This is a genomic window from Anabaena sp. PCC 7938, assembly GCF_049315035.1.
GTDB lineage: Bacteria > Cyanobacteriota > Cyanobacteriia > Cyanobacteriales > Nostocaceae > Anabaena > Anabaena cylindrica.
This window is the reverse complement of the sequence record NZ_CP186034.1, coordinates 2,195,661-2,426,346: the sequence shown is the minus strand read 5'-3', so window position 1 is coordinate 2,426,346 and position 230,686 is coordinate 2,195,661. Positions and strand designations below refer to the sequence as shown.

General features: G+C 39.0%; 206 protein-coding genes, 1 tRNA gene and 9 pseudogenes (1 of these 216 running past the window's edge). 112 read left to right on the top strand and 104 right to left on the bottom strand.

Annotated elements, in window-relative coordinates; all coding sequences use genetic code 11:
• Window positions 1–1,138 carry the 3' portion of an ABC1 kinase family protein gene (locus ACOWPH_RS11170; protein ID WP_015215459.1) on the top strand. 539 nt of this gene lie to the left of the window's left edge, so 1,138 of the gene's 1,677 nt are visible here — the last part of the coding sequence; the start codon falls outside the window, past its left edge; its stop codon occupies window positions 1,136–1,138.
• A gap of 46 nt (window positions 1,139–1,184) precedes the next feature.
• On the top strand, window positions 1,185–1,577 hold the full coding sequence (locus ACOWPH_RS11165; protein WP_015215458.1) for a hypothetical protein: 393 nt from the start codon (window positions 1,185–1,187) through the stop codon (window positions 1,575–1,577).
• A gap of 97 nt (window positions 1,578–1,674) precedes the next feature.
• Here ACOWPH_RS11165 and ACOWPH_RS11160 read toward each other — a convergent pair whose 3' ends face one another.
• The 8 genes from ACOWPH_RS11160 to ACOWPH_RS11125 all read right to left on the bottom strand — a co-directional run bounded on the left by ACOWPH_RS11160 (window position 1,675) and on the right by ACOWPH_RS11125 (window position 10,801).
• Complete coding sequence (locus ACOWPH_RS11160) at window positions 1,675–2,604, bottom strand: Npun_R2821/Npun_R2822 family protein (RefSeq protein WP_015215457.1); 930 nt, start codon at window positions 2,602–2,604, stop codon at window positions 1,675–1,677.
• Between the two features lie 11 nt (window positions 2,605–2,615).
• Window positions 2,616–3,614 carry an Npun_R2821/Npun_R2822 family protein gene (locus ACOWPH_RS11155; protein ID WP_015215456.1) on the bottom strand — a complete coding sequence of 333 codons (999 nt, stop codon included), beginning with the start codon at window positions 3,612–3,614 and terminating at the stop codon, window positions 2,616–2,618.
• 36 nt (window positions 3,615–3,650) lie between these two features.
• Window positions 3,651–4,604, bottom strand: coding sequence for a glycosyltransferase family 10 domain-containing protein (locus tag ACOWPH_RS11150; RefSeq protein ID WP_015215455.1), 954 nt, complete (start codon window positions 4,602–4,604; stop codon window positions 3,651–3,653).
• Window positions 4,605–4,628: 24 nt separating this feature from the next.
• On the bottom strand, window positions 4,629–5,840 hold the full coding sequence (locus tag ACOWPH_RS11145) for a glycosyltransferase family 4 protein (protein WP_015215454.1): 1,212 nt from the start codon (window positions 5,838–5,840) through the stop codon (window positions 4,629–4,631).
• Window positions 5,841–5,844: 4 nt separating this feature from the next.
• Window positions 5,845–8,094, bottom strand: coding sequence for an ABC transporter ATP-binding protein (locus tag ACOWPH_RS11140; RefSeq protein WP_015215453.1), 2,250 nt, complete (start codon window positions 8,092–8,094; stop codon window positions 5,845–5,847).
• An 89-nt stretch (window positions 8,095–8,183) separates the two neighbouring features.
• Entirely contained in the window at window positions 8,184–9,356 is a 1,173-nt protein-coding gene (locus ACOWPH_RS11135) for a glycosyltransferase family 4 protein (RefSeq protein WP_015215452.1), read from the bottom strand.
• Window positions 9,357–9,473: 117 nt separating this feature from the next.
• On the bottom strand, window positions 9,474–10,316 hold the full coding sequence (locus ACOWPH_RS11130) for a hypothetical protein (RefSeq protein ID WP_015215451.1): 843 nt from the start codon (window positions 10,314–10,316) through the stop codon (window positions 9,474–9,476).
• 26 nt (window positions 10,317–10,342) lie between these two features.
• Complete coding sequence (locus ACOWPH_RS11125; protein WP_242043046.1) at window positions 10,343–10,801, bottom strand: alpha-1,2-fucosyltransferase; 459 nt, start codon at window positions 10,799–10,801, stop codon at window positions 10,343–10,345.
• Between the two features lie 351 nt (window positions 10,802–11,152).
• Between ACOWPH_RS11125 and gloB the strand changes: the two genes are divergently transcribed.
• From gloB to dnaB, 3 genes are all read left to right on the top strand, one after another.
• Window positions 11,153–11,926, top strand: coding sequence for a hydroxyacylglutathione hydrolase (gloB, locus tag ACOWPH_RS11120; protein WP_015215450.1), 774 nt, complete (start codon window positions 11,153–11,155; stop codon window positions 11,924–11,926).
• A 205-nt stretch (window positions 11,927–12,131) separates the two neighbouring features.
• Window positions 12,132–12,590, top strand: a complete 459-nt coding sequence (gene rplI, locus ACOWPH_RS11115; RefSeq protein WP_015215449.1) for a 50S ribosomal protein L9 — start codon at window positions 12,132–12,134, stop codon at window positions 12,588–12,590.
• Between the two features lie 306 nt (window positions 12,591–12,896).
• On the top strand, window positions 12,897–15,737 hold the full coding sequence (gene dnaB, locus ACOWPH_RS11110; protein ID WP_015215448.1) for a replicative DNA helicase: 2,841 nt from the start codon (window positions 12,897–12,899) through the stop codon (window positions 15,735–15,737).
• A 138-nt stretch (window positions 15,738–15,875) separates the two neighbouring features.
• Here the strand turns inward: dnaB and ACOWPH_RS11105 are convergent, their stop codons facing one another.
• Both ACOWPH_RS11105 and ACOWPH_RS11100 read right to left on the bottom strand, forming a co-directional pair.
• Window positions 15,876–16,400, bottom strand: a complete 525-nt coding sequence (locus ACOWPH_RS11105) for an FKBP-type peptidyl-prolyl cis-trans isomerase (RefSeq protein ID WP_042466049.1) — start codon at window positions 16,398–16,400, stop codon at window positions 15,876–15,878.
• Between the two features lie 82 nt (window positions 16,401–16,482).
• Window positions 16,483–16,806: a phasin family protein gene (locus ACOWPH_RS11100; protein WP_015215446.1), complete on the bottom strand. Its 324-nt coding sequence runs from the start codon at window positions 16,804–16,806 to the stop codon at window positions 16,483–16,485.
• A gap of 580 nt (window positions 16,807–17,386) precedes the next feature.
• On the opposite strand from ACOWPH_RS11100, the gene ACOWPH_RS11095 reads away from it, so the two are divergent.
• Complete coding sequence (locus ACOWPH_RS11095) at window positions 17,387–19,264, top strand: Calx-beta domain-containing protein (RefSeq protein WP_422665723.1); 1,878 nt, start codon at window positions 17,387–17,389, stop codon at window positions 19,262–19,264.
• On the top strand, window positions 19,215–20,837 hold the full coding sequence (locus ACOWPH_RS11090) for a Calx-beta domain-containing protein (RefSeq protein WP_422665722.1): 1,623 nt from the start codon (window positions 19,215–19,217) through the stop codon (window positions 20,835–20,837). Before ACOWPH_RS11095 ends, ACOWPH_RS11090 begins: the two co-directional genes overlap by 50 nt.
• Window positions 20,838–21,068: 231 nt before the next feature.
• Here the strand turns inward: ACOWPH_RS11090 and ACOWPH_RS11085 are convergent, their stop codons facing one another.
• The 9 genes and pseudogenes from ACOWPH_RS11085 to ACOWPH_RS11045 all read right to left on the bottom strand — a co-directional run bounded on the left by ACOWPH_RS11085 (window position 21,069) and on the right by ACOWPH_RS11045 (window position 31,651).
• The gene (locus ACOWPH_RS11085) at window positions 21,069–21,761 is read right to left on the bottom strand and encodes a CPBP family intramembrane glutamic endopeptidase (RefSeq protein WP_015215444.1); all 693 of its coding nucleotides are present in this window, start codon (window positions 21,759–21,761) and stop codon (window positions 21,069–21,071) included.
• 168 nt (window positions 21,762–21,929) lie between these two features.
• Entirely contained in the window at window positions 21,930–22,883 is a 954-nt protein-coding gene (locus ACOWPH_RS11080) for a hypothetical protein (protein WP_015215443.1), read from the bottom strand.
• Between the two features lie 17 nt (window positions 22,884–22,900).
• Window positions 22,901–24,073: an AAA family ATPase gene (locus tag ACOWPH_RS11075; protein ID WP_015215442.1), complete on the bottom strand. Its 1,173-nt coding sequence runs from the start codon at window positions 24,071–24,073 to the stop codon at window positions 22,901–22,903.
• A 72-nt stretch (window positions 24,074–24,145) separates the two neighbouring features.
• Complete coding sequence (locus ACOWPH_RS11070; protein ID WP_015215441.1) at window positions 24,146–24,547, bottom strand: HNH endonuclease; 402 nt, start codon at window positions 24,545–24,547, stop codon at window positions 24,146–24,148.
• The gene (locus ACOWPH_RS11065; protein WP_015215440.1) at window positions 24,544–24,906 is read right to left on the bottom strand and encodes a hypothetical protein; all 363 of its coding nucleotides are present in this window, start codon (window positions 24,904–24,906) and stop codon (window positions 24,544–24,546) included. The genes ACOWPH_RS11070 and ACOWPH_RS11065 overlap by 4 nt, the downstream gene beginning before the upstream one ends.
• 146 nt (window positions 24,907–25,052) lie before the next feature.
• Window positions 25,053–27,632, bottom strand: a complete 2,580-nt coding sequence (gene leuS, locus ACOWPH_RS11060) for a leucine--tRNA ligase (protein ID WP_015215439.1) — start codon at window positions 27,630–27,632, stop codon at window positions 25,053–25,055.
• A 143-nt stretch (window positions 27,633–27,775) separates the two neighbouring features.
• Window positions 27,776–28,488, bottom strand: a pseudogene (locus tag ACOWPH_RS11055) (DUF4351 domain-containing protein).
• A gap of 454 nt (window positions 28,489–28,942) precedes the next feature.
• Complete coding sequence (locus ACOWPH_RS11050) at window positions 28,943–30,211, bottom strand: formylglycine-generating enzyme family protein (protein WP_015215438.1); 1,269 nt, start codon at window positions 30,209–30,211, stop codon at window positions 28,943–28,945.
• A 303-nt stretch (window positions 30,212–30,514) separates the two neighbouring features.
• Window positions 30,515–31,651, bottom strand: coding sequence for a TRAP transporter substrate-binding protein (locus tag ACOWPH_RS11045; RefSeq protein ID WP_015215437.1), 1,137 nt, complete (start codon window positions 31,649–31,651; stop codon window positions 30,515–30,517).
• 236 nt (window positions 31,652–31,887) lie between these two features.
• Here ACOWPH_RS11045 and ACOWPH_RS11040 point away from each other — a divergent pair, with 236 nt between their 5' ends.
• Both ACOWPH_RS11040 and ACOWPH_RS11035 read left to right on the top strand, forming a co-directional pair.
• The gene (locus tag ACOWPH_RS11040; RefSeq protein ID WP_015215436.1) at window positions 31,888–32,511 is read left to right on the top strand and encodes a TRAP transporter small permease subunit; all 624 of its coding nucleotides are present in this window, start codon (window positions 31,888–31,890) and stop codon (window positions 32,509–32,511) included.
• An 8-nt stretch (window positions 32,512–32,519) separates the two neighbouring features.
• The gene (locus ACOWPH_RS11035; protein WP_015215435.1) at window positions 32,520–33,863 is read left to right on the top strand and encodes a TRAP transporter large permease; all 1,344 of its coding nucleotides are present in this window, start codon (window positions 32,520–32,522) and stop codon (window positions 33,861–33,863) included.
• A gap of 89 nt (window positions 33,864–33,952) precedes the next feature.
• Here ACOWPH_RS11035 and ACOWPH_RS11030 read toward each other — a convergent pair whose 3' ends face one another.
• Both ACOWPH_RS11030 and ACOWPH_RS11025 read right to left on the bottom strand, forming a co-directional pair.
• Window positions 33,953–34,588 (bottom strand): anti-sigma factor family protein, encoded by a 636-nt coding sequence (locus tag ACOWPH_RS11030; RefSeq protein WP_015215434.1) that lies wholly within the window; start codon window positions 34,586–34,588, stop codon window positions 33,953–33,955.
• A 157-nt stretch (window positions 34,589–34,745) separates the two neighbouring features.
• Entirely contained in the window at window positions 34,746–35,402 is a 657-nt protein-coding gene (locus ACOWPH_RS11025) for a sigma-70 family RNA polymerase sigma factor (RefSeq protein WP_015215433.1), read from the bottom strand.
• A gap of 497 nt (window positions 35,403–35,899) precedes the next feature.
• Here ACOWPH_RS11025 and ACOWPH_RS11020 point away from each other — a divergent pair, with 497 nt between their 5' ends.
• Entirely contained in the window at window positions 35,900–36,700 is an 801-nt protein-coding gene (locus ACOWPH_RS11020; protein WP_042465118.1) for a L,D-transpeptidase, read from the top strand.
• A 63-nt stretch (window positions 36,701–36,763) separates the two neighbouring features.
• Here the strand turns inward: ACOWPH_RS11020 and ACOWPH_RS11015 are convergent, their stop codons facing one another.
• The 3 genes from ACOWPH_RS11015 to ACOWPH_RS11005 all read right to left on the bottom strand — a co-directional run bounded on the left by ACOWPH_RS11015 (window position 36,764) and on the right by ACOWPH_RS11005 (window position 38,541).
• The gene (locus ACOWPH_RS11015) at window positions 36,764–37,300 is read right to left on the bottom strand and encodes a late competence development ComFB family protein (protein WP_015215431.1); all 537 of its coding nucleotides are present in this window, start codon (window positions 37,298–37,300) and stop codon (window positions 36,764–36,766) included.
• 85 nt (window positions 37,301–37,385) lie between these two features.
• Window positions 37,386–38,309 carry a M23 family metallopeptidase gene (locus ACOWPH_RS11010; RefSeq protein ID WP_015215430.1) on the bottom strand — a complete coding sequence of 308 codons (924 nt, stop codon included), beginning with the start codon at window positions 38,307–38,309 and terminating at the stop codon, window positions 37,386–37,388.
• A gap of 40 nt (window positions 38,310–38,349) precedes the next feature.
• Window positions 38,350–38,541, bottom strand: a complete 192-nt coding sequence (locus ACOWPH_RS11005) for a hypothetical protein (RefSeq protein ID WP_015215429.1) — start codon at window positions 38,539–38,541, stop codon at window positions 38,350–38,352.
• 283 nt (window positions 38,542–38,824) lie between these two features.
• Here ACOWPH_RS11005 and ACOWPH_RS11000 point away from each other — a divergent pair, with 283 nt between their 5' ends.
• Window positions 38,825–40,024, top strand: a complete 1,200-nt coding sequence (locus tag ACOWPH_RS11000; RefSeq protein ID WP_015215428.1) for a caspase family protein — start codon at window positions 38,825–38,827, stop codon at window positions 40,022–40,024.
• Here the strand turns inward: ACOWPH_RS11000 and ACOWPH_RS10995 are convergent.
• On the bottom strand, window positions 40,009–41,241 hold the full coding sequence (locus ACOWPH_RS10995) for a site-2 protease family protein (RefSeq protein ID WP_015215427.1): 1,233 nt from the start codon (window positions 41,239–41,241) through the stop codon (window positions 40,009–40,011). The two genes, ACOWPH_RS11000 and ACOWPH_RS10995, sit on opposite strands and share 16 nt — an antisense overlap.
• Before the next feature lie 349 nt (window positions 41,242–41,590).
• Entirely contained in the window at window positions 41,591–41,845 is a 255-nt protein-coding gene (psaK, locus tag ACOWPH_RS10990) for a photosystem I reaction center subunit PsaK (RefSeq protein ID WP_015215426.1), read from the bottom strand.
• Window positions 41,846–41,974: 129 nt separating this feature from the next.
• Between psaK and ACOWPH_RS10985 the strand changes: the two genes are divergently transcribed.
• Window positions 41,975–42,604: a phosphoribosylanthranilate isomerase gene (locus tag ACOWPH_RS10985; RefSeq protein ID WP_015215425.1), complete on the top strand. Its 630-nt coding sequence runs from the start codon at window positions 41,975–41,977 to the stop codon at window positions 42,602–42,604.
• A gap of 193 nt (window positions 42,605–42,797) precedes the next feature.
• The gene (locus ACOWPH_RS10980) at window positions 42,798–43,520 is read left to right on the top strand and encodes a Uma2 family endonuclease (RefSeq protein WP_015215424.1); all 723 of its coding nucleotides are present in this window, start codon (window positions 42,798–42,800) and stop codon (window positions 43,518–43,520) included.
• A 143-nt stretch (window positions 43,521–43,663) separates the two neighbouring features.
• Here ACOWPH_RS10980 and ACOWPH_RS10975 read toward each other — a convergent pair.
• The 6 genes and pseudogenes from ACOWPH_RS10975 to ACOWPH_RS10950 all read right to left on the bottom strand — a co-directional run bounded on the left by ACOWPH_RS10975 (window position 43,664) and on the right by ACOWPH_RS10950 (window position 50,538).
• A pseudogene (locus tag ACOWPH_RS10975) lies at window positions 43,664–44,904 on the bottom strand (ISL3 family transposase).
• A gap of 530 nt (window positions 44,905–45,434) precedes the next feature.
• Window positions 45,435–46,142, bottom strand: a complete 708-nt coding sequence (gene folE / locus ACOWPH_RS10970; protein ID WP_015215422.1) for a GTP cyclohydrolase I FolE — start codon at window positions 46,140–46,142, stop codon at window positions 45,435–45,437.
• Window positions 46,143–46,358: 216 nt separating this feature from the next.
• Complete coding sequence (locus ACOWPH_RS10965) at window positions 46,359–47,084, bottom strand: SDR family oxidoreductase (RefSeq protein WP_015215421.1); 726 nt, start codon at window positions 47,082–47,084, stop codon at window positions 46,359–46,361.
• A gap of 348 nt (window positions 47,085–47,432) precedes the next feature.
• Complete coding sequence (locus ACOWPH_RS10960; RefSeq protein WP_015215420.1) at window positions 47,433–48,413, bottom strand: acetyl-CoA carboxylase carboxyltransferase subunit alpha; 981 nt, start codon at window positions 48,411–48,413, stop codon at window positions 47,433–47,435.
• A gap of 99 nt (window positions 48,414–48,512) precedes the next feature.
• Window positions 48,513–49,532, bottom strand: a complete 1,020-nt coding sequence (locus ACOWPH_RS10955) for a long-chain acyl-[acyl-carrier-protein] reductase (RefSeq protein WP_015215419.1) — start codon at window positions 49,530–49,532, stop codon at window positions 48,513–48,515.
• A gap of 307 nt (window positions 49,533–49,839) precedes the next feature.
• On the bottom strand, window positions 49,840–50,538 hold the full coding sequence (locus tag ACOWPH_RS10950; protein WP_015215418.1) for an aldehyde oxygenase (deformylating): 699 nt from the start codon (window positions 50,536–50,538) through the stop codon (window positions 49,840–49,842).
• 178 nt (window positions 50,539–50,716) lie between these two features.
• Between ACOWPH_RS10950 and ACOWPH_RS10945 the strand changes: the two genes are divergently transcribed.
• Together ACOWPH_RS10945 and ACOWPH_RS10940 are read left to right on the top strand one after the other, a co-directional pair.
• Window positions 50,717–51,544, top strand: coding sequence for a carbohydrate ABC transporter permease (locus ACOWPH_RS10945; protein ID WP_015215417.1), 828 nt, complete (start codon window positions 50,717–50,719; stop codon window positions 51,542–51,544).
• Window positions 51,545–52,016: 472 nt separating this feature from the next.
• Complete coding sequence (locus ACOWPH_RS10940) at window positions 52,017–52,214, top strand: DUF2811 domain-containing protein (protein WP_015215416.1); 198 nt, start codon at window positions 52,017–52,019, stop codon at window positions 52,212–52,214.
• 301 nt (window positions 52,215–52,515) lie between these two features.
• Here the strand turns inward: ACOWPH_RS10940 and ACOWPH_RS10935 are convergent, their stop codons facing one another.
• Complete coding sequence (locus ACOWPH_RS10935; protein ID WP_015215415.1) at window positions 52,516–52,971, bottom strand: cupin domain-containing protein; 456 nt, start codon at window positions 52,969–52,971, stop codon at window positions 52,516–52,518.
• 36 nt (window positions 52,972–53,007) lie between these two features.
• Here ACOWPH_RS10935 and ACOWPH_RS10930 point away from each other — a divergent pair, with 36 nt between their 5' ends.
• Window positions 53,008–53,160, top strand: a complete 153-nt coding sequence (locus ACOWPH_RS10930) for an alpha/beta hydrolase (protein ID WP_171815797.1) — start codon at window positions 53,008–53,010, stop codon at window positions 53,158–53,160.
• Here the strand turns inward: ACOWPH_RS10930 and ACOWPH_RS10925 are convergent.
• Window positions 53,128–53,901: a cysteine hydrolase family protein gene (locus ACOWPH_RS10925; protein ID WP_015215414.1), complete on the bottom strand. Its 774-nt coding sequence runs from the start codon at window positions 53,899–53,901 to the stop codon at window positions 53,128–53,130. The two genes, ACOWPH_RS10930 and ACOWPH_RS10925, sit on opposite strands and share 33 nt — an antisense overlap.
• A gap of 84 nt (window positions 53,902–53,985) precedes the next feature.
• On the opposite strand from ACOWPH_RS10925, the gene ACOWPH_RS10920 reads away from it, so the two are divergent.
• The 3 genes from ACOWPH_RS10920 (at window position 53,986) to ACOWPH_RS10910 (ending at window position 57,753) form a co-directional block, all read left to right on the top strand.
• On the top strand, window positions 53,986–55,383 hold the full coding sequence (locus ACOWPH_RS10920) for an amidohydrolase (RefSeq protein ID WP_015215413.1): 1,398 nt from the start codon (window positions 53,986–53,988) through the stop codon (window positions 55,381–55,383).
• A 139-nt stretch (window positions 55,384–55,522) separates the two neighbouring features.
• Window positions 55,523–57,541 (top strand): glycoside hydrolase family 10 protein, encoded by a 2,019-nt coding sequence (locus tag ACOWPH_RS10915; protein ID WP_015215412.1) that lies wholly within the window; start codon window positions 55,523–55,525, stop codon window positions 57,539–57,541.
• Between the two features lie 138 nt (window positions 57,542–57,679).
• Window positions 57,680–57,753 (top strand) — tRNA-Val (locus ACOWPH_RS10910).
• A 234-nt stretch (window positions 57,754–57,987) separates the two neighbouring features.
• Here the strand turns inward: ACOWPH_RS10910 and ACOWPH_RS10905 are convergent.
• The gene (locus ACOWPH_RS10905) at window positions 57,988–58,494 is read right to left on the bottom strand and encodes a MarR family winged helix-turn-helix transcriptional regulator (protein WP_015215411.1); all 507 of its coding nucleotides are present in this window, start codon (window positions 58,492–58,494) and stop codon (window positions 57,988–57,990) included.
• A gap of 120 nt (window positions 58,495–58,614) precedes the next feature.
• Between ACOWPH_RS10905 and ACOWPH_RS10900 the strand changes: the two genes are divergently transcribed.
• The 4 genes from ACOWPH_RS10900 to ACOWPH_RS10885 all read left to right on the top strand — a co-directional run bounded on the left by ACOWPH_RS10900 (window position 58,615) and on the right by ACOWPH_RS10885 (window position 60,881).
• On the top strand, window positions 58,615–59,106 hold the full coding sequence (locus ACOWPH_RS10900) for a DMT family transporter (RefSeq protein ID WP_042466044.1): 492 nt from the start codon (window positions 58,615–58,617) through the stop codon (window positions 59,104–59,106).
• 21 nt (window positions 59,107–59,127) lie between these two features.
• Window positions 59,128–59,601, top strand: a complete 474-nt coding sequence (locus ACOWPH_RS10895; protein WP_015215409.1) for a DMT family transporter — start codon at window positions 59,128–59,130, stop codon at window positions 59,599–59,601.
• A 99-nt stretch (window positions 59,602–59,700) separates the two neighbouring features.
• Window positions 59,701–60,252: a DUF1349 domain-containing protein gene (locus ACOWPH_RS10890; RefSeq protein ID WP_015215408.1), complete on the top strand. Its 552-nt coding sequence runs from the start codon at window positions 59,701–59,703 to the stop codon at window positions 60,250–60,252.
• On the top strand, window positions 60,249–60,881 hold the full coding sequence (locus tag ACOWPH_RS10885) for a uridine kinase family protein (protein ID WP_015215407.1): 633 nt from the start codon (window positions 60,249–60,251) through the stop codon (window positions 60,879–60,881). Before ACOWPH_RS10890 ends, ACOWPH_RS10885 begins: the two co-directional genes overlap by 4 nt.
• 137 nt (window positions 60,882–61,018) lie before the next feature.
• Here the strand turns inward: ACOWPH_RS10885 and ACOWPH_RS10880 are convergent, their stop codons facing one another.
• From ACOWPH_RS10880 to ACOWPH_RS10865, 4 genes are all read right to left on the bottom strand, one after another.
• Window positions 61,019–62,530 carry a serine/threonine protein kinase gene (locus tag ACOWPH_RS10880; protein ID WP_015215406.1) on the bottom strand — a complete coding sequence of 504 codons (1,512 nt, stop codon included), beginning with the start codon at window positions 62,528–62,530 and terminating at the stop codon, window positions 61,019–61,021.
• Window positions 62,531–62,600: 70 nt separating this feature from the next.
• Complete coding sequence (locus ACOWPH_RS10875) at window positions 62,601–64,160, bottom strand: serine/threonine-protein kinase (protein ID WP_015215405.1); 1,560 nt, start codon at window positions 64,158–64,160, stop codon at window positions 62,601–62,603.
• A 389-nt stretch (window positions 64,161–64,549) separates the two neighbouring features.
• Window positions 64,550–65,734: an esterase-like activity of phytase family protein gene (locus ACOWPH_RS10870; RefSeq protein WP_015215404.1), complete on the bottom strand. Its 1,185-nt coding sequence runs from the start codon at window positions 65,732–65,734 to the stop codon at window positions 64,550–64,552.
• Between the two features lie 72 nt (window positions 65,735–65,806).
• Window positions 65,807–67,288 carry a TM0106 family RecB-like putative nuclease gene (locus ACOWPH_RS10865; RefSeq protein WP_015215403.1) on the bottom strand — a complete coding sequence of 494 codons (1,482 nt, stop codon included), beginning with the start codon at window positions 67,286–67,288 and terminating at the stop codon, window positions 65,807–65,809.
• A 238-nt stretch (window positions 67,289–67,526) separates the two neighbouring features.
• On the opposite strand from ACOWPH_RS10865, the gene ACOWPH_RS10860 reads away from it, so the two are divergent.
• The 8 genes from ACOWPH_RS10860 to ACOWPH_RS10825 all read left to right on the top strand — a co-directional run bounded on the left by ACOWPH_RS10860 (window position 67,527) and on the right by ACOWPH_RS10825 (window position 74,819).
• Window positions 67,527–68,684 (top strand): aminotransferase class V-fold PLP-dependent enzyme, encoded by a 1,158-nt coding sequence (locus ACOWPH_RS10860; RefSeq protein ID WP_015215402.1) that lies wholly within the window; start codon window positions 67,527–67,529, stop codon window positions 68,682–68,684.
• 205 nt (window positions 68,685–68,889) lie between these two features.
• Window positions 68,890–69,972, top strand: a complete 1,083-nt coding sequence (locus ACOWPH_RS10855; protein WP_015215401.1) for a hypothetical protein — start codon at window positions 68,890–68,892, stop codon at window positions 69,970–69,972.
• A gap of 171 nt (window positions 69,973–70,143) precedes the next feature.
• Window positions 70,144–70,557, top strand: coding sequence for a secondary thiamine-phosphate synthase enzyme YjbQ (locus ACOWPH_RS10850; RefSeq protein WP_042466043.1), 414 nt, complete (start codon window positions 70,144–70,146; stop codon window positions 70,555–70,557).
• A gap of 193 nt (window positions 70,558–70,750) precedes the next feature.
• Window positions 70,751–72,094, top strand: coding sequence for a protein kinase domain-containing protein (locus tag ACOWPH_RS10845; RefSeq protein WP_015215399.1), 1,344 nt, complete (start codon window positions 70,751–70,753; stop codon window positions 72,092–72,094).
• Window positions 72,095–72,249: 155 nt separating this feature from the next.
• Window positions 72,250–73,038 (top strand): Nif3-like dinuclear metal center hexameric protein, encoded by a 789-nt coding sequence (locus ACOWPH_RS10840; RefSeq protein ID WP_015215398.1) that lies wholly within the window; start codon window positions 72,250–72,252, stop codon window positions 73,036–73,038.
• Between the two features lie 305 nt (window positions 73,039–73,343).
• Window positions 73,344–73,559, top strand: coding sequence for a hypothetical protein (locus ACOWPH_RS10835; protein WP_042466042.1), 216 nt, complete (start codon window positions 73,344–73,346; stop codon window positions 73,557–73,559).
• Window positions 73,560–74,117: 558 nt separating this feature from the next.
• Window positions 74,118–74,270: a hypothetical protein gene (locus ACOWPH_RS10830; protein ID WP_171815768.1), complete on the top strand. Its 153-nt coding sequence runs from the start codon at window positions 74,118–74,120 to the stop codon at window positions 74,268–74,270.
• 222 nt (window positions 74,271–74,492) lie between these two features.
• Complete coding sequence (locus tag ACOWPH_RS10825; RefSeq protein ID WP_015215395.1) at window positions 74,493–74,819, top strand: DUF6679 family protein; 327 nt, start codon at window positions 74,493–74,495, stop codon at window positions 74,817–74,819.
• An 18-nt stretch (window positions 74,820–74,837) separates the two neighbouring features.
• Here ACOWPH_RS10825 and ACOWPH_RS10820 read toward each other — a convergent pair whose 3' ends face one another.
• Complete coding sequence (locus tag ACOWPH_RS10820) at window positions 74,838–76,523, bottom strand: MBL fold metallo-hydrolase (protein WP_015215394.1); 1,686 nt, start codon at window positions 76,521–76,523, stop codon at window positions 74,838–74,840.
• Between the two features lie 869 nt (window positions 76,524–77,392).
• Here ACOWPH_RS10820 and ACOWPH_RS10815 point away from each other — a divergent pair.
• Genes ACOWPH_RS10815 through ychF form a run of 3 tightly spaced genes read left to right on the top strand, consistent with a single transcriptional unit; the run spans window position 77,393 to window position 84,061 of the window.
• A complete protein-coding gene (locus ACOWPH_RS10815) occupies window positions 77,393–82,807 on the top strand; it encodes a trifunctional serine/threonine-protein kinase/ATP-binding protein/sensor histidine kinase (protein ID WP_015215392.1) in 5,415 nt (1,804 codons plus the stop codon).
• Window positions 82,788–82,931 carry a hypothetical protein gene (locus tag ACOWPH_RS10810; RefSeq protein WP_171815796.1) on the top strand — a complete coding sequence of 48 codons (144 nt, stop codon included), beginning with the start codon at window positions 82,788–82,790 and terminating at the stop codon, window positions 82,929–82,931. Before ACOWPH_RS10815 ends, ACOWPH_RS10810 begins: the two co-directional genes overlap by 20 nt.
• 38 nt (window positions 82,932–82,969) lie before the next feature.
• Window positions 82,970–84,061 carry a redox-regulated ATPase YchF gene (gene ychF / locus ACOWPH_RS10805; protein ID WP_015215391.1) on the top strand — a complete coding sequence of 364 codons (1,092 nt, stop codon included), beginning with the start codon at window positions 82,970–82,972 and terminating at the stop codon, window positions 84,059–84,061.
• A gap of 288 nt (window positions 84,062–84,349) precedes the next feature.
• On the opposite strand, the gene ACOWPH_RS10800 is transcribed toward ychF, so the two are convergent.
• From ACOWPH_RS10800 to ACOWPH_RS10790, 3 genes are all read right to left on the bottom strand, one after another.
• Complete coding sequence (locus tag ACOWPH_RS10800) at window positions 84,350–85,258, bottom strand: hypothetical protein (RefSeq protein WP_015215390.1); 909 nt, start codon at window positions 85,256–85,258, stop codon at window positions 84,350–84,352.
• A gap of 30 nt (window positions 85,259–85,288) precedes the next feature.
• Window positions 85,289–86,464, bottom strand: a complete 1,176-nt coding sequence (locus tag ACOWPH_RS10795) for a DNA double-strand break repair nuclease NurA (protein WP_015215389.1) — start codon at window positions 86,462–86,464, stop codon at window positions 85,289–85,291.
• A gap of 155 nt (window positions 86,465–86,619) precedes the next feature.
• Entirely contained in the window at window positions 86,620–87,405 is a 786-nt protein-coding gene (locus tag ACOWPH_RS10790) for an HAD family hydrolase (protein ID WP_015215388.1), read from the bottom strand.
• Window positions 87,406–87,621: 216 nt separating this feature from the next.
• Between ACOWPH_RS10790 and ACOWPH_RS10785 the strand changes: the two genes are divergently transcribed.
• The 3 genes from ACOWPH_RS10785 to ACOWPH_RS10775 all read left to right on the top strand — a co-directional run bounded on the left by ACOWPH_RS10785 (window position 87,622) and on the right by ACOWPH_RS10775 (window position 92,240).
• Window positions 87,622–89,844 (top strand): ATP-binding protein, encoded by a 2,223-nt coding sequence (locus tag ACOWPH_RS10785; protein WP_042465114.1) that lies wholly within the window; start codon window positions 87,622–87,624, stop codon window positions 89,842–89,844.
• A gap of 402 nt (window positions 89,845–90,246) precedes the next feature.
• The gene (locus ACOWPH_RS10780; protein ID WP_015215386.1) at window positions 90,247–90,930 is read left to right on the top strand and encodes a hypothetical protein; all 684 of its coding nucleotides are present in this window, start codon (window positions 90,247–90,249) and stop codon (window positions 90,928–90,930) included.
• Window positions 90,931–90,962: 32 nt separating this feature from the next.
• On the top strand, window positions 90,963–92,240 hold the full coding sequence (locus ACOWPH_RS10775; protein WP_422665721.1) for a cytochrome P450: 1,278 nt from the start codon (window positions 90,963–90,965) through the stop codon (window positions 92,238–92,240).
• A gap of 262 nt (window positions 92,241–92,502) precedes the next feature.
• Here ACOWPH_RS10775 and aroB read toward each other — a convergent pair whose 3' ends face one another.
• Window positions 92,503–93,600 (bottom strand): 3-dehydroquinate synthase, encoded by a 1,098-nt coding sequence (gene aroB, locus ACOWPH_RS10770; RefSeq protein ID WP_015215384.1) that lies wholly within the window; start codon window positions 93,598–93,600, stop codon window positions 92,503–92,505.
• 195 nt (window positions 93,601–93,795) lie between these two features.
• Between aroB and petL the strand changes: the two genes are divergently transcribed.
• Window positions 93,796–93,888, top strand: coding sequence for a cytochrome b6-f complex subunit PetL (gene petL, locus ACOWPH_RS10765; RefSeq protein WP_015215383.1), 93 nt, complete (start codon window positions 93,796–93,798; stop codon window positions 93,886–93,888).
• 72 nt (window positions 93,889–93,960) lie between these two features.
• Here petL and bioB read toward each other — a convergent pair whose 3' ends face one another.
• Complete coding sequence (gene bioB / locus ACOWPH_RS10760; protein ID WP_015215382.1) at window positions 93,961–94,965, bottom strand: biotin synthase BioB; 1,005 nt, start codon at window positions 94,963–94,965, stop codon at window positions 93,961–93,963.
• Window positions 94,966–95,113: 148 nt separating this feature from the next.
• On the opposite strand from bioB, the gene ACOWPH_RS10755 reads away from it, so the two are divergent.
• Both ACOWPH_RS10755 and ACOWPH_RS10750 read left to right on the top strand, forming a co-directional pair.
• Window positions 95,114–95,680: a GNAT family N-acetyltransferase gene (locus ACOWPH_RS10755; protein ID WP_015215381.1), complete on the top strand. Its 567-nt coding sequence runs from the start codon at window positions 95,114–95,116 to the stop codon at window positions 95,678–95,680.
• Between the two features lie 112 nt (window positions 95,681–95,792).
• On the top strand, window positions 95,793–97,244 hold the full coding sequence (locus ACOWPH_RS10750; protein ID WP_015215380.1) for a protein adenylyltransferase SelO: 1,452 nt from the start codon (window positions 95,793–95,795) through the stop codon (window positions 97,242–97,244).
• Between the two features lie 167 nt (window positions 97,245–97,411).
• Here ACOWPH_RS10750 and ACOWPH_RS10745 read toward each other — a convergent pair whose 3' ends face one another.
• From ACOWPH_RS10745 to ACOWPH_RS10725, 5 genes are all read right to left on the bottom strand, one after another.
• Window positions 97,412–98,404 carry a diguanylate cyclase domain-containing protein gene (locus ACOWPH_RS10745; RefSeq protein ID WP_015215379.1) on the bottom strand — a complete coding sequence of 331 codons (993 nt, stop codon included), beginning with the start codon at window positions 98,402–98,404 and terminating at the stop codon, window positions 97,412–97,414.
• 713 nt (window positions 98,405–99,117) lie between these two features.
• The gene (locus ACOWPH_RS10740; protein ID WP_015215378.1) at window positions 99,118–100,131 is read right to left on the bottom strand and encodes a diguanylate cyclase domain-containing protein; all 1,014 of its coding nucleotides are present in this window, start codon (window positions 100,129–100,131) and stop codon (window positions 99,118–99,120) included.
• Window positions 100,132–100,140: 9 nt separating this feature from the next.
• Window positions 100,141–103,131, bottom strand: a complete 2,991-nt coding sequence (locus tag ACOWPH_RS10735; protein ID WP_015215377.1) for a response regulator — start codon at window positions 103,129–103,131, stop codon at window positions 100,141–100,143.
• A 176-nt stretch (window positions 103,132–103,307) separates the two neighbouring features.
• Entirely contained in the window at window positions 103,308–104,351 is a 1,044-nt protein-coding gene (locus ACOWPH_RS10730; protein ID WP_015215376.1) for a glycerate kinase, read from the bottom strand.
• Window positions 104,352–104,372: 21 nt separating this feature from the next.
• Entirely contained in the window at window positions 104,373–104,705 is a 333-nt protein-coding gene (locus ACOWPH_RS10725; protein ID WP_015215375.1) for a DUF565 domain-containing protein, read from the bottom strand.
• A 230-nt stretch (window positions 104,706–104,935) separates the two neighbouring features.
• Between ACOWPH_RS10725 and ACOWPH_RS10720 the strand changes: the two genes are divergently transcribed.
• On the top strand, window positions 104,936–105,559 hold the full coding sequence (locus ACOWPH_RS10720; protein ID WP_042465112.1) for a hypothetical protein: 624 nt from the start codon (window positions 104,936–104,938) through the stop codon (window positions 105,557–105,559).
• Between the two features lie 295 nt (window positions 105,560–105,854).
• Window positions 105,855–107,672 carry an ArnT family glycosyltransferase gene (locus tag ACOWPH_RS10715; protein WP_042465110.1) on the top strand — a complete coding sequence of 606 codons (1,818 nt, stop codon included), beginning with the start codon at window positions 105,855–105,857 and terminating at the stop codon, window positions 107,670–107,672.
• A 179-nt stretch (window positions 107,673–107,851) separates the two neighbouring features.
• Here the strand turns inward: ACOWPH_RS10715 and ACOWPH_RS10710 are convergent, their stop codons facing one another.
• Window positions 107,852–111,205, bottom strand: a complete 3,354-nt coding sequence (locus tag ACOWPH_RS10710; RefSeq protein WP_042466041.1) for an ATP-binding protein — start codon at window positions 111,203–111,205, stop codon at window positions 107,852–107,854.
• A 654-nt stretch (window positions 111,206–111,859) separates the two neighbouring features.
• Between ACOWPH_RS10710 and ACOWPH_RS10705 the strand changes: the two genes are divergently transcribed.
• The 7 genes from ACOWPH_RS10705 to ACOWPH_RS10675 all read left to right on the top strand — a co-directional run bounded on the left by ACOWPH_RS10705 (window position 111,860) and on the right by ACOWPH_RS10675 (window position 118,585).
• On the top strand, window positions 111,860–112,444 hold the full coding sequence (locus tag ACOWPH_RS10705; RefSeq protein WP_015215371.1) for a KaiA family protein: 585 nt from the start codon (window positions 111,860–111,862) through the stop codon (window positions 112,442–112,444).
• A gap of 92 nt (window positions 112,445–112,536) precedes the next feature.
• The gene (gene kaiB, locus ACOWPH_RS10700) at window positions 112,537–112,851 is read left to right on the top strand and encodes a circadian clock protein KaiB (RefSeq protein ID WP_015215370.1); all 315 of its coding nucleotides are present in this window, start codon (window positions 112,537–112,539) and stop codon (window positions 112,849–112,851) included.
• A 70-nt stretch (window positions 112,852–112,921) separates the two neighbouring features.
• Window positions 112,922–114,466, top strand: a complete 1,545-nt coding sequence (gene kaiC / locus ACOWPH_RS10695; RefSeq protein ID WP_015215369.1) for a circadian clock protein KaiC — start codon at window positions 112,922–112,924, stop codon at window positions 114,464–114,466.
• 118 nt (window positions 114,467–114,584) lie between these two features.
• A complete protein-coding gene (locus ACOWPH_RS10690; protein WP_015215368.1) occupies window positions 114,585–116,492 on the top strand; it encodes a TolC family protein in 1,908 nt (635 codons plus the stop codon).
• Between the two features lie 309 nt (window positions 116,493–116,801).
• On the top strand, window positions 116,802–117,179 hold the full coding sequence (locus tag ACOWPH_RS10685) for a hypothetical protein (RefSeq protein WP_015215367.1): 378 nt from the start codon (window positions 116,802–116,804) through the stop codon (window positions 117,177–117,179).
• A gap of 61 nt (window positions 117,180–117,240) precedes the next feature.
• Entirely contained in the window at window positions 117,241–117,741 is a 501-nt protein-coding gene (locus ACOWPH_RS10680) for a hypothetical protein (protein ID WP_015215366.1), read from the top strand.
• A 64-nt stretch (window positions 117,742–117,805) separates the two neighbouring features.
• Window positions 117,806–118,585: a photosystem II S4 domain protein gene (locus ACOWPH_RS10675; protein WP_015215365.1), complete on the top strand. Its 780-nt coding sequence runs from the start codon at window positions 117,806–117,808 to the stop codon at window positions 118,583–118,585.
• A gap of 75 nt (window positions 118,586–118,660) precedes the next feature.
• On the opposite strand, the gene ACOWPH_RS10670 is transcribed toward ACOWPH_RS10675, so the two are convergent.
• On the bottom strand, window positions 118,661–119,443 hold the full coding sequence (locus ACOWPH_RS10670) for an SDR family NAD(P)-dependent oxidoreductase (protein WP_015215364.1): 783 nt from the start codon (window positions 119,441–119,443) through the stop codon (window positions 118,661–118,663).
• 283 nt (window positions 119,444–119,726) lie between these two features.
• Here ACOWPH_RS10670 and ACOWPH_RS10665 point away from each other — a divergent pair, with 283 nt between their 5' ends.
• From ACOWPH_RS10665 to ACOWPH_RS10655, 3 genes are all read left to right on the top strand, one after another.
• The gene (locus tag ACOWPH_RS10665) at window positions 119,727–120,989 is read left to right on the top strand and encodes a hypothetical protein (RefSeq protein ID WP_015215363.1); all 1,263 of its coding nucleotides are present in this window, start codon (window positions 119,727–119,729) and stop codon (window positions 120,987–120,989) included.
• 148 nt (window positions 120,990–121,137) lie between these two features.
• Complete coding sequence (locus ACOWPH_RS10660) at window positions 121,138–121,818, top strand: hypothetical protein (protein ID WP_015215362.1); 681 nt, start codon at window positions 121,138–121,140, stop codon at window positions 121,816–121,818.
• A gap of 133 nt (window positions 121,819–121,951) precedes the next feature.
• Window positions 121,952–122,764 carry a Uma2 family endonuclease gene (locus tag ACOWPH_RS10655; RefSeq protein WP_015215361.1) on the top strand — a complete coding sequence of 271 codons (813 nt, stop codon included), beginning with the start codon at window positions 121,952–121,954 and terminating at the stop codon, window positions 122,762–122,764.
• Between the two features lie 24 nt (window positions 122,765–122,788).
• On the opposite strand, the gene ACOWPH_RS10650 is transcribed toward ACOWPH_RS10655, so the two are convergent.
• The 3 genes from ACOWPH_RS10650 to ACOWPH_RS10640 all read right to left on the bottom strand — a co-directional run bounded on the left by ACOWPH_RS10650 (window position 122,789) and on the right by ACOWPH_RS10640 (window position 123,709).
• Entirely contained in the window at window positions 122,789–122,995 is a 207-nt protein-coding gene (locus tag ACOWPH_RS10650; protein WP_015215360.1) for a hypothetical protein, read from the bottom strand.
• Window positions 122,996–122,999: 4 nt separating this feature from the next.
• Window positions 123,000–123,377: a GIY-YIG nuclease family protein gene (locus tag ACOWPH_RS10645; RefSeq protein ID WP_015215359.1), complete on the bottom strand. Its 378-nt coding sequence runs from the start codon at window positions 123,375–123,377 to the stop codon at window positions 123,000–123,002.
• Window positions 123,378–123,490: 113 nt separating this feature from the next.
• Window positions 123,491–123,709 (bottom strand): heavy-metal-associated domain-containing protein, encoded by a 219-nt coding sequence (locus tag ACOWPH_RS10640; protein WP_015215358.1) that lies wholly within the window; start codon window positions 123,707–123,709, stop codon window positions 123,491–123,493.
• 380 nt (window positions 123,710–124,089) lie between these two features.
• On the opposite strand from ACOWPH_RS10640, the gene alaS reads away from it, so the two are divergent.
• From alaS to ACOWPH_RS10620, 4 genes are all read left to right on the top strand, one after another.
• Entirely contained in the window at window positions 124,090–126,732 is a 2,643-nt protein-coding gene (gene alaS / locus ACOWPH_RS10635) for an alanine--tRNA ligase (RefSeq protein WP_015215357.1), read from the top strand.
• 99 nt (window positions 126,733–126,831) lie between these two features.
• Complete coding sequence (locus ACOWPH_RS10630; RefSeq protein WP_015215356.1) at window positions 126,832–127,953, top strand: hypothetical protein; 1,122 nt, start codon at window positions 126,832–126,834, stop codon at window positions 127,951–127,953.
• Window positions 127,954–127,957: 4 nt separating this feature from the next.
• Window positions 127,958–128,326 carry a hypothetical protein gene (locus ACOWPH_RS10625; RefSeq protein WP_015215355.1) on the top strand — a complete coding sequence of 123 codons (369 nt, stop codon included), beginning with the start codon at window positions 127,958–127,960 and terminating at the stop codon, window positions 128,324–128,326.
• Window positions 128,327–128,333: 7 nt separating this feature from the next.
• A complete protein-coding gene (locus ACOWPH_RS10620) occupies window positions 128,334–129,095 on the top strand; it encodes a hypothetical protein (RefSeq protein WP_015215354.1) in 762 nt (253 codons plus the stop codon).
• 34 nt (window positions 129,096–129,129) lie between these two features.
• On the opposite strand, the gene ACOWPH_RS10615 is transcribed toward ACOWPH_RS10620, so the two are convergent.
• Both ACOWPH_RS10615 and ACOWPH_RS10610 read right to left on the bottom strand, forming a co-directional pair.
• A complete protein-coding gene (locus ACOWPH_RS10615) occupies window positions 129,130–129,315 on the bottom strand; it encodes a DUF2281 domain-containing protein (RefSeq protein ID WP_015215353.1) in 186 nt (61 codons plus the stop codon).
• A gap of 61 nt (window positions 129,316–129,376) precedes the next feature.
• Window positions 129,377–129,667 carry a type II toxin-antitoxin system HicB family antitoxin gene (locus ACOWPH_RS10610; RefSeq protein WP_311381471.1) on the bottom strand — a complete coding sequence of 97 codons (291 nt, stop codon included), beginning with the start codon at window positions 129,665–129,667 and terminating at the stop codon, window positions 129,377–129,379.
• A gap of 32 nt (window positions 129,668–129,699) precedes the next feature.
• On the opposite strand from ACOWPH_RS10610, the gene ACOWPH_RS10605 reads away from it, so the two are divergent.
• The 7 genes from ACOWPH_RS10605 (at window position 129,700) to ACOWPH_RS10575 (ending at window position 135,046) form a co-directional block, all read left to right on the top strand.
• Complete coding sequence (locus tag ACOWPH_RS10605) at window positions 129,700–130,284, top strand: Uma2 family endonuclease (protein WP_015215351.1); 585 nt, start codon at window positions 129,700–129,702, stop codon at window positions 130,282–130,284.
• 87 nt (window positions 130,285–130,371) lie between these two features.
• Window positions 130,372–130,632 carry a hypothetical protein gene (locus ACOWPH_RS10600; RefSeq protein ID WP_015215350.1) on the top strand — a complete coding sequence of 87 codons (261 nt, stop codon included), beginning with the start codon at window positions 130,372–130,374 and terminating at the stop codon, window positions 130,630–130,632.
• 99 nt (window positions 130,633–130,731) lie between these two features.
• Window positions 130,732–131,109, top strand: coding sequence for a VanZ family protein (locus ACOWPH_RS10595; RefSeq protein ID WP_015215349.1), 378 nt, complete (start codon window positions 130,732–130,734; stop codon window positions 131,107–131,109).
• Window positions 131,106–131,816, top strand: a complete 711-nt coding sequence (locus ACOWPH_RS10590) for a class I SAM-dependent methyltransferase (RefSeq protein ID WP_015215348.1) — start codon at window positions 131,106–131,108, stop codon at window positions 131,814–131,816. The genes ACOWPH_RS10595 and ACOWPH_RS10590 overlap by 4 nt, the downstream gene beginning before the upstream one ends.
• Window positions 131,817–132,056: 240 nt before the next feature.
• Window positions 132,057–133,346, top strand: a complete 1,290-nt coding sequence (locus ACOWPH_RS10585; RefSeq protein WP_015215347.1) for a glucose-1-phosphate adenylyltransferase — start codon at window positions 132,057–132,059, stop codon at window positions 133,344–133,346.
• Window positions 133,347–133,433: 87 nt separating this feature from the next.
• Entirely contained in the window at window positions 133,434–133,898 is a 465-nt protein-coding gene (locus ACOWPH_RS10580; protein ID WP_015215346.1) for an AAA family ATPase, read from the top strand.
• A gap of 161 nt (window positions 133,899–134,059) precedes the next feature.
• Complete coding sequence (locus ACOWPH_RS10575) at window positions 134,060–135,046, top strand: DnaJ C-terminal domain-containing protein (RefSeq protein ID WP_015215345.1); 987 nt, start codon at window positions 134,060–134,062, stop codon at window positions 135,044–135,046.
• A gap of 147 nt (window positions 135,047–135,193) precedes the next feature.
• Here ACOWPH_RS10575 and ACOWPH_RS10570 read toward each other — a convergent pair whose 3' ends face one another.
• The 3 genes from ACOWPH_RS10570 to ACOWPH_RS10560 all read right to left on the bottom strand — a co-directional run bounded on the left by ACOWPH_RS10570 (window position 135,194) and on the right by ACOWPH_RS10560 (window position 137,619).
• Window positions 135,194–135,880, bottom strand: a complete 687-nt coding sequence (locus ACOWPH_RS10570; RefSeq protein ID WP_015215344.1) for a hypothetical protein — start codon at window positions 135,878–135,880, stop codon at window positions 135,194–135,196.
• A 477-nt stretch (window positions 135,881–136,357) separates the two neighbouring features.
• On the bottom strand, window positions 136,358–136,894 hold the full coding sequence (locus ACOWPH_RS10565) for a peroxiredoxin family protein (protein ID WP_015215343.1): 537 nt from the start codon (window positions 136,892–136,894) through the stop codon (window positions 136,358–136,360).
• Window positions 136,895–137,007: 113 nt separating this feature from the next.
• Window positions 137,008–137,619 carry a peroxiredoxin gene (locus ACOWPH_RS10560; RefSeq protein WP_015215342.1) on the bottom strand — a complete coding sequence of 204 codons (612 nt, stop codon included), beginning with the start codon at window positions 137,617–137,619 and terminating at the stop codon, window positions 137,008–137,010.
• A gap of 139 nt (window positions 137,620–137,758) precedes the next feature.
• On the opposite strand from ACOWPH_RS10560, the gene ACOWPH_RS10555 reads away from it, so the two are divergent.
• Complete coding sequence (locus ACOWPH_RS10555; RefSeq protein WP_015215341.1) at window positions 137,759–139,876, top strand: amylo-alpha-1,6-glucosidase; 2,118 nt, start codon at window positions 137,759–137,761, stop codon at window positions 139,874–139,876.
• Here ACOWPH_RS10555 and ACOWPH_RS10550 read toward each other — a convergent pair.
• The 3 genes from ACOWPH_RS10550 to ACOWPH_RS10540 form a co-directional block, all read right to left on the bottom strand.
• Window positions 139,835–140,896, bottom strand: a complete 1,062-nt coding sequence (locus ACOWPH_RS10550; protein ID WP_015215340.1) for a YwqG family protein — start codon at window positions 140,894–140,896, stop codon at window positions 139,835–139,837. The genes ACOWPH_RS10555 and ACOWPH_RS10550 overlap by 42 nt on opposite strands.
• Window positions 140,897–141,089: 193 nt before the next feature.
• Window positions 141,090–141,308 carry a hypothetical protein gene (locus tag ACOWPH_RS10545; RefSeq protein WP_015215339.1) on the bottom strand — a complete coding sequence of 73 codons (219 nt, stop codon included), beginning with the start codon at window positions 141,306–141,308 and terminating at the stop codon, window positions 141,090–141,092.
• Between the two features lie 97 nt (window positions 141,309–141,405).
• Entirely contained in the window at window positions 141,406–142,689 is a 1,284-nt protein-coding gene (locus ACOWPH_RS10540; RefSeq protein WP_015215338.1) for an aspartate aminotransferase family protein, read from the bottom strand.
• Between the two features lie 204 nt (window positions 142,690–142,893).
• On the opposite strand from ACOWPH_RS10540, the pseudogene ACOWPH_RS10535 reads away from it, so the two are divergent.
• Window positions 142,894–143,911: pseudogene (locus ACOWPH_RS10535) on the top strand (potassium channel family protein).
• Window positions 143,912–144,021: 110 nt separating this feature from the next.
• Here the strand turns inward: ACOWPH_RS10535 and ACOWPH_RS10530 are convergent.
• Together ACOWPH_RS10530 and ACOWPH_RS10525 are read right to left on the bottom strand one after the other, a co-directional pair.
• A complete protein-coding gene (locus tag ACOWPH_RS10530; RefSeq protein WP_015215336.1) occupies window positions 144,022–144,693 on the bottom strand; it encodes a response regulator transcription factor in 672 nt (223 codons plus the stop codon).
• Between the two features lie 9 nt (window positions 144,694–144,702).
• A complete protein-coding gene (locus tag ACOWPH_RS10525; RefSeq protein ID WP_015215335.1) occupies window positions 144,703–145,797 on the bottom strand; it encodes a sensor histidine kinase in 1,095 nt (364 codons plus the stop codon).
• A gap of 594 nt (window positions 145,798–146,391) precedes the next feature.
• Between ACOWPH_RS10525 and kdpA the strand changes: the two genes are divergently transcribed.
• The 4 genes from kdpA (at window position 146,392) to kdpC (ending at window position 151,256) form a co-directional block, all read left to right on the top strand.
• Window positions 146,392–148,077 carry a potassium-transporting ATPase subunit KdpA gene (kdpA, locus tag ACOWPH_RS10520; RefSeq protein WP_015215334.1) on the top strand — a complete coding sequence of 562 codons (1,686 nt, stop codon included), beginning with the start codon at window positions 146,392–146,394 and terminating at the stop codon, window positions 148,075–148,077.
• 68 nt (window positions 148,078–148,145) lie between these two features.
• Window positions 148,146–150,212: a potassium-transporting ATPase subunit KdpB gene (gene kdpB / locus ACOWPH_RS10515; protein WP_015215333.1), complete on the top strand. Its 2,067-nt coding sequence runs from the start codon at window positions 148,146–148,148 to the stop codon at window positions 150,210–150,212.
• Window positions 150,213–150,349: 137 nt separating this feature from the next.
• Window positions 150,350–150,574 carry a K(+)-transporting ATPase subunit F gene (gene kdpF, locus ACOWPH_RS10510; protein ID WP_015215332.1) on the top strand — a complete coding sequence of 75 codons (225 nt, stop codon included), beginning with the start codon at window positions 150,350–150,352 and terminating at the stop codon, window positions 150,572–150,574.
• Between the two features lie 73 nt (window positions 150,575–150,647).
• Window positions 150,648–151,256, top strand: a complete 609-nt coding sequence (kdpC, locus tag ACOWPH_RS10505) for a K(+)-transporting ATPase subunit C (RefSeq protein ID WP_015215331.1) — start codon at window positions 150,648–150,650, stop codon at window positions 151,254–151,256.
• On the opposite strand, the gene ACOWPH_RS10500 is transcribed toward kdpC, so the two are convergent.
• From ACOWPH_RS10500 to ACOWPH_RS10485, 4 genes and pseudogenes are all read right to left on the bottom strand, one after another.
• Window positions 151,253–151,816 carry a methylmalonic aciduria and homocystinuria type D protein gene (locus tag ACOWPH_RS10500; protein WP_015215330.1) on the bottom strand — a complete coding sequence of 188 codons (564 nt, stop codon included), beginning with the start codon at window positions 151,814–151,816 and terminating at the stop codon, window positions 151,253–151,255. The two genes, kdpC and ACOWPH_RS10500, sit on opposite strands and share 4 nt — an antisense overlap.
• Window positions 151,817–151,971: 155 nt before the next feature.
• Window positions 151,972–152,178 carry a hypothetical protein gene (locus ACOWPH_RS10495; protein ID WP_015215329.1) on the bottom strand — a complete coding sequence of 69 codons (207 nt, stop codon included), beginning with the start codon at window positions 152,176–152,178 and terminating at the stop codon, window positions 151,972–151,974.
• A gap of 158 nt (window positions 152,179–152,336) precedes the next feature.
• Window positions 152,337–152,744 carry an ExbD/TolR family protein gene (locus ACOWPH_RS10490; protein ID WP_015215328.1) on the bottom strand — a complete coding sequence of 136 codons (408 nt, stop codon included), beginning with the start codon at window positions 152,742–152,744 and terminating at the stop codon, window positions 152,337–152,339.
• Window positions 152,745–152,990: 246 nt separating this feature from the next.
• A pseudogene (locus ACOWPH_RS10485) lies at window positions 152,991–153,098 on the bottom strand (transposase); the annotation flags it as partial.
• 339 nt (window positions 153,099–153,437) lie between these two features.
• On the opposite strand from ACOWPH_RS10485, the gene miaB reads away from it, so the two are divergent.
• From miaB to ACOWPH_RS10465, 4 genes are all read left to right on the top strand, one after another.
• Window positions 153,438–154,802, top strand: coding sequence for a tRNA (N6-isopentenyl adenosine(37)-C2)-methylthiotransferase MiaB (gene miaB, locus ACOWPH_RS10480; RefSeq protein ID WP_015215327.1), 1,365 nt, complete (start codon window positions 153,438–153,440; stop codon window positions 154,800–154,802).
• A gap of 216 nt (window positions 154,803–155,018) precedes the next feature.
• Complete coding sequence (aspS, locus tag ACOWPH_RS10475) at window positions 155,019–156,806, top strand: aspartate--tRNA ligase (RefSeq protein ID WP_015215326.1); 1,788 nt, start codon at window positions 155,019–155,021, stop codon at window positions 156,804–156,806.
• A gap of 160 nt (window positions 156,807–156,966) precedes the next feature.
• The gene (locus tag ACOWPH_RS10470; RefSeq protein WP_015215325.1) at window positions 156,967–158,139 is read left to right on the top strand and encodes a DNA cytosine methyltransferase; all 1,173 of its coding nucleotides are present in this window, start codon (window positions 156,967–156,969) and stop codon (window positions 158,137–158,139) included.
• Window positions 158,140–158,146: 7 nt separating this feature from the next.
• Window positions 158,147–159,394 (top strand): restriction endonuclease, encoded by a 1,248-nt coding sequence (locus ACOWPH_RS10465; protein WP_015215324.1) that lies wholly within the window; start codon window positions 158,147–158,149, stop codon window positions 159,392–159,394.
• A gap of 334 nt (window positions 159,395–159,728) precedes the next feature.
• Here ACOWPH_RS10465 and ACOWPH_RS10460 read toward each other — a convergent pair whose 3' ends face one another.
• A complete protein-coding gene (locus tag ACOWPH_RS10460; RefSeq protein ID WP_042465107.1) occupies window positions 159,729–160,772 on the bottom strand; it encodes a cyanophycinase in 1,044 nt (347 codons plus the stop codon).
• A 174-nt stretch (window positions 160,773–160,946) separates the two neighbouring features.
• Window positions 160,947–162,134, bottom strand: a complete 1,188-nt coding sequence (locus ACOWPH_RS10455) for a glycosyltransferase family 4 protein (protein WP_015215322.1) — start codon at window positions 162,132–162,134, stop codon at window positions 160,947–160,949.
• A 308-nt stretch (window positions 162,135–162,442) separates the two neighbouring features.
• Here ACOWPH_RS10455 and ACOWPH_RS10450 point away from each other — a divergent pair, with 308 nt between their 5' ends.
• On the top strand, window positions 162,443–163,183 hold the full coding sequence (locus ACOWPH_RS10450; protein WP_015215321.1) for a Uma2 family endonuclease: 741 nt from the start codon (window positions 162,443–162,445) through the stop codon (window positions 163,181–163,183).
• 87 nt (window positions 163,184–163,270) lie between these two features.
• Here ACOWPH_RS10450 and lepA read toward each other — a convergent pair whose 3' ends face one another.
• Window positions 163,271–165,082 carry a translation elongation factor 4 gene (gene lepA, locus ACOWPH_RS10445; RefSeq protein ID WP_015215320.1) on the bottom strand — a complete coding sequence of 604 codons (1,812 nt, stop codon included), beginning with the start codon at window positions 165,080–165,082 and terminating at the stop codon, window positions 163,271–163,273.
• A 508-nt stretch (window positions 165,083–165,590) separates the two neighbouring features.
• Between lepA and ACOWPH_RS10440 the strand changes: the two genes are divergently transcribed.
• From ACOWPH_RS10440 to ACOWPH_RS10410, 7 genes are all read left to right on the top strand, one after another.
• Window positions 165,591–165,827, top strand: coding sequence for a hypothetical protein (locus ACOWPH_RS10440; protein ID WP_015215319.1), 237 nt, complete (start codon window positions 165,591–165,593; stop codon window positions 165,825–165,827).
• Window positions 165,828–166,022: 195 nt separating this feature from the next.
• Window positions 166,023–167,804 carry an ATP-binding protein gene (locus ACOWPH_RS10435; protein WP_015215318.1) on the top strand — a complete coding sequence of 594 codons (1,782 nt, stop codon included), beginning with the start codon at window positions 166,023–166,025 and terminating at the stop codon, window positions 167,802–167,804.
• A 118-nt stretch (window positions 167,805–167,922) separates the two neighbouring features.
• A complete protein-coding gene (locus ACOWPH_RS10430; RefSeq protein ID WP_015215317.1) occupies window positions 167,923–170,436 on the top strand; it encodes a tetratricopeptide repeat protein in 2,514 nt (837 codons plus the stop codon).
• A 128-nt stretch (window positions 170,437–170,564) separates the two neighbouring features.
• Entirely contained in the window at window positions 170,565–170,861 is a 297-nt protein-coding gene (locus tag ACOWPH_RS10425) for a J domain-containing protein (protein WP_015215316.1), read from the top strand.
• Window positions 170,862–170,957: 96 nt separating this feature from the next.
• Window positions 170,958–171,716, top strand: coding sequence for a nucleotide exchange factor GrpE (gene grpE, locus ACOWPH_RS10420; RefSeq protein WP_015215315.1), 759 nt, complete (start codon window positions 170,958–170,960; stop codon window positions 171,714–171,716).
• 100 nt (window positions 171,717–171,816) lie between these two features.
• The gene (locus ACOWPH_RS10415) at window positions 171,817–172,047 is read left to right on the top strand and encodes a DUF433 domain-containing protein (RefSeq protein ID WP_015215314.1); all 231 of its coding nucleotides are present in this window, start codon (window positions 171,817–171,819) and stop codon (window positions 172,045–172,047) included.
• Window positions 172,044–172,376 (top strand): DUF5615 family PIN-like protein, encoded by a 333-nt coding sequence (locus ACOWPH_RS10410; protein WP_015215313.1) that lies wholly within the window; start codon window positions 172,044–172,046, stop codon window positions 172,374–172,376. The genes ACOWPH_RS10415 and ACOWPH_RS10410 overlap by 4 nt, the downstream gene beginning before the upstream one ends.
• A 48-nt stretch (window positions 172,377–172,424) precedes the next feature.
• On the opposite strand, the gene ACOWPH_RS10405 is transcribed toward ACOWPH_RS10410, so the two are convergent.
• Window positions 172,425–173,096 (bottom strand): type I restriction endonuclease subunit R, encoded by a 672-nt coding sequence (locus ACOWPH_RS10405; protein ID WP_015215312.1) that lies wholly within the window; start codon window positions 173,094–173,096, stop codon window positions 172,425–172,427.
• A gap of 228 nt (window positions 173,097–173,324) precedes the next feature.
• Here ACOWPH_RS10405 and ACOWPH_RS10400 point away from each other — a divergent pair, with 228 nt between their 5' ends.
• A complete protein-coding gene (locus ACOWPH_RS10400; protein ID WP_015215311.1) occupies window positions 173,325–173,603 on the top strand; it encodes a ribbon-helix-helix protein, CopG family in 279 nt (92 codons plus the stop codon).
• Window positions 173,590–174,009, top strand: coding sequence for a type II toxin-antitoxin system VapC family toxin (locus ACOWPH_RS10395; RefSeq protein ID WP_015215310.1), 420 nt, complete (start codon window positions 173,590–173,592; stop codon window positions 174,007–174,009). The genes ACOWPH_RS10400 and ACOWPH_RS10395 overlap by 14 nt, the downstream gene beginning before the upstream one ends.
• A gap of 96 nt (window positions 174,010–174,105) precedes the next feature.
• Here ACOWPH_RS10395 and ACOWPH_RS10390 read toward each other — a convergent pair whose 3' ends face one another.
• Window positions 174,106–174,681 carry a Uma2 family endonuclease gene (locus ACOWPH_RS10390; protein ID WP_015215309.1) on the bottom strand — a complete coding sequence of 192 codons (576 nt, stop codon included), beginning with the start codon at window positions 174,679–174,681 and terminating at the stop codon, window positions 174,106–174,108.
• Between the two features lie 473 nt (window positions 174,682–175,154).
• Here ACOWPH_RS10390 and ACOWPH_RS10385 point away from each other — a divergent pair, with 473 nt between their 5' ends.
• The 9 genes from ACOWPH_RS10385 (at window position 175,155) to ACOWPH_RS10345 (ending at window position 183,313) form a co-directional block, all read left to right on the top strand.
• Window positions 175,155–175,655, top strand: a complete 501-nt coding sequence (locus tag ACOWPH_RS10385) for a chlorite dismutase family protein (protein WP_244887706.1) — start codon at window positions 175,155–175,157, stop codon at window positions 175,653–175,655.
• 412 nt (window positions 175,656–176,067) lie between these two features.
• A complete protein-coding gene (locus ACOWPH_RS10380) occupies window positions 176,068–176,718 on the top strand; it encodes a glutathione S-transferase family protein (protein ID WP_042465100.1) in 651 nt (216 codons plus the stop codon).
• 227 nt (window positions 176,719–176,945) lie between these two features.
• Window positions 176,946–177,572, top strand: a complete 627-nt coding sequence (locus tag ACOWPH_RS10375) for a Uma2 family endonuclease (protein ID WP_015215306.1) — start codon at window positions 176,946–176,948, stop codon at window positions 177,570–177,572.
• A gap of 350 nt (window positions 177,573–177,922) precedes the next feature.
• The gene (locus ACOWPH_RS10370; protein ID WP_015215304.1) at window positions 177,923–179,665 is read left to right on the top strand and encodes an Hsp70 family protein; all 1,743 of its coding nucleotides are present in this window, start codon (window positions 177,923–177,925) and stop codon (window positions 179,663–179,665) included.
• A gap of 6 nt (window positions 179,666–179,671) precedes the next feature.
• Window positions 179,672–180,109 carry a tetratricopeptide repeat protein gene (locus ACOWPH_RS10365; protein WP_015215303.1) on the top strand — a complete coding sequence of 146 codons (438 nt, stop codon included), beginning with the start codon at window positions 179,672–179,674 and terminating at the stop codon, window positions 180,107–180,109.
• Window positions 180,110–180,156: 47 nt separating this feature from the next.
• Window positions 180,157–180,342, top strand: coding sequence for a DUF3386 family protein (locus tag ACOWPH_RS10360; protein WP_052334531.1), 186 nt, complete (start codon window positions 180,157–180,159; stop codon window positions 180,340–180,342).
• 10 nt (window positions 180,343–180,352) lie between these two features.
• Entirely contained in the window at window positions 180,353–180,508 is a 156-nt protein-coding gene (locus ACOWPH_RS10355; RefSeq protein WP_171815795.1) for a DUF3386 family protein, read from the top strand.
• Window positions 180,509–180,669: 161 nt separating this feature from the next.
• Window positions 180,670–180,900, top strand: coding sequence for a NifU family protein (locus tag ACOWPH_RS10350; RefSeq protein WP_042466033.1), 231 nt, complete (start codon window positions 180,670–180,672; stop codon window positions 180,898–180,900).
• Window positions 180,901–181,078: 178 nt separating this feature from the next.
• Window positions 181,079–183,313, top strand: a complete 2,235-nt coding sequence (locus ACOWPH_RS10345; protein WP_015215300.1) for a glycoside hydrolase family 57 — start codon at window positions 181,079–181,081, stop codon at window positions 183,311–183,313.
• 406 nt (window positions 183,314–183,719) lie between these two features.
• Here ACOWPH_RS10345 and ACOWPH_RS10340 read toward each other — a convergent pair whose 3' ends face one another.
• The gene (locus ACOWPH_RS10340) at window positions 183,720–183,956 is read right to left on the bottom strand and encodes a CDGSH iron-sulfur domain-containing protein (RefSeq protein WP_015215299.1); all 237 of its coding nucleotides are present in this window, start codon (window positions 183,954–183,956) and stop codon (window positions 183,720–183,722) included.
• A gap of 101 nt (window positions 183,957–184,057) precedes the next feature.
• Between ACOWPH_RS10340 and ACOWPH_RS10335 the strand changes: the two genes are divergently transcribed.
• A complete protein-coding gene (locus ACOWPH_RS10335) occupies window positions 184,058–184,420 on the top strand; it encodes a winged helix-turn-helix transcriptional regulator (RefSeq protein ID WP_015215298.1) in 363 nt (120 codons plus the stop codon).
• 56 nt (window positions 184,421–184,476) lie between these two features.
• On the opposite strand, the gene ACOWPH_RS10330 is transcribed toward ACOWPH_RS10335, so the two are convergent.
• The 4 genes from ACOWPH_RS10330 to ACOWPH_RS10315 form a co-directional block, all read right to left on the bottom strand.
• Complete coding sequence (locus tag ACOWPH_RS10330) at window positions 184,477–184,869, bottom strand: salt stress protein, Slr1339 family (RefSeq protein WP_015215297.1); 393 nt, start codon at window positions 184,867–184,869, stop codon at window positions 184,477–184,479.
• Between the two features lie 27 nt (window positions 184,870–184,896).
• Complete coding sequence (locus ACOWPH_RS10325; protein ID WP_015215296.1) at window positions 184,897–185,502, bottom strand: vWA domain-containing protein; 606 nt, start codon at window positions 185,500–185,502, stop codon at window positions 184,897–184,899.
• Between the two features lie 42 nt (window positions 185,503–185,544).
• Window positions 185,545–186,150, bottom strand: coding sequence for a vWA domain-containing protein (locus ACOWPH_RS10320; RefSeq protein ID WP_015215295.1), 606 nt, complete (start codon window positions 186,148–186,150; stop codon window positions 185,545–185,547).
• A 98-nt stretch (window positions 186,151–186,248) separates the two neighbouring features.
• Window positions 186,249–186,854, bottom strand: a complete 606-nt coding sequence (locus ACOWPH_RS10315; RefSeq protein WP_015215294.1) for a vWA domain-containing protein — start codon at window positions 186,852–186,854, stop codon at window positions 186,249–186,251.
• Between the two features lie 289 nt (window positions 186,855–187,143).
• Between ACOWPH_RS10315 and trxA the strand changes: the two genes are divergently transcribed.
• The gene (gene trxA / locus ACOWPH_RS10310) at window positions 187,144–187,470 is read left to right on the top strand and encodes a thioredoxin (protein ID WP_015215293.1); all 327 of its coding nucleotides are present in this window, start codon (window positions 187,144–187,146) and stop codon (window positions 187,468–187,470) included.
• An 88-nt stretch (window positions 187,471–187,558) separates the two neighbouring features.
• On the opposite strand, the pseudogene ACOWPH_RS10305 reads toward trxA, so the two are convergent.
• Window positions 187,559–188,320, bottom strand: a pseudogene (locus ACOWPH_RS10305) (ABC transporter permease); the annotation flags it as partial.
• A gap of 179 nt (window positions 188,321–188,499) precedes the next feature.
• Here ACOWPH_RS10305 and ACOWPH_RS10300 point away from each other — a divergent pair.
• Complete coding sequence (locus ACOWPH_RS10300) at window positions 188,500–189,447, top strand: diguanylate cyclase (protein ID WP_015215292.1); 948 nt, start codon at window positions 188,500–188,502, stop codon at window positions 189,445–189,447.
• Window positions 189,448–189,571: 124 nt separating this feature from the next.
• Window positions 189,572–189,724, top strand: coding sequence for a serine dehydratase (locus ACOWPH_RS10295; protein WP_150111020.1), 153 nt, complete (start codon window positions 189,572–189,574; stop codon window positions 189,722–189,724).
• A 24-nt stretch (window positions 189,725–189,748) separates the two neighbouring features.
• Here ACOWPH_RS10295 and ACOWPH_RS10290 read toward each other — a convergent pair whose 3' ends face one another.
• From ACOWPH_RS10290 to ACOWPH_RS10280, 3 genes and pseudogenes are all read right to left on the bottom strand, one after another.
• Window positions 189,749–191,473 (bottom strand): ABC transporter ATP-binding protein, encoded by a 1,725-nt coding sequence (locus ACOWPH_RS10290; RefSeq protein ID WP_015215290.1) that lies wholly within the window; start codon window positions 191,471–191,473, stop codon window positions 189,749–189,751.
• 141 nt (window positions 191,474–191,614) lie between these two features.
• Window positions 191,615–192,163, bottom strand: coding sequence for a hypothetical protein (locus tag ACOWPH_RS10285; protein WP_015215289.1), 549 nt, complete (start codon window positions 192,161–192,163; stop codon window positions 191,615–191,617).
• A 53-nt stretch (window positions 192,164–192,216) separates the two neighbouring features.
• Window positions 192,217–192,851, bottom strand: a pseudogene (locus ACOWPH_RS10280) (exopolysaccharide biosynthesis protein).
• Window positions 192,852–193,296: 445 nt separating this feature from the next.
• Between ACOWPH_RS10280 and ACOWPH_RS10275 the strand changes: the two are divergent.
• Window positions 193,297–194,079 (top strand): ABC transporter permease, encoded by a 783-nt coding sequence (locus tag ACOWPH_RS10275; RefSeq protein ID WP_015215288.1) that lies wholly within the window; start codon window positions 193,297–193,299, stop codon window positions 194,077–194,079.
• Window positions 194,080–194,138: 59 nt separating this feature from the next.
• Here the strand turns inward: ACOWPH_RS10275 and ACOWPH_RS10270 are convergent, their stop codons facing one another.
• On the bottom strand, window positions 194,139–194,837 hold the full coding sequence (locus tag ACOWPH_RS10270) for a Uma2 family endonuclease (protein ID WP_015215287.1): 699 nt from the start codon (window positions 194,835–194,837) through the stop codon (window positions 194,139–194,141).
• A gap of 39 nt (window positions 194,838–194,876) precedes the next feature.
• Window positions 194,877–195,515 carry a Uma2 family endonuclease gene (locus ACOWPH_RS10265; protein WP_015215286.1) on the bottom strand — a complete coding sequence of 213 codons (639 nt, stop codon included), beginning with the start codon at window positions 195,513–195,515 and terminating at the stop codon, window positions 194,877–194,879.
• 180 nt (window positions 195,516–195,695) lie between these two features.
• On the opposite strand from ACOWPH_RS10265, the gene ACOWPH_RS10260 reads away from it, so the two are divergent.
• The 4 genes from ACOWPH_RS10260 (at window position 195,696) to ACOWPH_RS10245 (ending at window position 198,617) form a co-directional block, all read left to right on the top strand.
• Window positions 195,696–196,418, top strand: coding sequence for a pyridoxine 5'-phosphate synthase (locus tag ACOWPH_RS10260; RefSeq protein WP_015215285.1), 723 nt, complete (start codon window positions 195,696–195,698; stop codon window positions 196,416–196,418).
• Window positions 196,419–196,507: 89 nt separating this feature from the next.
• A complete protein-coding gene (locus ACOWPH_RS10255) occupies window positions 196,508–197,227 on the top strand; it encodes a hypothetical protein (protein WP_015215284.1) in 720 nt (239 codons plus the stop codon).
• A gap of 64 nt (window positions 197,228–197,291) precedes the next feature.
• Complete coding sequence (locus ACOWPH_RS10250; protein ID WP_015215283.1) at window positions 197,292–197,621, top strand: MgPME-cyclase complex family protein; 330 nt, start codon at window positions 197,292–197,294, stop codon at window positions 197,619–197,621.
• A 312-nt stretch (window positions 197,622–197,933) separates the two neighbouring features.
• Complete coding sequence (locus tag ACOWPH_RS10245) at window positions 197,934–198,617, top strand: hypothetical protein (protein ID WP_015215282.1); 684 nt, start codon at window positions 197,934–197,936, stop codon at window positions 198,615–198,617.
• A 32-nt stretch (window positions 198,618–198,649) separates the two neighbouring features.
• Here the strand turns inward: ACOWPH_RS10245 and ACOWPH_RS10240 are convergent, their stop codons facing one another.
• From ACOWPH_RS10240 to ACOWPH_RS10225, 4 genes are all read right to left on the bottom strand, one after another.
• Window positions 198,650–199,105, bottom strand: coding sequence for a divergent PAP2 family protein (locus ACOWPH_RS10240; RefSeq protein ID WP_015215281.1), 456 nt, complete (start codon window positions 199,103–199,105; stop codon window positions 198,650–198,652).
• Between the two features lie 154 nt (window positions 199,106–199,259).
• On the bottom strand, window positions 199,260–200,189 hold the full coding sequence (crtE, locus tag ACOWPH_RS10235) for a geranylgeranyl diphosphate synthase CrtE (RefSeq protein WP_015215280.1): 930 nt from the start codon (window positions 200,187–200,189) through the stop codon (window positions 199,260–199,262).
• Between the two features lie 270 nt (window positions 200,190–200,459).
• On the bottom strand, window positions 200,460–201,338 hold the full coding sequence (gene folD / locus ACOWPH_RS10230) for a bifunctional methylenetetrahydrofolate dehydrogenase/methenyltetrahydrofolate cyclohydrolase FolD (protein ID WP_015215279.1): 879 nt from the start codon (window positions 201,336–201,338) through the stop codon (window positions 200,460–200,462).
• An 85-nt stretch (window positions 201,339–201,423) separates the two neighbouring features.
• Window positions 201,424–201,567 (bottom strand): hypothetical protein, encoded by a 144-nt coding sequence (locus ACOWPH_RS10225; RefSeq protein ID WP_250855137.1) that lies wholly within the window; start codon window positions 201,565–201,567, stop codon window positions 201,424–201,426.
• On the opposite strand from ACOWPH_RS10225, the gene ACOWPH_RS10220 reads away from it, so the two are divergent.
• The 4 genes and pseudogenes from ACOWPH_RS10220 to ACOWPH_RS10205 form a co-directional block, all read left to right on the top strand.
• Window positions 201,566–201,991, top strand: a complete 426-nt coding sequence (locus ACOWPH_RS10220) for a hypothetical protein (protein ID WP_015215278.1) — start codon at window positions 201,566–201,568, stop codon at window positions 201,989–201,991. The genes ACOWPH_RS10225 and ACOWPH_RS10220 overlap by 2 nt on opposite strands.
• Window positions 201,992–202,194: 203 nt before the next feature.
• A complete protein-coding gene (locus ACOWPH_RS10215) occupies window positions 202,195–202,623 on the top strand; it encodes an NUDIX hydrolase (protein WP_015215277.1) in 429 nt (142 codons plus the stop codon).
• 81 nt (window positions 202,624–202,704) lie between these two features.
• Window positions 202,705–203,787: an AI-2E family transporter gene (locus tag ACOWPH_RS10210; RefSeq protein WP_015215276.1), complete on the top strand. Its 1,083-nt coding sequence runs from the start codon at window positions 202,705–202,707 to the stop codon at window positions 203,785–203,787.
• A gap of 72 nt (window positions 203,788–203,859) precedes the next feature.
• A pseudogene (locus ACOWPH_RS10205) lies at window positions 203,860–203,961 on the top strand (AAA family ATPase); the annotation flags it as partial.
• On the opposite strand, the pseudogene ACOWPH_RS10200 reads toward ACOWPH_RS10205, so the two are convergent.
• A pseudogene (locus ACOWPH_RS10200) lies at window positions 203,962–204,204 on the bottom strand (transposase); the annotation flags it as partial.
• A 381-nt stretch (window positions 204,205–204,585) separates the two neighbouring features.
• Here ACOWPH_RS10200 and ACOWPH_RS10195 point away from each other — a divergent pair.
• From ACOWPH_RS10195 to ACOWPH_RS10185, 3 genes are all read left to right on the top strand, one after another.
• Window positions 204,586–205,146, top strand: a complete 561-nt coding sequence (locus tag ACOWPH_RS10195; protein ID WP_015215274.1) for a heme NO-binding domain-containing protein — start codon at window positions 204,586–204,588, stop codon at window positions 205,144–205,146.
• A 733-nt stretch (window positions 205,147–205,879) separates the two neighbouring features.
• Window positions 205,880–209,746 (top strand): response regulator, encoded by a 3,867-nt coding sequence (locus ACOWPH_RS10190; RefSeq protein ID WP_015215273.1) that lies wholly within the window; start codon window positions 205,880–205,882, stop codon window positions 209,744–209,746.
• A 217-nt stretch (window positions 209,747–209,963) separates the two neighbouring features.
• Window positions 209,964–211,154, top strand: coding sequence for a PP2C family protein-serine/threonine phosphatase (locus ACOWPH_RS10185; protein ID WP_015215272.1), 1,191 nt, complete (start codon window positions 209,964–209,966; stop codon window positions 211,152–211,154).
• A gap of 286 nt (window positions 211,155–211,440) precedes the next feature.
• Here the strand turns inward: ACOWPH_RS10185 and ACOWPH_RS10180 are convergent, their stop codons facing one another.
• From ACOWPH_RS10180 to ACOWPH_RS10130, 11 genes and pseudogenes are all read right to left on the bottom strand, one after another.
• Window positions 211,441–211,764 (bottom strand): STAS domain-containing protein, encoded by a 324-nt coding sequence (locus ACOWPH_RS10180; protein ID WP_052334530.1) that lies wholly within the window; start codon window positions 211,762–211,764, stop codon window positions 211,441–211,443.
• 216 nt (window positions 211,765–211,980) lie between these two features.
• Window positions 211,981–212,448, bottom strand: a complete 468-nt coding sequence (locus tag ACOWPH_RS10175; RefSeq protein WP_015215270.1) for an ATP-binding protein — start codon at window positions 212,446–212,448, stop codon at window positions 211,981–211,983.
• Window positions 212,449–212,497: 49 nt separating this feature from the next.
• Window positions 212,498–213,496: a sugar transferase gene (locus ACOWPH_RS10170; protein ID WP_015215269.1), complete on the bottom strand. Its 999-nt coding sequence runs from the start codon at window positions 213,494–213,496 to the stop codon at window positions 212,498–212,500.
• A gap of 51 nt (window positions 213,497–213,547) precedes the next feature.
• A complete protein-coding gene (locus ACOWPH_RS10165; protein ID WP_015215268.1) occupies window positions 213,548–214,075 on the bottom strand; it encodes a glycosyltransferase in 528 nt (175 codons plus the stop codon).
• An 80-nt stretch (window positions 214,076–214,155) separates the two neighbouring features.
• On the bottom strand, window positions 214,156–214,584 hold the full coding sequence (locus tag ACOWPH_RS10160; RefSeq protein WP_422665720.1) for a UDP-N-acetylglucosamine--LPS N-acetylglucosamine transferase: 429 nt from the start codon (window positions 214,582–214,584) through the stop codon (window positions 214,156–214,158).
• Window positions 214,585–214,638: 54 nt separating this feature from the next.
• Window positions 214,639–215,661 carry a glycosyltransferase family 2 protein gene (locus ACOWPH_RS10155; protein WP_015215266.1) on the bottom strand — a complete coding sequence of 341 codons (1,023 nt, stop codon included), beginning with the start codon at window positions 215,659–215,661 and terminating at the stop codon, window positions 214,639–214,641.
• A 27-nt stretch (window positions 215,662–215,688) separates the two neighbouring features.
• Window positions 215,689–216,654, bottom strand: coding sequence for a glycosyltransferase family 2 protein (locus ACOWPH_RS10150; RefSeq protein WP_015215265.1), 966 nt, complete (start codon window positions 216,652–216,654; stop codon window positions 215,689–215,691).
• A pseudogene (locus ACOWPH_RS10145) lies at window positions 216,651–217,929 on the bottom strand (lipopolysaccharide biosynthesis protein). Before ACOWPH_RS10145 ends, ACOWPH_RS10150 begins: the two are co-directional and overlap by 4 nt.
• Complete coding sequence (locus ACOWPH_RS10140) at window positions 217,926–218,924, bottom strand: glycosyltransferase family 4 protein (protein ID WP_015215263.1); 999 nt, start codon at window positions 218,922–218,924, stop codon at window positions 217,926–217,928. Before ACOWPH_RS10140 ends, ACOWPH_RS10145 begins: the two are co-directional and overlap by 4 nt.
• Window positions 218,921–219,982: a polysaccharide pyruvyl transferase family protein gene (locus ACOWPH_RS10135; RefSeq protein ID WP_015215262.1), complete on the bottom strand. Its 1,062-nt coding sequence runs from the start codon at window positions 219,980–219,982 to the stop codon at window positions 218,921–218,923. The genes ACOWPH_RS10140 and ACOWPH_RS10135 overlap by 4 nt, the downstream gene beginning before the upstream one ends.
• Window positions 219,983–220,773: 791 nt before the next feature.
• A complete protein-coding gene (locus ACOWPH_RS10130) occupies window positions 220,774–222,609 on the bottom strand; it encodes a sensor histidine kinase (protein WP_015215261.1) in 1,836 nt (611 codons plus the stop codon).
• Window positions 222,610–222,848: 239 nt separating this feature from the next.
• On the opposite strand from ACOWPH_RS10130, the gene ACOWPH_RS10125 reads away from it, so the two are divergent.
• From ACOWPH_RS10125 to ACOWPH_RS10110, 4 genes are all read left to right on the top strand, one after another.
• Complete coding sequence (locus tag ACOWPH_RS10125) at window positions 222,849–223,877, top strand: polysaccharide biosynthesis/export family protein (RefSeq protein WP_015215260.1); 1,029 nt, start codon at window positions 222,849–222,851, stop codon at window positions 223,875–223,877.
• Complete coding sequence (locus ACOWPH_RS10120; protein ID WP_015215259.1) at window positions 223,874–225,271, top strand: GumC family protein; 1,398 nt, start codon at window positions 223,874–223,876, stop codon at window positions 225,269–225,271. The genes ACOWPH_RS10125 and ACOWPH_RS10120 overlap by 4 nt, the downstream gene beginning before the upstream one ends.
• An 87-nt stretch (window positions 225,272–225,358) precedes the next feature.
• The gene (locus tag ACOWPH_RS10115) at window positions 225,359–226,684 is read left to right on the top strand and encodes a hypothetical protein (protein WP_015215258.1); all 1,326 of its coding nucleotides are present in this window, start codon (window positions 225,359–225,361) and stop codon (window positions 226,682–226,684) included.
• A gap of 86 nt (window positions 226,685–226,770) precedes the next feature.
• Window positions 226,771–226,992 carry a hypothetical protein gene (locus ACOWPH_RS10110; protein ID WP_096713136.1) on the top strand — a complete coding sequence of 74 codons (222 nt, stop codon included), beginning with the start codon at window positions 226,771–226,773 and terminating at the stop codon, window positions 226,990–226,992.
• On the opposite strand, the gene ACOWPH_RS10105 is transcribed toward ACOWPH_RS10110, so the two are convergent.
• From ACOWPH_RS10105 to ACOWPH_RS10095, 3 genes are all read right to left on the bottom strand, one after another.
• The gene (locus tag ACOWPH_RS10105; RefSeq protein WP_015215257.1) at window positions 226,979–228,319 is read right to left on the bottom strand and encodes a TldD/PmbA family protein; all 1,341 of its coding nucleotides are present in this window, start codon (window positions 228,317–228,319) and stop codon (window positions 226,979–226,981) included. The genes ACOWPH_RS10110 and ACOWPH_RS10105 overlap by 14 nt on opposite strands.
• A 126-nt stretch (window positions 228,320–228,445) precedes the next feature.
• Window positions 228,446–229,918: a TldD/PmbA family protein gene (locus ACOWPH_RS10100; protein ID WP_015215256.1), complete on the bottom strand. Its 1,473-nt coding sequence runs from the start codon at window positions 229,916–229,918 to the stop codon at window positions 228,446–228,448.
• Between the two features lie 248 nt (window positions 229,919–230,166).
• Entirely contained in the window at window positions 230,167–230,586 is a 420-nt protein-coding gene (locus ACOWPH_RS10095; protein WP_015215255.1) for a hypothetical protein, read from the bottom strand.
• Window positions 230,587–230,686 lie beyond the last annotated feature (100 nt).

Genomic DNA, 230,686 nt, shown 5'->3' with positions numbered 1-230,686 from the left:
AGCAGGTTGGCTAACACCTTGGTTGCCTCTTAATCTTGGTCACGACCTCACATTAATTGTTGATGAATTTGGCACAAAACTATTTGAAGAAATAGATTACATCAACGAAGGTCGCAACGCGGAAAAATTTGCGAATAACTTCCATGATGATCCTCACGTCAAAGTTCCGTCTATTTATTGGCGTTATACCAGTAATCATGTCTTAACTCTGGAATGGATTAACGGATTTAAACTCACTGATACACAAAGCATCCGCCAAGCAGGTTTAGATCCAGAAACAATAATCCAAATAGGTGTTACGACTGGATTACAACAGCTGTTAGAACATGGCTTTTTCCATGCCGATCCCCATCCAGGTAATTTGTTTGCTGTCCCCGATGGTCGGATGGCTTACATTGACTTTGGCATGATGGATCAATTAGAAGAAACTACCAAAGAATCACTCGTAGATGCCTTAGTACATCTGGTCAATAAGGATTACACAGACTTAGCCGAAGACTTTGTAAAACTGGGCTTTTTAGCTCCAGATACAAATATTTGCCCAATCGTACCAGCATTAGAAGCCGTGTTGGGAAATGCTATTGGCAAAAATGTCAAGGACTTTAACTTCAAAACCATTACCGATGAATTTTCGGAATTGATGTATGAATATCCTTTCCGAGTACCAGCCAAATTTGCTTTAATTATTCGTTCCCTGGTGACACAAGAAGGCATTGCTCTCAGCCTTAACCCCAATTTTAAAATCGTTGAAATAGGCTATCCCTACATAGCAAGACGGTTGCTCACCGGAGAATCTCCCGCATTGAGACGGCGGTTACTGAATGTATTATTTAAAGATGGTAAATTCCAGTGGCAGAGGTTAGAAAACTTAATTGCCATTGCTCGTACTGATGAGGAATTTGATGTTTTACCTACAGCAAAAATGGGCTTACAATTTCTACTATCTGAAGAAGGTAAATTTCTCCGTCGTCAGTTAGTTCTTGCCATTACCGAAGATGACCGCTTACATACTGAAGAAGTACAACGGCTCTGGAATTTAGTCAAGGATGACTTACCACCAAATCGGTTATTAAATGTAGCAGTTGGCTTGTTAACAGAGTTCTCTAGAGAAAGTGTAGCTGCTATTCTGCCCAAATAATCCCTCAGTAAATAAAAACGAATTTTAATAACAATCAGGAGTTTTAATGTACTATTACCCCCTACAACCGCCTTACATTTTACTATTAATTGGTTTTCTTACTGCTTTAACTTCTGGTTTAGCACTCTCTGGCACATTAAAAGTCATTATTCAACAATGGCCAAAGGATAAGTCTAAAGATAAGTCTTCTGAACAAAATACTAATGCCCGTTTCTTTTATAAACAATTGTTAGTGCCATTTATTGGTATTACAGGTGGTATTTGTTTATTTCTTTCTTCCGGTTTAGAAATATTTGGTTTTCCCTTTGGACTAGCTTTAGGTGTGGGTTTACCAATGAGTTTGCTAACTTGTTTATTTGTTTGGTGGCAGTTGGGAGGTTTGCTAGATTACGTTAAAAGTCAAGGGATGCAATCTTTAGATTTAGATTCTTGGTCTTAAAAATAAAAGTTTATCCCCCTAAATGCCTATGATGAAGGGGGACTTTGACACCGATTTCCACCTTTTTAAGGGAGCTAGAGGGTATCTAAGGATAGAGTTACTTACTTCTCAGTTGTTTGACTTGGTTTTTAATATTGTCAACAGTCTGCTGCCACTGACTTTTTTTCACAGGTGCGGGAATAGCAGCGGCAGGTATACTAGAGTTCAAATTACGATAATATTCCCAAGTTTCCCAGTAGGGACAACCAGGTTGAATTTTAATTCCTGCCCAATGGAGATATTGCAGAGGTTGATTAACTGTTGGATCAAATAAAATATTACCTTGGGTCTGAAAATGTGGTGTTCCCCCCCAATTTCCTGGTGCTTTGCCTTCCCTACGGACGATGTTAAAACGACGGGGAATACGCTTAAGTAGCATATAATTGATAATTGGTTGGTCAGAAGTCTTTTCAGAAAAATCAAAATATTCTGGATGAGATGCACATTCAGCAAATGTTTCGTACAAATCATTTTCGGAAATTAAGTTTTTCTTAGAACCCCAAAAACCGCCGTTGAAAATTTCTTTAACTTCATCCTTTGAAAATACTTTATCTTCTAATACTTGGGAATTAAAAACATTTTTAATCCCTCCTAAATGTTGATAATCACAACAGATAAAGTCAGTATTTTGCAAATAGTTGAGATTATCAATTATTTTTTCAAAAACAACAATGTCAGTATCAATATACAAAAATTCATCAAATTCTCCAAACCAGCAAGCTTGTTTACGAAATTGATTAGGACGAGCAAAAAACTGACCCCCAAAGGTTTCATATAATCTTTGGGAAAGACGAGCAATAAAATCTAGGTCTTCATAGATTTTTACGCCATAATTTTTACCTAAAATATCAGCAATGGCATGATAATTATCATCATAAGGAATCATGACTACTGGTGTATCAGCATCATGTAACCGAATACTATTCAAAAGTGCGATCGCTTGGTCTGTCACTTTATCATTAGCAATGATATAAATTCCCCTATTCATTCAATTAACCTCTACTTTTTAGCTAATTTCAACTTGTTTAAAATTCTTGTGCCTAAACTGGGAACAGCATTATAAGCCTTAGCTTTAGTTGTGAACTTTGGCCGCTGTTCCGGTTCATGCAAATAGCGATAGTACAGAAAAATATCTCGATAAGGAAAATCAATATTTTCTCCAGTACAAACTCGATGGAATAATTTAGAAGATAACCCAATATAATGCAAATAAGTCAATCTGTTACCCTTGTCATAGAGAATTTGATCTCGGTTTTCAAAATGTAAAGAGGTTACAGAGCAACCAGTAGTTTGATCAGCAGGTAACTCCAGGGCAAAATTATAGTTAGATAACCCTAATCGCATGACCATATAGTTGAGAATTGTTTGGTCAGGAGCCATATCATAGAGAACTTCTGCTTCTCCTTGACGCAAAAAATCTAGGATCATTTCTCTATTTGGCTCAGGAAATATATCTTTTTTAGAACCATAAAATCCAGAACAAAATATTTCAGTTTGCAAACGTTCTGGGGTGAATAATTCTTTTAATTTGGTTGATGATAAACTGTAAACATGAGATAAATCTTTGAATTGAAAATCGTATACTACCCAATCATGATGACTTAATTGAGTAAAAATATGATCTAATGAACTCATTAATATAGTATCAGCATCCATGTAAACAAAGCGGTCAAAAGGGGCATCAAAAGCACAATAACGCCGATGAGTTCCGAGTCGATGATATTGATAGCTTCCTAGTTTTTGCCAATGTGTTTGGGCTGTAGGATGGGTATCCCAAATATCTTTGACAAATTTATCCCATTTTTGAATTGAATCTTGGTGATCATAAAGTGTCACATGAGGGCGGTGGACAAGTTCAGCAGCAATTTTTTCTGTATTGTGATCATAAGGATAGATACATACAGGCATTGTCTGACCATAAATTGCTTCTATACTGTTAATTAAGGCAATGAGTTGGTCATAAACTCGGTCATTAGCAAGTGTACAAATACCATCCATATATAAATCCTAAAAATGTACATTTATCAATTTGAATTAAGAAAATTTAGTGGCGAATTCTGATAACCAATTGAGTAAGTTTAGTTTGTGTAAAATAATTTGTCTGGCTTCAGCAATCGCATCTTTTGCAGCATACCAAGCATCAGGAGTAGCTGTTATTTCTTGAATGTAGGCAATTCCTTTTTCATCTAAACTTGGTAATCTTAAAAAGCTACCTGGTGGTAATAATTTATCTGCTGCTTGTCCACCATAGTAAATTGGTAAACACCAAGCTAATAAACTATCCCAAAGTTTCTCACTTACATACCAACTATTATCAGCATAGTTTTCAATTGCTAAATTATAATAATATGGTGCCATGCCGTACCACTTGTTACCAAGTTCTCCCGACGTTTTTACCCATTTTTCTAAACCACGTCCATAGAAATCAATTTGCATACCGCTAGATTTTAAAGATTGCAAAAAATCGAGACGTTGCCGATGATTAGCTGTGCGATTAATACCGGAAGTAATCCAACTACAGTTAGATACTTTTTGCGGACATGGCATTTCATTTAAATCCTTAAAGGAATTAGAGTGATACCAAATAGCAGGCATATAGTTGGGAATGGGGGCAAAATCATCAGGGCCGGAAATATAACCACAATAATTTTCAGCTTGTTGATAATTACGTTTATTAATTTCTAAAATTTCATCTAAAGGTGGTTCTCTCAATAAATAAATAATCTGCTCTTTACTGACATTCCGTAAGAGATTATGAATATTTAACTCTGGTTTTGGTTGCTTTTTCCGTAAACGGTCTAATAATGACGGAGGAGGTGATGGTCGAGGAAAATCAAACTGATACATGAGCAGGAAATCTGGTTTTTCTGCCAGTGCTTGCATTTTTATATTTTCCCAAACACCAAAGGGATGGGGTGTTTGTTGCCACAGCCAGTCTGCTCTTGATTCTAGAGCGCGATAGCTGCTAATCATACCTACAGTTTTCATATTTAGTCGCTAATCAAAATTAGTTTAGGGGATGAGTTGAGGTAGAAAGGATTGATCTATGTGGCTGAGGATTTTGGCGGCACGATTTTCCCAAGAGAACTGCTTAACAAAGTCAATAATTTCTGGATAACCAGCTATTTTTTTGGGATGTGTTGCTAATACTTGTTGCAGAGCAGCGGCAAATTTAGTTGGGTTATCTGGTTCACACCAAGCGGCAATAGCCGGAGTATTTTTAAACTCAGTTAAGGAGGGAATTTCAGTAGCAACAACGGGATTGCCAGAGGCTAGATAGTCAAATAACTTTAAGGGGGACGTAAAAGTTGCGGCTTTTCCTAAGCAATGAGGATGAGCCAAGATATCTGCTGCTTGTAGCAAAGATGATAACTCATTATGCAAGATATAACCTAAAAAAGTAATATTTTCTACTTGCTTGTCTTTTGCTAATTGTTGATAGTGTTCAACTTCTGCTGGTTTACCACCTGCACAGGCGAACTGCACATTTGGCATTTCTCTAGCTACTTCAATGAGTATATCAATACCTTTAAATTGCTTTAATGCTCCTGCATAGACAACCAATTTTGTTCGTTCGTCTTGCAATAATTTTTCACGCCATAATCTAGATTTTTCAGGTTGTCTTTCCATGAATAGGCGATTAAAACCATTGTGTAGAGTGATCACTTTTTCTGGTGGCATACCATTTTCAATCATGGTTTCACGGATGGTGTCTACTACTGTGATGGCAATTTGAAATAGGGGATTTTTGACGATTTCCGGCTCAAATTTCTTGTGATCGTGATGGTGATGTTCGTAGATTGCCGGAATGTCATTTTTGATAGCGGCTTTAATAAAATTCCAGTTACGACTATGAACAAGTTGGGTTGTTGGTTTTATATGAAGAGGTAAATAATACTTGGTGGCAATAGTATTGGAATTAGTAATTTTATTTTGCCAATTGTCAATTGGCCAAGGCATGGGTAAAGGAGCAACTTTTAATTTATCTTGTAAATTGTAGTAATTCACAAGTTTGGCTGGTATTTTTTGAGGTTGAAAAGGACGAGCTAGATACCAGGGATTTATAGCTGATAATCCTTTTTGAGGATAAACTAGTACGGTTGCATAATCTAAGTTAGCTGCCCCATTCGCAGCGTTAGTGGACTGAACTAGGTGCGCTTCTGGCTTTGGTAATTCTTCGTTAATAAAAAATATATAGTTTTTAGCTAAAATATTGTTTTTCATTGTTTTATATTTTAATGTTATCCTCAAATTTTTCTAGGTTGCCCAGAAGATAAATAGCAGATTCATATGCTTCGTTCAGTAGTTGATTTTGAAATTCTATTGGCTCTTCTACGTGATCAGCTAGTGTGCGGAGGCAAGCAAATATGGGATTCAAAGAGGAGCGAAATTCATCAAATAGATAAGTAAAGTTTTGATAATATGTGGTAATTCCACTGCGGTTCTGCTCGGCGATAGAGACTAACTGTCCTTTGATTTGTTTGTTAATTACATCATCGAAAACATCAACGGTGTTGATGATTCTCCATGCTGATTTGTAAGATTCTTCTAGTAATTCTTGACGCTCTTGGGAATCATCTACTAGATCATCAATTAATAAACGCATTAACCCAATCATGGAATTAAGTTGTGTGCGAATTTCATAAGATATCCGGAGTAAGCTTTGATTGCGTTTACCGGAAGTGTCAGAATTATTGGCAAATTGCATGGAACATAGCTGTGAATAGTATCCATCCTTTTTGAGCAGTTCTTCATGGGTTCCAACTTCGACAACACGACCTTGATCTAGGACGGCTATTTGATCGGCTTTACGGACTGTGGAAAGACGGTGAGCAATGACTAGGGTGGTGCGATTCTGACTGAGTTCATCGAGTGCAGATTGTACCAAGCGTTCGGAAACAGTATCTAAGGCGCTCGTAGCTTCGTCTAGGATGAGGATTTCTGGATTTTGAACTAGTGCGCGTGCGATCGCTAGTCTTTGTCTTTGACCACCGGATAACATCACACCGCGATCGCCTATCAGGGTATCAAATTGCTGTGGTAATTTGTTAATAAATTCATAAGCATTAGCTCGCTGTGCTGCTGTGATGATTTCTTCTTCTGTTGCTTCTGGTCTAGCATAGGCGATGTTATTCCGTACTGAATCATTAAACAAAAAAGTATCTTGACTAACAATTCCCATGTGTTTTCGCACAGAAGCTAAATCAAATTCCCGTAAATCTACATCATCAAAAGTAATACAGCCACTGGTTGGATCATAAAATCTTGGTAGAAGGTCTGCCAATGTCGATTTACCAGCACCAGAACCACCTACCAACGCTAAAGTTGTGCCACAAGGTAAATATAAGTTTATATCTTTCAATACCTGTTGTTTATTTCCAGTATATGCAAAAGAAATAGATTTAAAATGTACTCCCTTTTCTAAGCTTTTATAAGGGAGTTTACCATTACCCATAAATGGCTTATCTTCTAGCCTCAAAAATTCACTTACCATCTCTACGCTAGTAGCAGTACTGGCAAAATTGCTCCGCAGACCATTTAATTGAGAAATTAATGGTAGTAATCGCAATAGCACTAGTAAGTATGTCAGCAGTACGGTAGAAACGGCAGTAATTTGGTTTGCAAATAAAGTTTTACTCAGAAAAACAATTATCAATAAACAAGTGATGCCCATAAATTCGCTCAAGGGACCGATCGCTTGTGAATTAGCCTGAGAATCAAAATCTGCTTTTTCACGATCTTTAATCAGTTTTTGAATACGTTGATATTCTCTGGTTTCATTGCCTGTTGACTTGACTAACCTGATTCCATTCAAAATTTCTAGTACAGCAATTGAATATGCTTTAGATAGCTCACTGAGTTGTTTTCCAAATTTTTTGGAACGGCTAATAAAGTACTGATTCAGCAATGTCACTACCAACATTAAAGCTGTGGCAGCAATTGTTAATTGCCACGAGATGGACAATAATAAACCAATAAAAACTAAAATTGTAATTGACAGAGTAGTTAATTTGACTACATTACTTATAGCACTAGAGGCGCGACTCATTTCTCCGCCCAGACGGTTCATTAAATCGCCGACCTTCATCTTGGTGTAATAATCTATATCAACTTTTAATAAAATACTGAGTCCAGCTTCTCGCATATCTGATGTTAGCATCCGGGTGAGAGAACTAGATGTTAATGAACTAATGTATGCAAATAAATTCTTTAAAGCAATTGTGCCAATAACTGCTACTGCCATAACTGCAATTCGGTAATTTTCTGGCACACCATCAAATGGATTTAAGAGAATTTTGAGAATACCAGGAGCGCCTTTAAAGTCTATATTTTGTCCTACTATTTTTAAAATAACTGGCACAATTAGAGCCGTGCTAATGCCATTAAATAAAGCTCCAGAAAATCCTAATAATATTGTTGATACAATCAAAACTGGATAAGGTTTAGCAAATCTTAGTAGTAATTTTCTGGTAGACATAAGGTTTAATTAACATGAGAATTAAGTTATTTCTTACACCAACAATATATATGATCATTCTTTGAAAATTAATTATTTCTCAGAACTATCTATAAGTTGGTGATCACTGACTCAAGAACAGAGGACATTGAATTGATACTATATTTTTCTACACATCTTTCTCTTGCTTTAACCGCACGCTGATTGGCTGTATCTAAATCCTCAAATATCAATTTGATTTTTTCGGCAAGTTGTGCAGGCGCTTCAGAATCAACTAAGTAACCTGTTTCGCCTAGAATTTCAGGAATGTCTCCCACACGAGTTGCTAATATAGGTTTAGCCATTGCCATACCATCTGTTAACTTGAGAGGAAATTGAGCTAAAGCTGCGGGAGTATCCCTTTGTGGTACAACAATGATGTGTGCCGCTGCTACAATTTTAGGCATTTCTGTAGATGGATATTTTGGGAGTTTGATAATCCAACGTCCCCATTTTTCTGAGAGTTGAACATCATAATCATCATAAGGACTACCACCCACAATTACTAGTTTTAAATCTGGTTCATTGAGAATTTCAAGTGCCATTAATACATCTTCAACACCTTTATAAGGTCTAGGTGCGCCAGGAAACATTAAAATTTTATAACCTGACAGTCCATAATAGCTCCTACTTGCTTCAGGATCATAATAATTGGGATTAAACAGTTCTGTGTCTTTGCCATTGGGAATATATGTGCCGCCAAACTTATCTTGTAAAAATTTAGTATGGATTGTAATGGCATCAGCTTTGTGTGTCATCCTTTCAACTTTTTGCAAATAAAGCGGATGATCTGGATTTTTCAATGCTCCATCTGGTTTAAAAATATCCCGATAAATTTGCTTCCATGAGAAATTATATTGCCATTTTTCACCACCATACCAACTAAGTTCCCAGTCATCTATATCTAAAATTATTGGTTGCTTGGTTGTTAATTTTTGCAGTAATGCTAAACCAAAAGTTGTAGGTTTTGGTCTCATAGCATAAATGATATCGCCATCAAGTCTTTTCAGAAGCTGAGAAGCTGAGATCAGAAATTTTGGATAGTTATAGCCAGTAAAGTGATTAATCATAATTTCTGATTTCGGAATCACTGCGGTCTCTTGTCCAAAGACAAATCCTAAAATTTCTACTTGATGATTAAGTTTTTGTAGTGCTTGAGCTAACAGAAAGGAGCGGACAGATCCACCACCCCATCTTCCTGCTCCAGCACTCGATAAATCACTCACTAATATAGAAATTTTCAATTTTGGTATTTTCTCCTTTGACTGCAAGATTTTCAGATGTTTTTATTGTGCTACGATCTAAATCGCAAATGTTTCGTTACATACAGTAGTTATTATCTATCATAATTAATTAATAGTTTATTTTTTACGCCAGGGATTAGTTACTTGGTTGGGTAAAAATACTTGAGCTAATTTGTCAAATACTCTAGTATAAAGACTTCGAGTAATATTTTTAGCGTATTGAGGACGGTAAGGATAGGTACAATGTAGAACTTTGATTGGTGTATCAATCTGGTAGGCATCTTGCCATTTACTCATATAATTATAGGTGGGGGGTAATATTTTTATTTTTGGCTTGGTTGCGGCTATGGCTGAGGCAAAAGCACCTTGATCTTTGAGTAGTAATTGATCTTGGTTGTTTTTGACTATTTCAAAATAATGTTTAAATTCCTTAAAAAAGATGTGATTTTTTTCTGTTTTTGTAAAAGCGATTAAACCGCTATTGTACTGGATACTATCATTCTGTAGTGGTAAGTCTAAAGATTGCAAAATTGTGAGGACATGAGGTAAAAGTTCTTTTTGATTTCCTCGTAATAAATTCGTTGCTTTGGAAATAGCAGGTTGTACATCTTCTGTTAATAACAAATCATATTCATCTAAATGATTAAACACATCATTTAAGTCAGATAATAGACAAGTATCTGAATCTAAGTAAATGGTTTTATCAAATTCTGAGGCATCATACAAGGCTAGTTTAGCTTCTCGTGATGCTAAAACAGGATTTTCATTGGCTGGGGCTGGCTTCAAAATTATATTTTTAAATCTTGTTAGTAAGGGATACAAAGTTTTAGGAACTTGATCAATTAAAATAATTATTGGCTCCTGATGAAACTTTCTTACCGATGCTAAAAAATGAACACAATCTTGAAAAGGGTAAAGTCCTGTGAGAATTGTAATAAATCCTTTAGTTGCTGATCTCATAAAACCTTATTTTGTTTAAAACTAATTTAGTGTGTCCATTCCCAGAAACTTTTACTCCAGTCTTCGTCGTAAGAAAAAACTCCTTTCCATTGGTAAAAGTGGACAAAATCTTTTATTTTTGGTGATTTAGTGGTATTCCTAATCATATAAAGTGGTTTTTCTCCGTAGAATGAAGCCCACATAGTATATGAACTAGGAGGAGTAATAATATAATCACATTTAGCCAAAGAATACATATCTTCAATTATATGATTATTTCCATATACATAAGATAAATGTTGGAAATATTTTGGGTCTTGTTGATTATTTGAGCAAATCAAGAAAGTTACCTTTTGATTAGGAAAAAGCTCTATAACATCTTCCATGACTTTTAAATATTGTTCGACCGTATAAAAATATCTACCACCTTGATGCTTCTGATAATCTCCTTGACGAATATGTACCCCAATCACGATATCAGTTTGCTTACGAATACTAGAAATCAACGATGCTACATTTTCTTGATATTTTGCTAATGGTTGAAAATTGTCCAGATTTTGCAGATATTACTAACATAATGTATGTAGTTGCAATCTAGGTTAACATTGATTAATATTTAAACTTAATGTAAGTAAGTAAAGCTATAAGGCTCTACCGTACTTGTTATGCTAAATTACCAATCTATTAAGAGGGAACTCTTAGCAAAGTATAATTTTATATTATCATACCAGGTATAGTTTTATTTTTATTTAAATTATAAGTAATTATTTGCAGTTTTTTATGAAGTTCTGTAGATTACTTAGGCGAGTACTCAAAATATTTATACTCAATATTTACTTGGAATAGAGGCAAATGTCGTGCAGATCATAAGTTTGGCAGCACTTTCGGACAATTATGTATTTTTGCTACATGATAGCAAAAAAAACATTGCCGCAGTAGTCGATCCGGCAGATTCTCAATTGGTTTTGCAGCAATTAGCGCAACTTAAAGCGGAGTTAGTAGCAATTTTTAACACTCATCACCATCACGATCACGTAGGTGGTAATCAGCAGTTAATACAACAATTTCCTCAGGTAGTTGTTTATGGTGGTGTGGAAGATCGGGGGAGGATTCCTGGACAGCAGGTATTTTTACAAGATGGCGATCGCATCCAGTTTAGCGATCGCACCGCAGAAGTTTTCTTTGTCCCTGGACATACCCGCGCTCACATCGCTTATTACTTCCCCCCGACCACAGCAGATGAGACAGGGGAATTATTCTGCGGTGATACCATATTCAGCGGTGGTTGTGGTCGCTTATTTGAAGGTACACCAACACAAATGGTAGATTCTCTTACTAAACTCCGTAATTTACCAGATAATACTCGTGTTTGGTGCGCCCATGAATACACATTGGGGAATTTACGATTTGCTCTCACCGTTGATGGTGAAAATCCAGATTTACAAAGGCGTTTTGCCGAAGTAACAGCTATGCGTCAACACCAAAAACCGACTGTACCTTCAGTACTAGGAATAGAAAAGCTGACCAATCCCTTCTTGCGATGGGATCAACCATCATTACAATTAGCTGCAAAAAGTAGTGATCCAGTGCAAACCTTTGCCAGACTTAGAGCTATGAAAGACCAATTTTAAAGATTTTAGTAACTGCTGAAACTCTATAGTAGGAACAGATATTGTAGATTTTGGCAAATTAGAGTTGCGATCGCCCCCTATTTTCCGCTACGATCTGTAGGCTTTGGGGTAACTATGTAAAGTCGCTGGGAATCAAGCTACCATTTTGTAAGCTCTCCTGCTGATACCCAAGTCAATAAAAATTTTACAGGAAAAACGAAAGACAATGGCCAAACGTGTGCAGTTAATTTTGAATCAGGATATTTATAAGCTCGGCAAATCCGGCGACTTAGTGGATGTAGCTCCTGGTTATGCTCGTAACTACCTCATTCCTCAGAAAAAGGCAAATCATGCCACTCCCGGTCTTCTCAAGCAAGTAGAACGTCGTCGTGAGCAAGAACGTCTACGGCAATTAGAACTCAAACAACAAGCTTTAGAACAAAAAGCAACTTTAGAAAAAGTTGGTAGCTTGAAAATTGCCAAACCAGTTGGTGAAAATGAAGCTATTTTCGGTACTGTCACCACCCAAGATGTAGCAGAAGCAATTCTCGCCGCTACTAGTCAAGAAATTGATCGTCGTGGCATTACCATCCCCGATATTAACCACCTCGGTACTTATAAAGCTGAGATTAAGCTGCATTCTGAAGTAACAGCGCAAATTAATATCGAAGTTATTGCCAGCTAACGAGTACTGAGTACCGAGTACAAAGTATTAAGTACAGAGTATTGAGTGTCGAGTGGTTGACCGTGCCAATTTTGGATTTTGGATTTTGGATTATTTGTTTGGTACAAGCCCCGATCCTTGTTGGGTGGAACAAATCTAAAATAGCTTTCTCTAAAATCCCCAAGCTGTAACCCAAGAGTGAGTACAGTCAATCTAAAATCGCTTTCTCTAAAATCCAAAATTGATTGACTCTTCTACTCATTACTCGCTACTCGTTACTCATCGCTCTGTATTGACTTGCCCCTGCTCACAAATCCAGAATCGCTTATGGCTGAAGAACTGAGTTTTCAAGGTGATGGTAGCAATCGTTTACCACCCCAAAACATCGAAGCAGAAGAAGCGATTTTGGGGGGTATCTTACTAGATCCAGAAGCAATAGGTCGAATTCGCGATCGCTTGGCTCCCGAAGCATTTTATATTAGCGCCCACAGAGACATCTATCAAGCTGCGATCGCTCTCCATGCCCAAAATAAGCCCACAGATCTCCTTTCCCTCACCAGTTGGCTGACTGATAACGATAAACTGACCCGCATTGGTGGCAGAAACAAATTAGCCACTTTAGTAGACCGCACTGTCTCAGCAGTCAACATTGATGCCTTAGCAGGATTAGTCACAGAAAAATACCTGCGACGACAATTAATCAAAGCTGGTAATGAAGTTGTCCATCTTGGTTACGAAACCGAAACCGAATTACCAATTGTCCTCGACCAAGCCGAACAGAAAGTTTTTGGTGTTACTCAAGAACGTCCTCAATCAGGTTTAGTTCACATTTCCGATACCCTGATTAATGCCTTCCAGGAAATTGAAACTCGTCATCAAGGCATTGCATTACCCGGTATTCCCTGCGGTTTTTATGATTTAGATGCCATGACCAGTGGTTTTCAGCGTTCTGATTTAATTATCATCGCTGGCAGGCCATCAATGGGAAAATGCCTCAGTTACGACTCAGAAATCGTCCTAGCTGATGGGCAAATTACCACAATTGAAGAATTGTACAACCAACGTCAAGGTTCTTTATTGACGTTAAACAACGATTGGAAATTCACCTTTACCCAACCATCTGCCTTTGTAGATGACGGCATCAAACCTGTTTTTCGGGTAACAACTCGCTTGGGTAGGTCGATTGAAACTACCATTACCCACCCATATTTAACTATTAACGGCTGGCAAAGGCTAGAAAATCTGAAAATTGGTGATAAAATTGCCGTCCCTCGTAAAATTGATGTTTTTGGTAAAGAAACCCTCCGGGAATGCGAAGTCAAGTTATTAGGTTACTTGATTGGTGATGGTGGTTTAACTAACAGCACTCCAAGATTTACAAATAGCAACCCGTTACTACAAGCAGATTTTTCTCAAGCCATTACTGACTTTGGTGGTTTATCAGTAAGATGTGAAGATTCCCAAGGTCAAAGGACACCATCATTGTGTGTTCGAGGAAATTTAGAATTTATTGCTACTCAAAGAGAGTTGTTTGCCGAAAGCCTCAAAACCGCCATTAGTTCTCGTTCATTATCAGCTAAACAATTAAGCCATGAACTAGGCGTAAGTCCATCTTTACTTTGTATGTGGCAAAAAGGAGAATGTGTACCGAATTTAAACACTTTTCAGCTATTATGTAAAACTCTAAACATGGAGTTAGAGGAATTTGCACCTCATGGATTTACTAGTATCAGCCAGTCTAGTAAAAATGTTTTAACAATTTGGTTGGAAAAATTAGGTTTGTGGGGGAAAGATGCTCATGCTAAAACTATCCCCAAAATTATATTTAAATTAGAAAAATCACAAATCTCCTTATTCCTTAACCGTCTATTTGCTACAGATGGTTGGGCTACATTACTCGCTAGTGGACAATCACAGTTAGGCTATGCAACAGTCAGCGAGAAACTAGCAAGACAGATTCAACATCTGTTATTAAGATTTGGCATTATTGCCACCTTGAAAAAGCGCTCTGTAAAATATAATAATACTCGTAGACCTGCTTGGCAATTAGATATTACTGATGCCTTATCTATCAAGACTTTTATTTCAGAAATTGGTATTTTCGGTAAAGAAGAGGCATTAGCAAAGGTTACAGCAGCAATATCTACAAAAAGATATCAAACTAATCGTGACCTTATTCCTGTAGACATTTGGGAACAAATAGCAGTAGCCAAAGGTAGTGAAACTTGGAATAGTTTAGCTTACCGTGTGGGCATTAAAGGCTATAGCAATATGCACGTTGGTAAACGATCTTTAAGGAGAGAAAGATTGTGGATTTTAGCTACTGCCTTAGATAATTTATCACTTCAACAATTAGCAAGTAGTGATATTTATTGGGATGAAATCGTTGCTATTGATGCCGTAGGTAACAAGCAAGTTTATGATTTAACTATTCCAGAAACACACAATTTTGTTGCTAATGATGTTTGTGTACACAATACTGCCTTCTGTCTTAACCTAGCTCATAATATTGCGGCTGGTTATAAATTACCTGTTGCTGTTTTCAGTTTAGAAATGTCCAAAGAACAGCTAGTACAGCGATTATTAGCTAGTGAAGCGGGAATTGAAAGTGGTTATTTACGGAGTGGACGCATTAGCCAAACCCAGTGGGAACCTTTAAGCCGTGCCATTGGGATGCTTTCGGAAATGCCTATTTTTATTGACGATACCGCAAATATTACAGTTACACAAATGCGGAGTCAAGCGCGACGACTCCAAGCCGAACAGAATACAGAACTGGGCTTAATAGTTATAGATTACTTGCAATTGATGGAAGGTGGCGGGGATAATCGGGTACAGGAATTATCAAGAATCACGCGATCGCTCAAAGGTTTAGCTCGTGAGTTATCTGTCCCAGTTATCGCCCTATCTCAGTTAAGTCGAGGTGTAGAAGCCCGTACCAATAAACGCCCGATGTTATCTGATTTACGTGAATCGGGATCGATCGAACAAGATGCGGATTTAGTGATCATGCTTTATCGTGATGAATATTACTCACCGGATACCCCAGATCGCGGAATTACAGAAGTTATAGTAGCTAAACACCGCAATGGACCAACTGGGACTATTAAACTTTTATTTGATCCACAATTTACAAAATTCAAAAACTTAGCTAGACCAAATTATTAAAATAATTCGTAATTCGTAATTCGTAATTCGTAATTCGTAATTCGTAATTAAAATAATAATGGGCAATTGGTTATTGGTGATTGGAAAAAACTCTTACCCATTACCCATTACCCATTACCCATTACCCATTACCAAATTTTACTTAATCTCCAACAATTCCACATCAAAAATTAGAGTAGAGTAGGGTGGAATTACATTACCAGCACCACTAGCACCGTAACCTAACTCTGAGGGGATAATTAACTTCCGACGATCACCTACTTTCATAGTGCTGAGTCCTTCATCCCAACCTTTAATTACCTGTCCGATCCCAATTTTGAAACTGAAGGGTTGGCCGCGATCGCGTGAACTATCAAATTTAGTCCCATCTTCCAAAGTACCAGTATAGTGAACTACAACCGTTTTTCCCTTCTCAGGAGTTGCGCCACTTCCCTGTGCTAATTCAACGTACTTCAGTCCAGAGGGAGTAGTCACGACTTTCTCATCAGACATAATCTTGCTCGCTATCAGAGTATTATTTTCTGCAATTACAACAGTGGCTGCTGAAGGTGTTTGGGTTAATTTAGCAGCAATATCAGTCTCTTGTTTACCACCGACTTGCGCCAAAACTAAAGCCACAACACACACGAGCATGAACACCACGCTCAATAAAATTCCTTTCAAAATCATCCCTCCCTATATAGGTAATTAGGTAATTTGATTATTACCAACAGGACATCACTTAGTTTAAATCACAATAGACATCTTAACGCCAAAGCTTATTTTCTAAATCACGTACCTGACGCTCTAAACGATCAATTCTTCCTCGCAGTTCATCTACTTCTGACTGACGTGCAACTCCCAAATCTTGCATCATATTTCGCATTTGTCTTTGCATTTGCACTTCCCAGTTACCTTGATCTGACTTTAACTGCTGTACAATGTCGTCCATGACTGCTTTAGCTTGCTCAGGATTGAGCTTACCATCCTTCACGAGTTCGTCACTGACTTGCCGTAGTTTATCTGCTACCAAAGAGGTTGTACCAATACCCAGCATCATCAGCTGTTCTAACCAGTTGTTGCTATCCATAGTCTTTTCCTAATCATTTTATTTTTAACCAGCGAACCTTTTGCCCTCGAACGGACAAGTATTAACATTAGACTATGCGGGAAGCTTAGTGATTTGAGCTTACAGATATATTTTTTCAAACCCTCTTCCCTTATGCCTCTTGCCTTATCTTAAGGATAAATATTCACACTCACCTACTTATCTTAAGCTGATTATTTATCGCTTTTGGTGTCAGTCTCCCCAACTCCAAACCCTTAAACTCATTCTAAAACAGGGTTTTAGGTAACTGCCGGCTGCTGAGTGCTAATTAAGTTAATTCTTAATTGATTGATAAACTTTTAATAATTATTAATTAATTAATTTATGAGATTTATATTATCAACGTTCTGGACAGACTGAGAATGTGTTGATTTAGTCAGTCCTCGGATACTAATCTCTTAACAGTATTTTTCTGGGTTTGGTGAGGGCTGAGTTTAAAACAAATATATATAATATTGTGTTTGCGTATGTTATTTAGTACATACCAACCCACATAACGTCCTGTCCAGAGTATTGTATTAACTGTACTTATTGAAATACCTACGTAGGTAAAGATGTAATCATGATCATTAACGGTACTGCCAATAACGATGAATTATATGCTCAACAGGGTGATGAAGTCTTTGGCTTTGAAGGTGAAGACACCCTATATGCTGAAGGTATTTTGGGCAATAATACGCTTAATGGAGGAGAAGGTAATGATTTTCTGAGTGTGGTAGAGGGTGAAAATAATACGCTTAATGGTGGTAATGGCAACGATCGCTTATTTGTAGTAGAAGGAAACAATAACACACTTAATGGTGATGCTGGAGATGATGAGCTTTATGTCATAGAAGGCAGCTTTAATACCCTCAAAGGTGGGATTGGAAATGATTTTCTGAAGACATCTAGCCTAACCGGCAACAATACTCTAGAAGGTGGTGAAGGTCATGATACTCTGATTGGGTATTTATCGAGCGATCGCTTATTTGGCGATGCTGGAGATGATTCCCTATACGCTGGTAAACAAGGAAGTCAAATGACTGGCGGTGCTGGATTAGACCGCTTTTATTTTGGTAATGGTTCAGTTCCTGATGTCCCAGCAGAAGTATTAGATTTTACAACAAGTGTAGATAAAGTTGTCATTGCTGGCATCCCTCAAGTCCAGAATTTTGAAGATATCATCCTAGTGCAGGATGGGAATGACACAATTGTCAAAGCTTTGATCGATGGTTCTGAAAGAAGTTTTGGTATTTTAAAGAACGTCAATAAAGATACTCTTACAGCAGAAGACTTCGACTTTATCGTTCCTGTTTTCTCGATTACTGGCGCTTCCGCAGTTGAAGGTAACGCTATAACTTTCACCATTACCCGTACTGGTGATATTTTAATTGACCAAACAGTAACTGTATCCACATCTATAGGTACAGCTAGTTCCAGTGACTTCATTTCTAAAACCCAGGAGTTTACCTTTACTCAAGGAGAAACCCACAAAACCTTTACTGTTGACACAATTCAAGATGCCCTATTCGAGGGTAATGAAACTTTCACTGTCACCTTGAGTAATTCTACTAATGGTTCAGTGATTAGTTCTACCAATGGTACAGCCCAGGGAACTATTACCAATGATGATGCAGCGCCTGTATTTGCGATCGCATCAGCTTCAGCATTAGAAGGAAATGCGATCGCTTTCACCATCACTCGCACAGGAGATGCCCAAGCTTCCCAAAGCGTGACTGTATCCACATCTATAGCCACAGGAGATACAGCCAGCACTTCTGACTTCACCACTAATACTCAAACTCTAACTTTTGCTCAGGGTGAGACTCAGAAAACTTTTACCGTTCAAACCAATGAGGATCAATTGTTTGAGGGTAATGAAACCTTTACTGTCACCTTGAGTAATTCTACTAACGGTGCGGTTATTAGTTCTACCAATGGTACAGCCCAGGGAACTATTACCAATGATGATGCAGTAGCCGTATTTGCGATCGCATCAGCTTCAGCATTAGAAGGAAATGCGATCGCTTTCACCATCACTCGTACAGGAGATGCCCAAGCTTCCCAAAGCGTGACTGTATCCACATCTATAGCCACAGGAGATACAGCCAGCACTTCTGACTTCACCACTAATACTCAAACTCTAACTTTCGCTCAGGGTGAGACTCAGAAAACTTTTACCGTTCAAACTAATGAGGATCAATTGTTTGAGGGTAATGAAACCTTTACTGTCACCTTGAGTAATTCTACTAACGGTGCGGTTATTAGTTCTACCAATGGTACAGCCCAGGGAACTATTACCAATGATGATGCAGTAGCCGTATTTGCGATCGCATCAGCTTCAGCATTAGAAGGAAATGCGATCTCTTTCACCATCACTCGTACAGGAGATGCCCAGGCTTCCCAAACGCGTGACTGTATCCACATCTATAGCCACAGGAGATACAGCCAGCACTTCTGACTTCACCACTAATACTCAAACTCTAACTTTCGCTCAGGGTGAGACTCAGAAAACTTTTACCGTTCAAACTAATGAGGATCAATTGTTTGAGGGTAATGAAACCTTTACTGTCACCTTGAGTAATTCTACTAACGGTGCGGTTATTAGTTCTACCAATGGTACAGCCCAGGGAACTATTACCAATGATGATGCAGTAGCCGTATTTGCGATCGCATCAGCTTCAGCATTAGAAGGAAATGCGATCTCTTTCACCATCACTCGTACAGGAGATGCCCAAGCTTCCCAAAACATAACTGTATCGACATCTGTAGCTACAGGAGATACAGCCAGTACTTCTGACTTCACGGCTAAAACCGAAACTCTCACCTTTGCTGTTGGTGAAACTCAGAAAACCTTCACAGTAGCAACCACTGAAGATTTCCGAGTGGAAGAAAATGAAACTTTCACCGTGAACTTAAGTAATGCTACAAACAGTGCAACTATTAGTTCTACAAATGGTACAGCCAAAGGAACTATAAACGACGACGATATTTCCCTAGCCGTTATCACTAACAACAGCATCTTTAACATCAAAGGAACTGGTAATACAGTCAGACTCAAAGCCACTCTCATAGAACGCAATTCTAGTTTTGTTAATGAACTAGGTGTATTTATTGTTGACGATGCAGATGGTAGAATTAACGGTCTTGCACCAGGACAACAAGGTTACAACGAAGCAGCTTTAGAAAGAGCTAAAAGCCAAGGTAAAAGCATTTTTTCTGCTATTACCAATATTCCCAATGGGTTTAATACCGTTGATTTAATACGCCTACTAGAATTTGACTCTGGTAATTACTTGAAATTCTTTTTAGTAAAAGACGGTACAATCGACTCCTTCAGAGCTGGACTCACTCAAACCACCAACATTTTATTTGCTGATTCTTCAACCCAAATCATCACACAAGAAGAAGACAGTTTCACTATTTCCTGGAAAGAAAGCACCACTATTACAGAATTCAATTCTCTAAAAGTTAAGATTGAATCCACTGATGAATCCTTAACTCTAGGTACAGCACTACAAGGGGAAAACCAAGCAGAACTAATTGATTTAACAGATATAACAGGTCTGGTAAAAGCAGATTTTTCTGTCTTTCGGGAAGCCGCATACAATAACGAAGTTTACTTTTATGAAATAGATAATGCTCAGGGACAAATTAGCGGATTACAAGCAACTTCAGCTAATAGAGCAAATTACCTACAAGCAGCAATCAATAATCTGATTAAAGATGCAGAGACTGGTGAAACAATCAAATTCGCTGTTTCTAACCAAGGTCAATTCACAGACAGCGCCATGATTGCAGGTGGTTCAATATTAGCTCCCATGATCATTATCAATGGCACCCTATCTCAGCTAACTGATAACAACACCAGTAATGATCCTCAAGTTTACTTCCCCTATTTGGGAGTAAATTCCGATGGAATAGACCACATTCGCTTGTTAGCAGATAACACCTTTGGTTTTGAAGATCTACCAAATGGAGGCGATTTTGATTACAATGATCTGATTATCAAGTTTGATTTCAACATCGTTTAGTAAGAATTTAATGAAGCAGCACTAATTTATCATTACTCATAAATTAGGGAACACCAAAAAATAAATTACCCAAACAAAAACCGTAGGGTGGGTTAGCGACAGCGGAACCCACCATTATCCTTGAATTTATGGAGTGTTACAGACTAGCATCCTAATACACCCTACAAATTTGGGATTTTTTTATTTGGAAGTCCCTAAGTGCTACTAAACTAATATGCCATTGCCATATAACTACCCAAAAAAAATCTGCCAAGCCACGATATGAAGAGCTAAATCGGCTATTAAATGGCTAAAGTAGTTACTCCAAATTGAGCGATATCTCCGATAGCATTCTGACCACACAACACCAGCCACAAAAACGAATAAACTTCCTAATAAAACCATGCGCCAGTCAGTAAACACTGCCAAACCAATAGTATGGTGAATTGTGAAAAACAAAGCAGCCAAAAAAACAGCAGTTCTCCCAGAAACTAATTCCTCACATCGACTATAAACAAACCAACGCCAAAAATATTCTTCTATTAGAGCATTAATTAATATGAAATAAGCACCACCAAGTTTAAAAAATAGTTGATTAATATTGCCAACTTTTTGCAATTTGTTTCGCACATCATTTACATTGATCCAATCTCTCAAAAAGAACCAATAAGTTGCAAGAATAATCCCAAACATGAGTAACCCAAGGGCTAATCCAATTAGCCAATCATATCGCGTGGGTTTAGAGATTTTCAAAGGCTTGCGCTCAACCCATAATAACCAAGCAACAGGCAAAAAAAGCAACCAAAGCTGACACATGACTAGTATAGTCTGCCCAATTATTCCAGGAGCAATCAGCAGTGACATGACTGCACCAATACTAGTAAATGGCACACTAATCAATAAAGCAAACAAAGAACGACGACGCTGAGTTAACTGCATCAGCATACAAGTACCTAATATGTATTCATGAGTTGAACTCAGCTTAATTTAGAAATCCATCAAGTAGAAAGTGATACAGACAGTTTTTTGCCTGTCTAACTATTTATTATACGGAAACTTTCCGTGTATCACACTAAGCAACTCAGGAAGAGAAAGGATTACAAGCATTATTCATTATTCTATTAATTCGTATAAACTCTTAAAGAAAAAAGGAATATGATTTTCAACAATACAATCTTGTTTTGAATAAAATGTACCAATTTTTAAAGATAACTGTTCTCTAAATTTATAGGGTGAATGATTCCAATTATCATCAGGTGAAATTTGTCGCCAATATTCTTTAGATTTAACAAGCATTAATACAGCATTTATTAACTTATTTTTATAATCCAAATCTTGATTATTTTCATACTCTTCTTGCCAAGAATATTGAAATTTATCTATTTCCATATCATCAAAATTAGAAAGATGACTAATTCTCTTAATTACTCTTGACCAATGATTGTGTAAATCGGCATCATTATTCATATCATTAACCATATCTAAATAAATTTTTTCTAAATTAACAGGAGTTTGTTTATATAAAGGATAAATAGTATATTGATTATCAAAAACTTCTTGAATATCGGGTTTTAAAAAATAAGCTTCTTTATGAATTAAGCCAGTAATCCATATTCGATGATGATTGATATTAGAATCATTTATATTTCCTTGATGATAAAGATTATAAAAAATATCTTCTGTATTCTCAAAAATATAATCTTCTTTAATATTTGCTAATTGAACATCTAAATCTACAACAGCAAAAAGTTCATCAGGACTTAAAAATGATTTACTATTATCAGCATTATGTAAATCTAAAATTCCAAAAAATGTATTTAAAACATCATTTCTATCTCCACAATTAAAAAAAATTGGTCTATATTGCTTCCACCATGTTGGTACACAAGCATGATAAAAATTAGCATCTGGCATTTGTTCCATTTGCTTATATAATTGCGGTGAACGTCTACCTTCTACTTTTGGTGGAATAAGACCTTCGCAGAGAATGACAATTTTATTTCTAATTCTGCTATCTTGAATAATTTTTAAACAATGTTCTTTTAGTTCCTGCTTATTAAAACTCATATTCTTGATTCGGTCTATTATTGAATTGTTCTTGCTTGTAATTTTGGGTCTAATTCCTTAACATGAGCAGGTGTAACTGCATTACACAATTCATAAGAGTGAGTTGCAAGAATATATTGATTAGTCGCACCCCATTCTTCTAAATCTCTAACTATTTGATATTGCCAATCAGGATGAAATGATATTTCAAGTTCATCCATTAATACAATAGCATCTTCTATTTTATTATGTTTTAGCCACATATATATACATAATCTTTTTAATTCTCCATGACTTAAATCTTCTGGATAAAGTTCTGTATCATCACCATCAATTTTAAAATTAATTCCAGATAAATCAGGTTGTACATTAATTTTCTTGTTACTTAAAAGATTGTTGAGTTCGTCTAATAGTTTTACATAATTATTACCATAATTTCCCCTTTGTTCTACAGCTTGTTTAAAATCTTCATCCCGTGCTTTTTTGAATGCTTCAAGCAGAATATCTATTGATAGAAAGTCATAAGTAAAAAATCCGGGTAATTTAGAATTAGCTGCTTTAATTTGTTGATAATAGTTAGTTTGATTGTTAGCTTGAGTTTTAAATAGTGACTTTCTGTTATCTGGTTGTAGCAATAGAAATATTTGTGAAATATGAGCAGTTAGAAATATTTTATTTGATAATTCAATTACAAACTTATTCACTTCATCTATATCTATTCCATCAAATTGAAAAAATAATGCCTCATTTTGAGCAGATTGGAAATTACAAATAAAGGATAAAGTAATATGTTTGTCTGATTTTTCTTCATAAAAACTCATTAATTTAATTTCATTATCTTGATTGAATAAATTAACAATAGAAGATTCTATATACTCACCATTTAACAAATTTAAAATATAAGATTGACTACAAATAAAAAAATCAAGTGTTACAGTCTTATTGCCATCCCAAATATTAATAATAGCTAATGTCCTTTGTCCAGATTCATGATTAACCTGAAAACCATCAAGTAAATTTTGTATAAACTCCACTCTATCAGGATTACCTGAACAGTGTAACAGCACAAAAATCAATTGTAACAATGTACTTTTACCACCACCATTTTGACTCCCAAGAGGAAAAATACGAGGAGTAAATTCTTTCTCAAAAGTAATATCTACATTTTTTAAAGCTCGAAAATCAGGTACTTGGATTCTTTGTATGTGCATAAATATATTTATTGTTGTAACTTGATAAATTATACATACTATACTGCAAATTAGTTTATATAGTTGCGAATTTTACGGAAATAATCCCAAACGAATCCATAATTGCCTTGCTATCACTTGTGATTGACTATTTAAATCTAAACTGTTTACAGTTACTCTTCCAATAGGTGTTATACCTATAATCAAACCCGTTTCAGAATTAACTTGAAAATGATCTTCCCATCTATCTTCTCTAGGATTAAAAAGACGAACTTCTGTATTAGATTCAGGATCTATTTCACTAAGACGAGATCCTTTTCGCAGATTACAAGAACGACAAGCAAGAGCTAAATTACTTTCAACATTAGCACCTCCACGAGAAGTAGGAACTATATGTTCAAGTTCAAAGGGAAAATTAAATACTAATTCCGGTGCATGACAATATTCACAGCGATGAAAAGCCCGATCTGCTACCAGATGATAAAATGGATTCATTGACTCAACTGTTGTGCTAAGGATGCAGTTCTGGCTGTAGCAGCATTGAGTTCAGCATTAACAAGATTATCTAATTCAATTTGTATTTCTGGAGGAAGTGTCTGTCCTTGATCTCGTGCTGTTCTCCACATACTCATAAGTTCGGATAAACGTTGTTTTTGCTCGTTAGTGAAAAATTGATCAGGACGAAAGTTATCAATAATTAATAATGCTCGAAATTCAACTTCACCTAACTGTATAGTCAAAGCATCTAAAGCTTGACCGGCAGTTTTGCCAATAGACTGTTTATCTCCAGAAATGGCACAATAAGATTTTTCTCCACTGGCATTTGATGTAGGTACAATAGCAACTGTAGTCATAATGCTGAACAAGGATATCTGTTATTTTATCTATTATAGTCTGTAGGTTGGGTTGACGTAAGGAAACCCAACATCAACCAACAATAATAAATGTGTTGAGTTGCATTTCATTTAACCCAACCTACAAACTTTGTGTGAGAAAAAAACTAACCCAAAACGAAATTCACCAACTTACCAGGAACAACAATTACCTTCTTGATTTCCTTCCCTTCAATATAACGTTGTGCAACCTCAGACTCACGAGCATATTTTTCCAACTCCGCTTTATCAGCTTGCGAAGGAACTTGAATAGAACCGCGAGTTTTACCCATAATTTGAATTACCAAAGTAATTTCATCAGCTATCAAAGCCGCAGGATCAAAACTTGGCCAAGTTTGGGTATGCACAGAATTTTTGTTCCCCAACAACTGCCACAATTCATCACCAATATGTGGTGCAAAAGGCGCTAACAAAATCACCAAAGTTTGAATCCCTTCCGCATAAATTGGTGAATTATTACATTTAGCATCAGTCAACGCATTACTTAACTTCATCAATTCCGAAATTGCGGTATTGAATTGATATTCATCTTCCACATCTTCCGTAATTGCTTGAATTGCAATATGAATTGCCCGACGCAAATCTTTTTCAACTTTACTTAATTTATCAAGTTCAGCTTTTTGCTTACAAACTCCCGCAGCAGCATAATCTGTAACTAAGCGCCAAACCCGATTTAAAAAGCGGAATTGCCCCTCAACATCAGCCTCATCCCATTCCAAATCTTTTTCAGGAGGTGCTTTAAATAAAATGAACATTCGCGCTGTATCAATGCCATATTTATTAATCACATCTTCCGGTGCAACACCATTTCCTTTTGATTTGGACATGGTAGCATAGAGACGTTGTAAAGGTTCTCCAGTTTGCGGATCTACAGGATTATTAGCATCAACTAAATGAGAAGGAATCCATTTATCCTTACCACCTTTATTCGGGTTCATATAAGTTAAACCCTGTACCATTCCCTGAGTTAATAGACGTTGAAATGGTTCATCAAAGTTAAATAAACCTCTATCTCTCAATACTTTGGTGAAGAACCGGGAATACAATAAATGTAAAATTGCGTGTTCAATTCCCCCCACATATTGATCTACAGGCATCCAATCATTAACTTTACTGGAATCAAATATCTTTTCTTCATTCTTCGCGTCAGCATAACGCAAGTAATACCAAGAAGAATCAATAAAAGTATCCATTGTGTCAGTTTCCCGTTTTGCAGGAGTACCGCAAGTTGGACAAGGCACATTTACCCAACTTTCTAATTGTGCTAAAGGTGAACCACCACGGCCACTTAATTCAATATCTTCTGGTAATTGTACAGGTAAATCTGCATCAGGTACAGGCACAATCCCACAATTAGGACAGTGAATAACAGGGATAGGTGCGCCCCAATAACGTTGACGAGAAATTAACCAATCTCTGAGGCGATATTGTATTCTTAATTTACCGAAATTTTGTTTTTCTGCAAATTCGATAATTGCTTTTTTAGCCTCTAGAGAATTCATCCCGTTGAAGTCACCGGAATTAACTAAAATTCCCGCTTCTGTATAAGCTGATTTTAAAGTTTCCTCTGCACCAACTTCTGGGACAATTACAACTTTGATAGCTAAATTCTGTTCTTTGGCAAATTTGAAATCTCGCACGTCATGGGCTGGTACACCCATGACCGCACCTGTACCATATTCATAGAGAACATAATCTGCAATCCATACGGGTACTTCTTCGCCGGTGAAAGGATTCACGACTTTTCCACCTGTAGGAATACCGCGTTTTGGTTTATCTTCCGCAGTTCGTTCTAACTCGCTTTGGTTGCTGACTTCTTTAATAAAGGCTTCTACTGCTGCTTTTTGTTCTGAAGTGGTGACAATTTGAGTTAAAGGGTGTTCTGGGGCTAATACGACGTAGCTAACACCATAAACGGTGTCGGGACGGGTGGTGTAAACGCCGATTTTCTCCTCTGAACCAACAATAGGAAATTCTAAATATGCACCGGTGGATTTTCCTATCCAGTTGGCTTGCATTAATTTGACTCGTTCTGGCCAACCGGTGAGTTTATCTAAGTCATTTAATAATTCTTCGGCGTAATCAGTAATTTTGAAAAACCATTGACGCAATAATTTACGTTCAACTATCGCACCACTGCGCCAAGAACGTCCTTCGTTATCAACTTGTTCATTGGCTAATACGGTTTGGTCAATGGGGTCCCAGTTAACTGCGGCTTCTCTTTGGTAAGCTAAACCAGCTTGTAAAAATTGTAGAAAAATCCATTGCGTCCATTTGTAATAATCTGGAGAACAGGTAGCAACTTCACATTCCCAATCTAAGGATAAACCCAGACGCTGTAATTGTTGCCGCATTTGGGCAATATTTTGATATGTCCATTTAGCAGGGGGTACACCTCTATCAATGGCGGCGTTTTCTGCGGGTAATCCAAAAGCATCCCAACCCATTGGATGTAATACCCGATACCCTTGCATCCGTTTGAGGCGGGCAATTACATCTGTAATTGTATAGTTACGGACGTGTCCCATGTGTAAGCTACCGGATGGGTAAGGGAACATGGAAAGCGCGTAAAATTTTGGCTTGTTTTGATCTTGAGGTGTTTTATCTAAGCCAAGTTCTAACCATGTTTTTTGCCATTTTTCCTCAATTGCGGCTGGGTGGTATAACGTTTTCTGGGGGGACTCCACAACTAAAACTCCTAATGCTGTTACCTAATTTTGCTATTGTGGCATAATTGTAGATATCGAACATGAATTAGCCTCACGCAAAGGCGCAAAGACGCAAAGGTAAGAGTTTTTAAGGTTAATTTCAGCGAAGTTAGTCTCTTGATTTAGCAATGTTCCAGCCAAGTTTCTAAGTCTGTAACTGAAGTAAAATCTAATAAGGCTTCTCCTAATTCTTCAAGTTTCTCAAGAGGTAATTCTTGGACTTTTTGAATTAATGAAGAATCAATTTCGCCAATTCGGCGATTTAATTGACGGATAATTAGACGCTGTTCTCCTTCTTGTTTAGCTAGTTCTCGGTCTTGTTGGTAAAGTGGTGCTAAACGCATAATCAACTCCTGATCTTCTGTTTGTGAACTTTGATTGATTTTTAAATTTTTCTGGAGGTTGTAGAGTAGTTCTAAGGTGTTTTTGACGTAAGGTTTATTTAATGGTAACGCAGCTAATTCGTCAATTGCTCGTTTTTGGACTGCGCCTCTACCTAAAAGTCTTAACCACAGTGTTTCTTGAGTTTGTGGTAATTGATGAATGACAACAATTGCAGTGTGTAATGATTTTGTTGGGTAAATTGTCAGAATCAGGATATCCAGGATTAAAGGATGAACAGGATGAAAACCAGAACTTTTATCACCAATCGCCCGCTTCAACTAGATAACTAGCAACTTGAGTTAATGGTTGTTTGATTGGGAAATGGTGTATATAATACATCTATTTCTCGGATTTCTCCAGCTACTTGACTGGCTGCTTGCACTTCTCTGAATGGTTTGAGTAATTCTTCTAAATAATCTTTTGCGAATTTGTCATGTATAAAGCGAGTCATGTTTGGAGTTGGGCGGAGTTAATTATGTAATTTTATAGATGCCGATTATACTACAGGCTACAGATACCCAACTGCTTAAAGAAGTCGGGTATCCACTAAGTTTATCTATTTGACTAAATCCTAAGTTTTTTGTATTATAAATATGGGTTCTTTGGTACTTACTATGCTAAATTAACCCATAAAATTTAAAAATCCTTGCCATATAAGGATTATAGGTTAATCCATCGGTTGATTCAACATAAATTGCCATCAAAAATAGTAAAGCCCTTTATTTATAAGGGTTTTGGGGAAAATAAACTCATATTTGGCATAACAAGTAATGAAGAGCCTAAATATATAAGGTCATAAACCACGACCAAACCAGAAAAAAATATTTTTGCTCGTCCCACTTTGTTACACTGGAGAAGGTAAAATAAAAAGAAGGGCAGAGGGCAAAAAACAAGAGTATAAAGCGCTACAAAGATTTAGATAATACGACTACACGCAACCCTACAAATATAGCCCAATCTTCAGCCGAAGCCCTGTTACGATACGCGGAACGACAAGTGCAGGCGAGGTCAAACCAAGAGCCACCACGCAAAATAGTCATATCGTGACAGTTACTAGCACGCCACGAACTTCCATCATTAGGAGCATTTATATAATCTCTGTGCCACTTATCTTCGCACCACTCCCATACATTACCACACATATCATATAAACCACAGGGGTTAGCAGGAAGTTTTCCTACATCTGTGGTTTTTTCTCGAAACTCTCCTTTTTGTCCCTGTCCATAATTAGCAGGATAAACTGTATCCCATATTTTCCAGTCAGTTCCTCGGTAATTTGCTAAATCGGTGGAAATCGTTTCCCCAAAATAAAAGGGTGTAGTTGTTCCCCCACGACAAGCATATTCCCATTCAGATTCGCTGGGTAAGCGATAGACTTTATTTGTCTTTTTGGAAAGTCTAGCACAAAATTCTTGAGCATCATCGCATGATACACACTCAATTGGTAAGTTATCACTTTTAAAGGATGATGGATCAGGTTCTAAATCAATATTAACTTTGGGTAAAGTAGCTACAAGTCGCCATTGTTTTTGAGTGACTGGATATTTACCCATAAAAAATGGGGGAACAGTAACTTGATGCTGTGGACTTTCGGAAGAACTTCGGCCTTCCTCACTTTCTGGAGAACCCATAATAAAAGTCCCTCCAGGAATATATACCATTTCTAAAAATACGTCATTTCCTAAGTCCTCGGCAAAATACTTGGCACTTTGGGTAACGCTTTTAATTTCTGTCCCATTTGGATTGATCTGAACAGTTTCAAACTGGAAAGTTTTTAACTGATAACCAGATTTATTTTTTTCTGCTTCTAATAGGTCTTTTGCTATTTTTTCGCTTTCTAGCAGTTCCTGGCGGCTTTTGGCTTTTATACTGACTTCTTTATCGCCGACTTTGACACTAATTTCTATGGGTTTGTCTCCCAGGCGATCGCTCAAAAAGCTTAAAAACCCTTTAATATTTTTTATACTGACTTCCGCTGTCAGCACTCCGACTAAAGTGGCGAACCCCTTGCTTCCTGCTTCTGGGTTAAAATTTTCAGTGCGGTCTGCTTTGACTACTTCATCCAAATTACGCAATTCTGGCAGTAATTGACGTGCTATTTTTTCCCGCCTGTCATCATCCAATTCTGGGTCATCAAGAGCAAAAGTAAATTGAATTGTGCGGTTATCCGTCATATTCACACCCAGAGTCTCATTATATCCTTATCAATAAAATATACAGTAAAATTCTCCACTTTCGTGTAAAAAAAAGGTGGAAATTTTTGGATTGGAAAGTAGCGCGTTTTCCAGAACCCTTGTAGAGAAGTTCCATGAAACATCTCTACATTATTTTTTGGAAGTCCATTGAAAAAATGGCATTGCTAAACTGAAGTATGAAATTGAAAAATCAATCATTTCAAACTCTTACTCTCTGTGACTCTGCGCCTCTGCGAGAAACAAAATCATACTCTTAATCAGCAACGCCCATAAAACTCTCAATTACTCTGCTTTCAGCTTCCCGTAAGCATAACGGCTAAAACTCCCCTCATTCAGATTATTCCACGTATACATCCGATCTCTAAAGGGTTTCCACTGTTCATAAACAGCTTTAAAATCAGCATCTTTAGCAGCAAATTCATCATATAAAGCAAAAGATGCTTTTTCCGCTGCTTCCAAAATTTCTTGACTATAAGGACGAACTTGAGTTCCAGTTTTTAATAGTCTTTCTAATGCCTCATTATTGCGGGCATCATAACGAGCTAACATTGTTGTATTCGACTGATGTGCAGCTGTTTCTAAAGCTGCTTGGTATTGAGATGGTAGCTTTTTCCATTCATCTAAATTAATTTGTACTTCCAGAGTTGGGCCTGGTTCCCACCAACCTGGGTAATAGTAAAATTTAGCAACTTTATTTAAACCTAATTTTTCATCATCATAAGGTCCTACCCATTCAGCGGCATCTATTGCACCTGTTTGTAAGGCTTGAAAAATTTCTCCTCCTGGAAGATTCTGCACTGTTACGCCTAATTTAGCCATAACTTGACCCCCTAAGCCGGGAATCCGCATTTTTAAGCCTTTGAGGTCATTAAGTGTTTTGACTTCTTTGCGAAACCATCCACCCATTTGTGTGCCAGTATTTCCCGCAGGAAACTGAATCACATTAAATTTACGTGCGTAAATTTCCTGTAGTTTGGCTAAACCTCCCCCTTCATATAACCAAGCGTTTTGTTGTTGGCCATTGAGTCCAAAAGGTACTGATGTACCAAAAGCTAAGGTAGGACTTTTACCAATATAGTAATAAGCGGCAGTATGACCCGCTTGCACTGCACCTTGAGAAACAACATTGAGAACTTCTAATCCAGGGGCTATTTCACCGGCTGCACGAGGTTCGATAATAAATTTACCGTTGGTAAGAACTTTGACACGTTCTGCTAAGACCTGCGCTCCGCCAAAAATGGTTTCTAAGGATAATGGCCAACTTGTAGCCATTTGCCATTTAATGGTGGGCAGGTTATTGGTATCAGTTTGACCATTTGCGGCTGTATTTTGGGCTTTTTGACAGCCAGCGACTATTGCCACACCTGTAGCTGCGATCGCACTTTGAGATAATCTGTTAACAATAGCTCGACGTTTCATAAAAATTAATACTATTTACTAACCATAATATTTTCTCACAATACCATTATTAGGCAACAATTCAGGTAAAATAAGGTGCTTTAATGGTGAAAATTCAGGAGTCAGAATATTTGCTTATCTCAAGAATATCAAGGAGCAAGTATTTTAAAAGTTGATTCATCTCGACTTGATAAGTATTATTTATACTGAATTTTCGGTGTTATTTTCTCAATTCTTACCTTGAATTTATATGTTATATGCGTAACTCAAAAAGATTAACTATCATCAGCAAGCTGTTAAAATTTTCGCAGTTTATTGATAGTTGTGCTGATAAATTTGGATGGTTATCTAATTGGCTAGTATTACTCACAATTGGAATCGGTTTTTTTAATGTTGTAGTCCGTTATCTCGGCCGTTTTATAGGAGTACAATTATCTTCTAATGCCTTATTAGAATTGCAATGGTATCTATTTTCGCTAACTTTCTTATTCGGCTTTGTTTATATTTTACGGCATGGAGAAAATGTGCGGGTTGATTTTCTCTATACTAATATGAATGAGAAAAAACGCGCATTAGTTGATTTTCTGGGAACAATTTTATTTTTAATCCCCTTTTGTCTAATTGGTATTTGGGTGACATTCAATCCTGTTTTACAATCTTGGGGAAGGTCAAGTGATGGCAGTTGGGGAACATGGGAAGTATCTTCTGACGCTAATGGCTTACCCCGCGCACCGATAAAAACTATGGTTCCCATAGCGTTATTATTTCTACTTTTACAGAGTATTTCTCAAGCAATTAAATATCTAGCCGTATTATTAGGCTATCAACAAGTAGCGGAACAAATTAGATTAGAAACTTCAGAAAATATCAATATTGAATAGGAGAAATTATGGGTTTTGAATGGTTAGCCATTTTAATGTTTATCGGCTTTTTCTTTATTCTCATGAGTGGCTTTCCTGTCGCTTTTTCCTTTGCAGGTACAGCCATAATTTTTGGACTAATTGGTACAGCAGTAGGGGCTTTTAATCCCAGTCGGCTGCTACTATTACCTAATAGTTGGTTTGGTACAATGTCGAATTTTACTCTATTAGCTATTCCCTTTTTTGTTTTTCTAGGTGCAGTTTTAGAAAAGTCAGGATTAGCTGAGGAGTTATTAGAAACTATTGGCATTATTTTAAGTCGTGTTCGGGGAGGGTTAGCTTTAGCAGTTGTCTTAGTGGGAACTGTTTTAGCTGCTACAACCGGAGTCGTCGCCGCCACAGTAATTGTCATGGGGATGTTATCATTACCTGTAATGTTACGCTATGGCTATGATAAACAATTAGCTGCGGGGGTAATAGTTGCTTCCGGTACTTTAGCCCAGTTAATTCCTCCTAGTTTAGTATTAGTAATTCTTAGCGATCAAATTGGTGTTTCTGTAGGGGATTTATTTTTAGGGGCATTAATTCCCGGATTAATGTTATCTGGTTCTTATATTCTCTATATCTTAGGACTAGCCTTTTTTCAACCAGAGAAAGTTCCACCTATTCCTGCTGATGTGGTAATTCCCAAAGGTAGTCAATTAATTAAACAAGTTTTTAAAGCCGTTGTTCCCCCGATTATTTTAATTTTTGCAGTATTAGGCAGTATTTTCTTTGGTGTTGCCACTCCCACAGAAGCAGGGGCTGTCGGTGCGGTTGGGGCTTCTGTTCTTGCAGCTTTTAATAAACGTCTCACACCACAATTAATTCGTGATGCTGCTCATTCTACCGCAGTGATTACATCTTTAGTGGTGATGATTTTGTTTTGTTCTTCTATGTTTAGTTTGGTGTTTGATGCTTTAGGTGGCAAAACTCTTATTACTAATTTATTAACGGGTTTGCCAGGAGGATATTGGGCATTTTTAATTGTTAGCAATTTAGCAATTTTTGCTCTTGGAGTTTTCCTTGAATTTATTGAAATTTGCTTTATTGCTATGCCTTTATTTGTGCCAGCAGCCCAGGCTTTAAATATTGATATGGTTTGGTTTGGGGTGGTAATGGCGATTAATTTACAAACGGCGTTTATTTCTCCACCTGTGGGCTTTTCTTTGTTTTATTTACAAAGTGTTGCCCCTAAAGAAGTGAGTACCTTTGATATTCATAAAAGTGCTATTCCTTTTATGATTTTACAGTTTATTGTGTTATTAATTGTGATTATTTTCCCGCAAACAGTGCGCTGGTTAATTGATATTTCGGCAACTACGGGAACTTGAAAAATAATTGGGCTTGGGTATACTTGATGAATAAAAAAATTTCTCCAACTAGATGGCTGTTGGAGTAGTTAACGCTCAGGGTAAATTGATTAGTTGATGTCTAACTCTGTGTCTTTTACCGGAGTCTCGGACTGATTACTTGGCTTTTTTGGGGAAGCTATTGCTGTTTTGGGAATTTCAATGACTGGGTTGTTTAAGGCTACCATCAGCGGTGAAGTAGAAACTGCTGGCTGTGTGGTTGCAGCTATTGGTTGTATTTGCTGTTGTGCTAATTGCATTTTTGAGCCACTACCTGGAATTAATCCAGATATTGTCCCCACAACACAAGCAGCTGCGGCTGCACTACCTACCATCCAAATTAACTGAGAACGGCAACGTAAGCGTTTCCAGACTTGCTTGAATGTTTCCTCTGCTGAATTTTGCTCTTCTGGCAGTGGTATGGTTTTTAGACCTTGCCTCAGTTTTAATAGTCTCTGATACAAGCATTTGACTGAGTTATCATTTGCCAGCCATTCTTCTACTTGCCTACGTTCAACTGCTGTGACTTCGCCATCAAGGTAAGCACTCAATAACTCGAAGCGGTCAGCTTCGCTGTGTCGTAGGCTATCTCGCTTCTGTATATCCATAGCACCCGTTGATTCATTGGTATGATTAGCCATTCCATCTGAGACATCCGAAGGAAGTTGTGAGTGGGAACGGTCGTAAAATTGAGAATCAGTATTCATCTTAACGTTTTTACCAATTCATACACGGGAAAACACAGCGAATAAATTTGGGAATTTAAGCAATTTTGCTCCTAAATGGCAGAAAAAATGTGTATTTTTCCGATATTCTTAATATTTCTTAAATTCTGCCTTGGAATTGAGGAAAGATATTGCAATTTTAGTTATCTAGATAAATTTGCAACTGGGTTTGCAATCTGGATCTAGCTCTAGCTATTCTCGACTTGACAGTTCCTAAGGAAACCCCGGTGATTTCGGCAATTTCTTCATATGCCATCCCTTCAATTTCTCTTAAGACAATAGTAGTACGGAACACCTCTGGTAAATCAGCGATCGCTTCTCGCAGTTGTTCGTAAAATTCTCTAGTTGTCAGTTCTTCCTCAGGGCCGGGTGTATCGCCAGCAATTTCCCAGTCCATCTCACCATCTTCTACCGAGCGGGGAGCATCTAGTGATAGGGGACTAACAAATCGCTTACGTTTACGCAACTCGTCATAAAACAAGTTGGTAGCAATCCGGCTTAACCAGCCTCGAAATTTAGCAGGTTCTTGTAATCGGTTGATATTCCGATACACACGAATCCAAACTTCTTGGGCTAAATCGGCTCTGTCAGACCAATCAGGAGCTAGATGGTATAACACCCTATCGACCTGAGTCTGATAGCGTCGTAACAGTTCTGCAAAGGCAGCGCGCTCTGGACGCAATCCTGCTTGACAGCGCAAAATGAGATCGTGATTTGAGAGTTTGTCAACTTGCACCGATGCTTCCGAATAAGTTGCATCAACAGCTGACCAGGATACAGTAATCGATTGACTCATAGATCGTACTGGCGTTAATTCATCCCCTTCTATTAGACTTGATCATTTGTCAGAAGTTCCTGCGGTAGGTGACGGATTTATGACCGGAACACGGAAATATAAGAAAAGATACCCTTTCTTGTAGAAGCCAACCTTATTATTTATGGAGGCAAACGGTCTTGCAGGAGGCAAAGAGGCAGATTTCTTGTTTCATCAGCTTTTGAGGCTTTTAAAACTGAGTAGTTATTTCTGTCATTTTCCATTAGGGAGAGTCCCTAGAAGAAAAAAAAGGCTGGTTTCAAATTCTTTTGAGAATTAGCCATAATAGGGAAAATTGTGTTCAGATTTACAAATGACCACTAGGGCTTGACAAAAGTCAGTATTTACAAATCATGGAAGTATTGGCAAATGCATGAGAAAAATGAAAATTTTTGATAAGTTTTTTGCTAGTTGGCTGTTCACAACAGGCAATTAGTCATTCACGGTCAGCCAGGTATGTCAGGGATAAACAATAAGCGATGGCAATGGCAAGAAATGAATCTGTAGCGCGGATGGTAATGTTCCTGTGTTTTGGTACAGCAATTTTATCTTTGGCTGTCCATTGGCACATTATGAAAACGACAGGACAGTTAAATCAGTCTGCATCCACTACATTAAGGCAAAATTCTACCCCCCGCACCGACTCTAATAAAAATCGTTCTGAAGGCATTGGCATTGGGGAACCTGCTTTAGCTGAATCTGTAGCCCCTGCAAAGCCAAAGGCTAAATTGGGACAAGGAAACAAAGATGTAGCTAATACTGCGGTTACACCAAAACAGACAAAGTTGGTAGTTCCCAGAAAAGAAGAAAATCAGAAGACAAATAATAGTCCCAAAGGTTTTTTCTTTCCGGGTGTGGCTCAAGCCAAATCTGTCCAAGGACTAGGATCTAGTCAGACACAAGTGGTAGTTAATTTAAGCGATCGCCGTGTCTATGTTTATCGCTATGATCAAGTAATAGCTAGTTACCCTATTGCTGTAGGTAAAAAAGGCTGGGAAACGCCCACGGGTGATTTTCAAGTCATGCACATGGAACACCATCCAATTTGGCGGCATCCCATTACTGGCAAAGTATTTGAACCAGGTACTGATAGTCCTTTGGGAGACAGATGGATTGGTTTTTGGTCAGATGGACGCAACGAAATTGGCTTTCATGGCACACCTAACACCGATTTAGTGGGAGCAGCTGTGTCTCATGGTTGCTTAAGAATGCGTAATTCTGATGTCAAAATGTTATATAGCCAGGTAGATATAGGCACGCCAGTATTGGTGCGTAACTGAAACGGCAACTGAGCAAAGTCATTAGTTTTTTCTTCAAGAACTAATGACCAATGCCCAATAATGTTATTTTTGTTCAAAATTAGGCGCGTAAACTTGGAGTAAGGTACTGACTTGATGTAAAACTTCGTTTCCGGTGCTTTTGCTCAGGGCTTGACGTTCTGGGAAGAAATTCGGTTGGTCTAAGTAACGATCTATTGCTTCCCCTACTTGCTGAGAAATAAATTCATAAAGTTCTGTCTTGGCACGTTTACGTTGGTACTTTGCACCTTCCTCTGTCGTCGCATATAAGGGTGGCAGACGGTTGAGGGCATAAGCTGTGATATCCCCCACATCCAGAGAACTTTCACAACTGGCTTCAATTTCTGCTACTTTAGCGATCACCTCAGTCAGTACCAATTCTTCCATGACGTTAATAAATTGTTTGCGCGGTACTGCTACTACTTCACCAGTCAACAATGACCCCATAAGTCGATCAAGCGCCATGTACTCTTCAATTGAAAGATCCGAGGCGTTGTCACAAATTCGTCCGACTTCGGCTTCCATTGCTGGTGTTAGATAACCATCCAGGAGAGCTTGTTCTACAATTTTTTCAATACTCATAATTATCAATTATCACGATTAAATTTAAGCGATCTTCATAATTCATAATTATGATTTTAATTACGAATTATGAATTATGAATTATCTAGTCAACCACCTTGTTTTTCCAGGATTGTGGGTCAATGGATTGCCCATTAACGTATAAACCCCAGTGTAAGTGAGGCCCTGTGGAAGCACCCGTTGAACCTACACCACCAATAAGTTGTCCAGCTTTTACTAAATCACCTTCTTTGACATTAATGCGACTTAGGTGCATAAAAACGCTGGTTACTCCTTGACCGTGGTCAATGCCAACTATGTTACCATGAACTCGGAAACCTGCGGATACTGTACCTACTAAAGCAACCCGTCCAGCAGCTGGGGCAATTACAGCGGAACCAGATGCACCAGCATAGTCTAAGCCACGATGGTAGTAATCATTTGCAAATTTACCATTATAGTAGCGACGTACACCATAAGTTGTGGTCATCCTGCCTTTATTTGGTGTCAGGAAAACACCATTCCAGTATTTTTGAGGTGTTTGCAGGGCTTTGAAAGCGGCAACACGGTTAAGTTCAAGTTCTGTGGCTTGGACTCCAGCTTTTCCAGGGGGTAAGGTAATGCGTTGGATGGGGAATTTGCGATCGCCTACGTACACGGCTAAGTTCCTTTGTCGCTGACCTTCTCCGGCTATTGTCACTTTTCTAACTCCAGGTTTTTCCAGTGGAGTGGTAGGAATGAAAGAACGGTATTTATTTGGAGAAATTTCAAAGGCTGGATATGTTTTCTCTCCCACTGTTACCATAGGAATACCAGGCTTATCTTGACTCTCTAAGTCAATTACTACCGATAAAGTATCTCCTAATCGTGGTTTGTTAGGGATGATCTGTACTTCTAAAGCCTGTACTGGTAAGGCTAAAGCCATAGGGACAGCCGCAATTATTCCCATTAAAATTTTATTGGCACGGTTGATGATGCTAACACTCTGCAACCAATTCTGCGGATTGATAGGGTGAGTTTTGGTAGTCATAGAGTTATAAAAAAATCTGTTGCTGCTGTTTTTCAACAGACTAACGTATTACCGCTAGTATTTCCGCAGCTTGATCAAAAAAAACTGCAAATTGACAGAAAGGGAAACATTTGCGAACTGTTTCGTCTCTAAGGAAGGTGCTATTCTTACTTTCTACTATGATGCTACTTAGGGTTTGCTGTAAAGCCCTGCGGGCATAGCTTCGCTTACCGCGTAGCGTGCCGTTAGGCATAAAAGTCTTTCCGTCAGGGCTAGGAGTCAGGAGGAAGAATTAGAAGAAGAGAAGAATCGTCTTGAATCAGATCCAGTGATAGGTTTTTGGTAGTTTCAATGCTTATTCCTTGCACCTGATTTACCTTTTTAACCTTCCGACTCTTGATATATCTATGTTTTAGCTTTATTAAGCAAGCCCTACTTACTGTAAGACTCGTCGAAACTCACGGTGGAAACCTGCTAAAAAGCTCTCTTTCTTGTTCCCATCTTTCCAGTTGCCAGAAAACCCATCTTAGCTACTTATGTCTTCTATTTCTCGTCGCCATTTCTTATATTTCGCTGGTTCAGCCTTAGCTACTTTAGGATTAAACCAGCTATCATTTCTAGAAGAGGCGCAAAACTACGGCAAAGTCCTTGCTCAAAGTACTCCGCGCAAACTTGCTTTACTTGTTGGTATCAACCAATATTCATCCCAACCTTTAGAAGGGTGTCTTAACGATCTGGAGTTACAAAGCCATCTCCTCACCCATCGCTTTGGTTTTAATCCTCAAGACATTTATATTTTGCCGGACGAAAAAGCGAATCGCCAAGGTATTTTAGAAGCGTTTGAAGAACATTTAATTAAGCAAGCCAAGCCTGGAGATGTGGTTGTTTATCACTATTCGGGACATGGTTCACGCGTTTTTGACCCTAAACCCATTGCGGTAGATACAAAAAATCAAGAGGGTCTTAATGGTACTTTTGTCCCTGTGGATAGTTCTCTACCGGCTGGATATCCTCATACTGGGGGGACAGTCAAAGATATTATGGGACATACTCTATATTTATTGATGTCTGCATTGTCTACAGAAAACGTGACTGCGGTGTTAGATAGTTGTTTTTCTGGAGGTGCAACACGGGACGGACGAGTGAGATCCCGTGCTGGTGGCAAGAATGTGCTAGTTTCTGCTGAGGAAAAAACTTATCAGGAACAGTGGTTATCACGGTTGAAAATGTCGCCAGAGGCATTTGTTAAGGGTTATCGTGCAGGGGTTGCTAAAGGTATGGTTTTAGCCGCTACCAATCCTCAACAATTGGCGCGAGAAGTGAATATTAATGGTTTTCGTGCTGGTATTTTTACTTATTTATTAACCCAATACCTTTGGCAGCAAGATAGTACTGTTGATAGTGCGATCGCTTCTATCTTGCCCCAAATTCCTCAGAAATTCAATCAAACTCCTGGTTATGAAATCAAACCCGGTAGTAATTACAAATCTCAACCGCTGTTTTTTGTCAATAATCCTGCCCCAACTGGTAATGCTGTCGTCACAGCAGTTGCCGATAATCGGGTTAGTCTGTGGTTGGGTGGTGCAAATTTAGCTGTACTTGATCAAGGAACGGAGTTTAAGGTGGTGAATGGCACAGGAAAGGTAACGCTACTCAATCGGAAGGGTTTAGTCGGAGAAGCAACTGGTGTGGGAGTTGTGAAAACAGGAATGGTTTTGCGTCAGGTAACAGATTGAATCTGACGATCTTCATCCTTAATAGTTTCTAATGACTTAGCTATTCCCCCTAACTGTAAACCTGGTGGAAAGCTACTTTCTTCTTTAATACGCTTGATTTCAGCGTCGGTGATTCGCAAATTTAACTTTTGTGCTAAACAGTTGACCGTATCTCCTCGGTCGATGATACCGGCTACAGCACCAGCAGGAGAGAGTACGGTAATTCGAGTTAACTGTTCATTTTCTAGCTTGTTAATTACTGCGGCTAAGGAAGTGGACTCGGTAACGGTGGGTATGGTGGTGAGGGGATGAACTATGCTTTGCAGAGTTTGGGTTTCCCATTGACTTCTTTCTGTTGTCCGCAAATCTTCAACTGTCACCATACCCCGGTAACGTCCATCAGCAGCAGCAAAGTAAACTTGGGAGGAAGATGTTTCTAAAAGATATAAATCAGCAAACTCTCGGATTGTTTGGTTGGCATCAACTACCCGAAAATCACGGGTCATAGCATCAGATGCTACTAGTTTGAGTAGGGTTTCTTGTAATGTAGTTATACGGTCGTAGTTGTTAGCGTTGCGAATCGCAAACCAACCCAATAGCACAATCCACAAACCTGTTAATAATTCCTTGGTCAGGAAATCGATTACAAATCCTAGTGCGATCGCACTATAACCTAAAATCTGCCCAGCTTTTGCTGCCCAATGTACCGCTTGAAAGCGATCGCCTGTTATTTTCCATAGTGCTGCTTTTAACACCTGTCCCCCATCTAGAGGTAAACCGGGAATCAAGTTAAATAAAGCGACAACTAAGTTAATTCTCGCTAAATCTCCCACCATTACATTCAACACTGTGGTATCAGGAATGAAATTAGAACCTAGACGCAGTAATAAAAATAGAACTATACTAACCGCAGGCCCAGCGATCGCTACTTGAAACGCTTTACCAGGCGTTTTCGATTCCTCTTCTATCGCTGCAATCCCACCAAAGAAAAACAAAGTAATTGAATTAACTTTAATCCCTTGCGACTGTGCTACCAAACTATGACCCAACTCATGTAATAGCACGGAAGTAAATAACAACAGTGCCATAACTAATCCAGCACTCCAACCTGTGATAGTCCCCCATTCTTGGTAAGCTACTCCAAAATTCAGGGTTGCTAAACCCAAAATCACAAACCAAAACGGATCTAAAAATAGAGGAATACCAAATAAAGAGCCAATTTTCCAATTTGTTTGCATTATCTTTTTCCTAAAATTAATTATGGACAAAATTTCTGTATATTAGGGGTGTATTGCAATACACTCCTACAGCTTTCTATCCCAGGTGCGAGCTGCTCTAATTTCTAGAATAGACAATTTAATTGGAAATATTGAATTATTCAAAATACAGCAGAATTCAGGAGTCAGAAGTCAAACTGGCTTTGTGTATAAGCTTCAATTTAGATTTTGTACCTCCTAACTACGCAAACTGCTGTAATAGGGGCTTGTTGTAATACGCCCCTGTTTAGTATAAAAAAGCGGTAGGGAATTTGATTTTTACCTACCGCGCAATTTTTACCCTTGATAACAAGAGAATCTCAACCAGAATTTATAAACGACCAATGTTAGTCAGTCCTAAAACAATGCCAACACCAATCACATGACCAAAAGCCATTGCGGCAATAAAAGCTGGAACAGTGATGGGCAGTAAAGGCATTTGTGGCCCAATTTTAGGCGCTTTACTTGCCAAACTGAGTAAAAGTACTACTAGACTGCTGGCACTGATAATGATACCCACTGTAGGACTCCACACAGGTGTGGCGGGAACTGATGCAGCTGCTGCTAGTAAGATAGATGATATCAAGTTGTATTCTCCTACAATGAAAAAAGGAATGTAAACCTACAAGATTATAAAATTCCGTAGGACAAAGCAAAACTTTTTTGCCTAATTTAGGTTACTTTTGTGATTATTTTTAATTTCTCTTGTCTTTGAATGCGGGTTAAAATTTGCGGCATCACTCAACCAGAGCAGTCTATAGCGATCGCTTCTCTGGGTGCAACAGCACTAGGCTTTATTTGCGTACCGACTTCACCGCGCTACGTTACCATAGAACAAATTCAGGCAGCGATCGCCCAACTGCCTAGAAATATTGACATAATTGGTGTTTTTGCCAACACCAGCATTACCAACATCAGCCAAACAGTTTTGGCATCAGGTTTGACTGGTGTCCAGTTACACGGTGATGAATCTCCAGCATTTTGCCATCAATTACGTCAATCTCTACCCCAGGTAGAAATAATTAAAGCCATGAGAGTTCGCAGTCTAGAGCATCTCCAAACAGCAGCTAACTACACCAAAAATGTAGATACCTTACTACTTGATGCCTATCATCCTCAACAATTAGGAGGTACAGGTAAAACCTTAGATTGGCAAATGCTAGAGGACTTTAGCCCCACTTGCCCTTGGTTTTTAGCCGGAGGACTGACACCAGATAATATCATAGATGCACTAAATCAACTGCATCCTAATGGTATTGATTTATCTAGTGGTGTGGAACTCTCGCCAGGTAATAAGAATTTGGATAAAGTAGCATTGTTGTTTGCAAGGTTAAAATCTGTGTGAGTATTCAGCTATCATTTATCAGCTTACTATATTACTATAGCGGTTTGAATGAAATACATCATAGCCCTCTCATCGCTTGCGATGAGGGGGTTGGGGGTGGGGTTCTTGTATCTCACTTAACCAAAAACCGCTATAAAAGCTGATCAATGAATGATATAATCAAAAAATTATAACTTGATGCTATATCAAATTTATGATCATTGCACAAGGACTAGAAACTCAAGAAAACATCTCCCCAGATATAATTTTTCCCCCAGGTGATTTATATAGTGATGAACCTCCTGTGGAAACAGAACTGCATCTCAGACAAATAATTCTATTATTCAAATGTTTAGAATGGTTATGGAAAGATAAAAATGATTTCTATGCTACTGGAAACATGAGCATTTACTATAGTCCTAACCAGAAAAAATCAGAAGATTCTCGTGGTCCAGATTTCTTTGTAGTTTTAGAAACTGAACGCAAAACCCGGAAAAGTTGGGTAGTGTGGAATGAGGATGGTAAATATCCCAATATGATTGTAGAAATTCTCTCACCAAGTACAGCTAAGACAGATAGAGAATTTAAAAAACAACTTTATCAAAATACATTCCGAACACCAGATTATTTTTGGTTTGATCCTTATACTTTAGAATTTGCAGGTTTTCATTTATTAGATGGAAAATATCAGCCACTTGAATTAAATAAAAAAGGACATCTTTGGAGTCAACAGCTAGGTTTATATTTGGGTGTTTATAATGGTTTATTGCGGTATTTTACACGGGAAGGAATTTTAGTTCCCACACCGGAAGAAAGCGCAGAACAGGAAGCTAAAAGAGCAGAACACGAAGCAGAAGCAAGAAAAGCAGCAGATCAAAAAGCAGCACGTTTAGCAGCAAAATTGAGAGAATTAAATATTGACCCAGAGACAATTTAAACTGCGATTGATAGCAATTTGTTGATAATAGTATTGTTGACGGACTTGGGAATCAAAAAAGTAATCAAAACTAGCTATTGCTTCCGCTTCTGGGGTTTCTATTCCTTTATATTTGGCTCTTCGGTACTTTTTATGCTAAACTATTAAACATAATGCCAACTTAATAAGCATCTAATTCGGAAATTTTCAAAGTTTTTAAATCCATATCCCGAACGTTTTATTAGTTTAAGCTTGTTATTAATTCCTTCCACAGTACCACTGGTTGTCCTATTATCAAAGTAGGCTATAATTTCCTGATACCAACGAATAATAGTATTGTTGCTATTTGGGAAGTATTTTTTAGCTCTCGATAACCACATACCTAATTTGAAAACTCCCGTATACCAATCTTGTGTAGTATTAAAATTTGCCTAATCTTTTCTTTAAATTCGTGCATTTCCTTCAAAATAGGCGAGACATTTTTAACTTGAATCAGTTTCTCTAATTGCTCTTGGGTTAACTTATCTTCATTTTTAAGTAAGGGATATTTACTATTCTTCAATCCAGCTAATATTTCTTCATATTTAGATTTTTCTGTTGTATTTGCTTTCTTGATTAAATCTTCAACTTTCCGTTTTTCCCTTTTTCTTTGTGTATCTAATTCTTTGTTAATCTGTGTCATTACATGAAATCTATCAGCTACTACTTGAGCATTTGGCATTAATTCTGTTACTAAAGTTTTATAGCCACTCCACAAATCTATACTGACTTCTTCTATATTTTCTAGAATCTCTGTCCCCCATCCCATAAGGGTTTTCCTGATTATTTCTTGTGTTCGTCCGCTTAAAATCGCAATTAGTTTGCTCTGATCTAAATCTACTAATACTGCACAGTAATTCCCATGTCCTTTCTTCAAAGCTATTTCATCAATTCCCAGTCTTTTTAGATTTATAGGTTTTAAATCTGGTAATTCTGATGATGCGTCTTTTAACATTCTTTCTATTTCGTCTTTTGTTACTATACCTTTTGCTGCTACACTATGAATGTCGTTTTCTAAAACTTCTTGTATTGTCTTATTTGCAAGGCGATTTGTAAAAGTTCTTTTCTTTTTAACAAAATCTAAATCTTCACTAAATGGTTTTTTACATTGTTCACATTTAAACTGTCGGCGATTAATTTCTAAAAATATTTCTTTTTCTCCAAAAGGGAGGTCTTTAATAATATGTCTATGATTTTGATGTAATTTATGGCTGGTTGTGCCACAATATGGGCAGGTAGCAAATGAATTTTCTTGTTCAATTTGTAAAATCATTCCAATTCCGGTATGAAGGCGATGTGATACAACTTTTACACCGCTTAAATCCAGAATTTCTGTTAGAATTTTAATACCTTTTTTGCCAGTCATAACTTTAAGTTTATCTAAAAATAATTTGGATTGCATTTATAGTTAATAATAAATGCTCTTTGTATGTCAACCCCTACAATACCTTTAGTCATTTATTGATACATTTTTTAATATTATTTAGTGAGTGTAGCTAATAGTTTGGCATAACAACTACCGAAGAACCTTATATTTTGGTTCTTCAGTACCTAATATGCAAAATCTAGACTAAAAGCCAGAAACCTTAATCTGTATAAGAAATGATGCAGAATTTTTAACATTATTGCAAAATATTATCTCTTTCCCCTGTTCCCTGACCACACAAGTAAATATGCCTACGGCACGCTACCGCGAACAAGAATCAAACCAGATTCCTATATATTACCAAAGCAGCAAAGTCACTCACCCCCTAATGTATTTTCAGGATGAGCGATAGTCCTAGCAATACCTAATTCCTTAGGACTTATGCACGAAATAATCAAAAACCTGATTTTTTCGTAGGGGTAATTCATGAATTACCCCTAATTTCGTGATGTTTTGCGTAAGTTCTGCCCCTAAAAGAATGATGCTTGGTGACGAATTAAGTTAAAGAATTCTTCGCGGGTTTTTTGCTCTTCTTGGAATATACCCACCATAGAACTGGTGACTGTCCAAGCACCAGGTTTTTGTACACCCCTCATAACCATGCACATATGAGAGGCTTCCATGACAACAGCAACACCTTTAGGTTCGAGAATAGTCTGAATTGCTTCAGCGATTTGTCTGGTTAGTCTTTCCTGTACTTGCAAGCGACGTGAATACATCTCTACAATCCTAGCTAGTTTACTCAAACCCACAACTTTTTGATTGGGGATATAAGCAACGTGAGCTCTACCCATAAAGGGCAGCATATGATGTTCACACAGGCTAAAGAAATTAATATCTCTAACTAGCACCATCTCGTCATGACCTTCGTCAAAGATGGCATCATTTACGAGCTTTTCTAAAGATTGATTGTAGCCACTAGTGAGAAACTGCATCGCCTCAGCTACGCGCTTGGGTGTTTTTAGGAGTCCTTCCCGTTCTGGATCTTCGCCAACGCCTACCAGTATTGCTCGCACCGCATCCATCATTTGATCCATATGTTCCTCTGTAGGCGGATGCAAATCCGGTTGCCGCCCATCATGAGTATTACGGTCAGGTCTGGGATTAATGGCTTCTTCTAAGTCAGGAATCAAAGGAGATGTCGAGCTATTGGAACCGTTGGAACTAACGATAGTCATGATTGAATTATGGTAATTGGTAATTGGTAATTGGTGAGTCCAGTCCTGAAGGCAGGTTTCCCGCTGTAGGGAACTGGCAAACCCGTAAGGGTCTTGGGGAGCCACTGCGGTCTTGGGGTCTCCTCAAATGGAGCAAGTGGCGCGGTTTCTCCCGTTAGTGACTGACGAACCCGAAGGGTAATTGGGCATGAAAAAATAAATGACTCAATTACCGATTTAGAGAACACCCGCATTCGACATCAAAGTTAATTCTTCAATAACTGCTTGCTGCGGAAGTAAGACAGTGTGGAGAATTGTCTGAGCTACTATTTCTGGGGTTAACATTTTTGTACGATCAAAGTCAGCATTAACTGTTGCTGTGTCCCAAATTTCGGTATTGACCGAACCTGGACAAATAGCAGTTACACGAATGCCGTGGACTCGTTCTTCTTGAGCCAGAGTTTGAGAAAGGGCTAGTAAGCCAGCTTTGCTAACACAGTAGGCTCCCCAGCCAGCAAAGGCTTGTTTGGCAGCAATGGAAGCGACATTAATAATTGTGCCTGTACCCCGTTGCCGCATTTCTGGCAAAATGCCCATCATGCACTGAAAAGCGCTGGTGAGATTTAAGTTAATCACCTGTTGCCAGTCTTCTAAGGGGGTTTCGCTCAAATTGGCGGTGTATCCCATGCCAGCATTGTTGACGAGAATATCTATGTCACCGAACTCGTGAGCGATCGCTTGGATCTTGGCTTTTACTTGGGAAACACTAGCTAAATCCACAGTGAAGGCTTTTGCTTCCACCCCAATTTCTATAGCTGTTTGTGCCACCGCTGCCAATTTGTCCTCAGAACGGCTGACTAAGGCGACATCTATTCCCGCCTTTGCAAAGGCTAAAGCTGTTGCTTTTCCGATTCCGCTGCTGGCTCCGGTAATCAGAGCGCGTCGTTTCTGCTCAAAACTCATGGTATCTCCCCATTTTCTGGCAGTGCTGTGAGACACCAGCCTCTCATAAATTAAATAAATCTAAAAATCCGATTGTTTTTTATGACAGGTGCTATAATGCCTTGCCATTATGAGTATATCGCCTACAGCTAGTTTTCCCAGTTAGAACAACAAATATCTTTCTGGGAAATCACGTTGTAAACTCAACGCCGATTTATTGAATACTAGGCAAACTCACCCATCAAATGGGGTTCATTTGCTGGACACACAAACACAAATGCCTATAGCTGATAAGATTGTTAAAAATCTTTAAGCAGCCCTAGGCAATTATAACACTGCTGTAGTGCTGTGGGATTATAGCTATTATTTTTAGTGAGCGAGTTCGGTAAAGACACCAATTTTGCGGAATTTCTCATAGCGGAGTTGGCGACGTTCGCTCGCAGTTAGGCGATTGAGTTCATCTAAGTTATCCAACAAGGCTTGCTTGAGAGTTGTAGCTGCACTCAAGGGATCAGAATGAGCGCCCCCGATGGGTTCAGATAATATTTGGTCGATAATTCCCAGGTTTTTCAGGTCATGGGAGATAATTTTTAAGGCGACAGCTGCTTGAGGGGCTTTGCTGGCATCTTTCCACAAAATAGCGGCACAGGCTTCTGGGGTAGCAACGGTGTAAACTGAGTGTTCAAACATCAATAAGCGATCGCCTACGCCAATACCCAAAGCACCACCGGAACCGCCTTCACCAATGACTGTACAAAGAATTGGCACATCAAAGCAAAACATTTGCCGGAGGTTGTAAGCGATCGCTTCTCCTTGTCCTTGATGTTCGGCTTCTATTCCGGCCCAAGCTCCTGGGGTGTCGATAAATGTCACAATGGGCATACCAAACTTGTTGGCGTGTTCCATTAACCGCAAGGCTTTACGATAGCCACCAGGTGCAGCCATGCCAAAATTCCGGGCGACGTTATCTTTGGTATCCCGGCCTTTTTGATGTCCTAACATCACCACTGGTTGTCCACCCAGACGACCAACACCACCAACTAAAGCTGGATCATCACCTCCACAGCGATCGCCATGTAACTCCATCCATTCATCACTGATTGCCTGAATGTAATCTAGGGTACTAGGACGGCGAGGATGTCTAGCCACTTGCAGTCTTTGAGATGGGGTGAGACTGCTAAAAATTTCCTCACGCAATTGCATAGCCCTGGTTTCTAGTTGGCGAATTTGACCAGAAACATCAACGCCATTTTCTTCTGCAAGTTGCCGAATTTGGTTAATCCGGGTAGCCAGTTCTGCTAACGGCTTTTCAAAATCCAACAGTAGCGGTTTGCGCTCAGTAATTGCCATAGTTAGGAAATAGGGAATAGGGAATAGGGAATAGGGATTGGAGATTGGGGATTATGCTTGGGGAGAATTTCCCAGTCCCTAGTCCCCAGTCCCCAGTCCCTAAACTAATAATGGTCTAAAACCGTGTTTAATTGACACCCGACCAATTTGCTCCATTTTATCTACGGTAATCTGATTACGACCCCAAGAAAAGTTTGTGTATAACTTCTCAAATTCCAGCAGCATTGATTCCGCAAAACAAGCAAACAACTGGCGTGCTGGGACATCCATATTGACAATTTTCATAATTTTCCAGTCAATATCTAGGGAATGCTCGACAATTCCACCATTTAATACATACACGCCAGGATGCTGAATTTTTGTCCCTAAGTTTTTAGGATAGCCACCATCAATCAGCAAACAAGGTTGTTTCAGTACGGTGGGGTCAATTTCTACACCTTTAGGCATACTAGCAACCCAAACTACAATATCGGCTTGGGGTAATGCTTCCTGTAAACCCATGATTTTACCCCGTCCCAATTCTGCTTGTAGTTCTTGAAGACGTTCTTGGTTACGGGCTATGAGGAGTAATTCTTGGACATCTGTTTTTTTATCTAACCAGCGGGTAACTGCACTGCCAATATCCCCTGTAGCGCCACACACAGCCACAGTTGCTTTTGACAATTCTATTCCTAATTGCTTAGATGCTTCCTCTACCTGCCGACAGATGATGTAGGCTGTATGGGTATTTCCTGTTGTGAAGCGTTCAAATTCTAATTTAACGTTTCGGACTTGGCTAAACTGCTCTAAATTGAAGTTCTCAAAAATAATTGAAGAAAACCCACCTAAAGCCGTGATATCAATGCCATGCTTTTGAGCATGAGCCATGGCGTTGAGAATTTTGCGAGTTGCAGCTTTAATGCGGCGATTTGCCAGCATTTCCGGCAAAAAGCAAGATTCTACATACCGACCTTCAATTTTTTGTCCGGTGATGCTGGTAACGGTAATGTGATCGACAATTTGCGGCGGGGCGCTACACCAAAAGTCTAGCCCTTGATCGGCATATTCTGGGTATCCCAATTCTTGAGCTACGGATTGAGCGTGTTCTAAGCTAGTCAGATGTCCAATTAGACCAAACATGTAGTGATATATTAGGCGAGTGCTGTTAAAAGCGTGGAATTTGTAGGCGATACCAATTTTGGATTTTGGATTCACAGTTTTGACTAAAAGACTGTTCCAAAAATCGCAAACAATACTAACTATGCCAAGTTGGGATAGGATTATGGTGTCTAATCCTTAAAAATACTACATAAAGCGTGCAAATAATTTGTAATTTGTAATTCGTAATTACACTCCCCATTTAAGGTGTAGGTTGGGTCGGAAAAATAGATGCTACCTTAGTTGTTTTTCATCAGGGGTGACAAAGTAGTCACCCCTATGGGGATATTTAGACAGGTATGAGTCCGTAAGCGGAGAGACGCATAATATCACGAGTTGTGAAGCCAATATTACTTAGTGCCTCACCGTATTGAATCATGAAATCTTCTACTAAGGCTTCTTTTTCCATTGCCAAGACGTGGGCATCATCTGCTACTTGGTTGAGCATCTTCCAGACTAGGGGAAGATTTTGGCGGTTAGCTGTTTCTAATTCAGCTTTGGATTCTGCAAAGTTTTCTTGAAGCCAAACTTCGCCAAAATTGAGATGACTGTATTCTTCTTTGACCACACCTTCTGTAATTTTGCGGGCGAAATCATCAGCGACGGGAATGTAGATGTTGTATGCTGCGATCGCAAAACATTCGATAATTAAAGCTTGAATCAGCAAGCAAGTAACAACTTTACCTTCTGCGGCCGCAGTTTGAAAATTTTTGTGCAGTCCTGAGAAAAACTCTTTTGCAAACTTCATGTCTGGTGTGACCTGCAAATTGCGTCCACAAGCTTCAAATCCTTTCTTGTGACGGCTTTCCATCTTCGATAAGCGAATCAGGTTGTCTTTACTTTCTGGCAGCAGTTCCGCCAGTTGAATGTAATTATCATGGGCTTCTTGTTCCCCTTCAATCACAATTGCATTAATACGGCTATATGCGTCTTTGTATTCTTCACTTTGGAAATCAATTTTTTCAATTTGCTCAACAAGCTGCTGCATGGTATGTTTACTCCGTAACCCTGAATTATTTGATACTAAAATCTAACTTACCCCAGGAATTAAGGATGATAATCACTGTGGTTTAATTTAACTTAACAAGAAATTATGGTAATTAGATGAGTTTTTACCAGAGGTGATGCTCTAATACTAAAAAATGACTGTTTTAGAAGCATAACCGATGTTCAAGCGAACCTGGAATCTGAAAAATACGAATTTATGGGGTCTGGTGGTGTTGGTGCTAGGAGCATTTATCATTCTACTGCCTTTGATTGTGGTCTTTCTCACTTCCTTTTCACCTGCGGGTACAACTCCAAGAGTTTTGGGAAAAAATAACTGGACTTTAGCTAATTACCGGGAGGCTTGGGAACGAGGGAAGTTTTTACTAGCATTTGCTAATTCTACCTTGGTAGCGATCGCAGTTACGGCTTTTCAAATTATCACATCTGCTTTGGCAGGTTACGCCCTCGCAAGGCTGAAATTTAGGGGCAGACAAGCACTATTGTTGGTGGTACTAGCAACTTTGGTAATTCCCTTTCAGTTATTGGTAATTCCCATCTTTTTGGTGTTGAAGTGGGGACACATGATCAATACATACTGGGCTTTGATTTTACCCAGTGCGGTAAACGGCTTTGGAATTTTTCTGTTACGTCAATATTTTCAGACAATTCCCGTGGAATTGGAAGAAGCAGCAGCCATTGATGGCGCGAACCGACTACAAATTCTGTGGCGCATCATGTTACCTTTAGCACGCCCAGCTTTAGTAACGCTGTTTTTATTCACCTTTATTGGAGAATGGAACGATTTATTTAAGCCCTTGGTCTTTACAACAAGACCAGAATTAAGAACGGTGCAACTGGCACTGGCAGAATTTCAAGAGCAGTTTACCAATAATTGGCCGTTGATGATGGCAGCAGTAACAATTTCTACCGTACCAGTCATGGTGTTGTTTCTGTTCGGACAAAGGCAGTTTATTCGTGGTATCGCTGCGACGGGAATTAAAAATTAGTTACTCTTGTTCAAGAATAATATTTTTAATCTTTTTGTAATTCTTATCATTATCTGCTGTTATCCTCCTTCATTCCACAGCTTTTCCACAAGGTCTTGATCACTTTTCCACAGATGTTTGACGAAATGATGGACTCTTGCTAACTTACTGGGGATTTTGTCCTGTCAACACAAAAAAAATCAGTAACTGAGATTTTATTAAGTTGTGTAACAAAAACTAGGCTTAAAACCTTATTATTTCGTCAATAGTAATTTTTCCCCTGCTACTTTTTAACATTTCGCAGCATTGACAAACCTACCCCCTCTTAGCGCACAATGATTCGGCTTGCATTTTTAGTCTGTTCCACTGTTCGTATCAACTTTGTAAATTTACTATAAATAATTAGTACAGATGATCGATACGATGAAAATTTGGATACAAGTTTAACTGTAAGCAAAATCTCTTAATAGACTTTATACAAGGAAAATATTTAATGAACGCAACAGTAGGTCTCTTTACAGAAATTCCTGAAACACTCCATGACTCTCTAAAAAATTACATAGAAACTCATCCTGATTGGGATCAAAACCGAGTATTGACAGCAGCATTATCATTATTTTTACTTCAAAATGGAGATACTGATCGCAGCGCTGCACGTATCTACTTAGAAACTTTGTTTCACCAGTGCTAAACAGAAATACTAAGTTGAAGAAGAATTTAGATAAGACTTTTGCTCATTCAAAATAACCTGTAAAAAATCAAATTTAAGCTAGTTTTCGTATTGATTCAGTTTGATCTTAAATATAGGGCATTTTGTTGATCATCCCCTGAACGGTCACGTTCCATGGAACGTCCCTATGTTATTTATTTGGCGCAACTTTACACAGAATTGGTATTACGCAAGATTGAATTCAAAAGCTGATTCTTGCATAGGGGTAACTCATGAATTACCCCTACTTCGATTCTGTTTGGCGTAAATGTCTGACTAAACTTTAGACCAATTTAAAAGGATCTAATCTTCCTAAAACAGCCATATCTTCTGCATCTAATTCTACAGGTATACCACTGCGAATTAGCTCAGAAAAGTCTTCATTTGGAACCATGATTGTCAGCGTATAAAGACGAGTTTCACCTGTATTTTTAATTAAATGAGTACCTGTAGGCGGTACTAATAAACTATCTCCGGTTTTGATAGGTACACTTTTGCCATCACAAATGGCGATTCCTTCTCCTTTGAGGATGAAAAACATTTCCAATGCCCATTGATGACGATTTGGTGGTGTTTGTCCACCCACATCAAAAATTTCTACACAACAAGTTAAGGAAGTATTAGCAATTGCGGAATCAAAAATAATTGCTAACCGATTAGATTCATTGGGACTGATGCGGTATGTTTGATAATCTTTGGGAGATTTGATAACTGGAATGACACAGCTAGTAGTATACATATATTTAAATGGGTTATGGGTGATGGGTAATGGGTGATGGGTAATTACGAATTACGAATTACGAATTACGAATTACGAATTACGAATTACGAATTACGAATTACGAATTACGAATTACGAATTACGAATTACGAATTACGAATTACGAATTACGAATTACAAATGATCTATCGCTGTGGCAATTGCTGAGGAATCTGTGACAAAACCAAAGCATTGTTTAATGTTGTATAACGTAGCCAGCCAGCAATATTCAGGTGAGGTGGTAGCAGTGCAATCTTGAACTAAAATGCAGTCATATCCTAAAAAGTTGGCATCACATAGAGTTGTGAATACACATTGGTCAGCGTTGATACCAGTAAAAAATATTGTCGTTATTCCTAAGTTCCGCAGAATACTATCTAAGGGTGTATCCCAAAAACCACTCATTCGATATTTATCAACGCAAATATCATCTGGTTGCTGTTCGAGTTCGTCTACTACTGCTGCTGCCCAACTACCTTTTACAAGTACCTTAGCACCGTTTTTGGGAAGAGGATCACCCAATCCTACTCCGTCACCGGTGGGATTATAGACGTGTAGTAAAGCAGGACTTATATTGAGTAAATCAGGGCGATTTCCCCAATTTAGCCAAATTATAGGCACGTTAGCAGTCCGTAGTGCTGGTAATAATTTTTGTAATGGTTCAATGGGTTGACGTGCTGGGGTGATATCTACACCAATATGAGCTAACCAACCATCAGAATGACAGAAGTCATTTTGCATATCAACGACAATTATGGCAGCTTTTGCCAAGTCAAGACGCAGAGTTTTGGTTTCTGTTGATAAAATAACTGGTTGTGGGGTCTTTTGAGGATGGGTAATGTCTGCAAAAGTCTGATTTACTCCCCAAGCATTTGGTGCAATGCCTAATGTCCGAATTGGTAGATTCATAAATGTCAACACCCAAGATAATTTTTTTTCTTTGTGACTTGAAATTCAGTTGAGAGTTAAATTACTTTATCAAGGTTAAAATCCATGAACTTTACTATTAAAAATGCTGTAATTGCAGTTACCGATGGTTACAGAACTATAGATGTGCAAGTTGTCAATGGTATTATCACCGCTATTGACTCCAATTTAGATTTAATTGGTACAAGAATTAACGGTGAAAATAAACTGTTACTGTCTGGTTTTTTTAATGCCCATACCCATTCTTCGGAAAAGTGGCAACGGGGAGTAATTCCACCTTTACCGTTAGAGTTATGGTTAGCACATTTATATGAGTTTGCCCCTTTGGATACGGAACAGGTTTATATCAGCGCTTTGGGAACGGCTGTAGAAACTTTACTTTCTGGGGGAACGAGTGTTGTAGATCATTTGGTGTTAATTCCCGGTAAAGAGTTAGAAACTATTGCTACAGCCGTTCGTGCTTATCGAGAAATCGGAATTCGGGCTTTTGTTGCCCCTTTGATTCAAGATGAATCTCTCAGTGCAGGGATACCTTCAGGGGAATCAAGCCAAATTCATGAACCTTATTTTCGTTCTACTGCGGAAACTTTGGTAATTATTGAAGAAGCGGTGAGGCTGTTTCATCGTCCAGATGAGGGGATCAATATTTTAGTTGCACCAACAGGGATACAGTTATGTAGTGATGCTTTATTTACGGGATGTGTTGAGTTAAGTAATCGTTATAATCTTTGTCGTCACTCGCATTTACTGGAAACTAAAGCCCAGGAAAAACTAGCCCAGGAAAAATATGGTTGTACTGCGGTTGAACATTTGCAGCGTATTGGTTATTTGAGCGATCGCACATCTCTAGCTCATTGCGTTTGGTTAACCGACTCTGATATTAACATTCTGGCCGAAACTCAAGCTACAGTTGTTCACAATCCTTTAAGTAATCTGCGTTTAGGTAGTGGTATCGCCCCTATTCTCAAATATCGCCAAGCGGGGGTAAATGTAACTTTTGGTTGTGATGGTGCTTCTAGTAATGATTCTCAGGATTTGTTAGAAGCGATTAAAATTGGTTCTATTTTGCACAATGTGACTGAATTAGATTATCAATATTGGATTACTCCCCGTGAAGCTGTAGAAATGGCTTCTTTAGGTGGTGCGAAAGGATTAAATATGGATGATCAACTGGGTTCTCTGACGGTCGGCAAACAAGCCGATTTGGTTCTTTATGATTTAACTAATTTATCATTGCTTCCTCGTACTGATCCCATTGGTTTATTAGTTCTAGGTCGTCCTACTAATGCTGTTGATAGTGCTTGGGTGCGTGGTAAACAAATTATTGCTGATGGGAAAGTTACGACTATTAATGTTGATGAGTTGCGGCAAGAATTATTTAACCGCAGTGAATGGGGAAAAACACATCGGTCGAAGAGTGTAGGGGAAATGGAGGTTCATTATCGTCAGGTGATGGGTTTGTAAAACGCAGAGTTACGCAGAGGTTAGCGCGGAGGTACGCAGAGAGATTTTTATGAGTTTCTTTGTTGGAGTCAGCATTAGTGCATGATTCGCTTTGATGTTGCTAAATTAACAATGGATGTTAATCTAGCTGTAGGGAAAAATGGTATCTACTAAAACAACATTTCCAGATATCCAAAATCATTGGGCGCGTCCGTTTATTGAGGCTTTGGCGCAACGTCGGATTTTAAATGGTTATCCTGACGGGACTTTTCGCCCTGATAATTCTGTGACTCGTGCTGAGTTTGCTGCAATTATTGGCGCGGTTTTTACTCAATCGGTTAAACGCGATTATGTGCCTTTTGTGGATGTTCCCAATAACCACTGGGCTATTAATGCTATTAAAAAGGTCTACGAAACAGGTTTTTTGGTGGGTTATCCTGATCAGCGTTTTGGTATCAGTGAAAGGATTTCTAGGGGTGATGTCTTAGTGGCGATGGTTAATGGTTTGGAAATTGCTGCTAAGGTAGAAGCTGATCTGGTAAATGCGTTACCACAAATTTATCAAGATGCGATCGCTATTCCTAACTATGCTATAAATCAGATTGCGATCGCTACTCGTGTCGGTTGGGTGGCTAGTTATCCAAATATCAAATTACTTAATCCCAAAATAGCTGCTACTCGTGCAGATGTGGCTGTGATGGTCTATCAAGCTTTGGTAGATCAGGGAAAAGCAGAAAAAATTGCCTCTGACTACATTGTAGTTCCACCAAATATTGTCTCTACACCCACTAATACAGTTAAGGTAAGTCATAGCCGCGAGTTTCGGGGGGCTTGGGTAACAACTGTATGGAATAGTGATTGGCCTTCCAAAGCGGGACTTTCTGTAGACCAGCAGAAAGCCGAACTTTCGGCAATTATCCAACAATTACAATCTCTGAATTTTAATGCATTAGTTTTGCAGGTGCGACCAGAGGGAGATGCTTTATATGCTTCTGCGTTAGAACCTTGGAGTGCATGGATTACAGGAACTCAGGGAAAAGCACCAGAACCATTTTATGATCCTTTAGAATATGCGATCGCAGAATGTCATAAACGCAATATCGAACTTCATGCTTGGTTCAACCCCTACCGCGCCAAAACTACCACCAAAAGCGGGTCTAATGTCCGTCCCCACATAGCCATCACTAATCCCGAAGTTGTTTATCAATGGGGAAATCAATTATGGATGGACCCAGGCGCGAAAATCGTTCAAGATAGAGCCTACAATGTCATTATTGATGTTGTCAGCCGCTACGATTTAGATGGCATTCATCTAGATGACTATTTTTACCCCTATCCCATATCCGGTCAAACTTTCCCCGATAACAAAACCTACGCAGCCTATAAATCAAGCGGTGGGACACTTAACCTAGAAGACTGGCGGCGGGAAAACGTCAATCAAATGGTATTACGTCTATCCCAGGGAATTAAAAAAACCAAATCTCACGTTAAATTTGGGATTAGTCCCTTTGGTATTTATCGCCCTGGACAGCCAGCAGGTATTGTGGGCTTAGATGCCTATAATGTCCTGTATGCCGATTCTAAAAAATGGTTACAGCAAGGTTGGATAGATTATTTAGCCCCTCAACTTTATTGGCGCACCGACCAAACACAACAGAGTTATGAAGTCTTACTCAAATGGTGGACAGAAGCCAATACCAAACAGCGACACATTTACGCAGGTAACAATATTGGACAATTGGACGGTAAAGCCTGGAAAAATGAAGAGATAGGAAAGCAGATTATCATTACTCGCAACTTAGCAGGTAAACTTTCCTTAGGCAATATCTTCTTCAGTATGAGTTCCATAAAGGAAAATCGCCAAGGCATTGCTGACCAGTTTAAAAATGCCTATTATCCCAGACCTGCAATAGTTCCTACTATGTCATGGCAAAGCACAATAGCGCCATCTCCTCCCAAAGAGCTAAAATTCCAAAACGGTAGACTTAATTGGGACGCAGGTGATAATCAACCTGTACGTTCTTGGACGCTGTACCGTCAAAGTGGCGATAGTTGGATAATTCAAAGAATTTTATCTACTGGTACTAATTTTGCGACTGTGCAACCTGGAACCTATGCAGTGTGTGCAGTAGATAGGTTGGGAAATGAGAGTGCAGGTGTGACTATTGCAGTGAGTTGATGTCCATTCACAAATTTAATTTTGTTTAATTTTTGGCAACTTCGTGGAATCGGTCTGAGGATACGGAGTTTTTGTTTATTTAGGGTTTGCTCTTGTATTTTAGAAAAAAGTATGCTACCTTTGATAAGGCTTAGTTAAGGACGGTTAGCTCAGTTGGTTAGAGTACATCGTTGACATCGATGGGGTCGTTGGTTCGAATCCAATACCGTCCATACCTTGTGTACAGTGACTAATTATTTGTCATCAGAGTGTTTGGTATACTCCTGCATGATTATCCACTTAATCAGGATAGATAGCCACAACAACCCCTTAAACTGCGGAGTTTGACAAGCAAGCGTCACTAGAGGCACTTTGTCAGGGTATGCTATTTTTCTCTGGTGCGATGATCGCCTAGATAACTAATGCTCACACTGGTGTAATGCTTCTGCACTTAGCGAGAGAGGATGTCAAACTGATTTCGCATCCTGTTCGAGTAACAAAAGTAGCTTACGCAGCATGGGGATGAATAGTTGTAATTCATCAGCCGTGAATTGAGATAACAGTTGTTTTTCTTTCTCAAACAGAATAGGCATTACAGTATCTGCAAGCTGTATTCCTTTAGGAGTCAGTTGCACCATTACACTGCGCCGATCCTCTGCATCACGCACACGCGTTACTATGCCATCTTGTTCTAGGCGGTCAATCCGGTTTGTCATTGCGCCTGAAGACAGCATGAGCAAATTATAAAGTTCAGTCGGTTTCAAGCAAAAAGGTTGTCCCTGTCGTCTTAGTGTGGCTAACACATCAAATGACCAAACGTTCAAGCCATACTCAACCAGTATACTTTCTCGGTGCTTTTCCAGAAGACGGGCAATTCGTAGTATCCGCCCAGATATCCCTAGTGCGGAGGTATCCAACTGTGGCACTTCCTGTTGCCATTCCTCAAGAATGATGTCAATTCGATCTTTGTTCATATTGCCATTTTATCTTGACATCGAGACTCTTGACATTTATCTTTATCTTAAGTATCTTGATATCAAGATAGATGTTCAAGAACTCTCTATCCTCCTCACAAAACAACAGCTATGACACCCATGACACCCATACGTTTAAGCTTCCAGGGAACTGTCCCTCATGGTCAAAGCTATTTATATGTGCTGCTGGCATTGGTTAATGGTGCTGTATTGCCGATTCAAAGCAATCTCAATGCTCAATTAGCGCGATCGCTCAATTCTGTACCCCTAGCCGCAGATATTTCTTACTTTATCGGCTCAATTGCGTTGATTAGTTTGTTATGCACGGGTTGGTTTGGTCATCCAGATTGGTCTGCTTTAGCCAAAGCTCCCCGATGGAGTCTGATGGGTGGTTTATTCGGAGTTTGGTATATTACCGCCAGTGCTTACTTCACCTCTATTTTGGGGACTACCTTGACTCAGGGGCTAATTATTTGTGGACAAGCAATTACTGGTTTGGTGACTGACCATTTTGGCTGGTTAGGAGTTAATCGCCGTCGCCTCACAGCTAATCGTCGCCTTGTTATGGGACTGTTAATTGTGGCAATTTTTTTGCTTTCTCTACCAACTTAATACTTTTTTAGTATCATCATTATGGATATTTTATTAGCATTGCTTAGTGCTGGTTCGGCTGGTGGTTTTTCAACAATTGGTACAGCTGTCAATGCTCGATTAAAGACAATACTCCACTCCCCAATAGCCGCAGCAACAATTAATTTCGTAGTTGGGTTTAGTATCCTCACATTGCTGCTAGGACTTGGTATTTTCAAACCTTACAAGCTTGAGTTAATTTATATTACTCCTTGGTGGGCATTTTTAGGCGGTTTGCTAGGTGCAATCTTCGTCACCTTAAGTACCTTAATAGTTCCTAAATTGGGTTTAACCACCACTACTTTAGTTGTAGTATTTAGCCAAATGCTTATGTCAATAGTAATTGACCAGTTGGGATGGTTCGGTGCTATGAAATATCCGATTACCACACCTAAAATATTCGGAATTACCACATTAATAGTAGCGATTGTAATTAATCAATTGGATACAAACTATTCTCATAAAAATGTCAATTAGTGCCTTGGATAAGTTTGAAAAATTGTTATAGTTTAAAACTCATCTACTCACGGTAAAATTACACAACTTATTCCCTTACATTTAACAATAGCAAAAACTATGGAATGGCTTAATGAACCTCCTACCTGGTCGCATTCTGAGCAGCAAATCATCATTACAACTGCACCAAAAACTGATTTTTGGCGTATAACTCACTATGGTTTTATTCGTGATAGTGGACATTTCTACTTTGACAGAGTGAGTACAGATTTTGTTGTTGATATCAAGATAAAAGGCAAATATAAGGACTTATATGATCAGGCAGGAATTATGATTCGTGCTGACGAAAAACATTGGATTAAAACTGGAATTGAGTATGTAGATGGAGTACAAAACCTGAGTGCTGTGGTCACTCATAACTATTCAGATTGGTCATTCACACCTTTGTTAAATCCTCCTGATACTTTTCAGCTACGGGTTGAGCGATGTCAAGAGGCTATTCATATCGCTTATTTAGATGAAGATAACCGCTATGTTCCCTTGAGAATGGCTTATTTTCCAGTCGAGCAAGATATTCAAGTGGGAATAATGTGTGCATCACCACAAGGAAATGGATATGAGGTAATTTTTGAGGATTATCAATTAACAAAAAAAGGTGGAAAATCATCATGAATATTCAAGATTTAGCTGATTCTATCCTCCAAAAGCAATCAAAATTGTCAATAGATAGAGGTTTTTTAGTTGCTGTCAGTGGTATTGATGGTTCTGGCAAAGGTTATATTACTGAAAAATTAATAACTGCTCTCAATTATCAAAATATTCATGCTATCTCCATTAATTTAGATGCTTGGCATAAGCTCCCGACTGAGCGATTTAATTCTGAAAATCCAGCCCAGCATTTTTACGATAATGCTTTTCACTTTGATGATCTATTTCAAAAATTGATACTGCCGTTAAAAAATCAGCGGATGATTAATTTAACAACTGTTTTAACAGGAATTGCTGGTATACCGCAAACCTATAATTATCAATTTGAAAATGTGGATGTAATTGTGCTTGAAGGAATATTTTTGCTGAAGCGATCGCTGCAATATTTCTATGATTTTAAGATTTGGATTGATTGTTCATTTGAAACTGCTTTGGAAAGAGCCATCCAGCGAAACCAAGAAGATATTTCACCAGAACAGATAATTGAAGATTACCAAAAAATTTATTTTCCTGCCCAAAAAACTCATTTGGCAATTGACAATCCCAAATCAAGTGCAGACATAATTTATATGAATGATGCCAAGTTTGTTTAATTTGTCTTTTAATAAAAGAACTGGATTTTGAGATGTTGTCAAATTCACTTTTATTAAACAAAAGTGTATAATTTTTGTTTAGAATCAGATAAAACGACCTAGAAAAAAGTTTAGGCTTGATGCTGTACACTGAATAATTATCCGACAACCTTGGTTTTCGATTCTATTTTTTGTAATATTTGAGATTGCATTAATTTATACTGCTGCTTTAACAGCTTTTTGCTGACTTGGGGTTGAGAAGAAGATGGTAGTTGCTGACTTTGTTGAATCCAAGTCGTCAATTTTTGGCCTTTGATGGGAGAGATGGCACTTCTAATAACGCTAAAACATTTATGAGTTGGTTCTAGAGTGAAGAAAATCAAAGGGTAAGATTTACTTGCTGCTAATGCTGATACCATCTGGAGATTCTGGGTATTTTGCATATCTAGGTAACAGGGCAACCATTTAGGGCCTAGTTCCCGATTATAAAGTACTGTTAACCACAGCAGCATCGGATGGGGAGAGGTGATAAAGATAAACTGGTTGTATGGGTTAGTATGGGCGTGATTTTTAATTTCCTGTTCAGGTAACATTAGCCACAAAGCTGCTACATATCCTTTGGCAGTATCTATCATTTGAGGAAAAACAATTTCCTGAATGGGTTTATTTTCAGGCCAAACAAGATGCTCATAGGGATTGGTGATTTTTCCGGGAGATTTAGAAACCAAGGAACGATGAGAAGTAGATGAATGAGCTAAACTTGTGCTTGCTTTTTGTTGATTAGATTTTTCTATATCACTCAATATCTGCAAAATTTGGGCTATATTTTGGGGACGGTTTTCCGGTTTCTTGGCCAGACAAGTCATAATTAAATCATTTAACTTCTGAGGCACTTGAATATAGGGATTTGCATCAGCGATCGCTTTTGGAGCTTCAAAACGATGCGCTTTATACCAAGCACCAAAATAGTTAGTTTCTGGCTGCCAAGGTTTTTGTCCTGTCAGCATCTCAAACATCATCACACCCAAGCTATAAATATCAGAACGACCATCTAATTCTTCCCCATCTAATTGTTCTGGTGAACAGTAAGGTAAGGTTCCATGAAATCCTTTAGTGTGAATTGCCGTTGAAGAATTTAAAAATTTTGCAATCCCAAAGTCTAAAATTTTGGCTAATTGCCCCAATATTGGATCAGGAATCACAATTATATTAGCTGGCTTAATATCTCTGTGAACTAGTTGATAATTGATACCATCAATTTTAGTTCCTTGATGAGCGCACTGTAAGCCTAAACAAATTTGGCGTAATAAAGTGAAAAACATTGGCAAAGATATGGGGATTAATTCCTTCAAAATCTTGCCAGATAGATATTCCATCACATAAAATGGCTTACCATTTTGACTGACACCGTAATCATAAGCCCGCACGATGTGTATACTTTTTTGACTTAATGCAGCGCTCAAAAGAGCTTCACGATTAAAGCTGGCTTGAATTTTTGGGTTAACTACAGTCTGAGATAAAAATTTTATAGCAACTGGTGTACCTCCTAGCAAAATATCGTGTGCTAAAAAAACTTCACCCATGCCACCTTTACCGATTAACTGCTTAAGTTGATAACGGTTGACAAGCAACTCCTGATTTTCTGGAGACGCAAAGGGCCTGGTGTTCACTTTAATAACCTCTTAATTAAAACGGGGTAAATAAAAAATTTTCAATAGTTGAGATTGGCAGATATTATGATTAAGATTTAAATAATTCTAAAAATTTATCTAGCCAATACTTAAAAAAGAATGCAGGATTTTTGGAATTTGTATTTAGCTTTTTGCTAACTTCTGCTTTGATTTTTTCATACTCAAGTTTTAACAAATCCTTGGCTTCTTGAGGAGAGATAGCTGGATCAAAATTTTGACTTGAATTTATAACGTCAGTTAGATATTGACGTTGTTTAGCTGTCAGTAAGAAAGTTATAACATTGTTGCATTTAAGAGGATCTTCATGGGCAAAAAATAGTAAATGATAATAGCCAGTCTCTGTTAAATTACGCAAGATCTTTTCTTCTTTAGAATTTTTTATATCTAAGTAATAAGATAACCATCTCAGCAGAGAATATGATTCATCATGGAGCATTGTCAACCACAGTACCATGGGATACTCATTCATTTTACTAATAAAGTCAATAGTATATGTTTTTTCTGTAAATTTCAGAATTTCTGCTCGCGGTAACATAGCCCAAAAAGTTGGTATATTACCTTGTGGAGTAGTTAAAAGGTATGGAAAACAAATTAATGCAACTGGTTTATTCTTGGGCCACTTTTTTTGCCGACATATTTGCTCAGAGAATGATGTGAAAGGTACTAGATTTACATCTTTAGAAGATACAAGACTATTATTAAGTTGTGCCTTAATTTTAGCTAAATCTTCTAATATTTTACTAGTGCTATCGGGTCTATCATTCATATCTTTTGCTAAACAATCCATGACTAATTGCTGCAATTCTTGGGGAATTTTTACATTGGGATTAACTTCTTCAAATTTAGGTGGTGCTTGGATACAATGAAGTTTGCACCAAGTACTGAAAGAGTGACTGTTCGTATGAAATGGATGTTTACCTGCCAACATTTCATACATCACAACACCCAAGCTATAAATATCAGAGCGCACATCCAATATTTTGTATCCTTGCATATGTTCTGGAGATGAGTAAGGTAAACTACCTATAAATGATTCAGTCATTGTCATCCCACCTGTTTCACTCAGAAATTTGGCAATACCAAAGTCAAGAATTTTAACTATTTCTAGTTTGTTGTCATAGTTATGAATGAATATATTTTCTGGTTTAATATCTCTATGAAGAATCGGATAAATTTTACCTTGGAGGGTGACACCTTGGTGAGCGCAATGTAATCCTAAACAAATTTGTTGACAGATTTCTATAAATTTTGAGGTATTTAAACTTTCGACTTTAAGAATTTGTTTGATGGTTCTTCCTTGCAGATATTCCATAACGTAAAATGGCACTCTTTCATTAGTAATGCCATAAGTTAATACACGGCTAATATGTGGACTTTTTTTACCTAATTGAGAGCCAATAAAAATTTCTCTGCCAAAACGGTCAGCTAATTCCTGGTTAACTATATTTAATGAGAGCATTTTAACTGCAACTAACATACAGCCTTTGGTAACATCTTCGGCTAGGTAAACCCTACCCATTCCCCCTTTACCAAGTAAGTCTCTGATTAAATAACGATTGTTTAATAATTTGCCAATATAGATGTCTGATGGTGTTTTGTATTCATTCATATCCTGGTTATTATGTTACACACAAAATAAGTATGGGTATTTACTACAGGATACTTTATCAAAATTATTACAGCTATTGTTTCTCTGTATCTATATAAATCTCAATAATAGCCTTAATCCTGTGAGAGGGTATTTATTGAATTTAGTAAAATTAACATACAGCAGATTGTAACCGAGTGAGTTACAAATTATCTAGGCAGCGAGCGAAGTTTACTTCTTAGCCGTGTACTCCATTTACTTGAAAAATGCTGTAACTTCACTTTTCTTCAATTTTGTCAGTTACCTAATCTTATGTAACATATTTTAGCAATAATTGTGTTACTTAAATAGTACTTAAATTGTATTGAAATGGCTATCAAATTTTCTCAGTAATTATACTTATTAGCAAGCTATCGATTTCTGGGAATTCGCAGCAGGTGTAATAACCTGTCGAGTGGTGATTCGAGTTTGAGTTTAAAGGCTAGGATTTGGGTGCGTTGCAGTTTATTGAAGTTATTATCGCTAACGAGAATTAATGAGGTTTGGCCGTCAGGTAACTTAGCACCAAGGGTTAAACCTTCAATGTTGTCTAACGCTACATCTAGGGTTTGTAAATCTAGGAGTAGTTTTTTCTTTACTGGTTTTATTTTTGTGATGTCAACGGTTGACAAACTATCAATTTTGTGAATGTTGTCAGCATTTTCTAAGGAAACCTGAAACAGAGAAATAGCTAGTCCCAAGCCGGTAAAAGACCTTTCTAAACTCAGGAAGTGTCCTTGATTATCTAGGGCGAGTAAATCAGTTAATCCGCTGTCGAACCTACCTGTAAAATTGAATAGGGGTGTGATTGGTTCGGTCTGGTAGAGGAATTCTTGTTCTGGTTGGTTGTTGGCAAGATTGTACTGCAAAATCCGGCAATTAGTACCCCGGCTAGGTTTGGCTGCTGCACCATCTTGAATTGAAGCGTTTTCGGTGGCTGTAAATAGGGTTTTGTTGTCGGGTGTAATGGTGAGACTTTCAAAGGCTAAGTTATTACGTATACCTCGCAGACTTTTTTGATTTGGTAAAAATTTATTTGGTATGGGTAGGGTGCTAATAATCTGGCCAGAAGCTAGGGAGAATTTTTGAATAAAGGGATTAATAAATCGCTGAACATCACCTTCTGAAGAGATGAATAAAGTCGCTTGATTAGTTAAAGCGATACCTTCTGTGTCAGTGGTATTAGGTTTAAATGTTTGATTATTTACATCTAATAGGGTGGTAATTTTTACGGGAACTACGCCGTTTTTTGTTAGTTTACCTTGACTGAGGTCGATTTTGAGTGTATAAAAACGAGCGGGAGCTTTTTGTCCTCTATCGTCAGAGATGGCATAATAGAGGTTGCTTTTAGCGTCGTAAGTTATTCCTGATAATCCTCCTAATTCAGTGTTTTGGAAAGATAATCCTGTGGGTAAGATGGCTTCACCAATAAAGTCTATATCTGTTATTTTGACGGCTGCGGTAGCAAAATTACTGAAAAATAGTGTGATAATAATGACGGGAATGATAAAGCAAATAATTTGTGATGGTTTGCAAAGTTTTTTAATAAGTTGCATGAATTAAAATAATTCGTAATTCGTAATTCGTAATTCGTAATTGAGCCTACGGACTCTGTTAGGGATACGTAATTAAGTTGGTGATTCCTCCTGGCTTGTTAACAGCTTGGCATATTCATTCTGGATAAAGTTGACTAGCCAATCTTTAACTTTGTAGGTGGCGCGACAGTCGTCTTCGTTGTAGCGTTGGATTAGTTCTAGTAAGGTACGATCGCTAGTTTCTAACCATTGATCATACCAGTAAATACATTTTGCCCCACTGGCATCTTGATCACGCCACTCAAATCCTAACCAACGTGCGATCGCTTTTAAAGCATAACTCTCTATTGGTAACGCCACGTTTTGGGTGAGTTGTTCATAGATATCAACAAAGCGATCTAGTACTGGCCCAACTGAAGAGTAGGGTGTGCGGTAAAGTCGCCCTAGTTTTTTGACTGTATCAAATTCGTAAGCACAAAAATGATAAATTGGGGCTTGGGGATATTGCCAAACTAAATCCAAAAATTGCTGCCAAATCTGAGCTTCTTGGGCTGGTGTTTCTGCTAAAAATGAATAAAACTGTTGTGTATTAGTTTGTCTATCGACGACCAAAACCCCTAACAGGTAATTTAAGTTTAAGTCTGGTTGTGCCTCAATATCAAAATATAGCTCGATGGGGGCTGTTAGTGTGAGGTTCTTTTGGGGTAGGGTGTAGGGTAAGATTAAAGGCTGTTTTGTAAATACTGATTGCGCTTGGACTATCAGTTTAGCTGCTACCTCGGCATCAAATCCCACTAGGTTTTCTAAAGTGCTGGGACTGGTGTTCACAAGTGCTTCTAAAGTGGTGGTAGATAGTGCTTGCAGTTGAGTGTAGCGGATGGGTGTGACACCTGGTAAGAGAGAGAGGTGTTGCTGAGATTGGGCGATCGCATAACAATGATTATACCAGTGACAGAGATTGCATTTTTGCCGAGCAATAAATACTTCTGGTGCTTGTGGTGACTCAATTACTTGAATATATTCCGCCAAAATCTCCAACATTTGCGGTGTCCATTTATCTAAGTCCACCACAAAATTTGAGTCTTTATTCCGCAATATCAACCAAGCTTCTTCAAGTAGGATATCCTGTACTGTCCCTGCAATTTCAGCGTGAAAAGCAGCAACAACTTGATATTCTTGTTTAGGACGTTTACCTAGTTGGATATCTACCGGCACATAAAACCAGTCTCCAATGCAAGATTTTCCTCGCTGTTTAATCAGTAGATCTGGACGACTCAGTAAGGTATATTTGTCAACGTAAGTAGCTAATAACACTCCGCGATAAATGGAATCCACCCCTTGCTGCATCAATTCTAAAGTAGCGGCTGCACCTGCTTGCCAGTCTCTGGGAGGATACTCTGGTTGGTGATATGGGACGTTTTCTAGCACACTTTGCTGATGACCGATTTTGTCTTGTTGCACTTTCACCAGCAATTCATGGGGAACGTCTCGCTGGCTATAGTCCCCATGAGTGTCTAAATATGGTCGCCGTTTACAGCGTTGATATTGTAATAGTAGTTCAGCATTAATTAACATCCTTTTAAATTAACAATAATTAGGGGATTTTAGGACAAAAAAGAAGAGGCAGGGAGCAGGGAGCAGAGGGGAATAGAGTTAAGAGGAATAGAATTAATATGAGGTTTTAAGTTAAATGATGGATTTACAGCAGATTCCAGATAAATGAGGTATAGAATCTAAATTCAACGTCCGACACCAAGCCAGTTCTACTCCTGACTCCTGACTCCTGCTACATAATCCAAAATCTAAAATTGATATGTTGTATCACCATCGCGCACAATTTCCTGCTTTAGCAAATAAGGTTTATTTTAATTATGGCGGACAAGGGCCAATGCCTCAAGGGGCAATGGATGCTATCACCCAAAGTCAAGCGCATATTCAGGATATAGGACCTTTTGGAACTGAGGCTTATCGCTGGATATCTCCCCAAATGGATGCTACCAAAGAAGCGATCGCATCCCTATTAAATGTACCAAACCACACAATAACCCTCACAGGTAATGTCACAATTGGGTGTAATATCGGAATGTGGGGAATTGACTGGCAAGCTGGCGATCATTTGCTGCTTTCAGACTGCGAACACCCTGGAGTTATTGCCACTGCCAAAGAAATTAGCCGTAGATTTACGGTAGAAGTTAGCACCTGTCCCCTCATGGCAACTTTAAATGAGGGCGATCCTGTTAGTATTATTGCCCAAAACCTGCGCCCCAAGACAAAGCTTGTAGTTTTAAGTCATGTTTTGTGGAATACAGGTCAGGTTTTACCTATTGACAAAATTACAGAAATATGTAGAAATAACAATTCTTTGCTTTTGGTAGATGCGGCTCAATCAGTGGGCGTTCTTCCTTTAAATTTAACAGAATTAGGTGTAGATTTCTATGCATTCACTGGTCATAAGTGGTTATGCGGCCCTGCGGGTGTGGGTGGTTTATATGTACGAGAGGAAGCCAGGGAAAGGTTACAACCGACCTTTATTGGTTTAAATGGGGTAATTACCAATAATCAAGCTCAACCGATCAATTGGCAACCAGATGGGAGAAGATATGAAGTGTCAACCCTAGCCACTCCATTGTATGTGGGTTTAAGGAGTGCGATCGCAACTCATCAAGAATGGGGAACAGCAGAAGAAAGATATCACCAAATTTGCAGAAATAGCGAGTATCTTTGGCAACGTTTAACAGCATTACCTGATATCAAATGTCTAAAAAATACTCCACCCGAAAGCGGGTTAGTGTCTTTTCAACTTACCAATAATCAACCCCATGCAAATTTAGTGCAATTTTTAGAATCACAAAAAATATTAACTAGAGTAATTGCCAATCCTAATTGTATCCGCGTTAGCGTTCATTACTTAACCTTAGAATCAGAAATTGACCAATTAATCAAAGTCATCGAAATGTTTTCCCGTCTGTAGATTTCCAATCCTATACAAGTAAGTGTAAGATTACAAATCTTCTTCCTTCTTCTTTCTTCGCGCCCTTTGCGTCCTTTGCTACGCAACGCTACCGCGAACGCGGTTCATTTAATCCATATTCTTTTTTTGAGAAGCGAGTAAATGACAAACTATACCTTTTCCAAATTTTAAAACATCCTCCGAGGTAAACAAAATCTCAATAACCATGAAACGCCCAATTTTATATATAGCCATCACAAATCACGGCTTTGGTCATACTACCCGCACCGCATCAATAGCCGCAACAATTCAAAAATTATGTCCAGAAGTACTGTTAATTCTCGTCACAACCGCACCTAGATGGCTGCTAGAATCTTATATACAAGGTGATTTTATCCTCCGTCAACGCGCATTTGATTTAGGAGTAGTCCAAACTGATAGTTTGACAATGGATAAACCAGCAACCTTAGCAAAATTACAGGAGATTAAAAAAAAGCAAAATTCTTTAATTGCATCTGAAGTTAATTTCATCCGTCAAAATCGGGTTAATCTCATCTTGGCAGATATTCCTTTTCTCGCAACTGGGTTTGCAAAAGCTGCAAATATCCCCTGTTGGATGACAAGTAACTTTAGTTGGGATTTTATCTATCGAGATTGGGGAGGAGAATTTATAGAAATTGCTGATTGGATTAGCGATTGGTATACTAAAAGCGATCGTTTATTTCGTCTTCCCTTCCATGAAAATATGTCAGCATTCCCCAATATAATAGATGTGGGTTTAACAGGTGGTTCTCCCCACTTCTCTACCAATGAAATACGTACCACTTGGGGAATAACTACACCACCAGAAAAAACTATATTACTCACTTTTGGGGGGTTGGGTTTACAAGCAATTCCTTATCACAATGTCAGTCAATTTCCTGATTGGCAATTTATCACCTTTGATGCCACAGCACCAGATTTACCTAATTTAATTAAAATTCAAAATCGTCAATATCGTCCTGTAGATTTTATGCAAATTTGTGGAAGAGTTGTTTCTAAACCTGGTTATAGCACTTTTGCAGAAGCCACCCGTTTAGAACTACCTATAGTTACCATACCCCGTGATGATTTTGCAGAAGCTGATTTGCTATTAGCAGGAATAAAGAATTATAACCATCATCAAATTCTCACACCAACAGAGTTTTTTAAAGGAAATTGGGACTTTCTTCATGACTCACCCCAAGCACCAAAACAATCCCAAGCAATAGCCAAAGATGGCAATGAAACCATAGCCAAAGCCGTGATCAATTATTTTCAGTCAATTTAAATAGCAGAGAACAGGGAATAGATTTGAAAGTATTTTGGTGTCCGAGTTTGATGATTATGCTTAAATTTGATTTAGCGCGGTGCCATGCTGAAGTTGTGCCTAGCATCACATAAATCCAGATTCTACCCGTTTGCAGTATACTATATGTTCTCACCCAGTTACCAATTACCAATGACACATTACCAAAAACTACTAAGAATTTCCACAACTGGCAAATCTTTTCAAAATATTACCTCAAAAATTGCTGCCATAGTTGCAGAATCTGGGGTAAAAATTGGACTCTGCACATTGTTTTTACGTCACACTTCAGCTAGTTTAGTCATTCAAGAAAATGCAGATCCTGATGTACTAATAGACTTAGCAAATTTCATGACTAAATTAGTACCAGAAGATAATCATTATATCCATGATGCCGAAGGTACAGATGATATGCCAGGACATATCCGCACAGTATTAACTCATACTTCTGAAACCATTCCTATTAATAATGGTTATTTAGTATTGGGAACATGGCAAGGTATTTATATTTGGGAACACCGCCAGCATAATCATACCAGAGAATTGGTAGTACACATTTCTGGCTAGAGGCCATTTTAAAACTCATAAACTCATAAACTCATAATATTTATGCACTTACCTTAATTCATTAAACTTAATAAAAGCTCATTGCTGGCTACATATCGTACAATGATGATACCAGTAAAGCAATAGATGGCTGACTACCAACAAAATTGTTACCTCACATTTATTTAACTAACCATAATTTTTAATCTTTCCCATGTCACCTAAAGTTACTCTCACTATCACCCAAGGTAAATTTTCTGGAAAGCAATATATTTTTGAATCTCGTAGTACTTGTATCATTGGCAGAAATCATGATTGCAACCTGCAATTAGCCAAGGAAATTGATATGACTATTTCCCGTTATCACTGCTTACTAGATATTAACCCTCCAGATATTCGGTTACGAGACTTGGGGAGTTTAAATGGCACTTTTGTTAATAATGAAAAAATCGGTCAAAGAAAACGTAATCAAACTGCACAAGAAGGTTTAACATTAAATTTTCCAGAATATGATTTACAAGATGGTGATGAAATTAAATTGGGTGATACTCTTTTTAAAGTCGGTGTAGAAGTAGAAGCATCAGAAATCACGAAAACACCCAAGATACTTGAAGAAGAAGTAAAACCTAATTATTTAAATATTGTTCAACGCTTACTAGGATTAGCCGCAAGTGGTGATCAAAACCTGCAAGCAATATCCGGTTATCAGTTAGTTAGGTCTCTTGGTAAGGGTCGGTTCGGTGAAGTATTTTTAGCACAACATAGCCAGGCTAGAAAATTTGTGGCGCTAAAGGTAATGTTACCTGCGGTTAATAGTCAGGAACGAGGTGTACAAAAGTTTCTACAGGAAGTAGAAAATACCAAATGTTTAAAAAATTCCCATGTAGTACAATTGTTAGATTATGGCTTTGCTGAACAAACTTTCTTTTTCACAATGGAATATTGTGAAAGTGGGAATATTTGGGATTTCATGCAAAAGTTAGGATGGCGGTTACCTGTTAATATTGCTGTAGACATAATTCTGCAAGTTCTTGATGGTTTGATATATACTCATCAGGCAGAAATCCCTTATGTTGAATCAGCTGATGGAAAACTAGTAAAAGGTAAAGGTTTGGTTCACCGTGATTTAAACCCCAACAATATTTTGATCGCGAATATTAATGATAAAATAGTAGCAAAAATAGGGGATTATGGTTTAGCCAAAGCTTTTGACTTAGCCGGGTTAAGCGGTCAAACTTTGACAGGATCTCAAATGGGTACACCTGCATTTATACCACGTCAGCAGGTACTAGATTTTAAGCACGCCTTACCAGAAGTTGATGTTTGGGCAACAGCAGCTTGTTTGTATAATATGTTAACAGGTTACTTCCCTCGTGATTTTACTGGTGATCCTTGGTTGGCAGTATTGCAAAATGATCCTGTACCTATTCATAAGCGTAATAACAGCATCCCTAAAAAGTTAGCGGAAGTCATAGATTTAGCCTTGGTGGAGAAGCCAAAAATTACTTTTCAAACGGCGGATGAGTTTAAGCAGGAATTGATTAAAAGTATTAAATAGGTAATTACTTACTTTTTTTGTGTCTCTCAAGGCAAGATCAAAAAGAATCTCCCCTCATCAGTAAGGATGGGAACTAATCATCGTATTTTTAAGGGCAGGAATTAGGATATAATCAAATTTATGTATAATTACTGATAGAAATACTGAGAATATCTATGAAAACCGCTGATTTAATCACCTGGTTTGAAGAATGGGCAAATCCTGCCTGGTGTGAAAATTGGGATAATTGTGGTTGGCAGATTGAGCCTGGTGTGTTACAGGAAGAAGCAAGAGTGTTGGTGTGCTTAACGCCAACTTTAGCAGTGATGCAAGAGGCAATATCTAGCAATGCTAATCTGATTTTTGCCCATCATCCCCTCATTTTTAATCCCCCTAAATCTCTACGCAGTGGGGAAGGGTTGACGGAAATGGCACGTTTAGCTTTTATTCACAATATCGGTATCTACAGCGCCCATACAAATTTTGACCAGGTAAATGATGGCACAGCGGATGTTTTAGCACAAATGTTACATCTGCACGGAGTATCTCCCATAGTTCCCACCCAAGCAGGATTAGGATATGGACGTGTGGGAATGCTAGAACCATCTTTAACATTGCAGGCATTACTCAGCACTATTCAAGCTCAACTTAACCCCCCAAAGTTGATTTTTTCCCCCACTGCTGACTTGCAACAGCAGATTTCACGAGTTGCAGTTTTAGGTGGTTCGGGGGCTGGTTTTATTTCCGCAGTTGTGAAAACCAAGGCCCAGGCATATCTCACAGCTGATTGTAAATTCCATCAATTCCAAGAAAGTAGAGATAGGGAACTGATTTTAATTGATGCTGGACATTATGCCACTGAACGCCCGGCGTGCGATCGCTTGGTACAAAAATTCCAGTTACTCAACTTAGATTGGGTGCAATTGAGTCAAAAGGACGAAGATTTCCGCCAGTTTTTACCTTGATTAAATCTTCTAGCATTTTGTGCTTTTGAATACTAATTTAAAAAAAACATAATCAACACTAAGTATTATTAAATACAAAACTAATATTCAATCCATTAACATAATTAAGCATAAATAGCTACACTAGGCTATTAAGTACTTAGAGTGAAAGCCATACATAACAAGATTTTGTTTTTTTATTTGTGATTCAGATCACAATCTAAATGTAATTATAATCACTAATAAACTTGTCCCATATCAATGCTTTTAGGGAGCAAGTGTCACAGACTATAAATGACAAATTATTTGTTATGCCCTATTTACTTATGATTCGTACACTTATTGCATCTGCCTTCCAAACTGGATATCTTAGTGTTGAATCAGAGGGTTTACTCCATCAAGTGCTGGTAACTAGGTGCTATCAGTCAGATGATTTAAAAGCTCTTGCCGCCCTATACGAAGCAATCCACACAGGTCAAATAAAACGAGAAGCTTCCTCTAAGAACCTGATCGAATTGCCCGCTCTCAACAAATCCAACTAAGTAAATGTCCGATCAAACTGGACATAACGCCAGTCTTACTCCTTGCTCAAATTTTGACCTTTATCACTCAGATAGAACATTTGATAATTCTCTTCGTGTCGGGTAGGCGTGAATCCTGCCGGATAAGCACTAATATAAAAATTTATAAGTTTTTAAACGGTGATAATAGCGTCATCTAGTCCTGTATATGAGCAAGTATGTAGTAGGACTGTTCGTAAAAGTGGGAAACTGCTGACTGATGTATAGGGAGAAAAAATTTTTACTAGTTAACCAGTCTAAAATTACTGTCTAGTGCTATCTAAATCAAAAATTTCCCAATTCCCCATTATTTTTACCCCGACAGGTTGCCTATTCTACAGAATAATTTATCGTTTTTCATCCCTGCAAGTGGTTATTATCAAGCAAATTATACCTGTAATATTTCAGGTTACAAATAAAAACTTAAAACTATTCGGTGATTGTTGTTTAAAACCATGAAGGTCAGCCTGAGAATGAGTTAAGATCAAGTACATTAGGGTTAAAACTAAAGCCAAGTCCCCAGACTTCCTAGAAATGCCAATGACTACAAGTAGGCAACTCAAACAACCGCAATCATCGATTGTTTTGCAGTACTATTTATTACATGATGGTAGTAAGGAATCACCACCACATATTCACCTGGTTAGGACAAATCCAGAAATGTTTGACTTCTATGAAGTAGACACTGTCTGAAATAAGCCCAAAAGAGATTAAGTTCAACTAAATGCAGTAACTATTAGTTTATGACCCAAGATTTCCCTATATCCAAACTACTACAACCGAGTCGTTGGATTGGGTTAATAAACACAATAATTCTGAACCGTGAAATTGACCTCTTGAGGGTGTATTGTAACTGGGGTAAGACCCAGATTTTGAAAAGTTTAACTACGTTGTTTAAAAAGGCAGAAGCAGTACATGCTACACCGCAAGATTTATCAACTGTGTTGCGACGGGCGGGAGGTATGTGTTTTTTTGCGGGATCAGCAACGCTGGATAGAGCGGGCCCGCATCATCGATATAGAGGGTGATTTAGTGACTCTACGCTATGAAACAGACGAAGAAGACGAAGTTTGTTCTTGGGAAGAGATGGTTCGCCTAGAAAGCATTGGCGCTGTAACGCAAAAATTAGCTTCCGTACCACGGGGTAATGTGGAACCTCTCACAACAGAAGATTGTCCTGAAGCGGAACGTATCCGTAACCATTACACTGACTTAAATCCAGAGTCAGGGGAATATCAATAATTCAGATTGATTCAGGATTCATGATTCAGATAAGCTCTCAAAGGCAGGGCAGTAACCTTCAAGGGTAACTTTGAAGTTATATAACGGGGCGGCGGGATTCCAACACCGTTGCCCTCTTTGGTATCGGCAAGTTCCACAACATTCTAAATCAGACAAAGCATAGCGATGCCTACGACGGTCTGCATCAACGCTATTTTGGTTGAGTAGTTCTCGTTGTGACAATCCCCGTAATACTATTTCTTCCCCCTGCCAACGGGCTTCTATTAAACCAGTATCAGCAAATTGCTGCCAACGAGGATCATCTGTAATCGTATCTGGGAGGGTGATGGTAATTACAGCTTCTAGCTCTGTCAACTCACCTTCATAATTAGTTTCGGGTGCAGAAGGTTGTAAAAATGTTTCGCCAATTGGTAATTCTACCAAAATGCCAGCTGCGGGAGAATGAACATGATAACGATTTTGTAACTCTTCTAAACCAGTTAGGTCAGCTAAGTAAGCAGGTGAACCGTGGACAAAAACGACGTGCTGGGGTCGTAAATTGTGAATTAGCTGTGTTGTCCCAGGGCCATCACTATGTTGAGCCAAAAGATAACAATCAACAGTGGTTTTTGCTAAATATTCTTGATTAACTTTGATATCAATTTTTTCTGGTAAGAGAATTAGCCAAGGGCCAGTATTAGGTTGACAATATTTACTCAAATCCGCTGTAGAGTCAGTAAGAACAATACAGGGGGAACTACCCAAAGTAGCCAAATCTTCCACTTTTAACCGCCGTACACGGGGGCGCACTCGTTCATCCCAAAATAGAGGTTGATGGCGGGCAAAGTTCTGGACTGAGGAAGGAAGATGGGATAAAAGTTCTAAATAAGCATCACAACCAGTAGCAACAGCACCATCAACCCAAATGTCTAAATCTTTACCGGTAAAATGGTGATGAGAGCGTAACAGCATCAACAATTCTTGACCTAACCCTAAAGCGGGGGTGGGTAAAATCACAGAACAATGATCAGTGATGGCTCGATTAATTCTTTCTGCTAATTGATTTTCTTGGTTGCGTCGGTGGGGATGACGGGATGTGCCATAATTACCTTCAATTAACAGCACATCTATATTTAAACCCCGTAATTCCTCTAAACGTAACCCTTCGACTAATCTGGAATTGGATAAGAAGAAATCACCAGTATAAAGTAACTTGTAATCACGGTCTTGGGTATGGTAGGTGAGGAGAATAGCCACAGCCCCTGGTAAATGACCTGCGGGAAATAGTTCTACTACAAGATTTTCTTGAATTTCTATAGGCGATTGTAATGGCAGAGCCTGACATAATAAAGGAATTTCTTGGGGATCTTGTTCTGGCCAATTTAGTGGTAGTAACTTGCTAGTCACCTCACTAGCATAGATAGGTAACAGCGGAAAAGCTTGATTGAGAGCCAACAAACCTCTAGCATGATCTGGATGAGCATGACTAATCAATACTAAATCTGCTGGTAATGGTGAATTACCCCTCTGTGCTGATTTAGTAATTCCCTTCGACAGGGATGAGATATCCACCAAGCCACAATCTAACAAAATCCGGTGTGGCCCCATTCGCACTAGTAGACATACACCTTCATCTTGATGCTGAACACTATAGGGTAAGCATTCTAATTCATTAGCTGTTTCCCCAGCATCAGGGCCAGAGGATACCGACAGATCATTCCTCATGCTCTCCTGCTCCATAAAACTAATCCAACACCGGAATTATCCAGACATTGAGGTTTATTTCCTGCTTCTTCCGGGACTGTCGGTATTTAACCCCGTCCACAGGCAGACACGACTAAGCCAGCCGCCTTTGATAGATTAATTGCGGCATATAGTCTTTATATAGACTAGCACCGCAAATAAGATAGTTGTATACTCACGCTATCTGAGTAACGGCATTGAGTGTTGATTTCCACAGGAAAACCCTTGACTTAAGCCACAGTTAAATTTTTTATTACGGGGTTTGGCTGGATTGTGATCATCGCTGATATCAATGTGCAGAACCGTTGCCATGATAGTTATCTGAATCATAAAATCCATTTTTTGTGCCGAAAAACAAGCACGCAAAGGTAAATACAACTGTTAATCCTACTAAAATCAGCTTGACATCCATCTGTTTACCATCCTTGATTCAAGACCTTTTTATATTAATAGTGTGATTCTGTCTTGATGTGGAATCACTAGGAAATCTTTACTATGCTTGGGGAAATTGGGCAACAAGTATAATTACCTCATTAATTTAGATTCTAAACTTTTTTCACCTGACCTGTCCAATTTAAAGGAGATGAGTCCTGAGTAGAGCTTTTGTGTAGTCAGCGATTCTTAGCATTTTTTTTTACAGTGTAGCTTGTATTGATTGCCTAACAAGGCTTCTAAGGATGCCTACGTCGTACCTTTTCGAGGAAGCAAGCGTTCCGTGGAGCGTCTCCCAAAGAGCGATAGAAGAGGACTGGTAGAAAACTTTATCCTAATTGAGATTTTGAGGTGAGTGATCCATTATTTCCTCCATCATTTGGGAATAATAAAGTTTCATACCTCAAGGATGTAGTTATATGACTATTACTCAAATTGATATTTCCGGATATCAGATTAACGAAGAACTATACCAAGGTTCTAGAACTGTTGTTTATCAAGGAGTTAGAGTCATTGACTCCTTACCAGTAGTGATTAAGCTGCTGAAAAATCCTTCCCCCACTTTCAATGAGTTGGTGCAGTTTCGCAATCAGTACACCATTGCCAAAAATCTCCACCAACCTGAAATTATTCAAACTTATAGTTTAGAAGCATACAACAATAGTTATGCTTTAGTGATGGAAGACTTTGGGGGAGTATCTCTCAAGGAATGGATACAGAAATATGAGAAAACACTATCTCTGAGTAATTTCTTGCACGTAGCTATATCTTTATGTAACATCTTAGATATTATTTACCGTCACCGCATTATTCATAAAGATATAAAACCAGCCAATATTTTAATTAATCCTGAAACTAAACAAGTTAAATTAATTGATTTTAGTATTTCTTCTCTGCTGCCACGAGAAACGCAAAGTTTAATCAGTGCCAATGTTTTAGAAGGAACTCTAGCTTATATTTCCCCCGAACAAACTGGACGGATGAATCGGTGTATTGAATACCGTACAGATTTCTATTCTTTGGGTGTAACATTTTATGAGCTACTGACAGGAGAATTACCATTTCAGTCAGAAGATGCGATGGAATTGGTACATTGTCAAATTGCAAAAGCCGCACCCTTAATACAGGAAATAAATCCCGCCATTCCATCTGTATTATCAGAAATTGTCAAAAAATTGATGGCGAAAAATACAGAAGGCCGCTATCAAAGTGCATTAGGGCTGAAGTATGATTTAGAAAATTGTCTTCTGCTACTGAAGAATACAGGAACAATTACAGACTTTCCAATTGCACAAAGGGATTTGTGCGATCGCTTTATTATTCCTGACAAGCTTTATGGACGGGAAACTGAAGTAGAAACACTAATCCAAGCATTTGAGCGTGTCAGTGTCGGCATAACCGAAATGATGCTGATAGCAGGGTTCTCTGGGATTGGGAAAACTGCGGTTGTTAATGAAGTTCACAAACCAATTGTGAGACAACATGGTTATTTTATTAAAGGTAAATATGACCAATTTAATCGCAATATTCCCTTTTCAGCATTTGTCCAAGCTTTCCGGGATTTAATGGGGCAATTGTTGACAGAAAGTGATGCTCAAATTCAAATATGGAAAAGTAAGATTTTAGCGGCTGTAGGTGAGAATGGACAGGTAATTCTTGAGGTCATTCCTGAATTAGAAAAAATTATTGGTCAACAACCACCAGCAATCAAACTATCAGGAACTGCTGCCCAAAATAGATTTAATTTATTATTCCATAATTTTGTCCAGGTATTCACTACTAAGGAACATCCTTTAGTGATGTTTTTAGATGATTTACAGTGGGCAGATTTGGCATCTCTGAAGCTGATAGAGTTGCTGATGAGTGAATCAGCCGGAGGATATTTATTATTAATTGGTGCTTATCGAGATAATGAAGTTGCAGCTGCCCATCCTTTGATGTTCAGTTTGGAAGAAATTAGGAAAGCTCAAGCCACAGTCAATACTATTACCCTTGCTCCCCTTAGTAACTCTAGTTTAAATCAATTGGTGGCAGATACGCTGAGTTGTTCAGCAGAAATTGCCCAACCATTAACAGAATTAGTTTATCAAAAAACTCAGGGAAATCCATTTTTTAGTACGCAGTTTTTGAAAGCGCTCTATGAAGATGGAATCATTAAATTTGATTGGGAAGGGGGAAATTGGCAGTGTAATATTGTTGCAGTGAAGGAGTTATCGCTCTCCGATGATGTTGTTGAATTTATGGCATTGCAGTTACAGAAATTGCCAGAGAAAACACAGGAAATTTTAAAGTTTGCAGCGTGTATTGGTAATCAATTTGACCTCGTGACATTGGCGATTATTTGGGAAAAATCGGAAACTGAAACCGCTACAGTCCTATGGAAAGCATTACAAGAAGGACTGATTTTACCCCAGAGTGAAGTTTATAAATTTTATGTGGGGAGGGAAGTAGAGGATGGGTTAAAAGGTTCACAGATTGTCACCTACAAATTTCTCCACGATCGCGTTCAGCAAGCCGCATACTCATTGATTCCCCAAGAGCAAAAGCAGTATACACATTACCGAATTGGTCAATTGTTGCTGCAAGGTTTATCCCAGCCGGAACAAGCAGAACGCATTTTTGACATTGTGAACCAACTCAACATGGGGCAAGCTGTTATTGCTACCACTGAGCAAAAGCAAGAACTGGCTGATCTGAATTTAAAAGCTGGACAAAAAGCTAAACTCTCAGCAGCCTATCAAGCGGCTCAGGACTATTGCACTATTGGGATGGCTTTATTATCTCCAGATGCTTGGCATGAAAATTATACACTCATGTACAATTTGCATCGTGATGGTTCCGAAGCGGCTTATCTTTGTAGTAACTTTGACCAAGCCGAAGTTTTGTATGGGGAGACACTCAAATATGCTCAAACTTCCCTGGACAAAGCCATAATTTATCGGGTGCAGATGACCCAGTACCAGCTTCAGGGACGAAATGCTGAAGCGATCGCTATTCAACGTCAAAGTTTACAGCTGCTGGGGTGGACAATGCCCACAGAACCGGAGATGATCCAAGCTAGTTTAGATGCAGAAATCGCCACAGTTCAGCAATTTCTCAAGCAAGATAGCATTAAATCAATTCTCGCAGCCCCCAAAATGACAGATACCAGCATTGCAGAAATATTGCGAATTTTACAAATTCTGTTTTATGCTGCATGGCTCGATGGTCAACCGACTTTAGCATTACTCGCACTCGCTAAAATGACCACGCTGTCATTACAGTATGGTAATAGCGATATGTCTCCCTTTGGCTATGTCGGCTATGGCTTAATTGCTAATGGTGTCCTCAAAGATTGCGCTACTGCTTATCAGTTTGGGGAAATGGCAGTACAGCTTTGTGAACAGTTTGACAATGCTGATGTGCGCGGTATGACTAACTTCCTCTTTGCTGCTGATGTGCATAGCTGGAATCGTCCCATTCGGGAGGCGGATACATACTATAACAACGCTTACAAATACGGGATGGAAGCTGGAAACTGGCTGACAGTAGGCTTTATGATGATGCAGAGTGGTTCTGATCGCCTGACCTATGGTAAAAACTTAGATGATTTGTATGCGATCGCTCAAAACCACGCAGCTTTTCTGGATCAAATCAAAAGCTTAGATAACCTGAATGCCTTAACCGTTGGAGTAATTCAACCAATACGCCAACTTTTGGGTTTAACCAAAACGCCCTTTACCTTTGATGATGACAGCTTTAGTGAAGCCCAGTATTTGCAAAAATACGTCAATGCTCCCTATCATTTGGCTTGGTTATATTCTGTCAAAATTCGCCATGCCTATTTATTTGATCATCAAGCTGCATACCCTGATTTAATCCCCCAACTGAGCATCATTGAAAATACAATTTCCAGTCATGCAAAAGTCCCCTCCAGCGTTTTTTATGTGGCATTAATGCATCTCGCTTTGGCTGAAGCTGCTTCCGAAGATTCTGAGCGTCATCACCATTTACAAGCACTCATCCCTCTAGAAGAACGCTTGAATATGTGGGCAAAAGCTTGTCCTAAAAATCTTCTGCACAAATGTCTACTCATCCAAGCAGAAAAAGCCAGACTAAACAAACAAAAAACCGCAGCAATTGAACTTTATGATCAAGCAATTACCCAAGCTAAAGCAAATGAGTATGGCTACGAAGAAGGGTTAGCCAATGAACTAGCAACTAAATTCTACCTTGACTGGGGCAAAGAAAAAGTTGCCGCAGCTTATATGCAGGAAGCATACTATTGCTACGCCCGTTGGGGTGCAAAAGCCAAAAACGATAACTTAGAAAAACGTTATCCTCAACTGCTGCAACCCATCCTGCAACAACAAAAAATTGGTTTCAATTCCCTAGAAACCATAGCTAATATTGTCAGTACCTCAACTTCCTCATCTACTTCCAGTTTGAGAACTAGTATTTCAGATGTACTAGATTTGGCTTCAGCCCTCAAAGCAGCTCAAGCGATTTCCAGTTCTCTGGAATTAAAGGAACTTATCGCCCACCTGACTCGTATTATCTTAGAAAACTCTGGAGCGGAAAAATCTGTAGTCATTCTTCCTCAAGATGATGAATGGCAAGTGCGTGCAATTACTTTTATCGATCACCAGTCAAATTCCCAGAGTAATATTAAAACCATTCTTGATTTACAACTACTAGATACTTGTGAATATATCCCTAAAAAAATTATCAATTACGTTAAAAATACCCAAGAAACCGTAATTATAGACAATTGCCAAACAGATATTCCTGGTGTGATTGGGAAATATATGCTGCAATATCAACCCCAAAGTGTATTATGCACACCAATTATTAAGCAAGGGCATTTGTTAGGAATTATATATCTAGAAAACAAGTTAACAAGGGGGGTGTTTTCTAATGAACGACTACAGATCATCAAACTGCTTTCCTCCCAAGCAGCAATATCTCTAGAAAATTCTCAGCTTTACCAACAAGCGCAAGAAGCTCTACAAGATTTACAAGCAGCACAATTACAAATTGTGCAAAGTGAAAAAATGTCTGCATTAGGTAACTTAGTTGCTGGAGTAGCCCATGAAATGAATAATCCTTTGGGCTTTATTTCTGCTACTCTTGAACAAGCTAAACCCAGCTTGGATGATATTTTTGAACATTTAAAACTATATCAAGAAAGCTTTCCTGATCCAGGTGAAATAATTATTGACCATGCCGAGAAAATTGACTTAGATTATAGCTTGGAAGACTTACCCAAGATGATTAACTCAATGACAGTAGCCTGCGATCGTCTCTGCAACATTAGCACCAGCTTAAGAACTTTCTCCCGCATGGATAAAGATTACAAAGTCCCTTTTAATATCCATGAAGGTATTGATAGCACAATTTTAATTCTCAAGCATCGCCTAAAAGCTAGTCAACAACATCCAGAGATTGAAGTAACTACAAATTATGGTGATCTATCTCTAGTGGAATGCTTCCCTGGCCAATTAAACCAGGTATTTATGAATATTCTAGCAAATGCCATTGATGCTTTAGAAGAATCAAATACTGGGCGGAGTTTTAGTGACATGAAAGCAAGTCCCAACTGCATTACAATTACAACATCAATGGAAAATCACCAAGCCAAGATTCAGATTGCTGATAATGGTAACGGCATGAGCGAAGAAATTAAAAACAAGATTTTTGAGCATTTATTTACTACCAAAGCCGTAAGTAAAGGTACAGGCTTAGGATTAGCGATCGCACGTCAAATTGTTACCGAAACTCATAATGGCAAGTTGAGTTGTAATTCTATTCTGGGTAAGGGGACAGAATTTGTGATTGAAATTCCACTCTCATGAACTACCCCAAGCTACTAGGACAGATTTAGATTTCTGTTTTCTACCCGAATCAGCACCAGTTTCTGCTAAAATTCCTCAAGCGGTTCCCGGAAAAATTCCCCAAACCATTCCTCAACCTGTTTGAACTATCTTGGTAATTGAAACCAACATCCAAAATCTAAAATGCTAAGAGCCGGAATTGTCGGACTTCCCAACGTCGGAAAATCAACCTTATTTAACGCTGTAGTGGCTAATGCTAAAGCCGAAGCAGCTAATTTCCCATTCTGCACTATTGAACCGAATGTTGGCATTGTCTCAGTACCAGATGACCGGTTAAACGTTCTCGCCAAAATTGCCACGTCAGTACAAACTGTCCCGGCGCGGGTGGAGTTTGTAGATATTGCCGGTTTGGTGAAAGGTGCAAGTCAGGGTGAAGGGCTGGGTAATCAATTTTTATCGCATATTCGAGAAGTTGATGCGATCGTTCATGTTGTGCGTTGTTTTGAAAATGATGATATCATTCACGTTGCTGGTTCTGTTGACCCAGCGAGAGATATTGAAATCATTAATTTAGAATTAGGTTTATCTGATTTATTCCAAATTGAACGCCGTATTGACAGAACTCGCAAACTAGCACGCACTAGTAAAGATGCACAATTTGAAATTGCTGTCTTGGAAAAATTAGCTGCGGCTTTAAATGAAGGTAAATCTGTTCGTCAAGTAAGTTTGAATGAAGAAGAAGCTGAAATTATTAAAGGCTTAGGACTTCTGACCAATAAACCAATTATCTATGCTGCTAATGTGTCTGAAGATGATTTAGCAACAGGTAATGATTTTGTGGAAAGAGTACAAGAAGTTGCGGCTCAAGAAAATGCCCAAGTTGTAATTGTTTCTGCTCAAGTGGAAGCAGAACTTGTGGAATTACCAGAAGCAGATAAAGCTGATTTTTTGGAATCCTTGGGTGTGAAAGAAGGCGGTTTAAAATCTTTAATTCGTGCAACTTACACCCTGTTAGGTTTGCGGACTTATTTTACCTGTGGTCCCAAAGAAACCCGTGCTTGGACAATTAATGCCGGAATGTCTGCACCCCAAGCAGCAGGTGTTATTCACTCTGATTTTGAGAGGGGATTTATTCGCGCTGAGACTGTTGCTTATAATGATTTAGTAACACATGGTTCTATGAATGCTGCGAAAGAAAAAGGTTTAGTGAGAAGTGAAGGTAAGGAGTATATTGTGCAAGAAGGAGATGTGTTATTATTCCGGTTTAATGTGTAGCTAAAAATTTCACTCAAAGACTCAAAGACGCAAAGGTAAAATTCATAGTTAACGCTAGTAAGTTTAATTTTTTCTCTGCGTTGCGCCAGTTGCTACAAGTCGGAAAACCCGCCCAACGCACTGGCTTCTCTGTGTCTCTGTGGTTGAAAAAAGAATTTTCACAATTTTGGGAATGTTAATTTTTTAAATATCTTATTTGTAGGATGCTTGATCGGCAAGTTTCAGTGGCTTCAAATCAAAAGGGGTTGAATCCCATGCATGATTTGCTCCTTCTGCCTCCTGCCGCCTTCAAAGTTCACCTACAATATAGGCTGAGGAACCCATATTTTCATCATCTGTTCCTACAATTAGTCCACCGATTGCACCTGGGAGAAGTTCCAGTCCTTCGATTTTGTGGTGATGATTGCGGTAGATAGAGAAAAGTTGCTGATTTTGTCGCCATTCTATTTGATCACCACGTAATGCTAAATAACCGGCAATGTAAACAGCAGATTGAAAAGGCCCATCATCTCCAGAATCGTTAGCTGAGGTGATGTAAACAATGCCGGCTGAGTCTATTTTAAGATCGGAAATATGGCGAACGTTACCACTGGGGAAAGGTACTTTAAAATTAGCTGCACCTATATTAGTAATTTGATATTCAGTTAAATTTAGCTTTCCCCAATAAATTTTGGCTGGTTGTTCACCTTCTCCACGATGTCCCCAAACTGCAATTAATTGATTATCAATTTTTTGTAAACAAAAGGATTCAAAATTACTATCTTTGGTAATTTCTGGTAAATCAAATTCTTTGAAAATATAAATATTTTTTTTGCTAACATCTAGCCGGAAATGATAAGCTTTACCTTGACTATTGACAGCAATAAAATCAGAGTTGGTGGTATCTGGAATAGATGTTAATGCCTCTAAATCTATAGGTTGTTTAATATTTTTTTGCCAATTTAAGGGTAAATATTTCGGTTGATTTTTACCGTGAAAACTAATAATTGCTAAACGTCCTTGGTTTGCTTTTTTGTTGTCATGGACAATTAAAAAATCTAGTTGATCATTTTTCTGATTTATCAAAGCCATGCCGCTAATACCAAAGGGAATTCCACCACGCACAGGTATCCAAGTTTGTGCAAAAACCTGTTGAGATATTAATAATAATCCACTCAAAACTACTGTCGTGATCACTAATCTGAGAAATTTTAGCATATTGATTGATCTAAATAGATTTATCATTTATTAAGCAATACTTCCTCGTTTTCTTGCTTCTTTGTAGGAGGTACCAACGTTTTTTATGCCTGCTTTAATCATTTCTCTTTCCAAAAGGGCAAAGAAATGGTTTCTATCACCACCTCTGACTACAGCCTGGTTATGTGCTTCTGCTATGGCGACAGGATAACCGTATCCTTTCTGCACTTGTGCCAACATTAATCCTAGTGCTTGGTCGAGCATAGCAGTGTTTTCTGCTACCCAAATAGGAACTTCTATCCGAGCAATTTCCGCACCTACATTAACGTGACAAAAATAAATGGTTTGGTCTGCGTATAATTCTAAGATTCGGTTATTGCTACGCCAGAGGGGTCCACGTTGTCCTGGTTGGAGTTGGGTTGCCCATAGAGATGTATCACGTAAGGAGTCAAATATTTTACAGGGTACATATTCTAATTGGTTAGGGCAATGAGTGATGCAATCGGGTACTGGATGGGGACAAGCTAATAACCGTAAAAAGTTCATGGAGTCGATATTGCGAGAGGAGCTAAGATAGCCCATGATGGGAATTTGGGCTTGACGCATTTGTTGCCAGGCTTCTAAGATGGGGGGCAAAATGCGATCGCGGGCATCTATCGGTAATTGATCCAAAAACCAGTAAATTAAAGAACCATCTACCATTGCTAAGGCTGGTGCTTCTGTTTTTGCACTACAAGCTAGTTCTGCTAATACCGTAGTTTCTGAAGCAGTACGGCGATGACTCATCCATTCTTCGGTTCTTAAACCCCACTGACGGGCGATATATAGATCTTCTGGGCGATAAAATACCTCTGGTAAACTATCTAGTAAAGGGTGACGATTTTGACCGTAGTGTAAAACAACTCTACCGATATTTAGTAAATAACAATATGCAATTTCGTGATGATTAGGGGCAATTTGCGAACCATCTGTAGCGATGACGGTATGAACTTTAGGGGGGATAGAGATATCAATACAGGTTTCTAGGGGTTCAATTGGTGTAGCATTGGCAAAGAGAATGCGATCGCGCCATTTTTCTTGACGTTCAATTAACTCTTGTTGACATTTAAACGCTTGTTTTAAATTTTGTTTTGCCAATTCCAACCGCCGATTGCTTTCAGCAACTTCTGAGGAAAGATGCTGACTCAATCCTTGCATTTGTCGCGCTAATTTTGTTAAATCAAGCATAAAAATAAATACTAAATATGTGTGATTCTAACCATTAACACAATAACAATAACTGATGATTTTAATTATTTAATTTTCACTCTGTGGAAGCTGGATTGGTTTATGTAGCCCCAGACTTTTAGTCTGAGGGCATATTTCACAACAGATTGAATCTATCAAATCCACTTAGAGAAATCTTGAGAAAACTGAGAAAGTGATATTACCTGAATACGTGAATCATCTGCTCCTGCTTCCCTTTCTGGTTGAGTATTATAACCCCAATCGGCTAAGAAAAGTTGAACATGGGCTAAGTCTGATTGTTTTTGGACTAATTGTAATGTTTTCAGTCTATCTTCAACAAACCACAAACTCGCTGGTTTGGTATTTGCTTTCTCAATTAATTCCCGTAAAGTTTCATATTTTGGTCGTTTTACTTCCTTCCCAAAAATGGATGCAGGTTGTAAATCAACTCCTTCTCTTTGTAATAATTGCTTGACAAAACGACCTTCCTTAGTAGTGACAATGTATAAATTCACTCCGCTAACAAGAGTCATTTTTAGTCTTTCTATCACCCCTGGATAGAATTTATGCAAACTTAACCAACCATCTAAATCTGTAGCTATCCATTCATCTCGCAAGGTGTCAAGTTTTTTGGCAACTTCTTTTGCATCTAAGTTATCTGCGCCTAAAATCTGAGGAGTAATATTTGCCCATTTTTGCAAAATTTTATCATCAGAAAAACCCTCAATTAAGGCTTTAATTAAAACAGGCATTTCCCAACCGGTTTCAATTACAGGACGCAAGCGATAGAATCTTAAAGCTAAATCATCCGGTGGTGTGTCGTTAGCAGATGACCAAATTTGACAGTAGGTACGCCACGCTACCTCAAAATATTCAATTAGTCCATCGCAAATCACTCCATCAAAATCTAAGGCTAATATCGTAGGACTATTTGCTGTCATTGTTTTGAGGACGAAAACTGCTTTTTTTTAGCTTATCGTATTCTTTATACAAAATTAGGTATGCAAGCTAACATAGGCAGTGCTGCCAAAAACACAAGTTACTTTAAATAAGTAAAAATGCTTATTTTTCTTTATATTAGTAAACTAGTTGAGAAATATGGGAAAACTAAGCTTGCCGGCTGCTTTACTCCGTATAAAAGTATAAAAAAACGTAGTATGAGAAATTTTTTCAAAATTACAAGTCATGTCAATATTTCATTACGTTTCCTGTTAATTGTCCCCTTTCTCATTCAAATTTCGGTGACTGTGGGTTTAGTTGGGTATCTCTCCTACCAAAATGGGCAGAAAACAGTCAATGAGTTAGTAACTCAAATTATGGACAAAACCAGTAACGTAGTAAATCAACATTTGAATAACTACTTGGCAGTTCCAAATCAACTAAATCAGATGAATGCTGATGCGGTTGAAACAGGAATGTTGAATTTACAAAACCTGGAAGTTGGAGGACGATATTTCTGGAAACAGATGCAGCTTCATGAAAATTTAGGCTATAACGGCTACATTTTAGCTACTGGTAAAGGGGCTGGCGCTGGTAACTATGCCAACAAAAAACTAAAGACATTAGAAATATTTCCGAAGGTGGTTAAGGGAGTATCAACAATTTATTCCTATGCTACGGATAATCAAGGTAATAAAACAACGCTACTCAATACTTATAATTACAACGGCTTAGAACAACCTTGGTATACAGAGACCGTAAAAGCTGGTAAACCGATTTGGAGCGGTGTTCATCCTTGGACTGGTGCTTTTAACTCTGATTCTATTGCAGCATCGGCAAATTATCCTATTTATGACAAAAGTGGTAAATTATTTGCTGTCTTTGGAGTTGATTTACTGCTTTCTAATATCAGTAATTTTCTAGAAAAGATTCACGTTAGTAACAATGGCGTTATTTTTATAATTGAGCGTAATGGTCTATTAATTGCCGATTCTAGTTCTACAAAGCCTTACAAAATCGTCAATAATGCTCAAACTAAGCGGATCACTGCAACTGATAGTACTAGCCCCCTAATTCGAGCAACTGCCCAGTATTTACAGCAAAAACCGGGTAATTTGCAGCTGATTCAAGACCCACAACAGTTGAGATTTAATTTTCAGGGTAATAACCAATTTGTCAAAGTCACTCCTTGGCGTGACCAGTTGGGTTTGGACTGGTTGGTTGTCTTGGCCGTTCCCGAATCGGATTTTATGGGGCAAATTCAAGACAACACACGTAACACAATCTTTTTGTGTCTGGCGACTTTGGTGGTGGCATCTCTTATGGGTATTTATACATCTAGTTGGATTACTAAACCCATTTTAGATTTGAGTCAAGCAAGTCGAGTAATTGCTGATGGCGATTTCAACAAATCGGTAGAGCTAAAAGGTATTAATGAATTAGAAATACTTGGCCAGTCTTTTAACCATATGGCTAGACAACTACAAGAATCTTTTACCGCTTTAGAAACTGCTAACCAAAACTTAGAACAGTCTAATACTGAACTAGAACAACGGGTAGAAGCACGAACACTTGAACTGCAAGCAACAATTCAAGAATTACACCACACTCAAACTCAGATGGTGCAGAGTGAAAAAATGTCTGCCCTCGGTCAAATGGTGGCGGGTGTAGCTCATGAAATCAACAATCCTGTCAATTTCATTCATGGCAATCTTAGCCATATTGAACAGTACACTGAGGATTTGTTGTCTTTAGCACAATTGTATCAAAATTACTTACCTGAACCACCTGTAGAAATTACAGAGAAACTAAATGAAATTGATTTTGGATTTTTGGAAGAGGACTTAGGCAAAATACTCAAGTCAATGGAAATGGGAACGACGCGGATTCAGGAAATTGTGTTGTCATTACGAAATTTTTCGCGTTTAGATGAGGCAGAAGTGAAAGAGGTTGATATTCATGAAGGGATTGATAGTACGTTGGTGATTTTAAATAACCGCCTCAAAGCCAAGTCTGATCGTATGGGCATTGAGGTGATTAAAGAGTACGGAAAGTTGCCTTTGATTGATTGCTACGCAGGTCAACTCAATCAAGTGTTTATGAATATACTGAACAATGCCATTGATGCTCTAGAAGAAAGGGATAAAGTGCGATCGCTAGACGAAATCAATACTCAACCTAGCAAAATCAAGATTTCTACAGCATATCAAGATGGCTGCATTTGTATTCACATCGCAGATAATGGGCTTGGTATCAGAGAAGAAGATAGTTCCAATGTCTTTAATCCATTTTTCACTACCAAACCTGTAGGTAAGGGAACTGGCTTAGGTTTATCCATTAGCTATCACATTATTACCCAAAAACACGGCGGCAAATTTTATTTTCACTCAACCCCTGGAGAAGGAACAGAGTTTGTAATTCAGTTACCTATGGGTACTTAGTGCTGATATTGACGAATGAGGGAATTGCCACTGTAAGCTGTTCCCTCATCTATTCGGTTAATTTTACATAAATTAAAGATGAATTATATTTTGGTTTATCTACTGATAATTACATAATAATACTTAAGCAATTCTGTCTACCTTTTCCCTGAAAATGAGCAATCTTTATGTGAATATACTTAATTCATTTTTAAATTTAGGAACTATTACTGAGAAAAATTCTCTTTAAGATCATTAAATTTACTACCAACACTTAATTTTTAATGGCTCACTCAATGAGGGTCAATAACTTGATATTTAAAATTTACGAGTATTTTTACTGTTTATTATTCATTCTAAATAAAGTTTGATTGAAGTAGGCTATGTCAAGAAAATTGTTCTTTTGTAATAACGAGCTTTATAATGCTATTGCAAGACATCAGAATCCAACCGAATCAAGTTCAAAATCGTGATTATGTTCAAGAAATCAACGATTACGTAGAACATTTATACGGTGAAATTCCCATTTCTCCTTGCCCGTTTACAAAGAAAGAAATAGAAGAACTAGATAGTCACAATGAATTGCTTGTCTACTTGCCTGCCAAGATGTCAATGAAGCAACTTTGCCAACAATTTGGCATCAAAGCAAATGTAGATTTCGAGCATGAAACCATGATCAAAAATACAATGGTTTCTGAAGATCAGTGGTTTGTTACATCTGCATCAAAAACTCCAGAACTTATGTACAAAACTGGAGTAGCTGCAAAACGGATGTATGAAGATGAAGGTCTACACGGAATGGACTTTAGGCGTTATCTAGCCTTTGCTGCTACTTTTAAGTATAAGTTTGGCGTATTCCCAGACCAAACATATTGGACATTTCTCTTGTCGGGAAGTTATGACCGGAGTGGAATCTCTATTGTAGGATTCGATTCCCGAAATGTTCTCAATCATCATGGTTGGATGAAGAATTTCAAAGCCAAGTTTTTAGGTTCAAGATATATAGTCATTGCTCCGAGAGTAGAAATTGTTCCTGAAACGGTAGACCTAACAAGAGCTTATCGAGAAAAAAGAGGTACTGCGGGTAAAGAAGCAGATATGGAATAGAGTCGATTCACTGTAGGAGTAGTTTGTAATCAATGCTGACTGAAATTTTGCAACAAGGGGAAAAGTATGACTTACTTAACCCCTTATTTTTTGCCAACCCTGATGCCACTTTGCATCAAATGCGGACTGAAGATCCGATTTATTGGCATTCTCAATTGGAGTCATGGATTCTCACTCGTTACGTTGATATTTACAATGTCATTCGTGATCCAAGATTTTCTGTAGACAGAGGTGGCAAGATTGGCAAAAGCAAATCTTTAGCAGTAAAAACTAAGCTGGATTTTTGCAATCAATACTTTACTCAGTGGATGGTATTTTCTGATCCTCCTAGACATACACGACTCCGGAATTTAGTGGGTAAGGCATTCACTCCACAGCTAATAGAAAGCTTACATCCTTTGATTCAAAACTTTGCTGATGAATTAATAGATGCTATTCAAGATAGTGGCAAAATGGAAGTAATTCATGATTTTGCTGTTCCTTTACCAGCCCTTGTCACGGCGAAGTTGTTGGGTGTACCACAAGAGGATATCCCACTACTTAAACGCTGGAGTAGCAATATGTTTATGCTATTTGGGGCTGGTTGGGCTAGTGAAGAAGTGGTAGAAACTACTTACCAAAGCTTAGTGGATAGTATTCAATACTTTGATGCTCTGATTGCAGAGTACCGTCAATCTCCTAGTGATAATTTAATTAATCAGTTAATAGCTGCTGAAGATCACGGTAGTGTACTAAGTGATGAAGAACTGACAGCAACCTGTATTACTTTTATGGCAGGTGCATATGAAACTACAACTTATTTGATTAGCAATGGATTGTTGGCGTTGCTACAAAATCCTGAACAGCTACAGATGTTACAAGAGAATCCTCTGTTGATTGATTCGACAGTGGAAGAAATTTTGCGATATTGTGGGCCAGCGTTTAGCGTAGTTCGCCGAGCTATTGCAGATATTGAGATAAATGGTCAGTTAATTACTAATGGGCAGAAAATATATTGCGTTTTACACGCTGCTAATCATGATCCCGCTAAGTTCCCTAACCCAGATAAATTTGAAATAACTCGTAAAGAAAATCGTCATCTTGGCTTAGGACAAGGTATTCATGTTTGTCTAGGTGCAGCTTTGACACGTCTGGAAACAAAAATTGCTATCAATACTATTCTCCAACGCTTGCAAAATATCCGCCTGGACACTGAACAGTTGACTTGGATACCAAATTTGGCAATGCGGGGTTTGGAAGAATTACCTATTGTTTTTTCACTTAAGGGGATTCCAAATAAAACAAATATTCAATTAATTCTTGTGGGGTAGGCCGAAAAGCCTGCCCTTAAACCCGGATGGGCTTCTAGCCCATCCCACAAGATAGGATAATTTATTTCCTGGAAGTCCCTAAATAACCTGGGAAAGCCGTCTTACAAGGACGGGGCTTTAAACCCCCATTTTCGGTAAAAGGCTCTGTGCGGATGTGATATTGGAGGCAGAGCCTCTGTGATAGCATTCCCAGTCTGAGACTGGGAACGAGATCAAAAACTCTGAACTCCTGACTCCGAACTCCTGACTCCTGCTATGTCTTCTAACCTGCCATTTCCTTTAATACTTGCCTAATAATATCCGCTGGTACTTCGTCAGTAACTTTCACTTCACCAATTTGGGTTGGTAACACAAACCGCACTTTACCGGATTTGACTTTTTTATCTAATTGCAAAGCATCAATAATGGTTTCAATATCCAACCCTGCTGGTAATTGTGTCGGTAAACCAGCTTTTTTAATTAAAGCGTTTTGACGTTCTGTGTCTACTTTTTGCCACAGTCCCAATTTTTCGCCAATTTCTCCTGCTGCTACCATACCAATGCCTACAGCTTCCCCATGTTTGAGCAGACGATACTCTGTCAAGCTTTCTACTGCATGACCGATAGTGTGACCATAGTTAAGAATGGCGCGAAGTCCAGATTCTTTTTCATCTTTGCTCACAACATCTGCTTTCGCTTGACAAGAATGGGTTAATATGTAATTTATCAGGTCGGATTTTACATAGCGGAGTTGGTCAAGGTGTTTACTCGCTTCCAATTGGGTAAACAATTCAGCGTCCCAAATTACGCCATACTTGATCACTTCCGCCATTCCCGCTCGAAATTCCCTCGCTGGCAGGGTTTTTAAGACTTCTGGATCAATTAAGACTAGGCGCGGTTGATGGAATGCGCCAATTAAGTTTTTGCCGTGGGGATGATTTACTCCGGTTTTACCACCAATAGCTGAATCTACCATTGCTAAGAGACTGGTAGGTACTTGGACGACGTTAATTCCTCTTAACCATGTAGCGGCTGCAAACCCGGTCATATCACCAACTACACCTCCCCCCAAGGCGACCATTGTGGAGGAGCGTTCTAGGCGGTTTTCGAGGGCGATATCATAGATTTTTTGGATGGAGTTGAGGGTTTTGTAGCGTTCACCTGGTGGGAGGTTGTAGCTGGTGACTTCAAAGCCGGCATTTTGTAAGGATGCGATCGCTCTTTCGCCATAATATTTAAATATCATCGGGTTAGAAACTAGCAAAACTTTCTTGCCTAGATTCAAACTCGCCATCTGTTCACCCAGTTTATCTATACTCCCAGGTGCAACAGCTATTTCATAAGACTTTTCTGGTATATCTACTTTAATTACGGAAGTCATTTTCTAAACCTATTTAGAAGAAGGAGTTAGGAGTCAGGAGTCAGGAGTCAGGAGAATGAAGAAGTATTTTCTATTCACTCAAACCTAAACCGTATACCCTCCTCTTCCCAATCACCTCATGATACCTGTTCCCTGTTCCCTGTTCCCTGTTCCCGTGATTCAATATAAATAAGTAACTAATTTGGAGAAACGCAAATGGCTGTAGTTGAATATATTGTCTTTTTAGGCGTGTTCATGGGTGTAGCTGTTGGTTTACTGTTTGGTCTGCGTTCTGCCAAGATCATTTAACTGTAAGTTATTTAAGCTGAAAAACCCTGTAGGGGCGGGGTTTACCTGCCCTTTGGGGTTTCCCCTATCTGTTTATTTCATCATCACAGCAGCAGGTGTTTTTTCCTGTTTTTGGAATGGTGGACGCATCTCTAAACCCAGCAAATTCAGCATTTCCCGGTCTGCATCATAATCAGGACAGGGAGTTGTCACCGTTAACATTTTGTTATCATCGCTGGAAAAGATGGAATTAGCCCCAGCCATAAAACATAAAGCTTGTTCAATTTGGGAGAGTTTCGCCCTACCTGCACTTAAACGCACATCCGAAGTAGGCATAACAATTCTAGCGGTGGCAATCATCCGTACCACTTCCCAAATCGGAACTTCTGGTTGATTTGCCAAAGGTGTACCCGGTACTTGTGAGAGGATATTAATGGGTACGGATTCTGGGTGTGGTTGTAAATTGGATAGCGTGTACAACATTCCAACACGATCTTCAACGCTTTCACCTAAGCCAAGAATGCCACCAGAACAGACAGTCACATTAGTTTGGCGGACATTTTCAATAGTATGCAAGCGATCGCTATAAGTCCGACTAGTAATCACCGTACTATAATATTCTTCAGAAGTATCCAAATTATGGTTATAAGCATACAATCCCGCATCTTCTAACCGCCTGGCCTGATTTTCTGTCAACATTCCTAAAGTGCAGCATACCTCTAAACCCATAGCCGTGACATCCTGCACCATCTCCAGAACTTCATCAAATTGGGAATTATCCCGCACCTCCCGCCAAGCAGCACCCATACAGACGCGACTCACACCTGTTTCTTTCGCCTTTTTAGCAATGTTAATCACCGTTTCTTTTTCTAACAATGCTTCTGGCTTAACCTCGGTTTTATAGCGAGAAGATTGGGCGCAGTAACTACAATCTTCTGGACAACCACCTGTTTTAATAGAGATAAGCTTACAAACTTGTATTTGTTTTGGGTCATGAAATTGGCGATGTACACTAGCAGCTTGATAAATAAGCTCTAGAAATGGTGTATTGTATATTGCCAAAATCTCCGCTTGCTGCCAATCGTAGCGTATTCCCACCTTCACTATCCTTTTATAGATTGGATTTATCAACAACTGTATTTGTGATTATTAACATAACATTACAGTCAAGTACAGTCGGCACAAAATAAATTTACAACTTCTTCAAGATATTACTAAAATACACAGATTTACTAATTTATAGTATATGCATTTAGACCTGCCATTAATTACAAGCGATCGCCTATTATTACAAGTAGCGATTTTAGAAGATATTCCTCAAATTCTTAACTATTTTACTATTAATAAAAACTATCTTACCCCATTTTCACCAGTTTGGATTGATGGTTTTTTTACAGCAGAATATTGGCAAGATCAGATAGACAAAGATCAGATAGAATTTATTAATGATTACTCATTAAAACTATTTATTTATCCCCAAAATAACCCAGAGAAAATTATTGGTCTTATCAACTTTACCAGTTTTGTGCGGGGAGCCGCCAGTTTTTGTAATGTTGGATATAATCTAGCGGAAAATGCACAAGGTTATGGCTACATGACAGAAGCTTTAAAAGCCGCAACTGAATATGTATTTCAAGAGTTAAAGTTTCACCGCATCATGGCCAATTATATGCCACACAATCGCCGTAGTGGTAACGTGCTAAAAAGACTTGGTTTTGTCATAGAAGGATATGCTAGAGACTATTTATTGATTAACGGTCAATGGGAAGATCATATTCTCACCAGCTTGACTAATCCTAACTGGAAACCATAGCTAAGGAGTCAAAAGGCAGAATGCAGAAATAATTAATTACGAATTACGAATTACGAATTACGAATTATTGCAGATGTAATATTAAGATAAGATCAGTTTAAATTTGCTCATAATGACACCGCCTAAAACTGCAAATCACACAAATTCCATTAATCCTTTTCTCACCCTTAACTACGAAAGCGCCTTAGAATCTCTAGGTGATGACTATTATGACGAAGTTGCAGCAGCAGAATTTCCTCAACATATTCTGCGTTGGCGCAATAATGCACTACTACCCCGTTTAGGACTTGATCCTCAAGCAGTTACAGACGAAGATTTTATTAGCGCTTTTGGCAAATTTGAAGGGCGTAAACCCTTATTAGCACTGCGTTATCACGGTTATCAATTTGGTGAATATAACTCGCGCTTGGGTGACGGTAGAGGCTTTCTTTATGGACAAATACGCGGCACTGATGGCGAATTATACGACCTTGGCACAAAAGGATCTGGAACAACACCCTACTCTCGTGGTGGGGACGGAATGCTCACCCTCAAAGGTGGAGTCAGAGAAGTTCTAGCAGCTGAATTACTACAACGCTTGGGTGTGAGAACCTCCCGCTGTCTGAGTATGATTGAAACAGGTTTAGGTCTTTGGCGTGGAGATGAACCTTCCCCTACTCGCTCATCTGTCATGATACGGATGAGTAAATCTCATATCCGGTTTGGAACTTTTGAACGACTGCACTATTTAAAGCGTCCTGACTTAACTAAAAAACTACTAGATCATGTAATAGAAACTTATTACCAACATCTAAATGCTGAAAATGATAAATATGCCCTATTTTATGCCGAACTAGTGCAGCGAGTAGCAGAACTAGTAGCACAGTGGATGGCTGCTGGCTTTTGTCATGGAGTTTTGAATACTGACAATATGTCGATTACGGGAGAGAGTTTTGACTATGGGCCTTATGCCTTTATTCCTACTTATGATCTCCACTTTACCGCTGCATATTTCGATTATTATAGACGCTATTGTTACGGACAACAACCTAGTATTTGTCACTTGAATTTAGAAATGCTGCAAGAACCTTTAAAAGCAGTAATTGATATCGTTGACTTGCAAACTAGTTTAGCTAGATTTGCAGAATATTATCAGGCAGAATATCGGACTTTAATGTTGAAGAAGTTGGGTTTTGAAAATTGCAAATTTGCTCAAGCTGACGAACTCTTAGCATTAACAATTACCTTTTTACAAGAAAGTCAAATTAGTTATCATCAGTTTTTCTCAGATATGGCCTTTACTTTTTCGAGCAAGTGGCGAGATGAACCTGCATTTGTGATGAATACTTCAGAAATCGTTCCTACCTTGGGATCATCCCCAATTTTTGATAATTGGTGCGTACTTTATCATCAAATTCTCAATCAGTTTGATCCCAATCAAATGGAAAATACTGCCAAAACTCTAGCTAAATATAATCCCGCATCCACCTTGCTAAGACCTGTAATTGAATCAATTTGGGAACCAATCATGCAAGAAGATAATTGGCAACCTTTTTATAATTTAGTTGAGCAATTCCAAGTCTAAAATAGCCATTAATCCATATTTAAAATTGCCTGGAGACTAGAGATTAGGGAACTCCAAAAAATAAATTATTCAATTTCTGGCATCAAAATTACTTTTTCTCCCCCTGCTCCTCTGCCTTCACAACGATGGGATATTTTTTATTTGGAAATCCCTGATCTCTGTCTTGATCATATTATTTTTCGAGCTATAATTAGGTCTCCACCATGAATTTTAGCTTCATCAAGTGCCTTTTCAACCATCTCAATGAATGTATTTGGAAGTACGTTTTGCTTAGGTAATATAGTTGCTAAACCTATACTTAATGTGATGAATTCATCAATTTTAGATTGCGTATGGGGAATTTTGAGATTATATACTTCCTTGCGGATTAACTCTGCTAAATAAACAGCGCCTCCAAATTCTGTATTTGAGAGAATTATAGCGAACTTTTCTTCCTGATAACGAGCTAATAAATCAGTTGAACGCTTCACCGATAATTTAATTGTTTTAGCTATTTGTTGTAAACAACTATCTCCTGATAAATAACCATAAGTATTATTGTAGCTTTTGAAAAAGTCTACATTACATAATAGTAAAGATAGAGGTAAATTTTTGCGGCAAAGTCGTCGCCATTCAAGATTAAAATATTCATCAAATTTCCTCCGATTAGCAATTCCTGTTAATTCATCTACTAAAGTCTCTGCTTTTATAATTTGTTTAGTTTTTCGAGATTCCCAGCTTTCTTGCCATAGTCCTTGATTTTGGTTAATCATTCCCTGGTTCTGTTGCCAAAATAATGATTTATTTTTTATGGGTGCTAAAACTTCTGATTCTTGAAAATTTTTTTCTGTGTAGTCTACTCGTCCAATATTAAATGACATGATTTTTGCTAGAGTTTGCTCTGGAGTACTAATAAATATTATGGGAATATTGGCAGTTTCTATCTGAGTTTTTAATTGCTGATAAACTTCATATCCATTGATTTCAGGTGTATTTATATCAAGTAAAATCAAGTCAGGAAGTTCTTGTTTAGCAACTTGTATAGATGTTTTACCACTTATAGTCTTTTTGACTTTTATTCCATTTAATTGTAAAATATTAGATAGAGTACATTGATTATTTGGATCATTATCAATAATCAAAATAAAATTATAACTCTGACATGATTGATTAAAAAACATAGACATACCTACTTTTATCAAGGAGAAGTAAAGCAACAATTTTCTCTACATGAAATGTGTCAACACTCTCATTTTATGAAGGTATGCTCACTGGCACAGATGAGATACAGCCGATAATTACGGCGAGATGTTGCACCATTTCAGTGCAAAGACCTCCTTCTGATTCAGCAGTATTACCAACACTAAATTGCTGACAACGATAGATAGCCCTGTTTTAACAATCAGTCAAAAGAGTCAAAGAATGAATAGCGGAGTAGAAAGCATCTGGTTTTTGTTATCTAGCCCTGAATATTGAAAATATCTCATTCACAGGTGAAAATTGGGACTATAACCAGAAAAACCGTACATCTTCATAGAGATACTCAGTGTCTTTAGACCAGGGTTACTGATCTGTGCTTAATAAGCTTTACAAGTTTATTTACTATGTTTAGTATAGACTCTATTTTTACATTCAGCAAGTTAGTGTTGCATTTTTTTTAGGTAAGTGAAAAAACTCGATATAGCAAGAGTCTGAGATAGTTTTATGGTATGAGCTGCGGAATGAATACTTTTACTGATTAAATTTGTACAATTATTAAGTTACTAATCAATATATGCTTTGTGTAACGTAATTAAGCGCGATTTCATGAATTTATATAAGATATCATATCAAAATTTAGAATGATTACCAATTACTGAATCTAACGGATATGAACAGTATAATCAACATGATCTCACCTGACACTTTTAGCTATAATTCTGTTTCTTCCCTGTGCTTTAGCAGTGTAGAGTGCTTGATCAACAATCTCTATTAAAGTATTTGGTATAGTTTCTATATTAGGAAAAATAGTGGTAACTCCAATACTGACAGTTACAAACTTATCAACTCTAGATTGAGCATGGGGAATCTTGAGATTATATACCTCTTGTCGGATTTCTTCGGCTACACCTACAGCCTCTTGAAAATTTGTATTTGAGAGAATTACTGCAAATTCTTCTCCCCCATAACGAGCTAGTAAATCAGTCGGATATTTAACCGATGATTTCAATGTTTTAGCTATTTGCTGTAAACAATAATCGCCGCTTAAATGACCATAAGTATCGTTATAATTTTTAAAAAAATCTACATCACATAATAATAAAGATAGAGGCAAATTTTCACGAGATAGTCGTTGCCATTCTAAATTTAAATATTCATCAAATTTTCTGCGATTGGCAACCCCTGTTAATCCATCTAAAATAGCAAAAAGTTGTAACTGGTGATTAACTGCTAATAAAGCTTCTTCAATTCGTTGACGTTCCTTGATTTCTGCCTGTAATTGTTGATTTTGAACAATAAGTTGCCGATGTTGTTGGTAAATAATTAATTGATTTTTAACCCTTGCTAAAACTTCTAATTCTTGAAAAGGTTTTGTAATGTAGTCTACTCCACCAATTTCAAAAGCCATAATTTTATCTGTAGTTTGATCTAAAGCGCTAATGAAAATTATAGGAATATTTGCTGTTTCTGGTTGGGATTTTAATTGCCGACAAACTTCATAACCATTGATATCAGGCATATTAATATCTAGCAAAATCAAATCAGGAGGTTCTATTTTCGCTGCTTGAATTGCCACTTGACCACTAACTGTTTTTTTTACTTTAAATCCTTTTGACTCTAACATTTTAGATAGCAAGCGGAGATTGTCTGGGTTATCATCAACAATCAGAATTAGACTACAAGCGTCATAGCATCTGTTTAAATACATGATTACACTTTACTTATAAGAAGTGATATTAATAATTGTTTCTATGTGGAAATTATCAACTAAATTTTTTAACTTATCACTTATTAATTGATATTGAGCAGGAATTTGTTTGAACAATTCATGGAGTTGAGTATCGTCAATTACCAAGGCTGCTTCATGAACTTGTGTAATCCAATCATGAGGCATAAATTTTAAATCTGTTGCGGTTAATTGTTTAGAATTATGATTATCTATATGCGATGGTGTTCGGTGATTACTATCCGCATAAATGTAGCGTAAATTTAAATATTGTGCCATTTTTTCAAAAAGAATATTTTCTTCAAAAGGTTTGGCAACAATATCATCACAACCTACTTGTAAAATAGCTTTTTTGTCTTCTTCAAATGCACTAGCAGTCAGAGCAATAATCATCAATTTTTTGCCCTGAGCCATAGCACGAATTTTCTTAGTTGCTTCATATCCATTCATCACAGGCATTTGGATATCCATCCAGATCAGATCTGGTTCCCATTCTTTGTAAATTTCAATTGCTTCTAAGCCATTTTCTACTGCACAGACATCAAAGCCGACATATTTGAGTAGTTTGACAATTAGCTGTCGATTTTCTAGAATATCCTCAACAATTAAGATTTTATATTGAGGCTGTCCTGGTTCTAGAGCGATTACTCGCTTGATATTTTGGATGGGAGGAACAACATCAATGTTATCAGTTAGACTAAGTTGAACGCGACAAATAAAATTTGTACCTTGTCCTAAGATACTCTCAACTCTTACATCACCTTTCATATGTCTAGCAAATTGACGGCTAATTGCTAGTCCTAGTCCAGTACCCTGCATAAACTGTCTTCCATCTTTAGCCTGTAAAAAAGCTTCAAAAATTAATTCCTGGTCTTCAACAGCAATACCTCCTCCTGTATCTTCAACTTTAAATTCAACAGTTACTTTCCCTATTTCTACTGCTAAAGATACAAAATCTTGAGGATAGGATACCCTGATGGCAACATAGCCAGAAATGGTAAATTTGATAGCATTAGCCATGAGATTAATGAGTATTTGTCTGAGCTTACCCTCATCACCAAAAACATATTGGCTCACTTCTGTACTAAATTCAGTAATTAAATTCAATCCCTTATCCGCAGCTTTGAGGGCAAACATTTCTTGAATGGAGTAAATTAGACGATGTAAGTCAAAATAGCTTTCGTTGAGGGTAAGTTGACCAGCTTCAATTTTAGACATTTCCAAAACATCATTAATTAAAGCTAGTAAATGTTCTCCACTTCGACTAATAATTTCTAAATTTTCTCTGTCTTCTTCAGATAATGAGCTATTGCGGGTTAATATTTGAGTAAAACCCAAGATAGCATTGAGAGGAGTTCGTAATTCATGGCTCATTTTGGCCAGGAATTGACTTTTAGCGCGGTTAGCAATTTCTGCCTGTTCAGCGGCTTGTTGTAATGCTAGTTGGGAAAACTCTAGTGCGGCAAGCATGAGACTATTTCTCATTTCTTGTGCTACTTCAATTTCAAATGCTTCCCAAGGAAGTGATTTGTCTTTAACTGTTTGTTTCCATAGTTCAAAGGATTTGCGTGGTGTGAGGTACTTTTTATTATCTGAGTTAACAGATATTGCCTGGTTAGGATTACCTGCCCAATTTACGATTTGCACTTGCTCTGGTCTGAACCAAAGGATGTGATAAGACCTGTGATGGAGAACTATTGAAACCGCTAAAATACCACTAGCTGTATCTTGAAAATTAGTAGCATCTGGATATAGTTGTGACAGAGAATCTGTGTAAAAAATCTCTTGTTGATTGTTTTGATTTAGTATCCAGTCTACTAGCTTTTGAGTATCTTGTGCGGAGGGAGTATTACCGATGAAGATTAATTTTCCTTGTAATAAAACCGCAGCACCAGTAGCTCTAAGTAAACTTAATAAATTTGATTCATTACGCTTAAAAATGTTGGTAATGTAATTTAATTCATTGGTTAAATTATGATTTAGCTGTTCCTGAATTAATTTGACTTGTTGACGGTAGAAATTTAATGAACGTTCCCGTTGATTAATTAATTCAATAGAGGCAAATTGTCCAATAATCTCACAATTTTTGCGAATTTCATAATTAATATATTTGGGGGAATAATGATGACAAGAAATTAAACCCCAAAGCCTATTTTCGTTAATTATTGAAATTGACATAGAAGCAGTAATGCCCATGTTCTGCAAGTACTCTATATGGCATGATGACATACTTCTTAAAATTGAATTACTTAAATCAAGGGATTCATGAGTGCTGGAAATAATTTTTACTGGTTGATAATTGACATCTGGTATTAATCGCAGCCAATTTTTATAATAAAGTATTCTGGCTGATAGAGGAATGTCAAAAGCTGGATAATGTAATCCTAAATAACTTTCTAAATGACTTTGCTTATCTTCGGCAATAACGACTCCACTATAGTCTGCTTCAAATTTATATATCATCACTCGGTCAAACTGAGTTATCTTTCTAACTTCTTGAGCAATAATTTGAGATAGAGCAGATAAATGGGGGGCTTGACAAATGTTAAATATGGCTTTTTCTAAACCGTGGGTATATTCTAATAAGGGATGAAATTGAGGAAATGAATGAGGTTCTATTTCCAGAATTAAGCCATCAGCATAGCGATGAAGTATGCCTAAATAGACTGCGGAAGTTGCTTGGGGTTGAGTTGTTATTTTTAATAATTGTATGCAGGGTAGTTGATCTTTTTGTAAAACATTAGTAATTAATTGTATTTGTTCTGGAGATAATAGACTGTTTAAATATGTATTAAGTAAAGATGCTGCGGGAATACCAAAAAAATCAATGGTGTTTTCACTAACTTGTACAATTTTAAAATTTGGTTCTTGTAAAGCAAAGATTACACCATGGGGTTGAATGTATCCAGAATTATGAATTGGCTCTTTTTCATAATTACTCAAGTCGAGTGTTTTCGGGATTTCAAAATAGGTGTGATTCATATTTATTTTTTAAGTGTGTGAATTATTGTTCGATTCGATTAATTTAAAATGTAATTATTCAGAATAGAGAATACATAAATTATGAGAATCGATTGTTTTGAATAAAATTTGACAATTTTGAGAAAATATCACTTTTTTGTATTCTTGATTTTATAAGCATTTTGATTCCTACATTTTTACTTTAAATTATATATATTTCCAAAAGAATGATCAGAAAGGAGTTCGATAACTAAATCGATAAGATGAGATTTAAGCAATGGTTCGATGAATAATTCTGGGTGTAATGAGAGCCAAAAATAATTAACAAATTCTTCTATTTGTGCATTAGTCATACCAGATTTGCCAGCAGTAATCATTTGTTTTTCTGCTTGTTTACGCCATTCTAAAGAATAGCGATAATCAGTGGGATATAGAAGTATTAAACTATCTAAATGCTGCCAAAGTGGGAGATAATTACTGAGTTGATGGTTCATATCAGCAGCAAAAGCCCGGTCATCATCTGTAATGATGGGTGGTGGTGGATTGGTAAAAGCTGCTGGATCAATTGGTGTTACACCGACAAACCAACCTTCAAATAAGACAATATCTACATTGGAAACAATTTCTGGGGTTGTGCGATCGCCTGAACCAGAGTAAGCTGATTTATCAAAGCGGGGAACGCTCACAGGATTCTTGCCTTGACGAATCTGATCGAGTAAACTTAAACCTAAGTCGATATCGTGAGTTCCTGGTGGACCACGCCAAATCAGACGGGGGTATTGCTGCGTTAAAGCCAGGCGATCGCTATAAGTTTTGTACAAGTCATCCAAAGATAAGCTCAAAGTACGATATCCCAACTGCTGGAGAATCAAGCTGAGAATCTGCGACATGGTGGTTTTACCAGTTCCTTGTCCACCTAAAATCCCCTGAACGAAGGGTCTACCCAACTCTTGACGACTTGATGCTATTTTGATCCCCAAAGGTAGCCACAAATCCCACAATACTTGTAACATTCTCTGCGGCGGCATTTGCAGGGTGTTTTGGCAAAATTGCCTAAAAGAAGGTAACACTAAGGATAGTAGGTGCGATCGCTCTTGGATGACTTGAGATACATTCGCCTGAGTGATATCAAAAACCTTTGTCCTCTCAGTATTTGCCAGTGCTTCCCTTTGTGCTAAAACTTGCCAAGACGCATTTGTAGCACCTGTGATCAAAATTTCATTCAGCCACTCACTGAGCATAACTAGCACCCCTCTAAAAAATCAAGAACCTAGCTTAAAGGCTTCCAAAAATAGACTATAGATGAAACCAACCTTTAAAAAATTCAGTGCTTCTACCCAAAGTGCCTGTTTAGCAAAAAAAGTGCGACTGTAAAATATTCTACTAGTAATCTCCGTCAATAGAACTAAAACAGCAGCTACCACAATATCTAATTCCGCTTTTTGTCCAGTGGTAGTAGACACTGCCGATCCCAAAAAGAACCCAAATAAAAAATTAATTACCAGAAGCGATAATCGCCGCCAAGGATTAACAAACCATTGCCCCAAGAGTCTAGCAATAGTATCTAACAGGTTGTTAAGACGAGTATTTTGCATTGATAGGACTGTGGGAAAAAATCAAAAAATGTTTAAATATTCCCATACTGAAGGTATAAATTCCAGATTAGGTTTAATTAAACTGATTTAACAGCATTATAAATCAATACAGTTACATTCAGAAAATTTATCTATTCAAGCAACATTAACTTAAAACCAAATGATAAAACTCTCAACTGGGAACTGAGAAGGATCAAGCCTAAAAAATATTATCTCTAAAAAGTATCATTATGAAAACTTCCATGTATCGTAACTTTGCTGTTATATCTTGTGCATTTGGGCTACTAGGAATCCTAGCTGGATGCTTGGGAATGAGTGTATCCTTTGAGCCTACTAACCCAAATCTATCCCCAGAAGAAACATCTACATTACAGCGAACAATACCCGCACCTCTAGGTTCTGAAAAAGTTATATCTGCTGGTGCAGACAATATCAAAACCACTCCCAGCCAGCAAGAAAAACCCAGTGCAGAAAATTCACCTGATGTATTAGCGTATCAGATAAGCTCCGCTAATAAAAGCAAAGTCTCAGGTAGTTTGCGAATGAGCAATCAAACAAATCAACCTGTACGTCTAGCCCTATTAGCGCACAAGTCAACAGACAAAAAATCCTCCAACAACAAAACTCAATATAATGTTCCGGCTCATTGGGATTTTGCTCCCCAAGAAGGTAGTCAAAAGGGTTTAATTTTATCTCTCCCAGAAGGTAATTTAAAACTAGAAACAGGAGATATTTTAGTAGCTTTTGCTCAAGATGGTTCCCGCAGCTATTGGGGGCCTTATGTTGTTGGCGAAACTCCCTCACCACAATGGAATTCCCAAGCCAAAGAATGGCAATTGGAACTAACTCCATAATGGGGAATCAATATATGGTGCTTGAACATTTACTTAGACTAGCAAAAGCTCATGCTTATGAATTCGTTACAGAGGAGTAGTTAAATCTGAATATGGGTAGACCACAAAATTTTCAATTTGGGGTTCTTAAACCCATTTATTTATTCGCCAGTCGGACAAGATTCATTCTGACTCCTGACTCCTGACTCCTGTTCGATAAAATGCCACCTCAGAGAACAAAATTGAACGGAAGAACGACTTTTGAATTATTGTGGATGAGAAAGATGCGACTCACCGTGTCTATAAGTATGGATTTATGAGGCTAAAATTGAGCGTTACCAGCCCTGTTGACCAATGGTTTAATAAGATAGAACAGCGTCCAGCCCTTGCTGTGACTATTTCGATTGTATGGTTGCTGTTGATTAACTGGATAGCTTTTGGTTGGAATTTGGGCAATATTGGCTTGATTGATGAAACTGAGCCACTTTTTGCGGAAGCTTCCCGACAAATGCTAGTTACAGGTGATTGGATTACCCCATTTTTCAATGGTGAAACTCGTTTTGACAAACCGGCGTTAATTTATTGGTGTCAAGCGATCGCATATTCTATGATGGGGGTGAATGAATGGGCCGCCCGTATCCCTTCTGCACTAGCTGCAACGGCTGTAACTGCTTTGGCATTTTACGTTGTCCAATGGCATTTTGCTCAAAAAGATCAATTAGAGCAAGTTGCAAATCCTACTCGTCGTTATTTAACAGCCGCTGTGGCATCGGCTTTAATGGCATTTAATCCCGAAATGATTGTTTGGGCTAGAGTCGGTGTTTCTGATATGTTACTCACCGGTTGTATAGCCTCAGCGCTGTTATGCTTTTTTCTGGGATACGCTCAAAACTCTTCCCCTTCCCCCTTCCCCAATAAATGGTATCTAGCTTGTTATGTACTAATTGCTGGAGCAATTTTGACTAAGGGGCCAGTGGGAATTGTTTTACCTGGACTAATCATGATTGCCTTTGCCCTATATTTGGGTAAATTCTGGGAACTGTGGCGAGAAATGCGGCCGATTTTGGGCATGGGCATAGTCTTTGCTTTATCTGCTCCCTGGTATGTCTTGGTGACTTGGCGCAATGGCTGGAATTTTATTAATGCCTTTTTTGGTTATCACAATATAGAACGCTTTACAGAAGTCGTTAACGGTCACTCAGCCCCTTGGTATTTTTACTTTTTAGTGGTGTTATTAGGCTTTGCACCATACTCAGTTTTTATACCTGCATCCCTAACCAGGTTAAAATTTTTGCAGAGAAGGCACTGGCTAGATCAAGAACGTTCTCAACAATTGGGTTTATTTGCTGGTTTCTGGTTTCTGGGTATATTCGGCTTTTTCAGCATCGCTGTCACTAAACTCCCCAGCTATCTATTACCTCTAATGCCAGCAGCAGCGATTCTGGTAGCATTGTTTTGGAGTGACCTTTTTCCAAATCCCCAAATTCCCAAACCTCTGAAATCTTTCAATATTAGTAGCTGGGTAAATGTGGCCTTTTTATCAACATTATCAATAGGACTATTTAACCTATCTAAGTTAGTAGGTACTGATCCTGCTGCACCCAATTTATACCAAAAGATTGAAAATTTGGGGTTAACAAATTTGGGAGGGATAATTTGGCTTGTTGGTGCGATTGTTATTGCTGCTTTGATATTGAGTTATCATCCACGTCCCATCATTGCAATTAATTTCATAGGGTTTGTGGCATTTTTATCAGTGGTGTTAATGCCCACTTTGTTTATAATGGATCAACAGCGTCAGTTACCTTTAAGAGAATTATCTGCGATCGCTGTCCAAGAAAAACAACCCAATGAAGAATTAGTCATGGTCGGGTTCAAAAAGCCTACAGTGACTTTCTACTCTCAAACTACTGTTAATTACTTGAAGTTTTCCAAAGAGGCTCTAGACTATATTCAAAATCAAGCCTCCGCAAAAGTCAAACCACCATCACTACTACTTCTGACTGAACATAAAAAGTTGGTTGAAATGAACTTTCAACCAGACGATTACAAGAATATAGCCACTAAAGGTGCTTATAATCTCATTCGTATTCCCTTGCAGAAAATTAAAAAAAATAACCTGGATATTTCATAATTAGGAGTCAGGAGTTCGGAGTTCGGAGTTCGGAGTTCGGAGTTCGGAGTTCGGAGTTCGGAGTTCGGAGTCAGGAGTCAGGAGTCAGGAGGTAGAAGAATTTTGGATTTTGGATTTAACATTGAAAAGTTTCTTAATTACCAATTACCAATTACCAATTACCAATTACCAATTACCTATTACCTATTACCTTTGACTAAAGCCTGATTAATTTGATTTAATAAATCTTCCATTGAGATAGAACGAGGTAAAATCTGGGTAGCAATATTGCCGGGAAGCTGTTCTAATTCACTAACTTCATAATTTTCTCTAGACTGATATCCATTGTTTTTCTGTGTCGCTATTTCTGGATATGTTACTTGATTTAATGTTTTGTCTAATACTAAAATTGGCGGCAAATTAAACGGTAAATCAGACAAGGTTGTTAATGCTTTTTGTATTTCTTTGTGAATAGCAGACTCACCCAAACAAATTAGTAGTAAATCAACACTCTGATGACGAAGTTGTTGTAACACTTCTGCCCAGCAGTTACCCATAACTGCTTTCAAGCCAGCGGTTTGTAAGTACTGAATTAAAGCTTGGAACCATTCAGATCCTCGTTCAGTATTCATTGAGGAATCATTATGACTATACTCATTTTTCAGCGATATCGTAGCGCTGCCGCTTTCAGTAGATTGCTTATTGTCTTTCAAAGCAGAATTTTTTTCTCCCTGATAACCCTTAAACGGCTTACCTCTTACCTGTGGTAAATCGCGCAACATAGTCACATCAACTACCAAGATATTGGGGGGACAGCCAATAGCAGAAGCAATTTGTAGTACTGACAATAAAGCATCTGGTTTGGTTTTGGGACTGGCACTTTCCTTCCCTAATGGAGTTAAGTAAGGAAACACTGATAATCCAGGTATTTTGGAAGCTGTCAAAGTAGTCGCAACATCGCAAGTTACTAGCGGGATAGCTGCTAATCGGGGGTGGTTAGTCAACTGTTGGAGATAATTTTGGGCTGTGGAACTTTCTACATCTAGTAAAATTACATCAAACTGCCACACCCGTGCTAAAAGTTCTGCTTGATCTAAGTCATCTACTTCAATAACTCGATGTTCTCGCAGGGAGGGTTGGGGATTGACAGATTCTAATTCTGGATTTACCAACCTGAGAATCCGCAGCGGAGTTTTTGTAGTTGCGATTTCGGGATTTTCTAAACCTATCTGCTCAACTTCTGGTGCTGCACATAATTTTTCTAAAATGGGTACTAAAGCTTGATGCTCTACTGGTAAACTCAAGAAATTATCAGCTCGGTGAGCAAATGCCTGTTCTTTTTCTGCTCCCGTAGCGGTGACAATCACCGGAATATGACGAGTTGCACTATCAGATTTTAGTAAAGTCAGCACATCCCAACCTGATAGCAGGGGTAACAAGGGATTCAAAAATATAGTTATTGGTTGTAAGCGACGAGCTTTTTCTAATGCTTCTGTCCCTGACCGAGCAATTACTACCCGATAACCTAAGCCTTTGAGATGTTGGGTGAGGTCTTCAATATATCGAGCTACTGCCTCGACGACTAGCACTAAGCGTTGGGAGGAAGTTGGTTGATGTGATTCGGAATTTCCCCCTTCTGATTCGGCAAAGGTGGTTTTAGGAGGGCAAGGTGGTAAGAGTAATGTGAACTGGCTACCGTTGCCTTCACGAGATAAAAAGCTGACATCTCCACCATGTAGACGAGCTAACGCCCTTGTTAATACTAGTCCCAAACCAGTTCCTTCAAACTGACGCGTAAGGGGATTTTCTAGTTGTTGGAATTTTTGAAAGATTAAATGTTGTTGGTGTTCAGGAATGCCAATGCCTGTATCCCAGACTGTAAATGCAATCCATCCTTCCCAGCGATTCACCCGCAGTCCTATTTCTCCAGAGGTTTCGGTGAATTTAAAGGCGTTGGAAAGTAAGTGTACCAGCATTTGCCGCAATCGCAATTCATCTGCGACTATCTGTTCTAAACCTGGTTCAATGGTGAGGCTAAATTGGTGATCTGGTGAATTCTGACTTTCGGATGCAGAAGATGGGATGACTTTGCTTGGTTGATTGTGATGTGTTTTTATTTCTGATAAAGCGCGATCGCACACTTCTCTAATTTGCACTGGAGACGGATTTAGTTCCATCTGTCCAGTTTCCATCCGCGTTAAATCTAAAATATCATTAACTACACTCATCAAATGTCGTCCACTTTGATGAATTAAGCTGGCATAACGGGCTTGTCGCTCGTTCAATTCTCCTAATTGTTGATCAACTAGTAACCGTGATAAACCCAAAACGGCTGTTAGTGGTGTTTTCAATTCATGACTAATACAAGCTAAAAACTCATCCTTCAACCGATTTAGTTGAATCAAATCGGCATTCTTAGCTGCCAGTTCTTTAAAAAGTTGTTGTTGTTCGGTTACATCAGTTGCTAAAACTAACCACAACTCATTATGACGAATTTCTGAATTTTCACTTCTGAGCGTCACTTCCGAATCAGCACTCAAAACCTTCAACTCAGGACTATCTAAAGGGATTTTAGTAAACTGCCAAATTCGCTCCTGACCATTCTGCACTTCGACAACACAAGTACAAGTACCCAGTTGAGTATCTAAAAAGCAGCGACTAGATGTAGAGTTTGCAGATATTTCTGGCTCCTGCATGATAGGCAAAGTTGAAGATGAATCTGTTGAATTCATGCCTTCACTTCTAAGATGCCGTTTCATCAATATGTTTGGCTCTGCGTTGTCACCCCCTCTACCATTATTGGGGTAAACTTTCATCGCTTTTTGATTGACGTATTCTTGACTTTTTTCTGGCTTTTTAACATGAATAGGAGCAAGGATAGTTTCTACTTCTTGCCTGATGCCTTCGAGATCTTTGAAAACTCCCAATTGTTGCCACCAAGCTGGATTTTGTGTTACCACTTCGCCATTACTCGTTTGTAACATCAACGGCCAAGGTAGTCTTTCCAGCAACTGCACTAAAGGATTTTGTCTACGTGACTGATGTTGATTTTGCTTGTAGCGACGAGTCTTTGCTCCAGGATGATTTTTTGTCTGAGTTGCAGGAATACCCGCAACAATTACTGCTTTCTCTTTAGCCAAAAAACGTAGTAATCTAGGGCTATCTAGCAGCCCCAAAAACTTCCCCTCTGCGTCGATTAACACCCAATCTAAATTTCTATTTTTTTGGTTTTGTTGGCATGGCAAAACCAAACTAAATTTTTCTAGCCGTTCAGAAGCTGGTATTGTCTGTATTGGCGAAATCAGACTAGAATTCAACGTAGATATCGGCTGTTGTAGATTTAAAAACGTTTCACCACTGGCGGCTGCCAATAATTTCGGGATTAAACTAGCAGAGTACAACAATCCGATTGGGCATTGTTGTTGATTCACCACTACCAGGCGATCGCACTGCTCCTTCTCCAAAATCTCCAGCACCACTGCCAGAGTACTCGTTTCTGGGCAGCTGGGTACGGTTGCTAGAAAGTCATAAAGCGGGTAATGTAGCATTAACATAAGGCTTAGGGGGTCATTCTTCCTGTCGTCGCCTCTGGCTTCAACATCTGCCAAAGTGCTGATGGTTTTCATACCTGAAGCAATATCCTTCAAGAAGACTCATATAAGCGTCTCTGGTTACAATTCAAATTTAAATGAAGCAACTAAACTGGCTCTGACAGACAATCGCTTGCCTCCCACAGTTTCCAGAGCCTCCATACTTCCCACTGCTCACCCTGTTGGCAGAGCGGCCATTTTTACCAGTCAAATACTGGTATTTAATCTCCTCATCTATAGTTACAGCTAAAACAATTATCGCTCCAAAGATTCGCTTTAGAACCTTGAGGAATTATAATGATTTAGAATGCGACAATACTTTAAGTTCGTTTATGTATCTTATCAAGGAGTGAAATGAAAAAATCTACATTCAGATAGATATACATAACTCATATCAGGAAATTAGCTACTCCATCCTTTCTGCTCAACCCTTCATCAGCTACTTAGTTAAGTTATACCATTCACCCCATTTAGATAGGTGATAAAGTAGCAATTCTTCAATATTTGTTGACATAAGGCGCTCTTTAACCAGGTTTTACTTAAAAGCTTTTACCCGAATAAATTAGCCCAGACACCATAGTCGAAGCGCTCATCTCAAAGAAAATATATAAACAATAAATGATATTACCTATATTATTGATTTGGCGATCTGATGTTAAAAAATATTTAGATAATTATGATCCTCTGTATAGTCATCAAAGTTTAATTGAGCAGTTATGGAATTTCCTAGAGAGTATTATTACTCAATTGTTTGCATGGCCACTGGCAGTTATTACCCCTGTGAAAATTTCCTCTTTACAAAAAATTAGACAGTTAAACATAAATGCACAATTGGCACACAGTCAGAAATATAGTTATGTCTTAGCGTGTAATCAACAATGGTTTCAGGAAATGAGTCCTGCCGAAAAGCAGGAAATATTAGAAAAACTTAAATCAGATTACCGCGTCATTTTGATAAATTACTTTACCACAGACAAAAATCTAAAGATAATAATTGATAAATTTATCAACGCCTTATTTTATGCTAATATTCCTGTGCCAAGAATTATAGAAATGCACATGGAACTCATTGACGAATTTTCCAAGCAACTAAGGTTAGAAGGAAGAAGTGATGAAACATTACTAGATTACCGACTAACCTTGATAGATATTTTGGCAAATCTGTGTGAAGCATATAGATGTTCGGTTTCTAAAATGAACTGAATGGAGCTAATTATAACTGGCATCTGCAGTCAATTCAGGCAAATGCGTCCGCATATTTTGTATTTCTATACTCATACCTAGTCTATAAATTTATGAATAAAATCGGAAAAACTTATGTTCTCAAGCTTTATGTAGCTGGGAACACACCCAACTCCGTACGGGCATTAAACACACTTAAAAATATACTAGAACAGGAGTTTCAAGGTGTTTATGCTTTAAAAGTAATAGATGTCCTCAAAAACCCACAACTAGCCGAAGAAGACAAAATACTCGCCACACCAACATTATCTAAAATATTACCCCCCCCTGTCCGCAAAATTATCGGTGATCTTTCCGATAGAGAAAGAGTATTGATAGGATTAGACTTACTCTATGAAGAATTAAGTGAAGAAGACTGGGAAGAGTAAGATATTACTGAACATAATCAAAGCTTTAGTAATTTTAAAAAACAGTTTAAATACCATGATGTGATCAGCAATGAGTGACAAAGAGCAACAAAAAAAACCAAATCCACCAATTGGGGGTGTAGAGAAAATTCGCACAATGATCGAGGGCTTTGACGACATTAGTCATGGCGGTTTACCAGTTGGTAGAACAACCTTAGTCAGTGGCACGTCTGGTACAGGAAAAACTTTATTATCTCTCCAATTTCTTTATAATGGCATCACCTACTTTGATGAACCAGGAGTATTTGTAACCTTTGAGGAATCACCAAGCGATATCATAAAAAATGCCCATATTTTTGGATGGAATTTGCCACGACTAATTGAAGAAGGAAAACTATTTATTCTCGACGCATCACCTGATCCTGAAGGTCAAGATATTGTTGGGAATTTTGACCTTTCGGCTTTAATTGAGCGCTTACAATATGCGATTCGCAAATACAAAGCTAACCGTGTTTCCATAGATTCCATCACAGCAGTATTCCAGCAATATGAAGCTGTGGGAGTAGTGCGGCGGGAAATATTTCGATTGGTAGCACGTCTCAAACAACTGAGTGTCACCACTATAATTACAACTGAGCGTGGTGAAGAATATGGGCCAGTAGCATCTTTTGGTGTAGAAGAATTTGTCTCTGACAATGTGGTAATTGTTCGCAACGTCTTAGAAGGAGAACGCCGCCGACGCACACTAGAAATTCTCAAATTGCGCGGTACGACTCACATGAAGGGTGAATATCCATTTACAATCACCAACGCAGGAGTCAACATTTTTCCTTTAGGCGCAATGCGTTTAACACAAAGATCTTCAAATGTCCGCGTATCTTCAGGAGTCAAAACCCTGGATGAAATGTGTGGTGGTGGTTTCTTTAAAGATTCAATTATTTTAGCCACAGGGGCTACTGGTACTGGTAAAACTCTGTTAGTCAGCAAATTCATTCAAGATGGTTGTGTTGGCGGTGAGCGAGCCATATTATTTGCTTACGAAGAATCCCGCGCTCAACTGTCTCGCAATGCTTATTCCTGGGGAATTGACTTTGAAGAATTAGAAGACCAAGGATTACTAAAAATAATTTGTACATATCCCGAATCAACGGGATTAGAAGATCACTTACAAATTATTAAATCAGAGATTGCCGATTTTAAACCAGCCCGGATTGCTATTGATTCCCTTTCAGCAATGGCTAGAGGCGTTAGTAATAATGCTTTTCGGCAGTTTGTTATCGGGGTGACAGGATATGCTAAACAAGAAGAAATTACTGGCTTCTTTACCAATACAAGTGACCAGTTCATGGGGTCACATTCAATTACTGATTCTCATATTTCCACGATTACTGATACAATTATCATGTTGCAGTACGTAGAAATTCATGGAGAAATGTCGCGGGCAATTAACGTTTTCAAAATGCGGGGTTCGTGGCACGATAAGGGGATTCGGGAGTACAATATTACGGCTGACGGGCCTAATATTAAAGATTCTTTCCGTAATTATGAACGAATTGTCAGCGGAGCGCCCACCCGCGTTAGCATAGATGAAAAGGCGGAACTTTCTCGCATTGTCAAACGTTTTGAAGACAAATAGAGTTCTGCTCTTAACTTCGGTATAGTACTATATTCTTTGCTTCATTTAGTATAGTAATATATTCTTTGTGGAGACAAGTTTTCTGCCGCTAGTATAGATTTTCGTGTGAGGAGATGCGGTGAAAGGACAGCAATTATTTTATAGTTTCTTACCTGGTGTAACAGCAGCGGTATTAACAACTCAGTCGGCTTGGGCTGGTACCACCGTAAAAGTAGGTGAGGTAAAGCTAGTGTCTTCTCCTAGTGTGTTGACTGCAAATGATGTGAAAACTTCGATCGCAGACAACATCAATAGGCAACTGCCTAATACTACGGTTGACAGTTCTCCAGTTTTAGTACCTGCCCATGATTTCAGTAACCTGGGTGGCAAACCTTCGGTTAACCATAGTGTTCCAGAAATGGCTGTTGTTAACAATGCCAAAGTACCAGTAGAAAAAATATCAAAAACAGTTTTACCGGTTCCAGCTACTGGTGGCAAGGTAGCACAACTACCAGCAAAAAATAAATGTTTACAGGCAGGGCAGAAAAGCCAAGCAGCTTTGCTCCTAGTCTTAAATGCCTGTTCACAAAAAAAGGCCACTATTGAGCGGGTAGCCCAGGTGACTGTCCCTACTGAATCAGGAACGCCTAATACTTCCGAGCCACCAGTTCAAAATACAGAAACTGTCACACCTGTACCAACAGGTTCTGTAGAGACTCCTGAACAACTCAATCCTAGTTCTAATCCTCTGTTATTTCCGACTGAACCAGAGGCAGTGAGGCTCCAGGCAAATCAGCCAATTAGTTTGTCACAGGCTCTAGAACTGGCAAAGCGCAATAATAATGAGTTGCAGGTGTCAATATTGCAACTGGAACGCAGCAAAGGCTCTGTCAGGGAGCAACAAGCCGCTTTGTTGCCAACCGTGGGATTGAGTGGCAGTGTTGCTAATAGTCGCAGTGCTTCCAATACACTAGCAGCTACTCAACAACAAAAGTTGAATCCAAATGCCCCTGATGCCAGTTCTGATACTAGTTTCAGTGGTCAAGCACAACTGAGGTATGATCTTTATACCTCTGGCAGACGGAATGCGGCGATTAGAGAGGCTGAGGAACAGGTACGCATTCAGGAATTGGATGTGGAAAGGCAAGTTGAGGACATTCGCTTGAATGTGGCTAGAGAATACTATGATTTGCAACAAGCAGATGAACAAGTACGTATTTCTCAGTCGGCTGTGCAGAATGCTGAGGCTAGTTTGCGAGATGCGAATGCTCTAGAGCGGGCTGGTGTGGGAACTCGGTTTGATGTGTTGCGATCGCAGGTAAACTTAGCTAATGCCCAACAAGACCTGACAAATGCTGTTTCCCAGCAACAAATTGCCCGTCGTCGATTAGCAACGCGTTTAAATATTTCCCAGTCAGTAAATATCAGCGCGGCTGATCCTGTGCAATTGGCTGGTTTGTGGAACGAAACTCTGGAAAAGAGTATTGTTCTGGCTTATCAAAATCGCCCTGAACTACAACAGCAGTTGGCACAGCGTCAAATTAGCGAGCAACAAAGAAGACAAGCTTTGGCTACTTTGGGACCGCAGATTAGTTTAGTTGCCAGCTATGACCTGCTAGATGTGTTCAATGATAGTACCAGCGTTAGCGATGGTTATTCAGTGGGCGTGCAAGCCACCCTAAATTTATACGATGGGGGAGCAGCAAAAGCTAGAGCGTCTCAGGCAAAATCTAACATAGCGATCGCAGAAACTCAATTTTCTGAACAACGCAATCAAATTCGCTTTCAAGTAGAACAAGCCTATTCTACCCAGCGATCTAATCTAGAGAATGTGCAGACTGCTAATGTGGCTCTAGAACAAGCTAAAGAGGCTCTAAGATTAGCCCGTTTGCGATTCCAAGCAGGTGTAGGTACTCAAACTGATGTCATTAACTCAGAAAATGACCTCACCAGATCCGAAGGTAATCGTATTCGAGCAATTTTGGATTACAACCGCGCTCTGACTGAGCTACAACGCTTTGTTACCTCCAGAGCTTTTAATCAGTAACTCAAGTTGCTAGTCATCTAGTGTAGGCTGGTAATGGGTAATTGGTAAAATTCCTGTTAAACTCTCCATTTACCTTCACCTGTTCCATAAACAAGCAACTTACGTTAAAAAATAACCCCTTTGAAAAGCAACAAAAAGCCTCATTGACAGTAAATAAACTGCAAAATGAGGCTTTTTAGTTAAAAAGGTTATATTTGTTACGGGGACAGGAAAAATGGGAAAATGGGGAGATAAGGGAGATGGAAAATAGGGGAAAGTTTCCCCCTGCCTCCTGCCTTTTGCCCCCTGCCCCCTGAATTCCTTCTTCCCATGACTAAAGTAACATCAAAAGAAATCGCCCAGTTTCGCTCTCAATTGGCAGATGATCCCCAGGCTATGGAAGCGCTAGACTTAATTGAGGACTGTGAAGGAGACTTAGAAGATGCAGCCATGAGCCTAGCAATTCGGGCTGGACAAGAACCAGAACAAACAAATGCCGAGTGGTTAGAAGCTTTAGCAAAAAAATGGCGTGCAGTCATTTGTGAACAAGAATATCGAAATGACTTATTGAATGGCTCAATTGTAGAAATGATGGCAAATTTAAACACAATTCCTTCATTTCCGAAAATTTTGGCAACCCCAGTTTTGATATATATTATTCAGCAAGGCGTAAATAATTTTTGTGCGCCACTAGATTCGTTAAAATAACATTGGTGCTGATACGCTGTTAATTAAGGCAAACTTCTGTAAAATAACCGTTTTAAAATCAATGAATTATCTTGTTGCCGTATTAGCAGACCGCATCCAAGCCGAATCTGCTTACTTAGGCTTAGAAAGAGAAGGTATAAATAGTACTATCCTCGGTAGAGGATACAAAACCGCTGACGAGTTTGGCTTAATTGATCCCAAAGAGCAAGCGCTAAAACAAGCAAAATTAATGTCATTCTGGTTAGTACCATTCGGCTTTTTTGCTGGTTTTACCTTCAGTTTAATCACTGGGTTAGATACCTTCGCTTGGGCTGGAGAAATTGGTAATCATGTCGTTGGAGGTTTATTGGGTGCTGGTGCTGGTGGGATGGGTAGCGTGTTTGTTGGCGGTGGAGTTGGTTTAGTTGCAGGTGGTGGAGATGCTTTACCCTACCGCAATCGCTTAAACGCTGGCAAATACATAATTGTAGTTCAGGGTTCAGAAACTTTGACTCGCCAAGCTACTCGCATATTACGCCAGTTTGAGCCAGAAAATCTCCAAGGTTATGCAGAAACAAACTAACGTTTGGTAATTGGAAAAAAAGCAATTCAAAAATTTCTGAACTCCTGAACTCCTATTTTTCATAATGTTACCTAGAGAAGAACTTTTAAAAAGTGTTGAAAACCGGGATAGTATAGCTCGTGTGATTGACCAGGCAGAGCAAGCTATTAAGACCTGGGAAGTAGTTTATACAGATTTTTTGTCTCCGCCAGAGTTGGCAGAAATTCAACGGGTATTCAGCCGATTAACAGAGGTGCATTTAGTGGCGTGGGGTGGATATCCCCAAGCTGAACGTCAAAGAATTGCGATCGCCCGTTCTGAGTTACCGTTAGATCAATCTCAAGTTGCGATCGCAGCTTTAGAAATTGCGGGTAATTTCCTATTTGATACCGCCAATCACCGAGACTTTCTCGGTGCGATGTTGGGGACAGGAATTGTCCGCGAAAAAACGGGAGATATCATCGTTTTGGGAGAAAGAGGGGCGCAGGTCATAGTCGTCCCCGAATTGACAGAATTTTTGGAGATGAGTCTCCAGCAGGTGCGTTCAGTCCCTGTGAAAACCCAGCGGATTGATATCAACGAGTTAAAAATCCGCGAACCAAAGAAAAAAGAATTAACCACCGTGGAGGCTTCTTTGCGTTTGGATGCGATCGCATCTGCCGGTTTTGGAATGTCCCGCAGCAAAATGGTGGATTTAATTGACTCTAATGATGTTCGTGTCAATTGGAAAGAAGTCACCCAAGCCAGTTTTCAACTCAAATCAGGCGATTTAATTGCCATTCGCGGTAAAGGACGTTTAGAAGTTGGCGAAATCGCCGTTACCAAAAAAGACCGTTACCGTATGCAATTGACTAGGTATATGTAGGAGGGAACAGGTAATGGGTAATGGGTAATGGGTAATGGGTAATGGGTAAGAATTTTTCCAATTACGAATTACGAATTACGAATTATTCTTAAACTGTCTTGCGATCGCACTTACCAATGATTCCCTTGGTAAAAATCTGTGCATATTGACAATTAATTGATTTGCCAAACCACCGCTAACCACTGTCGAATCGCCTTTTTCTAAAGCTTTTAAAGCATCACGCACAACTTCTTCAGGAGTGGCTATTTTATTGTTTGAACCTGCCAACGTTGAAGGAAAACGAGCTTCTGTGAAAAAGTCTGTTTCTGTTGGCCCTGGACAAACTACCAAGACATGGACACCATAATCACGATTTTCTGCCCACAATGCTTCACTAAAACTGAGAACAAAAGCCTTAGTTGCCGCATAAACAGAAAGATAAGGCATTGGTTGAAATCCGGCAATTGAGGAAACATTAATTATGCTACCAGAACGCCTTTGCCGCATTAAAGGTAGAAATTTGTGGGTTAAATCTACTAATGCTATAATATTCAATTGAATCATATTTAATTGCCGTTCTCCTTCCCGTTCGGCAAAATCGCCATAATCGCCAAAACCAGCATTATTAACTAACAAATCAATTGTTAATCCCTTAGTTTTTATGGCATCAAATACATCATTAGTGGCATTAGGTTCTGTCAGGTCTTTAGCTATAACTTCTACCTGTATTTGGTGTTTCTGTTGCAATTGTGTAGCTATTTGGGTCAGTTTTTCTACGGAACGGGCAACGAGAACAAGATTGGTTTTGCGTGCGGCTAATTCTTCTGCAAAAGCTTTGCCAATTCCGCCAGATGCACCAGTAATTAAAGCTGTTGACATTTTAGATATTGTCTGATTTATTCGACATCTTATTTATAGTAGCAACTCTTTTTCATACTTGTTGTGAACAACAAAGGTTGATTTGAGAATCTATGGCAAGGATTCAGGATACAGAATAGAGAATTTAGAAGAAATAAGACTTTGAGTATTATGCTTGTGTGAAAATCTCGAATCTGTTAATTCCTGATTTGACAATTCTCCTGACTCCTAAATTCTTACAATCTATGTATTATTTTCAGCCACAGATGGGAATACTAGGTTTAGTAGAGATTGGGTATGATTTATGTTGGGTAAAATCAAATTTGTGGCTGTTCTCATCGCAGGTACAGCAGGGGTTTTGTGGGTTGTGAACTTGCCATACCCAATGATTCGCAAACCGGTGGCACAGGTAGCACCCTTGCTGCTGTTACCTAGCTTTATGAGTATGGATCATCACTATCGAGGTGCAATTGATTCTCTGGAACAAGCAGATCAGTTAATTAGTCGAGCCACTAGCACTGCGGATATTGAACTAGGTGGGGAAAAGGTCAAAGCTGCAAAAAAGCACTTAGAGAATTTGCCAGTATGGTTTTTGGGTTACTATCCTCAGCGTTATTGTAGCCTGTTCAGTTGTAGTTGGCAGTTTACTTTTGATGAATTTGAACAAGCACGACAACGAATAGCGCGATTAGATGCGGTGGTTTTCCAAGACAAAAATGCTTTGATTCCTTTGAATGATGCAAGAAAAGCTTTATCAGATGCAAAACAGCAATATGAACAAGCTACAACTACAAAAGATAGAGAGAAAGCTATAGCTTCTTGGCAAACAGCTATAGATCAATTAGAGGAAATTTCTCGACAAACTCTAGCAGGTAAAACGGCACAAACTCAACTTATAGCCTACAAACGCGATTTTCAAAATGCGCGGGTTGGTAATTTTATTGCTGCTGCTCAAGAATTTGATTTAGAAGCGCAAAAAATACAACCAACAAAATCTCAAACTGCATCAGAATTATGGTTACAAGCAATTAACCGACTCGAACAAGTTCCTAATGATAATCCCCGCTATTTAGATGCACAAAAATTAATTGCTGCATATCAAGTTAAACAAAAAACGGTGAGTGATACGAGTAGTGGGACATATATTGAAGGGGCAAAGCAGTTTGCTTTAGCGGCTGCTAAAGCGTCCCAAAATCCTCCCCATTCTGCGCTTGAGTGGCAACAAATTGGTAATTTATGGGAAAAAGCAATTAACCTATTAGATAATATTAGAGTCCAAGAACCAAACTATGTGGAAGCACAAAAATTATTAGCACAGTATCAAACTAACTTGGGAATTATTAAAAGTCGTCTTCAATCTGAAAGCGAGTCAAAAGAGATTCTCAATCAAGCTAATAGCGAAATTCAACGTTTGATTGCTTCCCCACCAACTGATAAGAATGTCATGAAAGCCGAAATCCAGGGAATTATAACTCGTTTAAATACTATTAAAACAGGAACAACTTCTTACACGGAATCACAGCGATTATTGACATTAGCAAATAAAAAACTTCAGCAAACACAGTAATTTATGGTGCTGATCTGATAATTGCTTTTTGTAAATAAGGGTGATCATGAAGTGTGCATAAGCTTTATACTAGAAAAAGTAGTATTAGCATTTGCTGTCAATAAACACTTCATAATAAATAAATTAAACCGTACTTTAAATAAATTCCATGAGTCAAACTGCGATCAATTTAACTGCAATATCTGTCTTTCTCATTACTCTCTCAACTTTGTTAGGTCCATTAATACATCTCTCACCAACCATACCAGCTTTAGTAACTGTGGCGTTTTTAGGTATTGCGACTTTGGATAATTTCAGCTTTCAGGGGAAGGGAGGGACGGTAGTATTAGATTGGTTAGCGCGATTTTCTCTAGAGTATAGAGAACGCATTTTACATCACGAAGCAGGTCATTTTATCGTCGCTTACCTGTTGGGGATTCCTGTCACTGGCTACACTCTCAGCGCGTGGGAAGCTTGGAAAATAGGACAACCGGGACAAGGTGGGGTGATTTTGGAAGATAGCGAAATTGCCAAACAATTGGAAAAAGGGAAAATTACAGTCTCAATGGTAGAACGCTATTGTAATATTTGGATGGCAGGAATTGCTGCGGAAATGTTGGTTTTTAAATCTGCTGAGGGTGGTGGTGATGATAAAGCAAAGTTAAATCAATTTTTAGCAGCTTTGGGTTTTGAAGAGAATGTTTTTGATCAGAAACAACGTTTTTATTTGCTGCAAGCTAAAAATTTGATTCAGGAAAATTGGGAGAATTATCAAAATTTAGTGGAAGCAATGAGAAAAGGGGTCAATGTTGAAGAATGTAAAAAGGTAATTGGTGAAATGAGTATATAATCGAGTGGTCAGATTCCCGACTTCTTTTGATATCATGTAAATAAATTGTGAATTGAACTCAGAAGTCAGGGATCTTGTTATTCATGAATGATTTAGGGTTACTATAGAATTTATCTATTGAGGACAGGGAAAAATGTATCAAACAGATCCGCCACTTTCCCCGAAAGAAACATTACCCACAATGTATGATCTACCCAGTGAAGATCCAGAGGAGAAAGGTTTGCCAGATCAATTTCATTTATTGCAACCACAATTATTATCAGAAACATTTACTCCTGCTAATTATAAGACTGAGGAAATATTTACAGCCAGTGACATGAATCTATATTATGATTCTCGTCATACATTGTGGTATAAACGTCCTGATTGGTTTGCGGTTTTGGGTGTACCTTATTTGTATGGTGATCAGCAAGATTTAAGATTAAGTTATGTAGTTTGGCAAGAAGGAGTTAATCCTTATATTGTGGTAGAATTATTATCACCAGGAACAGAAAAAGAAGATTTAGGTCAAACATTGCGAGATGTGGAAAAACCACCTGGTAAATGGGAAATTTATGAGCAGATTTTAAGAGTACCTTATTACGCAATTTTTGATCGTTATCAATCTGAATTTAGAATGTTTCGATTAAATGGCGATCGCTATACTGAAGCAACTTTATCAAATTCCAGGTTCTGGATACCCAGTATAGAATTAGGTTTAGGAGTTTGGCAAGGTAGTTATAAAAATGTAAATATGCCTTGGTTACGTTGGTATGATAAAGATGGGAATTGGGTGTTAACTCCCACAGAACAGGAAAGGCAACGTGCAGAACAGGAGAGACAACGCGCAGATCAAGAAGGACAACGTGCAGATCAAGAAAGACAACGTGCAGATCAAGAAAGACAAAAAACAGAAAGATTAATTGCACAATTGCGATCGCTTGGTCTTGAACCTGATTTAGATTAGACTGATTTTTTAATTTATTATCTGCTATTGTCCTCTTCCTGGTTTACAATCTGCAAAACCTAATGCTTCTGTGTCGAGGAAACTTGCTATGGCCATTTCAATAACAGCTTCAACCGGATACTCTATTTCAGTTGCACGGGCAATTAAAGCTGCTCTAATTTTTTCCGGTAATCGTTCTAAAATGATGGCAGCATCAGAAGCGGAAAGTTGTTCCAACAGTTCTACTTGCATAACTTTACTGCTCGGTTGGTATCTGAACGTTGTAAGGAGGTTCTGTCGCTCTCAGAATAATAGCTTCTAACTCCAATAATAGCCCAGGATTTTCCCAATGAGAAATTGGTTTTATTGCAATACGCACCTCTTCATCTGTATATTTATCGAGCCATGCCCACAAAAAAGCTTTGTGACCTCCACTGAATCGACTTCGCAGATTTTGGGTTTTACCGATATAAAGTAATCCATCGGTTTTGTGTCTAATTGCGTAAATTCCAGGACGAGGAGGAATTTTATCAAACTTGCGGTTCAAGGGTTGACATTGCTCAAAGGGAGTGAAAGCGATTGTATCTAGAATTACTTGAGCCTGGTTTTTTAGATCAGATTCTTTTGCCGCCATGAAAAAAAGGAAGCGGATTGCAGAGCAATCATCTCACAAATCTGGTTTTCAACTCTGCTGAGTGTGGATTCTTCACAAATCCCCCTGATTCTAACTGTGGGGAATTTTCAAGACTATGAATAACCTTCAATGTGATATCCAGCTGCAACTATTACCTGTTTGATTGACTCTTCAGAAGCGATAGATTCAGAAGCTGTGGGTTCAACAGTAACAGTTTTAGCCTGGACATCAACATCAACTTTGGCATCAGGCATCATCGTGTGGATAGATTCAGTAATAGTTTTTGCACATTTATCACCTGCAAGATTCGATACTTTCATTTTCAGAGCCATACATGACCTTTTTTTAATATAATCCTTCACTGATAAGTATCATTTATTTAAGCAAGTTTAATCATCCTACTAGAGTTATATTAATTCCATGGAAGGTATCAGCTATTGGAAATAGGTAGCTTTTGTGAACAAAGACCTCTCTAAACGCTGAAGCAGTTGCTTTTGAGATACTTTCCTAAATATTTTTGCCGAACTAAGATGCTTTTATTGGCAAGCAATTGAAACAAAATGCAAAAATAGAATAATGCTGCTTTTGCAAATATAGCGGTTTCTGATTAACCTAACTTGCTTTGTGTAATAGAGAATGTAGAGACTTGTAGAATATAGGTCTTTGGCCTGTGTAACTGTTCCTTTGATTAAAACTATTTTTGTAATTACTCATGTCTTCAACTCCCCAGTATCTTAGCGGTAACGATATTCGCGCTTTATTCCTTGACTTCTACACCCAACGGGGACACCAACCGCTTCCGAGTGCTTCCCTGGTTCCAGAAGATCCTACTGTGCTGCTGACTATTGCGGGGATGTTACCGTTTAAACCGATATTCCTGGGACAGCGGACACCGGAATTTAAACGCGCTACGACTTCTCAGAAATGTATCCGTACCAATGATATCGAAAATGTGGGACGGACTAAGCGCCATCATACATTTTTTGAGATGTTGGGAAATTTTAGCTTTGGTGATTATTTTAAAGCACAAGCGATCGCATGGGGTTGGGAAATATCAACTCAAGTTTTTGGGATTTCTCCTCAAAATCTCGTTGTCAGCGTGTTTGAGGAAGACGACGAAGCATTTGCAATTTGGCGCGATAATATTGGTGTAAATGAAAAACGCATCAAGCGCATGGGTGCAGATGATAACTTTTGGGTATCTGGCCCCACCGGTCCCTGTGGCCCTTGTTCGGAAATTTATTACGATTTTCACCCAGAATTAGGTGACGATAACATTGATTTGGAAGATGATACCCGATTTATCGAGTTTTATAACTTGGTATTCATGCAATATAATCGGGATGTTTCGGGAAATTTAACCCCGTTGCAAAATAAAAACATTGACACAGGAATGGGTTTGGAAAGAATGGCGCAAATCCTGCAAAAGAAGCCGAATAATTATGAAACAGATTTGATTTTCCCGATTATTGAAACTGCGGCAAAAATTGCCAAGATTGATTATCATCAAAGTGATGAAAATACCAAGATTTCTTTAAAAGTAATTGGTGATCATGTCCGTTCTGTTGTTCACATGATTGCTGATGAAATTCGCGCTTCTAATGTTGGTAGAGGTTACGTTTTACGGCGTTTGATTCGTCGCGTCGTTAGACATGGGAGATTAATTGGTATTTCTGGAGAATTTATTAACCAAGTTGCAGAAACAGCAATTTCTCTTTCTGAATCAGTTTACCCAAATTTGCGAAAAAGGGAAGCTCCTATTAAAGCCGAATTACAACGGGAAGAAGTAAATTTCTTGAAAACTTTAGATAGAGGAGAAAAGCTGTTAGCTGAAATTATCGAAACTGTAAAACAGCAAGGACAAAAATCTATTACTGGTGAAAGTGCGTTTACTCTTTATGATACCTACGGTTTCCCATTAGAATTAACCCAAGAAGTCGCAGAGGAAAATAATCTGACTGTTGACGTTGAAGGTTTCAATGCAGAAATGCAAAAACAGATAGAACGCGCAAAAGCTGCACACGAAACCATTGATTTAACTGTTCAAGGTTCTTTAGATAAACTTGCAGAACATATCCACTCGACAGATTTTATCGGTTATACCGCAACGGCAACAACAGCTAAAATCGAAGTTTTATTAGTTTCAGGTGTTTCTGAGGAAGCAGCAGAAGCAGGAACAGAAGTACAAATTGTTCTTGATAAAACTCCTTTTTATGCTGAATCAGGTGGACAAATCGGCGATAAGGGATATATTTCTGGTGATGGAATTTTAATCAGAATAGAAGATGTGAAAAAAGAATCTGATTTCTTTATTCATTTCGGACGCATTGAACGGGGAACAATTAGAATTGGTGATCATGTTACCGCCCAAATTGACACCGCTTGTCGTCGTCGCGCTCAAGCTAATCATACAGCAACTCATTTATTACAAGCTGCACTAAAAAAAGTTGTTGATGAAGGAATTTCTCAAGCTGGTTCTTTAGTTTCTTTTGATAGATTGCGGTTTGATTTTAACTGTCCTCGCGCTTTAACTGCTGAAGAAGTTCAACAAATAGAAGAATTAGTAAATACTTGGATTTCGGAAGCTCATGCTGCTAAAGTAGAAGTACTACCTATAGCAGAAGCAAAAGCTAAAGGTGCAGTAGCGATGTTTGGGGAAAAGTACGGTGATGATGTACGCGTGATTGACTTCCCTGGTGTGTCAATGGAACTGTGCGGGGGAACTCACGTTAGCAACACTGCGGAAATTGGCGTTTTCAAGATTATTTCGGAAGCGGGAGTTGCTTCTGGAGTGAGAAGAATAGAAGCTGTTTCTGGTGCAGCGATATTGGATTATTTGAACGTGCGTGATAAAGTGGTTAAAGATTTGAGCGATCGCTTTAAAGTCAAACCAGAAGAAATACCAGACAGAATTACAACTCTGCAAACTGAACTCCGCAACAGCGAAAAACAAATCGAAAGCCTGAAAGCACAGATAGCCATAGTCAAATCTGACAGCTTATTACAGACTGCGGAAACAGTAGGTGAACATAAAATCATTATCGCCCAAATGGAAGACGTGGACGCAGAATCATTAAAAGCTGCTGCGGAAAGATTATTGCAGAAAATCGGTAACGGTGCGGTGGTTTTAGGTTCAGTTCCCGAAGCTGGGAAAGTGAGTATAGTTGCAGCTTTCAGCCTCGAAGTGAATAAGAAAAGTGTACAAGCTGGGAAATTTGTCGGAACTATAGCAAAAATCTGTGGTGGTGGTGGTGGTGGAAAACCCAATTTAGCCCAAGCTGGGGGACGTGACGCAACCAAATTACCAGAAGCTTTAGAAACAGCAAAAAATGATTTGTTAGCAGCGTTAAAATAGGAGTTTGTGGGGTAGGTATATTGCCTACCCTATATTTTGCTATGCTATTTTTTTAACCCCATTTCCAGTGCATCAACGCGATATCCTAGCCAATATTTTATGAGTATTAATGCTTTTGTTGATAATGGGTATACCCCTGGTAAAGACTTTTGTGAGAAATTTCTGTCAAGTACGGAGTTTACTGTTGAAACTCTCCGACTCATTTTATCAGGGACTAGTAATTTGAAAAAGGATAATGTAGCTATACACATAGCCGATGCACTAGAAAAAGGTAAGCTTACTCCAGAACAAATATTACTCCCTTATGTAAAACAATCAAGAACATGGTTGAGTTTAAAATCAGGTTCATGCACTATTACTCCAAATCTGAATTCCGCTAAATCGCTGTTAACTGAATTTGGGAAAGAGGGTTGGTACGGACCAATTGAGGAAGCTGGTCAACACAAGAAGAAATGGTATATCCGAATTTATAGAATTGTTGATTATGTTAGAAGAGGAAGTGGAAGTGCTAGTAAACTAGATGAGCGTTATATTCGCTGGTCTGTAATTGCCGAGGTAGCTAAAGATTACGTAGCTTTATCATGGAACGGATTTACTTATAGTTCAACTACAGATGAACAAATAGAGCAACGCACTCAATTCCCTTTCTGGAATCATATTCCTACATTTATTGATGAATTAGCAAGTCATTGTAACGCTGACTGGAAAGCGCGTAATCTTCATCAACTTGTTTTGCATGATATGTGGGAAAAATATCTTAATAAATCAATAGATGGTATTGTCTACAAATGGAAACACTTACGTATTAGAGCCGAAGCTTCAGGACTGGCTATAAATGCTCATAGTGCAGGAGTTGAGGAAATTGATGTGAGAGGATTACAAGCCTTGTCAGAAAAATTAGCTCATTCAGTTTTAAATAAACTCGGTTTAGTAGGTGATCCAGAAAAGATGGGTAATGCTGAAGATGCAATTTTGTTAACCTTGATTAAAGAGTGGGGTACTAAATCCTATGAATTTCAGTTGGATAGAGAACTAACACCAAGCGAAATAGAGGCAAAAACGTTAAAAAAAGTTACAAGAAAACCTCTCATTAAAACACACTGCTATTTTGGACTTAAACCAGATTCCAAAACCCAAGACTCTTTTCCACATCTAAAATGCTATGGTGGTAGTACCTCTGTTCTTGAGTTTCTACTAAAAGAACTTCAACTTCAAGGCTAAAGCCATGATTAGTTTTATCCACAAGGGTCATTTGGACTTCTTATCTGAAAATCAGAAGGCTGAACTGAGTAAGCATTTTATGTCGGCATCAACCAATGGTGTGATGCCACATCAACTTGCTGTGCAGTTGGGTATAAAACGCTCTGATGCTCTTGCAGTCTTAACGATTCTTGAAAATGAGGGACTCTGTGAAATGAAATTACTTATATATCATAATTGTGAACCAGATGTACCCGCTGGTGCGATTCCATTTGGTCAAGGCTTTCCTAACTTGCCGTGGTTTTGCCCACTTTGTGAAAAGAGTGTACATGATTATAATGAGTTATCTTATGATTTCATGGCACATTTTGTGAAACAACGTGAACTTGTTTAATTAAGCTATGAGTATTTCAGATGATGAAATTGTTAAAGATTATTTTGAAGCCTATGAAAAGTTAAAGGAACGGGGAATTAAATTAACCTCTTATTTATATAAAGCGGACATAAGAATTTCTGAATATTTAGATAAACTTAATGAGCTTTCGCAAAAAGAAAAATTGACAAAGCAAGAAATACAACAAGCTGGTAAGCTACTAGAGCAGATAGTAGTGCTAGTTTTTAAAGGTCTAAAAGGTGTTCAATCAATTAAGAGTTTTCAGTCAGCAGGACCTCAGTATGATTTGTTAGTTAGTGGTCATGATTTTGAATGGCAAGAAGTCTCCGATGCTCTATATCTTAAGAGAAATCAGAGAGATATAGTAATTGAAGCTAAAGCTACAAAAGCTCCTTTACCACATAAACAATTTGCTCGATTATGTAGCATAATGGAGGATAATTTGATATATGCAGGTCTGGGAATTTTTGTTACATTAAACGGGGCAACAGGTTTTCCTAAACGAAATAGTAAAGAAAGGCAAAGAAAAGTAAGTGATTGTAGACTTCAGCAAATAATTTTTCATGCTAGAACAAATAAAATAATCATTGTTTTGGACAAGGAAGATTTATTTGAATTATCAAAAAATGGAACTTTAATTGAACTATTAATTAGAAAAATAAAAGATTTATCTGAGTTAAGTGGTCTTCCTACTGCTTCCGTCGAAAATTGGCAGGAAGATGTAGATTTACCACCACATTTACAAAGTCTTTATGAATCTAATAGTTAACAATATATTACAATATCACCTTTTATAAATTCTGTCATGCTAAGTATTCCTCTGGTTTTAACCAATCCTGTGCCAGCGAATATTCACTCATAATCGTAATTTCTAACATCTCTTTTTGTTGTTGTTTAGTTTGTAAAAACTGCACAAAATCTAAAACCTCTTGTAACACTGGTTCAGGTAGTTTTTCTAATTCTTGCGTAATTTGTTCTTTAATTGTCATTGTATTTTTACCATTTTCTAACTGTCAATAAATATCATATCAAATTCAACAGTAATTATAATTATACATTCACAGAAACTTTACCAACAATTGTAGAAGGTTTGGGTATAGGTTTTCCATCTTCTTTCAATACTTCCAAATACAATTCTATAGCTTCTTTAATATTTTCCTGTACTTCTGCTAAAGTATCCCCAATGCTGACACAACCTGGTAAGTCAGGAACATAAGCACCCCAATTTGTCTCACCACGTTCGTAAATAACTGCATATTCAATCAGTTGATTTTCCATTTTATCCATCCGTTCTTCATTACTCCTATTTTTAATTTTGTGAATACATAGAAAATAACGCATTATAATTGTAACAGAGTTAAGAGATAAAAATTATGACTCTTGCACAAGAAACACGCTACTATTCACCTGAAGAATACCTAGAACTAGAGGTAAACTCAGAAATACGTCACGAATATATCAATGGATTAATTATACCAATGACAGGTGGAACACCAAATCATAACCAGCTTGCGGGCAATTTCTATGCTGTGCTAAACTTTGCTCTCAAACGACAACCTTATCAAGTCTTTGTTACAGATCAACGTCTTTGGATTCCTGACAAAAAAATTCACACTTATCCTGATGTTATGGTCGTGAAAAATCCCTTAATTTATGAAGAAGGAAGAAAAGACACTTTAGTAAATCCTGCGATGATTGCAGAAGTATTATCCAAATATACCAGAAGCAAAGATAGAGATGAAAAATTCGCAGCTTATCGCGCAATTACTACTGTACAAGAATATATTTTAATTGATCAATACACAATGCACGTTGAGCAATATTTTAGAACAGATAATAACAAATGGATATTTTCCGAAATTACAGATGCAGATAAAAATTTAAATTTAGCTTCCATTCCCTGCCAAATCACTCTTGCAGATATTTATGATAAAGTTGAATTTAATACAGAAGAATAAAAAACTCCCAACTGAATCTTCCTCTTTGCGTCTTTGCGCCTTTGCGTGAGACTATAATAATTCAAACTACCAAAGGAGTCAATAAAAATGAGTCGCATTAATCCTTACACATTACAGTTACAAATTACCCGAATGTTTGAACAAGGGCAATCATTCTTTGCTATCACCAAAGTACAAGAATGGTTGCAAGAACGCCAACACAACCCAGCAGACTACGAGATTATTTTCCACAAAAAACCCGCACCTCCTGGTTCTAAAGAAGTGATGGTCATAGAAATAGAACTAAAACGCAAAGATGGACAACCTGTAGATCCTTGGTTACAAGAACAAGCCAATTTACACGCTTAGTTAACAGCTAGATTAAAATTCCCAATATCCAAGTTTGCAATTTGCGGAATGTGTGCTGATATCTCTGTATTCAGCAAAACACCATTCAAAAGCATATAAATGACAACTCATCAACGTTGGGTTTTTGCGTTTTGGGTTTATTTGGGAATTTTACTTTCTATCTTTATCTCAGCTTACCTCCGCATTATGCCTACGGAACTAGCAATATTTGCCCATTACGACACGATTATGCATTTTCTTTTATTAGGAATGGCAGCTTATCTCGGTCATCAAGCATTAAATCAACGTAAGTTTAAAATATTTAATATTCCTTTACCTCTTGCACCGTTCATAGTCTTATTAGTTTCTATAATTGATGAGATAGTACAATCTTTTGTGCCTTATCGCAGTGCTGATATTACCGATTTAGCTGCTGATATTTTGGGTATTATTGTATTTACTTGGTTAGCAGAAAAGTTTCCCAAATTACTAACATGAATAATATCAATCTTTGGACAACATCAGAACACGCTTTACGCTATTTAGAAAAAGCAGATAAAATACCCCACCGCACTGAAGGGGAAGCTGTTTTGTTAGCACAGGTTCCTCAAAATATTAAACGCATACTTGACTTAGGAACTGGAGACGGACGCTTATTAGCGTTACTCAAAATTGACCGTCCCCAGATGAACAGCATAGCAATTGACTTTTCTCCTACTATGCTAGAAGCAGTCAAACGAAGGTTTTTTGAAGATAAAACTGTACAAGTCATCAGCCATGATTTAAATGAACCTTTACCAGATTTAGGTTTATTTGATGCAATTGTTTCTAGTTTTGCTATTCATCATCTTATCCATGAACGCAAACTTTCTTTGTATGCAGAAATTTTCCAACGTCTGGAACCAGGTGGTATTTTCTGTAACTTAGAACACGTAGCGTCGTCAACACCCACGGTACACGAGAAGTTTTTAGAAGCACTCGGTAGCGAAACAGAAAACGATGACCCCTCAAATAAACTTTTAGATGTGGAAACACAACTGATTTGGTTACGAAAGATTGGTTTTACAGATGTTGACTGTTACTGGAAGTGGCTAGAATTAGCTCTATTGATAGGGGTAAAAGCAAAAGACTCCACACTATCACCCCATCAAATGAATCAAACGCATCAAATGAATCAAACGACTGATGTAGATTCTGCGCTTTAGCAGTATTTTCGTTGATACTCAGCAAAATAGGGCTATTGAAATCCAGGAACATGGATTTTGATGAAGTTTCCTGATTTATTAATACAAATGTTCTAATATTCTCCCTGATTCAGCAACGTTATTCGTTACCAACAGCGTTCTCAAAAATTCCTTCGCAAGATTCTTTGATCCCCCCTTATCAGCTGCCACATACAGTCCTAAACTGTAGATGAGAGTTGAAAGGCAGTTCGGAGAAATTTTGTGAAAAAAGTCTTAGCAATCATTCTTGGTGGGGGTGCGGGTACTCGGCTTTATCCGCTAACCAAACTCCGTGCTAAACCAGCAGTACCAGTTGCTGGTAAGTACCGCTTAATAGATATCCCTGTTAGCAACTGCATCAATTCAGAAATTTTTAAAATCTATGTGTTGACACAATTCAACTCAGCTTCTCTGAATCGTCACATTGCTCGTGCTTACAATTTTAGTGGTTTCAGCGAAGGTTTTGTAGAAGTGCTGGCTGCACAGCAAACACCAGAAAATCCTAACTGGTTCCAAGGTACGGCTGATGCGGTGCGTCAGTACATCTGGATGTTACAGGATTGGGATGTAGAAGAATTTTTGATTCTTTCTGGTGATCATCTGTATCGCATGGATTACCGCCAGTTTATCCAGCGCCACAGAGATACTAATGCGGATATTACACTTTCTGTGATTCCCATTGACGATCGCCGTGCTTCGGATTTTGGTTTGATGAAAATCAACGATGCGGGTAGGGTGATTGACTTTAGTGAAAAACCCAAAGGTGACGATTTAGCCCAAATGCGTGTCGATACGACCGTACTGGGATTGACAAAGGAACAAGCCGAATTACAGCCATATATCGCCTCTATGGGGATTTATGTCTTTAAAAAAGATGTTTTGATCAAGTTATTGAAAGAATCTTTAGAACGGACTGATTTTGGCAAAGAAATTATTCCTGATGCGGCAAAGGATCACAACGTTCAGGCGTATCTATTCGATGACTATTGGGAAGATATTGGAACAATTGAAGCGTTTTATAATGCCAATTTAGCTCTCACTCAGCAACCAATGCCGCCCTTTAGCTTCTATGATGAGGAAGCTCCAATTTACACCCGTGCGCGGTATTTACCTCCTTCAAAGCTGCTAAATTGCCAAATCACCGAATCAATGATTGGTGAAGGTTGCATTTTGAAAAATTGCCGGATTCAGCATTCAGTGTTGGGAGTGCGATCGCGGATTGAATCAGGATGTGTGATTGAAGAATCCCTACTCATGGGTGCAGATTATTACCAGCCCTCTGTAGAACGCCAATGTAGCCTAGAACATGGTGATATCCCTGTAGGCATTGGTACAGATACCATCATTCGCCGTGCCATCATTGATAAAAATGCCCGCATTGGTCACGATGTGAAAATTATCAATAAAGACAATGTGCAGGAAGCCGAACGTGAAAAGCAAGGCTTTTTCATTCGGAGTGGTATTGTAGTTGTCCTCAAAAATGCTGTAATTGCTGACGGTACAATCATTTAGTTAGTGGTGATTGGTAATTGGTGATTGGTAATTGGTAATTGGGTTATTTATCTCCCATACTCTCTTTATCCCTATTCCCTATTCCCAATGACAAAACTCTTCTTGCTGATTGGTCTTCCTGGTAGCGGTAAGTCAACATTAGCAAAACAATTACTGACGCAATGCCCCCAGATGCAGCTAATTTCTACAGATGCCATCCGGGGGCAACTCTTTGGTTCCCAAGCAACTCAGGGGACGTGGCTGTTGATTTGGCGGGAAATAGAACGGCAATTTCAGCAAGCCACAACTGTAGGTATCCCCACTATTTTCGATGCCACCAACGCCCAAAGGAGAAATCGCCGTGAAATCATAGAATTAGCCCGTGATTTGGGCTTTACACACATTACAGGGATATGGGTGAGAACTCCAGTCTGGATGTGTTTAGTACGTAATCAAAAACGCGATCGCCAAGTTCCTGAAGAAATTATTTTGCGAATGCACCGTCAACTCCGGGATGCGCCCCCCAGCTTAGAAGAAGGACTAGATAGGCTGATTTGCTTTCCAGATTGGTGAGAGTACGGGAATCGCGCTGAGACTGTGAGCAACAACCACACTTGATTTTCAATATTATTTGTTAATTTAATATCAGAAACTTTTGCCCATATATCTGGCAAACAGTTAATCTCAATATCTTAGAAAAAAACATAACCTAAATTTTTACAGGAGGCTGGTAGATGGCTGCAACCGACTTCAAAGACTATTACTCAATTTTAGGAATTAGTAAAACTGCCACTCCAGAAGAAATTAAACAAGCTTTTCGTAAACTAGCCCGCAAGTTTCACCCGGATGTTAACCCAGGTAATAAGCAAGCAGAGGCAAAATTTAAAGAAGTTAATGAAGCTTACGAAGTTTTATCCGACCCAGATAAGCGCAAAAAGTACGACCAATATGGTCAATACTGGAAACAGGCTGGTGAAGGCTTCCCTGGAGGTGGTGCTGGTGTTGATATGAGTGGCTTCGACTTCAGTCAATACGGCAGCTTTAATGATTTTATCAATGAGTTATTTGGTGGTGCTGGCCCACACGCAGGAAAACAAAATTACTCTTATCGCACTTCTCCAGGAAGACCCAGTGGCGGTTTTGGTGGTGTTAATGAATTTGGTTTCCAAGATGCAGGTGCTGCTACTCAAGATACCGAAGCTGTGATCAGCTTAAATTTTGCTGAGGCTTTTGCAGGTGTCCAAAAACGCTTCGGTTTAGGTAACGAAACAATTGATGTTCGCATCCCTTCCGGAGCTAAATCTGGGACTCGTCTGCGGCTACGGGGTAAGGGTCAAATCAACCCCATGACTCAACAACGGGGAGATTTGTATTTAAAGGTGGAATTGCAACCCCATTCTTTTTTCCAACTTGAGGGTGATAATTTAGTTTGCGAAGTGCTAATTACACCGGATGAGGCTACCTTGGGTGCTGCTATTGATGTACCCACACCCGATGGTAATGTAAATGTTAAGTTGCCGGCAGGAGTACGCTCTGGGCAATCCCTGCGCTTACGTGGTAAAGGCTGGCCTCTGGCTAAAGGTGGACGTGGTGATCAGTTTGTGAAAGTTGCGATCGCACCTCCAAAAGACCTCAGTCCGCAAGAGAGGGAATATTATGAAAAAATCCGGGCTATCCGTACCTATAATCCCCGCAGTCATTTGGCACAAGTCAAATTATAACCCGCTCCTAACTGAATCAATTTCCCTAAACTAAAAAACTGCTATGTGTGTTACCTAACATAGCAGTTATAAATTAAGTAACTAAGATTTGAGACTCTCAGCACTCTTCATATTTAATATTTACGCTTACCGAATAAATCTATAAATCTATCCTTTCACTGTCACTTTATTTTGTAAGCGTTTGTATAGTGAAGTCATACCACAAGCACCTACTGCTAACACACCTAACATCATGTTAGATTCTGGAACACTCTTAGCTAATCTATAGGTGTGGTTATCTGTTTCAAAGGCAACACCGTTTGAACGCATCACAACACGGTCAAATTTTTCACCTGCGTCACCGACAAGATTGATAAACATATTAGCCTTAGTGCTAGTCCAGCTACCATCAGCTACAGCATTTGGCGCATCTGAGCCACTAAAAGTCTTTAACAACTGATCACCGTTGTAAATGTCAATAAAGTTGTAACTATCCAATGAGCCGGCATAAAAACCGAAGTAATCAATAGCTTCTTTGAACTTAATATTGACAAACCCACTATTGCCTGCGACATTTTTATTTGATGGAGCAATTGTTAGATATTTGGTTTTATCGTCAAGGGGTGCAGCATATTCATTTTTCTTACTGCCTTGAACAATGTTAGTAGTAATATTGGAGTAGGTAGCAAAACCATTTGGGTCATTTGCTGTGCCATCATCAAAGGTGATGGTTTTAGCATCAGAGTAGGTAGAGAACATACCGCTGCCTTTTGTCATGCTAACAGCACTAGCTGGATTTGCACTCAGGACTACAGCAGTTATTCCCAGTAAAGCCAAGGATAATTTTTGCAGCATTCTAACAAGTAACCTCTAAATAAATATCAACTGGATGGAAACGGATTTTTTCTTAAAACCTAGCTATGAATAAGCTGGATTTATGACTTCAAAGACATAGAAATAAGGATTATCTGCCTTGTCTATGATTTGAATTTTGCAAGCCGCAAAAGATTAATCTCTCTTGAAGCCCTGTGATATTATTTTGATGGTTATTGATATAAAAACATACTGTACTTGTACGGATTTATTCTTAAAGATTAAGTGAAGACTATTGGCTGCAATTGTGAAAGTATTTTTTAGTAGGAGATAGGTTGAAGGAGGCAGCTATGCTGAAGACAGAAGGGAAGAGGTTTTTGGGCAACTTTACTTTTTTTACGTACTACGGTTTTTTTGCGCTTTTCTACTTAGACAAAAATTTAGCCCTGAATTTTTGTAATTAATTTTGTAAAATTACTTAGAATATTAATGATCGCAATGCCGATTTCGTACTTTACCTTAATTAAACTGTTCCAATAATCTCTCTAAAGTCGCATTGTGATCTAAAAATGAAAATAAATGCCTATAAAGTAATTTCCCATCTTTATCTAACATAAATTGTGCTGGCAAAGGCGCTCCTAAAGCTTGTCCTACTTGATAAGTCCGAAATGTATAACAACTAGGGTCACTTAATAAGGGCATTTTTAAGCCTAAGTCTTGAACAACTACTTGACTTTGCTTTTTATCTGTACTAGTAATCATCAAAACTTCTATACCCCGATTCTTAAACTCTTCATAATTTTCATTTAAGGCTTTAATATGGGGATAGCAAAAAGGGCAATATTGTTTTTCTGTAAAAATCCGAGTAAAGGCAAGCAATACGGGCTGTTTACCTCGATAATCAGATAATTTTAAGGTGCGATTATTTGTAATATCAGATAATTTAAAATCTGGTGTTCCCACTCCCAATCTGAACTCATCGAGTGCTGGTTTTGGTAACAGGTTACGGAAGAATCGCTCATTGAATAAGCCAGTAAAATCTGTTGAGGTCAGCATAAATAATTAAATAGAAATTCAGAATTCATGGGGGATTGGTGATTGATAATTGGTGATTGGGAAAAATAAATTTTTACCCAGTACCCAATACCTAGTACCCAGTCCCCAATCCCTTAAACTGCTGCGAAGTAAACTTTGGATTTAACTGGGTCGGGAACCATTGTTTTTTCTCCTGGTTGCCAACCAGCAGGACAAACTTCATCAGGGTTAGTTTGAACGTGTTGAATAGCTTGTAATGTACGTAGAGTTTCTTCAACACTACGACCGAAAGCTAAATTGTTAACAGTGGAGTGTTGAATGATACCATCTTTATCAATGATGAACAAACCGCGCAAAGCAATACCTGCTGAGGGGTCTAGAACATTGTAAGCGGCGCTAATTTCTTTTTTAATGTCGGAAACCAGGGCATAATTTAAGTCACCAACACCACCGGCTTTACGATCTGTTTGAATCCAAGCTAGGTGGGAAAATTCGCTATCAACGGAAATACCGAGAACTTCTGTGTTAAGCTTCTTGAATTCTTCGTAGCGATCGCTAAATGCTGTAATTTCAGTGGGGCAAACAAAGGTAAAGTCTAAGGGGTAGAAAAATAAAACAACATATTTACCCCGATACTCAGAAAGTTTAATTGTTTTAAATTCCTGGTCTAGCACAGCTGTTGCTGTAAAGTCGGGAGCCTGCTGACCAACGCGGAGGCAGTCTACTGTTCCGTAAGTGAGCGTCATTAACCTGATTCTCCTTTAACTTATATCTATTTCTTAGCTTGGGACTTTAGATAAGTTACAACTCACCCATCTAAGCTTGTCACAGTTTAATTACGATCTGTTACAACTATATCATACTCATAACGATTTTGAGTAACCAATGACTAATTTAGATACTAGAGAATGGTTACTAACCAATGGCTTGGGTGGTTTTGCTAGTGGTACAGTTTCGGATGTGCATACACGGACTTATCATGGATGGCTATTTGCGGCAACAAATCCACCTTCTGGGCGAAAATTACTGTTTTCCCATTTAGAAGCCAGCTTAGAAATCCCTGGTGAAGTGATAGCACTGGGGACAAATTTTTGGAACAGGGGTCAAAAAATTGAGCCAACAGGTTATGAAATGCTGCGCTATTTCGATATTAACCCAGTTCCTAAATGGGTTTGGGGTAAAAAAAACTGGCAGTTAACTAGACAGTTGGTGATGCCTTATGGGTTTGTGGGGGGAGATAGGGAGGATAAAATACCAAATATCAATGCTCAAAGGATTTTGATTCAGTATCGGTATGAGGGCAAAGAAGCGGGGATTTTAAGGTTAAGACTGTTGATAGGCGATCGCGATTTTCATCAGCAGCAAAATGAAAGCGAGAAATTACAGTTTTCCCAATTGGTGAGTCCACAGGTAGTTTGTCTACAAGCGCACAATTGCGGGCAATTTGGTACACCTTGGTATCTACGCTGGACAAAAGGAGAGTATCAAGCCGATGGAGTTTGGTACTGGAATTATGGTTTACCAGAAGAAAAAAAACGGGGTTTATGCGATCGCGAAGACCTTTATAGTCCTGGCTATTTAACAGTTAATCTCCAACCAGGAGATATTCTCACCCTAGAAGCAAAAGTAGGTTTACCCGACCTCCAGCAACCAATTCTCTCTCCTCATAGCTTTGCAGAAGCCGTAGACGCAGAACAAGAGAGACTTTCACAAATTTTTAGTTGGGGACTAGAAGCAGCAGGAGAGCAGGGAGCAGGAAGCAGAGGGGAAAATTACTCATTCTTTAGTCACCAATCACCTATTCGGCAAAAACTACTTCAAGCTAGTGACCAATTTATTGTTTATCGTGCTTCCATTGCTGGCCCCACAGTCATTGCTGGATATCACTGGTTTAATGATTGGGGACGAGATACTTTAATTGCCTTACCAGGATTGACACTAGTTACACAGCGCTTTGATTTAGCCAAAGGACTATTAAAAACCTTTGGATGTTACTGCCGTCATGGACTGATTCCCAATGCCTTTCCTGATATTGATAGCGAACCGTTTTATAACAGTATTGATGCCGCATTGTGGTGGATTGAAACTTTAGGGCTTTATTTAGAAGCTACTCAAGATTGGCAGTTTTTAGTAGAGCAATTTCCAGTTGTCCAGCAAATTCACAAAGCTTTTGTTGGTGGTACTCGTTACAATATTCAACTTGATGCCACTGATGGGCTAATTTGTTGGGATGCTAATGGTGTAGCTTTGACTTGGATGGATGCGGTAGTTGGGGGATTACCTGTGACACCCCGTCGCGGTAAAGCTGTAGAAATCAATGCTCTTTGGTATTCGGCTTTATGCTGGTTGAGTCAATGGGCTGAACGTTTGAGCCAAATAGATATAGACAATTCCGTGCGTTTAACTCACCAAGCACAACGCTATAGACAGCAAGCAGAACAGGTAAAAATTTCGTTACAAAAGTTCTGGAATCCGCAGTTAGGCTATTTTTATGATTTTATTGATCCAGATGATGGACGGAATTCGCAAATTCGCCCTAATGCCGTTTTGGCTTTATCTTTGCACCATTGTGGTTTTTCGCAACAGCAAAGTTGTCAAGTTTTAGATTTAGCAACGTCTCGATTGTTGACTCCTTACGGTTTGCGAAGTCTTGATCCTGGTGATCCAGAATATGTTGGTATCTATGAGGGAAATTCAGAAAAGCGTGATCGCTCTTATCATCAAGGTACTGTTTGGTGTTGGTTAATTGGTGCATATATCCGAGCTTGGGAACGTTTTTACCCAGAGCAAACTATACCTTTTGACTGGGAACCGCTAATTAATCACTTTCTCTGTGATGGTTGTTTGGGTTCAATCTCGGAGATTTTTGATGGTGATGCACCGCATATATCCAGAGGTGCGATCGCACAAGCTTGGTCTGTGGCTGAGGTGATTCGGCACTATGAACTACCCCATCTTACTTCAACTACAAGCATAGGTGTAAAGAACCTTAGAAAAATCTAAACGTTTGAGTGCAGAAGGCTGAATAAAAAAGTTACCAACTCCCATATCTCCCCAAATTATTGAATTATCATCATCAGAGTCCATTTGGAATAACAGAAAATCGTAACCTTCTTCTAACAACAGGTGACGCTCATCTTCCTGTACAAATTGGGGATACCCACCTAAACGGTGTCCTTCTAGTGAGTATTCATATTTTTCTATATATTCTTCCATGAAATCATCTACCAGTTCTTCTAAAGAATTTTCTATTGTCTCAGTGAGATTACTCTGGTTAAAAATGGTAGAAAAATAGCTTTTGAGTAAGGGTATAAAACGATAATCCCATGTACTCATAGGAGTGGATTTAATAGAAAAGTTCAATGCTAGACAGAGCTTTTTTTGTAGTGGAAAACATTTAGGTTCAGGCAAAAAATCAAAATTATTTAATAGATTGTCAATATTTAAATCTGGTTCAGGAAAGTAAATAATTCGGAAAGTTGTTTGTGCTAATTGTGGATCATTTGATATTCCATAGGCTGTTTTACCTGATGTTTCAATATAAAACTGAAGAATACCTTTTTCTGGTAAATCTTCTAAAGTGGGAGTTTCTGCAAAATTGATTTGTGCTAAAAGATTTAAGGGATTACCATCTGGGGCTGTGGGATAAGTAAGATGTTTAGGAAAATATGGTAAACCGCCAAATTTACTTTGCCATAAAGTAGTTTCTGGAGTTGAATATGGAGTAATTTTGATATGGAGTTTGGCAGTTGCAGTGACAAATTCATCTATACGAGATTTTAAGTCTAAGAACATTTCATATAATTCATCTGGGGTAAAATCTTTGTCATTTTCGTCTGCTGAGATAGATTCGCTATCAAACCAACCCTGTGTGAGTAGTGCTTGAATACTTTGATTGAAAAAAGCTTCTGCTTCAGCATCAGAAGAAAATTCATGAAGTTGTTGATCATGTGTAACATTGCAGCCGTCTAGATGAATAGAAGTTCTGAGTGAATTTAATCTAAATCTTTTATTACATTTCATTCAAATTAACCTTATATACAGCAGAATTCAGGAGTCAGGAGTCAGGATTCAGGAGTCAGGAGTAAAACTGGCTCAACTGCTATATACCAGTTGTAGTGAGTTTTAATTAATTCCGGTTGTAATTGTTCAAAAATAATTTTTGAGTGTTGATACAATGTTTCGCTTATATACAGCAGAATTCAGGAGTCAGGAGTCAGGATTCAGGAGTCAGGAGTAAAACTGGCTCAACTGCTATATACCAGTTGTAGTGAGTTTTAATTAATTCCGGTTGTAATTGTTCAAAAATAATTTTTGAGTGTTGATACAATGTTTCGCATTCAGCTTGCCATTGGGCTTTTTGTTCTTGAGTCCATTGAATTTCCGGAAATATTCTTCCTCTGCGTACTGTATAATTAGACTTTGTTTCTTTCATGGTTCGTTATTTTTTCGACTACTCTATTCCAAATTGAAAGTAAAAAATTCGTAATTGATAATTCTTAAATTACGAATTACGAATTACGAATTACGAATTATGCTGTGACTTTAGCTAGTGCTTTTTCTACAGCTTTTAATGCTTGATTGATTTCTGCTTCTGTGACAATGAGAGGAGGTACAAATCGGACGACCTTTGGCCCAGCAGGTACGAGTAATAAACCCTCATCCATGGCAGCTTTGACAACCTCAGGTGCAGTTAAAGGAACATCTGCCTTGATTTCCATACCGTTGATTAAACCCCAACCGCGAACTTCTGAGATATGCTGAGGATATTTGAGAGCGATCGCTCTTAATCCCTCTCGCAAGTGTGCGCCTTGTTCCTCTACATTCTGCAAAATGTTCTCTTTTTCCAAAGTTTGGCAGACACTCAACGCCACACCGCAGACAAAAGGATTACCGCCAAATGTACTCGCGTGTTCCCCTGGTTGGAAAATATCGCAGAGTTTCTTACTCATCATTGCACCGATAGGAATACCCCCACCTAGTCCCTTGGCACTAGTGAAAATATCCGGTTCTACGCCCAGATGTTCATATCCCCATAACTTCCCGCTGCGTCCCATTCCTACTTGCACTTCATCGAACACCAATAAAATGCCGATTTCATCGCAAATTTGACGCAACCTCTTAAAGTAGGCAACATCCCCAGGACGTACACCACCTTCTCCCTGCAATGGTTCAATCAAAATTGCCGCAACACGATAATTACCTTCATCTAATTCGGTAACGGCTGCTTCTACTGCTCTGATATCGTTGTAATCAACATAGTAGAAACCAGGTACTAGAGGATCAAAATACTTTTGATACTTTGGCTGTCCGGTGGCAGTGACAGTGGCTAAAGTCCGCCCGTGAAAACTGGCATTGGCAGTTAAAATGATCGGGTTAGCAATATCTAAAACTGTGTGAGCATATTTCCGCACTAGTTTAATTGCTGCTTCGTTGGCTTCAGCGCCAGAGTTACAGAAAAATACCCTATCAGCACAGGAATGATCAACAATCCATTTGGCTAATTCACCTTGTTCGGGAATATAGTACAAATTAGAAACATGGTGCAGTTTCTGGATTTGGCGTGTTACCGCTTCTACCATTGCTGGGTGGGCGTGTCCCAAAGTACAAGTAGCTATGCCGGCAACAAAATCTAGATATTCCTTACCCTGGGTATCCCACACACGGCAGCCCTCGCCCCGTTCTAAAGCTAATGGAAACCGGGCGTATGTGGACATGACAGCCTCATTGAAGCTATCCGCATCGAAAGGTGTAGATGGCATAATACCTGACTCTGGGGGGATCGTGGCTTGTTCAACTAGAGTTTGGAAACTCACTACCGCTCCTCCTGAAAATCCTTTATCGTATACTCTACTAGTTTTTTATAAATAATTAAAAATTTCTGAAAATTTCTAATTATTTCCCGCAAATAACTCTTTCTCTTAGCTTAACGCTCAGATATCCTCAAACGAGTGTCAGCAATAAAAAAATTTGTGTATTCTACCCTTGAGCAAAAATATAAACGGATTCAACAAGAATTAATGGCTGGGGCAGTGGCCCTTGGCTTTGTGTTCCTCATTGGGACTTTATGGTATTGGTTGGTGGAGGGCTGGTCATGGGAAGATGCAGCTTACATGACTGTGATCACCTTGGCAACTGTAGGTTATGGCGAGACTCACCCGCTAGGTAGTCGCGGCAGGTTATTTACAATTGCTCTGATTTTGATGGGTGTAGTCAATATCGGTTACATTGTCAATAGATTTACAGAAGCTGTAATTCAAGGCTATTTTCAAGAAGGAATTCGACTACGGCAACAAAGGCGCTTAATGGAATCCCTTTCAGGACATTACATAATTTGTGGTTTCAGCCGGACTGGGCGACAAATTGCCAAGGAGTTTCGAGCCGAAGGGGTGACTTTTGTCGTCATTGATGCGGAGATGGAATCTGTACAAAGGGCGCAGGCAGAAGGTTACACGGCATATCAAGGTGATGCAACTTTGGATGATACGCTGCTGAAAGTTGGCATTGAACGAGCAATTTGTATTGTGGCTGCACTTCCTTCTGATGCCGAAAATTTATATATAGTTTTATCTGTAAAAACATTAAATCCTGGTATTCGAGCGATCGCACGGGCAAGTACAGAAGAAGCTTTGAAAAAGTTACAACGAGGCGGTGCAGATGCGGTGATTTCCCCTTATATTACCGGTGGTAAGCGAATGGCAGCAGCAGCCCTTAGACCGCAAGTTTTAGACTTTGTAGATGGGATTTTGACTGGGGCAGACCGTCAGTTATATATGGAAGAATTTTTACTTGACCCGACTATGTGTCCTTTTGTAGGACAAAGTTTGCAAAAAGCGAAATTTGCGATCACAATCTGGGGCTTTAGTTTTAGCTATTCGCCGTACTGATGGCAATTTGATAGGTGGACCAACTGGAGATACAGTTTTAATGCCAGGAGATACCTTAATTTGTATGGGTACGGCTGAACAATTGCAGAGTCTCAACCAAATTCTTGGCCCGATTAATTCTCAGCAACTACGAAGACCGAAGAATAGTTAGGAGGCAGCCCTATGGCTAACGCCACGCTACGCTATCGACTTCGCTCAGGGCAAGGGAGGGGGGCAGGGAGCAGGGAGCAGGGGGAAAAATAAATAATTACGAATTACGAATTACGAATTACGAATTAATTGTTTTTGTAAAGCGACAACAACGGCTTGAGTGCGATCGCTAACTTCTAGTTTTTGCAAAATTGCATGGACGTGTACCCGGACTGTTCCTGGCGTAATGTAGAGTGACAGGGCAATTTCTTGATTTGTTTTTCTGGCTGCTAACAATGTGAGAATTTCTCTTTCTCTTTGGGTGAGTGGATTGGCAGGTTTTGAGCTATTTTCTGAGTCAATTTGGCTAGAATCAGATGTAAAACTAGACCGAATTTCTTTCGTTGCCGTTTCATCCCACCAAGATGCCCCAGATGCAACAGAACGGAGTGCTAAAATTAATTTTTCAGCCGGAATTCCTTTGAGACAATAGCCTTGAGCGCCTGCGGCAATTAACTGCATAATCAAGGATTTTTGAGAATGGGAAGTTAAGATCAGAACTGGTAAATAGGGATATTTCTGTTTAATTTGCTGACAGGCTTCAATTCCCCCAATTCCTGGTAATCCTACATCTAAAAGCACTACATCAAGAGAATGTCGGTTGACTAATTCAATAGCTGTTTCTCCATCTTCAGCCTCAGCGATAATTTCTAACCCTGTTTCTTGTTGCAATCGCACGCGCAACCCTAAGCGGAAGAGTTCATCATCCTCAACTAGGAGAATTTTGATTGGAGTAGATACCATCTGGCACAGTTAAAGAGGACTGAAATGATTTACAGGGAGCTTGAAAGCAAACATAGCACCGATGGGTACTCTGTTCTCTGCCCAAATTATACCGTTATGAGCTTCAATAATTTGCCGAGATAGATAAAGTCCCAATCCAGAACCTTTTGCTTGACGGTTGCTATGTCCTTGATAAAATCGTTCAAATAAATAGGGGAACTGTTCAGGTTGAATACCCGCACCTGTATCCAATATTTTCACTACTTGATAGGAAGCTTGGGATTCTAACACCACTTCAACACGTTCGCCACGTCGAGAATGATTGATAGCATTGATGAGAAGATTGGTAAAAACTCGTTGCAGTTGGAGGGCATCACCTTTAACCCACAGAGATTGTCGCCAATCAGAGTCACCATAGTTAAGTGAGAGATAAACGCGACGACTAGAAGCTAATTCAGACAGAGTAGCAGCGGTATCTTCTGCCAAGATAGCTAAATCCACAGGTGCTAAGACTAGTTTTAAACCTTCAGTATCATTGCGATAAATATCTAATAAAGTTTCTAGTAGTTGTAAGGAAGTTTGATGACTGCGTGTCATTGTCGCCAAAACTTTTTGCTGTGCTGGTAAGACGACACCGAACTTTTCTTGTTCAAAAGCTTTGAGAGTTTCAATTGCGCCTAATAGGGGCGTTTTTAAATCATGGGTGAGGGTAGAAGCAAAGTCTTCTCGCACTCTCGATAACTCCTCTTGAGCTTCTAACTTAGCACGGGTGATAGCGATCGCATCTTCCGAACGACGCAAGCGATCGCTCAAAACACCTGTGACAATCAAAGCTATTCCTGCGATCGCTCTACTGGCTATAGTAGAAATCTTCATCTCTTCACCTCCCGGCACTACAAGATTGAGCATAGTTAAGCACACAGCAATAAAGGTTGTTTGAAAGTTTCCGCGTCTTCCCAACCAGGAGTTTGCTAATAAAATTGGCCCTGTGTAGAGATAGCCAAACACATATTCAGTTGGTGTAAAGTACTCCAAAACTAGGGCAATTATAAATAAAATAACAATGAGTAAATATTTGCCTAAAGACGATTCTTGATCAGGTGATTTAGCTAAAAAATATACCATTTAAAAAACAATAATTATTTATTGTGTGAACTAAAAAAGTAAGAATTCAGGAGTCAGGAGTTTGGAGTTCGGAGTTCGGAGTTCGGAGTCAGGAATAAGAAGGATGAAGGATGAAGGAAATTTTTCCCCCTGACTGTTAAGAGTTCCCTGCTATATCAAACATTTTTTATCCTGAATCCTTACTAAAAAAATTATATAGCGATTCCAAATTCAGATGTGAAACCTCAAGCGTGCCGTAAACATCTCTTTTTCTCTAGCTCTGCGCTCTCTGCGTCTCTGCAGTTCGTCTTACAGTAAGCTACAGGAACACAATTTAATATTACATTGATTCATGCCCAATTATTTGCATCCCAAAAGAGTTTATCTAAAAAATAAACAGTTGATATAGATATTAACTAAACGCACTAAACATTTATATATAAAAAATAAACTCCGTTTTATATCCCTCTATTACTTGTTTTAGTTCATAAAATAATTGATGATACAAATTATTACAACTTAGAGAATATTGTTTCGATAGTTTTCTTTAAATACTCAACCAAAGAGTAGATTATGGAAATTGCAGATTAATACATCAGGAGATTTTCTAAAACAATGTTACAAGGATGGATACAAATTGCCTTGACATTACTAATAGTCATAGCAACAACGCCCTTACTGGGGAAATATATAGCACGAGTTTTTCTAGGAGAAAAAACACTCCTTGATAAAGTTTTAAATCCCCTAGAAAAAGTAATTTATACCTTCAGCGGAGTACGTCCCGATGATGAAATGACAGGCTGGCAATATATCCAAGCAGTATTGTATAGCAATCTCGTCATGGGGATTTTAGTTTATCTAATTTTGATGCTTCAGGGATGGCTGCCATTAAATCCCACAGGGCTAAGTGCGCCGAATTGGCATTTAGCACTGCATACCACACTTTCCTTTCTGACCAACACAGATCAACAACATTATGCTGGTGAAACAACCTACAGTTATGCCAGCCAAACATTTGCTTTAGGTTTTTTAATGTTTACCTCAGCAGCCACAGGAATAGCAGTAGGAATCGCCTTTATTCGCGGTTTAACAGGTAGGACTTTAGGCAACTTTTATATTGATTTAACCAAATCAATTACCCGGATTTTGCTACCTATGTCCGTTGTAGGGGGATTGTTGTTAATGATGGCAGGAGTACCCGAAACCCTAGCAGGAGTAGCAACAGCGACCACATTAGAAGGGACAACACAAGCGATCGCACGAGGACCCATCGCCCACTTTGAAATTATCAAACAAATTGGTGAAAACGGCGGTGGCTTCTTTGGCATCAACTCAGCCCATCCCTATGAAAATCCCAATGGATTTACAAACTTATTAGAAACCTGGGCAATGATATCCATTCCCTCAGCATTTATTTACACATACGGCGTATTTGCTAACAATATTAAACAAGCCTGGCTAGTATTTTGGATGGTTTTTATCATCTTCGTCATTTTAGTAGGTGTAGCCGCAATTGGTGAATACCAAGGAAATCCCCTCGTTAATAACCTATTAGGAGAACAACAACCCAACTTAGAAGGCAAAGAAGTCCGATTTGGTTGGGCGCAAACAGCACTATGGGCAGTAATGACCACAGCCACCATGTGCGGTGCTGTCAATGGAATGCACGACTCCCTCATGCCACCAGGAGGATTTGCCACTCTTTTTAACCTCTTCCTACAAATTATTTGGGGAGGACAAGGAACCGGGACAGCATATTTATTTCTCTACTTAATTTTGGCAGTATTCCTAACAGGGTTAATGGTAGGACGCACCCCAGAATTTTTAGGACGCAAAATAGAGAAAAAAGAAATTGTTCTAGCCAGCGTAGTCTTATTAATTCACCCCTTCGCTATTTTAATTCCTTGGTCAATTGTATTTGCTTTTCCTGATGCACTAGGAGGAATTACTAACCCAGGTTTTCATGGAGTTTCCCAAGTAGTTTATGAATATGCTTCCGCCGCAGCTAACAACGGTTCTGGTTTTGAAGGATTAGGAGATGGAACTTTGTGGTGGAACCTTAGCACCAGCATCAGCATTTTAGCAGGACGTTATATCTCCATAATTGCTCTACTACTGTTAGCAGATAGTATGTCTCGCAAGCAACTTGTGCCTATCAGCGCAGGTACATTGAGAACCGATACCAAACTATTTACTGGCATCACTGGCGGCGTAATTTTAATTCTAGGGGCGCTCACCTTCTTCCCCGTACTAGTTCTAGGCCCCATAGCCGAAGCATTTTTAATCAATAGAGGTGGGTAGGATAAAACCTCTGCGTACCTCTGTGCTGACCTCCGCGCCCCTCTGTGTTACAAAAACAACTAATTTCCATGACAACTACAAAAACTCGACAACAACGCAAACATACACCCAAAGCCAAAACTGCGGGACTCTACTCCAGGGCATTTAAACAAGCATTTATCAAACTCAACCCACGCAATATGCTGAAAAATCCAGTCATGTTCCTGGTGTGGGTGGGTACGATTATTACAGCCTTAGTGACAATTGACCCCAATTTATTTGGGACTGCAACTGGTAACAACCCGCGACTTTTTAACGGACTAATTACCATAATTCTATTCTTCACCGTTGTTTTTGCTAACTTTGCTGAAGCTGTAGCCGAAGGAAGAGGTAAAGCTCAAGCTGACTCTCTCCGCGCCACAAAAGCTGATGTTACAGCCCGAAAAATTCTCCCTGATGGTTCTATTCAAGAAGTTAATTCCACTAGCTTAAGTCGTGGCGACCAAATTAAAGTTATCTCTGGTGATTTTATTCCCGCAGATGGAGAAGTAATTGCTGGTTTGGCTTCTGTCGATGAATCAGCTATTACCGGAGAATCAGCACCAGTTTTAAAACAACCGGGAACTGATATTGCTAGTTCCGTGACTGGAGGAACTCGCATTATTTCTGATGAATTGATCATTAGAATTACATCAGAACCAGGTCAAGGTTTTATCGACCGCATGATTGCTTTAGTAGAAGGTGCTTCCCGCAGTAAAACCCCCAATGAAATTGCTTTAACTGTACTTTTAGCGGTTTTAACTCAAGTTTTTTTAGTGGTAATTATCACCTTGCCCACAGTTTCAGTTTATGTCAATTCACCCGTTAGTATTGCAGTATTAATCGCTTTATTAGTAGCGTTAATTCCAACTACGATTGGGGGATTATTAAGCGCAATTGGAATTGCGGGAATGGATAGAGTAGCTCAATTTAATGTCATTGCTACCTCTGGAAGGGCTGTAGAAGCTTGCGGAGATATTAACACTTTAGTTTTAGATAAAACAGGAACAATCACTCTAGGAAACCGCATGGCCGAGGAATTTATTCCTGTTCAAGGTCACTCTCTCCAGGAAGTTGCCCAAATTTCCCTTGATTCTAGTGTGTTTGATGAAACACCAGAAGGAAAATCAATCATTAAGTTAGCAGAGAAATTAGGTGCAAAATTAAATTTCGACTCGAAACAAGCAGAAGGTATTGAATTTTCAGCCAAAACCCGCATGAGTGGTATTGATTTAGCGAATGGAGTACAAATTCGTAAAGGTGCTGTAGATGCGATTAAAGGATTTGTCCGTTCTCGAAATGGAAAATTAACCCCAGAATTAGATGTAGCTTATGAGCGAATTTCTAGATTAGGTGGAACGCCATTAGCAGTCTGTCAAGATAGTGATATTTATGGTGTAATTTACCTCAAAGATATTATCAAACCAGGCATTCAAGAAAGATTCGATCAAATGCGCCGGATGGGTATTAAAACCATTATGCTCACAGGAGATAATCGCATTACTGCTTCTGTGATTGCCAAAGAAGCAGGTGTAGATGACTTTATTGCCGAGGCAACTCCAGAAGATAAAATTGAGGTAATTCGTAACGAACAAGCCCAAGGAAAATTAGTCGCAATGACTGGAGATGGTACTAATGATGCTCCAGCTTTAGCTCAGGCAAATGTCGGTGTGGCGATGAATTCTGGTACACAAGCCGCAAAGGAAGCGGCTAATATGGTTGATCTAGATTCTGACCCAACCAAATTAATAGATATCGTCACTATTGGTAAACAATTACTAATTACTCGTGGCGCACTAACTACTTTCTCTATTGCTAATGATGTGGCTAAATACTTTGCCATTATTCCCGCTATTTTTCCAGGTATTGGTGTGAGTAGTCTCAATATTATGGGTTTAGTAAGTACCCAATCTGCTGTTTTATCAGCTTTGATTTACAATGCTTTAATTATTCCGGCTTTGATTCCCTTAGCATTAACTGGTGTAAAATTTAGATCCCTAACTGCTGATCAACTTTTACAACGCAATATTTTTATTTACGGATTAGGTGGTGTGGTTGCTCCTTTCATCGCCATCAAAATCATTGATGTTCTGATTTCATCTGTAGGACTGGCTTAAAATATGAACAGGACGGGCAAGATGCCCATCCCACAAGAATTGCATGAAACTTTTAACTTAATACCAAATAAACTCCGCGTTACTCTGCGCTAACCTCAGCGTCCCTTTGCGTTTAAACTCCATCAACCTCTAAAATCATGAATGAATTATCAGAAATATTTGCAACTTGCCAACGCCATCGCATTCCGGTAAATCTCTTTTTACTGCTTTGTTTGAATGTATTACTAGCACCAGCAGTACAAGCGGCGACACCAGGAGCAGAATCAAGGTTTTCAGCTTACACAATCACTCTATTAGGACTTGTTACCCTGTCTCTTTGTATTTATTTATTTGTTGTAATTTTTCAACCTGAGAAATTTTAATTACTTCCCTGTATCCTCTGCGGTTCGTTAGTCCTAAAAATATTTGATATTTTGTAAATGGAGAAATTTTCAAATGAGTCAGAGATATCAAATTAGTAAAGCGATTCGTTCAACTTTAGTTTTGTGGTTGTTAACAGCTTTTATCTATCCGTTATTTATGTTGATTTCGGGACAAATCGCGTTTTCTAATCAAGTTAACGGTAGCTTAATTACAAATTCCCAAGGAACGGTAATTGGTTCAGCGTTAATTGGTCAACCATTTACAAGCGAAAATTATTTCTGGAGTCGTCCCAGTACTACTAACTACAGCACTGCAAACCCAAAAAATGATGATGCTGGTATTTTGAAAACTGGGGTATCTGGTGCTAGTAACCTCGCTCCCAGTAATCCAGAATTGTTAAAACGCATTAACGGGACTGACGGTGAAATTAATCGTCTGAAAAAAGCGGGTGTAAAACCTACCGCTGATTTAGTTTACACTTCTGGTTCTAGTCTTGACCCTCACATTACTCCTGAAGGTGCGGAGGTGCAAATTGCCAGGGTAGCCAAAGCGCGAGGAGTTCAGCCACAGAAGTTGAAAACTTTAATTTTGCAAAACACTGATGGTCGGTTTTTGGGTATTTTTGGTGAACCTGGGGTAAATGTTTTCAAGCTAAATCTAGCACTGGATAAATTGAGTTAGGTAATTTCAACCTCTATCCAACCATGCAGAGGTGCGATCGCTCTCGTAACTAATTCAATCATTTCTGGGGGTGCTTCGGAAAGCAAAATACTCGGATAAACCGCAGTACCCCATTGAGGATGAACCAGTACGCAACATTGATTTTTAATAACTGCATAATCTAGTAAAGCTTTAGCTACTGCTGTGTCATCGTGGGGAACTGGGCCAGGATGGGAAAGCAAGGGATAGCCAGTGCGGGGATCAATGATGTCTGTTAAATAACCGCGATCGCGCAAATTAAATGCTACGTCACAACCAAACCTCATAAATTTTTCCCGCAATCTTTCTTTTTCTGTTTCTATTTGTGCTGTCTTTTCCTCTAGTTGATATCTTGATTGCTGCAATACAACCACTACCCACAAAAACTGTTGCTGTTTCCAATCTGGTAAAATCTGTTCGCAGTTGGCACAGATATACTGACTGGGATTATGAATGGAAATTTGAACAGCTTGTCCCGTTTTGCCAACTAAATTAATGGGATAGTTTTGCTCTGAAGTGCAAACGCTGGGATAATTCACCACATTTATGCAGGTTTTGCAAAGTTATGATTTTATTCTTTGAATATGATGATAACCCTGAAAACTTCCAAAAAATCATCCCATTCTGTTGATATTTAAAGTTGAGCAAAACAAACATCCAAATTTAATCCAATTTTCGTAACCAATTTTATACCTATTTAACTGAGCTTTAAAGCATTAACTGGAACTTCATCCCAAGAATTGACTAACCGTAATTGTGCAACCCAACCATCTGCTTTTTGCTGCTCGGTTAAACCTTTTTGAAATGATTCATGACAATCTTGAGCTTGAGACTCATCACAACAAGCAATACAGGCATAAATCATCCCCGATGGATCAATTTGCTCATTTACCCAAATTGTCATAGACTTTTCCTTTAATATCTTTTACTAAAACGGTGATTTATAAACAGAATACAGGAGTCAGAATGAATTGGAGAATCATTTCTCATCAATTGTAGAGTCTCCCCGTAGTTTAGGAAAAATCGGTAACGAGTAAAGGTAAAATCTCATTACCAATTATCTCATTTAGGTTTTTGAGTTGCGATCGCTAATTTTGCTCCCTGTACCTGACGCAAACGATCCATAACTCCCACTACTTGACCGTGAGTAGCATTCTGATCAGCGTTAATAATGACTACTACTTCTGTATTAGCACCCATTAATTCCCGCACATTTTCAGCCAAGCTGTTCAGGGTTACTTCTTGACGATTTAAGCTAATTTTGCCACCTTGGTCTACCGTTACCGTAATTGGTACTGCTGCTGATTGTGATTTTGCTGTAGCTGCTTTCGGTAAATTAACTGGTAATCCTTCCGACCGAGTTAAAAATAAAGTTGACATAATGAAAAATGTCAAAATTGCAAAGATGACATCAATCATCGGGACAATATTGATCTGGGCTGGCAAATCTGGCTCGTCGGGTAAACGCATAGAATTTATCAGAAAATAGGCTAAAAACTCTGGAATTGACCCCTGAAAACCGTTGAGATGACGCTCACGGAAGTTCAAAAACTAATGTGTTTTAATCCGGGGATGTACGCGGAGTATTCTCGCAAGGTAAGCTGATTATAGCGTTTTCCACTAAGCGTTAAATACAAAATTACCCCTCCTAAGAGACCATTTATAAAGTAAATCTTTAGACAACAAGACGACGCAACATCACATGAGTCATAACAGCATATCCGTTGTTCGCGAATGCCCACCGCGTTTAGCTGGTGGAATCAAAGCCTCTAAAATTGCCCATTCTGAATCCCTAAGGTCTGTAGAATAAAGCTTTCGCTTCATTGCTTCTTCTGTATATATACTGCATAAACAGTATCCTATCGTTGCCTTTCTACCTGATAACTCTTCTTTAGCTTAACGGGTGACAAGACAGTTGAAGATGAGATGTGGCAATAATTTGAGAAAATAAGGGAGGTAAAAAATAGGGATTCAAGTGATTGATCACTTGAATCCCTTCCCACTAAACTATAAGAATAGGGATCATAGTGAACCGCGAAGACGCGTTCACGTAGCGTCTCAAAGAGAAGCAAAGAGCGCAAAGGAAGAAGGTAGAAGGTAGAGGTTTTCGATAGAATGGTAAATAGATTTAAAATACATGATACTGATTAAGCGTAATTCCCAATGACCACTTCACCCCGTCGCTACCACATTACTACCTTCGGTTGCCAAATGAATAAAGCCGATTCAGAGCGCATGGCTGGCATACTAGAAGACATGGGCTTTGAATGGTCAGAAGATCCTAATGATGCAAATGTAATTCTTTATAATACTTGTACGATTCGGGATAATGCCGAGCAGAAGGTTTACTCTTATCTGGGTAGACAGGCAAAACGCAAGCATGAACAGCCTGATTTAACTTTAATCGTTGCTGGTTGCGTTGCCCAACAAGAAGGTGAGGCATTATTGCGACGTGTGCCAGAATTGGATTTGGTGATGGGGCCTCAACACGCTAATCGGCTTAAAGATTTGCTAGAGTCGGTTTTTGATGGTAATCAAGTTGTCGCTACAGAAGCGATGCATATTATCGAAGATATCACCCAACCACGCCGAGATAGTGAGGTGACAGCTTGGGTAAATATCATTTATGGCTGTAATGAGCGTTGTACTTATTGTGTAGTTCCCAACGTACGAGGTGTAGAACAATCTCGGACACCCGCAGCTATTCGCGCAGAAATGGAAGAGTTAGGGAAACAAGGTTATAAAGAAATTACTCTTTTGGGTCAAAATATTGATGCTTACGGGAGAGACTTACCTGGAGCAACTCCTGAAGGTCGTCACCTGCACACATTGACAGATTTACTCTATTATGTGCATGATGTGCCAGGGGTGGAAAGGTTACGTTTTGCTACTAGTCATCCCCGTTATTTTACAGAACGACTAATTAAGGCTTGCGCCGAATTACCGAAGGTATGCGAACATTTCCATATTCCCTTTCAATCTGGGGATAATGAGCTTTTGAAAGCGATGTCACGGGGTTATACTCACGAGAAATATCGACGCATTATTGATACTATTCGCCGTTATATGCCAGATGCATCCATTAGTGGAGACGCAATTGTGGGTTTTCCGGGGGAAACGGAAGCGCAGTTTGAAAATACAATGAAATTGGTGGATGATATTGGTTTTGATTTGTTGAATACTGCGGCTTATTCACCCCGTCCTGGTACACCTGCGGCTTTGTGGGATAATCAACTAAGTGAAGAAGTGAAAAGCGATCGCTTGCAAAGACTCAATCATTTAGTTAATGTCAAAGCAGCAGAGCGATCGCAGCGTTATTTTGGCAGAATCGAAGAAATCCTAGTCGAAACCCAAAATACCAAGGACAAAACCCAAGTAATGGGACGCACACGCGGAAATCGTTTAACCTTCTTCAACGGTGATATCAACGAACTGCAAGGAAAATTAGTACAAGTAAAAATTACCGAAGTTCGCCCTTTTAGCCTGACTGGAGAACCAGTCGCAGTGCGGGATGCAGTTACGGTATGAGGTAATTGGTAACGGGTAATGGGTAATGGTTATTCTGACTTCTACAAGCCTTCTCCCTAAACCCTCCTCTTCCTGAACTCCGAACTCCGAACTCCGAACTCCGAACTCCTGATTTTTCTTACCCCAAAATGACTACAATTAGTGTTGATGCTGGATAATGGGAAAGCTTTGACTATTTATTCACCCATCTAGCCCGGAAAAAAAGAACTAATCACTATGAGAACTCACTATTGCGGCGAACTCCGAAAAGAGGATATTGGAGAAACTGTTACTTTTTACGGATGGGTAGACCGTCGCCGCGATCACGGTGGTGTGATATTCTTAGATTTGCGCGATCGCACTGGAATTGTCCAAATCGTTAGCGACCCCCAACGCACCCCAGACTCCTACGAACAGGCTAACGCACTGCGGAATGAATACGTTGTCGCCATTACTGGTAGAGTAACACAACGTCCAGACGAATCACTCAACCCCCGCATCCCCACCGGCGAAGTAGAAATCTACGCTGATAAAATAGAACTACTCAACGCCGTCCGCAAACAATTACCATTCCAAGTTTCCATCACTGACACCGAAAACGTGCGGGAAGACTTGCGGTTAAAATATCGTTATTTAGACTTACGACGGGAACGCATGGCGCAAAATATGCAACTGCGTCATCAAGTCGTTAAATCTATGCGTCGCTACTTGGAAGATTTAGAAGGTTTTATCGAAGTCGAAACCCCAATTCTCACCCGTTCCACTCCTGAAGGTGCGAGAGATTATATCTTACCCAGTCGAGTTAACGAAGGTGAATGGTTTGCTTTACCCCAATCACCGCAACTATTCAAACAATTATTGATGGTATCTGGAATGGACAGATATTATCAAATTGCGCGATGTTTTCGAGATGAAGATTTACGCGCAGACAGACAACCAGAATTTACACAATTAGACATGGAAATGAGTTTCATGTCCGAAAATGAAATTATTGAACTTAACGAAAAATTAGTTTGTCATATTTTCAAAACCGTTAAAGGAATTGATTTACCTCGTCCTTTTCCTCGTCTTCCCTACGCGGAAGCCATGAAACGTTACGGAAGTGATAAACCAGATACACGCTACGATTTAGAATTAGTTGATGTTTCCGACGTTTTAAAAGATTCTGGCTTCAAAGTATTTCGAGAAGCTATTGCTAACGGTGGTATTGTCAAAATTCTCCCCATTCCTAACGGTAACGATGCAATTTCTAATGTTCGCATTAAACCAGGTGGAGACATCTTCAAAGAAGCCGCAGAAGCTGGTGCGAAAGGTTTAGCTTATATTCGCGTTCGGGAAGATGGTGAAATCGACACCATAGGCGCAATTAAAGATAATTTAACACCAGAACAAAAGCAAGAAATTCTCACCCGCACAGGTGCAAAAGCCGGTCATTTGTTATTATTTGCCGCTGCTGATACAGTCACTGTCAATAAAACTTTAGACAGAATTCGTCAATTTGTCGCTAGGGAATTTAAGTTAATTGAAAAAGATAAAATTAACTTACTCTGGATTACTGAATTCCCCATGTTTGAATGGAATGCAGATGAAAAACGTCTGGAAGCATTACATCACCCATTTACCGCACCTCATCCTGATGATATCAGTGACTTGAAAACCGCCCGCGCTCAAGCTTATGATTTGGTGTTTAATGGTTTTGAAATTGGTGGTGGTAGTCTGCGGATTTATCAGCGAGAAATTCAAGAACAGGTATTTGAAGCTATTGGTTTATCACCAGAAGAAGCACAAAGTAAATTTGGCTTTTTATTAGAAGCTTTTGAATATGGTACTCCTCCTCATGGTGGTATTGCTTACGGTGTAGATCGTTTGGTGATGTTGTTGTCTGGAGAAGAATCAATTCGTGATGTTATTGCTTTTCCCAAGACACAACAAGCTCGTTGTTTATTAACAGATGCTCCCTCAAGTGTGGACGCAAAACAGTTGAAAGAGTTGCACGTTGCTTCGACTTTTAAACCGAAAGCGTAAGTGATTTAATGTGATATTATTCCCTCTACTAAGTTTTAGTAGGGGGTTTATTTTTGGTTTAAATATGATTTTTTTCACGCAGAGTCGCAGAGGCACAGAGAAGAGCGCAAGAGTATGGTATAAAATTAGAATAAGTTATTCTTAATTAGTTTCACTGTAAATGAAAACAAACAATTTTAAAGCTGTAGAATTATTTGCTGGTATTGGTGGTTTTCGCTTAGGGTTGACAAATGCTAATATTGAAACTATATGGGCTAATGATATCAATCAACTGAGTTGTCAAGTTTATGAAAGTAATTTTGGTAAAGATTCCATAGTTTTAGGAGATATCAACAAAATTCCGATATCATGTATACCCAATCATGATATTTTAACTGCTGGTTTCCCTTGTCAACCATTTAGCCCTGCTGGTAAAAAACTGGGTGTGAGAGATAGTGTTAGAGGCTCTTTATTTGAACGCATCGTAGAAATTATAAATGAAAAACAACCTAAACATTTTTTATTAGAAAATGTCAAAAGACTTTTAACAATGGAAAATGGCTATCATTTCCGAGTTATTTTAAATGCTCTATCTGAATTAGATTATTTTATAGAATGGAGAATTATTAGCCCCATCAGTTTTGGTATACCTCAAAACAGAGACAGAATTTTTATTTTTGGTACTAAGTTCAATTCAACAGATATAACATCTGAAGTTTTAGAAAAAACATCAATTTTTTTAACTCAACCTGATTTAATTGATTTAGAAAATATAGAAATATTAATAGAAAAAAATATGATGCCTATAGATGCTAATAAATGCAAGAATTATAATTGGGGAATTACTTATAAAAATAAAATGTTAACCTTAAATCTTTCTACCTTACCAGATATCAAACCTAGACAAAAATTAAAAGATATTTTGCAAGATGATTTGATAGTAGATGCTCAATTTGATTTTACATCTGATACTTTAGAACGAATTAAAAAAAGTAAGCCTGTAAATCGTTATTGTGATGGTGTGGAATTATTATACAATCAAGATGGAGGAGCAAGATTAGGTTATACAATTTTCGGAATTAATGGAATTGCATCAACATTAACTGCTTCGACTTCAAGACATTATGAACGTTATCAAATAGGTAATAAATTTCGGCGTTTAACTAATGTTGAATATGCGAGATTGATGGGTTTTCCTGATGATTGGTGTCGAGTTGCAAGAATTTATGATCAATATGCTTTATTCGGTAATGCAATTGTTCCTGCTTGTGTAGAATGGGTATGTCAGAGAATTGGTAAAGTAAATATCGAATTTACTAAATCTTCTTGGCAACAATTAAGTTTGGCTATTTAATTTTAAAATGGAATTACTAACACTAGAATCTTTAAAAACGGCAGCACGTAATTTTTGCTCAGAATTAAGTGTAACACAAATTCATAATCTGTATGGGGTTACAGATGGTAAAGCAGTTGGAACTTATGTTGAGTCCACGTTTAATCAATATTTGTCTTCAAGATATGAATATACCCTTGGTAGTGCTGCGTTAGGTATAGATTTTCCGGGACTAGAAGTAGATTTAAAAGTAACATCTATTAAACAGCCTCAGTCTTCCTGTCCGTTTAGAAATGCCAGTCAAAAAGTCTATGGTTTAGGATATAATTTATTAATATTCGCCTACGAAAAAATTGATGATCATAGTTCTCTAACTGCTAATTTAAAATGTCAAAATGTCGTTTTTGTAGCTAAAGAACAAACGGGAGATTATCAAACTACTTATGGAATAATCGAAATTATCCGCCGCAATGGCAATAAAGATGATATTGTAGCTTTTCTAGAGGAACGCAATTTTCCTTTAGATGAAATTGGACGCGAAGCATTAGCAGTAAAAATTTTACAATCACCTCCAGAAATAGGCTACCTCACAATTTCCAACGCTTTACAATGGCGGTTGCAATATAGCAGAGTTATCCAAGTTTCCACCATAGGAATAACAACAGGCATAGAAAAGTTTCCAGAGCATATAGAGTTCCTAAATTCTAAAAAAGATAATGATAAATCAGAATCGGAAATTATAGAAATCTCGGAAACTACACCGCAAGAATCTATAGAGTTTGGATATCAGAAAATTAGAAAAGAATTAGAGTTAGAATTACTTAACCGGGTAAAAAGTTGTTCACCTGATTTTTTTGAAAGATTGGTAGTCGATTTATTAGTAAAAATGGGTTATGGTGGCTCAAGGCGTGATGCTGGGAAAGCTATTGGTAAAAGTGGAGATGGGGGAATTGATGGTATCATTAAAGAAGATAAATTAGGTTTAGATATTGTTTATATTCAAGCTAAAAGATGGGATAATACTGTTGTTGGTAGACCAGAAATTCAAAAATTTGTCGGGGCTTTACATGGACAAAGGGCTAGAAAAGGTGTTTTTATAACTACTTCTAGATTTTCCCAAGAAGCTAGAGAATATGTATCTATAATAGATAATAAAATTGTGTTAATAGATGGACAGGAATTAGCCCAATTGATGATTGATAATCACGTTGGTGTATCAACTGTCTCTATTTACGAGATTAAAAAAATAGATTCTGATTACTTTACAGATGAGTAATTATTAAATAAGTAATTACGCTAAAATATTTATATTTTTTCAGATTCGAGATTATCTGACTTTTTTCTAAATTATTCTTCTTGTTCCCATACTCTATATGGGAATGAATTCTAGAAGGCTCTGCCTATAGCTAACGCTATACTATCAATGAGAGTAGAGGCAGAGCCTCTGTGATAGTATTCCCAGTCAGAGACTGGGAACAAGATATGAATTTTCTCTACTTATTCCTATAAGGGTTTAGCACTGCTAAACCCCTACTCTTACTAAAAAAATTTTCAGTAAGCTCTACCAATTTTTGATTTTCGGTTACGCTAAATTTCTGAACTCTACTCAATTAATAAGGATCTGAGTCAAACCTTCCCCGTTTCACACTTCTGAGATAATAACCTTTAGTAGGCATTTTGTTTAAATCAAAAGTATCACCTCTGGGGACTCTCCAGATTTTGTAGTTAGAAAAAGTGAGAGGACTTCCAGGTTGACAGACTTCGGGTAAATGATCTCCCAAAACAAAATATGCTGCACCCTTACCCATGACTTTTGCAATTCCGTATTTATCAACAAGTAAAGATGTTTCTTCACTAATTGCTATACCTAAAGCAGTTGCAGATACACCATCTTGAATTTGACGCGCAATAAAAACCATAATTCTACCCATTCTTTTGCGTTCATCAAAGTGGGTATCAATGATGGTTTTTCGCAAATATTTCCATTGAAAAAAGTTATAGCTAAAGGTGACATTCCGGTAAGGATCGTTAAGCACCTCTGTACTTTCAATGCTGTCTTCACAAGCGCAAGAATCATAAATATATTCACTTTGAATCATTGCACCTGCACTTGTACCACCAATAGCACCGCCTTTATCGTAAACTGATTTGACAGCTACTTCTAATTTTGTATTTTTCCAGTTGCGAATATATTCACATTGATCACCACCAGCAAAGAAAATTACACCAGCATTTCTGACTTTATCAAAAATATCAGTTCTGTTTGCTTCTTGTCTGTTACTAATGATTAAAGTTTCTACATAATTCACCCCTCTCATCCGATAAATTAACTGATTGTAATCATCGTTACCAGCAGCGCGAATCACTAAAACATTTACTTTGGTGTCAGAGTTAGAACCTCCTCTAACACTGTTAATCATCCACTGGATAGCGTCATCGACATCATTACCTCCCCCACCCAAATTATGCACAGGGCCGGCTAAAAGGGGCAATTTATAACCTGTTTTTGCTGAGGGAGGACGAACATCGGTGGTGATGTCTCGAAAATAGCGCTTCAAGTTTGCTGTGAGTTGGTTTATGATGCGGTTTACCATCCTCAACAACGTAGTTCTTGCATTCTTCAAACGCTTTGTTATGGGGAATGCTCTTGTCATACTAATTTTTTGGCGCAAACAGCAATTATTGCTAACTCTCTCACCAGAAAGGGTAAAATTCCCAGCGTACAGGACTTGTAATGTTTTTTTACGCCAAAAATCTAGAGTAATTTTTAATTCTCGCTACTACTCTGCAAAAACCTCAGTTTTGCTTTGTGTTAAAAGACTAATCCATTACCAATCAATTTGCGATCGCTCTTTTACCACTCTTTCATATACTGCCTCTGTCCGTTTGGCTAATTTCGGCCATCTAAAACGTCGTTCTAAATCTTGATAAGCATTATCCACTAACCATTGTTGATAACCTGGATTTTTTAAAACTTCCAAAATTCCCCAAGCTAAAGAGTCGGAATTGTTTGCCCAAGTTACAATTCCTGTTTTGGTATGTTGCACTACTTCAGGAAAACCACCCGTATCTGAAACTACGACTGGTACACGAGAAGCAAAGCTTTCTAAAGCCACAATCCCAAAGGGTTCGTAAAGACTAGGAAAAACTGCACAGTCTGCAATTGTTTGGAATTTATCCAAGTATTCGTCAGATAGGAAACCAGTAAAATAGCATTTATCCCAAATTCCTAAATCCCCAGCTTGACGCTTGAGATGGTCGGTATTACCACCACCAACTATTACAAATTTAACATATCCTCCCATTTGCCAAAGCACCTTAGGAGCCGCATTAAGTAATACAGGTACACCTTTTTCATAGGTCATCCGTCCAAGGTAATAAACTATTTTTTCATGATCAGCGGCAAATTGGCGACGAAAATCTTGAGCATGAAAATCTTTGTGATGTTGTTTTTTTTCGGGGCGAATACCATTATAAATAACATCTATTTTGTTTCCAGGACTCTGTAGTGTTCTCACTACTTCTCCACGCATATATTCAGTACAGACGATAATTCGCCAGGCGTTGTAAGTTAACAACTTTTCCTTACCGCTAATATACATTTGTGTGTCATTATAAATACCATTGTAGCGACCGTACTCTGTCGCATGGATAGTAGCAATTAGTGGGATTTTAAAAGTATGCTTGAGTGCGATCGCTGCATCTCCAACTAACCAATCATGGGCATGGATAATATCAAAGCCGCCCTCCTCTATGATCAATTTACCACCGTGGTCTCCCATACTATCGTTTAAATTTGCTACCCAGTGAAAAAAGTCGTTACCTGGTTCTACTGGTACGCGATGAATATGAATACCCTCAATTACTTCGTACAGTGATGCTTGATTAAATTCAGGTGTAATCAGGTGAATGTCATGTCCTAGCTTCACCAGTTCTGGGTATAATTCGGCTACATGACGGGCAATTCCTCCCACTATCCTCGGCGGAAATTCCCAACTCAGTACTAGTATTTTCATTTACGCAACTCCCCGATGATTTACAAAACTTAGAAAAACTTTTAAAAACTATATTTGTCTCAAAATACAAGTCTGACAATGAGGATAAGAATGATTACTAAAGCTTTTTAATTTTTCTTTTTAATTTTTTAAGAGTTTTTTTTCATAAAGCTTATCAGAGTTGTCAAACTTAGGGAACTATTTGAGATTTTAAAATACCCAAAGAGTGCGATTGTGCGGATTGCAGTGCTGGAGGCAATCGCACTGCTCACTCCCAGAGGATAAACTAAATTATAGAAACCCAAACCGATACAAGTAGGCCGTTCATCATGGTACAACAGGCTTTTTCAACTGAACTTGCTGCTGAACCCGATATCAGCCAGATTATTACTGAAAATGATACCCCAGTGGATAATTTTCTCTCGGAAAAACAACAGCGTCTATTAACAGAAGTTTTATATAATGCTTGGCTGCCTCCCACGGAGTCACAAACCTTTATCGCAGCAGCCAATGTGGGAGTTTTTTATAACATCGGTTTACCCCCGCTTGTACCGGATGTTTTCCTTAGTTTAGATGTCACCATGCCGGAAAATTGGGGAGAGAAGAAGAACCGGAGTTATTTTAATTGGCAGTTTGGTAAAGCACCAGATGTAGTGATAGAAATAGTTTCCAACCGGGAAGACAATGAATTAGGTTCTAAATTAAAAGATTATGCTCGCATGGGTGTCTGGTATTACGCCATATTTGATCCCTTGGGAATGTTGGGAGATCAGCTACTGCGTACTTATAAACTAGGAATTAGACAATATTTAGAAACGGATGATTTCTATTTTCCAGAAGTAGGTTTAGGTTTAACTTTGTGGGAAGGAGTATTTGAGGGGAAACAAGATATTTGGTTGCGTTGGTGCGACAAAGCTGGAAACATTTTACCTACAGGTACAGAAAGCGCACAACAAGCTCAACAGGAAGCTCAAGCCGCAAAACAGGAAGCCGAACTAGCTCAACAACGCATTGCACAACTAGAAGCGCAGTTAAGAGCTTTGGGAATAGAACCGCAGGGTAATTCGTAATCAGGAGGAAAATCTCAGTTAGTCAGTTGGTTTGGGGATAGGTTAGAGGTTTTTCTGCCCTTTTCCCCTGGAACCAAAGACGTGATCCTAATTTTGATCTAAACGCAGCACAGCCATAAATGCTTCCTGTGGTACATCCACTGTACCTACTGCTTTCATGCGTTTTTTACCCTTGGCTTGCTTTTGTAAGAGTTTCTTTTTGCGGCTAATATCACCACCGTAGCATTTCGCCAAAACGTCTTTCCGCATAGCTGGGATGTGTTCACTGGCAATGACTTTACTGCCAATAGAAGCCTGAATGGGAACTTTGAATTGATGACGGGGAATCAGTTCTTTGAGCTTTTCAGCCATTGCTCTGCCGACATTGTAGGCTTTATCTCTATGAACAATCATCGCTAAAGAATCTACAGGCTCACCGTTAATCATGATATCCAGCTTCACCAAATGATTCTCACGGTAGCCAATGATATGATATTCCATACTGGCATAACCGCGCGATCGCGATTTCATTTGATCAAAAAAGTCTGTAACTACTTCTGCCAAAGGTAACTCATAGGTGAGTGTGGTTCGTCCTTGGGTGAGATATTTCATATCTTTGAAGATACCCCGGCGATTCTGCGACAACTCCATTAAAGCGCCCACGTAGGTTTCAGGAGTAATCATTTCTACTTTGACATAGGGTTCTTCTATTCTTTCGCGTTCATTAGGAGAGGGTAAGCGACTAGGATTATCAATGTATAGTTCCTCCCCTTTGACCGTAATCACCTTATAAACAACCGATGGGGCTGTGATGATTAAGTCCAAATTATACTCACGTTCTAGGCGTTCCTGGACAATTTCCATGTGCAGTAAACCTAAGAACCCACAACGGAAACCAAACCCCATAGCACTAGAAGTTTCTGGTTCATAATGCAGGGCTGCATCATTGAGTTCGAGTTTTTCTAAAGCTTCCCGCAAATCTTCAAATTGATCGGCATCAATGGGGAACATCCCGCAAAAAACCATGGGGTTGGCTTCGGTGTAACCAGGTAAAGCTTCTGTGGCTTTTGCTTTTGCTAGGGTAATGGTGTCTCCTACCCGTGCATCAGCTACAGCCCTAATTGATGCGGCTAAATAGCCCACTTCCCCAGCGTGTAGTTCTTCAACTTGTTTTTGGGTGGGAGAAAGAACGCCTATCTCGTCAATATCATATTCTTTCCCAGATGCCATCAAGTAAATGCGATCGCCTTTTTTGACACTACCATCCATCACCCGGAAGTAAACAATTACGCCCCGGTAACTATCATAGTAACTATCAAAAATCAACGCCCGTAATCGTTCATTAATGATATCTGGCGCTGGTGGTATGCGATCGACAATAGCTTCTAAAATTTCTGGAACACCAATTCCCTCTTTAGCAGAAGCCAGAATCGCACCACTGCAATCTAAACCAATAATTTCTTCAATTTCACCAATTACCCTGTCAGGTTCTGCTCCTGGCAAGTCGATTTTATTCAAAACTGGGATAATTTCTAGATTATGCTCCAGTGCCAAATAGACATTGGCCAAAGTTTGTGCTTCTACACCTTGGGAAGCATCCACTACTAACAAAGCGCCCTCACAAGCAGCCAGAGAACGCGACACTTCATAAGAAAAGTCTACGTGTCCAGGAGTATCAATTAAATTTAAAACATACTGCTGGCCATCCTTAGCAGTATAGTTCATCCGGGCAGCTTGCAGCTTAATTGTAATGCCGCGCTCCCGTTCCAGATCCATGTTGTCGAGAAACTGTTCTTTCATCTGTCGATTTTCTACAGTCCCAGTGGCTTGTAGGAGGCGATCAGCGAGAGTAGATTTCCCGTGGTCAATGTGAGCAATAATACAAAAGTTACGAATGCGAACTGCGGGAACGTCAGTCATATACCATTTTTGCTTCAGCAGCAAACAAAAGTTAAAGCTATTTACTTCATGTATTTTAATGCTTTCTTAGGCAATGAGTAATTGGTAAAATGATTTCCTTAATTCCCACTCTCTAGATAGGTGAATTTTTAATAATATTATGAAAGTCTAATGATAGCTGCTAGTATTTTTCAACCAAGAGCATACAATAAATAAGCATTAATTACACCAAAGGGACATTACCCCGAAAGTGAGGCGTAATTGACCAAAACCGTATAGCGCTTAAAGCCGTCCGTACCGTACTGGTGATTTGCGTTGAAGCATATTTAAGAAAAGCTAAACCCGGATTTCTCACCTACTGAGCATTTTGATGAAAATTGTCACTTAGAATCTAATCCTGTTATTTTGGTACTATTTCTATGAGCTATGAAACTGTACTTTTCATAATTTGTCGGTGAAATAGCCTAAATTATCAGCAGAACTGATCGACATATCTTTAGACAAAAACATTTTCAGAGCATTTAAACCCATGAATATGCAAGAAAAACCTACCGATGTGGAAAAAAAACACCCCGATAAGGTAGAAATAGCTGTTCGTCTAGACTCCGAGTTAATAGCGCAAATTCAGCATCTTACAAATGATCCCAGTAAAGTGATTGAGGTTGCTATCCGTCAATGGTTACGGGGAGATGTACCTAGAGATGATGAGTTAACACGCACTCCGATGCGGACACCAGTTCCTCCTCGTGGTGAATGGAACGATTGAAATTAGCTATCAAAGCTATCAATTACCTGCGCTCTATACCCCTTGATGATAAGAAATGTAAATTTTAAGGCTCCAGATTCCAAAAAAGTCAGAAATACACAATCGAAAATGTAAAAGCTGTAAAACTTTATGCCAAAATTTAAACAGCTTTAGTACAACTACGGTGGAAAGCAATTTGTCTATCCAACTCGATTAATGACTATTACTGCGAACACCCAATTGGCGAACTTATTTTCTCAGAACCTGGAATCTATCAACCGCAGCACTGATGGCCTATTAGCAACTCTCGGATCTGAGTTGGTATATACGCAAGATAGAACTGGGCGTTATCTGACATTTGATTGGCAGCATAGCGAATTCCTAGATTTAAAGACTGAGAAAATACTTGATGTGCTTAATAAGCATAAAACCTTTACTCCAGTAGATGAAGTTGCCTATCTGGAAAGATTACAGCGAATTTTGACGAATCTAGTTCCAGAAAGGGTCCAGTGCTGGTTTAAATGCAGTCAGGATTTATTAGAGTTGGAGTTGACAATTACTCCGATTATGCCGCGATTGGGTCAAGTCGCGACGACAGTTTTGGTTATGGGGCGGTTGTTGCAAGCTAGAGTTAAAACTCAAGTAGTGAATCAGGAATCCAAACAGCCTTCACAACCAGAACTGATTTTACCTTCGCTGAAAACGTCGCAGGTGTCGCAGCAACACCAAAAATTATTAAATAAAATTACCAGAAATATTCGGCGGACACTGAATTTAGATGTTATTTGGCAGCAAACAGTTGACAGTTTAGGAAAGGTACTCAAACTAGAACGTTGTGTTATCTGTCCTTATCAGCCCAATATAACGAAAGTCCAGGTCATCGCAGAGTATCACCAACCAGGCTTAGATCCCATGCTTGGCTCAGAAATAGACATATCTTCTGAGCCTACTTTTGCTCAAGTTTTGGCAACTTTAGAACCGATGGTAATAGAGTTTCCAGTTCCGAATAATTCTCAAAAACAAAAATTTTTACTGGTGGCTAGTTGCTATCAAGACCAAGCGAATGCCTTATTTGCCTTAAGCTTAAGCAATGAATGCCATATATTAACAGAAAGTGAACTGGAATTGAGCAGAGAGCTTGCAGACCAGTTAGGAACTGCGATCGCTCATGCTACCTTATATAAAGAACTAGAAGAGGCACGGCAACAAGCGGAAGAAGCTTCACGCCTAAAAAGTGAATTTCTGGCCAACGTATCCCATGAAATTCGTACCCCTCTCAACGGCATGATTGGGTTGTTAAAGCTGATTTTGGAAGGGATGGCAGATGGGCCAGAAGAGCATGAATTTGTACAAGATGCTCATGACTTATCCATTCATCTCCTCAGTATTCTTAATGATATTTTAGACTTTGCCAAAATTGAAGCTGGCAAAATGGACATCCGCTGCGGTCCTGTCAGACTCCATGAGTTATTCACTGATGTAGAAAACTTTGTGCGTCCCCAAGCCGAGATGAAAAACCTCAGCTTTCAGATCCAAATGCCGACTACATCCGATGAAATCATCGTCCAAGGTAACTACCGAAGGTTATTACAAGTGTTGCTGAACTTGGTAGGCAATGCCTTAAAATTCACTAACGAAGGTGGTGTCACCATCAGTGCCGATTTAGTCCTCAAAAAAGGCAAAGGCAAATTACAATCACAGATATTACCTGGCATGGTGAAGGTAAGAGTTGCAGATACTGGTATTGGTGTTTCTTTAGACAAACAAGATAAATTGTTTCAATTATTTTCTCAGGTGGATGGTTCCCGCACTCGTCATTATGGTGGTACAGGTTTGGGACTAACAATATCCCAAAAGCTAATAGAGGCTATGGGGGGTGAGGTACATTTTTACAGTTTAGGCGAAGGGTTGGGATCAACTGTCACGTTTACCGTCCCACTTTATCAACAACCAGTGTTGTGTTCCCCTAGCGAGTGCGAGATAGAAACTCAATTTTAAAAGGGAACGGGAAACACGAAATGAGTGTAATGTAGGATTTATAGAAATTAAGAAAGTAGTTGGAGCCGCCCTTAACTATGAGGGTAAAAATTAAAAAACAATTAGGGAAGAAAGCCCAGTGGCTAAACATCAGTCGAAACAGCGCTCACAACAACAGGTCTCTAGTACAGAGACAAAAGTTGCTGGAAAATCTTTCCAGATGCAACTGCAAGAATTGCTAAACCAGAAAAAATATCGGCAGGCATTGGAAGAAATCAAGAAAAATCAGCGATCGCATCCTGATATTGAATTCACCCCCAAAGAATCAGAGATTTGGTTGCTACGGGGTCAGCAAGAATTCCAAAAACAAGACTTTAAACAGGCAGAAAAATCCTTTGCTCGCGCTCTAGAATCTGGTTTGGTGGGAGAAGTTCACTACTGGCAAGCTAAATGTTTGCTGGAGTTGAAACAATTAGATGCAGCGCTAAAATTGCTTAGAAATGCTTTTGAAGCAGGTAATCTACCGAAAGAGTACAGTATCTGTTATCTAAAACTCTTGTTACTCAAAGGAGATACCGCTACAGTTGAGCAGTTAATTGAGGAACAATCTAAACGCTTTAGTGCTAATCAACTCCACTGGGTACGGGGTGTTCTAGCACTCAAAAATGGGCAAGCAGAAACAGCTTTAACATCTTTTATGAAAATTAAGCGAGCCGTCACCGATGGAGATTTGCCCATAGCTTGGATTGTTTACACTCAACAAGTAAGCGGTAATTGGGATGCTGCGGCTCATCTTTTGGGGTTGAAATCACTTTCATATGGTCAACCAAAGTATTTGGAGCATCCAATTTTAGAGCGATTGGCAGTGTTTCAACAGGGAAAAACAGAACAGAAACCCTTCCAATCTCTAAATTCACGAACAACAGTAGATAAAAATAGCCAAGAGGCATTAACAGTGTTGCGAATGCTGCAACTGATTGACCAAGGTGATCACCATGAGGCCGCACATCTGTTGTTGAAGATAGAGCGACGTTCCCCACGCTTTCCAGAACTAGAAAGTCTGCGTCCACTGCTATTGACCCTAGCCGGACAACAAGCACTGAATCAAGGTGAACCAAGCTGTGCTGAACTATTCTGGCAGCCTTTGTTGACAGAGCAACCCTTTAACCCCCAACTGGCAATCAATCTCTTAGAAGTTTTCGATGCTAATGATAACGATCAAGAACGCCCACGTCTGTTGACGCGGTTTTTGAAGTGGTTAGAGCAGGAAGCGAAACAAAAACCTCAAGAATGGACTGCACAACGATTGAAAGCGACCCAAGCACATCTCCACTGTTGGATGGCAGATGCTTACATGGCAATAGATCGCTCCCGTGCAGCTTTGGGATCTGTGCAACAAGCAGAACGTATCTGTCCGACATCACCAGAGGTACTGGGGCGTAAGGGATTAATTGAGGCAGCAGAAGACAATTATACTGAAGCGATCGCACTGCTGACCCAAGCATTAGAAAGTGGATGTCGGTATGAAGAAGTTTATGGGATGTTGCTGCACTGTTGGAAAAGACTAGATAACAAACAAGCATTCAATGAAGCTCGGCGCAAATTTGGCAAGCATTTTGGCGACGTGAATATTGAAACTGAAGTAGAAACATTACCTTGGATAGATGCTTTATCTACGTTAAGTTATCCCTTATTTAGTCGTTTTGTGGAGGCAGAAGATCCGAAAGATCCGGCTATCCGTGCTTGTCAGATATTCGTGAATTCAGTCCAAAGTCCGCCTAATTCCGGTGGTCGAGTTTCATTAGACCAAAAAGCAGCAGCCCAAGTATGGGATACTCTCCTAAAAAGATTAGCAGGTGAAGAACAAATTGCTGTCTTGCAAGCGATCGCTCTTTCTATCCAACTTTTCGCCAAACGAGAAAAAGGCATCGCCGCTTTAATCAGTCAGTATCAACAAAAGTTAATCAACCTATCTATAGAATACCCAGAAGCTAGAGTTGCCAATTTAGTTATCTTAGCCGTCAAAGAAAATAGTCCCAAAAAACTAGAGATTCCCGTGCGTTTCTACCTCGATACCATGCCCCAACCAGGCAACGCTTTAGCAAATATTCAACTCCAAGCCCGCCGTTTTGGCGAAATTACAACCCTTGTCCCGTTCCTAGATGAAGCACTACGTCGGGAACCACAAAACCCTTTATTGCTATTAGCCAGAGCCACTACTTATGACGTTGATCATCCCAACTATGAACAATTAAAACAACAGGGATTTGAATTAGCTCGTCGTCTACAAGATGCCAAAGCCTTACAAGCATTTCGGGAAGAACAGGCATTTCTCAATAATAGAGAAACCCAGAGCGTCATGCCAGATCCAGAACAATTTGACAATCTCGATATGTCAGATATGGATGATTTATTATCAGGAATGCTGAAGAAATTATTGGGCAACAAAATGTCTAAGGCGGAGTTTGAACGGATGCTTCCAGAACTCAAGCAAATGATGTTAAATAGAATGCCTGATTTTTCAGATGATGAAGATGAAGACGAAGATGAAGAAGATGATGAAATAGATTTAGACTTTCTCTTTAGAAACTCATCATCTACATCTAAAAAACGCAAGGGTAGAAAAAAAGCAGGTTTTCAGGAATTGTTGTAAAAGTCAGATATCAAGAATAATTGTAGATTGCTTCCCGTTCGCAAAGCGTGCCGTAGGCATAGGGTACGCGGATAAACGCAGATGAAGACTGATAGTTGAATTGATGTCATCTTGATTAGGAATTATTTATGACTGACTACTACGAACGTTTAGGAATTTCACCAGGAGCAACCAGCGCCCAAATTAAAGCGGCGTATCATGCCAAACTCCGGGAATTTCCTGCTCATACTTATCCACAAGAATTTAAGGAAATTCGAGTAGCTTACGAGGCACTTCGTAAAGGAGAGACAAATCAACATGAGGACTTTTTGAAAGTTCGTCCCCTAGAAGCAGAACTAAATCCAGAGATCTTAAGACAGTTGCGAGAAAAAGCCCTAGCTCAACTAGAAGTTAGCTTAGATGATTTAATTCGTGCGACATTTTAAATAATTCGTAATTCGTAATTGTTAGTTACTGATTTTTATAATGCCCGCTAACTATTGACCAATGACAAATAACCAATGACTAATCACCAATAACAAATGACAAATGACAAAGAAGCTTTATTTACCAAATTTCTAGATTATTTACAATCAGAACAACTACCTCCTGAATATTTAGGTGAGGCACCATCATCGGCTAATTCCTTTGATCCCTACCAAATGGTGGCAGAATGGACTGCGCTACGTCATGAAGTCAAGCAACAGGGTAAATTATTGCGTTCTACTCAAGATGCTCTGGTGCAAGCATTGGACATAACTCGTGCAGATCAAGAACATCTGCAAATGCGTTTGGAAGAAAGTCAACAACAAGCATCGGATAAATTTGAGCAGCAGCAGGAGAAACTACTCAAAGATTTACTGGGTGTTGTGGATGCTTTAGATCAGGCTTGTACTTACTGGCAAGAGGAACTAGAAGCATTATCTACTACCTCAATCTCAAAACCAGCAACACAAAAAGGCTTCTGGGAAAAGCTAGGAGATTGGATTAATGGCAATTCTACCCAATCTATTACATCAGAAAAATCACCAATATCAGAATCATTAACTGAAATTTTCACCAGCAATCAACAAGGAGTAGAGTTAATTAGGCGATCGCTTTTAGAAATCCTCAAACAACGTCGTGTTGTTCCCATTGTCGCCCAAGGTAAACCCTTTGACTCCCAGACGATGTATGCTGTAGGTCGTGAGTATAGAGCAGATATTACAGATAATACCGTGATTCAAGAAGTAGTACGGGGTTATTTATGGGGAGATAAAGTCTTGAGAGAAGCCCAGGTGATTGTAGCGACACAAAAATAGATGAGTAACTTATTCAGAGCAAAATCCTAGTTGAAAGATGTCCGCTGAATTGCTTTATTTCGGTAAAATATACGAATGCAACTAATGATTGTAAAAACCTATGAACTACCGAGACATCATTACAATTGAGCCTGAGAAACGCGGTGGTAAACCCTGTGTACGTGGTTTGCGGATTACGGTCTATGAAGTGCTTGAATATCTGGCTTCTGAGATGACTGAAGCAGAAATTCTCGACGATTTTCCCGATCTGACGCGAGAGGATTTAAAAGCCTGTATTGCTTATGCTGCTGACCGTGAGCGTCGGTTTATGACTACACCATTATCTGCATGAAATTACTTTTCGATGAAAACTTGTCGCCCAAGTTGTCGAACCGTTTGAGCGATCTTTTCCCAAATTCTCTTCACGTTCGAGATGTGGGTATGAAAGCAACGACTGACCCAGTAGTTTGGAATTATGCAAAAGACAATAATTTGATGATTGTCTCGAAAGATGCGGATATGCACGACCTGAGTTTAGTCTTTGGAAATCCACCTAAAGTTATTTGGCTTCGTCTGGGAAACTGTTCGACATTACAAGTTGAAAATTTGCTGCGCCGGAATTTTAGCGCGATTAAATTATTTCATGAAGATGAGAATTTATCGCTGCTTGCTCTCTCATGATGTACCAATGACTTTTGATATACTTCCAGGTTTTTATAAATGGAGAAGTCATAATGGCGATAGCGAATCGCCAATATAAGCTCCAATTTGTTTAAGTCCCTGCAAAACTTGGATACGTTCTGCTGTATTTTCAAGTAACCGATAAGTATGTGATCGCGTATATTGAGGGACATTTTGGTGGCGATCGCCTCCGGCGCGTGGAACACGATCGCATTTCAAAAACAATACTTCTCTTCCGTTTGTCACCATTCCATAGCAACTTGACTGCAAATTAGGCGCGCTCAATAAGTAGGTCAGTGCTTGAGGAATTCCTGCGGTAACGTCTAGCCTTGCAGGTTTTGATTCGATTACCAAAATCCAAAACCTATCTTGGATTACCAAAATATCAATTCTGCCTTGAACCACCATACCATTAGCTTCATCAGCAACTTCGATACTGGTACTTACTTCTGCTTTTACCAAAAAAGGAGATTGATAGAAACCAGCCAAATCTAGCAATGGCGATACCACGACAAGCTTAACAATTTCTTCAAGGGGCGGTTCTTCTTGACTGAGATAGTTATAGTTGCGAGTGAGGCGATCTAGTCCTTGTAGTTCCGCTTCGGTTAGTGTTGGTGAATTATTTAACCATTCATCAAAAAAGCGATCGCTAGTGTCAAGTCTCAAGCCAAAGGTTTGACGGAGGTTGCTAAGGGTAAGGCTACTAGCATTTGTAATCACAGTTAAATCCTTGTAGTAATTACATGAACTTTGGAAGTTTAGGAATTTGATTTGGGTTCTAATACTTAATATACGATACATAGCAGGAAAAGAGCGATTACTAGGTCGCGCTAGTTCCCTCCGGGACGCTTTGCGTTGGCGTTAGCAATACGCTATCGCCCTATGAGGCAACTACTTGAGAACTACTTAACTTTGAATTTTTGATCTATAGTATTGTCATACAGAGTTATGACAAGCAAAAATATGAGAGTTAATGTAAGGCTCGATAGCGATCGCGCTAGTAAGTTTAATTACATTCGCCAGCGGACAAATCAAGGTGTGTCTGACATTATGAAAGTGGCGATCGATCTTTATTATGAAAAATTACATCAAGAATCCCCTGTAAAACCTTTGCAACTCCTTAGAGAATCAGGGCTAATTGGTTGTGCTGAAGGGGACTCTGATTTGTCGGTTAATTACAAGCAATATCTCACTGAAAGTCTTAACGAAAAATATGGTCATCGTTGATTCTGGCTTTTGGATAGCACTAATCAATCGCCGTGATGATTATCATGTTCTCGCTCAAGAAGTTCTAGATACGATTGATGAGCCTCTGGTTACAACATGGTGTGTGATTACGGAAGCTTGTCATATTCTCTTGAAACGTACAGGTACAAATGCTCAACAGACGTTTATTCATAGCTTAGAAATTGGTGCTTTTGAGGTTTTTGATCTCAACGTTCAAGATGGGAAAAGAATCAGTGAATTGATGAATCAATATAGTTCTCTGCCAATGGATTTAGCGGACGCTTCATTGATTATTCTTGCCGAACATTTGGGGCATGGGCGGATTCTATCTGTTGATTTTCGGGACTTTAATACTTACCGCTGGAAAAATCGTCATCCTTTTGAGAATTTGATGTCTATTAACTAAAAATCATGACTCACAGTAATTGCGATCGCCTTGAGGAGATTGATTGTTGATGCGATTCCTGCGGAGCGCTTCGCTATCGCTAACTAATCAATTCCCTTAAAACGCCAAAGTTCTAAACAATTCGCTGACTGGAACATTGAAGTTTAAAATTACATCTTCTCCATCTAAAATATCATCACCCCGCAATAGGCAATCAGGCTGAGGGCTATGGTAAACCAGCACATATCTTTCATCAGGATGGATTACCCACAGCAGTCTAGTTCCACTTTCAAAATATTCTTCAATCTTGTTATGAATTTCGTCAAAAGTGTTGCCTGGAGAGATAATCTCAACAACTAGATCGGGCGCACCATCAAAAAAGCCTTTAGGCAATCGTTTTAGCCCAATCAATCGCTCTTTACTAACAAAAGAAATATCGGGCGATCGCTTATTATCTCCCTTCATTTTAAATGCTGTACTGGAGTCGCAAGTAACGCCAAGATTATGCTGCCTTACAAATATCTCGATTAGCCCACCGAGGAATATGCCAATATTCCCATGCTCCATGCCTGAATTGCCCAAGTTTACCAACTCTCCATCTACAATTTCGTAACGATTGCCATCATCAGCTAAAGCCATAAACTCTTCATCAGTCCAAACTTTATCCTTTATTCTTTCTAAGATAACTGTCATATTTATTCAAGTCCTTGTAATTTTTACACAAAGCGATTCGTTTACATGACTGGCTGAGTGATTTCTTTATTTAATACTAACCCAAATATAAATCCAATTTCATCCCCACAACAAGCGATCACCCGAACTCACGACTCACAAAAATAGCGATCGCCGCTATCGCCCACAAATCACGACTCAAAGTACTAGCGATCTCATACAGCAAAATCTTTAGCCTATGGATAATTGAGTCAATCTAAAAGTAGGATATGAGTTAATTTGTCCTTAAATATCGAACCAAATCGCAGTTACGTCATAAACTCTAGACAGATAGAATTTTTCAGCCACAGCTCATCGTATTTGACAAGATTTTTCAGCCGCAACTCATTTTGGCAGCTTAAACTGACAATCAAGAATCAAAATCCTAAGAGGATGTAATGGATAATAGATATTCGTTTGTTGGCGGCAAGGAAGGCATATGGCAGGTAACAGATGTGCGGAGCATAGCTGGATCTTCTTTAGATCTAGTTGAAAGAGTAAATGTAGTAAATGATGCTGTCGCAGAATTACCATTGGACAGTTCATGGGTTCTACAAAGTTTTACCAGCAATGTTCGCTATGCCATGCGTGATGAAGTTACGGCTCTTCGGGCAGTACAGCCTGTACTGAATCGATCGGAAGCTATCTCTGCGGTGCTAATTCCGATTAAGAAAACTGTCGCGTGGTGGGAAATGGCACAAGATGAGCGACGGGCAATTTTTGAGGAACAGTCTCATCATACGGCTGTTGGCTTGGATTATCTTCCAGAAGTTGCACGGCGGCTGATGCACTGTCGCGATCTCGGAGAACCATTTGATTTTCTCACTTGGTTTGAATTTGCGCCCGAACACACTAAGGCTTTTGATGAATTACTGGTGCGGATGCGTGCAAGCAAAGAGTGGGAGTATGTGGAGAGAGAAGTTGAGGTTCGCTTGATTCGAGATGACATCTCATAAAGAAGCGATCGATCCGTTAAGGTTGACTGTTTCTAGGCGATATTAGGCAAGCAGAATTAGTTGAGTTGAGAGAAGTTATTGGCGATTCTTTTCTAGATTCGTAACGATTCAAAGACAAAAAATGTTAAGCGATCGCCCAAAAATCACGACTCACAGGAATGCGATCGCCTTGAGGAGATAGATTGTTGATGCGATTTGCTCCGCAACGTAAGCGATCACCTACGGCAAACCTTTGGCAGATATGTAATTGAGACGATCCCCTAAAAATAACGACTCACAGTAATAGCGATCGCAAAGACAAATAATAGTAAAAGTTTACTTACCTCTCAATCAAGCCTCTATGCGGTGCAGAAGGATAGATATATGCTTGATTCACGATACAGTTGAAAGTCAAACCCTAAGAGAAACAATCATGAGTCTTACATTTTATTTCGCTCCCATGTCCACGGCTAGCATCACTGAATGCGTTCTCGCAGAACTTGCTATTCCATTCGATCTCGTAAAACTCAATATCAGTGTTGGTGACACTAGAACGCCTGAATTCTTGGAGGTTAACCCAAACGGAAGAGTCCCTGTAATCGTGCATGAAGGAACAGCGATCTGGGAGTCTTCTGCGATCACGATGTACCTTGGTGAAGTCTTTGGCGTAGAGGCAAAGCTTTATCCTGCCCCAGGACCAAAGCGTGGCGAAGCCATGAAATGGATCGCATGGAGTAACGTTACTTTTGCCGAGGCGGCTAGCAGATTATTTGCATCCTTGCCTACTGAAAAGCAGGGAGATGCTGAAACTAACGCGCAGGAAAAAGTAGCCCCTGAGATGAAAAGTGCGATCGCGATGGAGAAAGCAAAAGCGGATCTTGCTGATTATCTCAGAATTCTCAACGGTGGGTTGGAAGGACGCTCCTTTTTAATCGGTGACTATAGCCTCGCAGACACTCATCTGCAAGGCATCGTTGGCTGGGTCGGTTCAATGGAAGTCGATCTGACTCCTTTCCCCAACATCACAGGATGGCTGAAACGCTGCTACGAGCGTCCTGCGATTACTAAGTTGATGCTAGGCTGAGGTTGAGAACATAGAGCCGTCCAAACCTCTCACAATTTGTAAGGTTCAACTGCCCAAAGCAGACGCATTGAACAAACTGCATGGAACCTCCTCCATGTACACCAATAACCTTTCGGTAGCCCGTGTGCATTGGGTTTATCTATTGAAAGGCGATCGCTTTTTAGTTCGGAGTAGATGGATTTAGCGAAAATGCTAGAGTGTTGATATTGATGGGGCTAAGTTGACCTATGACCATTGCAACCGGAATACCAATACAACAGCAGTTACTAAGTTTTGGCGATTTTATCGTCCGTTATGGTGACAGTAACCGCTACGAATTGATTGATGGAGAAGTGTTTGATTTGGAACCAACTGGCTACCATGAAGAAGTTTCAGCTTTTACCACCACAAAAATCTGCGCCCAAATTGATGCAATAGGTTTAAATTGGTTTGTCCTTCAGCGAGGATTGCTACGTCCTTCTAACTTGGGTATAACAGCATTTCGACCTGATGTTATGGTTATTGACCGCAATGAACTTGCGAAAGAACTACTTTGGCATGACCAATCAATCCTCACACTGGGCAGTTCGATTAAATTCGTGATGGAAGTAGTTAGTAGCAACTGGCAAAACGATTATGCGCGTAAAGTCGAAGACTATGCAATTTTAGGTATTCCTGAATATTGGATTGCGGATTATGCGGGTTTAGGTGGGACTCGACATATTGGGAAACCGAAACAACCTACCCTTTCCATTTGTACGTTAGTTGAAGGAGAGTATGAAATTCAGCAGATTCGAGGCAATCAACCCATTACTTCGCTGACATTCCCAAATTTCAAACTGACAGCCGAACAAGTTTTAAAGGCTGGCAGATAAAGTGCTTTAAGCTATGTTTACGGGAAGTTGCTAAAGCAATTTGCTCCGCAGCGTGAGATAAACCTGTATAAAAAAGCATTAGAACAGACAATATTGTGATATTTTGGTTTTGAGTTAGGGGCGATGCCTGCGACGACTGAAGCGATCGCATTACCAAGCAAGAATTATGAATTATTTGGTCAATATTTTGTAACCTTATCTCTAATGGTAAAGCTGTCATGCTGCCAAAATACGGTATTTTGTAATTACATACAGTGTGAACTTTTGTGATAGCTGCGCTCTCTTCGAGACGCTCGGCGAACGCCGCAGGCATCGCATCTGGGACAAATAACTTTTAAACTTAGAATTTTATGAAAGCAGTCGGTATTGATTTAGGTACAACAAATTCCGAAGTGGCAATTGTCGAAAACGGACAGGTGCGGGTATTGCCAGGAGAAGATGGTGATTTGATTTTACCCTCCTGCGTGGGATTTAGCGATACGGGTAAGGTGCTGGTGGGACGAGAAGCACTCCGTCAATATGCGGCTGCTCCTGAACGCACCGTGAAGTCAATCAAGCGGTGGATGGGAACTGACCACAAAACCACTTTAGGCGATAAAGAATACTTACCTCATGAAGTTTCCGCTATTATTCTCCGCGCCCTGAAACAACGGGCTGAGAATGCTTTAGGAGAAACAATTACCCAAGCCGTGATTACAGTTCCAGCTTACTTTACAGATGCTCAACGGCAAGCAACTAAAACCGCTGGAGAGATTGCTGGTTTGGAGGTGCTGCAAATTATCAACGAACCAACAGCAGCTGCTTTAGCTTACGATTTGCGTTCCGAAGAGACAGAAAGGGTTTTGGTTTATGACTTGGGAGGTGGGACTTTTGATGTGTCGGTAGTCGAAATTACAGGCGAAGTCACAGAAGTTCTAGCCACTCATGGTAACAACCGCTTGGGTGGAGACGATTTTGATAGGCTGTTACAACTCTATTTAGTGGATCTATTTCGTAAACAGCATGGTGTGGATGTACCCGATGATGCCGTCACCCAAGCGCGTCTTTTACGAGCAGCCGAGCAGTTAAAAATTGACTTGAGTTCCCACGCTTTTGCCACAGTTCGAGAAGCCTTTTTAGGTAGTAAAGGTAAGACTGCTCTCCATCTAGAGACAGAAGTAGCACGAGCTGATTTGGAAAAATTAATTCGTCCCTTGTTAACAGAAACCTTAGAGGCAATTGACCGCGCCCTCACCGATGCTGACCTATTACCCGGTGATATTGACCGAATCATCTTAGTTGGTGGTTCTACGCGCATCCCTCTGGTGCAAGAAATGATTTCAGAACATCTGGGACAAGCTCCTAGTGATGGCATTCAACCAGACCTTTGTGTGGCGTTGGGAGCAGCTTTACAAGCTGGGGTGTTAATAGGTGAATCGGTTGATGCCATTCTTGTCGATGTGATTCCCCATTCCTTGGGTATTTCTGCGGCTGTGTCTACACTAATGGGTATAATGCCGGGTTACTTCAGTGTGATTATTCCCCGTAACAGCGTTGTCCCTGTTTCTCGCTCTCATGTTTATTGCACCGTGTCTGATGAACAAGAAATTGTAGAAATTGAAGTTTTTCAAGGAGAAAATACGATCGCCGAAGAAAATGTTCCTCTAGGTTCTTTTAAGGTAGAGAACTTACCACCCAAACCAGCAGGAGGTATTCAAATCGAGGTTCACTTTGACTTTGATGTGAATGGCATTCTCACTGTCACCACGACTGAAAAAGGCAATGGGCAACAAGGAACGCTAGTAGTCAATAATGCAGGTATCCAGAAGCTTTCTAGCCATGAATTGAAACAAGCCAGGGCAGATTTAGATGCCTTGTTTGCAAGTGATGAAACAATTGACATCTCAGCAGCAGAAATTGATCCAGAATTAACAGCACTTTTAGACCGCGCTCAACAAACACTTCTGACCATAGATTCTGAACAAGCAGAGGAATTACAAGACTTATTAGCCCAGATTGAAAATGCGATCGCAAACAAGAGTGCAGAATTACCCCAATTACAAGAAGAACTCTCAGATTTTCTTTACTACGCAATTTCCAATGAGTCAGAGTGAGAAATCATGAAATGTCCTGTCTGTGGTGTAGTTTATCGTCCGACAAAGGGAACAGGTGAGAAAAGGAGCGGGGAGCAAGAGGGAGAAACTGATAGCAATACTTCTCTATTTCCCCCTCCTGTTTCCTCTCCAACTTGTAGACGCTGCAAAGCCGATTTATCTGACTTGCTCAGTCTGCACGACCAAGCTATCTGGTATCACAGACAAGCACTGCATTTATTGTCAACAGGGCGTTATCCAGAAGCAGCAACGCAGAACAATCAAGCTCTAGCTTTGTATTACAGCAATGCAGACTTCCATGCCTTAGCTGGGAAATTATCGGCATTGCAAGGAGAATGGAGAGAAGCGATCGCATCTTGGCAACAAGCACTCAAGTTTGACCCACAAAATGCGATCGCTTGTGATTGTCTACAAATGATCAAGCTAATGGCAAAAAGTAATTAAATCTGTCATAAATAGAGAAAGTCTTAAATTCAGATGAAACAGACTCAGTGACAGTTTTAGCCAAGGATAAATCTATAGATTCCCAGTACAAAATCCGCGATCGCAAAATTTATCAAGAAAATCGAGTCATGGGTCGTATGGCTTTATTCATTGAGACTTTAGACTACTTTGATACTGGTCATGGTTACATTGCCAATCGCTATTGTGGTATTTTGCGGCTCTTAGATCAATGAATTTAGCAGTGTGCTGAAATTTACAGACACTTATGAAAAATTTGATGATTATTACATCATGACTAAGCAAGTGGGAGAAGAGTATGAAAATGGTATTAGTGATGTTTCCTGGAATGCGGCTCATTCCATCACTAATTTTACCTATCCTAATATCAAGTTGCTTTAGTGATCAAAAACAGATAACTGACAATATAGCGACAATTAGATCTAGGATCGATTTAAATCAGCAAAAGCATAAATTTTGGATATTTTGGGTAAAGGATATAATTCCTAAATTCCAATTTCCACCCCAATCGTTAATTTAGCAGGTCTACAACTATGGCAACTCTGGAACTGACAACTGAAAACGTGGAGACCGTATTAGATGAATTACGCCCTTACCTAATGTCTGATGGCGGTAACGTGGAACTCGTAGAACTGGATGGACCGATTGTGAAACTGCGGTTACAAGGTGCTTGCGGTTCTTGTCCTAGTTCAGCAATGACTCTGAGAATGGGTATTGAACGCCGTCTTAAGGAAATGATCCCCGAAATTTCCGAAATCGAGCAGGTTATCTAGGCATTGGGGACTGGGGACTTGGGATTGGGGACTGGGGACTTGGGAAGATGGGGAGGATGAGAAAGTCATTGTTCTAATCACCAATCACCAATTACCCATTACCAATTACCCAGTATGAATTACTATCATTGATAATTCAAAATTATTACCCAATCCCCCCATTACTTGATCACTCCCTATGTCTCACCCCCTCTATGTCGCTTTTATCTGGCATCAACATCAGCCACTGTATAAGTCTCCTAGCAGCAGTGGTGCGGGTTCTCTTAGCCAGCAGTACCGTCTACCTTGGGTAAGGTTACATGGAACTAAAGATTATCTGGATTTGATCTTGCTGTTAGAAAAGTATCCTAAGTTACACCAGACGGTGAATTTAGTACCATCTTTGATTTTGCAACTAGAAGATTATATTGCTGGTACTGCTTTTGATCCTTACCTGACAGCCAGCTTGACACCTGTTGAAAAGTTAACCACAGAACAGAGGGAATTTATTGTTGAGCATTTTTTTGATGGGAATCACCACACACTAATTGATCCTCATCCTCGCTATGCTGAGTTGTACTACCAAAGGCAGGAACATGGACATGGATGGTGTTTAGCAAATTGGCAAGCTTCAGATTACAGCGATTTACTGGCTTGGCATAATTTGGCTTGGATTGACCCGCTGTTTTGGGATGACCCGGAAATTGCAACTTGGTTAGAACAGGGACGAAATTTTACTTTAAGCGATCGCCAACGCATTTATTCTAAACAACGCCAAATCCTGGGACGCATTATTCCCCAACACCGGAAAATGCAGGAAACGGGGCAACTAGAAGTCACCACAACCCCCTACACGCACCCGATTTTACCCTTGTTAGCAGATACAAATTCCGGTCGGGTAGCAGTCCCCAACATGAACTTACCAGATAATCGTTTTCAATGGGCTGAAGATATTCCCCGTCATTTACAAAAATCTTGGGATTTATATCAAGACCGCTTTGGACAGGAACCACGCGGTTTATGGCCTTCTGAACAATCAGTTAGCCCAGAAATTTTACCGTATATTATTAAACAAGGTTTTAAGTGGATTTGCTCAGATGAAGCCGTTTTGGGTTGGACGCTGAAACACTTTTTCCATCGAGATGGGGCTGGCAATGTGATGCAACCAGAATTGCTTTATCGTCCTTATCGTGTGCAAACTCCAGTCGGTGATGTATCAATAGTATTCCGCGACCATAGATTATCAGATTTGATTGGTTTTACATACAGTTCAATGCCTCCAAAACAGGCTACAGCAGACTTAGTGGGACATTTGCAAGCGATCGCTAAAATGCAAAGAGAGAACCCCAGCGAACAGCCCTGGTTAGTTACCATCGCCTTAGATGGTGAAAATTGCTGGGAATTTTATCCCCAAGATGGTAAACCCTTCCTAGAAACCCTATATCAAAGCTTAAGTGACGAACCTCACATCAAACTCGTCACCGTCTCCGAATTTATAGACAAATTCCCCCCCACAGCCACCATTCCCGGAGAACAACTCCATAGCGGTTCCTGGGTAGATGGTAGCTTCACCACCTGGATAGGTGATCCCGCCAAAAATCGTGCCTGGGACTACCTCAAACACGCTAGACAAGTTCTAGCCAATCACCCCGAAGCCACAGAAGAAAACAACCCCGCAGCTTGGGAAGCCTTATATGCAGCCGAAGGATCGGACTGGTTTTGGTGGTTTGGCGAAGGACATTCCTCAAATCAAGATGCCATCTTTGACAAGTTATTTCGTGAACATCTCTATGGCATTTATAAAGCCTTAAATGAACCCATACCAGCCTATTTAACAAAACCATTAGAAGTCCATGCAGCACGGGCAGATCATAAACCAGAAGGCTTTATTCATCCAGTTATTAATGGTCTAGGTGATGAACAAGACTGGGATAAAGCTGGACGCTTAGAAATCGGTGGCGCACGGGGAACAATGCACAACAGCAGCCTCGTTCAGAGACTCTGGTATGGAGTAGATCACCTGAATTTTTATTTGCGGGTAGACTTTAAAAGCGGCATTGCACCAGGAAAAGAACTACCACCAGAATTGAATTTACTCTGGTTTTATCCAGATAGAACAATGGTTAATAGCCCCGTACCCTTGGCAGAAGCACCAGATATATCACCAGTTAATTACCTGTTTCACCATCATCTAGAAATTAATTTACTCACACAATCAATTCAATTTCGAGAAGCAGGAGATAACTATCAATGGCATCCTCGTGTTAGTCGCGCCCAAGCTGCTTTAGATACTTGTTTAGAAATAGCCATACCCTGGGCAGATTTGCAAGTTCCTCCAGATTATTCCCTGCGTCTAATGTTAGTTTTAGCAGATGAAGGTTGTTTTCACAGCTATTTACCGGAAAATACCTTGATTCCCATTGAAGTACCTTAACTGCATCTAAAAGGATGTTTTAAAAGTCTAATTTCTTACTTACAGCGGATTGCATATCAATGAGGCTTCCGTGAGCGCTAGCCGATAGCTTGCGTGGCGTAGCCATATGATATAGAATCTAAATTAAAAGCCAGACACCAAGCCAGTTTTACTCCTGATTCCGTTCGACTGAGGTTCACGGACAAGTCTGAACCCTGCTGTAAATGGGCAAATATAATTAAATTAATTATATTCGCTGAATACTTTTCACACATCCTCTAAGATATTCAAATACAAAACACCCCTTTACCAATTCTCTAAATGGGTGAAAAAAGGAAAAGGGGCTGTTGAGTTTTTAAACAGTAATGATTTAACACTAATTGCTAGAACAAAAAATGTTTCTGTTAATTTTTGTTCCCATTACAAATTAGAGTTTACTGTGAGCGCCATCACAAAAAGGAGCATTAGCTGTATATTTGCATTGACACAAAGCGACTGTTTTCTTATCAGTTAATTCAAAAGCTTGGGGTATAAATTCGCTACCTTTATGACCACCATCACAAAAAGGCTGATTCTGTGAATTTCCACAGGTACACCAGTAATAAGTACCTGCTTCTAGTTCTAACATCGCAGGTTTTTTATCAGCAATTACAGGTTCGTTCATAGTGTTCTCCTAATTCCTCTAAATTACTCTTGACTTTAACCTATGTACAACTACTATGAATAGTAGGCACTCCAAAGTACTATACTTACTAAAAAGTAACCATGAAAGCAGAAGCAGAAAACAATAGTGTGATGAGGCCGACTTGTGAAGTAGAAAATACCATCAAGATCCTCGGTGGACGTTGGAAGGTATTAATAATTAGAGAATTAATTACAGGAGCAAAAAGGTTTGGTGAGTTACAACGTTCCTTACACGGGATTACTCAAAAGATGCTCACTCAGCAACTTAGAGAATTGGAAGAGGATGGTGTTGTACACCGAGAAATCTATGCACAAATCCCACCTAAGGTAGAATATTCACTCACACCTTTAGGAGAAAGTCTCAAACCAATTCTCTGTGCAATGCATGAATGGGCTAGTCAGCATTTATCTCATATTAATCAACATCAAAATAGTAATTTGTAATTTGTAAAAAGTAGGGCATAGCAATAATTACAAATTACCAATTGAGGATGATAATATTATTTGTTGGTTTGTAGATACTCAATTGCAGCTTCTAATTTTGACGGGTATGCTTCAGCAAACCTTTCGAACCAAAGTCCTTCAGGTGAAAATGGATCTAATTTAGATAACCACTCTCTCGCTCGCTTGTTTAGACTTTTTAATTGTTTAGCTTTTAATTGTGCTTGGCGAATTTTTTCTTGTTCTAATTCTCGTTTTTGTTTCAATTCTTCCTCAGCATCTTTTTCAAGGAAGTCCGTTTTAACTTCTGATAACAAGTTATCTATTAAAGAGTTTGACTGTGCTGAAGAAGAAATAAAGGGTTTAGGTGGAGTTATTTGTTGCTGCGGTTGTGGTTTGGCTTCTAAATATTCAGCCTGAAGTTCAGCTAATAACTTATCAATGGAATCCATTGCTTTCAGTCCTAATTATGTCTATAACTAGTCATTAATCGCATTGAGTAGTACTTCAGATAAACTCATATCTTCCATCTCGTCCATTGTAATTGTGTCACAAATATCAAATTTTGCCCCTGCGCTTTGCAATTCATCATCTAAGATTTTGAGAAAGCGGGTAGCGTTGGGATCTGCACCAACTTGAATGAAAGAAATAGCTAATTCTTCATCTCGATCTATCTTGCGAGAAGCTTCTATAATTACCTTCATCACCGCTTTACGATCATCTGGTTCACCATCAGTAACAACTAAAATTGTTTCTCCATTAGGTTTAGTTTGATTGCTAGATTTGCGTTGCAAATAATCATCAGTGGCGTGTTTCAATACACCTGCTAAATCAGTAGTACCGGAAGGATCGTTTTCTTGGAAGATTTGCACAACTTTACTAGCTGTGACGTTTTCATAACGTTTAAATTTACCAGAAAATAAGTACACAGTGATTCCATCTGGATCAAATTGCTCACACTTACTAGCTAAGGCTAAAGTAGATTCTTGGGCTATGAACCATCTGCTTTTTCCACCTTTTTGATCTGGGGTAGCCATGCTACCGCTTTTGTCAATAATTAAAGTGTAATCACGATTGTCTAGCATTTTTAAATCCTCTGGTTGTGATGCAAAATCTATAAAATCAAATTAGTCGTTTATCGCATTCATCAAGACATCTGTTAAACTCATTTCTTCTAATTGTTCTAAAGTCATGGTATCGCAAATATCAAATTTAGCACCGACAGTTTGCAACTTATCATCTAAAGCTTTAAGAAACTTTGTGGCTTGAGGATCTGAACCCACTTGAATAATTGAAATTCCTAACTCTTTTTCGTGTTCCATTTGCTGTGTAGCATTGATTATGACTTCACAGACTGCTTGCTTATCATCTTGTTTGCCATCAGTGATAATTAAAATTATTTCCCCATTGGGCTTGCTTAGACCAGCAGCTTTGCGGGTAAAGTAGTTATTAATGGCATCTTGAAGTACACCTACTAAATTTGTCGTATCAGCGGGAATATTTTCTTCAAAAATCTGTGATACTTTAGCCGAAGTCACATGATCAAAACGTTCAAATTTTCTAGAAAATAGATAAACTGTTATACCATCGGGATCAAATTGTTCACATTTACAAGCTAAGGCAAATGTAGATTCCTGTAAGGCTAACCATCTGCTTTTTTCACCTTTGTCTGATAGTTTTGCCATACTAGCACTATGATCGATGATTAGTGTATAATCCCGATTTTCCAACATTTATAATTCTCCTGTTTTCAGTAGTTATATTTTATATTTTGGATGTGATTCATCCAAAATAAGTTTTAGAGGTTGTGGGTAGAAAAAATGAGTATGAATTAGTCTGTGATGGCATTCATCAAGACATCTGCAAGGCTCATATCTTCTAAATCATCTAAAGTTACGGTGTCACAAATATCAAATTTAGCACCAACACTTTGCAATTGATCATCTAAAGCTTTAAGAAATTTTGTAGCTTGAGGATCTGTCCCTACTTGAATAATGGAAATTCCTAATTCTTCGTCCCGTTCCATTTTTCGAGTCGCGTTAATGATCACTTCAAATACTGCTTTGCGATCATCTGGTTCACCGTCGGTAATAACTAAAATTGTTTCCCCATTCGGTTTAGTTTGTCCAGCAGTTTTACGCTGAAAGTAATTATCGAGTGCATTCATTAGCACGGCAGCTAAGTTGGTTGTACCAGCAGGATCATTTTCCTGAAATATTTGTGCTACTTTGCTGGAGGTAACGTTTTCGTAACGTTTAAATCTGCCGGAAAAGACGTAAACGGTAAGTCCATCAGGGTCATATTGTTCGGCTTTTCTAGCTACAGCAAGGGTAGACTCTTGAGCTATTTCCCATCTGCTTCTACCACCTGCTTGGTCAGGGGTGGACATACTACCACTTTTATCAATAATTAATGTATAGTCGCGATCGCTCATCATAAATCCCTCTCATGATTTTTCTGCTCTTATTTTAACCTTTAGGTAATAACACCGTATCTGTGTAAAGACGCATTGTAATAATGATTTAAGTAATTGAAACCTCGATAAAATCGGTTTATGCGGTAAAATCGCTAAATAATTGAATATTTAAGTTGTTGATGATCGCTAATCCCCATAATCTGCTTTCCAATGAATGCATCGGGATCACCTCCCGTAAGCATGAGGAAATATCCAGCTTTCAAGTTTATTCGATCAGATCGAATGACGGAATCAAATCAGGAGAACAACTATGACTGTTACCAATGTCACGGAAGCCACATTCAAGCAAGAAGTGTTGGAGAGTGAAACTCCAGTTTTAGTTGATTTTTGGGCCCCTTGGTGTGGCCCTTGTCGAATGTTGGCAAACGTTGTTGATGAAGTTGCTGCTGAATATGAAGGACAGGTAAAAGTGGTGAAACTGAACACAGACCAAAATCCCACAGTCGCTAGTCATTATGGTATTCGCAGCATTCCCACTTTAATGGTATTTAAAGGGGGGCGGCAAGTTGATACTGTTGTTGGTGCAGTACCAAAAACTACTTTAGCTAAGACTCTATCACAGTATATTCCCTCTTAGTCATTACTGAGTAGTAATCAGGCCAAAGATTAAATAATTTATGGGAATCTCTATCAAACCTGAGGGCAAGATCAAGCAATGGTTGTAATTAGCGCTTTTGATAAGAAGTATCTAATGCCTTTGGTTGTGTAGATTTGCCTGCTAATTCTGCTAGTGCCAAAAGAGCGATCGCACAGAGTAACATTAATAAAAATTGATAAGAAATATTTACACCTAAAACTTGTATGCGTAACTGCAAAGCTTCGGTTGCACCAAATAACAAGCAAGCTTAAACGCTACCTAAAGGATGCCATCTACCAAATATTAAAGCCGCAATGGCAATAAATCCTTTACCAGCACTCATCCCCTCAGCAAAAAATCTTACCGCTACTAAAGAAAAATCAGCCCTTCCCAAACTGGTAAGACAGCCACTAATAATTACAGCACAGCAGATATATCTGGTGTATTGATATACCAGATGTATCTGATCTGCTGCTTGGGGATATTCTCCCACAGCCCTAAGGGTTAAACCAACGTTAGTATGAAACCATACGTATGTAGTTACAGCAATTAATAAAAATAGTAAATACACTAAAATATCTTGCTGAAATAAAAGTTTGCCAATGAGAGGAATATTAGCCAAACCAGGAATGATCATAGTTGTAATTTCTGGTAATCTTTGGATACTATTGCCTGGAAATACTAACCGCGCTAAAAATGATGTTATTCCCGATACAACAAGATTAATAGCTAAACCGGAAACTAACTGATCAACGCGCAAAGTCACACATAAAAAAGCATGAAGTAACCCCACAAACCCACCAACAAATAAGGCGGCAAGTAATCTCAATGCAGGAATTTTTGTATAAAAAGCTACTGCTCCGTACTTCTAAAGCAATATTTATGGTAATTTAGGAAGATTTATACAAATTGTTATCCTTGTGCAATCGCTACACAGATATTTTTTAAATTAAATCTTTGCTCTAAAAAGTAATTACACAGCTAAAAAAGACATTAACAACCTCTATTCTTTTACCAAATTATCAATCTATGCAATTATTTAAACCTGAAAAATTTTTAATATTAGTTGTTGATGATGTTGCGTTAAATTTACAAATTATTGCTAAAACCTTAGATAAGGTAGGCTACAATTATACCTTTGCATCCAATGGTTATCAAGCTTTAAAATGTGTTCGATCTGTACGTCCCGATTTAATTTTATTAGATTTAATAATGCCAGAGATGGATGGTTTAGAGGTATGTGAAAAAATTCAATCTGATCCAGAACTAGAAGAAATCCCAATTATTTTTATCTCGGCTAGTCAAAATCAAGATCATTTACTTCAAGCCTTTGAAAAAGGTGCAGTTGATTATGTTACTAAACCATTTCACGCTTCTGAACTTCTGGCTCGTGTAAGAATGCATTTAGAATTAAAATATTCACAACAAAAATTAAAAGAATTATTACAAGCGCAAGAAGAATTAGTCAGAAATTTAGAAAAATTAGCTAACACAGATCCATTAACTGGAGTTTGGAATCGTCGTTATCTTTTAACAAAAGCAGAACAGGAAATTAGCCGTATTCAGCGATATAATAATTATCTTTCTGTACTGTTAATAGATATAGATAATTTTAAAAAAGTTAACGATTCATTTGGACATAGTATAGGGGATGAAGTAATTATCTTCATGACAAAAATGGTTCTTAATTATTTGCGGCAAGTAGATTGCTTTGGTAGATTTGGAGGTGAAGAATTTGTTGTATTACTACCAGAGACTGATATTGATGAAGCCGTGATTGTAGCTGAACGTATTCGAGAAAATATTTGCAATCAACGTATTCCTGTGCTGGAAGAACAACTATCAATTACGGTTAGTATTGGCGTAGCCAACTATAATTTAGGAGATCAAAGCATTGACACTATCATTCAAAGAGCCGACGAAGCACTTTATCGAGCCAAAAACCAAGGACGCAACCGTACTATAGCTTATCACTGATAGCAGTCAACAAGCAATTTCTGTTAAATCTACTTAAAATCACAACTTTATTGGATCTCCATCACTATCCAATTCGTAAAAATAACCGACTATGATTTATATACAGCAGCGGGGAAACACAGTTATGCAGTTGATTAATCGTATTTTTACCCAGCATTCTACCCAAGCATCTACTCCTGCAAATCAAACCAGCTTCCAAAGCAATAATATCTATACGTTGGAAGATTTGGTTCAAACTCTGGAAGAAGCAGCTAACTATTTAGCAGCTTTTTCTTAGAGGCAAGGTTAATATGAGGTTGATTTAACTAAACTGTTGAGCATAATACCGCGCATATCTCCCTTCTAAAGCCAACAATTCTTCATGATTTCCCGATTCCACTATTTGTCCTTTTTCTAAAACCAAAATGCGATCGCACTTCCGCACCGTCGATAACCTATGAGCTATAATTAGCACTGTGCGGTTTTTCATTAATCTTTCTAAAGCTTCCTGTACCAAAGCTTCTGATTCCGAATCTAATGCAGATGTCGCTTCATCCAATATCAAAATCTGCGGATTTAACAGTACAGCACGAGCGATCGCAATTCTCTGTCTTTGTCCACCAGATAAATTCACACCACGCTCACCTACCCATGTATTATAACCCTCTGGTAGTTGCTGAATAAATTGATGAGCATTAGCAATTTTTGCCGCATCTTCAACTGTGCTGAGATCATAAACTTTTTGTCCAAAAGCGATATTTTGGGCAATTGTTCCCGAAAACATGATAGTTTCTTGGGGAACTATGCCAATTTGTTTTCTGAGACTATTTAAAGTTACATCACGAATATTTACACCATCTATAAAAATTGTCCCCACTTCAGGATCATAGAAACGGGGTAAAAGATTGACAAAAGTAGTTTTACCAGCACCAGAAGCACCCACCAGTGCGATCGCTTGACCAGGCTTTACCAATAAACTAATATTATTTAATACAGGTTCACCAGCTTTATAAGCAAAAGTCACATCACGATATTCAACTTTGCCATCTACTGCTGGCAGCTTAATTGCATTTGGCTTTTCTAATACCGTCGGTTGAATTGCTAACAACTCAAATACTCGGTCAACTGAAGCCTCACCTTGTTTAAATTCGTTATAGTTATTAGTAGTATGACCGATAGGATCAATTAACAAAGCTGCTGCTGCTAAATAACTGAAAAAAGCTCCTACCGTTAAATTATTTTGAGAAATTTGCCACGTTCCCACCATCAGCAAAGACAAAGCACTCAAAGCTTCCAAAAATCCCACAATGGGAATTTGAATTGCTTTTAATTTTTCTGCTGAATATTTAGCTTTTAAACTGCGTTCTGCTTCATGGCTAAATCTCGCAATTTCATAGTTTTCCGCTGCAAAAGCTTGAATTAACCGAATACCACTGAATACTTCTGTGAGAATAGCAGATAAATCAGAAACTCGATTTTGACTTCTGAGCGAATATTTCCGTAAACGTTCTCCAAACCAACCAATTAAAATTCCCATAATTGGCGCAACTATCACTGTGGCCAAAGTGAGTTGCCAATTCAAGTAAATCATGTAAATGGGAATTGCTAACAACTGCAAAACGCAAGGTGCAAAATCATGAAAAAGCTTATTGATGACTTCCCCAACCCTGTCAACATCCTCAGTGAGACGGTAAGATAAATCACCAGCTTTTGCAGTTTCAAAATAGCTGAGATTGAGCTTTTGTAAGTGTGTGTAAACTTGTTGACGGAGGTGAAAAGCAATTCTTAAAGCTGCGCGTGCCATGTATAAATCTTGCATAGACTGAAAAAAGCCACGCACAAGAAATACTAAAGCACAGACTCCTGTTAATTGAGCGATCGCTACTACATTACCCTGTCCAAAGGGAACTGCCAATTTACCCGCTATATTAATCAGCGTTAACGTAGCCAATACATATCCTAGAATACCCACAAATCCCTTAGCGACGGTTTCCCATTGGGTGCGGATATAGGGTAGCAGTAACCAATAATTAGAACGTGTTTTCAAATCGTAACTTCCAAAAAAATATTTTCCTTGTTTGAAGTTACCATATCAGGAATCAGGAGTTCGGAGTTCGGAGTTCGGAGTTCGGAGTCAGGAGTCAGGAGTCAGGAGTCAGGAGTTAGGAGTCAGGAGTCAGGAGTCAGGTTAATCAACTTTGTATTCTTGTTCTAATCCGTTTTCCTCTCTCACTTCCCACCGCAGCAATCTTGGTAACTGTGTTACATCCAAGGCATAGTTTAAAGTCCACAACACAATCTCAAAAACTAATAAGTTACGTACCCACAGGAAATTAGTTTCTGAACCCAAAAGATTTAAACCCTCAAACAATTGCCAAATCCGATAAGGCAAATATATATAAGGAACCATTACCCAAACTACGGTTTGAAAACGTCTGAGTGTGAGAATTTCTGAAAGTATCTGCAACCCTAACATCAAAAAATACCCAGCCAGTACGCTTAAAACTGAAGTATATCCCCAGAGAACACCCCACAACAGCATAACTATGAGTGGTAAGACTATTCCCCCCAGTTGCACCGTACCCAACCAGATTTTAAACCATCCTGGCAAAGGTTCCGGCAGGGTGTAAGGTTTTGCGTGTTTCCATGCAACATCGACAATGACAAAAAACGATGTAGCTACTAGGAAAAAAAAGAGATTTTCCAGGAATAAATCAAAACTAATATTGGAAGTCATGAGAAAATTATCAACTGCTGCTGTTATGGGTTCATTGTTCTGAAGTATGATTTTTACCGACCTAACCAAGTTTTGATCACATCTAACAAACTAGAACCACCCCACATCAAAGCCAACAGAATTGAGGTAGTTAAAATTTCTCCCATCACACATAGAACTAAACCGCCTAAACTAATAGCACCATCATCTTCTGATAAACCAAAGGCTGTCACAAAAATGCCCATTGCTGGTAGAGTATTGGTTCCAGGGATGGGAATCATCATTGAAATAGCCATGAGAGCTATCGCACTACCAATGGTTATTCTACCTGGTAACGTGGTACAAACATAGGATAGACGTGGACGTGCGATTCCTTCGGAGCGCTTCAATCCTACGCAACCAAGGCAATCCCGCTTTGAGAAAACCCTGAACAGTAGATAGTTGCAGAGGATAATTAAACATCTTCGGAGGTAGCCAAGGAGTTTTCGCACCTGCAATTAACTGTATAGCTAACAGAAAAATCAGCACACCAAAAGGAGTTGAATAACCAGGTGCAGGAACTGGTAAAGCAGAAGGTAGAGACAAAATCACCAGCAAGAAACCAAAAATTCTTTCTTTAGCTAGTAACAAAATATCTGCCAAAGTAACTTTTTCGGGTCTTTCTTTTTCAAAAAAAATAGCGTTGTAATTCGTTAGAAAGTTTAGCCATATATTGTTAGAAATTTTTAAAATCCATTAGAGTAAGCCACAAAATAAACGATCCTGTTTTGTCATGCTGAGTGTAGCAAAGCGAAACGTTCGCGTTAGCGTGCCGGAGGCTCTAGCATCTCGGAGGATTCTTTCCTTCAGAACGCTACGCGAACACTACACTTCGTTCCGTGTGGCTTACGCCACACTTCGTGAACAGAATGACATTGGGCATTTCTTTTTGTGGAGTTCTCTTAGTAAATTATCCCCAGATAGAAAAAACTAACCAGTAAGCCAGATTCAGCCAAATTAATTCCCCATAAACCAAAGCAACCCGGTCATTCAATTGATGATCGGAAATTAAGATCCTTCAAATCTAACCTTCAAAATTTTCAGAAAATAAAAAATAATATTAAAATTATATAAAGTTATTCAAAATTTAGTAGATATTGGTTTATTGGAGCAAAATGCAAAGATATTTAAAAGTACTAAGGTTATTTTGGAGTACTGCTATTGCCGCAGAAATGGAATATCGCATTAATTTCATCTTAGCTGCCCTCACCAGCATAGGCAATCTAGCAGGTAGTTTGTTTGGGCTATTCTTATTTTACCGCCAAGGCTACACTTTTACTGGCTGGTCATGGGATGCAGCCTTAATAGTTTTAGGAATGTTCACCCTATTACAAGGCTTTTCTGCCACTCTCCTAGCTCCCAACCTAAACCGCATTGTTCGTCATGTCCAAGAAGGTACATTAGACTTTGTATTATTAAAACCTATCCGCAGTCAGTTTTGGCTTTCCCTTCATACCCTATCACCATGGGGATTACCAGATTTAATTTTTGGCTGTATTATTATTGGCTACGCAGGTAAAAATCTGGGTTTAGGAATCGACAGGTATTTACTCAGTATATTACCCTTATGTTGCAGTTTAGTGATTCTTTACAGCCTGTGGTTTATGTTGGGGTCTACCACAATCTGGTTTGTCAAAATATATAATGTGACTGAAGTACTCCGAGGTTTATTAGAAGCTGGCAGATATCCAGTTATAGCTTATCCAACTGCTTATCGCGTTTTTTTCACTTTTGTAGTTCCAGTGGCATTTTTAACCACAGTTCCCGCTCAAGCAATGTTGGGTGAAAGTCAATTAATTTGGTTATTTGGTGCAGTAATATTAGCGGTGACGTTATTTTCAATTTCCACTTGGTTTTGGCGGTTTGCATTACGTTTTTATACTAGTGCTTCGAGTTAGTTACAAATTCGTTAAATGTTGGGTTTTCTTGCATCAACCCAACCTGCATTGAACTTACATCACAACATATCTGGATTTTCACCCAGTTCTCTTAATCTAGCAGCCAATTTAGCTGCTTGTGATTTAGCTGCTTCTTCCGGTAATAAAACTAGATTTCCAGCAACATCATAAAACCGCACCCAAACCGCAGTTTCCTTATCTATAGTTCCTTCCCAAGTTCCTAACCAAAACCCCAAACGTCTGCACCATAACCAACCATTTTCATTGGGAGTCAAAGGTTGATATTTTTGGTTCTCATCTAAATGCCATCCTTGTAAAGAATTAGGGTCAAATGGGTCGTAGACAAAATAATCTGAGGTGTGGAAAGTTTGTTCATAAAGGTCTTTTTTAATTCCCTTATCTATTACTGCTGTAGACCGTGACATTAATTCCACAATCACATCAGGATAGCGACCATCTTCTTCCCAAACTACCCAACCTTGTCTAGAATTTGTACCATCAACGTTGAGAACTGCAAAGAAATCGGGACCTCGAAAATCACGATTCCGAACTTGGGTGCTACTGTAGTAAATAAACATATTGCCGCCAGTAAAATAATCATTGCGATCGCACCAAGCTTGCTGCAATGACCGAATCAAGACATTCATGGCAATACGATGTCGATTTGATTCCAAAGGTTCACCATCATCAAATATTAAATCTGTAGGTGGGTTATGGGATTCCCAGTCCACAATGGCTAGATTGTTTTCGGTAGTCATGAGCAATTATCACCTTTTTCATCAAGCCGTAAATTTCTATTATAAATTATCCTTAACCCAATTTCTAAAATTACGTACAGCCTGACTTCTGCCAATTTTTAAACATTGCTGCACATACTCATTTACTAATTCCACAATAGGGATATTAGGAAGATTAGGACTAGATTGGGACTTTACATATTTCCCTTCTTGTAACAAGAAAATTTCTAAGCCTTGTTGTTGATATCGCCAAAGTTCAGGAACTCCCAAAATTTCATAGTTCTCAAATCGAGTGCGGGAAGTAATATCAATTTCGATAGCTAAATCTGGTGGTGGATCTATATTTAAGTCAATCCTATTTTTCCCGATTATTGCTGCTTGATTTTGAATATAAAAACTTGTATCTGGTTCGACAGCTTGACACATTCGCTCATTTTTAAGTGTTGTAGAACCAAAAGGCTCAAAATCAATTTCGAGTTTATCTAATAAAATTCTGACCAGTTCACCAAATATCTCTTTATCTTTTTCGTGTTCAGGTAAAGGAACCATAATTTCTAACCAGCCATGACTATAAGAAATACGTGCTGCACGCTTTTCTCCCATTTCTTCTAAAATATTTTCTAATTGCTGCCAACTAATATCTTTGAGTAACATTTGTTGGCCTGGGTTGACAATAATTTGTTGCAGTTCTAAAAGCATATCGCCTCTTTATAATTCGTAATTCGTAATTCGTAATTCGTAATTCGTAATTATTTATTATCTCCGCTACTCCCTGCTTCTTGCCTGATTATAACGACAATTGTTAACACTAACTTACTCATACCCCCTGAATTGGTTAAAATCAACATCTGAAACAAAGTGAAACAGGAGAAAACAGGCGTGCCTACACTCGGTGTAAATATTGACCATATCGCTACCATTCGCCAAGCCAGACGGACAGTAGAACCTGACCCTGTAGCGGCTGCGGTGTTGGCAGAATTAGCAGGTGCAGATGGAATTACCGTACATTTGCGGGAAGATAGAAGACATATTCAAGACAGAGATGTAAGAATTTTAAGACAAACGGTGCGATCGCATCTCAATTTAGAAATGGCTGCAACTGATGAAATGTTGTCAATTGCTCTCGACATCAAACCCGATTATGTAACATTAGTACCTGAAAAGCGTGAAGAAGTCACCACAGAAGGCGGTTTGAATATTGTCGGGCAAGTTGCTAGAATAGGTGAGATAGTTGATAAGCTGCAAAGTTCTGGCATTCCCGTAAGTCTATTTATTGATGCCGAAACAGCACAAATCGAAGCTTCAGCTAAGGTGCAAGCAAAGTTTATTGAACTACACACAGGACAATATGCTGAGGCTCAAGATGAAACAACTCGTCAACGTGAACTAGCTTTATTAGCGCAAGGTTGCGAGCAAGCGATTAAAGCTGGGTTGAGGGTAAATGCCGGACATGGACTCACATATTGGAATGTCTACCCCATAGCGGCGCTTCCAGGCATGGAAGAACTCAACATTGGTCATACCATCATCAGTCGGGCAGCTTTAGTAGGAATAGAAAGAGCCGTCCGGGAAATGAAACAAGCCATACTTGGTAATTCGTAATTCGTAATTCGTAATTCGTAATTGACTAGAGAGGAGTTAGCTGCGTAATCCGAAACAAGGTAAAGTCACATTTGTAATATCAGACCTCTATGACTTCCACACAGTCTAACAACCTACCGCTTTGGGTACAGGATCGGGATACAGTAATTGCATACAGTACCCATGCCGAATGGCGTTATCAGACACCACCAGACTATAGCCGTTCTAAAGAAAATCTGGCTAAAGAGAGTACCCGCAATCACTTAGAGGGTACACTAGAAGCGATCGTGCAGAACTTGGTGAGAACCTTGGAAATGGAGGTATCTTTCAAAAGTAACCCCCAGCAATGGTTATCTATTGCTAATGATCAGTTTCGAGCCAGTACTAATGGGGGTCAAGAGTACACAGCAGCCGATTTATCCGCCCAGGGTACTTATAACCTCTTTATGGCTGATTCCGAACATTACAAAGCTTCTGAAGAAAGTTTTGAATCATCGGCTAAAATCTTTCACAGTACATTTCCTCAAGGGTTTCCTTGGGAAGTGCTGGAAGTTTATTCAGCCCCACCTAATGTTACATTCAAGTGGCGACACTGGGGACATTTTCAGGGTGCTTACAAAGATTTTGCACCAACTGGGGAGACAGTGGAAATTATCGGTATGAGTGTGGCTCGTGTCACCGATGATTTAAAAGTTATATCCTTGGAACACTATTTTGACAACAACCTGTTTTTAGAAAAACTGACAGCAGGTGGCAAACTAGCAAATAGTGAAAACAAGGGTGGTGGTTGTCCCTTTAGTTCTTGGTTTAAGGGATTCAAAAAAAGTTAACTGATTTGGGTACAGAAATGCTCCTGTACCCTATAAATTATTAAATAGTAACCAAAGGATGAAAATGCAAACATACTATTACGTTTTGGCTAGTCAACATTTTCTACTCGAAGAAGAGCCAATACACGAAGTTTTGAAAGAACGTACTCGCAACTACCACGAACAAGAAAAAGAAATTGATTTTTGGTTAGTTAAGCAACCGGCTTTTTTGGAAGCACCGGAAATGAAACAGATAAAAGCGAAGTGTCCTAAACCTCCGGTGGCAATTATTTCTACTAATTCTCAATTTATTACTTGGCTAAAATTGCGATTAGAGTATGTCATCACCGGGGAATTTACGGCTCCTTCTACAACAATTACTGATCCTTTGGCATCTTTAACAACTGCGTCATAAATTTCCATAAATTTTCTCATCAGTTGCTGAGGAGAGTTATGATAAAGATTTGTTGATCTTTATTTTATGTTTATTTGCTCTTCCTCTGCAAATCTAAAGGAAACAAAAAGTAGTTTTATAGTAAGTATTCAGGATAGAGAATACTGCAAGTCAGGAGAATAAAGGCTGTTTTAGTCAACTTTGATGATTTTGATAAAATCTCACTTATCTCTATTCTTCATTTCATAAACATTCTGAACCGCAGGTCTGTGTAATGTCTCCTGACTCCTTACGTTTTAGACATCTTGTAAAATAAACAATATTAGGTATCCAATGTTTGTGATCAAATTTGATTTTTTACCAAGTACTTTATTATTAGCAATTGCTCCCTTTATTGGTGGTATTAATTCTGTTTTAGCCCAACCGACTATTCCCATTTGTCAACCGCCTAATACAGGTGAGTATCTTTTATTAGTTGTTAGTCCTACAACTAATAGTCAACAACAGTTACGCAGTGCTTTACCATCTGATTTGAAACCTGTTACGTGTAAATACTTGAATGGAACAGTAACGCGGATTGGTGGGTTCAACAAGATTGATGATGCTAATCGTTGGGCAAAATATGTGAACAATATTGTGGGATTATCTGCCATTATCACTACTAGACCCACACCACCAACAGTAACACCTGCAAGAATTGTACCACCGGCAATAGTTACTTCCCCACCCTCAGCAAATCAAAGAGTCAGCTATAATCCTAAAATATTAGGAGATGGTTATGCTGTACTGGTAGATTATTTTAATCGTCCAGAAATGGCAAGTAGTTTGCAAAGAGCAGTAGGGGGTAATGTGGGTCTTGTTTCTTATGGACAACGCCCTTATTTATTGGCTGTTTATACTACCAATCAAACAGAGGCATACAAAACTTTAGAAAAATTAAATGAGGGTGGTTTTTTTGCCCTCTTAGCAGATGGTAAAAAAGTGATGTTACTGCGCTCAGTAGTAAATTCCAAGTAATTTTTAGTTAACAGTTTACCAATGACTAACAACTAATAAGCCGCTCTAGATAACAAATAGATAGCTATACCCAAAGCAGAACCAGCGATTACTTGAACTGGTGTGTGTCCAAGTAACTCCTTGAGACGGCCTTGGTTAAAGTCTGGTTTTTCATGAAATAATTCGTCAATCATTTGATTGAGTATGCGAGCTTGTTTACCAGCAGCTTGACGCACTCCAGCTGCGTCGTACATGACAATAATGGCAAAAACCACAGCTACAGCAAAATCAGGAGATGCCCAACCTAGAGTTTGTCCGACACCAGCGGCTAAAGCTGTTACCAAAGCTGAATGGGCGCTGGGCATACCTCCGGTGGTTACTAAGACACGCACATCTATTTTGCGATGTTTGATGACTTCAAAGATGAGTTTTAATCCTTGAGCAACAAAACAAGCTACAAGAGCAACCAGCAGCACCCTGTTGTTTAAAATGTCGCCTATGTCCTGCATGGTGTTTTGGTTTGGTAATTAGTTAAATATGGGCAGTGGTTGTGTGTTGAGGAACAGTTTTTTATGTAAGCCAAAATGCCAAATCCGCCTAGCACAGCAGAAATTGTTAAATAGATGGATATATTTAAAGTCTTCTGCTTTTTAGGTTTTTATGTTAGTGATTGCGACTAACTATATAATGAGCGATCGCTTGAAGAGGTAGGGCTTTTTCTCCAAATGATGCTAATTCTACACAAGCTGACTCAACTAGCTGTTGGGCTTTGGCTCGTGATTCGTCAATTCCCCACAGGCTAGGATAGGTGACTTTCTCGGCTTTTAGGTCTTTACCTGCGGTTTTGCCTAGTTGTTCTTGAGTAGAGGTGATATCCAGAATATCATCAATGATTTGGAATGCCAGACCAATATTTTGCGAATAACGAGTTAATTTTTCTACATCTTCAGCAGATGCACCAGCAATAACTCCGCCGCAAACAACACAAGCTTCTAATAGGGCGGCTGTTTTGTGGTTATGAATAAAATTCAGTGTTTCCAGAGAAATATCAGATTTACCTTCTGAATCTAAATCTACCACTTGACCACCAACTAAACCAGCCGCTCCCAACGCCTTACCCAAACGAGCAATTACTTGTAAAGCTCGCTCTCTTGGCACGTTTTGGGGTGTTTGGGTAGCAACAAACTCAAAAGCTAAAGCCAATAAACCATCCCCTGCTAAAATCGCAATATCTTCGCCGTAGACCTTGTGATTTGTCAACTTGCCGCGACGGTAATCATCATTATCCATGGCAGGTAGGTCGTCATGAATCAACGACATGGTGTGGATCATTTCCACTGCACAAGCCGTAGGCATGGCCATTTCAATTGTGCCACCAATCATTTCCGAGGTAGCAAGACAAAGAATGGGACGCACACGCTTACCTCCTGCTAATAGAGAGTAGCGCATGGCTTCATAAATCTTTTCTGGGTAAACGACAGGAATAGCCTGATCTAAAGCAGTATCACAAAGCTTTTGTCGTTCTTTGAGATAGGAAGCGAGGTTAAACCTGGTTTCCTCTGATTTTTTCTGAAAGTTATCCGTTGCTACCATTCCTAGAGTCCTAAAATTTTCGTTTGCTTGCAATATATATGAAGATTTTACGGTGTGCTGGAGCAGAAAGATTCACTGGTGATTTTATTTTGGATTTTAGATTTTGGATTTTAGCTTGATTTCCCCGTTTCAACTAGGGGTTTTGAGCCAAAAAATCTTAAATCGTTACAGTCAGTTAGGAATTATCACTGCTTAACTGTCAAAATGTTCAGGAAAGCGTTAATTACTCCATACTCCACACTCAATACTCAGTACTCCATACTCAGTACTCTAATTGCCCGTTGCCCGTAAGTAGCTAGAAACTGTATTTTGCAATAGCATAGCGACTGTCATTGGCCCGATACCACCGGGAACTGGGGTGATATATTCTGCCACCTTAGCGGTTGATTGAAAGTCGATGTCACCGACCAAACGGCTTTTCCCATTGCTATCAGTGACGCGGTTTATTCCCACATCTACCACAACAGCGCCCGGTTTCACCATCTCAGCCGTGATTAGTCCGGGAATACCTGCTGCTGCAATGAGAATATCAGCATTTTGGGTGATGGATTTTAAGTCATGCGATCGCGAATGAGCTATGGTGACAGTGGCATTGGCCTCTAATAGCATCAAAGCCATGGGCTTACCCACTAAAATACTACGTCCTACTACTACTGCTTGTTTTCCCACCAAAGGAATTTTATATTCTTCTAGCAGTCTCATCACACCAGCGGGGGTGCAACTGCGTAAACCCGACTCACCCCGCGCCAGTCGTCCTAAGTTCACTGGGTGTAGTCCATCTGCGTCTTTATCGGGTGCAATTTGGTGTAATAGTGCAATTGAATCTAAATGATTAGGTAAAGGCAACTGTACCAAAATCCCATCTACCCGTTGATCTTGGTTAAGTTCACTAATGACTTCCTCTAGCTCTGTTAAGGTAGTTGCGGCAGGAAAATGCTTACCAAAAGATGCAATACCCACTTTAGTGCAGGCTTTTTCTTTATTACTTACATAAGCTGCTGATGCGGGATTATCCCCCACCATCAACACTGCTAAACCAGGAGGTCGGCCAATTTTGGGTTGTAATTGTGCGATCATTGCAGCCAATTCTTGATGAATTTTAGCTGCTAATGCCTTACCATCAAGCAGTTTGGCAGTTTTTATTTCCATAAAATTTACCTGTAAGGGGACTGGGGGACTTGAAAAATGAGGGAGAGTATTGATTTGACTTCTGACTCCTGCATTCTGCCTTCGACTATTTTCTCAGATTAGCTGCATCAACTGAAGGATCAAGAAGAAAAGGATAAATTAAAAACAGTTGTTCTGTCCATCTCCTGTAATCAGCACAACTTGGTATGAATGGAAACTTGAGAAAACTGGTAACAAGGTTAGAATTCATGCAAAAATTCTCTCAATCGTTTGCTTTTCGGCAACAAGCAAAACTGACTTCTATGAAATCTTTTTACCAAGGATTAACCGTTTTTCTGGTACTAGGAATTTGTAGTTGTGGTAACGGAAAACCTGGTGAATTGAACTTAAATAATCTGAGAATTGGCGCTAACGTTACACCGATTCAGGCAATTAAACCAGCACAAGACAACCGCACAACTACAGTTTACATTCAAGGCAAGGTAGAAAAACAAGCTCCTTTAGTTAAGCGGCAAGTATATCAAATCGCTGACTCAACAGGCAAAATCTGGGTTGTGACTAATCAAAAAAATTTCCAAGTGGGACAAGATGTAGTGTTGAAGGGTAAAGTAAAATACAAAAGTATTCCTTTAGCTGGTCAAGAGTACGGTGAGATTTATTTAGAAGAAGAATAACAATGAAAATGAACAGCTAGGGATGACTATCCTCTACCAGAACTATAGGGGTATGCATTTGAATGAAAGACATCATAGCCCCCTCCCCGCAAGCGATGAGGGGGTTGGGGTTCTTGTATCTCACTCAACCGAGAACCGCTATATAAAAAATAAGTAATTTCACATAGCAAGAACACAAATAACCTTACCCAATGTAGAAATTTATGAATAATCAAATACCACAAGTAGCAATTGTAATTCTCTACCAAAACGACAAATATCTCATGCAACTACGCGACAATATCCCCACTATCGCCGCTGCTGGTTGCTGGGGATTCTTTGGGGGACATTTAGAACCTGGTGAAACAGCAGAAATAGCACTAGTGCGGGAAGTAATTGAAGAAATTGGTTACGAATTACCATCTTTTAGTAAATTTGGAATTTATCCCGACGAGAGAGTTATCCGTCATGTTTTTCAAGCACCATTATTAGTGGAATTAGATCAATTAGTTCTAAATGAAGGTTGGGACATGGGATTATTGACCCCAGAAGATATATATCGAGGTGATTGTTATTCAGCCATAGCGAATGAAGTCAGACCGTTAAGCAATATCCATCAAAAAATCATGATGGACTTTATTAATCAAAAATGAAAAATTTCTATCTTCTAATTGCAAAATTATAAGTAGATATCTGAACAATGCAAAAATTATGAATATATTGGAATTAGCTTCATGCAAATAGCAAACAGAATACCGCAATGGGTAAACATAGGTTTAGCCTTTCCCGTAGTCATTCTTAATGGTTGGTTATTAATTCAGGTTGTACAGTACTTTCAACCTTTAGTAAGTGTTGTTTCTGCCGCAATTTTATTAGCTTTTGTTTTAAACTATCCGATTAAATTTTTTCAGAAACGCGGAGTTCCCCGTAATTTAGCAATTGTAGGAGTATTGCTATTAGCTATAATAATTTTAGGGGCTGTTGGCGTTATTTTAGTACCGCTTATTTTCCAACAACTTAACGAACTAGTTAATATTTTTCCTCATTGGATTGAATCTGGCAATGATCAATTGCAAGTATTTTTAAATTGGGCAGCAACACAACAACTGCCTGTGAATTTAAGCGGTTTAGCAACTCAACTTCTGGAAAGAATCTCTAATCAATTTCAGTCGTTTACAGGCAAAATTTTAGGTTTTGCCTTCGACACAATTGGGGCTTTAGTCAACATCCTATTAACATTAGTAATAACCGTTTATTTAATTTTGAATGGTGAACCTTTATGGAATGGAATTTACCAGTGGTTTCCGCAAAATATTGGCACAAGAGTTAGAGATTTATTACGAGAAGATTTTCAAAATTATTTTATCGGTCAAGCAACATTAGGCGCTGTATTAGGTGTAGTAGTAACTCTGGCATTTGTGGCGTTACGAGTTCCCTTAGCATTACTTTTTGGAATTGCAATTGGTCTTTTTTCTCTCTTTCCATTTGGTACGGGTATAGGTATTGCTATAGTTAGTCTATTAGTGGCGTTGAACAACTTTTGGTTAGGTGTAGAAGTTTTAGGTGTAGCTGTTGCTATTGACCAAATAAATTCTAATTTTATCGCCCCGCGTATTTTGGGTAATTTAACAGGTTTAAATCCTGTTTGGGTGGTAATTTCTTTATTGTTAGGTGCAAAATTGGGAGGAGTTTTGGGTTTGTTGGTGGCTATTCCTCTCGCTAGTTTTATTAAAGATATTGCTGATAGTTGGCGGGCTGGTGAGTTGAGGAAGGTGGAGGAGGTAATTGAAACGCAGAGGGGCGCTGAGGTTCGCTGAGGGTTGTTTAGTAATTTTGAGTGGGGTGGATTTTGGTTACGATAAAGATAAGAAAGATTTTGGGAGTTGATTATGCTTAAAAAACTCATTCTCGAAAATTGGAAAAGCTTCCGTTGTGCTGAACTTCCACTTGATTCTTTGACGGTTCTGATTGGAACTAATGCAAGTGGTAAAATCTATACTGACTTCTTCTATTTGTTCTAAAACCTCAGATCCCCATTTCATAAGAGTTTCCTTGATTATTTCTTGTGTACGTCCGTTCAATATAGCAACTAGTTGAGATGTATCTAAATCTATTAGGACTGCACAGTAATTACCTTTACCTTTAATCAGGGCTATTTCATTAAGTCCAAGTTTTTTTAGGTTCAAAGGTTTGAAATTTGGTAATGCTTCGGATGCATCTTTTATCACGGGTTCATCAAAAAATAGATTCCCCAATTTTGTGGGATGGGCATCCTGCCTGTCCTTGATAATTTGCGGGCAAGATGCCCGCACCACAAGAAACTTTAAGAAACTTTTGGGTATTTTTTTAATTGGAAGTACCTTAGAGGATTTTTGCAAACTTTTTCGTGTAGTACCACTTTTAGAGATGTTCTATGGGTAGGGATTCTCGGCTCTTTTTCAGAGATGTCTAGTCCATAACACACTATAAATTTAAGGGATAATGGTGAGTTATGCGATCGCTTGACAATTAAGACAGTCGCTACAAAGCAAGCCAGTTGCGTAAGTCCTGGATTTGTTAACGCGATAAATAAATGCTAACGTATAGTTGTCTTTTATACTTTGGAGCTTGAGTCAATGTATGGTCTAGTTAACAAAGCGATTGAAGAGATGATTTGCAAATATCACGGTGAGGATACCTGGGAAAGCATCAAACAAAAAGCTGACCTTGAAGACATTGATTTTTTTATTGGCATGGATGCCTATTCTGACGATATTACCTATCGTTTAGTCGCCGCAACTTCTGAAGTTTTGGGCATGGAGGCAGAAGAAATACTGAAAGCCTTTGGAGAATACTGGGTGACATACACGGCCGAAGAAGGTTATGGGGAACTTTTAGATAGTGCTGGCGACTCTTTAGGGGAGTTTATGGAGAACCTTGACAATCTGCACGCACGAGTCGGTTTGAGTTTTCCCCAACTCCGTCCTCCATCCTTTGATTGTGAACACACCGATGAAAAATCTATGGATTTGCACTATCAATCTACTCGACAGGGTTTAGCCCCCATGGTAATTGGTTTAATCCACGGATTGGGAAAACGCTTTAATACAAAGGTGGATGTTACCCAAACTAGTTTTCGTGAGCAAGGTGCGCCTCACGATATTTTTTCTGTGGAATATAACGATTCATTGTCCTAAATCTGCTTGCGTCACTTGCGGATAAGTTAACGAATTTGTGTTGTTTTCAGACAACGAAAATTAAGAAAAAATCCCCGTTATTCGTAATTTAGCTAGAAAATGAGTAAAATTGAGGCGAATCAGCTAGTTTTTTGGGAACTGCATCTACTCCCAAATTGATAAATCTGAGTAAGTAAACCTCATCCAAGTTAAGAACTGGATTTTTTCACAAGGGAACGCTTCGACAAGTTTTACAGTGAGCTTGCCGAACTGCTGAGTGCATCGCAGGGAACTCTGGTTCTTCAGTACATAAATATACAAAATCTAGGCAAAAAAATCCCAGAAACCTTACTAGACATCGACTGAATTTCAATATGCGTATCCTAGAACCCTTGTAGAGACGTTCCATGGAACGTCTCTAGATTCTTTTTCGGAGATGTCTATTGGTTTCAAAATAGACGTGGTTTATACTAAAAACGGGTTAAAAGTGTCATTCTGATAGCGCAGTGTGGCGTTAGCCATACGAAGTAAATAATCTCCGAGATACTTCTCTACGAGACGCTCCGCGTTCACAAAGTGTCCCGAAGGGATACACTGCACTACGTTACGCTCAGTATGACATAAGTCCCGATTTCACGGGTTTGCAGTATACTTGGGAAAAATTAAATATTCTATTTATTTGTAAATTTTATTTTCAAATTTTGTATCCTTAGCTTGCTAGAGCAATTTTTTCTGTCTCCTGGTGTACGCAGTTATGACAAATGATCGGGAAATCGAATCAAAACAATTTAGTCTTGACCCTGACCAATTTGCAGCTTTGTTCCCTTTTCATTTGGTTATAGATCGAAGCATGAAGATTGTCCAAGCGGGTGGAGTGCTTCAGCGTATTCTAGAACCTATTTTAATTGTTGGTAGTTCTCTAGAAGAACACTTCCGCATTAATCGCCCCAACTGTCCAGCCAACTTTGCAGCCATTAGCAAACATACGCGTTTGCAGGCTTCCCCATCACTGTTTTTGTTGCAATCTCACCACAAGGAAATGCAGCTAAAAGGAGAGATGGTATATCTAGAGGCATCTGATCATCTGCTGTTTCTTGCTTCTCCCTGGATTACTGATATTGCAGATTTAAAAAAACTGGACTTAAAGCTAGATGATTTTCCTCTCTATGATTCTGTTTCAGATTATTTGTTTCTTTTACAGGCCAAGAATTCAGCCTTGACAGATGCCAAAAAACTCACTGCCAGACTTACATCTCAGCGGGCTGAATTACGAGCAACAGCATCAAGATTGAGAACAGTGATTGAAAGTTTACAGGCTGGTGTGTTATTGGAAGACGAAACCCGACACGTTATCCTAGCAAATCAGGAATTTTGTGATCAGTTTGGCATTCCCGTTGCTCCAGAAGCTTTACAAGGCGTAGATTGTCAGCAAGCAGCACAGACGAGCAAACAACTCTTTGCTGAACCAGAAAAGTTTATCCAGCGTGTGGATGAGATCCTCAGCCAGGATCAAATAGTTCTCAATGAAGAATTGCAATTGCAAGATGGGCGAATTTTTGAACAGGATTATATACCTATTGTGGTTGACCAAAAATTTTATGGTCATCTGTGGAAATACCACGATATTACCCAACGCAAACAAGCTGAAAATGCACTACGGCTAAGTGAAGAACGGTTAAAGCTGGCTTTAGGGGCTGTAGATGAAGGACTCTGGGACTGGAATCTGGTGAGTGGGGAAGTTTATCGTAGTCCACGTTGGTTTACAATGCTTGGTTATACGCCAGAAGAGCTAGAACACGATATCAAGCTGAAAATTCGGTTGATCCATCCAGAGGATCTGTCAGTTATGCAACAGCGACTGATCGCACATATCAAGGGGGAGACACCTTTTTATGAGGTAGAATTACGATTTTTTACCAAATCTGGAGAATGGAAGTGGATTCTAGATCGGGGTAAGTTAGTTAGCCGCGATTCTCAAGGTAGAGCGGCGAGAATGGTGGGAACCCATTTAGATATTACTGAACGCAAACGCTCAGAAGCCGCACTACAACAACAATATAAACGGGTGCTATTGCTCAAGCAAATTACAGAAGAAATTCGTCAGTCCTTACAATCGGAAAAAATTCTACAGACAACGGTGACGGAAGTGCAACGGATTTTGCAGTGCGATCGCGTGGTTATCTTTCAAGTTAACCCTGATGGTAATGGCAAAGTTGTCCAGGAGGCAGTAGTTCCAGGATGGTCAGTCACTCTCAACCAAGATATCAATGATCCTTGTCTAAAGGATGGATACTTTGACTTTTATCGTCATGGACGGATGACTGTGATTTCCGATATAGAGAAAGCAGGATTTCAACCTTGCCATGTGGAATTTTTACAGCAGTTTCAGGTGAAAGCCAATCTGGTTGTCCCAATTTTAGTGCGGGAAGATTTATGGGGATTATTAATTGCTCATCAGTGCGATCGCCCTAGACAATGGACGGAATTAGAATTAGATCTCCTCAAACACTTGGCTGATCAAATGGGTATTGCCCTCACCCAAGCACAGTTACTGACTCAAGAAACCCATCAAGCCAATCTCTTAGCACTGCAAAATGAAGAACTAAATCTGGCCAAGCAAACAGCAGAGACTGCCAACATGGCCAAAAGCAATTTCCTGGCCACCATGAGCCATGAAATTCGCACCCCTATGAATGCCATCATCGGCATGAGTGGAATGCTTTTGGATACTAGCTTGACTTCTGAGCAACTCGACTGTGTGGAAACCATCCGCAATAGTAGCAATGCACTACTGACAATTATTAATGATATTCTTGACTTTTCTAAGATTGAATCTGGCAAATTAGAGTTAGAAGCACAGCCTTTTGATTTGCGTCTTTGTGTGGAAGAAGCCCTAGATTTGCTGGCTCCCCAAGCGGCTTCCAAAGGCATTGAATTGATGTACCTAATCGCAACAGATGTACCTATATTTATTATTGGTGATATTACTCGTCTGCGCCAAATTCTCTGGAATTTAATGAGTAATGCCATTAAATTTACCAAGGTCGGTGAAGTAATGGTGACAATCACAGCCAGGGAGATGGTTTCAACCTCTGGATGCTATGAGTTGCAATTTGCAGTTAGAGATACAGGTATTGGCATTCCGCGCGATCGCTTACATCGACTCTTTAAACCCTTCAGTCAAGTTGATGTTTCCATGACTCGACGCTATGGTGGCACAGGCTTAGGATTAGTCATCAGCAAACGGCTGTGCGAAATTATGGGGGGCAGAATGTGGGTAGATAGTCAACCAAATCAAGGTTCTACTTTCTATTTCACAGTTATTTTCCCAGTTGATTCGTCAGCTATTAATAGCTCCATCAGTACCGATCCTGAACTGCTCAATCAGCGGTTACTCTTAGCAGTCGATAACATCAATTTAAGACAATGCTTAACTTTGCGACTTCAAAGTTTAGGATTAGAAGTCCAAGTTGTGGAATCTAATACAGCAATGCTCCAACATCTAGAGCAAGAAAAACCCTTCGCTCTGGCTATTTTGGATATTGATAGTCCAGACTGGAACGCTCTTAACTTGCCGGCTAAAATTCGAGACATCCCTAAACAACGGGATTTACCCTTGGTAATGTTGAGTTATAAGGGCAAGCAAACCTTAGAAGTCAAACAGGTATCGGCTGAGTTTACAGCCTTTTTATATAAACCTGTACGTCAATACCAGCTATATCATACGCTGTTACACATTATTCAGGGTAGCTGGTTTACTAAGGTCATTAAGGACTCTACCGACTCTATCATTCCCTCTTATTCTCGGTTGTCTAAACCCGATCTCCCCACCATTGATACCAAATTATCCAAAAGCTTACCCCTGAAAATTCTGCTAGTTGAAGATGTGTTGATCAATCAAAAAATTGCCCTCCAGATGCTGAATCGCTTAGGTTATCGAGCAGATGTAGCTAATGATGGACATGAAGCTTTAGAAGCCTTGCAAAGGCAACTTTATGATGTGGTATTCATGGATATTCAGATGCCAGAAATGGATGGCTGGGAAACAACTCTGCGTATTCGTAGCGACTTTTCCCAGGATGCCCAACCTTGGATCATCGCTATGACTGCCCATGCTCGTCCAGAAGATCGCCAAGAATGCCTGAGTATTGGGATGAATGATTATATTAGTAAACCGATTAGTTTGGAAGGTCTGGAAGCAGTTCTCAAACAGTATGGTACTCAGCAGCATCAAGGCATAGAACCCGTTACAGATCAAGTATTAACTTCTTCTCAGGAGCAAACAGTCATTGACCACAGTATTCTGGAAGACTTGCGTAATATGGCTGGTAGTGAAGGCGATCGCTTGATTGCAGAATTAATCCAAGTTTACCTAGAAGATGCCCCAGCCAGAATTCAGGCAATTCAAGATGCTCTAACCTCTGAAAATATCACCAATCTCAAAAAAATGGCTCATGCCTTGCGATCGCCCAGTGTTAGTATTGGTGCAGTCAACTTGGGTAAAATTTGTGAAACTTTGGAAGATACTGCACAGCATCTATCATTAGCACAAATAACTGATTTAGTTAATCGCATAAAGAGCGAATATCAAAATGTTATCTCGGCCTTAGAAAGTTTTTAGATCATCAATATTACATCCGATTAAATACTTACAAATACTTAGGGCTTAATGATTCAAGACTATTCTGATCTTCTTCTTCTTCTTCTTCTTCCTCCTAACTCCTAACTCCTAACTCCTAACTCCTAACTCCTAACTCCTGACTCCTGACTCCTGACTCCTGACTCCTGACTCCTGACTCCTTCTGTATCATATTTGTTAAAGTAGGCAATTACCAATTATGTTGGAAATATCTGATCAGAAAATTAAAATTTTAGTCATTGATGATGATCGAATTATTCAAATAGTTCTTAAACAAACACTGCAAGGACAGGGATATGAAGTTATTCTCGCTTCTAGCGGTACACAAGGTGTAGAGCAAGCTTATCAACATCATCCAGCCTTGATTATTTGTGATTGGCAAATGGATGAAATGGATGGCTTAGAGGTATGCCGCATTATTAAATCTGAACCATCTTTATCAACAACATTTTTCATTCTTCTTACCGCCCGCACAGCCATTGCAGATAGAGTTGAAGGTTTAGACAATGGTGCGGATGATTTCTTGAGCAAACCCATTGATGTAAGTGAACTAAAAGCACGAGTGCGAGCAGGACTGAGATTATATCAAACTAATCAAGAACTTCAGAGATTAGCCCAAGATTTACAAATCCAAAAACAGCTTTTAGAAACAGAATTGAATGAAGCTGCTGAGTATGTAAAATCTATTCTTCCTGAATCAATGTCAGGATTAGTGACAATAAATTCTAGGTTTTTGCCTTCCAGTCAATTGGGTGGTGATTGTTTTGATTACTATTGGTTAGATAAAGATAACTTAGTTATTTATTTGTTGGATGTTTCAGGACATGGATTAGCTGCGGCTTTTCCTTCAATTTTTGTACATAATTTACTGCGATCGCAAAGTCTCCCTAAAGCCAACTTTTATCAACCATCAGCAGTTCTCAATGCCTTGAATGAAGTTTTTCACATGGAAAAGCATAACGCCCGTTACTTTACCATTTGGTATGGAGTTTTTAACCGCATTTCTAATCAATTAACTTATTCTACTGCTGGACATCCACCAGCTTTATTACTTTCTCAATCAACTGAATCTAGTATAGATATTAAACAGTTAATTACTCCCAGTATGCCAATTGGAGCATTTGCAGAATCAGAATACCAGAATGCTGTATGTGACATTCAAGCATCTAGTAAAATTTATGTTTTTAGCGATGGAGTATATGAAATTGAACAGCCTGATGGTAGTCTCTGGAATTTGAATGGGTTTATTAATTTATTGACAAGATATAATCAAAAAAATGAAATGGATTTAGATGATATTATAGAAGGTATTAAAACAGAAACAGGAAATCAACTTTTTACAGATGATTGCTCTTTATTAGAAATAAGTTTTACCTCAATTGAACTTTAAGAATTAGGTAAATAAATTGTATTTCCTCAGTTGAGCGACGTACAAAAACCCCACCCCCAACCCCCTCCTCCTTCGGATTCACCAGTCGCCTACAGCGCTGGTTCACCGCAAGCGATGAGGGGGCTATGATGTATTTCATTCAAATGCATACCGCTATATGGCAGGGAACAGAAGAGAAAAATATTCTTCTTCCTGACTCCTGACTCCTGACTCCTGACTCCTGACTCCTGACTCCTGACTCCTGACTCCTGACTCCTGACTCCTGACTCCTGACTCCTGACTCTACTTATATAAATGATGCTTGATCAGGTAACACTTCAAAAACTTGATTTGTATTAGTCATATCAAATATCATTTTTATTTGCTCGTTGATAGAACAAATTACCAATCTAACATTTTTTTGTCGAACTGTTTTTAGGGTTACTAGCAAGGCACTAAAACCAGAACTATCCATAAATGTAACATCTTGAAAATCAATCAAAATGGTTTTGATATCAGAGGTTAGTTGATCAACTTCTTCAAGAAGTTGTTGTCCATTCTTACTGTTAAAAATGCCTTGAGGCTGAATCATTTTTACTTGCGAATCCATAAATGTATGTGAAGTAGACATTTTGAAGTTTGGTTATATTAATTTACAGTACACTGGAAAATTTATAGCATTTCCTAGCCTAATGAAGTACAAAAATATCTGCGTTTATCTGCGTCCATCTGCGTTTAATTATTACTTCTTGTACCTCACTTGAATGGGAATTGCTATATCACACGACATGAGTAAATTAACCATCAGTTTTAAGAAGGTTAAAAATATTGTGTCAGAAATTTAGCATCATAAAATACCTAGTTGCTTTTTCAGTAGTAAGCAGTTCCTATTTTCTAAATTACGCGTATAACTAATCGTCCAGCCATAGTCTTCTCTGAGCTTCAGGAAAAAAATACAACCCCATTGAAATTCATGATCTAAAGGATTAAATTCGCTTTGGCTAGTTTCTTGATTGAAACTTTCTATAGCTGCTTCTAAATCAAAAACATCACCTTGATCCCAAATACAGATTTGGAAATATTCAGGAGACATTTGTACTTCTAAATCAACAAGAGTTTCAGGACTAAGGTGTTTGTGGGCATGACGTACTACATTTGTAAAACCTTCCAGTAAAGCAGTCTGTCCTTCTAGCCAGGTTTGATAAGATATCTGTTTGTTGTTGAATTGATTAAACCATTCCACAACTGTTGCCATTGCGTCAATATCGCTAACAACTTGTAGATTGTAATGATGGAGCAATAAATTTGTTTCCATGAAATTTTAGTAAAAGAAAGGTAAGCTGCTTTAAACTACTAAAAATGGGTTATGCAGCTCCTGAATCTTTATTGAAAACGACAATAAATGTTTTCAAAATTAATTTGACATCGTAACCAAGACTCCAATTTTCTTGGTAGCGTAAATCAAGTTTAACTACATCTTCAAAGTTGCGAATTTTTGAGCGGCCATTGACTTGCCATTCACCACTCAAACCTGGTCTGACATCTAATCTTTGCCAATTAAAAATTTCGTATTGTTCTAACTCATCTTGGGTGGGTGGACGAGTACCAATTAAACTCATATCTCCTTTTAGTATATTCCAGAATTGAGGAAATTCATCTAAGCTAGTTTTGCGAAGAAAGCGACCAACACGGGTAATGCGGGGGTCATGATCATTTTTAAAAAAAGCACCAGAAGCTTGATTATTAATGGTAGATTTGAGAGCCTCAGCATTAGTTACCATTGAGCGAAACTTCCAAATGCGAAACCGTCTTCCCATCCAACCACAACGGGTCTGACTAAATAGTATAGGCCCAGGACTATCAAGTTTGATAGCGATCGCAATGGGAACGAACAGTACGGCAGTCACACCCAAGCCCAGAATAGCCCCTACAATGTCCATTGTCCGTTTCATAGGCGATCGCACCGAAGCATGGGTTAAAGGTGGACGCTGTTGAGATTTACGGCTTACAGTAGGGATAATTGCCTCAGTATCGGCTTGAATATTCAATATTTTATCCAAACCAACCAAGGAAAATGCTAATTTCACCTGGGGGTTAGGACTCCAAACAGTTAATTGAATGTTTTTAGCCTTTGCAGACTTGATATTAGTAATGAGTGAACCAATACCACTACTATCAATAATTGTCGTTTGACCAAAATCTAAAATGATTTTAGTGATACTAGAATCTTCCAGCAATTCTTGAAAATACTTCCGAAAAGATACAGCCTCTATCACAGTTAATCGAGATGGTAACTGTACTAAAAGAGTATTATGAAAACGATTAGTAACTAAGGGTGTAATTGCTTTAGTCTGAAAAGTCATAATCTTTACCTGGAAAAGAGTTAATTAAAAAATAGAGAATAGGAAAAAGTTTTAATTGATACTCTTAACCTCCTGCCTTTTTTGTAATCTATCATCCTTGAGATTTTGACCAAAGCGAGATTGTAAACTCTGACAAAGAGCGATCGCACTAGCTTGAGAAACATCGGCAACAGAAACCCTTCTAGGGGCATCTATAAACCGCACCAAATCTCCGGGACACCAAGCAATAGGAACATTAATTTGTGATAGTGCTAAACCGAGTTCGACCTGATGATCATCAACGTGTTCTTTAAACTCTTGACTGCGCGAGACTAAAATATAAGGCTTATCCAAAGAATCCAAAAGCAGTAAAGTTCCTTCACCACAATGGGCAATCACTATTCGCGCTTGTTTGATCAAATCTTGAAACTTGTCTTCTTTCAGAAATTGGTACACCTTTGCACCAGCAGGTAAAATAGTTGATTTTCCATATTGAACAACTACTTCTTCTTGAATAATTTCTGACTGTAACAATACCTCAATCCATTGCATCAGCCGATTAAAAGGATATTGTTCTGTGCCAACTGTGACTAAAATCATAAATTAAAGAGGGAATAGGGAATAGGGAATAGGGAATAAAGATTTTTTAATAACTTAAAACCTCCTGGGGAATCACAAGTTCAGCTTGAGGATAACGGACTTGCAGTTGTGGCCACTGCACATATAAAACACTGAGAACAAGGTAAAACTAACTTAGCCGATAGACTTAAAGTATGAATCCGAGTTACCGATTCAATAAATACCGTTTTGCTACCCAATAATTTGCCCAAAATCAGAAAAGGAACAGCAACACCAGCACCAGTAGAGATAATGACATCTGGTCGAGTTTGCCTAAGTAGTCGCCAAGCTAGAAACAGATTTCTGAACAAATTAGGAAGATTACGATTAGTAGGACTATAAGCCCAATAAACCTTTTCTTCAGTTAAATCAGCTTCGGTAGTTGCAGTGCGAAAAGTCACCCAAACTCGATCTTGATTTTCCCAAAAAGGACGTAATTGTTGCAGAGCCTTAAAATGTCCACCAGAAGAACAAACTAATAAAACTGTCATAATTGGTAATGGGTAATTGGTGATTGATGATTGGGATTAAAAAGAATTTATTCACTAACTCATTTGTTCTTTTTGAATACGTTTTTGCTGATTTGCTCCAGTGATTTGCATGATTAATTTCTCTAGCCATTGGTAGATTGATTTTGGCAGCAACCATAATAAATAGGCAGCAATAAAAGAGATGAAAGTGCGTCGAGGTTCCTCCAAAATAATCTGCCAATAAGTCCCCAAAGCTTGGTTAATTAAAGTAACTGCCATTCGTGAAGATCTTTGTCTTGTAGCTCGTCGTGCTAAATATCGTAGTTGATAGGCTCTAGCTTTATCGCCCCATTGCTCAATAAACTCAGGATTATAAACTTGGGTTTTGATCAGAATTTGTTCCCAAGATTCATATTGTTTAAAAAGATTAGCCGACAAACCACCGCTATTTAAACGATAAAGAGTAAGTGCCTCAGGAATACCTTCTATTTTCCAAGTTGTTTGGAGAGCAATACGTAACCAACATTCAATATCTTCAGATTGACGAAAACGATCATCAAAATAAAAATCTTCCACCTCCCCATGAACATTAGCTTCAAACTTAATAGCCGTTAAAACATCCCTACGAATTACAACCGAAGATCCATTACTAATAGGATTACGACAGAACAGATATTCTGGAGTAATATTTTTTAACTTAGGCATTTGATAAATACCCAAAGGTTTACTCTGATCATCAATAAATAAAGACCGAGAAAAACTCACCCCCACCTGCGGCGAACGCTGCAAATGTTGAAGATGCTTTTCTAACTTTTCTGGCAACCATAAATCATCACTATCAACAAAAGCTAAAAACTCCCCTTTCGCGTGACGAATTCCTGTATTTCTTGCCCCAGCCAAACCGCGATTTTGTTGATGAATAATCTTAATTCGCTTATCCTTAAACTGCCGACAAATCTCAATACTTTTATCAGTCGCACCATCATCAACAATAATAATTTCTAAATTTCCATAGGTTTGTGCCAGAACAGACTCCAGAGTTTCAGCAACCGTTTTCTCAGAATTATAAACAGGAATAATTACAGATATTTTAGGCATGATATTAATTAGGTAACTTTAAAACTCTCAACTCTTCCTCTCTGTGACTCTGCGTCTCTGCGTGAAAAAAATCTTTTCCATCACCAACCCCCCAAACACAGCCATCAAAGTAAACAAACTCCGTCGTGGCTGATGAAACAACAACCGCCAATCAGAAACCAAAGCACGACTCATAAAATCCACCCCCACCGCAGCCGGTAACTTTAACCGAAAAGCCCGTCGAGCCAGATAACGCAAATGCAGAGCTTGAGCCAAAGCAAAATAATTTTCAACCAATTGTGGAGCATAGATTTTCGCCTTCTCCACCAGTTGATTCCAACCTGTTTCCATCCGATACAAATTTGATGACAGCCCAGCGGAACTGGTACGATAGCGAGTTAACACCTGGTTTATCCCCGCAATTTCCCAAACACCAGTGCAGATTACCCGCAGTAACCATTCCAAATCTTCGGAATAACTCATGTCAGGAGAAAAGCCTCCTACTTGAGCAAATACCTCTTTACGAACTACCCAATTAGAAGTAGTAGTCGTAGGGTTTTCTGAAAGTAAATGCTCTGGTTTTAAGTCAGTTAAACGGGAACTAGAAACTTGTCCAGTTGGTTCACCTGCGGGGGTGAGGATTTCGACTTGTGAAAAGCTCACTCCTAACCGGGGATGAGATTGAAAATGTTGCAGGTGTTGTTGAAGTTTATCGGGAAGCCATTGATCATCAGCATCGAGAAAAGCAATTATTTTACCTCTGCTTTTTTCGATTCCTAAATTACGAGCGGTAGAAACTCCTTGATTTCGTTGATGAATTAAATGAATGCAATGATTTGTTTCTTGATATTGCCTGACAACTGCAACTGTGTCATCCGTAGAACCATCATTTATTATTAATAATTCCCAGTCAGAGTAAGTTTGTTGTTGAACAGATGTTATGGCTGCTGGTAAAAACTGAGCGGCATTGTAAGCGGGAATAATTACTGTCACCATGGGGTTAATATTTGTCATGGGTTCACCTCTTGCAAGAATTTAGGTAATTTTTGCCGAGTTGCCCAGAAGGTATATATTTGGTTGCAAAGTCAGGTGAGTTGCCATTACGGCCACTGCTGCTCCTAAAATTCCCCAGTTTGTACCGATGATAATGGCAGTAGCTAAACAAGCAGTAAACAAGAGATTCCAACGCAATTCAATTTCTGGTTGACCAAAGGCACGAAACATTAAAGAAGCTGCATCAGCAAAGGGACGGGATAAAGCCGAACAACAAATCAAAATTAATATAGATACGGCTCCTCTTTCTACCCATTTTTGCCCAAATATGAGGGGGACATAAAAGGGGGCTAAACTGGATTGCAAGACTACTAAAGGAACAATCATTAAGGCTATTTTGCGTAAACTGTGGGTATAGCGTTGGGTAAATAACTCTGTCTGAGATTTGAGATCACATAGGTCAGAAAATAGTGAGACTCGTATAGCATTTATTACACTTAAACTAATTCCTAATCCAGCATTAAAAGCAAAATAATAAACTCCCAAAGCTTCTACACCCACAAATCTCCCAATCAAAAGATAATCTACGTTTTCTCGAAAAATTGTGAGTAATTCTATGCCCAATATACGACTAGCAAAGGATGTAATTTGTTGCCATTTATCAAATGTAAAAGATTTTGTCATCCGCCAAGGATGATATTTAAAGGTGAGAATAATCCAAATCGGTGCGACTAAAAACTTCGGTAATACAATTGCCCACATTCCCATACCTGAAAGGGCAAAAATTGCCGTCAATACATTATCTGTAGAGACTTGGACTGAACTAATGAGGGCGAGAATATTTAAGCGGTTTTCTCTTCTAATTAAGGCTGTTTGTACCATTGCCAGGGGATAAATTAGGTAAGTTACGGCAATGAGACAGATGGGAACAATGAGATGGGAATTATTATAGAATTGTGCGATCGCTAATGATGCTAAACATTGACCGACAAATAAAACTAAGGCTATTACCCAATTCAAGCCATAAGCAGTGCGGCATAACTCTTCTACTTCGCTGGCTTCGGCTTGCACGATTTTGTCGGCAATACCGTTGCGGGTGAAGACGCGAATAAATTCAAAAGTCATCAAGACTATGGCAGCTAAACCATAATCTTCTGCACTGAGAAAACGAGCAAGAATGACGGTGGTAACAAGGCGAAATACCCTAATGACTAATTCAGAAGCCCCCATCCAGCCAATATTGCGGATAAAGCGGTCTTTTTTGAAAGCGGATAAAGTTTGAGCGATCGCTTTCATGTCAATTCCTCCAGCAACACTTCCCAGTTAGATAGGTAAGTTTGCCAAGAATTGATTGCTGAAGCTTTTCCCTGTTGTCCTTTATGTTCTAATTCCAGTGCAGGTAAATCGACTAATTCCTGAATTGCTTTAGCTAGTGCTACAGAATTTTCTGGGGGAATAAGCAGTCCAAAGTCTTGAATTTGCTCACTCAAACCATCCACTGCGGAAGCAATAATTGGTTTACCAGCAGCCCTAGCTTCTAAACAAACATTACCCCAAGGTTCCCACCGGGAGGGAATAACCACGGCATCGCACTGACTTAAAAAAGCAGGGACATCATCAATGCGTCCCACAAATTCGATGTGGGGACAGTTAGCAGCTAATTGTTTTAATTTGTCTTCGTCTTGTCCACCACCACCAATTTGTAATTGGATTCTGGAACCGGGAATGTGTTTGACTGCATCAATCAGAATATCAAAGCCTTTTTGATAGGAAAATCGCCCATAAGCACCTAATATGAAAGGTTGATTTGACAATCTCGGTTTGGGGGGAATATTGAAAAAGGGATAAATCAACCGGGAGAACGGAATTACACTGATTTTGTCAGCCGACGCTAATTGGTTTTTGAGTATCCAATTTTGCTGTCCTTGAGAAACAGTAACTAAGCGATCGCACATTCCGTAAGCCAGTTTTAACATTCTATGAAACCGGGTCAGTGATGGCACATTAAAAGCTTCAAAACCTGCGCTGTAGTGATGTTCATTGATGATTAACTTGCCTGAACGCCGTAGTTTCCACAGCGGTAGTAACCCCTGCCAGGAGGAAGCAGCATGAACTATAGTCACGTCTGGGTGGTGTTTTGAGATGACAGAAGATGCTGCTGATAAAGGCGCAGTAATAAACTCAAATTTTTCCGACAGCCATGACATTTCTAAACTTTTTAATGTGGCTTTAATGCCACCAGTCCAACCCATGCCTTGACCACCTACAAAATGGCAAACTTTTGGTTTCATGGCTGTAATATTCGGTTATAGCAGTTTTGAAAATCCCGTTTGACCTGTTGACGAATTGCTTCATGGTCAAATTTAGTAGCACAAGTAATAGCGATCGCATCCAAATGAATATCTGGATTAAACTCTTCTAGGCTGCAACCTGGTATTTGTAAGCGGTTGGTTAAATCTCTACCCTTATTTGAGTAGTACAAGTTAAAAGGAATTCGTCCACTAGCTAAGGCTAAAACTGATGTATGATATCTGATTGCCACAATCAGACCGCAAATAGCCAATGCACCCATTACCAATTCCCAGTTAGGTAGTTCATGGGTAAAGGCAAAGGGATTAAAAATTTTCAGATTCGGTACTTGTTGGACAATTTCCTTGGCCATAGCCAAGTCATTATCAGCACCGTAAGCTTGAGACTGAATCAGCAATACAGGTTGATATCCCTGTTGGCAGAATTTCCGACTTAAGGACACAAGTTGTTTTTGAAACTGCTGATTGTCATGGCGATACATGGAATCAAAGGTACGCAGAGAAATCAAAGCTGCTGATTCTGGTCGAATTTCCAGTGTTTTTAACAGCTGTGCTGCGAGGTCTTTGGCTTGCTCGCTCGCCGATAGAGTAAATGCTGCATCAAAAGATAAAATGGCTGGGATGCCAGCTGTCGTTAAACGTTGATGGCTTTCGACATCTCGCACGCAAACAGCAGCCAACCGATGCAAGCATAAGGTCAAGGCTCGAAAACTCAAACCGTGACATGATCGGGGAATAGATTGACCAAACACAAAGGTATGCTTGGGCGATCGCCTTAACTGAAGCAAATTCCTAATGAAGGATTTGGTAATTAAGCCTTCACGGGCGTTATTAAAAATATCGCCACCGACACTAATATAAGCATCGCAATGCTTAATCTGCGGCACAATTTGCAAACCGGGAATGTAATCCGGTACCGAATCTTGGAATTGAGCCACAACCTCAGCCTCAGATGCTAGAGCAGTTAAGGCACTATAAATGGCTGCATCACCAATATTGAGCGTTGAATAAGTGTTTAGCAGACCAACAGTGAGTCCCATTTATGGAGATTCTCATAATTAATTGACTGGTAAATGCCCGGAAAAAAATAGTCGGGTTAAGCAATCATGCCACCCAACAAAAACTTTGATTATTTGGGTTTTTTGATGTCAACCCAACCTGAAATCTACAAGGATTTTAAGACCATGTAGACGGACTTTCCCCGAAAGACCAATGGGTTGCTGTGATTGCTGTTTGCTTTTTGATTAGTAGATTTCCAGCACCTCCTGAGATGGCAAACAGGGTTACTGAGAAAAAATGCATACTTTTAAAAAACCTGTATTATTTTTATATACTTAATTTGGCTCAATGTCAAATAAAATTTGTATCATTTTTGATGATTGACTACCAACTGATTCGGCTATTGAATCTCACTAATTTCCCTGATTGACATCAGTAATTAAAATCGGCAATTACGTAACTTACGCCTTACAGTTGGCTCAATAGCTAGTTAAATTGGTCAAAATGGGATGGGAACATCTCAATTAATACAGTAAAATAAATATTAATTATTAGGGAAGATTTAAACTAAATTTTCTAGTTATAAATACTACTAAGTCTAGTCTTTTTGCTCTCACGAATTACCGAGATACTTATTTACGTATTTTCTCTGACAATGCTTAAGCTTTGAAATTTTAATACCATAGTTGCGACCCTAACCTTATCGGAGGTCGGAGGTCGGAGGTCGGAGTTCGGAGTTCGGTGTTAAGGGTTAAAATTGAAGAGGAAAAGGCACGCATATTTGACTCATGACAGATAATCAAGGAATAACAACTAAATCCCTAATAATTTGTTAAACAAGCTGCTTAACAGGGATTTGAATGATAAACTCGGTTTTTTCTCCAACGTTGGAAACACATTCTAAGGTGCCACCGTGTTTTTCAATAACGATTTGGTAACTGATAGCCATGCCCATACCAGTTCCCTTACCAATGGGCTTGGTTGTAAAAAAAGGGTTAAAAATCTGCTCTCGAACAGCTTCAGGTATGCCAGAACCGTTATCAGCGATCGTAATTGTTACCCATTGTGGATCAATCATCGCAGTGCGAATCACGATTTGATGGGGATAATCTTTAATTTCTTGATAGGTTCGGTTGATATTCAATTCTTCTAGGGCATCAATCGCATTTACTAGGATATTCATAAACACCTGATTGAGTGGACCAGGATAACATTCCACCAATGGCAAATCACCATATTCACGAATCACGTTAATTTCTGGACTTTTTGGTTTAGCTTTGAGGCGGTGTTGCAAAATCAGCAGTGTACTATCTATACCTTCGTGGATATTAACGGTTTTGAATTCTGCTTCATCTAAGCGCGAGAAGTTGCGAAGGGAATTAACAATTTCGCGGATGCGATTAGTGCCTATTTCCATTGAGCGGAGAATTTGGGGTAGGTCTTCTTGCAAAAAAGACAGATCTATTTCTTCTGCTTCTTTCTCAATTTCCACAACCGGATTTGGGTAATATTTTTGGTAAAGTTGGACAAAATTCAGCAAATTCTGGGCATATTGCTCTAAATGGGTCAGGTTACCATGAATGAAATTAATCGGGTTATTAATCTCATGGGCCACACCTGCCACTAGTAGTCCCAAGGCAGACATCTTTTCATTTTGCAACATTTGAGTTTGAGTGTTGCGGAGTTTTTCTAAGAGTTCTTTAAGCTCAATATTTTTTTGGTTCAGTTGTTGGGTGCGCTCATCTACCTTCAGTTCTAAAGTCTCGTTATTTTCGTGTTGCTGGTCTAACAGAATTTTTACCGACGTAATTAGTTCATTGAAGGATGTTGCTAAGATTCCCACCTCATCTTCAGTTGTCACAGGAACTTGCAGCGCAAAATTTGATTCCCTAAGTGCTTGTTGAGTTACTTCGGTGAGAGATTGAATGGGACGGGCAATAGCATGACTAGTGACAATGGAGAGCAGAATAGCGATCGCTACCGAAGTCACCATACTTATACCAATAACCCATAAACGTAGAACGCTACTACTACTCATAGCGACCTGTGCCGCCGCGTATTCGTTCTTACTCATGATCCCGATGATCTTCAAATCTTGAATAAAATCATCAATTTGGTCGGTTAATGTGCTTTGCTCTAGTTTGACTAAATCTGCTCTCAAGCGGACAATCTTTTCAGGGGTTAAGGTTTTTGTACCGAAATTGGCGAATAGTTGATCAAGTTCTTGGATGTATGCTTCTGGAATACCCTCATACTTTTCCAAAAAAGCATCTATAGCTTCGGCTTCACCCGGTAATTCATCATCTTCTTGCCCTTCTGTACCGCCCTCAGACTGTTTAAACTCTTGCCAACTCTGACGAAATTTATTGTAATACTCCTGCCATTCTGTGTATTCTGCTTGCGAATGCACAGGATCAGAAAGTAAGTCAAGAGTCCGATGCTGATGAGCAAATGTTTGTAGCCCATCAATTTGCAAGCTAGTGATGATTTCTATTTCTTCTAGGGCATCTTCGATCAATGCCTCTGCTTGTCGTTGTTCCCGGTCGGCTAAGACAATTCCCAGACCTGTGCCAGCGATCGCAACTCCCAGGGATAGTCCATAACCCCAAGCGATTTTCTGTTGCACCAGCAAATGGTTTAGCCAATCCCTGATTTTAAAATTTATCATTTTATCTTCATTTACAGCAGCCGTCTGACTAAGTAGTGATATAGAAGGAAATTTTTCCTTCTATCAACTCCAGACTTTGTGTTGGTTATATTTAACTTAATTTATGTACTGAAGATAACATACAATCTAAGTATATCATAAAATTAACGCAAGAGCGGATATTTAATGAATAAGGTATAAATTTAGTATCTAAATGCTGACAAATTTCTAAAATATTCAGTTGGGGATTTTAACTGTCGATGCTTAAACGGTTAATCTTTAATACCATAGTTGCAACCCTAACCTTTGCAACACCTAGTTTGGCATTGCCTCTATCTCCGGGCGATCGCGTCAAGGTAACTATTCCCGAAGGAGCAGAGTTTAGTGGAATTTTTGAAGTCAACTTAGAAGGCAATTTAGAGATTCCCTATCTCACCCCCTTGCCTGTTGTGGGTTTAGAACCAGAGCAAGTGGAGGAAAATCTGACGACAGTTTTGATTGATGGCGCTTTTTTCCAACCCTCCTTTCTCCAGGTGAGTTTGAAAGTAGTGCAGTGGGGGCCTGTGGAGGTGTTTGTTAGTGGGGCAACATTTTTACCCGGAAGGGTATTTATTAATGAACCTTCCCCAGGGGAGAAAACACAGCCACCTGTACCAGTGGCCGGACAATATCCCCCAAACCGTTACTTAGCAGCGGCTATCCGTGATGCAGGTGGAGTCAAACCTACTGCTGATATCAAAAACATTCAATTGATTCGTGACAAAAAAACCAGAATTATTGACCTATCTGGTTTGTTTACAGGTGAACCCTTTGTCGATTTGCCATTGATTGCAGGCGATCGCATTATTGTTCCAGATTCAGGACAAATGAACAATGAACTCGTGCGTCCTTCCCCAATTACCCCGACGGGGGTAAAAGTATTTCTTTCTAATCTCACCGTACCAGCTACAGGTAACGCCAGTTCTGGGGTTGGTCGTGATGCTACTTCGTTTCCTTATGGTGCCCGCTTTTCCCATGCAGTGGTAGCTGCCAACTGTGCTGGGGGAACAAGGGGTACTAATGCCGAACGCAAGGCCATCCTAGTAACTACTGAGCAGTTGACTGGAAAAACTACGTATTTACAACGCCATATCAACGATCTACTGACAAATTCCACCAGCGATGCCAACAACCCTTTTCTCCAGGCGAATGATATAGTCACTTGCTATGACTCAAAAGTCGTGCAGTTTCGGGATATTATCCAAACCATTTTATCCCCTATCCCCATTTTGCGAGATTTGCTCAAATGATACAGCAACAGTTAGTTTTGAAAATGGTCAATCTGGGGAGTTTGCTCAAAGGCCGTTGGCTGCGTTATCTCATCCTCAGTGCAATAGGTAACACTTTGATTTGGGGGTCATCGCTCCACTATTTGAAAGTTACCAAACCTACCTACACCAGTGAGTGGGGTTTAATTCTTAGCAGTGGTAGTTTAGGAGTGAGCGTCAATTTGCCAGGAATTGGTCAAGCGTCTTCTTCTAGTGGTTCGGCTTTAGGAAGTTCGACTTATGATCCGAGAGCAAATCTTGAGTATATTTTTACCAGCGATCGGGTTTTAAAAGCCGCTGCTGCGATCGCTAAAATTCCGGCTGATAAATTCCCAAAGCCTCGCATCAAACTGTTAAATAACACAACAATCATGCTGTTTGAAGTGACTGGCAAAAGTCCAGAAGAAGCACGGGATAAATCTTTGGCACTCTATCAAGCAATAGTCAGCCACATTAATGTTTTACGAACTGGAGAAATTAATCAGCGAGGAAAACCTTCCCAGGCAATTTTGCTTTCAGCCCAATACAAATTAGAGGAAGCTCAAAAAAGGCTCTCGGAATATAAAATACGTTCTGGGCTAAGTTTTCCTGATCAAGTAGGTAATTTATCTACCAATATTGAGCAGCTGCGCCGGTTGCGAGCAGAAACTAATGCCCAAGAGCAGATGACTAACAAACGAATGCAGCAGTTGTCTGAAGATTTGGGACTTTCTTCCGCAGAAGCAGCAACAGCTTTTCTTCTCCACGTAGACCAAGTTTTTCAACAAAACCTCAAGGATTATAGTGAAGCTAAAACCACCTTGGAAGTTTTAATTACTAAGTTTGGAGTCAATCATCCCCAGGTAATTAAAGAAACAAAACGGCAAGATGCCGCTTGGGTAGCCTTACTCCAGCGTGGTGAATACCTATCAGGAAAGCCTCTCACTCCTAACACACTCAATCGTTTAGCTTTAGCTGTGAATGGATCTGCGCGGGATACATTATTCCAAAGTTTGGTAACTTATCAATCAGATCAAAAGGGACTCAAAGCCCAAGTCCAAGGATTAGACTCTGCGATCGCACAACTAGAAAAGCGTTTGGATAATCTCTCTCAAAAGCAATCAATCTTAGAAAACTTGAAGCGAGATCAACAGATTGCTGAAGCGGTATTTGCATCTACCCTCACCAAATTAGATTTAGGACAAGGAGACGTGTTTTCAACCTATCCTTTAATTCAAATGGCAATGGAGCCTAGTTTACCCGATGACCCCACTACTCCCAAGAAGAACTTTATCCTCGTTGGAGCAGCGATCGGTTCGGTCTTTTCCACCCTTGGTCTTGCTTTGCTATGGATTCGTAAACCCTGGATAGAAAAGCTATCTAAGTGGATATCATGATGCAGGAGTCAGGAGTTCGGAGTTCGGAGTTCGGAGTTCGGAGTTCGGAGTTCGGAGTCAGGAGTTTGGAGTTTTCAAAGGAAATAGATGGTAAAGCAGAGCAAAAAAGATGATATTAAACCAGAGAATGTACCAGAAAAAGTGGTCTGGTGGGCGATCGCTAACACTTATGCCATCTGGGTTTTTGGGGGGCTATACGTTGTTGGCGCTCTCTTGGGTTGGATACTACTACTGTTTTTACTAATCAAAATTCTGGCGCAAACTGAAGACACCCCAGACGACGAAAAAATCACCATCTCCTTATCTTTGTGGGTTTGGATTGCAGGAATGCTGATGATGGAAGTGGCATTGATAGCCGGACATCTCGACTACAATTTACCAACAGGTCTAATCATTAAATCCTCCATTGGCTGGGCTAAAGGTTGGGCTGCACTGGCTCTGTATCCCTTAGCAGGATGTTTAAAAATTCGCCCCCAGATAATTTATCGAGCCGTGTGTGTTGTGGGTTTTCATACCCTGTTGATCATCCCTTTTTTACTGTTAGCACCCTCTTTGCACCTACCCCAAGTTCTCTATGTCTCACCACTAAAAGCCGTAGGGGGACCAGGTAATGAATTTTTTGACGTGCCTCTCTATGAAATTGATGGCAGCACAGGTGACTTACGTTGGCGGCTATTTACTCCTTGGGGTCCAGCATTAGGTTTTGTTGGCAATGTTAACTTTATGCTGGCCTTGCAAGAAAAAAATAAAAAATGGCGCAGGTTAGGACTAGCAGGATCAGTGATCATGTGTTTTGTTTGTAAATCCCGTATGGCTCAGGTTTGCATCGTCCTCATCCCGTTATTTACAAAAGTTTTTTCTGGTTTAGCTCGGCCAAAGATGCTAATTGGAGTGGGTTTTGTTAGTTACTTGAGTGGCATTTTCTCCCCATCAATCATTGTGGCCCTTGATAATTTTTGGGAAGGTTTTAAGGGAGCAAGAGCCGGATCTACAAGAGTACGCATGGCTTTAAAAGACATTGCTATATATCGCTGGAAAACTGAAGCTCCAATGTGGGGACATGGTGTGGTTGAAGAAGGACCTCACATTGTTGAGCATATGCCCATTGGTTCACACCATAGCTGGGCAGGTTTATTATTTGTGAAGGGAATTATTGGCTTTATGGCTCTAGCTCTTCCTTTGGGTTTCAGTTTTGTTGATTTGTTAATTAAGTCAATGGACAGTAGACGAGAAACTGCCAAAGTTGGCTTGAGTATTGTGATGATTCTTTTCCTCTATACATTTGGTGAAAATTTAGAGATATTAGTTTATTTATATTGGCATGGATTACTGGTTATGGGTATTGGTTGTCAAGAAAACCCAAAATTTACAGATACTACAGAGACAGTTTACTGCATTCAGAGAACTCCATAAAAAAAAGATAATCCTATCTTGTGAAATGGGCAATACCAAGCATTTTTTGCTTTTATTAAATACTGCCCAAAAATCAATATAGCGGTATGCACGTGAATGAAATACATCATAGCCCCCTCATCGCTTGCGGGCGTGGGGTTCTTGATATCTCACTCAACCAAAAACCAATACTATTTCTTGATGATATCAGCCACAGATGCGCTTTATTAGTGGTTATAGAGCCGAAAATTCCTGCTTACTTAATGCTGCTACAAAATTTATTCGACGCAACCTCGCAGATGATTGGCATAACTTTTACTCACCAGTAATAGAAAGTTCACTCACCCAAACTCTGGGACACACTCCCCCTGGTGTTAACTCCACCTCTTTCTCTACATAAACAATTGACTGCAAAACTTCCAAAAAATCACCCGCAACCGTTGCCGACTCAATACTGGTTTTTTCACCTTTGTTAATTAACCAACCATCAAAAGGTAAAGAGAACGAACCTTGCAAAGATTTAACGCCAGCATGGAGAGCTTGTAAATCATCAATTAAAATCACATTCTCCGCAGTTTCTAAACTCAATTCTTGCTCAGGTTTGTCTGCTGCAAAAACGTGATAAAAATTGGGACTTACACTCACTTTTGCGCCAATACTAGCATTACCTGTAGGTGTAGTATTGAACCTTTTCGCAGTTCCCGCACTGTGTAGAAAGCTGGTTAAAACACCATTTTCTATCAACTTTACCTGACGGGTAGGAGTACCTTCGCCATCAAAAGTTTCTGCACCAATATTAGCTGGATGTAAAGCATCATCATAAACTGAAAGTAAAGGTGAAGCCAGTTGTTTACCAATATCCTCAGCTTTAGATAAACTTTGATTGTCAAGAATGCTTTGAGCGTTGAACAAATTAGAAAAAGCACCTAATAAACTCAAGAAAGCTTCTGGTGAAAAAACAACTCGATATTTACCAGTTTTAATTTTTTCATAGTTCAAATGACTGATAGTTTTCTCAGCCGTTTCCTTAATACAACCAGCAATATCTAACTCAGCTAAACTTTCCTTAACTCGATAAGCACCTGCACTGCGTGGTTTCTTATTTTCTTCCTCTGTTTTGGTGTAAAGATAAACTGTAGCTAAAGAATGAGATTCTGTTCTCACAGCACCATCACTATTAACATAAAACCTGTCACTATCCCTTTGTGCCAAACCATTATAAGGCACACTTGTAATAGCAGGATGAGTAGATAGAAGTTCTTTCTCAGCTACTAATAATTTCTCAATCAGTTCAGAAACTGGAGATTGGGGTGCTTTTTCGTGACGTGGATTAGCAATAGGAACAGTGGCTTCTGGACTAAAATCAGGAATGTTTTCCTTCACTCCAAAAAAACTAGCTTCATAAGCAGTTTTTAAAGCCAATTCTAATCCCAGGGGATCTACATCTGTGGTGCTAGTCACACCCATTGTATTCTCTTCATTCCAGACTCTAACAATTACACCAGAACGATTAGAAGCCTTAACTTGTTTCGGTTCACCTTGGTCAACCTGAACGCTCGTATCATCTACAGTTGAGCCGTAAATATCAAACTTTTTAATGCCCAATTTAGCGGCATTTTCTTGAGCGTAAGTTGCAATTTCTTGTATTTTTGTCATAGTCAATTCAAAGCTCAAAATTCAAAACTACTTAATAGATGGGCATTACCCACCCTACAATCTCAAACTCAATCTTGCTCTCTGTGCCTCTGCATCTGGAGCGTGAGACAGATATTCTAAAAGTTCTTACCGTCCACCAACAGTAATAGAATCAACCTTAATATGAGGTTGTCCAACTGTAGTGTAAATACTGCCACTAACAGAACCACAAAAACCGGGTGCAAGTTCTAAATCTTGGGAACACATGGAAATTTTATTCATAATTTCCTTAGCTTCACCAATCAAGGTAGCGCCTTTTAGCGGTTTAGTAAGTTTGCCATTTTCTATTAAATAAGCTTCATCAACACTAAAGTTAAACTGACCTGTAGCACCTACACTACCGCCACCCATTTTTTTACAGTAAATACCTTTATCAACAGAGGCAAATAAATCTTCGTTGGTGTATTCGCCTGTATCAATATAAGTATTCCGCATCCGACTTGCGGCGGCAAAGGTGTAATTTTGACGGCGGCCACTGCCTGTTCTAGGATGTCCGGTGCGAACTGAACCAGTTCTATCAGCTAAGAAGTTTTTGAGAACACCTTTTTCAATTAATAATGTTCTTTGTGCTGGCATTCCTTCGTCATCCATATCAATTGTACCGAAGGCATTATCAGCGCGTCCTTCATCCCAAGCTGTTAAACTTTCATGGGCAATTTTTTCGCCTTTTTTATCAGCAAAGGGTGTGGTGTTGCGTTCGATTTGGGTTGTTTCTAACAGGTGTCCGCAGGCTTCGTGGAAAATTACGCCGCCAAAGTGATTGGCCATGATAATTGGGTAAGTTCCTGATTCTACGTAATCTGCATAAAGCATTTTACCGGCTGATTCGGCGATTTGTTCAGATGCTTGTTGATAATCCCAAGTTCTCAGGAAATTAGCATCACTGGTGTTACCTGCACGTTCGGCAATGGAAGCACGGTTAGCACCATCAGCACAGAGGATATTAAATCCTACTGATTGAGTGAGGCGAATATCACGGGCAAATGTACCATCACTGGCAGCAACTAAAACTTCTTGCCAGTCACGGAAATAAGAAGCACGACGTGATTGGACGTGAGTAGCTTTTTTGTGGAGTTGGGCAGTACCATCAAGGAGAACTTCTCCCATTTCGCGGATAGAACTACACAAAGGTAGCCAGCCATCTTTGCCGCGTTTGCTGGCGTAGTCTCTCAGTAATTCGAGGTTAATTTCGGGAATGAAAGCATTAGCTGTAGGTAGTTGTAATCCTAAGATGGAAAGACCTTTTTCTAAAGCTGCTTTTAACCCGGAAAATGTCAGGTTATTGGTGCTGACGTAGCAGTCAGCTTTGCCACGAAATACTCTAACTCCTGCACCTGTGGCTAAACTGGGTGAAATACTGGTGATGGTGTCGTCTTCTGCTAAACAACTGATGTAGTTACGACGTTCTAAATAGAATTCGATAAAATCAGCACCAGCGGCGCGTCCTAGTCCTAAAAGGGTTGCCAGTGGGGCTTCCCAGGTTTCATCAAACCGTTCTGAGGTGGATGAATACTGGAGGGAGGGGAGTTGGTTCGAGAGAAGTAGGGTATTTGTAAGCATGAATTGCCTCGTCTGCTGGCGTTGTGACTGAAAAATCCTGGTGTGTTATCAGTCTAACAAATCCATGCAAGCGGCTGTTGGCAGTTAGGCAGTAGGGTTTTCCGCCATATCGTCTGGCAAACTGTGAGAGAAGGAGGAGAAAAAAGGGTGTTGCAGTATAAATGTTGGGATGAATTGAGCAAGCAAAGTAGGGGAAGTGATTTTTTTCCTTGCTAGATCATGCCACAAATACGCTTAATTAGTATCTTTTAAAAACATATATACGGAAATCTAGTAATTCCACTTGCTAAGATATGCTCAAAGTCTATTATTTTATCTTGATGCCGAAGGAGATAATCAATACTTGATTCATATTGTCCTCGCAGACACCCAAATACTATATCTCTTGGATTTCCATCTATACTCAGATTATTACGTAGGCCATCCATGATTAGAATTGATGAAGCAAGTAACTTTGCAACATACCACTCAAGATGAATCCAAAGATAAATTCCTGTTCGTCCAAAGCGTCCTGAATGTACAATTCTATTTCTAGTTTGATACAAACTATCTAGTTGATAATTTGTATTTTTTTTAGCTTTAACTATAACATCATGTAAATCTTTTAAATTTTTCCATTTTTCATTTATGTCACGGTATTGTTTACATAAAAGTGGTTCATTTTTCATATCATTATAAGGATCATCAACTGTCTTGTTTATACTTTAATCTATCATCCATTCATTTACAATTCCTTATTTTTACATAATTAGTACATTGTTGATTGTA

Excerpts from the sequence above, each read along its gene's own strand:
- ACOWPH_RS11165 (WP_015215458.1), top strand. The coding sequence starts at position 1,185 with ATGTACTATTACCCCCTACAACCGCCTTACATTTTACTATTAATTGGT.
- ACOWPH_RS11160 (WP_015215457.1), bottom strand. The coding sequence starts at position 2,604 with ATGAATAGGGGAATTTATATCATTGCTAATGATAAAGTGACAGACCAA.
- ACOWPH_RS11155 (WP_015215456.1), bottom strand. The coding sequence starts at position 3,614 with ATGGATGGTATTTGTACACTTGCTAATGACCGAGTTTATGACCAACTC.
- ACOWPH_RS11150 (WP_015215455.1), bottom strand. The coding sequence starts at position 4,604 with ATGAAAACTGTAGGTATGATTAGCAGCTATCGCGCTCTAGAATCAAGA.
- ACOWPH_RS11145 (WP_015215454.1), bottom strand. The coding sequence starts at position 5,840 with ATGAAAAACAATATTTTAGCTAAAAACTATATATTTTTTATTAACGAA.
- ACOWPH_RS11140 (WP_015215453.1), bottom strand. The coding sequence starts at position 8,094 with ATGTCTACCAGAAAATTACTACTAAGATTTGCTAAACCTTATCCAGTT.
- ACOWPH_RS11130 (WP_015215451.1), bottom strand. The coding sequence starts at position 10,316 with ATGAGATCAGCAACTAAAGGATTTATTACAATTCTCACAGGACTTTAC.
- rplI (WP_015215449.1), top strand. The coding sequence starts at position 12,132 with ATGGCCAAACGTGTGCAGTTAATTTTGAATCAGGATATTTATAAGCTC.
- dnaB (WP_015215448.1), top strand. The coding sequence starts at position 12,897 with ATGGCTGAAGAACTGAGTTTTCAAGGTGATGGTAGCAATCGTTTACCA.
- ACOWPH_RS11100 (WP_015215446.1), bottom strand. The coding sequence starts at position 16,806 with ATGGATAGCAACAACTGGTTAGAACAGCTGATGATGCTGGGTATTGGT.
- ACOWPH_RS11095 (WP_422665723.1), top strand. The coding sequence starts at position 17,387 with ATGATCATTAACGGTACTGCCAATAACGATGAATTATATGCTCAACAG.
- ACOWPH_RS11085 (WP_015215444.1), bottom strand. The coding sequence starts at position 21,761 with ATGCTGATGCAGTTAACTCAGCGTCGTCGTTCTTTGTTTGCTTTATTG.
- ACOWPH_RS11080 (WP_015215443.1), bottom strand. The coding sequence starts at position 22,883 with ATGAGTTTTAATAAGCAGGAACTAAAAGAACATTGTTTAAAAATTATT.
- ACOWPH_RS11075 (WP_015215442.1), bottom strand. The coding sequence starts at position 24,073 with ATGCACATACAAAGAATCCAAGTACCTGATTTTCGAGCTTTAAAAAAT.
- ACOWPH_RS11070 (WP_015215441.1), bottom strand. The coding sequence starts at position 24,547 with ATGAATCCATTTTATCATCTGGTAGCAGATCGGGCTTTTCATCGCTGT.
- ACOWPH_RS11065 (WP_015215440.1), bottom strand. The coding sequence starts at position 24,906 with ATGACTACAGTTGCTATTGTACCTACATCAAATGCCAGTGGAGAAAAA.
- ACOWPH_RS11050 (WP_015215438.1), bottom strand. The coding sequence starts at position 30,211 with ATGACGGATAACCGCACAATTCAATTTACTTTTGCTCTTGATGACCCA.
- ACOWPH_RS11045 (WP_015215437.1), bottom strand. The coding sequence starts at position 31,651 with ATGAAACGTCGAGCTATTGTTAACAGATTATCTCAAAGTGCGATCGCA.
- ACOWPH_RS11040 (WP_015215436.1), top strand. The coding sequence starts at position 31,888 with ATGCGTAACTCAAAAAGATTAACTATCATCAGCAAGCTGTTAAAATTT.
- ACOWPH_RS11035 (WP_015215435.1), top strand. The coding sequence starts at position 32,520 with ATGGGTTTTGAATGGTTAGCCATTTTAATGTTTATCGGCTTTTTCTTT.
- ACOWPH_RS11030 (WP_015215434.1), bottom strand. The coding sequence starts at position 34,588 with ATGAATACTGATTCTCAATTTTACGACCGTTCCCACTCACAACTTCCT.
- ACOWPH_RS11025 (WP_015215433.1), bottom strand. The coding sequence starts at position 35,402 with ATGAGTCAATCGATTACTGTATCCTGGTCAGCTGTTGATGCAACTTAT.
- ACOWPH_RS11020 (WP_042465118.1), top strand. The coding sequence starts at position 35,900 with ATGGCAATGGCAAGAAATGAATCTGTAGCGCGGATGGTAATGTTCCTG.
- ACOWPH_RS11015 (WP_015215431.1), bottom strand. The coding sequence starts at position 37,300 with ATGAGTATTGAAAAAATTGTAGAACAAGCTCTCCTGGATGGTTATCTA.
- ACOWPH_RS11010 (WP_015215430.1), bottom strand. The coding sequence starts at position 38,309 with ATGACTACCAAAACTCACCCTATCAATCCGCAGAATTGGTTGCAGAGT.
- ACOWPH_RS11005 (WP_015215429.1), bottom strand. The coding sequence starts at position 38,541 with ATGCCTAACGGCACGCTACGCGGTAAGCGAAGCTATGCCCGCAGGGCT.
- ACOWPH_RS11000 (WP_015215428.1), top strand. The coding sequence starts at position 38,825 with ATGTCTTCTATTTCTCGTCGCCATTTCTTATATTTCGCTGGTTCAGCC.
- ACOWPH_RS10995 (WP_015215427.1), bottom strand. The coding sequence starts at position 41,241 with ATGCAAACAAATTGGAAAATTGGCTCTTTATTTGGTATTCCTCTATTT.
- ACOWPH_RS10985 (WP_015215425.1), top strand. The coding sequence starts at position 41,975 with ATGCGGGTTAAAATTTGCGGCATCACTCAACCAGAGCAGTCTATAGCG.
- ACOWPH_RS10980 (WP_015215424.1), top strand. The coding sequence starts at position 42,798 with ATGATCATTGCACAAGGACTAGAAACTCAAGAAAACATCTCCCCAGAT.
- folE (WP_015215422.1), bottom strand. The coding sequence starts at position 46,142 with ATGACTATCGTTAGTTCCAACGGTTCCAATAGCTCGACATCTCCTTTG.
- ACOWPH_RS10965 (WP_015215421.1), bottom strand. The coding sequence starts at position 47,084 with ATGAGTTTTGAGCAGAAACGACGCGCTCTGATTACCGGAGCCAGCAGC.
- ACOWPH_RS10960 (WP_015215420.1), bottom strand. The coding sequence starts at position 48,413 with ATGGCAATTACTGAGCGCAAACCGCTACTGTTGGATTTTGAAAAGCCG.
- ACOWPH_RS10955 (WP_015215419.1), bottom strand. The coding sequence starts at position 49,532 with ATGTTTGGTCTAATTGGACATCTGACTAGCTTAGAACACGCTCAATCC.
- ACOWPH_RS10950 (WP_015215418.1), bottom strand. The coding sequence starts at position 50,538 with ATGCAGCAGCTTGTTGAGCAAATTGAAAAAATTGATTTCCAAAGTGAA.
- ACOWPH_RS10945 (WP_015215417.1), top strand. The coding sequence starts at position 50,717 with ATGTTCAAGCGAACCTGGAATCTGAAAAATACGAATTTATGGGGTCTG.
- ACOWPH_RS10940 (WP_015215416.1), top strand. The coding sequence starts at position 52,017 with ATGAACGCAACAGTAGGTCTCTTTACAGAAATTCCTGAAACACTCCAT.
- ACOWPH_RS10935 (WP_015215415.1), bottom strand. The coding sequence starts at position 52,971 with ATGTATACTACTAGCTGTGTCATTCCAGTTATCAAATCTCCCAAAGAT.
- ACOWPH_RS10930 (WP_171815797.1), top strand. The coding sequence starts at position 53,008 with ATGGGTAATTACGAATTACGAATTACGAATTACGAATTACGAATTACG.
- ACOWPH_RS10925 (WP_015215414.1), bottom strand. The coding sequence starts at position 53,901 with ATGAATCTACCAATTCGGACATTAGGCATTGCACCAAATGCTTGGGGA.
- ACOWPH_RS10920 (WP_015215413.1), top strand. The coding sequence starts at position 53,986 with ATGAACTTTACTATTAAAAATGCTGTAATTGCAGTTACCGATGGTTAC.
- ACOWPH_RS10915 (WP_015215412.1), top strand. The coding sequence starts at position 55,523 with ATGGTATCTACTAAAACAACATTTCCAGATATCCAAAATCATTGGGCG.
- ACOWPH_RS10905 (WP_015215411.1), bottom strand. The coding sequence starts at position 58,494 with ATGAACAAAGATCGAATTGACATCATTCTTGAGGAATGGCAACAGGAA.
- ACOWPH_RS10900 (WP_042466044.1), top strand. The coding sequence starts at position 58,615 with ATGACACCCATACGTTTAAGCTTCCAGGGAACTGTCCCTCATGGTCAA.
- ACOWPH_RS10895 (WP_015215409.1), top strand. The coding sequence starts at position 59,128 with ATGGATATTTTATTAGCATTGCTTAGTGCTGGTTCGGCTGGTGGTTTT.
- ACOWPH_RS10890 (WP_015215408.1), top strand. The coding sequence starts at position 59,701 with ATGGAATGGCTTAATGAACCTCCTACCTGGTCGCATTCTGAGCAGCAA.
- ACOWPH_RS10885 (WP_015215407.1), top strand. The coding sequence starts at position 60,249 with ATGAATATTCAAGATTTAGCTGATTCTATCCTCCAAAAGCAATCAAAA.
- ACOWPH_RS10875 (WP_015215405.1), bottom strand. The coding sequence starts at position 64,160 with ATGAATGAATACAAAACACCATCAGACATCTATATTGGCAAATTATTA.
- ACOWPH_RS10870 (WP_015215404.1), bottom strand. The coding sequence starts at position 65,734 with ATGCAACTTATTAAAAAACTTTGCAAACCATCACAAATTATTTGCTTT.
- ACOWPH_RS10865 (WP_015215403.1), bottom strand. The coding sequence starts at position 67,288 with ATGTTAATTAATGCTGAACTACTATTACAATATCAACGCTGTAAACGG.
- ACOWPH_RS10860 (WP_015215402.1), top strand. The coding sequence starts at position 67,527 with ATGTTGTATCACCATCGCGCACAATTTCCTGCTTTAGCAAATAAGGTT.
- ACOWPH_RS10855 (WP_015215401.1), top strand. The coding sequence starts at position 68,890 with ATGAAACGCCCAATTTTATATATAGCCATCACAAATCACGGCTTTGGT.
- ACOWPH_RS10850 (WP_042466043.1), top strand. The coding sequence starts at position 70,144 with ATGACACATTACCAAAAACTACTAAGAATTTCCACAACTGGCAAATCT.
- ACOWPH_RS10845 (WP_015215399.1), top strand. The coding sequence starts at position 70,751 with ATGTCACCTAAAGTTACTCTCACTATCACCCAAGGTAAATTTTCTGGA.
- ACOWPH_RS10840 (WP_015215398.1), top strand. The coding sequence starts at position 72,250 with ATGAAAACCGCTGATTTAATCACCTGGTTTGAAGAATGGGCAAATCCT.
- ACOWPH_RS10835 (WP_042466042.1), top strand. The coding sequence starts at position 73,344 with ATGATTCGTACACTTATTGCATCTGCCTTCCAAACTGGATATCTTAGT.
- ACOWPH_RS10830 (WP_171815768.1), top strand. The coding sequence starts at position 74,118 with ATGACTACAAGTAGGCAACTCAAACAACCGCAATCATCGATTGTTTTG.
- ACOWPH_RS10825 (WP_015215395.1), top strand. The coding sequence starts at position 74,493 with ATGCTACACCGCAAGATTTATCAACTGTGTTGCGACGGGCGGGAGGTA.
- ACOWPH_RS10820 (WP_015215394.1), bottom strand. The coding sequence starts at position 76,523 with ATGAGGAATGATCTGTCGGTATCCTCTGGCCCTGATGCTGGGGAAACA.
- ACOWPH_RS10815 (WP_015215392.1), top strand. The coding sequence starts at position 77,393 with ATGACTATTACTCAAATTGATATTTCCGGATATCAGATTAACGAAGAA.
- ychF (WP_015215391.1), top strand. The coding sequence starts at position 82,970 with ATGCTAAGAGCCGGAATTGTCGGACTTCCCAACGTCGGAAAATCAACC.
- ACOWPH_RS10800 (WP_015215390.1), bottom strand. The coding sequence starts at position 85,258 with ATGCTAAAATTTCTCAGATTAGTGATCACGACAGTAGTTTTGAGTGGA.
- ACOWPH_RS10795 (WP_015215389.1), bottom strand. The coding sequence starts at position 86,464 with ATGCTTGATTTAACAAAATTAGCGCGACAAATGCAAGGATTGAGTCAG.
- ACOWPH_RS10790 (WP_015215388.1), bottom strand. The coding sequence starts at position 87,405 with ATGACAGCAAATAGTCCTACGATATTAGCCTTAGATTTTGATGGAGTG.
- ACOWPH_RS10785 (WP_042465114.1), top strand. The coding sequence starts at position 87,622 with ATGAGAAATTTTTTCAAAATTACAAGTCATGTCAATATTTCATTACGT.
- ACOWPH_RS10780 (WP_015215386.1), top strand. The coding sequence starts at position 90,247 with ATGCTATTGCAAGACATCAGAATCCAACCGAATCAAGTTCAAAATCGT.
- ACOWPH_RS10775 (WP_422665721.1), top strand. The coding sequence starts at position 90,963 with ATGCTGACTGAAATTTTGCAACAAGGGGAAAAGTATGACTTACTTAAC.
- aroB (WP_015215384.1), bottom strand. The coding sequence starts at position 93,600 with ATGACTTCCGTAATTAAAGTAGATATACCAGAAAAGTCTTATGAAATA.
- petL (WP_015215383.1), top strand. The coding sequence starts at position 93,796 with ATGGCTGTAGTTGAATATATTGTCTTTTTAGGCGTGTTCATGGGTGTA.
- ACOWPH_RS10755 (WP_015215381.1), top strand. The coding sequence starts at position 95,114 with ATGCATTTAGACCTGCCATTAATTACAAGCGATCGCCTATTATTACAA.
- ACOWPH_RS10750 (WP_015215380.1), top strand. The coding sequence starts at position 95,793 with ATGACACCGCCTAAAACTGCAAATCACACAAATTCCATTAATCCTTTT.
- ACOWPH_RS10745 (WP_015215379.1), bottom strand. The coding sequence starts at position 98,404 with ATGTTTTTTAATCAATCATGTCAGAGTTATAATTTTATTTTGATTATT.
- ACOWPH_RS10740 (WP_015215378.1), bottom strand. The coding sequence starts at position 100,131 with ATGTATTTAAACAGATGCTATGACGCTTGTAGTCTAATTCTGATTGTT.
- ACOWPH_RS10735 (WP_015215377.1), bottom strand. The coding sequence starts at position 103,131 with ATGAATCACACCTATTTTGAAATCCCGAAAACACTCGACTTGAGTAAT.
- ACOWPH_RS10730 (WP_015215376.1), bottom strand. The coding sequence starts at position 104,351 with ATGCTCAGTGAGTGGCTGAATGAAATTTTGATCACAGGTGCTACAAAT.
- ACOWPH_RS10725 (WP_015215375.1), bottom strand. The coding sequence starts at position 104,705 with ATGCAAAATACTCGTCTTAACAACCTGTTAGATACTATTGCTAGACTC.
- ACOWPH_RS10720 (WP_042465112.1), top strand. The coding sequence starts at position 104,936 with ATGAAAACTTCCATGTATCGTAACTTTGCTGTTATATCTTGTGCATTT.
- ACOWPH_RS10715 (WP_042465110.1), top strand. The coding sequence starts at position 105,855 with ATGAGGCTAAAATTGAGCGTTACCAGCCCTGTTGACCAATGGTTTAAT.
- ACOWPH_RS10710 (WP_042466041.1), bottom strand. The coding sequence starts at position 111,205 with ATGTTAATGCTACATTACCCGCTTTATGACTTTCTAGCAACCGTACCC.
- ACOWPH_RS10705 (WP_015215371.1), top strand. The coding sequence starts at position 111,860 with ATGATATTACCTATATTATTGATTTGGCGATCTGATGTTAAAAAATAT.
- kaiB (WP_015215370.1), top strand. The coding sequence starts at position 112,537 with ATGAATAAAATCGGAAAAACTTATGTTCTCAAGCTTTATGTAGCTGGG.
- kaiC (WP_015215369.1), top strand. The coding sequence starts at position 112,922 with ATGAGTGACAAAGAGCAACAAAAAAAACCAAATCCACCAATTGGGGGT.
- ACOWPH_RS10685 (WP_015215367.1), top strand. The coding sequence starts at position 116,802 with ATGACTAAAGTAACATCAAAAGAAATCGCCCAGTTTCGCTCTCAATTG.
- ACOWPH_RS10680 (WP_015215366.1), top strand. The coding sequence starts at position 117,241 with ATGAATTATCTTGTTGCCGTATTAGCAGACCGCATCCAAGCCGAATCT.
- ACOWPH_RS10675 (WP_015215365.1), top strand. The coding sequence starts at position 117,806 with ATGTTACCTAGAGAAGAACTTTTAAAAAGTGTTGAAAACCGGGATAGT.
- ACOWPH_RS10670 (WP_015215364.1), bottom strand. The coding sequence starts at position 119,443 with ATGTCAACAGCTTTAATTACTGGTGCATCTGGCGGAATTGGCAAAGCT.
- ACOWPH_RS10665 (WP_015215363.1), top strand. The coding sequence starts at position 119,727 with ATGTTGGGTAAAATCAAATTTGTGGCTGTTCTCATCGCAGGTACAGCA.
- ACOWPH_RS10660 (WP_015215362.1), top strand. The coding sequence starts at position 121,138 with ATGAGTCAAACTGCGATCAATTTAACTGCAATATCTGTCTTTCTCATT.
- ACOWPH_RS10655 (WP_015215361.1), top strand. The coding sequence starts at position 121,952 with ATGTATCAAACAGATCCGCCACTTTCCCCGAAAGAAACATTACCCACA.
- ACOWPH_RS10650 (WP_015215360.1), bottom strand. The coding sequence starts at position 122,995 with ATGCAAGTAGAACTGTTGGAACAACTTTCCGCTTCTGATGCTGCCATC.
- ACOWPH_RS10645 (WP_015215359.1), bottom strand. The coding sequence starts at position 123,377 with ATGGCGGCAAAAGAATCTGATCTAAAAAACCAGGCTCAAGTAATTCTA.
- ACOWPH_RS10640 (WP_015215358.1), bottom strand. The coding sequence starts at position 123,709 with ATGGCTCTGAAAATGAAAGTATCGAATCTTGCAGGTGATAAATGTGCA.
- alaS (WP_015215357.1), top strand. The coding sequence starts at position 124,090 with ATGTCTTCAACTCCCCAGTATCTTAGCGGTAACGATATTCGCGCTTTA.
- ACOWPH_RS10630 (WP_015215356.1), top strand. The coding sequence starts at position 126,832 with ATGAGTATTAATGCTTTTGTTGATAATGGGTATACCCCTGGTAAAGAC.
- ACOWPH_RS10625 (WP_015215355.1), top strand. The coding sequence starts at position 127,958 with ATGATTAGTTTTATCCACAAGGGTCATTTGGACTTCTTATCTGAAAAT.
- ACOWPH_RS10620 (WP_015215354.1), top strand. The coding sequence starts at position 128,334 with ATGAGTATTTCAGATGATGAAATTGTTAAAGATTATTTTGAAGCCTAT.
- ACOWPH_RS10615 (WP_015215353.1), bottom strand. The coding sequence starts at position 129,315 with ATGACAATTAAAGAACAAATTACGCAAGAATTAGAAAAACTACCTGAA.
- ACOWPH_RS10610 (WP_311381471.1), bottom strand. The coding sequence starts at position 129,667 with ATGCGTTATTTTCTATGTATTCACAAAATTAAAAATAGGAGTAATGAA.
- ACOWPH_RS10605 (WP_015215351.1), top strand. The coding sequence starts at position 129,700 with ATGACTCTTGCACAAGAAACACGCTACTATTCACCTGAAGAATACCTA.
- ACOWPH_RS10600 (WP_015215350.1), top strand. The coding sequence starts at position 130,372 with ATGAGTCGCATTAATCCTTACACATTACAGTTACAAATTACCCGAATG.
- ACOWPH_RS10595 (WP_015215349.1), top strand. The coding sequence starts at position 130,732 with ATGACAACTCATCAACGTTGGGTTTTTGCGTTTTGGGTTTATTTGGGA.
- ACOWPH_RS10590 (WP_015215348.1), top strand. The coding sequence starts at position 131,106 with ATGAATAATATCAATCTTTGGACAACATCAGAACACGCTTTACGCTAT.
- ACOWPH_RS10580 (WP_015215346.1), top strand. The coding sequence starts at position 133,434 with ATGACAAAACTCTTCTTGCTGATTGGTCTTCCTGGTAGCGGTAAGTCA.
- ACOWPH_RS10575 (WP_015215345.1), top strand. The coding sequence starts at position 134,060 with ATGGCTGCAACCGACTTCAAAGACTATTACTCAATTTTAGGAATTAGT.
- ACOWPH_RS10570 (WP_015215344.1), bottom strand. The coding sequence starts at position 135,880 with ATGCTGCAAAAATTATCCTTGGCTTTACTGGGAATAACTGCTGTAGTC.
- ACOWPH_RS10565 (WP_015215343.1), bottom strand. The coding sequence starts at position 136,894 with ATGCTGACCTCAACAGATTTTACTGGCTTATTCAATGAGCGATTCTTC.
- ACOWPH_RS10560 (WP_015215342.1), bottom strand. The coding sequence starts at position 137,619 with ATGACGCTCACTTACGGAACAGTAGACTGCCTCCGCGTTGGTCAGCAG.
- ACOWPH_RS10555 (WP_015215341.1), top strand. The coding sequence starts at position 137,759 with ATGACTAATTTAGATACTAGAGAATGGTTACTAACCAATGGCTTGGGT.
- ACOWPH_RS10550 (WP_015215340.1), bottom strand. The coding sequence starts at position 140,896 with ATGAAATGTAATAAAAGATTTAGATTAAATTCACTCAGAACTTCTATT.
- ACOWPH_RS10545 (WP_015215339.1), bottom strand. The coding sequence starts at position 141,308 with ATGAAAGAAACAAAGTCTAATTATACAGTACGCAGAGGAAGAATATTT.
- ACOWPH_RS10530 (WP_015215336.1), bottom strand. The coding sequence starts at position 144,693 with ATGGTATCTACTCCAATCAAAATTCTCCTAGTTGAGGATGATGAACTC.
- ACOWPH_RS10525 (WP_015215335.1), bottom strand. The coding sequence starts at position 145,797 with ATGGTATATTTTTTAGCTAAATCACCTGATCAAGAATCGTCTTTAGGC.
- kdpA (WP_015215334.1), top strand. The coding sequence starts at position 146,392 with ATGTTACAAGGATGGATACAAATTGCCTTGACATTACTAATAGTCATA.
- kdpB (WP_015215333.1), top strand. The coding sequence starts at position 148,146 with ATGACAACTACAAAAACTCGACAACAACGCAAACATACACCCAAAGCC.
- kdpF (WP_015215332.1), top strand. The coding sequence starts at position 150,350 with ATGAATGAATTATCAGAAATATTTGCAACTTGCCAACGCCATCGCATT.
- kdpC (WP_015215331.1), top strand. The coding sequence starts at position 150,648 with ATGAGTCAGAGATATCAAATTAGTAAAGCGATTCGTTCAACTTTAGTT.
- ACOWPH_RS10495 (WP_015215329.1), bottom strand. The coding sequence starts at position 152,178 with ATGACAATTTGGGTAAATGAGCAAATTGATCCATCGGGGATGATTTAT.
- ACOWPH_RS10490 (WP_015215328.1), bottom strand. The coding sequence starts at position 152,744 with ATGCGTTTACCCGACGAGCCAGATTTGCCAGCCCAGATCAATATTGTC.
- miaB (WP_015215327.1), top strand. The coding sequence starts at position 153,438 with ATGACCACTTCACCCCGTCGCTACCACATTACTACCTTCGGTTGCCAA.
- aspS (WP_015215326.1), top strand. The coding sequence starts at position 155,019 with ATGAGAACTCACTATTGCGGCGAACTCCGAAAAGAGGATATTGGAGAA.
- ACOWPH_RS10470 (WP_015215325.1), top strand. The coding sequence starts at position 156,967 with ATGAAAACAAACAATTTTAAAGCTGTAGAATTATTTGCTGGTATTGGT.
- ACOWPH_RS10465 (WP_015215324.1), top strand. The coding sequence starts at position 158,147 with ATGGAATTACTAACACTAGAATCTTTAAAAACGGCAGCACGTAATTTT.
- ACOWPH_RS10460 (WP_042465107.1), bottom strand. The coding sequence starts at position 160,772 with ATGACAAGAGCATTCCCCATAACAAAGCGTTTGAAGAATGCAAGAACT.
- ACOWPH_RS10455 (WP_015215322.1), bottom strand. The coding sequence starts at position 162,134 with ATGAAAATACTAGTACTGAGTTGGGAATTTCCGCCGAGGATAGTGGGA.
- ACOWPH_RS10450 (WP_015215321.1), top strand. The coding sequence starts at position 162,443 with ATGGTACAACAGGCTTTTTCAACTGAACTTGCTGCTGAACCCGATATC.
- lepA (WP_015215320.1), bottom strand. The coding sequence starts at position 165,082 with ATGACTGACGTTCCCGCAGTTCGCATTCGTAACTTTTGTATTATTGCT.
- ACOWPH_RS10440 (WP_015215319.1), top strand. The coding sequence starts at position 165,591 with ATGAATATGCAAGAAAAACCTACCGATGTGGAAAAAAAACACCCCGAT.
- ACOWPH_RS10435 (WP_015215318.1), top strand. The coding sequence starts at position 166,023 with ATGACTATTACTGCGAACACCCAATTGGCGAACTTATTTTCTCAGAAC.
- ACOWPH_RS10425 (WP_015215316.1), top strand. The coding sequence starts at position 170,565 with ATGACTGACTACTACGAACGTTTAGGAATTTCACCAGGAGCAACCAGC.
- grpE (WP_015215315.1), top strand. The coding sequence starts at position 170,958 with ATGACAAATGACAAAGAAGCTTTATTTACCAAATTTCTAGATTATTTA.
- ACOWPH_RS10415 (WP_015215314.1), top strand. The coding sequence starts at position 171,817 with ATGAACTACCGAGACATCATTACAATTGAGCCTGAGAAACGCGGTGGT.
- ACOWPH_RS10410 (WP_015215313.1), top strand. The coding sequence starts at position 172,044 with ATGAAATTACTTTTCGATGAAAACTTGTCGCCCAAGTTGTCGAACCGT.
- ACOWPH_RS10400 (WP_015215311.1), top strand. The coding sequence starts at position 173,325 with ATGACAAGCAAAAATATGAGAGTTAATGTAAGGCTCGATAGCGATCGC.
- ACOWPH_RS10395 (WP_015215310.1), top strand. The coding sequence starts at position 173,590 with ATGGTCATCGTTGATTCTGGCTTTTGGATAGCACTAATCAATCGCCGT.
- ACOWPH_RS10390 (WP_015215309.1), bottom strand. The coding sequence starts at position 174,681 with ATGACAGTTATCTTAGAAAGAATAAAGGATAAAGTTTGGACTGATGAA.
- ACOWPH_RS10380 (WP_042465100.1), top strand. The coding sequence starts at position 176,068 with ATGAGTCTTACATTTTATTTCGCTCCCATGTCCACGGCTAGCATCACT.
- ACOWPH_RS10375 (WP_015215306.1), top strand. The coding sequence starts at position 176,946 with ATGACCATTGCAACCGGAATACCAATACAACAGCAGTTACTAAGTTTT.
- ACOWPH_RS10370 (WP_015215304.1), top strand. The coding sequence starts at position 177,923 with ATGAAAGCAGTCGGTATTGATTTAGGTACAACAAATTCCGAAGTGGCA.
- ACOWPH_RS10365 (WP_015215303.1), top strand. The coding sequence starts at position 179,672 with ATGAAATGTCCTGTCTGTGGTGTAGTTTATCGTCCGACAAAGGGAACA.
- ACOWPH_RS10345 (WP_015215300.1), top strand. The coding sequence starts at position 181,079 with ATGTCTCACCCCCTCTATGTCGCTTTTATCTGGCATCAACATCAGCCA.
- ACOWPH_RS10340 (WP_015215299.1), bottom strand. The coding sequence starts at position 183,956 with ATGAACGAACCTGTAATTGCTGATAAAAAACCTGCGATGTTAGAACTA.
- ACOWPH_RS10335 (WP_015215298.1), top strand. The coding sequence starts at position 184,058 with ATGAAAGCAGAAGCAGAAAACAATAGTGTGATGAGGCCGACTTGTGAA.
- ACOWPH_RS10330 (WP_015215297.1), bottom strand. The coding sequence starts at position 184,869 with ATGGATTCCATTGATAAGTTATTAGCTGAACTTCAGGCTGAATATTTA.
- ACOWPH_RS10325 (WP_015215296.1), bottom strand. The coding sequence starts at position 185,502 with ATGCTAGACAATCGTGATTACACTTTAATTATTGACAAAAGCGGTAGC.
- ACOWPH_RS10320 (WP_015215295.1), bottom strand. The coding sequence starts at position 186,150 with ATGTTGGAAAATCGGGATTATACACTAATCATCGATCATAGTGCTAGT.
- ACOWPH_RS10315 (WP_015215294.1), bottom strand. The coding sequence starts at position 186,854 with ATGATGAGCGATCGCGACTATACATTAATTATTGATAAAAGTGGTAGT.
- trxA (WP_015215293.1), top strand. The coding sequence starts at position 187,144 with ATGACTGTTACCAATGTCACGGAAGCCACATTCAAGCAAGAAGTGTTG.
- ACOWPH_RS10300 (WP_015215292.1), top strand. The coding sequence starts at position 188,500 with ATGCAATTATTTAAACCTGAAAAATTTTTAATATTAGTTGTTGATGAT.
- ACOWPH_RS10295 (WP_150111020.1), top strand. The coding sequence starts at position 189,572 with ATGCAGTTGATTAATCGTATTTTTACCCAGCATTCTACCCAAGCATCT.
- ACOWPH_RS10285 (WP_015215289.1), bottom strand. The coding sequence starts at position 192,163 with ATGACTTCCAATATTAGTTTTGATTTATTCCTGGAAAATCTCTTTTTT.
- ACOWPH_RS10275 (WP_015215288.1), top strand. The coding sequence starts at position 193,297 with ATGCAAAGATATTTAAAAGTACTAAGGTTATTTTGGAGTACTGCTATT.
- ACOWPH_RS10270 (WP_015215287.1), bottom strand. The coding sequence starts at position 194,837 with ATGACTACCGAAAACAATCTAGCCATTGTGGACTGGGAATCCCATAAC.
- ACOWPH_RS10265 (WP_015215286.1), bottom strand. The coding sequence starts at position 195,515 with ATGCTTTTAGAACTGCAACAAATTATTGTCAACCCAGGCCAACAAATG.
- ACOWPH_RS10255 (WP_015215284.1), top strand. The coding sequence starts at position 196,508 with ATGACTTCCACACAGTCTAACAACCTACCGCTTTGGGTACAGGATCGG.
- ACOWPH_RS10250 (WP_015215283.1), top strand. The coding sequence starts at position 197,292 with ATGCAAACATACTATTACGTTTTGGCTAGTCAACATTTTCTACTCGAA.
- ACOWPH_RS10245 (WP_015215282.1), top strand. The coding sequence starts at position 197,934 with ATGTTTGTGATCAAATTTGATTTTTTACCAAGTACTTTATTATTAGCA.
- ACOWPH_RS10240 (WP_015215281.1), bottom strand. The coding sequence starts at position 199,105 with ATGCAGGACATAGGCGACATTTTAAACAACAGGGTGCTGCTGGTTGCT.
- crtE (WP_015215280.1), bottom strand. The coding sequence starts at position 200,189 with ATGGTAGCAACGGATAACTTTCAGAAAAAATCAGAGGAAACCAGGTTT.
- folD (WP_015215279.1), bottom strand. The coding sequence starts at position 201,338 with ATGGAAATAAAAACTGCCAAACTGCTTGATGGTAAGGCATTAGCAGCT.
- ACOWPH_RS10220 (WP_015215278.1), top strand. The coding sequence starts at position 201,566 with ATGCAAAAATTCTCTCAATCGTTTGCTTTTCGGCAACAAGCAAAACTG.
- ACOWPH_RS10225 (WP_250855137.1), bottom strand. The coding sequence starts at position 201,567 with ATGAATTCTAACCTTGTTACCAGTTTTCTCAAGTTTCCATTCATACCA.
- ACOWPH_RS10215 (WP_015215277.1), top strand. The coding sequence starts at position 202,195 with ATGAATAATCAAATACCACAAGTAGCAATTGTAATTCTCTACCAAAAC.
- ACOWPH_RS10210 (WP_015215276.1), top strand. The coding sequence starts at position 202,705 with ATGCAAATAGCAAACAGAATACCGCAATGGGTAAACATAGGTTTAGCC.
- ACOWPH_RS10195 (WP_015215274.1), top strand. The coding sequence starts at position 204,586 with ATGTATGGTCTAGTTAACAAAGCGATTGAAGAGATGATTTGCAAATAT.
- ACOWPH_RS10190 (WP_015215273.1), top strand. The coding sequence starts at position 205,880 with ATGACAAATGATCGGGAAATCGAATCAAAACAATTTAGTCTTGACCCT.
- ACOWPH_RS10185 (WP_015215272.1), top strand. The coding sequence starts at position 209,964 with ATGTTGGAAATATCTGATCAGAAAATTAAAATTTTAGTCATTGATGAT.
- ACOWPH_RS10180 (WP_052334530.1), bottom strand. The coding sequence starts at position 211,764 with ATGTCTACTTCACATACATTTATGGATTCGCAAGTAAAAATGATTCAG.
- ACOWPH_RS10175 (WP_015215270.1), bottom strand. The coding sequence starts at position 212,448 with ATGGAAACAAATTTATTGCTCCATCATTACAATCTACAAGTTGTTAGC.
- ACOWPH_RS10170 (WP_015215269.1), bottom strand. The coding sequence starts at position 213,496 with ATGACTTTTCAGACTAAAGCAATTACACCCTTAGTTACTAATCGTTTT.
- ACOWPH_RS10165 (WP_015215268.1), bottom strand. The coding sequence starts at position 214,075 with ATGATTTTAGTCACAGTTGGCACAGAACAATATCCTTTTAATCGGCTG.
- ACOWPH_RS10160 (WP_422665720.1), bottom strand. The coding sequence starts at position 214,584 with ATGACAGTTTTATTAGTTTGTTCTTCTGGTGGACATTTTAAGGCTCTG.
- ACOWPH_RS10155 (WP_015215266.1), bottom strand. The coding sequence starts at position 215,661 with ATGCCTAAAATATCTGTAATTATTCCTGTTTATAATTCTGAGAAAACG.
- ACOWPH_RS10150 (WP_015215265.1), bottom strand. The coding sequence starts at position 216,654 with ATGACAAATATTAACCCCATGGTGACAGTAATTATTCCCGCTTACAAT.
- ACOWPH_RS10140 (WP_015215263.1), bottom strand. The coding sequence starts at position 218,924 with ATGAAACCAAAAGTTTGCCATTTTGTAGGTGGTCAAGGCATGGGTTGG.
- ACOWPH_RS10135 (WP_015215262.1), bottom strand. The coding sequence starts at position 219,982 with ATGGGACTCACTGTTGGTCTGCTAAACACTTATTCAACGCTCAATATT.
- ACOWPH_RS10130 (WP_015215261.1), bottom strand. The coding sequence starts at position 222,609 with ATGATAAATTTTAAAATCAGGGATTGGCTAAACCATTTGCTGGTGCAA.
- ACOWPH_RS10125 (WP_015215260.1), top strand. The coding sequence starts at position 222,849 with ATGCTTAAACGGTTAATCTTTAATACCATAGTTGCAACCCTAACCTTT.
- ACOWPH_RS10120 (WP_015215259.1), top strand. The coding sequence starts at position 223,874 with ATGATACAGCAACAGTTAGTTTTGAAAATGGTCAATCTGGGGAGTTTG.
- ACOWPH_RS10115 (WP_015215258.1), top strand. The coding sequence starts at position 225,359 with ATGGTAAAGCAGAGCAAAAAAGATGATATTAAACCAGAGAATGTACCA.
- ACOWPH_RS10110 (WP_096713136.1), top strand. The coding sequence starts at position 226,771 with ATGCACGTGAATGAAATACATCATAGCCCCCTCATCGCTTGCGGGCGT.
- ACOWPH_RS10105 (WP_015215257.1), bottom strand. The coding sequence starts at position 228,319 with ATGACAAAAATACAAGAAATTGCAACTTACGCTCAAGAAAATGCCGCT.
- ACOWPH_RS10100 (WP_015215256.1), bottom strand. The coding sequence starts at position 229,918 with ATGCTTACAAATACCCTACTTCTCTCGAACCAACTCCCCTCCCTCCAG.
- ACOWPH_RS10095 (WP_015215255.1), bottom strand. The coding sequence starts at position 230,586 with ATGAAAAATGAACCACTTTTATGTAAACAATACCGTGACATAAATGAA.